The organism is Nocardia sp. NPDC049935 (genome assembly GCF_055586645.1).
On the sequence record NZ_JBVJHV010000001.1, the window covers coordinates 1416146 to 1646831 of the forward strand.

Consider the following 230686-nt stretch of genomic DNA (forward strand, 5'->3'; position numbering starts at 1 on the left):
AGGCCCCCCAGATCAGCGGTACCGAACCCGGACCGGCGACAATCGAGGACACCGCCCGCCGCTACCTCGACGAGATCCGCACGGTCCAGCCGCACGGCCCCTACCACCTGCTCGGCTGGTCGCTGGGCGGCCAGATCGCCTACGCGATGGCCGCCGAGATCCGCGCCGCCGGTGAGGAGGTCGCCCTGCTGGCCCTGCTCGATTCCGAGGCCGACGGCTTCGACCCCTCCGAAGTCCTCACCGTGACCGCCGGCGAACTGGTCAGCAATCTGGGCCCGGTCCTGGGCATCGACTTCGTGGACGAGAACGCCACCGCGCAGGAGGCCGCCGACCTCATCGAGCAACACCTCGGCGGGGCCCTCGGCGTGGACGCCGCGATGATCGAACGGATGACCGCCGCCTACAACCGGTCCATGCGCGCCGCCGCCGACTGGCGGCCACCGGTGGTGGACACCGACCTGCTCTACTTCACCGCGACCCGGGACCGGCGCGCCGATGCCAGGGGATACGAGGGATGGGAGCCGCTGGTACGGGGCGAACTCACCGACGTCGAGATCGACTCCACCCACCTCGCCATGACCGAACCCGCGGCGGTCGCCCGGATCGCCCGGGTTCTGAATACGCTGCTCGATTCCTGAACACCGGCGCGTCGTCGACGACGCGAGACATAGACCCGTCGATCACGACGGCGGCGTGCCCACTGTCCTGCCGACGGCGGATGGGCCACCGTCCAGGAGCTGCCGGCGTGCCTCACCGGGAGTGATGTCGAAATGGATCACGAATGCCTGATGAAAGGTCGCGAGGTGGTTGAACCCCGAGGCGGTGGCGACGTCGGCGATGGTGCGGAACCGGGGGTCACGCAGCCGGTCCCACGCCTTCTCCAGCCTCGTGGTGCGCAACAGCTCGGCGGGCCGCACTCCGTCGAGAGATTTGTAGAGTTGACTGACCGAGCAGTGGCACGCCGCGGCCAGCGATCGCACCGAGAAATCGGGGTCGTCGGAATTGGCCAGGACCTGTCGGCGGGCCGCCTCCCCGATGGAGCAGACCTTCCGCGGCGCAGGCGTCTCCTCGCCTTCGAGGGCGTACCGGAGAAGCTGGAACATCACCTCGGTACCCTGCATGAACTGCCGCGCCGTCATGGTGTCACGGAGGGCGTTCAACTGCGCCATATGCGAGGACAGCAGTGCCGCCATGGGACGCTGCCCGAGACCGGGCGGCATCCTGTCGGTGAGACGCCTCGGAATGATGCCGTCGGGTACGGTCGCGATGAGCCCGACCATGCCCGTCTCGTGCTCCAGGGCCATCGGATGGTCCATCCGGAACACCCCGACGCGGCCGGGCGCCAGATCCACTGTCTCCCGCCCAGCAGTCAGCCCGATCCGGCCCCCGACGGGCACCACCAGCCGTAGCCCGGCGTCTCCGTCGGAAGCCGCGTTGCGCGCGGTCCGGTTGTATCGCATTCCCGTGGAGGTGAACTGCGCCAGCACCCGGTGACCCTGGCGCTGCACAGAACTCGACCCCGTGAACACCTCGTCCCGGTAACCGGGGAAGTGGAAGTCGAATGCTCCCTGGAGTGGAGTGACGTGCTGTTTCCACGCCTCGGCGTGGTTCTCCCGGTCGCTGTTATCCGGTCTGAAGCCGGTGAGCTCGAAATCGCTGGCGTTCACGGGATCCTTCAACTCTGCAAATTTTCATAGTCGATCGTACAAATTTCCGGAGTCGGCGCGAGGCGGCTCCGCGTAGCGTCTGTGACGCCGGGCCGAGCCCGGCCGGCCGCTGCCTCGGCGTCGTAGTTACCCGGTGTCCATGACGATGGAGGGGGGTCATGGACACCGGGTAACTCGGTCTGCCGAGACGGGACCACCGTCTCGTGAGTTGCCCGGCCACGCCGTGGTGCGGCAGGCCGGCCACCGCAACAGCCTCGATCGCCCGGCTACCCGAGAGATCCGGCCCTGGGCATCGCAATGCCGACGCCGGATCTCTGCCGGTGCATCCCGCCGGATACATATTCCTCGTCATGGAAGCGGCTTCGTGGCGGCGCATCCGGCGTGCTGTCCAACGCTTCCGGCCGTGGGTGGTGATCCGGTTGCCCTCCGGCCGCGGACCGTTCGGTATCAGCGGCCGCTGCCGGGATCGGCTTGGAGACAATGGGTTCGCGCGGACTTCGGTGCCGCCACCGAACGGCTAGACTGCCGTCCCGGCGGCACCCGCCGAGTGCGAGACGCCGTCGGCGACCTGCTCGGCCGCTCCCATCGAACATGTAGTAAGTCAGACCCAAAGGAGATCTTCGGTGCATCCTCAACAGGCCCCGCCCGGTGCCGCGATCCATCCGGCCAGTACCACCGGCGGCCCCCGCGAACCACTCTGGACCGAGGAGTTCGCGGCGGATCCCCAAAGAGCGTACCTGCGTATGCGCCAGCGGTACGGCAACCTGGCGCCTGTCGAGATCGCACCGGGCATCCCCGCGACGCTGGTTCTCGGCTACCACACGGCGGTCAAAATCCTCAACGAGCCCGAGCGATTCCCCGCCGATCCCAGGGTATGGCAGGCCAACGCCCCCGCGGATTCGCCGATCATGCCCATGCTGGAATGGCGCCCGAACGCCGTACGTTCCAGCGGTCCGGCCCATGCCCGCTACCGCTCGGCGACCGTTTCGGCACTCGACGGGGTGGACCTGCACGCGCTGCGGGTGATCGTCGAGAATGCCGCGCGCCCGCTCATCAACTCGTTCTGCGGGAACGGAAGGGCCGACGTAATCGGTCAGTACGCACTGCCGTTGATGTTCGGCGCGCTCAACGGCATGTTGGGATGTTCCGACGAGATCGGCGCGCGAATGGTGCAGGCGATGGCCATGATCTTCGAATCGACGGATGCCGCCGCCGCCGAACGTGCCAACACGATGATCGTGGAGTCGATGCTCGAACTCATCGCGATGAAGCGCGCCGAACCAGGCGACGACGTCACCACCCGGTTGCTGCAGCACGAGACCGGTCTCAGCGACGAGGAACTGATTCATCAGCTGGTCACCCTGTACGGCGCCGGAATCGAGCCGCCGCACAACCTCATCTGCAACGCGCTGCTGCTGATGCTGACCGACTCCCGGTATGCCGTATCGGACACCGGCTTTCCGCCCTCCGCCCGGGCGGCCATCGACGAGATTCTGGTGAAGGACCCGCCGTTGGGGAACTACTGCATGACCTACCCTCGGCAGCCCGTGCTGATCGACGATGTCTGGTTGCCGCCGGATGAGCCGGTGCTCGTCAGCATCTCCGCCTGCAATAACGATCCGGCGGTGAACAATGGCGACTATCTCAACAATCGCTGGAATCTCGCGTGGGGTTCCGGCCCGCACTCCTGTCCCGCGCATGCGCGGTCGTCGGCGATGCTGATCGCGGAAGATGCGATCAACCATCTGCTGGACGCCCTTCCGGAACTCCAGCTCGCACTCCCGGCGGAGCGGCTCGTCTGGCGTCCGGGCCCGTTCCATCGTGCGCTGGAGTCGCTGCCGGTCGTCTTCCCGCCCGCTCCGAAGCTCTAGCTGCGGCGCACACGGCCACCTCGGGCCCCGAAACAGACTGTTTTCCAACGCTAATGAACCGGCGGTGATACCGTTGAGACATTGTGTCTAAAACCAGCCGCAACGACGGGGCTGGCTCGGCTCGCTCGAGGTGGTCGTTATGGGGCAGTTCAGCAGATTTTCAGCGAAGTGGCCGGACGGTGACCCGCCAGTGGCCGGAACCACAGTAGCGGTACAGGTGTGGTTGACATGACGTTACCATCGGTCTGGTCCAATTCCAACCTTGGTGGGGCACTCGACTTCCTCGCCGCGAACACCGCCCCGGAAGGACGATACGTCCGCTTTCCCGACCGGCCGGGCGATGACGACCGGATCAGCCTGACCGAGCTGTCGGACGCCTCGAAACGATTCGCGCACGGACTGCTGTCCGGCCCCGAACCCGGTGCCGTGGTGGGGATCATGCTCCCGCCGGGACCGGAGTTCCTCATCGCGTGGTTCGGCATCGTACGCGCCGGAAGAGCGGCGACCGTCCTTCCATTGGCCGCGGTCCACCCTGCGAAGCAGGCCGCACACCTCGCCCAGCTCGTCGATGTCGCCGGCCTGCAGACCGTGGTGACCGGACCGGAGCTCGACGCCGTGACGAGCGAGCTGCACAACACCTGTCCCGGACTGCGTTTCATCACCGTCGCGGAGAGCACGCCCGGCGCCGGAGCACTGCCGAGCGTGCAACCCGACACTGCCGCATTCGTGCAGTTCACATCGGGCAGCACGCGGGCCCCGCGCGGCGTACTGCTGACCCACGCGAACATATTGGCCGGCCTGCACGGGATCGTGCGCTCGGGGGAGATGACCCCCGAGGACGTCTGGGCGCTGTGGACTCCGCTCTACCACGATATGGGTCTCTTCGGCGTGCTGGCCGGGCTGTTCTCCGGGGGACAGGTCAATCTCGTCGCCCCGCAGACCTTCATCCGGCGGCCGGAGCGGTTCCTTCAGCTCGTCGCCGACACCGGCGCCACCATCACCACCGGCCCGAATTTCAGCTATGACCTGATCGCCCGCGTGGCCCTGGCCGCCCCCGACCTGGTGGCGGGACTCGATCTTTCCCGCTGGCGACTGGCCGTCAACGGCGGAGAGGTCCTCTCACCGCAGACCCTCCAGAACTTCGACACCGCACTCGCTCCAGCGGGTGTCCGGCCATCGGTGATGTTTCCCGCCTACGGAATGGCCGAGGCCACTCTGGCCATCACTTTCTCCCAGCCGGGCAACCCACCCGCCATCCTGTGGGCCGACCGCGATGCGCTGGCGGAAAGCGGCGTGGTGCGAACACTTGCCCCCGGAGATCCCGCGGCCACCGGCCTCGTCTCCGCCGGGCGTCCGGTCGCCGGTATGGAAGTGCGCATCATCGCCGGTGACGGCTCCGAATGCGCCGAGGATCGACTGGGTGAGATCCAGATCCGCGGCGCCTCGGTGACAACCGGCTATTACCGCGATCCGGAATCCACCAGCGAACTGTTCGACGGTGACTGGCTGCGCACCGGTGACCTCGGCTTCTGGCACGAGGGCCGGCTCTACGTCGGCGGCCGGCGTAAAGAGATGGTGATCGTGAACGGCCGGAATTACTTTCCGTCCGACGCCGAACACGTCGCTCGCACGGTGCCGGGTGTTCACCGGGGCCGCGCGATAGCCTTCGCCGACGCCGAACACTCCGCAGATGGCCGTATCGAGGAATATGTCGGTCTGATTGTCGAATCCGAAGCGCCGGAAGCCGATTACCCGGAGCTGATCGAAAGAGTTCGCAAACAGGTGACCGCGGATCTCGGTCTTTCCGCTGTTCGGGTGTATCCGGTTTCACCCGGCTTTCTCACCCGCTCCACCAGCGGGAAATGGCAACGCCTTGCGGCTGCGGCAAAACTTTCCGCCGCGGGTCGAACCTACTCACCAACAGGATAATTCGCGCATCGCGCGTATGAGACGCTCGACCGGGTTGTAGGAGAAGCCATAATGACAAGTACGACGGAAAAGCATGACCTCGGCGTAATGACCTATTTGGCGCCGGTAGTCGCGGATAATCTGGACCGGCATCTCAGTCTCACCAAGGAATGGTTCCCGCATCAATTCGTCCCGTGGAGTCAAGGCACCGACTTCGACGGACCACTCGGTGGCGACCCCTGGGAACCGGGTCAGAGCAGGCTGTCCGAACACGCACGAGCATCACTGATCGTGGGGCTGCTCGGAGAAGACAACCTGCCGAGCTACTTCTACACGATCCTGTCCTCTCACGGAAACAACGGCGCCTGGGCCGAATGGGTGCGTCAATGGTCCGCCGAAGAAGCCCGGCATTCCGTGGTACTGCGGGACTATCTGCACACCACCCGGGCGGTGGACCCTGTCGCGCTGGAGCGGGCACGGATGGCGCATATGGCGAACGGGTACGTCAGCGCGCACGAAGGCGATGGGGTGCTGCGCACCATCATGATGCTCAGCATGTCGGAACTACAGGCTCGTGTGGTTCACCGCAATACCGGAATGCTCAGCAACGACCCGATCTGTGACCGCATCATGGCCCGACTGGCAGCAGACGAGAATCTGCACATGATCTTCTACCGAAATCTGGTGGAAGCCGCGCTCGAAATCGACCCCGAGGAAGCGATGGTCGCGCTCTGCGACGTGATCACCGTCTTCGGCGGGCCGGCCCAGCAGATACCGGACTTCGCCGCGTTGTCGCGCCAATTCATCAAGGCCGGCGTCTACACCAGCCGCATGCATATCGACGCGGTGATCAACCCATACATCCGGCATCTGCGCCTGCTCGACCGGACAGACCTGGGCCCGGCCGGACGGCAAGCACAGGACCGAATCGGCCGCTACGTCAATCGTATCGAACTGGCCTGCCGCCGGTTCGAAACCATGCGCCAAGACCCACCGCTCCGAACGAACTGATCGAGGTAGCCGACAATGCCGTACTCCACCGAAACAGCAGGCGTCGCCGTGTGCGATCTGTTCGCCCAAGAACTGAAGACCACAGTTGCGCTCGATAATGTCATCGAGCAACTGCCCAATATCGAATCGGTGCGATTCATGCGCATCCTCACCCGTATCGAAGACCACTTCGACATCGTCCTGGACGACGAAGCGGTATTCGGAGCAGCGACCGTCGGCGAACTGGCACAGATCGTCGCGGAACATTCGTCGGATACGCCCATCTAATGGGAATACTCGCCGCGATAACCCGATCCACCCAGACCCAACCCGCCACGCAGACCACCGCGAGACCCGCGCTCGCGGTGGGGATCGCCGCCGCGACCACCTGCCTGCCGGACCGGCGCGAAACCGCACGGGGCGCCGGTATCCACGAGGACGACGCCGAAATATGTGACCTGGAAGGATACCGGCGGATACCCGTCTGCGACGGTGATCCCGTGACAGATCTCGCGGTACCCGCCGCGGTCGACGCCCTGCGGCGCAGTGGTCATCGACCATCCGAGATCGATCTCGTGATCTATGCGTGGCTCGACGACCAGGGTGACGCCATGCCCATCCCGCATACCCGGCTGGCACGACTGATCGGTTCCCACGAGGCGGTGACGATCGGTATCCAGCAGAAATCCGGTGGCGGCGCCATCGCGCTCGAACTGGCCGCCGAAATGCTGAACAGTGGCCGATACCGGACAGCGCTGATCGCGACCGGCGATATCTTCGACCACGACCCGCACACGAGATGGGTGCGCCACGGCAGCCAGGGGATCCTGCTCGGCGACGGCGCGACAGCCGCCGTCTTGGATCGGCGCCCGCGCCCGCTGGCGGTCCAGGCCATCGCCTCGGCGGGGCGTCCGGACACCGAACTGCAGTTTTCCCAGCCTTCGGCGACCTCCGGCTCGGAGCCCGTGGAAAAGGTCCTGAACCCCGACGCGATTCCCGCTATGCGAAAAGCGATTTCAACCGCTGTCGCAGACGCCCTGAGCGCCACCGGGCTCGAACCGGATGACCCCGCGATCCGCTTGGTCGCGTTCAGCAGACTGGGCCGTACCCTGCTACGCCGGGTCTACTATCCCGCGCTACCCAAAGGGCTGCCACGACCACTCGAATTGACCGGCGAAACCGGTCATCTCGGTGCCGGCGATCTGCTCGCCAACCTGGCGCACATCCAGGACAGTCGGCTGATGTCTCCGGGTGAGTACGGGTTGCTGGTCAATGTCGGTATGGGTTTCAACGTCACCGCCGTCGTCGTGCGGGCCGATGCCGAGGGGGAAAGGGTCCCGATCATCTGAAACGAGCGACCGCAGTTCCATACTCGGCGGCAAGCGCCGAGCGGCCCCGGGCCGCTCGGCGCTCACGATCGACGCCGGACGACGAGTCGGTGTCCGGGCCGATACCGCCGGTATCGCAGGAGCTATTCGATTGTGCGCAAAAGCGTTTCGGTCCTCACCTGGGAAGGCGCGATCCCGGAGAGTATGTGATGCTCGGATGGGCAGGGGAGGAGAAAGCGTTGCGCACTCCGCAGCCACCGCGCTCGCCGACCCGCCGACCTCCCGTCCATGTCAGCCCCGTGTGAAGGAAACCTATGACCGATCCCCAGACCGACACCGTCGCGCCCATAGTCCTCGACGTCACCGGCGCAGATATCGCGGGTGAAGCCGCACGCCTCAAGGAACACGGGCCGATCGTGCCCGTCGCGCTGCCCGGCGGAGTGCGAGCCTGGTCGATCACCGACTACACGATCCTGCGCGAACTACTCGCCAACCCGCTCATCTCGAAAGATCCCCACCAGCACTGGCCCGCGTTCATCAACGGCGAGATCCCGGCGGACTGGCCCCTGGCCCTCTGGGTGTCGGTACGCAACATGTTCACGGCATACGGGACAGAGCACCGCCGCCTACGCAAGCTGGTGGCCCCCGCGTTCACCAACCGGCGCACCCAGATCATGAAACCCCGGATCGAAGCCCTCGTCACCGAACTGCTCGACACACTCGCCGAGCAACCGGCCGACGCGGCAGTGGATATCCGGGCGGCGTACGCCGAACCTCTGCCGATCCGTGTGATCACCGAACTCATGGGCGTCCCGCACGACCTGCAGCCACCCCTGCGCGTCTGCGTCGACGAACTGTTCTCCGGCACCCCCACCCGCGACGCGGTCGAGAACTACATGGAATTCCAGCGCACCCTCGGCGAACTGATCGCACGCCGGCGGACGGAACCCGGCGACGACCTGACCAGCGCCCTCATCGCGGAACGAGACGACGAGGGCGACCGGCTGACCGAGCAGGAACTCGCCGACACACTACTGCTGATGATCAGCGCCGGCTTCGAAACAACCGTCAACCTGCTCGACCAGGCGATCTACATAATGCTCACCCGCCCCGAACAGCTGGCCGCTCTCCGCACGGGGGAGGTCACATGGTCGGATGTGATCGAGGAAACCCTGCGCTTCGCTCCACCGGTCGCCCACCTGCCCCTGCGCTACGCGGTCGCGGATATCGAAGGCACGCCCATCAAGCAGGGGGATGCGGTCCTGGCAAGCTTCGCGCCCGCCAACCGCGACCCCGAGATCCACTCCGGCCTCCCCGGCACCTTCGATCCGACACGGACCTCCAAGGACCACCTGTCGTTCGGTCACGGCGCACACCACTGCCTCGGCGCGCCCCTGGCCCGCCTCGAGGCCGAGATCGCACTCCCGGCTCTGTTCGCGCGCTTCCCGGATGTGGCGTTCGCGACGGACCCCGGCACGATCGCCACGAACGCCAGCTTCATCGCCAACGGGCACACCCATCTGCCGGTGTATCTCCGCGGCCGTTGACCTCCGTGTGTACCCGCCCCGGCGCTACGCCGGGGCGGGTACACACGGCCGGGCGCGCGACGCGGCGGAGGATGACGAGTAACTGTTCTCGACGGGGCCGGTTCGCAAATGCGCCAAAGCGCAACGCACTCAGTTCGTTACGGCGAACCCTCGGTTACAGTCATTGCGACCTGCGCCCTGGGATTCGCGCGCCGGCCCCGGCTTCATCTGTGCGCGCGGTCCCATCACCACGATCGAATCAGAGTAATCGACCCGGAAGTTCATGGAGCAACATCGTTGACCACTGACCAGAACCTCAGCGCCCGCCCTGTCGTACACGGATCGCCCTTGGGAAGCGCTGCCGGGTTCGCCCTGTACACCCCGGAATTCGCGGCAGACCCCCATCGCATCTATGCCCGGATGCGGCGGGTCCACCGGTCGCTCGTCCCGGTGGAGTTGGCCGAAGGTGTGCCCGCGACCCTGGTCATCGGACACGGTGCCGCGGTAAAGATCCTCAACGACCCCGACAGGTTTCCCGCGGACCCCCGCGCCTGGCAGAAGGATCTGCCGCCCGAGAGCCCCGTCAAGAGCATGATGGAATACCGGCTCAACGCCTTGCGGAATTCCGGCCCCACACATGCCCGGTACCGGCAGCCGACCGTGGCGGCCCTGGCCGGTGTGGATCCCTACGGCCTGCACAGAATGGTGGGCGAGCGGGCCCTGCCCCTGGTGAACGCCTTCTGCGGTGACGGGTCGGCCGAACTGCTGCAGCAGTACGCGTTCCCGCTGGTGTTCGATGTCCTCAACACCATGATGGGCTGCCCCGACGAGGCCGCCACCCAGCTCGTCGAAGCGTTCGCGGCCATGTTCGAGGGTGGTGACGCCGACACCATCAACGCGAAGATCTTCCACGCCTTCTCGGCAATGATCGCGGCCAAACGCGAAACCCCCGGGGACGACATCACCACACGGCTGCTGGCCCACGCCTCAGGATTCAGCGACGAAGAACTGATCGACCAGCTACTCACCATGTACGCGGCCGGAATCGAACCGGGTGTGAACCTGATCTGCAATGCTCTGCGGCTGATCCTCACCGACCAGCGCTTCGCCGGCGATGTGCTCGGCGGTAGCCGATCGGTCCGGGTCGCGCTCGACGACGTACTGTTCAATGACCCGCCGATGGCAAACTACTGCATCAGCTACCCACGGCAGCCCACCCTCGTCGACGGTGTCTGGCTACCCGCTCATCAGCCCGTCCTGATCAGTATGGCCGCATGCAATACCGACCCCGCGATCCGTGGTTCCGCCGAGGTCGACGCCAACCGCTCCCACCTCGCGTTCAGCGCCGGGCCCCACAGGTGCCCTGCGAAGGACCCCGCATGCATGATCGCCGAGGTCGCGGTAGAGCAACTTCTCGATGTCCTGCCCGAAATGGAGTTGGCGTGCGCCCCCGAGGAACTGCAATGGCGTGCGGGCCCGTTTCACCGGGCACTCGCATCACTGCCGGTGAACTTTCCGCCGTCGGTACCGCTACCTATCTGAGCCCGGGGCGGCGGATGTCCGGGCCTTGACCACCGAAGCCGGTGCGGGCACCCTCGATAGGTGGGCAAATCAGCGGATCAGCGGGTTTTGTCCGGCCGGGTCGCGGTGGTCGCGGGGGCGACCAGGGGCGCGGGACGGGGGATCGCCGCCGGGCTCGGCGAAGCCGGCGCGACGGTGATCTGCACCGGGCGGAGTAGCCGTCGGGGCGGAATGACGTCGGATTACGACCGCCCGGAGACGATCGAGGAGACCGCCGAACTGGTAACCGGGCTGGGAGGCAGGGGAGTGCCCATTCAGGTGGACCATCTGGATAGTGGACAGGTGGCGCGGCTGGCCGAGCGGCTACGCTCCGACTACGGGCATATCGATGTGCTGGTCAACGATATCTGGGGCGCGGAGAAGCTGAAGGGCGCACCGGCCGAATGGAACACCCCGATCTGGGAGCACGACCTGGATCGGGGACTGCGCATCCTGCGGCTGGGCGTCGAAACCCATCTGGTCACCGCACATCATCTGCTTCCGCTGCTCGTCGCGAAACCGGGCGGGTTGCTGGTCGAGGTGACCGACGGTACCGGGGACCACAATGCCTCGACCTATCGGATCTCGGCGTTTTACGACCTCGCGAAGGCCGCCGTGAACCGGCTCGGTTTCTCCCTGGGACACGAACTCGCCGAGCGTAGCGGCACAGCCGTCACCGTGACGCCCGGCTGGCTGCGATCGGAGATGATGCTGGACAACTACGGCATCACCGAGGAGAACTGGCGTGCCGCGCTGGACGAGCAGCGGCCCGGCGGTCTACCGACGGCGCCACCGGGCTTCGCATCGTCGGAATCGCCGCGTTTCATCGGTCGCGGCGTGGCCGCCGTGGCGGCCGATCCGCAGCGTGCGCGCTGGAATCAGCGATCCGTGACCTCGGCCGAATTGGCGAGGGAGTACGGATTCACCGATATCGACGGTCGCGTCCCCGACAGCTGGAACGCCTGAGGCGGCGCGGGGAGGACGTCCCGAACGCCTAGTTGACATAATGTAGATTATCGGCGTTCTTGGGCGGTGCGGTTTCCGAGGTGGCATATCGGCTGATCTCCGGGCGAACACACGTCTTGGCCCGCATGGTCGACGTAACGGGACACTGGCGGCCATCCATCCGTGAACCGGAACCCTGTCTGCGCCCGAACGAATTCGCGGTGCGTGATTATGTCAACTCATGGCGACCGCAGGCACCGACCCGACGTAACGTCGGTTGTCGACCCGTCAGGTGCCGCGGGCACTCGTGTGCGAACCTCGTGAGATCTCGGTACACGCTCCGGCGGGCCGAGGGTCGAGCCTCACGGCGGCGCTTCACACTCCGGAAGTTCTGGCCCACTCCCCTCGTAACCGGCTGGGACCACAAGCTTTATCGTCACTGTGACGTAACCTGAGCAGGGCGGGATCTCGGGGCATCGAAGGCGCACGCACTGCCCGACACGGCACCTCCGCGGTTCTCGGATGGGACCGAGCGCTGAGGCTAGGCTCGGATCGACTGGGCTCGTGTCAGCGACGACCTCCGGAGGCGAGCTATGCGCAGACATCCGCTGGTAGCGATGGGTATCGCGGTGGTGACGGCCGCGGGACTCGTCGTCGGATGTGGGAGTGACGAACCCGTACCGACCGCGCAGACCGCCGCACCGGACGACGACTCCGCCGGGCCCGCACAAGCGGCGGGCGTCGCCATACCGAACGGCCGGGTCGAGCATATTCTCGATCGTGTCGATCAGCGGGCGAACGAACTGATGCGGACCACGGGGATTCCGGGAATGGCGGTCGCGGTCGTCTACGACGGCAAGGTCGTGTATCAGAAGGGGTTCGGCGTCCGCGACGTGGTCAGCAGGCTCCCGGTGGATCCGGAAACGGTGTTCCAGCTGGCGTCGATGTCCAAACCGATCGGAGCGACCGTGGTGGCGCGGCAGGTGCAGGAGGGCGCGGTCCGCTGGGATACGCCGATCCGGGAGCCGGCACCGTGGTTCGCATTGAACGATCCCTATGTCAGCGACCATGTGACCATCGGCGATCTCTATGCGCATCGGTCCGGGTTGCCCGATCACGCCGGAGACGAACTGGAGGATCTCGGATTCGATCGCGCGAGCATCCTCGAACGGCTGCGGTTGCTACCGCTGGGACCGTTCCGGGACTCCTACGAGTACACCAACTTCGGGGTGACCGCGGCGGCCACGGCGGTGGCGGAGGCGTCGGATACGGAGTGGGCGGAACTGTCGGAGCGGTCGCTGTACCGGCCGCTGGGGATGGGGTCGACCAGCTCCCGGTACGACGATTTCCTGGCTACCCCGGACCGGGCGAACGGGCATGTCCTGGTGGACGGCACGTATCGCCGCAATGAGCAGGGCCGGCAACCGGATGCGCAGTCTCCCGCGGGTGGGGTGAATTCCTCGGTGCGCGATATCGCCCGGTGGATGACGATGGTCCTGGCGGACGGTTCGTTCGAGGGGAATCAGGTGGTCGCCCCGGAGGCCTTGCTCCCGGCGGTGTCTCCGCAGGCGGTATCGGTTCCGCCGGGGGCTCCGGCCGCGCGGGCCGGTTCCTACGGTTACGGCTTCAACGTCAACGATTCGGCCGCGGGCCGGGTGGTGCTGAGTCATTCGGGGGCGTTCAACGAAGGCGCGGCGACCGCGTTCACGGTGATCCCGTCGGCGGATGTGGGGATCGTGACGTTGACGAACGCCGCGCCGGTCGGGGTGCCCGAGACGTTGAACGCCGAATTCGCCGATCTCGTGCAGTTCGGAGAGGTACGCCAGGACTGGTGGGAGCTGTACCGGGATGCGTTCGAGCAGATCAACGCTCCTACCGGTGCGCTGGTGGGGGCGTCGCCGCCGCGCGACGCGGCGCCGGCGCAACCACTGGACACCTATACGGGGGTGTACGGGAACGACTACTACGGTCCGGCGACGGTGTCGGCCGATGACGAGGGCGCGCTGCTCCTGACGCTGGGGCCGGGACGGGTGACGGTTCCGCTCCGGCACTGGGAGGGTGACACGTTCGTCTTCGCGCCGGGTGGTGAGAGTGCGAATCCGGGCACGGTGTCGCAGGCGCGTTTCGACGGCGACCGTTTGTGGCTGGAGTTCTACGATACGGGCGGTCTCGGGACGTTCACGCGCTGACCGGCAACGAGCCGGGCGGACTCCGGAGGGTCCGCCCGGCTACTCCCCTGTCGTCCCTCTCATGCGCCGACGTATTCGGCCAGGTGCTTACCGGTGAGGGTGCTGCGGTCGGCTACCAGGTCGGCGGGGGTGCCCTCGAAGACGATGGTGCCGCCGTCGTGGCCGGCGCCGGGACCGAGGTCGATGATCCAGTCGGCGTGCGCCATCACCGCCTGGTGGTGTTCGATGACGATGACCGATTTGCCGGAGTCGACGAGGCGGTCCAGCAGGCCGAGCAGGTTTTCGACATCGGCGAGGTGCAGGCCGGTGGTCGGTTCGTCGAGAACGTAGATGCCGCCCTTGTCGGCCATCTGGGTCGCCAGTTTGAGCCGTTGCCGTTCGCCGCCGGAGAGGGTGGTGAGGGGCTGGCCGAGTTTGATGTAGCCGAGGCCGACATCGACGAGCCGGTCGAGGATTTTGTGCGCGGCGGGGATGCGGGCGTCTCCGGCGCCGAAGAACTCCTCGGCCTCGGAGACCGACATTTCGAACACTTCGGCGATATTGCGGCCGCCGAGGGTGTATTCGAGGACCTGGGCCTGGAAGCGCCGGCCTTCGCATTCCTCGCAGGGCGATTCGACGGTGGCCATGACGCCGAGATCGGTGTAGATGACGCCGGCGCCGTTGCAGGTGGGGCAGGCGCCTTCGGAGTTGGAGCTGAACAGGGCGGGTTTGACGCCGTTCTCCTTGGCGAAGGCTTTGCGAATGGGGTCCAGCAGGCCGGTGTAGGTGGCGGGGTTGCTGCGGCGGGAGCCCTTGATCGGGGTCTGGTCGACCGAGACCACGCCGTCGAGTCCGGTGACCGAACTGTCGATGAGGGAGCTCTTACCGGACCCGGCGACGCCGGTGAGGACGACGAGTACGCCGAGTGGGATATCGACGTCGACATCGCGCAGGTTGTGGGAGTCGGCGCCGCGGATTTCGAGTGCCTCGGTGGAGGGGCGGACCGCTGATTTCAGGGTGGCGCGGTCGTCGAGGTGGCGGCCGGTGATGGTGTCGCTGGCGCGTAGTCCGTCGATATCGCCTTCGAACATCACCTGGCCGCCCTCGGTGCCGGCGCGCGGGCCGAGGTCGATGATGTGGTCGGCGACCGCGATGACCTCGGGTTTGTGTTCGACGACGAGGACGGTGTTGCCTTTATCGCGCAGTTGCAGCAGCAGTTCGTTCATGCGCTGGATATCGTGCGGGTGCAGGCCGATGGTGGGTTCGTCGAAGACGTAGGTGACGTCGGTGAGCGAGGAGCCGAGGTGGCGGATCATCTTGGTGCGCTGTGCCTCGCCGCCGGAGAGGGTGCCGGCGGGGCGTTCCAGCGACAGGTAACCGAGCCCGATCTCGACGAAGGAGTCGAGGGTTTCGCCGAGCGCGGTGAGGAGCGGGGCGACCGAGGGTTCGTCGAGGTCACGGACCCAGTCGGCGAGGTCGCTGATCTGCATGGCGCAGACGTCGGCGATATTGATGCCCTTGATCTTGGAGGAGCGGGCTTCGGCGCTGAGGCGGGTGCCGCCGCATTCGGGGCAGAGGTCGAAGGTGATGGCGCGGTCCACGAACGCGCGGATATGCGGTTGCATGGCTTCGCGGTCCTTGGACAGGAACGATTTCTGGATTTTGGGGATGAGGCCTTCGTAGGTGACGTTGATGCCCTCGACCTTGATGCGGGTGGGTTCCTTGTAGAGGAGGTCGTTGAGCTGCTTCTTGGTGAATTTCTTGATGGGTTTATCGGGATCGAAGAAGCCGCAGCCGCGGAAGATGCGCCCGTACCAGCCGTCCATGCTGTATCCGGGGATGGTGAGCGCGCCCTCGTCGAGGGATTTGGTGTCGTCGTAGAGGGCGGTGAGGTCGAAATCGGAGACCGAGCCGCGGCCTTCGCAGCGGGGACACATACCGCCGGTGATGCTGAAGCTGCGTCGTTCGCGGATGGTCTGGCCGCCTTTTTCGACGGTGACGGCGCCGGCGCCGCTGAGGGAGGCGACGTTGAAGGAGAAGGCCTGCGGTGAGCCGATGTGGGGGGTGCCGAGCCGGCTGAACAGGATGCGCAGCATGGCGTTGGCGTCGGTGGCGGTGCCGACGGTGGAGCGCGGGTCGGAACCCATGCGTTCCTGGTCGACGATGATGGCGGTGGTGAGGCCGTCGAGGACGTCGACGTCGGGGCGGGCCTGGTTGGGCATGAAGCCCTGGATGAAGGCGCTGTAGGTTTCGTTGATGAGGCGCTGGGATTCGGCGGCGATGGTGCTGAAGACCAGGGAGCTCTTGCCCGATCCGGAGACGCCGGTGAAGACGGTGAGGCGGCGTTTCGGGATTTCGACGCTGACGTCTTTGAGGTTGTTCTCGCGGGCGCCGTAGACGCGGATCAGGTCGTGGCTGTCGGCGATATGCGGTTCGGGTTCCGACCGGTTCTGCGCTTCGGTGGCCGTGCTCATCATGTCTCCCTCGGTTACGCGGGCCGTGTGGTCACCGGCGTTTCGGTCGATCTAATCAGTTTCGTGCGACAGATTCCGCCGGCCCGCGGTGTCGCCGGTCGGGCGGGCCGGCGGCGGGGTCAGCGCAGTTGCTGGATCCGGATCATATTGCCCGCGGGGTCGCGGACCGCGAAGTCGCGGATGCCGTAGGGCTGTTCGGTGGGTTCCTGGACGATATCGGCGTCGCCGGTCTGGACGCGTTCGAAGGCGGCGTCGAGGTCCTTGGTGGCGAGATTGATACCGCCGTAGGTGCCTTTCGCCATCATTTCGGTGATGGTGCGGCGTTCGTCGTCGGTGATGCCGGGGTCTACGGCGGGTGGGTGCAGGACGATGGAAGTGCCGGGCTGTTCGGGCGGGCCGACGGTGATCCAGCGCAGGCCGTTGTAGCCGACGTCGTTGCGGACTTCGAAGCCGAGGGTGTCGCGGTAGAAGGCGAGGGCGGCGTCGGGGTCGTCCTGGGGCAGGTAGGCGGAGTGGATGATGATGTCCATGCAGCTCACGCTAGTTGCGTGGCGGTGGCCTGTGCTTCTCGATTCCTGATCGGTCTGGTTACCTGTTTCTCCACGCAGGAGGGGATGCCTGCGGCGGTGTCGGCCTCCCGGCGGTAGGCGCCGGGAGGGATGCCGACGAGTTCGGTGAAGCGGGTGGTGAAGGTGCCGAGCGAGGCGCAGCCGACGGTGAAGCACACATCGGTGACGCTGAGGTCTCCGCGGCGCAGCAGGGCCATGGCGCGTTCGATGCGCCGGGTCATCAGGTAGCTGTAGGGCGATTCACCGTAGGCGCTGCGGAATTGCCGGCTGAGGTGGCCGGCGGACATGTTGACGCCGCGCGCGAGCGTTTCGACATCGAGGGGTTGTGCGTAGTCGCGGTCGATGCGGTCGCGGACCCGGCGCAGCAGCGCGAGGTCGCGCAGATGCTGTGCTGTCGCGGGTTTGCCGGTCACGTGGGTGATCGTCCCATATCGCGGGCGCGCCTGCCCAGGGGCATCGAGGTCAGCGGGCGTGGGCCGCTCCCCCGCCGGCCGCCAGGCGCATGAGGTCGGTGTCGAGGTCGACGGTGGTTTCGGTACCACCGGCGCTGCCGAAGGAATGCTGGTAGCTGTTCCAGGATTCGTTCTTGACCTTGTGCGCGAATCCGCTTTCCATGAGCAGGACCAGTTCGAGGGCGGCGCGGTCGATCCGTTTGTCGAGGTCGGTGTCGTTCCAGTCCTCGGCGGCGGCGAACAGTGAGGTGGGCACGGTCATGGTGCGCAGGAACGCGAACAGCGAGCGCATCTGTTCGTCGACGACGAGGGCGTGGCGGGCGGTGCCCGCGGTGGCGGCGAGGATCACCGGTTTGGCGATGAGCAGGTCGTTGTCGAGGATGTGGAAGAAGGAGGTCAGCAGTCCGCTGGGTGCGGCCTTGTAGACGGGGGCGGCGACGACGATGCCGTCGGCGGCGGCGAGGGTGTCCACGGCGGCGGTGAGCCCGGTCCCTTTGAGCTGGGAGACGAGCGCGGCGCCGATTTCCGCGGCGAGTTCGCGCAGTTCGATGACGTCGACGGTGACGGTGGCGTCGCGCCGGTCGGCGAGGGCGCGGATGCGGGCGGAGACGCGGTCGGCCAGCATGCGGGTGGAGGAGGGGTTGCTGGTGCCGCCGCTGACGACGACCAGCCGGTAGGTGGTGTGTTCGCCGGTGTTCATGGTGACTCCTCGGTCGGGGGCTCGGCGGTGTTCGCGAGTTTGGCGCAGATCGTTTCGAGTGCGTGCAGGTCGGTGTCGTCGAGGACGGCGGTCAGGGCCCGGGCGACCCCGACCGCGTGCCGGCCGCCGATGCGGCGTTGCCGGGTGTGGCCCTCGGGGGTGAGGGACAGTCGCACGCCGCGTCCGTCGGCGGGATCGGGGGTGCGCCGGACCAGACCGCGGTCGATGAGCCGGTCGACCATCCGGGACAGGGCCGGTTGGGTGAGCAGGACGTACCGGTTGAGTTCGGCGGGCCGGATGGGGTCGGCGCATTTGGACAGGGTGTAGAGGACGTCGTATTCGCGCATGGTGAGCCCGTGCCACACGTCCTGGGCGGCGAACTGTTTCATGAGGACGGCGTGGGCGGTGAGCAGCTGTTCCCAGGCGTCGTTGGCGAGCCGGCCGCTGGTGCGGTGTCCAGGGTTGCGCTTCGTGGGCTCCTCGGGGCCCGGCCCGCTCATGCTGTGTCCATCGGGCATGAGCGGGGCCCCGGGTGGGTTCGGTCGGTTACCTCCTCCGGGCCTGATCCGCTCATACGGCGGCGTCCTGGTAGGGAGTGGCGCCGGCGAGGTTGTCGCCCTGGTTGGCGTGGGGCCGTGCCTGGCGGGGGGCGGCGTCGCCGTAGGCGGCGGCGACCCGGGCCCGGTGGGTGGGGGCGGGCGCGGATTCGGGGTCGCGGCGGGCGTCGAGTTCTTTGCGCAGGACCGGCACGACTTCCTCGCCGAGCAGGTCGAGCTGGTTCAGGACGGTTTTCAGTGGCAGGCCGGCGTGGTCCATCAGCCACAGTTGGCGCTGGTAGTCGCCGAAGGTGTCGTGGAAGGTGAGGGTTTTGTCGATGATCTCCTGCGGGCTGCCGACCGAGAGCGGTGTCATCTCGGCGAAGTCCTCCAGGGAGGGTCCGTGGCCGTAGACGGGGGCTTCGTTGAAGTAGGGCCGGAATTCGTTCCAGGCGTCCTGCGACTTCTTGGCGATGTAGGCCTGGCCGCCGAGCCCGACGATGGCCTGTTTCTTGGTGCCGTGGCCGTAGTGTTCGAAACGCTGCCGGTAGAACTCGATGAGCTGCAGCGAGTGGACGGTGGGCCAGAAGATGTGGTTGGCGAAGAATCCGTTGCCGTAGTAGGCGGCCTGTTCGGCGATTTCCGGGGTGCGGATAGAGCCGTGCCAGACGAAGGGCGGCACACCGTCGAGGGGGCGCGGGGTGGCGGTGAAGCCTTGGAGCGGGGTGCGGTACTCGCCTTCCCAGTCGACGACGTCTTCGCGCCACAGCCGGTGCAGCAGGTTGTAGTTCTCCAGGGCCAGCGGCAGCCCGGCGCGGATGTCCTTGCCGAACCAGGGGTAGACGGGTCCGGTGTTGCCGCGGCCGAGCATCAGGTCCATGCGGCCCTTGGCGAGGTGCTGCAGCATGGCGTAGTCCTCGGCGATCTTCACCGGGTCGTTGGTGGTGATGAGGGTGGTCGCGGTGGTGAGGAGGAGCCGTTCGGTGGTGGCGGCGATATGGGCGAGCAGGGTGGTCGGCGAGGAGGAGAAGAAGGGTGGGTTGTGGTGCTCGCCGATGGCGAACACGTCGAGTCCGACTTCTTCGGTTTTGCGGGCGATCTGCACGATCGCGTCGATGCGCTCGGCTTCGCTGGGGGTCACGCCGGTCACGGGGTCGCGGGTGATATCGCTGACCGAGAAGATTCCGAATTGCATCTGTTGTGTCTCCCGCCGTCGGTTTCTATGCGTTTGCATCTAGTTGAACCGAGGGGTCGGGCAGGTTATTCCGGGGGGTGTTCCGTACGGCCGAGCCCGGGTGGGCCGGGGCTCGGCCGTACCGGTCAGGCGGGTTGCTGCCGGAGGGAGTCGAGGTCGCGGATGGCGGCGCAGCTGCGGCGGGTCATGGCCGCGAACATGGCATCGCCGCGTTCACCGGGGGTGCCGTAGGCGGCGCCGAATATCGCGACGAGCGGGCCCTGCAGGGCGGCGAACCGGTAGTCCTGCCAGCAGTCGTCGAGGGTGTAGCCGGTGACCCCGGCGGTGACGAGATGTTCGTGGTAGGTGGTGACGAGGGCTTTTTCCGCGGCGCGGCGGTCGTCGGGGTCGAGGCCGGTGGTGATGAAGTAGGCGAGGTCACGGGCGGGCAGGCCGAGGTTGACCGTTTGCCAGTCGACAGCGGTGACCACCGGCGGGTCGCCCGCGCCGAACAGCAGGTTGTCGAGGCGGTAGTCGCCGTGGACCAGGCCGAAGCGTTCGGGCCGGGCCACCAGCCACTCCGCGATGACCGCTTCGCAGGCGCGCAGCGTTTCGTGGTCGGCCGGGAGTAGCCGGTGGCCGAGCCGGTCGAGGAAGATATCGGTCGTCGGCCCGAACAGGTCACGCAGCACGGCGGCCTCCTCGGCGCCGTTGCGGGTGAAACCCTCGATGGCGAGCAGGGCGGGGTCGCACCAGCGGGGTGCGTGCAGGCCGGCGAGGTTGGCGACGGCGGCGTGGGCGTGGGTCACCGGGCAGCCGGCGATCTGGTCACCCTGCCGGGCGGGGGCGAGGTCTTCCAGCAGGAGCAGGAATTCGGAGCCGTCGCCGTGGATCTCGGCGTGGTGACAGTGCGGGGTGCGCACGTCGACGGTGCCGGCGATCTCGGTGTAGAAGCGCACTTCCTGCCGGTAGGCCCCGGCGAGCATGGCGCGGGCGCCGGGGTCGGCGGCGGGGAGTTTGACCAGTAGCTGTGCCGGGACACCGTCGCCGGTGAGCCGGAGGCGGTGTACGGAGCCGATCTGACCGGTGCCGACGGGTTCGGCGGTGACGGTGTGGACGGTGCGGCCGAGCATCGCGGTGAGCCGCTCGGGGGTGAGCTCGTGGATATCGGCGAGGGTCATGCGGGGCTCCCGGCGGGATCGGCCGGCGGGCGGGGCACGCCGGTGTCGCGGTGGTCGCGCCAGGCGGCGACGAGCGGGGCGAGTTCGGCAGGGGTGTTGCCGTGCAGGATCACCCCGTCCACGCCGGCGGCGAACTGGTCGGCGATCCGGCCGGCGCAGTGGGCGGGGCTGCCGGTGGCGGAGGCGGCGAGCCATTCGGCGGGTAGCAGGTCTTCGACGGCGGCGAGGGTGTCGGGGTCGGCGACGGCGTCGAGCGCTCCCCCGGCGCCGGTGACCAGCGGGTGGGCGCGGAAGTCGTCGAGTACGCGCTGGTCCCAGCCGTTCACCCGGACCAGGATGTCGCCGTAGCCCTGCAGGTAGGTGCCGAGCCGGCCGACGAGTTTGCGCAGGCGGGCGGTTTCGCCCTGGGTGTCGTCGACGGTGACCAGCACCGACCAGACGCGGACGGCGCCGGGGTCGCGGCCGGCGGTTTCGGCGGCGGCGCGGATGGTGTCGACCGCGCGGGCGGTGGTGGTGTCGGTGAAGAAGGTGTGCAGGACGACCTGGTCGGCGATCTCCCCGGCCAGGCGCAGCGTGTTGGGGCCGATCGCGGTGAGGGTGACGGGGATGTCCTCGTCGTAGGTGGGGTCCAGGCGCAGCAGCGGGTATTTCCCGGCGGGGCCGTCGTGGCCGATAACGGTGTCGCCGTGCCAGAGCCGGCGGTAGAGGTCGACGGCGTCGCGGATCTGCGCGGAGGTGATGCGGGGTATGCCGAGAACATCGAAGAGGAGGTCGAAGCCGCGGCCGAGGCCGAGGCTGTAGCGGCCGCGGGTGAGGCGGTGCAGGGTGACCGCGGCGGCGGCGGTGACCACCGGGTGGCGGGTGTTGTGGTTGGTGGCGGCGGTGCAGAGGGCGAGGTTCTCGGTGACCGCGCCCGCGGCGGCGGCGAGGGTGAACGCTTCCTTGGTGTTGAAGCGTTCGGACAGGAACAGCGTGCCGAGGCCGAGGCGTTCGGCGTCGCGGGCTTCGCCGAGCAGGGCGTGCGGGTCGTCGGCGTGCCCGGCGAGGCCGTAGCAGCCGAGTTCGGGGAATTCGCTCATTTCTTACCGGCCCGGGCGGTGTCGCGGGCGATCATGGTGTGCAGTTCGTCCTGGGACCACGGCGGGCTGTCGTTGTGGTCGCGGAAGCCGAGGATGGCGGGGGTGGGGCGGTCGTAGCGGCCGACGAAGCCGCCGGCGGCGACGAATATCTGCCCGGTGACCTGCTCGGCCTCCCGGCTCGCGAGGTAGAGGTAGAGCTGGGCGACGTAGTCGGTGGGCGGGGCGTCGAGGGCGGCGTTCTTGCTGAGTTCGTCGAGCATGCCGCGGCGGTAGAGTTCCAGGATTTTGGCTTCGTAGGCGAATCCGCTGGAGAGCCGGGTTTTGGCGCCGGGGCAGACGACGTTGGCGCGGACGCCGTGTTCGGCCAGTTCGGCGGCGATGGCGAGGGTGAGGCTGTTGACGGCGCCCTTACCGGCGGCGTAGCCGGTGCCGCCGTAGTCGCCGAGGTAGGCGAAGGAGCTGGTGTTGACGATGCTGCCGCGACCCTGGGCGACCATGGCGGGGGCGGCGGCGCGGCAGGTGTTGAAGGTGGTGGTGAGGTGGGAGTCCAGGAGGTCGCGCCATTGGCGGGTGGTGACGTTGAGGATGGAGGATTCGGCGGGTTCGGCGATACCGGCGCAGTTGACGAGGATGTCGATGGCGCCGAAGGTGCGGACGCAGGTGGTGACGAGTTCGGTGGCGGTTCTCTCGTCGGCGGCGCTGCCGGGAACGCCGACGGCGCGGTGCCCGGCGAGGGTCACGGATTCGACGGTGCGTTCGACACCGGCCTCGTTGCGCCCGTTGACGACCACTCCGGCGCCGTGCCGGGCCAGGGTGTGGGCGACGGCGTGCCCGATTCCGCTGGTGGCGCCGACGACGACCGCGCCGCGACCCTGCAAGGTTTGCTGACCGCTCATGGACCTGCTCTCGTTCATTCCGGACCGGGGTCTCCGCGGCCGAACACTTTTCCGTACAGGTGTCCGGACAGTATGGCATCCTGACCTGGATGGAGGCGGCCGATCGGATGTGGTCCACACCCGCGCATCTTGCTTGGCCGCGACCGTCCGTAGTACTGTCCAGACAGGTGTCTACCATAGATCCTGGACAGTAATCTGGGGAAGGATTTCCACATGACTTCGGTGAAACCGCCGCGGGTGTCCGGAGGCGAACACGAGCACGGCCATCTCGAGGAGTTCCGGACCGATCCGATCGCGCTCATGCGCCGGGTGCGGGAGGAATGCGGTGACGTCGGCCAGTTCGAACTCGCCGGACGCCACGTCATCCTGCTCACCGGGGCCGAGGCGAACGAATTCTTCTTCCGGGCCGCCGACGAGGACCTCGACCAGGCCGCCGCCTATCCGTTCATGAAACCGATCTTCGGTGAGGGCGTGGTGTTCGACGCCAGCCCCGAACGCCGCAAGGAGATGCTGCACAATTCGGCGCTGCGCGGCGACCAGATGCGCGGGCACGCGGCCACCATCGAACGCGAAGTCGACCGCATGCTCGCGAACTGGGGTGACGAGGGCGAGATCGACCTGCTGGACTTCTTCGCCGAACTCACCATCTACACCTCCTCGGCCTGCCTGATCGGGACGAAATTCCGCGAAGAGCTCGACAGCCGGTTCGCGCACCTCTACCACAACCTCGAACGCGGTACCGACGCGCTGGCCTACGTCGACCCGTACATGCCGATCGAGAGTTTCCGTATCCGCGACGAGTCCCGCGCGCAGCTGGTGGAACTCGTGCAGGAGATCATGACCGCGCGGATCGCGAACCCGCCCGCGGACAAAGAGGACCGCGATCTGCTCGATGTTCTCGTCTCGGTGAAGAAAGAGGACGGCAGCCCGCATTTCAGCGCCAGCGAGGTCACCGGCATCTTCATCTCGATGATGTTCGCCGGCCATCACACCACCTCCGGTACCGCGGCCTGGTCGGTGATCGAGTTGCTGCGCCACCCGGAAGTGCTGTCCGGGGTGGTCAAGGAACTCGACGAGCTGTACGCCGACGGCCAGGAGGTGAGTTTCCACGCGCTGCGCCAGATCCCGCAGCTGGAAGCGGTGCTCAAGGAGACGCTGCGCCTGCATCCGCCGCTGATCATCCTCATGCGCGTGGCCCAGGGCGAATTCGAGGTGTGCGGGCACACCATCGCCCCCGGCGACCATGTCGCCGCGACCCCGGCGATCTCCAACCGGCTGGCGGAGGATTTCCCCAACCCGGACAGCTTCGATCCCGGCCGCTATATCGACCCGAACCAGGAAGACCTGATCAACCGGTGGACCTGGATCCCGTTCGGCGCCGGACGGCACCGCTGCGTGGGCGCCGCGTTCGCGCTGATGCAGTTGAAGGCCATCTTCTCGGTACTGCTGCGGGACTGGGAGTTCGAGATGCTGCAGCCCTCCGAGACCTACCGCAACGACCACTCCAAGATGGTCGTGCAGCTGCAGCAGCCGTGCCGCGTGAAATATCGCCGCAGGCAGCGGGAGAACTAGATGGCCTACGTCATCACGCAGCGCTGCTGCAATGACGCGAGCTGCGTGGCCGAATGCCCGGTGGACTGCATCCGGCCGCGTCCCGAGGACCCGCAGTTCGCGACGGCGGAGATGCTCTACATCGACCCGGACACCTGCATCGATTGCGGCGCCTGCTACGAGGCGTGCCCGGTGGACGCCATCTACGCCGAAGAGGATCTGCCTCCGCACCTCGACGGCTTCCGCGCGGTGAACGCGGGCTATTTCGAACGGCATCCACTGGAGGCCGATATGTCACCGCCGGCGCCCGTGCAGCGGCTCGCCAAGGATCTCGGGACACTGCGCGTGGCCATTGTCGGCACCGGCCCGGCCGCCTGCTACGCCGCCGAACAGCTGGTGGGTGTGGGCACGGTCGAGGTGGAGATGTTCGACCGGCTGCCCACCCCGTGGGGGCTGGCCCGGTACGGGGTGGCGCCGGACCACGCGCAGACCCGCGGGGTCACCGAGATGTTCGCGGCCGCGTTCAAACGCGACAGTCTCCAGATGTACCTGAACACCGAGATCGGCACCCATCTCACCCACCCCGAACTGCGCGAGAGCGCGCACGCGGTGATCTACGCGGTGGGCGCACCGGCGGACCGGCGCCTCGATATCCCCGGCGAAGACCTCCCGGGTAGTCATTCCGCGACCGAATTCGTGGCCTGGTACAACGGCAACCCCGACTACGCGGACCGGGAATTCGATCTCTCCGGGGAACGCGCGGTGATCGTCGGCAACGGGAACGTCGCCCTCGATATCGCGCGGGTGCTCACCATGAACCCCGACGAACTGGCGCGCACCGATATCGCCGATCACGCGCTGGCGGCACTGCGGCACAGCGCCATCCGCGAAGTCGTGATCCTCGGCCGACGTGGCCTGCTGCAGGCCGCCTACAGCGCCCCGGAGTTCCGGGCCCTCGGACGGCTGGAGGGCGTCGATATCGTCGTCGACCCGGCAGACGTCGTGCTGGACGACGCCGGACAGGCATTCCTGGACGGCCCCGATTCGGCCTACGAACTCGGGCTCAAGATCGCGGCGGCGGGTGAGTACGCCGCCCGCCCGGTACGCGACGGTCACAAGCGGATCCGGTTCCAGTACTGCGTATCCCCCACCGAGATCACCGGTGACGACAGAGTGCGGTCGGTACGGTATGTGCGCAACGAACTCACCGGTCCGGCCGGATCGCCCTCCGCGCGCCCCACGTCCGACACCGGGGAGATCGACGCGTCGCTGGTGCTGCGGGCGGTGGGCTATCGCGGACAGCCGATCCCCGGTCTGCCCTTCGACGACGGGCGCGGAGTGCTGCCCACCGCATCGGGCCGGGTCGTCGACGCCTCCGGCACACCGGTTCCCGGGGTGTACGCGGCCGGCTGGATCAAACGCGGACCACGCGGTGTGATCGGCTCCAACCGGGCCGACGCCGCCGAAACGGTGACCGCCATCCTCGAGGATTTCCGGTCCGGCGCGCTCACCGCCCCCGTCCGGGACCGCGCCGCGCTCGCCGAGCTGGTCCGGGAACGACAGCCGGATGTCGTGGACCGCGCCGCCTGGCAGACGGTGGACCGTGCCGAACGCGCGGCCGGAGCCGCGGTGGGGCGGCCCCGGGTGAAACTGGCGACCGTCGAGCAGCTGCTGGCCACCGCCCGCAAAGGGTGACAGCGGCCCCTCCTAGGCCAGTGCGCGGCGGGCGTAGGCGCGGACATCGGCATCGGAATCGGCTGTCGCCTCCTTCAGGGCGATCCGGGCCGCGTCGTGGCCGGACCACCGGGCCAGCGTCAGGACGGCCGCTTTGCGTACGTCCAGATGCCGGTCGCCGAGCGCTTCGGTGAGCGCGGGCACCACCCGATCGGGTTCCCCGGCGGCCAGGCCCCGGCTCGCTCCGACCCGCACCTGCCAGGCGGTGTCACCCAGCGCGGTGACGCAGGTGTCCAGATCGGCGGCGGTGGCGCCGGTATCGGCGAACGCGGCCAGGGCCGCGGCCCGGACCAGCGGGTCGCGGTCACCGGCCAGGATCCGGATGGTGTCGGCGCCGCCGTCGCCCACCGTGGCCAGGCCCTGGGCGGCCGCGATCCGCACCTCGCGGCTGGTATCCGCGGCGGCGGTGGCGATCGCGTCGCGTTCGTCGAGTGACACCAGTGCCCGGACACCTTCGATACGCACCCGGTGATCGGGATCGGCCAGGGCCGTGCGGTAGTCGGCGGCCGAACCCGCTCGGGTGGCGCGCAAAAGGTCCACCACCACCGCGCGGACCACGGGGTCGGGTGAGGCGAGCCGCGCGGTGAGCCCTTCGGCGGAGGGCAGCACCTCGACCAGTTCGCGGAGTGCGGCCGCGGCGGCGCCGCGTACGGCGGCCGCGGCGTCGTCGAGTGCGCGCACCAGCAACGGTGCGAAACCGTCGGGGGTGTTCTCGGTCAGCGCGGCGATCGCCGCGACCTGGACGCGTTCGTCGTCGTCGGCCAGATAATCCGACAACTGCCGTGCGGTGGGGGCGTCGAGGGCCAGCAGGGTCACCAGTCGTGGCGATCCGGCCGGAGCCGCGACCGGCACGGCGGGCCGGTCGGTGGCGGCCGGGGCGTTCGGGGCCTGCCGGTGCCCCACCAGCTCCGGCTGGGCGACGACAGTCGGTTCTCCGGCCGACGGCAGATCGTCGAGCCCCGGCACCGGTACCAGATACGGCGCGACGGGGCGTTTCAGGAATTCCATCCCACCGTCGGCGTTCTTGCGCAGGTTCAGGTGGTACCGCCACTGCTGGTCGTCACGTTCGGGCAGGTCGGCGCGTTCATGGTAGAGACCCCACCGGGATTCGGTGCGTGTCAGCGAACTACGGGCCGCCATTTCGGCGCAGTCCCGGATGAACGACACCTCCACCGCCCGCATGAGTTCGTGCGGGGTGCGGGCGCCCATTTCGGCGAGATCACCGCGCATCCGCTCGAAGGTCTCCACCGCCAGCGACAGTTTCGCGGCGGTTTTCGGCGGGGCGACGTAGTCGTTGACGAAGCGGCGCAGCTTGTATTCGACCTGCGGTTGCGGCGGGCCGTCGGGGTGGCGCAACGGCTGGTAGATCAGTTCGTGCGCCGCGCCGATCTGGTCGGCCGGAAGTGTCTGCGGGACGGCCACTTCGGCGAGGGTGCCGGCGGCGTGGGCACCGGCGAGTTCGCCGAACACGAAGGCGCCGATCATATAGTTGTGCGGGACGCAGGCCAGATCGCCGGCCGCGTACAGGCCCGGGACCGTGGTGCGGGCGTTCTCGTCCACCCACACACCGGACGCGGAATGGCCGCCGCACAAACCGATCTCGGAGATGTGCATCTCGATATCGTGGGTGCGGTAGTCGTGGCCGCGGTTGGCGTGGAAGGTGCCGCGGGTGGGGCGCTCGGTGGTGTGCAGGATCCCTTCGAGGGTGCTCAGGGTTTCGTCCGGCAGGTGGGAGACCTTCAGGTAGATCGGGCCGCGCGCGGAGTCGATCTCGCGTTTGACCTCCGAGATCATCTGTCCCGACCAGTAGTCGGAGTCCACGAACCGCTCCCCCTGCGCGTTCACCTGGTAACCGCCGAACGGGTTCGCGACATAGGCGCAGGCCGGGCCGTTGTAGTCCTTGATGAGCGGGTTGATCTGGAAGCATTCGATGCCGGAAAGTTCCGCGCCCGCGTGGTAGGCCATCGAATAGCCGTCACCGGCATTGGTGGGGTTCTCGTAGGTGCCGTACAGGTAGCCCGACGCCGGTAGTCCCAACCGGCCGCACGGGCCGGTCGCCAGGATCACGGCCTTCGCGCCGACGGTGACGAATTCGCCGGTGCGGGTGTTCAGCGCCGCGGCGCCGACGGCGCGCCCGCCGTCGGTGAGGACCCGGACCGGCATCAGCCGGTTCTCGATCCGGATGCGCTCGCGGTTCTTGCGCTGTCGCAGCACCCGGTACAGCGCCTTCTTCACATCCTTGCCCTCGGGCATCGGCAGGACGTAGGAGCCGGAGCGGTGCACTCGGCGTACCGCGTATTCGCCGTACTCGTCCTTCTCGAATTTGACGCCGTACCGTTCCAGCCGCTGCACCATCGCGAAACCGCGGGTCGCGGTCTGGTAGACGGTGCGCTGGTCGACGATCCCGTCGTTGGCGCGGGTGATCTCGGCGACGTAGTCCTCGGGTTCGGCCTTACCCGGGATCACGGCGTTGTTGACCCCGTCCATGCCCATGGCCAGTGCCCCGGAGTGCCGGACGTGCGCCTTCTCCAGCAGCAGGACGTTCGCGCCGTGCTCGGCGGCGGTGAGCGCGGCCATGGTCCCGGCCGTGCCGCCGCCGATGACCAGCACATCGCAGTCGAGGCGGACGGTGTCGGCGAGGTCGGGCGCGGCGAAGCGGGTGGGTGCGGTCATGTGAGGGCCTCCACGAGTCGGTCGCGCTCGGCCCGCCGGTCGGCGGCGGTGCGCGGGGCCGGGACGTCGACGAGGGCGCGCAGCGGCCGGCCGGCGCGGCCGAGTACCGCGACCCGGTCGCCCAGCAGCAGCGCCTCGTCCACATCGTGGGTGACGAACACGATGGTGGTGGGGTGCGTGCGCCAGGTCTCGATCAGTAGTCGCTGCATGGTCGCGCGGGTCTGGGTGTCCAATGCTCCGAACGGTTCATCCATCATCACCGCGCGGGGCGCGCCCGCCAGGCCGCGCGCCAGCTGGACCCGCTGGCGCATCCCGCCGGACAGACTCTTGGGCAGATAGTCGGCGAAACCAGTGAGCCCGACCTCCTCGATCCATCGGTCGGCGGCGGCGCGGCGGCCCGCTTTCGGCTCGCCGCGCAGTGTCAGGGCCAGTTCGATATTGGCGCGCACGCTGCGCCATGGCAGCAGTGCGTTGTCCTGGAACACCACCGCCCGGTCGCGGGAGGTGGTGGTCACCGGGTCGTCGTCGGCGAGGACCCGGCCGGCGTCGGGGGTCAGCAGCCCGGCCAGCGCCCGCAGGACGGTGGATTTACCGCAGCCCGACGGCCCGGTGAGCACCAGGATCTCGCCCGGCCGCACATCCAGGGACAGCTCGCTGATCACCGGTTCGCCGGTATAGGACAGCGATACTCCGTCCAGGCGCAGGCTCATCCCGTGTCCGGTGTCCGGGCGTGGTTCCCGCGTCGTGAGGGTGGTGGTCATCGGTTGTCGTCCTCTCCCCGGGGCAGCCAGCGGGTGACGCGGCGGCCGAGTAGTTCGATCGCGGCCGAGGTACCGAATCCGAGAACGCCGATGGTGATGATCCCGACGAAGACACCGGGATAGTCGACGATGGTGTAGGCCTGCCAGGTCCGGTAGCCCACGCCGAGGCGTCCGGAGATCATCTCCGCGGAGATCAGGCAGATCCACGCGACGCCGATCCCCACCGAGAGTCCGCCGAAGATCCCGGGCAGTGCGCCGGGGAACACCACCCGCACCAGCACATCCCAGCGGCTGCCGCCGAGTGTGCGCACGGAGTCCTCCCACAGGGTGGGCAGGGCGCGGACCGCGTGCCGGGTGCTGACCATGATCGGGAAATACGCGGCGAGGCCGGTGATGAACACGATCCCGGTCTCGTCGTCGGGGAACAGCAGGATCGCGATCGGCACCACCGCGATCGCCGGGATCGGGCGCGCCAGTTCGGTGAGCGGGCCGAGGATTCCGGCGAACAGGCGTGAGCGGCCCAGGGCGATACCGGTGGCGACACCGAGCACGGTGGCGATCCCGAACCCGGACAGGATCCGGATCAGCGATTGCGCGAGGTCCAGATAGTAGACGTCGGTACCCAGCTGACGGCCGAACGCGGAAACGACCTCGGTGACGGTGGGCAGGGTGTCGAACCGCAACCAGACGCGGATATCGGAGGCGGTCAGCAGCTGCCACAGCAGTACGGCGCCGGCCACCGAACCCAGGCGCAGCATCCGGCCCGGCCAGACGGAGGGGGCCTGCCGGGCCCGCGCCCGGTCGCTGTGCAGGGCGGTCCCGGCGTCGGCGGTGGCGGCCGCGGTCACGACCGGACCTCGGCGACGGCCTGGTCGTAACTCACCGGCCGGGCGGCGGGATGGGCCTGCCGGTGGCGTTGCGCGGCCGCCTGGGTGGTGAATGCCAGATAGGTGTCGCCGTCGCGCAACCAGATCGCCTTGTCGGCGAACCAGCGGGTGCCGAGTTCGGAATCGACGACGTAGGCGGCGCGGATCGCGGTACCTTCCGCGCGGGCAGCTTTCACCGTGCGCAGCAGTTCGGTGGGGTTGCCCGCGGGGCGGGTGGTGTCCTGGCCGTCGAGCCACAGTTCGGTACCGGAGCCGGCGGTGTGGTTGGTGGTATCGGCGAGTTCTCGGTCGTAGTCGAGACCGCGGGCGGCGTGGGCGGCGCGGATCAGCCGGTCGTCGGCGAAGGCGCCGGTGTCGAGATCGGCGAAATCTCCGATCGACTTCAGATACCGCACATCGTCTTTGAACGCCGACAGCAGACTCGGTTTGAGGGTGGTGTCGAACGACGTGCCGCCCGGACCGTTGTACAGGTACACCACCTCCTGCGGCAGATCCGACTCCTCGGCCACGATCCGCGACGCTTCCAGCGGTTGTTGCCACAGGAATTCGGTGGCGTCGAGCTGGGCTTGGAGGAACGCGTCCACCACTTCCGGGTGTTCGGCGGTGTAGCTTTCGCGGGCCACCACGCCGTGGAAGGTGGGAACGTTCAGTTCGGCGCCGTCGTAGAGCAGTTTCGCCTTGTCCTGGAACACCAGCAGTCCGGGCCAGGCCACGAACTGCGACAGCGCGCTCACCTGACCCGATTCCAGTGCCGAGGCGCCGACCTGCGGCTGCTGATTGAGGACCTCGACGCCGCTGACCGGGTCGATCCCCGCGCGGGTCAGCGCCTGCACCAGAGTTCCGTGCCCGGCCGATCCGACACTGGCCGATACCTTCTTCCCGGCCAGATCGGTGAGCCCGGCGGCCGGCGAATCCGGCGGGACGACCACCATGTTCAGCGCGCCCTTGGGGTTGTAGCCGGTAACGGAGAGGAACTCGGTGCGGGAGCGCTCGTTGGCCTGGGTGCGGGAGCCGTTGATCAGTAGCGGGTAGTCACCCATCGAGCCGATATCGATCTTCTCCGCCACCATCTGTGCGGTGATCGGGGCGCCGGTATCGTAGTCCTGCCATTCGACCTGGTAGGCGGGCCCGCCGTCGTCGGTGATCCGCCGCAGGCGCTGCTCCAGATAGCCCTGTGCGCGCAGCAGGGTGCCCGCGGTGACGGTGTTGATGGTCTTGGACTGGTAGCCGATGACGACCCGGACGGTATCGCCGGTGGCGGCGTCCTGCAGCGAGCATCCGGTGAGTACGAGGGCGGCCGCGGCGGCGATCGCGGCCAGGCGTTTCGATATGGACATTGTGATGGTCTCTACCTCAGGAGATACGGCATGTTGACGGTGACGGCGCCGGTCGGGCAGCGTGCGGCGCACGGGCCGCAGTACCAGCATTCGTCGACGTGCATGAAGGCCTTCCCGTTATCCGGGTTGATGGCCAGGGAGTCGAGCGGGCAGATCTCGACGCACAGGGTGCAGCCCTCGATACACAGTGATTCGTCGATGGTGACGGGGATATCGGTGCGCTGATCGGCCAGTGCCATCTACAGGACCTTCCATTCGGGGATACCGCGGGACAGGCTGCCGCGCAGCGTGATCCGGTCACCGCGCATCCGGATGTATTCGAGGTCGACGGGTGTACCGTCGTCGAGGCGGGTGAGCCGTTCCAGCATCAGCAGCGGCGCCCCGTCGGGGGTGTCGAGGGTGGCGGCGGTGTGCCGGTCGGCGGGGATCGCCTCCACGGTGAGATCCGCCGACCCGAGGGATTGCCCGCTGAGCTGTTCGAGCAGGACGAAGACGTCGGTGTGGGCCAGGTCGTGGTCCAGGACGCGCACGCCGATCCCGGGGGCGAGGTAGGTGAGATCCAGGCTCAGCGGCTGATCACCGAGGTACCGGAGGCGTTCGAGGTAGACGACCTGCTCACCCGGGGCGAGGTCGAGACGCCGGGCCACCGCGGACGGGGCGGAGATGAGCTGAGCGACCCGCACCTCGTTGCGCACGGTCCCCCGGCCCTCCAGTGTTTCCTGCAGGCCGAGCAGCGCGTCGAGGCCGTGGTCGTATTTGCGGGCCGCGACCTTGGTGCCCACCCGGGGCGCGCGGGCGATCAGGCCTTCGTCCCGCAGCAGTGCCAGCGCCTCGCGCACGGTGTTGCGGGAGGTCTCGTGTTCGGTGGCGAGCCGGTGTTCGCTGGGCAGCGTATCGCCGAACGCGCCGGCGAGTATCTGGTGGCGGAGAATATCCGCGACCTGCCGGGCCTGGTCGGCACGTAACCGCCGCACGGTCGCCGGACCGGCCGTCCGTTCGGTGTTCGGATCGCTGACCTGCATGAATGCTGACGATAGTGCCGCCGGCCGGCCGTCCGGACCGCCCGCGACGCCGCGGGTCCGGGCGTTCGGGCAATCCGCCGGGCGGTCGCGGGCCGCGACCAGCACCGATACCGTCCGGTACGGCTATTGCGCCACCCTGGGGCCGGCAGGCCGGGTTGGGATCACGCCGATTCGAATGATCGCGCGGGACGCGAACCGGTCACTGCGCGGCGTGGCCGGCCTGCTCCGCACGGCCGCCGGGCCGGCGCGATCCTTGCAAGGTCAGGGCGATGATCAGTCCGAAGGCGGCGGCCGCGGCGAGAGTGCGCAGCAGGTGGAATCGGTCCCAGCGGGCGAGTGCGGCGGGATCGGCGGATGCGCTGTCTCCGGCCCAGGCTTTGATCTGCTGGTTGATCGGCACATTGCCGAAACGGGTGATGAGGAATACACCGATCACCGCGGTCACGGCGGCGGCCGCGAGTACCCGGGCCCGCGGTGGGAGCAGGAAGATCAGCGCCACGCAACTCACCGCGGCGAGCGCCATGGCGGTTTGCATCGTCACGCCGTTGTTCCGCATCAGTTCGGCGTGGAATCCCAGTCGCGTCGGCAACGAGACACGATGGAACGCGGGGATCAGATTGAGCGCGGTGTAGCCGAAGGCACCGGCCAGGAATCCGGTCGAGAGCAGGGCGACGGCGTGGGCGAGTCTGTGGCGCACGGTTTCTCCGGGATCAGGATTCGGGTGTGAGGGTCCGGGTGATCTGTTCCGCTCTGCGCAGGCGGCCGTCGGCGGTGTACCGGCCGAATTGAAACACCTCGGTGGCCAGGACCGATCCGTTGCGCATGCGCGCGTGAATCGTCAGATGCGCGGCGATGCAGGCACCGTCGGCGACGGCCCGGTGCACCTCGAACCGGTACTCGCGCAAGTTCTTGCGCATCGGGCGTAGATGCGCGACGAGACGGTCGCGGTTCAGCCGGATTCCGTCACTGATCTGCTCGATATCGGGAGTGTGGAAGCGGTCGACCACCGCGGCGGGGTCGGCGTCGGTGAGAGCGGCCGCGGTGAACTCCGCGAAGAAATCGTGGACGAACTGCTCCGGTGTGCAGTGCGGTGGCAGCTTCATGGGTTCTCCGTACCGAGTAGAATTCTTACAGTCATGTCAACTTTATGGACCACTGAGAAATTTGACAAGGGTGTAAGAATTGACTGATTCCGCTCCCCCGCGCCGGCGGGCCGACGCCGAGCGCAGCCGCGGGGCCATCCTCGACGCCGCCACGCGGGTCCTGGCCCGCCGGCCCGAGGCGGGGCTCGCCACCATCGCCGCCGAAGCCGGCCTGACCAGGCAAACCGTTTACGCGCACTTCACCTCTCGCGACGAACTGGTCGACGCGGTCGCAGATCGGCTCACCGAGCGGACGCTGGCGGCGATCTCGAAGGCCGATCCGGAGAGCGGTTCGGCCACCCGGGCGCTGCTCGCGCTCCTCGACGAGAGCTGGCGGGCGTTCGAATCGCTACCGGCGCTCCGGCGGCAGACCGCCGGCCGGGAGACCGCCGATAGTGAACGGCACGCCCCGGTGCGGGATCACCTCGTCCGGCTGATCGGCAGAGGTCAGCGCACCGGCGAATTCGACGCCACCACCGATCCGGACTGGCTGGCGGCGGCCGTTATCGGCCTCGGTCACGCCGCGGGTGAGCAGGTCGAGTCGGGCCGGATGTCGCTGCGGGACGTCGACGGGGCCCTCCGTGACAGCACACTGCGGCTCCTGGGTGCGACCGGCGAACCGGGCGAGCCCGCCACCGCCGTGTCTTGACCTGGAGAGCACTCCAGGTCGTAGCGTGTGGTGGAACGGAGATCACCGACCACAGCAAGGGGACGACGGAATGGAACTCGGTTTCCACATACCGATCTTCGAACTCGACGGCGGTACCGCCGCCATCGCGGGTGAACTGGCCCGGGTGGGCGCGGCCGCGGAGAACGCCGGGGCGACCTGGCTGTCGTTCATGGACCATTTCTTCCAGATCGAGCCGACCGGGCTCCCGGCGGAAGCGAACATGCTGGAGGGCTACACCAGCCTGGGCTTCATGGCCGCCCACACCAGCGATATCGAACTGGGGCTGCTGGTCACCGGGGTGACCTACCGGCATCCGGGACTGCTCGCCAAAATCGTCGCGACCCTGGACGTGCTGTCCGGCGGCCGGGCCGCGCTGGGGATCGGCGCCGCCTGGTTCGAACGGGAGCATCACGGTCTGGGCGTGCCGTATCCGCCGGTCGCCGAACGGTTCGAGCGACTGGAGGAAACACTCCGGATCGCCGCGCAGATGTGGGATCCGGAGAACAACGGCCCCTTCGAGGGCACGCACTATCGGCTCGCGGAAACACTCTGCAACCCCCAGCCGCTGCACCGGCCGACGGTGCTGATCGGCGGCGGCGGCGAGAAGAAGACCCTGCGCCTGGTGGCCCGCTACGGCGACGCCTGCAACCTGTTCGCCTCCACACCGGAGGAGGTCCGGCACAAGCTCGATGTGCTGCGCGGGCACTGCGACGATCTGGGCACCGACTACGAGCGGATCCGCAAAACCGTGCTCGCCGGAAGCCCGGACCCGGGCGCCCATGACGATTTCGTCCGCGATATGGCCGCCTACGCCGCGATGGGCATCCATACCGCCATCGTGATGCCGCCGGGCGGAACACCCGCCGCGTGGATCGATTCGGTGGCCCCGGTCGTCCCGCGACTCGCCGAACTCTGAGAGCCCCGCCCCGGGTTATCCGGTGACCCGCGCCGGTACCGGACGGCCCGGGGCGGCGTCGGCGGCCAGATCGCGGAAGATGCCGTTGCCCGCACTGGTCCGCGACAGCGCGTCCGCCGCCAGGATCACGGCCGCGCCGGTCCAGGTGGTGCGTTCCACCGGCCAGCGTTTCCCGTCCGCGTACACCAGCCCGGTCCAGTAGGAGCCGTCGGTTTCGCGCAGATGCTGCATGCTGGCGAACAACTGCCGGGCGCGGTCGTGATCGCCGAGAGCCTCCAGTGCCAGTACCAGCTCACAGGTCTCGGCGCCGGTGACCCAGGGCCGGTCCGACACACAGCGGATACCGATATTGCCCACCACGAAGGTGTCCCAGCGCTGCGCGATCCGCGCGTGCCCGGCGCGGCCACGTAACGCGCCGCCGAGGACCGGGTAGTACCAGTCCATCGAATACCGGTCCTTCTCGGTGAACACCTCCGGGTGGTCACGCAGTGCTGTCCCGAGGCGGGTCCGCGCGCGTTCCCAGTCCGGGCGGGGATCACCGAACCGGCGCGCGAGTTCCAGTGCGGCGCCGAGGCTGTGGAACATACTGGCCGAACCGGTCACCAGGGCCTCGGGCAGGATCTTGTCCCCGTCGCGCAGCCAGTAGATCTGCCCCTGCTCGCCCTGGCCGGCCACGACCAGGTCGATCGCCGCGCACACCACCGGCCACATCTCGGCGGCGAACTCGGTGTCCCCGGTGACCGCCAGGTAGTGCCAGACCCCGGTGGCGATATAGGCGCAGAAGTTCACATCGGTGGCGGCGTTCTCGACCTCGCCGTCGCGGAACTGCATCGGCCACGACCCGTCGGCGCGCTGGGTGCGCGCCGACCAGGTGTAGGCGGCCACCGCCTCCTCGCGCAGACCGGCGACGGTCAGCGCCATGGCGGATTCGATATGGTCCCACGGGTCGGTATGACCGCCCGGGGACCAGGGAATCGAGCCGTCGGGCTGCTGGACCGCGGCGATCGATCGCGCGGTCTGCAGGCATTGGCGGCGGGTGAGAGCGGAAGGTACCGACGGTAGATCAACCGGCGGCACGGGTCACCGCCGGTTTGCTGAAGTACAGGGCGACGCTCTTACCGATCAGCGGGTCCAGCGCCTTCTCCGCGGTCCGGGTGAGCCGCGGCTGCTTCATCATGTCCCACACCAGCATCCGGTGGTAGGCCCGCACGAGCGGATGATCGGGTTTGTGTACGCCCACCGCGCATTTGATCCACCAGTACGGGGAATGCAGGGCGTGCACATGGGTGCGGTGGGTCTGCCGCAGGCCGCGGGCGGTGATCTTGTCCCGCAGTTCGTCGGCCTTGTAGATGCGGATATGGCCGCCCTCGTTGGCGTGGTATTCGTCCGACAGCGCCCAGCACACCCGTTCCGGCAGCCAGCGGGGCACGGTCACCACGAGCTGTCCGCCGGGGCGCAGGATCCGGACGAGTTCGGCGATGGCGGCATCGTCGGCGGGGACGTGCTCCAGGATCTCCGACGCGATGACCACATCGAATTCACCCGCACCATAGGGCAGATCGAGGGCGTCCCCGTGCACGGCCTCGGCCTTCGCGCCGGCGGGCGCCTCCCCGGCCTGGGCCATCGCCTCGAACATGGTCGCCACTCCGGCGAGTTCCGGGGCGTCCTGGTCGAAGGCGACCACATCGGCGCCGCGGCGGTAGGCCTCGAAGGAATGCCGGCCCGCGCCGCAGCCCACATCGATCACCCGGGTTCCCGGGCCGATTCCGGCGCGCTCGAAATCGACGGTCAGCACGGGGCGCCTCCTGTGGTGGTGAGTTCGGCCGGTTCGCCGCCGCGGCGGGCGATGGCACGCTGGTACACCTCGACGGTCTGCGCGGCCACCGATTCCCAGCTGAACACCGAGACCGCGCGATCGCGGCCGGCCAGCTGCATCCGCTGCCGTGTCTGCGGAGAGTCGAGCAGGCGGCCGATCACGCGGGTGAGTTCGGCGGAATCGCCGGGCCGGACCAGTTCGGCGCAGACGCCCGGTTCACCCACGACCTCCGGCAGCGCGCCGGTGCGGCTCACCACCAGCGGTGTCCCCGAGGCCATCGCCTCGACCGCGGGCAGCGAGAAACCCTCGTACAACGACGGGATACAGGCGATCTCCGCCGAGGCGAGCACTTCGGCCAGTTCGGTATCGGTCAGGCCCGATCGCACGGTGACGATATCGGACAGGCCCAGTTCGGCGATCTGCTTCTCGGTGGGCCCGTTGGGTTCCAGTTTCGCCACCAGCTGCAGTTCGACCCGGTGGGTGACCCGCAACCGGGTGAGGGCCCGCAGCAGGTGGGTGATGCCCTTGAGCGGTTTGTCGGCGCTGGCCACGGCGACGATCCGGCCGGGCACCCGCGGACCGCGCGGGGCGAACAGACCGGTGTCCACGCCGAGCGGTACCACGTTGATCCGGGCCGGGTCGACACCGAAATCGCCGGCGATATCGGCCGCCGACGACGAGGAGACGGTGAGCAGATCCGGGATCCGCCGGGCGATGCGCTGCTGCATGCCCAGGAACCCGTACCAGCGGCGGACCAGCGGTTTGCGCCGCCAGATCGCGGCCGCCAGATCGACCTCGCGATCCTTGGTGATGGGATGGTGCACGGTCGCCACCAGCGGCAGCCGCTGGGCGATATCGAGCAGCCCGCTGCCCAGGCACTGGTTGTCGTGCACCACGTCGAAATCGGCCACCCGGTCGCGCAGCAGTCGGGCGGCCCGCAGGCTGAAGGTGCGGGGTTCCGGGAAACCCGCGGTCCACATGGTGGCCAGTTCCAGCAGATCGATCCGGTCCCGGATCTCCCTGGGGTGGGGGGTCCGGAAGGGGTCGTCGTCCCGGTAGAGGTCGAGGCTGGGGACCTCGGTCAGGGTCACGCGCGGGTCGAGATCGGCCGGGTAGGGCTGGCCGGAGAACACCTCGACCTCGTGGCCGAGCTCGGCCAGTCCGGCGCTGAGCCGGCGCACGTAGACCCCCTGCCCACCGCAATGAGGCTTGCTGCGGTAGGACAACAAGGCAATGCGCACGGCTAGCTGTCCTCACCTGTCTCGGTGATCGAATTCATGCTCCGCAGTTTGCCAGCCAGCCGTTCGAGGTAGGCACGCACCTCCGGTTCCGGTTTGTCCGGAACCCCGTACAGCACATCGGTGACACCGTCGGCCGCCCAGGTGGCCAGGCGCTCGGCGTCGGGTTTGAAGTCCAGCGCCACCACCCGCGGCGCACCCTCACGCCCGGCGTCGGCCCAGGCCTTCTTCAGGGTGGCGAGACGGCCGGAGATATCGGATTCGCCCGGGGTGGTGATCCAGCCGTCGGCGTTCTTCGCGATCCAGGTGCAGGTCTTCTCGGTACCGGCGGCACCGATGAGCACCGGGATCGTGCGGTCGACCGGTTTGGGCCAGGCCCAGCTCGGGCCGAAGTTCACGAAGTCGCCGTCGTAGGAGGCCTCGTCCTCGCTCCACAGCGCCCGCATGGCCTCCAGGTATTCGCGCAGTACCGTCCGCCGCTTGTTACCGGGGACGCCGTGGTCGGCCAGCTCGTCGGTGTTCCAGCCGAAACCGGCGCCGAGGGTGACCCGGCCGCCGGAGAGGTGGTCGAGCGAGGCGATGGTCTTGGCCAGGGTGATCGGATCGTGCTCCACCGGCAGCGCGACCGCGGTGGACAGCTCGATACGTTCGGTGACCGCCGCCGCCATGGCCAGTGACACCCACGGGTCGAGGGTGCGCATATAGCGGTCGTCGGGCAGGGAGGCGTCGCCGGTCTGGGGGTGCGCGGCCTCGCGTTTCACCGGGATATGGGTGTGTTCGGGGACGTAGAAGGAGCTGAAGCCGTTGTCCTCGGCGGCCTTGGCCGCGGCGGCGGGGGCGATCCCGCGATCACTGGTGAAGAGAACGATGCCGAAACGCATACCTGTGTGCCTTGTCTGTGTGGGAGTCGTCGCACCGCGGGGGCGGGGCGGCACGACGGAGGGTGGGCGGGGTCGTCAGCGACCGTTCTGGGCGGCTTTGCGGGCCTTCTTGTTGCGCTGGTCGATCTGGGCGCCGATCACGTGGTCCAGGGAGGTACCGGCCGGCCAGCCCACGTAGTGGCACAGGAACAGCGAGATCTCGCGCAACTGGGTTTCGTCGAGTTCCTCGTTCTGCAGGGCGGCGCCGATCTGGATACCGGCGACATCGAACAGCCCCTGGGCGGTGAGCGCGCCGAGCAGCAGCAGCCGGCGGTCGCGCAGGCTCAGGCCGGGGCGGGACCAGATATCGGCGAACAGGTGGTCGGCGGTGACCGCGAAATGGTCGCCGGGGCCGTCCTGGAATTCCCATCCGTAGACCTCCGCCATCTTGGCCAGCCCGCGCTCGCGCACGGTCGGCTGCGGGGTGGGGTCGTCGCTCATATCGCTCCTTCTACGCCGGACCGGTCCGTACGTGAGTGTCTGGACAGGTGTACGGAATATAATTCGGACGATCTCCGCCACGCAAGAACATGTTCTCGTTTCGCCCTCCTGGGCGCGGGCCGCGAGGCGTCCGGCGGCGACATTCCCGAATCCACCCGGACACCGTATCCATTCTGGGAAAATTGCTGAATCGTTGTCGGACACACCTGTCGGTGGTAGCGTCCAGACACATGTCCAGCTATGTGTCTCTTCCGCCGGTTCGCAGCCCCCGGCATGGGAAGAACTCGTTCTCGGACCGGGTAGACCACACGGCCCGGCCCCGGCGCGGAGGCGATCCCGCCGAGGCCGTGGGCCGACCCCCGCGCAACCCGGCGCGCACCGCGCCGCGCGGCTCCGCTCATACGACGCCGAGGGAGTGCACATCATGAAAATCGAGGCAGATATGGACCTGTGCCAGGGCCATGCCGTCTGCGCCGGCGAAGCACCGGACATCTTCTCCGTACCCAAACGCGGGAAAGTCGAGATCCTCGACTCCGAACCGGGCCCGGAGCACAAGGCCGATGTCGACAACGCCATCCGCTACTGCCCCACCCAGGCCCTCATGCTCGTCGCCGGCAGCTCCGGCGACTGAATCAACCTTCGCAACAGGTTCTTCGAAAGGGACAACACCGATGACAGGTTTCGATCGCGCCGAACTCGACGAGATGGTGCGCCGCTGGGTGGCCGAGAACGAGCGCTGCGAGAAACTGGGCGACTGGAAACCGCTGGCCGAGATGTACACCGAGGACGCCACCTACGGCTGGAACTACGGCCCCAAGGACGAGTTCATGGCGGTGGGCCGCGCCGAGATCCGCGATCTGGCGCTCGGCCAGGAGATGGAGGGCCTGGAGGGCTGGGAATACCCGTACCAGCAGTTCGTGATCGACGAGCGCAGCGGCGACGTCATCGGCTTCTGGAAGCAGACCTACACCACCACCCCGCGGGAAGACGGCAGCCTCTACACCGTGGACGGTATCGGCGGCAGCTGGTTCCGCTACGGCGGGGACTACCAGTGGTCCTGGCAGCGTGACTTCTTCGATTTCGGCAACGTCTCCTCGCTGTTCCTGGAGATGATGACCAACAAGGCGATGTCGGACGGGATGAACCAGCGCATCGCGAAGTCCACGGCCGGGCGGCTGCCCGGCTGGTACCGGATCGGCACCGCGCCGGCCTCCCTGTGGTGAATCCGGTGACGCTGCCCACGAGCCGGTTCCACGCGCTGCGGCGCGCGGAACTGGCGGCGCTGGTCCCCGAACTGCTGCTGTGTGGTCAGTTGATCGATCGCTCGGGGATGGCGCACTGCATCTCCGCCTTCGGCCGGGAGGGGATGGCCGAAGTCGCCATCGAGGAATGGCAGCTGTCGAGCCCGATCTATACCCGGCGCATGCAGCGGGCCCTCGGCTACACCGGTGACGATATCGTCACCATCTTCAAGGGCCTGCAGCTCGATATCGGCGCGCCGCCGCAGTTCATGGACTTCCGGTTCCGGGTCGACGACGCCCACCACGGCGAGTTCTGGCTCGACCACTGCGGCGCCCTGGTCGATGTCGAACCCATGGGTCCCGATTATGTGAAGGCCATGTGCCACGACATCGAGGACCCCACCTTCGATGCCACCGCCCTGGCCACCAACAAATACGCCCAGGTGCGCCCGATCCACCGGCCGCCGCGCCAACCGGCCGACCGGCATCCGATGTGCGCGTGGACGGTGGTCATCGACGAATCGCATATCCCGCCGGAGGTGCCGCGCAACGCGCATCTGGTGGCCGAGTCGGTCGCCGCCGGATTGCCGCTGGCCGATATCGACCCCGCGGACGAGGGCGCCGCCGATTACAGCGGCCCGCTGCTCAGCGATCTGCGGTTCCCCGATTTCTCCCATTCCGCCCTGGTCCGGATCGCGGAGGAGGTGTGCCTGCAGCAGCATCTGCTGGTACTCGGGTTCATGGTCGCCGTGCACGAACGGACCGATGTGGATTCGGCACTCGAGATCGGGCGCAAACAGCTCACCGGGATCGCCGGAGTCACCTCCGAGCGGATCCGCGCCTGCCTCGGACTCGGCGACGATACCGAGGCCCTCGCCGCGGTGCTGCGCCTCCATCCCGCGCTCAATCCCCTGCACTACACCGATGTCGACGTCGAGCCCGGCATCGATGTGGTGCGGGTGCGATTCCCCGCCACCAGCGGGGCGCTCACCGACCGCGGCTGGCTCTCGTTGATCGGCCCCGATCGGCTCGGACCGCTGGATTCGCTGGTCCGGGGCGTGAATCCGCGGTTCGCGTGCCGGGTCGCCGAATCCGGGCCCGACGGGTGGACCGCCGAAATCACCCTCGCCGACACTGCATTCGACGAGGCCTCGGAGGTGGCGATCACCAGGTTCAGCACCGGCGTCGACTTCCGGTTCACCGATCGCGGGATACCGCTGCCCCTCACCGTTCTCTGATCCTCCCGGGACGGGAGGATCCGGCACCAGCGCAGGATTGATATGGCCAATAATTTCGCCGACCTGTTCGAACACTCCGTCGACGCCATGCCCGACCGGATCGCCCTGATCGAACAGGGCCGGCGCATCACCTACCGGGAACTCGACGAACGGTCCAACCGGCTCGCCCACCATCTGGCGTCGGTGGGAGTCGGGCACGGCACCCACGTCGGTTTCCAGATGCACAACAGCATCGACACGATGCAGACGCTCATCGCCTGCTTCAAGCTCGCGGCCGTGCCGATCAATATCAATTTCCGGTACGGGCCCGGGGAACTCGCCTACCTCTACGACAACGCCGACCTCGAATACCTCGTCTATCACGCCTGTTACGGGGACGCGGTCCGCGCCGCCGCGCAGCGTTCGCCGCGCCTGAAATACGTGCTGTGCGCGGCCGACGACCGGGTCGCCGCCGATTCCGGGGTGGATTGCCTGGCCGAGGTCACCGCCGCCGCGCCCGCGACCCGCCCCGAGATCACCCGCAGCGCCGACGATCTGTTCGTCATGTACACCGGCGGCACCACCGGGATGCCCAAGGGTGTGCTGTGGCGGCAGGAGGATATGTGGCGGGTACTCGGCGGCGGTATCGACTTCTACAGCAACGAACCCGTCACCGACGAATACCAGCAGTCCCGCACGGGCGCGGCCGGTGAACCCTCCACCTGGATGATCCTGCCGCCGCTCATGCATCTGGCCGCCATGATGCCCACGTTCATCGCGCTGTGGTCGGGCAACTGCGTGATCTTCGAACCGCATTTCGACGCCGCCACGGTATGGAAGACGGTGACGGCGGAACGCCCGGGCGTCATGGTCATCACCGGTGACGCCATGGCGCGGCCGCTGATCGACTCCTATCGCGCCGATCCGGTCGACGCCACCGGGCTGTTCATGGTCGCCTCGGGTGCCGCGCTGCTCACCCAGCCGACGAAGAACGCCCTGCTGGATCTGTTGCCGAACCTGTTCGTCTCCGATTCCATCGGCTCCTCCGAAACCGGTTTCGGCGGTATCGGGTTCGCGCAGAAGGACGACGATCCGGCCCGCAAACCGCGGGTGTCGATCGGGCGCGGCGCGGTGGTCGTCGACGATGCCGGTAGACCCGTCACCCCCGGCGAGGAGGGCTGGCTGGCCAAGACCGGGTCGGTTCCGCTCGGCTACTACAAGGACGAGGCCAAGACGGCGAAACTGTTCAAGGAGGTCGACGGCGCCCGGATCGTGGTCACCGACGACCGGGCCCGACTGGAGGACGACGGCACGATCAGCCTGATCGGGCGCGGCAATATGGTCATCAACACCGGTGGGGAGAAGGTGTTCGCCGAGGAGGTCGAGGGTGTGGTGAAATCCCATCCCGCGATCTACGACGCGACCGTGATCGGGGTGGACCACGATCGCTGGGGACAGCAGGTCGCCGCCGTGGTCAGCCTCACCACGGCGGCAGCCGGTGCGCTCGATATGGCCGATCTGCAGAAACATGTGCGCGGCCACCTCGCGGGATACAAGGTGCCGCGCGCTGTCTGGATCACCGAGACGATCACCCGCTCACCCAGCGGCAAACCCGATTACACCTGGGCCAGGCAGTACGCCGCGGACCGCGAGCCCGACCACCGGCCGGACTGACCGCGGCGGGCCCGGCGCGCGATCACGGTCCGCCGGTGCCGCGACCGGCGGCGCCCAGTGCGTCGAGTATGAGGTCGAGCAGCCGGCCGGACCGCTCGGGTGTCTTGTCGGTGGCCGTGGCCAGGGTGACACCCAGGAGCATGGTGGTGACATCGTCGGGGTCGATCTCGGCGCGCAGTGTGCCCGAGCGGGCTCCGGCGGCGAGCAGGGTCGCGATCGTGGCGGTGATGCGTTCCCGCGTGGACGAGGCCGCCGGACCGCCCGCGGCGCTCGCGGCCCGGAGGCTGCCGATCATGGCGCGTTTGGTCGCGACGAATTCGGTGTAGCGGTCCATCCAGGCGCGGAGCGCGCGCTCGGGCGGCAGTTCGGCGAGCAGGGTGGCGGCGCCGGCGGTGACATCGTCGAGTTCGGCGGCGTAGACGGCGTCGATCAGCGCCTCGCGGGTCGGGAAATGGCGGTAGAGCGTCCCGATACCGACACCGGCATCGCGGGCGATGGATTCCAGCGCGGCGGTATCGGAGGCGGTGAACGCGGCCCGAGCGGCGGTGAGCAGCCGGTCCCGGTTGCGGCGGGCGTCGGCGCGGGTGGGACGGCCCACGGCGGGAGCCTGCGTGGGTCCGGAGGGCGGCGGGTCGGGTGATATCAAAACGGAGGCACCTCCGGTAGTGCTACAGTCGACGTAACGGAGGCTCCTCCGTTTCACCCATCGTCTCATGGAAGCGGGATCTGTCATGACCGCATCTACCCCGCCCGCCGCCTCCGCCCGCCCTGGAGGGGCCGGCGTCCTGGCCGGCCGCGCCGTCTCCCGGGTCGGCTACGGGGCCATGCAACTCGAACGGCTACGGGGCAACCGCGACGGCGCCCTGGCCGTGCTGCGTCGCGCGATCGAACTCGGTGTCGACCACCTCGACACCGCCCACTTCTACGGCGACGGTTTCGTCAACGACGTGATCCGGGAGGCGCTCGGCGGGCGGGACGACATCCTCGTGGTCAGCAAGGTCGGCGCCACCCCGGATCCCGGTGGACCCTTTCCGATGCGCCTGGCGCAGCGGCCCGAGGAGTTGCGGGCCGGGGTGGAGGACAACCTCACCGGCCTCGGTATCGAGCGCATTCCCGTGGTGAATCTGCGGCGCGCCACCCACGGACCCGGCCTGCGCGCCGAAGGGAACCAGGTGGTCGATCTGGACGATCAGCTGGCGGAACTCGTCGCCCTGCGCGCCGAGGGCAAGATCGGTGCGATCGGGCTCAGCAATGTCGATATCGCGGAACTGCGGCGGGCGCTCACGGTGGAGCCGGTCTGCGTGCAGAACTCCTACAGTCTGGTCTCCCGCGACGACGAGGAGATGCTGCGGATCTGCCGCGCCGAGAACATCGCCTGGGTGCCGTATTTCCCTCTCGGCGGCTCCTTCCCGGGCCTGCCGAAGGTCACCGGCGAACCTGCCGTGACCGCCGCCGCACGGCAGCTGGGACGCACTCCGGCGCAGATCGGCCTGGCCTGGCTGCTCCACCACGCCCCGAACGTGCTGCTGATTCCCGGCACCGCCGATACGGGCCATCTGGAAGCGAATATCGCCGCGGGTGCGATCACCTTCGACGCCGAGACGCTGGCGGCACTGGACGCGATACCGAGCCGGTCCGGCGATATCGCGCTCGGGCAGCTCGCCCGGCCCGGATCCGCCTCCGCCGAAGGGTAGGGGCGGTCAGAGTCCGGGGCTCGGGGCGATCCGTTCGAGGATGCGCAGGGAGCTGGTGACCGAGACCTCGCGGAATTCCCCGCTGTCCAGAGCGCGGCGGTAGATCCCGTAGGGCGCCTGACCGCCGTCGGCGGGGTCGGGGAACACATCGTGGATGGCCAGGCCGCCGCCGGGAACCACCCATTTGACCCAGCCCCGGTAATCGCGGTCCGCGGCTTCCTCGGTGTGCCCGCCGTCGATGAACAGGAATTCGATCGGAGTCCGCCAGGCGCGGGACACCTGCGCCGAGGCGCCGACGACGGCGATCACGGTATCGCCGAGCCCGGCGGAATCGATGGTGTGCCGGAACCGGGGCAGGGTGTCGAACCGGCCGGTGACCGGGTCCACGAGGGTGGTGTCGTGGTATTCCCAGCCGGGCTGGTGCTCCTCGGAGCCGTGATGGTGGTCGACGGTGAACACGACCCCGCCCTGGGTGCGGGCGGCGGCGCCGAGCAGGATCGCCGATTTACCGCAGTAGGTGCCGATTTCGGTGACGACCCCGCCACGGCAGTACTTCACCGCGGCGGCGTGCAGTGCGCGACCCTCGTCCTCCGGCATGAATCCGGTGGCCCGGCGGGCGTGATCGAACAGTTGCTCGTCGGTCAGCGGGGTCGTGGGGGCTGGCGAGGTCATACGGGCTGTGGGCTCACTTCCGGGAAACGCGGCTGTCGGCGGTGACCGACATTACTCGACGGGCGCCGAACGGCGGCGATGTTGCCCGGGCCCTGGACCGACACTACTATCTAGACACATGTCCGAAGGCGATTCCAGAATTCTCGAGGCCACTCGACGCCGGCTGAGCGGAAAGCAGGCGGACACGGTGGACCGGCTCACCAAGGCCGCGATGGAGGTCTTGGCCCGCGAAGGGTTCGCCGGCCTCACCATCCGGATGGTCGCCGGCGCCGCCGGGGTGGGCACCGCCACCGCCTACACCTATTTCTCGTCGAAAGAGCATCTGGTCGCCGAGATCTTCTGGCGGCGGATCCGATCCTCGCGGACCCCGGTCAGCGAGGACGCCGACCCCACGGTGCGGGTGCTCGCCGAACTCCGTGGGATCGCCATGCTGGTGGCGGACGAGCAGGAACTCTCGGGCGCGGTCACCAGCGCCCTGCTCGGACGTGACCCCGATGTCGAACATCTCCGCACCAGGATCGGGATCGAGATCCGCGCGCGTATCACCCGGGCACTGGAACCCGGGGCCGATCCTGAAACCGTGGAATCGCTGGAACTGCTGTACGCGGGGGCGCTGGTGCGCGCCGGAATGGGCTACGAATCGTATGCCGATATCGCCGACCGGCTGGAACAAGCGGCGCTGCTCGTCCTGAAATAGCCCGGGGCCGTCAGCGGCCGGCGGTGGATTCCTGGCCGTTCGCCGCGGTGCGCCGGCTGTGCGAGAACACCAGCCGCGCGAATTCGCCGAGCAGTTCCTCCAGGCACACCTGCTGTCCGGCGGCCACCATCTGCTGGTAACCGATGAGCATGGCCATACCGAGTTCGGTGTCCACGGCGGCGATCCGCTCGTCGGCCACCAACCCCATGATCGTCTTGCGCACGGTACGGCGCCGCGATTCGTCGACCCGTTTGAGCGCCACCCCGACCGCCTCGTCGTTGGCGGCCCAGGCTCTGATCGCGGCCTCGGCCCGGTGATGCAGGCCCAGGGTGAGATCCGACAGGGCCCGGATCGCCCGATCGGGCGCGGAGGGATCGAAATTGAGGGTCCGCAGGATCAGCACCTGCCGGTTTTCCCAATGCTCCAGCAGCGCACCCACATACGACTGCCAGCTGCCGAAATGGTGGTAGAACGAACCGCTGGTCACCCCCAGACGGCGGCACAGCACACCGATGTTGAGGTTGCGGAACCCCAGCTCGGACAGGACCTCCAGGCCGGTGTCGAAGTAGTTGTCCTTACTGACGATACGAGACATACGGCGCCGATCTCTTCGCGGAACGGATGGGAGAATTCGAGCATCGAACAGTACCCCATCGGCGCCGCCGGATTCTCCGCAGTGGTGAGAGATCACTATCCGCGCCGGCGCGAACCCGGCCGGTGAAAGAACTTGCGCCCGAACCGAACGCGACCCACGGCACCGCCCGCGGTGCCGTCCACCGGATCGGTATCAGCGCAGCGGCACACCCAGCAGCGCGTCGGTCGCGGCGGCGATTCCGGCGCCCGCCTCCGAATCGGCGCCCCCGTAGTCCAGGGTGTCGCGCGCCCACGCGTCGACGGCGGCGAGCGCGCGAGGCGTGTCCAGATCGTCGGCCAGATGGGTACGCAGCCGCGCCACAGTATCGGTGGCGGCGGCCGCCGACGGCGCGGCCACGGCGCGGCGCCACAGATCCAGGCGGGCCTGCGCCTCGGTGAGCACGTCCTCGGTCCACGAGCGGTCGCTGCGATAGTGCCCGGCGAACAGCCCCAGCCGGATCGCCGCGGGATCCACGCCCGCGGCCCGCAGTTTCGACACCAGCACCAGGTTGCCCTTGGATTTCGACATCTTCTCGCCGTCCAGGCCGATCATGCCGGTATGCACGTAGTGGCGCGCGAACCGGCGCCCCGACGCCAGCGCTTCACCGTGCGCGGCCGAATACTCGTGATGCGGATAGATCAGATCGCTGCCGCCGCCCTGGATATCGAATTCACCGCCCAGCCGGTTCACCGCGATCGCGGCGCATTCGATATGCCAACCGGGCCGGCCCGGACCGAAAGGCGACGCCCACGCCGGTTCGCCGTCGCGCTCGGCGCGCCACAGCAGCGCGTCCAGCGGATCGCGTTTCCTGGGACGGTCCGGATCGCCGCCGCGTTCGGCGAACAGCCGCTCCATGGTGGCGCGGTCGTAGCCGGATTCGTAGCCGAACTGCTCGGTGGCGTCGGTGCGGAAGTAGATATCGGGATAGCGGGCGTCCTCGACGGTGTAGGCGGCGCCCGAGGCGAGCAGTTTGCCCACCAGTTCGACGACCTCGTCCACCGATTCGACCGCGCCCACGTAGTCGCGCGGGGGCAGCACCCGCAGGGCCGCCATATCCCCGCGGAACAGCTCGATCTCGCCGTTGCCCAGGTCACGCCAGTCCACGCCGTCGCGGGCGGCGCGTTCGAACAGGGGATCGTCGACATCGGTGACGTTCTGCACGTAGTGCACATCGTGCCCGGCGTCACGCAGCACCCGGTTCACCAGATCGAAGGTCAGGTAGGTGGCGGCGTGGCCGAGATGGGTCGCGTCGTACGGAGTGATCCCGCAGACGTACATGGTTGCCGTGGTACCCGGTGTGACCGGGCGAATACAGGAATCGGCGGTATCGTGCAAACGCAACGGAGGCCCTGCTCCGGGGACCGCGGGAATCGGGGTATCGGACCAGGACTGCATACCTTCGAGAGTAGAGGTCGGCGCGGTCCACTCACCGCCCGCCCCGCCCGCCGCCACCCCGCGGCGACCACGGATGAGGCCTGGACCTGCACAGATAAGGCGCCGCGGCGGAGGCAACCGTTCACCTCGAGCAGAACGAATGGTCGGATGAACCGATCCGGGCGAGAGTCAGAACGCCGGCCACGGAATCGGCCGCGGCGTCTCCGGGAACGGCATCACCGGATCGTCGAGCAACCGTTTGGCGCGCCGCAGCAGCGCGTCGATCTCGGCGTCGGTGAGATGCTCGGCCAGCCGATCGGCCGGCTCCCCCGGCAGGGTTTCGGCGAAGGCGGCGATATCGGCGAGCAGATCCCCCGATATCGGGTCACCGGCCCAGCCCCACAGCACCGTGCGCAGTTTGTTCTCCTGGTGCAGGCAGATCCCGTGATCGACGCCGTACACCCCGCCGTCGACCGCCTCCAGCGCATGCCCACCCTTACGGTCGGCGTTGTTCAGCAGCACATCGAGCACCGCCATCCGCCGCAACCGCGGATCGTCGGCGTGCACCAGCGCGACCTCGTCACCGGCGCCGTCGTAGGCGCGCAGGATCTCGCGGAACCCGTCGGGCACCAACTCCGGCGGGCACAGATCCACCAGGTCCAGCCGGGTATCGGCCGCCGCACGCGGCTCCCGGGTGGTGATCCAGCGCTGCACCATGCCCGGGCCGTAGGGACCGTCGCGCAGCACCGTCTCCGGGATCACCGTCCATCCGAGCATGCGGCAGATCAGATACGAGGCCACCTCCCGGCCCGCCAGCGTGCCGTCCGGGAAATCCCAGAGCGGCTGCTCGCCGCGCACCGGTTTGTACACCACCCGGAACGAGACCTCGGCGGCGGCCAGATCACAGACCAGAGTCACGTTGCTGGCGACTCCCACCCGGCCCAGCACCGTCAGTTCACCGGTGGACAGCGCGTCCCCGGTATCGGGCACGCTCATTCCTCCAGATCGTTCGCGCCGAACAGTTCGCCGCGTTTGTAACCGTTGGTCCGCACACACATATGGCCGCGCGCCGACAGCGGCTCCCCGCACAGCGGGCACGGCGGCCGCCCGGCCGCGATCACCCGGGTGGACCGCAACGCGAACTCGCGCGCCTGATCGGGGGTCAGGAACACCCGGACCGCGTCGGGGCCCTCCTCGGTGTCGTCGAGTACCACCGATTCGTCGACCTCGGTCTCGGTGATCGCCAGCAGCTCCACCACCACCGCGCCCGCGTCGGCGTCCCAGCCCAGGCCCATCGTGCCCACCCGGAACTCCGCGTCGATGGGGGTCACCAGCGGGGCGTTGTCGTTGACCGCCTCCGCCTGCGGCGGCACCTCGGCACCGAACCGGCGCTGCACTTCGTCCAGCAGCAGTCCCATCCGGTCGGCGAGAACCTTGACCTGCTGCTTCTCCAGCAGCACGCTCACCACCCGGGGCTCTTCCACCGCCTGCAGATAGAACGCGCGATCGCCCGGCTCACCGACGGTTCCGGCGACGAAACGTTCGGGGGTGCGGAAAACATGGATTGCGCGTGACACATGCACCTCCTGCTACGTGACCCTGTTCGGCTGCGGTGCTCCGCTGCGCCGTATCCCGGCGCGGACGCCGATTCGCCCGAAGCCGCCGAGAGGTGGCGCGTCCGCCGGTATCGGGCATACCCATTATCCGTCTTTCCTTCCCGCCCCGATCTCCCCACCGGGCACCGGGCCGGATGTGCCCGATTCGGCCGCCGGCGCCGGCGCCAGCCCGGACAGATCCGCGCCGGTATCGTTCATCCGCGCCACGAACGGCGCGGTGCGGGTGTAGCGGATCACGCTCAGCGAGGCCGGTTCGACCATGATCCGCTGGAAACCGTCCAGATGGATGCCCAGGGCGTCGGCCAGCACCGATTTGATGACGTCACCGTGCGTGCACGCCACCCACAGCCGGTCACCGTCGTGCAACTCCGCCAGCGCGCGATCGTGTTCCCGGATCGCCGACACCGCGCGCGCCTGCACCTGCGCCAGGCCCTCCCCGCCGGGAAACACCGCCGCCGACGCGTGGCGCTGCACCACCTGCCACAGCGGTTCGGCCAGCAGATCCTTGATCTTGCGGCCGGTCCACTCGCCGTAGTCGACCTCGGCGAGCCGGTCGTCGACCACCGGCTCCAGGCCGAGCCCGGCGGCCAGCGGCGACACCGTGCGCTGGCAGCGCAGCATCGGCGAGGTGACGATCCGGCTGATCGGCAACCCGGCCAGCCGTTCCGCGACGACCCGCGCCTGTTCACCACCGCGATCGGTGAGCTCCACCCCCGGGGAGCGGCCCGCAAGAGTGCCACCGGTATTGGACGTCGACACACCGTGCCGCAGCAGGATCACCGTCATACGGCCAGCCTAATGGGCGCGCCGACGCGCGGTCTCCCGGTGAACCCACGCCGGCCGCCGGTACCGGTCATGTCGCGGCCACGACCCCGCCCGCGAGCAGCCCGATGATCACGAATCCCAGCACGATCCGGTAGCCCACGAACCAGTAGAACGAATGCTTCGCCACGAACCGCAGCAGCCAGGCGACCGACGCGTAGCCGACGACGAACGAAATCAGCGTCGCCACCAGCAACTGCGGACCCGACGCGTTCAGGCCCTCACCGGCGGGTTCGAAAGCGTCCGGGAGACTGAACAGCCCGGACGCGGTGACCGCCGGAATCGCCAGCAGGAACGAGAACCGCACCGCCGCCTCACGTTCCAGCCCGAGGAACAAACCGGCGCTGGAGGTGGCGCCCGACCGGGAGACACCCGGGATCAGCGCCAGGCACTGCGCGAAACCCATCACCAGACCGTCGCGGGTGGTGAGCTTTTCCAGCGGCCGTTCCTTACGGCCGAAATGTTCGGCCGCCGCGATCACCAGCGCGAACACGATCAGCATGATCGCCACCAGCCACAGATTGCGGGCCCCGGTACGGATCTGGTCCTTGAACACGATGCCCAGCACCCCGATCGGGATGGTGGCGATGATCACATACCAGCCCATGCGGTAATCGAGTTCGCGCTGCGCGTCGGCATCCGGGTCGTATCCCACCGGACCCGCTCCGGTGACCACCGGAAGTTTCGTGGTGACCATTTCGCTGACCGGAACGGTCTCCCGGGACCGGGCGGTGAGCTTCTCGAATACGGTGGCACACCACACGCACACGATGCGCCAGATGTCCTTGGCGAAGAACAACAGCACCGCGGCCTCGGTTCCGAGCTGGGTGACAGCGGTGAACGACGCGCCCGCGTCGTCACCGAAGAACACCGAGGACACGATCCGCAGATGCCCCGACGACGAAACCGGCAGGAACTCCGTCAGACCCTGCACCAGCCCGAGCACCAACGCCTGCACCCAGGTCATCGACTCGCCAACCACACAACCTCCTGAACCACGCCGAAAACCCGCTCCGCCTTCGGTCTTACGGCATCCTGCCCGCGCACGGGCACGGCGATCGACCGCAGCGACCCTACAGTGCCCGCCGCCCGCCGCGCGCGGCGGACCGTCCTCCCTCGCGGACACGCCACACCGACGAGTTCGCCGCGAACGGTCACCGGGCGGTCACGCTCTAGGCTGGGCGCCGTGAGGAAACGTCCAACCGTGCCGGACACGGAGACTCGGTGATGGAACAGCGCACCATCGGCCGCAGCGGGCTGCGGGTGTCCCGGATCGGCCTGGCCACCCACACCTGGGGCGGCCACACCGACGCCGATACCGCCGCCGCGCAACTGATCGCGTTCGCCGAGGCCGGCGGCACCCTCGTCGACACCTCCCCGGCCTATACCGGCGGCGCCGCCCAGCGCATCCTCGCCGACCTGCTCGGCGATCTGGTGTCGCGCGACGAACTCGTCCTGTGCGCCGGAGCCGGGCTGGTACCGCACATACCCGCCGTACCCGCCGGCAGCGACCCACCGCCACCGGACCCCACCCGGGTCGGAATCGACTGCTCGCGCCGCACGCTGCTGCGCCAGCTCGACCGCACCCTGCTGGAACTGGGCACCGACCATCTGGACCTGTGGCAGGTCACCGCCTGGGACCCGGTCACCCCGCTCGACGAGGTCGCCGCCACCCTCGACCACGCCGTACGGTCCGGCCGCGTCCGCTACGCCGGGGTCCGCGGCCTCACCGCCTGGCAGCTGGCCAGCCTCGCCGCGATCACCCCGATCACCTCCGTGCAGACCCCGTACTCGCTGCTCACCCGCGGCGCCGAGGACGACACCGTACCGGCGGCCACCCACCACGGCGCCGGGATCGTCGCCACCGCACCGCTGGCGGCGGGCATCCTCACGGGCAAGTACCGCGACGGCGTACCCGCCGACTCCCGCGCCGCCGACGAGGCCACCGCCGCCGAGATCCGCGGCCGGCTCGACGACGACCGTGCCACCGCCGTCGTCGACGCGCTGGTCACCGCCGCCGACGGCCTGGCGACCTCACCGCTGGCGGTCGCGCTGGCCTGGGTCCGCGACCGGCCCGGTGTCGCCAGCATGTTCGTCGGCGCCCGCGATATGGGCCAGCTCACCGGGGTACTGGCCGCCGAAACCCTCGAACTGCCACGCGCGATCGCCGCCGCCCTCGACGATGTGAGCTCGACCGCCTAGCCGGGGGCGGGCGCGACACCCGGCCGGCGCCACGGATTAGCCTTGCCTGCATGAGCGAGACGGGCCCGCAGGCGGGAGCGCGACGTAACCACGGAAAGCCCCCGCTCGGACGCGGCCGGTATCCGCGGCCGGTGCGCGCGCTGCTGGCGGGCCTGGCCGCCGGCCTGCTCGTGGTCACCGCGGCCTGCGGCGGCTCCGAACCCGCCGGCGCCGCCGGGCAGCAGGGCCCGGCCACGGCCGTCCTGGACAACCTCGACCCGGTCGCGCTCACCCCGCCACCCAACCCGGCGCTGCCCGCGACCGTCCGCTCCTTCGACGGCGCCGAGGTCACCGTCAGCGACGCGAGCCGGATCGTCGCCGCCGACCGGTACGGCACACTCGCCCAGATCGTGTGGGGGCTCGGGCTCGGCGACAACCTGGTCGGGCGCAGTACCGCCGCCTCGTTCCCGGCCGTCGCGGATCTGCCGAATGTCACCGGCGGCAACGGGTCGCTGAACGTGGAATCGATTCTGGCGTTGCGGCCCAGCGTATTCCTCACCGATACCACCAGCGCCTCGCCCGCGGTCCGCGAACAACTGCGCGCCACCGGCATCACCGTCGTCTATTTCGATCCCGAACGCACCATGGAGGGTGTGGTCCCGCAGATCGAGGCGGTCGCCGCGGCGCTGGGCGTCCCGCAGCGCGGGAAGGAACTTGCCCGGCGCACGAGCGATGAGATCGCCGCGGCATCGGCCGCGGTCCCCGCCCAGGAACCGCCGCTGCGGATCGCGTTCCTGTACCTGCGGTCCAGCGCCATCACCATGCTCGCCGGCCCGGGCTCCGGCGCCGACGCGCTCATCGCCGCCCTCGGCGCCCACGACGCCGGGCAGGAGGCCGGGCTCACCGAACCGTTCACCGCCATCACCAGCGAGGCGATGATCGCCGCCGCCCCCGATGTACTGCTGGTGATGACCGACGGCATGAACTCCATCGGCGGTGTCGACGGCATCACCCGGATTCCCGGAATCGCCCAGACCCCCGCCGGCCGCAACAAACGCATCGTCGATATGTCCGACGCGGTGCTGCTGTCCTTCGGCCCCAACACCGGCCGCGTGATCACCGCACTGTCCGGCGCCGTCTACGGCCCGACCGGCGCATGAGCACGGATCTCGACCACCCGCCGGCGCCCCCGGTCACCACCGTCCGGCAACGCCGCTACCTCGCCACCCTCACCGTCGCCGTGCTCGCACTGGTCGCCCTGGCCCTCGCCTCGGCCGCGATCGGCCAGGTCCCCACGAGCCCGGCGGAGGTCGCGGGCAGTATCGCCCACCGCATCGGACTGGACTGGGGTCCGCTGCCCGCCCATCCCGCCGGCGAGGTCACCCTCTGGGAAGTGCGGTTCCCGCGGGTACTGCTCGCGATCCTGGTCGGCGCCGCCCTCGCCACCGCCGGCGCGCTGCTGCAGGGCGTCTTCGCCAATCCGCTCGCCGAACCCGGTGTCATCGGAGTGTCGGCCGGTGCCGCCGTGGGCGCCGGCGCGGTGATCGTCTTCGGCGGCGCGTTCGTCGCCGCCTGGTCGGTGGCGGCCGCGGCCTTCGCCGCCGGCCTGGTCACCACCGTTCTGGTGTATGTGCTGTCCCGTTCGGGCGGCCGCACCGAAGTGGTGACCCTCGTCCTCACCGGCGTCGCCATCAACGCCTTCGCCGGCGGCCTCATCGCGTTCCTGCTGTTCGTCGCCTCCCCCGCGGCCCGCGACCAGATCGTGTTCTGGCAGCTGGGCAGCCTCAACGGCGCCACCTGGGACGCCGTCACCGTGGTCGCGGTCCTCACCGTCGCCGGAATCGCGGCCGCCGTGATCGTGGCGCCCCGGCTGGACCTGCTCGCCCTCGGCGAATCCGCCGCCCGCCACCTCGGCGTCGACGTGGAACGGCTGCGCCGCGCCGTGATCGTCATCGTCGCGATCCTCACCACCGCCGGGGTCGCCTTCACCGGCATCATCCTTTTCGTCGGACTCGTCGTTCCGCACGTCGTCCGCATGATCGTCGGCCCGGGGCACCGCGCGCTCATCCCGGTCAGCGCCGTCACCGGCGCCGTCGTGCTACTCGCCGCCGACGTCGCGGCCCGCTCCCTGGTCGACAACGCCGACCTGCCCCTGGGGATGCTCACCTCACTGATCGGCGGACCGTTCTTCTTCTGGCTGCTGCGGCGCACCCGCGCCCGGGCGGGAGGCTGGGCATGACCGTACGCACCCCGGCCCCGCTGCGCCGAGGTCTGGGCGCCCTGCTGCACCGCTCCCACGACCTGCCCGCCGCCCACGACCCCGGCACCGTCACCCTGCGCGCCCACGGGGTGACCCTGGACCGGCACGGAGGCGGGCGCACCCGCCGGGTCCTCGACGGTATCGACTTCGAAGTCGCCGCCGGAGAGATCGTGGCCCTCGTCGGACCCAACGGCGCCGGTAAATCCACCCTCCTCGCGGTACTCGCCGGCGAACTCACCCCGGGACTCGGCACCGTCGAACTCGACGGCCGCCCGCTGACCGGCTGGACACCCACCGATATGGCCCGCCGCCGCGCCGTCCTGCCGCAGTCACACACCGTCGGTTTCCCCTTCACCGCCGCCGAGGTCGTCGCGATGGGGCGCGCACCCTGGCAGCGCACCGCCCGCGCCGACAGCGACGACGACGCGGTCGCGGCGGCCTTGGCCGCCACCGACAGCACCCATCTCGCCGGCCGGGCGTTCACCGGGCTGTCCGGTGGTGAACGGGCCCGCGTCGCCCTGGCCCGGGTCCTCGCCCAGGACACCGCGACCCTGCTGCTGGACGAACCGACCGCCGCCCTGGACCTCGGGCATCAGGAAGCGGTCCTCACCCTCGCGGCCGCCCGGGCCGCCGCCGGCGCCGCCGTGGTGGTGGTACTGCACGATCTGGCCTCGGCCGCCGCCTACGCCGACCGGGTGGTCGTCCTCGACGACGGCCGCCATGTCGCCGCCGGACCACCCCGCGAGGTACTCACCGGGGAACTGCTCAGCCGCGTCTACCGGTATCCGATCGAGGTACTCGATCATCCGGACACCGGTGCGCAACTGGTCCTCCCGGTCCGCGCGCCGGACCACGCGACCCCGGGATGACCTGGCGGGGGCTCAGTTCTTCGGCCGCCAGATCAGCTTCAGCACCGCCGGGGTCAGCAGCATCCGGATCACCGTCGCGTCCAGCACCAGCGCCGCGATCATCCCGTAGGCGATGTACTTCATCATCACCAGCTCCGAGAAACCGAACGCACCGGTCACCACGATCAGGATCGCCGCCGCCGAGGTGATCACCCCACCGGTATGGGCGATCCCGTACCGGATCGCCTCCGGCGGATCGGCACCCGCCTCCCGCGCCTCCACCACCCGCGACAACAGGAACACCTCGTAGTCGGTGGACAACCCGAACACCACGGTCACGATCAGCACCAGCACCGCGAACATCAGCGGCCCGGGGGTGAAATCGAACAGTTCGGCACCGTGACCCTCCACGAACAGCCACGTCAGGATGCCGAGGGTGGCGCCCAGCCCCAGCGCCGACATCGCCACCGCCTTCACCGCCAGGACCAGCGACCGGAACGCCGCGTACATCAACGCCAGCGCGGCCCCGATCAGCAGCAGCGCCAGCAGCGGCAGACCGTCGAGCAACCCGTTGATACTGTCGCGTTCCAGCGCCGGCACCCCCGCCACCATCACCTCGACACCCTCGGGTTCCTCGATCGACCGCAACACCGCGATCGCCGTATCGGCGTCGCGTTCGTCGACCAGACCGGCCTCCAGCACATTGATCCCGTTCCGCGTCGGCGACGCCGGTTCGAACGGACCGGTCAGCCCGGGGGTCACATTGGCCTGCACCCGGATATCGCTCAGCTGCGCCGCGTCCGCACCCGTCACCACCAGCCGCAGCGGCTCGGTCCGGAAACCGGGGAACAACGCGTCGAACTTCTCCTGCGCCACCCGCGCCGGATTGTCCTCGGCCAGATAGCGCTCGCTCAGCCCCCCGAATTCGATATGGCGGAACGGTGTCATCAGCAGCAGCAACCCCAGCAGCACCACCACGATCACCGCCCACGGCCGCGCCATCGCCCAGACCGCGAGCCGCGAGAAGATCCCGCGATCGATCTCGGCCTCGGTACTGGCCCGCGCGAAACGGCGCCACTGCCACAGATCGATCCGATGCCCCGCGATCCCCAGCATCGCCGGCAGCGCGGTCACCGACAGCAGCGCCGCGAGCAGCACCGAACTGATGCCCCCGTACGGCACCGACCGCAGCACCCCGTTCGGGTAGATGAACAGCGCGCCCAGGCTCACCGCGATGATCGCCGCCGAGAACAGCACCGTGCGCCCCGCGGTCGACACCGTCCGGGCGACCGCGTCCTCCACGCTCCGGCCCGCCGCCAGCTCCTCCCGGAATCTGGTCACCGTGAACAATCCGTAGTCGATCGCCAACCCGAGGCTCACCAGCGTCACCACCGCGCTGGCGAACACATTCACCTCGATATGGCCGGTGAGCAGCCGCATGATGCCCTGGGTGCCCAGAATGGTCATCCCGCCGACCAGCACCGGCAGCAACGCCGCCACCACCCCGCCGAAGACGAAATACAGCAGCAGCGCGACCAGCGGCAGCGCGATCATCTCCGCGCGCCGGATATCGTCCTGCATCCCGGTGTTGATCCCCTCCACCACCGGCTGCAGCCCCGCCAACTCCACCGTCGTCCCCGCCGGGCCCGCTCCGGGGCCGTCCGCCCGCAGATCCGGGGTGATCGCCGTGTAGTTGTCGACCGTCGCCGACCCCTCGCCCCGCAGCCCGATACTGGCGAAGGCGTGCGTGCGGGAATCGTCGGCGAACTGCCCGGACAGGGCGCTGTCCCAATAGCTGTCGATCCGCAGCACCTGGTCGGGATGGTCGCGCAACAGCCCGGCGAGTTGCGCCCGCACCTCGGCCCGCACCTGTGGATCGTCGACCGTTTTACCCGGTGGCGCGGTGTACAGGGCGATCACATCGCTGTCGGTGTCCCGGCCGAACGTGGCATCGGCCAGCTCCGACGCCGCCACCGACTCACTGGACTCGTCGAACCAACCCTCCTGGGTCAGCCGGTCGGCAAGATCCCGCCCGTAGAGCCCGGACAGCGCCACCACGAACAAGAACACCACGAGCACCGCGACCCGGTGCCGGTACACGAAACGACCCCACCGATGGGTCCCCGCCGTCACCATGGTTATCTATCCGGCCCGCCCGCTATCCGCAGGCCGCGGTGCGGTAATCGGCCGACCGCAGAATCCCGCACAGATCCGTGCGCGACAACTTCCAGGAACCGTCGAGATAGATGAAATGCACCACCGTCGTGCGGACCGCCGTGCCCGAACCGTCCTTGTCCAGGCGCAGGGTGGCCGTCACGGTGCCGTCGTGATTGTCGAATACCGGATCGGTCACCCCGTACACCGCGCGCGGATTGTCCTGCAGCGCCCGGTACATATCCGGAATGGCCTCGCGGAACGCCTCCCCGTCCTCGATGAGCGCCGTCCGCTCCTCGTCGGGCAGCGCCGGATCCAGGGCCCGCTTGATCTGGTCGTCGAGCTCCGCCGCCGTCGGCAGCGCCCGCGACGCCAGTTCCTGCGAGGTCGCCGCCGCGGACGCCGACAATGCCGCTTTGGCCGACGACCGGGCCGCCGCCACCGCGTCGGAATCGGCCCCGGAATCGCATCCGCTGGCCAGGGCCGCCGCGGCCAGCACCACGGCGACGAAGCCGGCGCGCCACGCGCGAGACGGCCGGAGAACAGGTGTGTACCGCATCACGTACTGCATACCACCATTCACTGCCTGCCCTCGATCACCGAACCCAGCCGCGCCAGCAACGCGCGGACGGTCGGAACATTACGGTCCCGTGGCGACGGCGTCGCGTCCGGCAGCAGATCCCGTACCAACGCCACCACACTGCGCGCATCGTCGAGATCGATATCGGTGACCCGGGTTTCCGCCACGGCCACCACATCCTCCGGGCCGGGCACCTCCGTATCCAGGTCGGCCCGGTAGACCTCCAGCTGCAATGTCGCCCGCACCGTCCGGAAAGCGTACGGGTGTCCGTCCCCCGTACGGCCGAACCCGTGCGCGAACGGCCCCGTGGTCACCTCATCCGCGGAAAATCCCGATCCGTCGTGCATCGTCGTCTCCTGACCTCCGCACCTTCCGATTCGTACCGTAGCCCGGCGCCCGGACCACCCGCCGTCGACACCCCCGTATACCCCGCTGCCACACCGTCCTACCCTGGCGTGGTCAGATAACCGAATGCAGCATCGGTCGTTCCCGGACCCCGCGCCACCAGTTCGGCGCCGACGACCACGTGCCCTGGTCGCGGCCCTGCTGACCGCACTCGTCCTGACCGGCTGCTCGGACGACCCCGAACCCGGCGCCGGCGACGCCCCGACCCGCGAACCGGCCGCCCCCGCCGTCTCCCCGGCCACCGCCACCGAACCCGCCGGGCAGGTCTACCCGGTGGCCGCGCCGATCACCGCCCTGGCCGCCGACCCGGGAAGCGGAAACCTGGCCGCGCTCGACCCGGCCGGAACCACCCTCACCCTGTTCACCACCGCGACGCAACCGCCCACCACCCACCGGGTCACGCTGCCCACGCCCGCCGTCGCGCTCTCCCCGGGCACGCCCGGTGAAATCCTGGGCGCCGCCGACGGCGTGATCCTGCGCATCGACCCCCGCACCCGGGCCGTCACCGAAATCCCCGCCGGCGCGAACCTGCGCTCGGTGCGGTCCCGGCCCGACGGCACCCTGATCGCCGGCACCGCGGACGGACGCGTCCTCGTCCTGGACCGCACCGGCCGGATCCAGCACACCGTGACCGGGCTCGCCTCCGCCGACGCACTCGCACTCACCGGGGACACCCTCGCCGTCCTGGACCGCCGCCAGACCCTGCTGACCGAGATCGAGCCCGGCTACGAACACCTCGGGCTCGCGCTGCGGGCCGGCGCGGGCGCCGCGAACCTCGCAGAGGCATCCTTCGACCGGGTCGTCGTCACCGACCCCGACAGCGGCCAGCTCCTGGTGTTCACCACCGATCCGCTCGTACTGCGTCAGCGTTACCCGGTAGGATCGTCGCCTTACGCACTCGCCTACGACCGGCGTTCTGACACCGTATGGGTGACGTGCACGCAGAGCAACGAGATCGTCGGCTACGACCTGTCGGCGGGATCACCACGCGAAGTCGGGCGCTACCCCACCGTCCGGCAACCGAACACGGTGACCGTCGACGAGTCCACCGGCGATCTCTACATCGGCTCGGCGACCGAACCAGGTCTGCAGCGGCTACCCGCGGACCAGCGCAAGAGAGGGCAGTGATGGCATCCACTCCACGTGCAGCGAACCCGCGCAACAAACTCCCCGCGACCTGGGAAACGAGTAGCGACGACTACGAATACGTACCGCTGCGGCTGCCCCCCGACGTCACCCGCGTGACCGCCTCGATGCGGCTGGCCATCCAGGCCGAATTCGGCGGCTGGGAACTGTCTCGCGTCCGCGCCTACACCGACGGCAGCCGCCGCGTCCTGCTGCGCCGCCGCAAAACCGCCCTCACCACCCCGGCGGGCAACGCCGCGGAGCTATGACCGTGCTGTACCGATTACTGCTGTCCCTCATGTTCCTGGTGCCGCCGGAGACCATCCACCGCATCGTCTTCGCCGTCATCCGCACCGCCACCGCCCTCGCGCCCGCCCGCGCCCTGCTGCGCCGCGTTCTCGCCGTCGACGACCCCATCCTGCGTTCCACCGCGTTCGGAGTCGATTTCCCCGCGCCACTCGGGCTGGCGGCCGGGTTCGACAAGGACGCCACCGGCGCCGGCGCCTGGGGCGCGCTCGGCTTCGGGTTCGCCGAGATCGGCACCGTCACCGCCTCGGCCCAGCCCGGTAACCCCGCCCCGCGGCTGTTCCGGCTGCCCGCCGACCGGGCCCTGATCAACCGGATGGGTTTCAACAACCACGGCGCCGCCGCGGCGGCCGCCCGCCTGCACGGCCGCGCCACCGCCGTCCCGATCGGCGCCAATATCGGGAAGACGAAGATCGTCGCCCCCGAGCACGCCGCCGAGGACTACGCCACCAGCGCGCGACTGCTCGGCCCGCTCGCCGACTTCGTGGTCGTCAACGTCAGCTCCCCCAACACCCCGGGCCTGCGCGATCTGCAGGCCGTGGAATCGCTGCGCCCGGTCCTGGCCGCCGTCCTCGACAGCGTCCGGGTACCGGTGCTGGTCAAGATCGCCCCCGATCTGTCCGACGAGGACATCGACGCCGTCGCCGATCTCGCCGTCGAACTGGGACTGGCCGGCATCGTCGCCACCAACACCACCATCGGCCGCACCGGCCTGCTCAGCGACCCCGACGAGGTCACCGCGCTCGGCGCCGGCGGACTGTCCGGCCCACCGGTCGCCGAACGCTCGCTCGATGTGCTGCGCCGGCTGTACGCCCGCGTCGGCGACCGGCTGGTGCTCATCTCCGTCGGGGGAATCGAGACCCCGGACCAGGCGTGGGAACGGATTCTCGCCGGCGCCTCCCTGCTGCAGGGCTATACCGGGTTCATCTACGGCGGGCCCGGATGGACCCGGCGAATCCACAAGGGGATCGCCGAACGCCTGCGCGCCGGGGGCTACCGCAGCCTGTCCGAGGCCGTGGGCGCCGGACACGCCGCGCACCGCTGATCCGGCACCGCCGGCGAGCGCCTAGGCCGCGGATCCGCTGCGGATCGCACCCGGGTCTTCCCGGTAGGGGATCCGGCCCGGGCCCCGCTCGTCCAGGAACCTGGCCTCCAACTGGCGACCCTCCACCCTCCTGACGAGCAGGTACACGACTTGCTCCCACAGCAGGCCGAGCAGATCCACCTGCCGGGCCGCATGGGCCATCGCGGCCGGGTCCTCCACCAATTCGGGGCTCGACAGGATCTCGTCGACCTCCATCCCGGCGTAGGCCTGCTCGTAGGACAGACTCCGGCCGGGCAACCAGCTCAACTGCCACGAGGACCCGTGCCGGGTGTGCACGCGTTCGGCGAATTCGGGGGAAATACCACTGGTCATCAGCCAGTAGGTGATGTGGATGGTCACAGCTGCCTCCTCAGGGGGCTCGGCACCGAGACCGGGCCGGCGTAGCTGCCGGCCGGCGCGGCATCGTTGCCGTCGGGAAAATGGCGTGGACGCGGGCGCTCAGAGCGCCGTTGCGGAGGACGCCTCCGGGTCCGTACCGGCGCAAACGACGGGTCGACGCGCGGGATATCGGTGTCCGCGGAACCGGGCTGTCGTCATCGGCATCACCAGGCCCTCCCGTTCCTCTGATCGAGGTAAAAATCTCTTCCAAGTGTGTCATTTGACAGTTCGGCGGGTCAATCCCATGTCAAAAGCCGTTTACACTATGGTTATTGCCATTGTTGTGTCGGCCGAAACCCCGAGGCGGAGGCACGGAAGCAGAAAGGTGCGCCGCATGGTCCCCCACGACGACACCGCCATCGTCGCCATCCGCAACATTCTCACGCGGCTGTGCAAACGCTCCGGCCTCAGCCCCGACCGGCTCAGCACCACCGAAATCGATATCACCCCGCTCCTGGACCTCCCGGTCATCCGGCGCCACGCCGACGCCCACGGCACCACCGCGCTCGCCGCCGTCCTGCCCGTCGTCCGCGAACACGCCCGCCGGCTGCCCGCCACCCACCGGGTGATCACCGACGCCGAACTCTCCCTCGGACTGCTCCGCGACTCCGAACCCGCCGGAATCGAACCCACCGGGCTCTACTCCCAGGACCTCGGCGCCCGCCGCGAATACCTCTCCGCCCACTGGCGCCGGCTCCACGAAATCGCCGAAGCCGACGCCATACCCCCCGCTCCCACCGTCCGCTCCCTCCGCGCCACCCCCGAACGCCGGGCCTTCACCGCCCTCGCCGCGCTCCTGGTCACCGGCACCGTCTACACCGACGACCACCCCGCCCGCAGAACCGCACGGCACGACACCGTCGGCACGCTCACCATCGTCGGCGACGCCGTCATCGATCACATCTATCAGGTCGACAGCATCCCCGACGCCCGCGGTTTCGCCCGCGGCCGCTTCAGCGACAACCCCGGCGGCAAAGCGCTCAACCGCGCCGTCGCCGCCGCCCGCCTCGGCATCGACGTCCGCCTCGTCACCACCGTCGGAGACGACGACGCCGGACACCGGATCCTGGAGTTCCTCCATTCGGAGAACGTCGACACCTCGCTGATCCGCGTCGTACCCCAGGCCCGCACCCCCATCACCGCGCTCATCGTGAGCCGCACCGGTATCACCGGCACCATCTTCTGCGACGACGACCGCATCCGGCTGGCCGCCACCGACCTGATCGGACCCGCGGTACGCGACGCACTGGCCGCCAGCGACGCGGTACTGGTGACCCTCGAACCACCCCTGCCCGTCATCGAACAGGTCCTCGCCGCCACCCACACCCTCCCGAACCGGCCGACCACACTCGTCGCCGCCGCGCAGACCGAGAACCCGCAATCCCTGTACCGCTACCTGTCGACCGTCGACTACGTCATCGGATCCACCAAAGAACTCGACAGCATGGTCCCCGAGATCCCCGCCCAATCCGCCTCCCATATCGCCGAACAGCTACAGATCCTCGGCGCCCGCGCGGTCTGTGTGGTCGAGGACTTCGGCTGCACGGTCCGCTCCGACCGGCTCGCCCTCGATATCCCCCGAGTCCAGGCGGCCGCGCTCACCGATGTCCCCGGCTCCCGCGGCGCCTTCTCCGCCGCCCTCGTCTACCGGCTGCTGTCCCGCGCCGCCAGTCCGGAAACCGGCCACCGCGTCGCCGACGAACAGGACTACGGCTGGGCCACCGCGGCCATGGTCGCCACCCAGTCCTTCGCCGGCGATGTACCCGGCGCCATGCCGACCACCGACGATGTGGACCGCATCATCCGGCTCACCGCCGAACGGCACTGACCGGTGCGTCCACCGGCAACACGCCGCCCCTCCGGCCGATCTCACCGACGCGCCGCGCACGGAGTGCGGAAGATACCCGCCGGGCGTAAAGTCGGCTACCGGCCCGCCGAGGCGCAGGACACCACCCCCTCGCTCGGCGGGCCGAGCGCTGCCCGCACCATCCACCCCCACCAAACCCACCACCCATCGAAGGAGTCCCGACCTTGACCGCAGCCGAGGGGGCCACCACGCCCGACACCGGGCACCGGTTCACCCGGAACGGGCAGGACACGCCGGTGCGCGTGCTCGCCGTCGACGGCGACCCCACCCTGGGGCACCTGCTGATCTTCGGCGATCCCGACGACAACTGCCTCGTTCGCATCCACTCCCGCTGCCTCTACGGCGAAGCGCTGGGCTCCCAGGACTGCGACTGCGGCCCGGAACTCCACAAATCACTCGACCTCATCCAGGCCGAAGGCTCCGGAATCCTCGTCTACCTCGAACAGGAAGGCCGCGGCGCCGGACTGATCGCCAAGGCCCTCGGCTATCAGGAAGCCGAACGCTCCGGCGCCGACACCTTCACCGCCTACACCACACTCGGTCTCCCCGCGGACGGGCGGGCCTACGACCACGCGGCCCGGAGCCTGGCCGCCCTCGGCCTCGGCAAGGTCCGGCTGCTCACCAACAACCCCGACAAGGTGCGGGCACTGCGCGAAGTCGATCTGGACGTGACCCCGGAGCCGCTGTACACCTCGCCCCTCAGCGCCCGTGCCGCCGCCTACCTCGACGCCAAACGCCGGCACCGTGGTCACTGGATCCCGGCGGCCGATCCCACCGCCGCCGCACCCCGCCGGCTGCCGCTGCCCGGGTGAGTCGACAGGGACTGCCCGCGGGGTGGTTCCGCTGGCCCAGACAGAACCCACACGCTTTGTCCGTTTCCCCGCTAGGATGAGTGATCCGCGTCACTCCGACTGACCGGTGTTCCGCATGCCGCGGAACACCCTCACCGGATACGAGTCCGCGGAACCCCAGCACCTCGGGAACGGACCATGACAACAGATATCGCCTACCCGCACCGCACCGGCACCACCGTCTACACAGTGCCCGCGGCCTTCCAGCAGACCCTCACCCTGCGGCCCGACGCCGTCGCCCTGCGCACGGTCGGCGGCACCCAGGAGATCACGTGGCGCGAGTACGGTGAACGAGTCCGCGTGCTCGCCGCCGGCCTGGGCGGCCTCGGCCTCCGCCGCGGCGACACCGTCGGCATCATGCTGACCAACCGGCCGGAGTTCAACCTCCTCGACACCGCCGCCCTGCACGTCGGCGCCACCCCGTTCTCCGTGTACAACACCTGTTCCGCCGAACAGATCGCACACGTGTTCACCAACGCCGGCAACACGATAGTCATCACCGAACAACAGTTCCTCGACACCATCCGCGCGGCCGGTGTACCCATCGAACACCTCATCGTGATCGACGGCGCGGCCGAAGGCGCGAAAACCCTCGCCGACCTGGAGAACAACCCCGACCCGGACTTCGATTTCGACACCGCCTGGCAGGCAGTCGAACCCGGCGACCTGGCCACCCTCATCTACACCTCCGGAACCACCGGGCCCTCCAAAGGCGTGGAACTCACCCACCGCAACGTCCTCGCCCAGGTGGTCGCCCTCAGCAGCGGCCCCCTCGACGTGGGCCTCGACGACCGAGCGCTGTCCTACCTGCCCGCCGCCCATGTCGCCGACCGCATCTCCGGCCACGCCATCAACCTCGTCACCGGCATCCAGATGACCACCGTTCCCGACCCCCGGGAAATCGCCGCCGCGCTCCCGGATGCCCGCCCCACCATCTTCTTCGGCGTCCCGCGCGTCTGGCAGAAGATCAAGGGCGGCGTCGAAGCAAAGCTGTCCGCCGAGACCGGCGCCAAGAAGGCCATCGCGAACTGGGCCATCGCCACCGGCATCGCCGCCGCCAAGGCCGACCTCGCCGGTACCGGCCGCGGCCCGCTGCTGTCCCTCCAGCACGGTATCGCCGAGAAACTCCTGCTCGCGAAACTGCGCGCCGCCCTCGGACTCGACGAACTGCGCGTCGCCTCCTCCGGCGCCGCGCCGATCCCGCCCGAGACCCTCGAATTCTTCCTCGGACTCGGCTTCTGCGTATCCGAAGTGTGGGGTATGTCGGAAACCACCGGTGTGGCCACCTACACCGAACTCGACAAACCCCGCCCCGGATCGGTCGGGCGACCCGTCGACGGACTCGAACTCCGTCTCGCCGACGACGGCGAAGTCCTCGTACGCGGCGAGATCATCACCCACGGATACCGCGGCATGCCGGATAAGACCGCCGAAGCCCTCGACGCCGACGGCTGGCTGCACACCGGGGACGTCGGTGCCCTCGATCCCGACGGATACCTGCGGATCATCGACCGCAAAAAGGAACTCATCATCAACGAGGGCGGGAAGAACATCGCCCCCAGCAATATCGAGAACGCGGTCAAGGCCGTCTCGTCGCTGGTCGGTCAGGTCGTCGCCCTCGGCGACGCGAAACCGTACATCACCGCGCTCATCATGCTGGACCCCGATATGGCCGCGATCCGCGCCAAGGAGATCGACGCCACCGACGCCGATATCGCCACCCTGGCCCGGCACCCCGGGATCGTGGACGATATCCGCGCGGCCGTCCAGGCCGGAAACGCCAAACTCTCCCGGGTCGAGCAGATCAAACGATTCACCATCGTCGAGACCGTCTGGGAGCCCGGTGGCGATGAGCTCACCCCGAAGATGTCGCTCAAACGCGTCCCCATCGCGGACAAGTACGCCGCTCAGATCACCGCGCTCTACGCCGACGAGGCCGTCGCCCCGGTGATCGACGTACGCGGCTGAGTCCCGGGCCGTACCGACAGTGTTGTGGCCCCGGAGCGTTGCTCCGGGGCCACAAGCATTCGAGTGTCACTTCTGTTCGTAGGTACCCACCAGCGTCGCCCGGGCCAGGGTATGGGAGAAGAGGTTGAACCCGAGGAACGCCGGCGTCGCCTCCGGCGGTACGCCCAGCGATTCCACATCCACCGCGTGCACCACGATGTAGTACCGATGCGGCCCGTGGCCGGCCGGCGGCGCCGCGCCGACGTAACCGGCGAAACCGCCGTCGTTGCGCAGCGCCACCGCACCCGCCGGCAGCGAACCACCCTCGCTGCCCGAACCCGATGCCAGTTCGGTGACCGAGACCGGGATATCGGCTACCGCCCAGTGCCAGAAGCCGGAAGCCGTCGGGGCGTCCGGATCGTAGACCGTCACCGCGAAACTCTTGGTGCCCGCCGGGAAGCCCGACCAGCTCAGCTGGGGCGACACATCCTTGCCGCCGGCCCCGAACACACCACTGACCTGGTCGTTACCCAGCGTCGCACCGTCGGTGACGTCCGCGGACGTCACGGTGAACGAAGGCACCGAAGGCAGGGCGTCATAGGGATTGTCGGCCATGTTCTCCTCTTTCGAATCGGATCAGCTGTGCAACAGGAAGTGTTCCATCACGGCGGTGCCGAATTCGAGCGCGTCGACCGGAACACGTTCGTCGACACCGTGGAACAGGGCCGCGAAGTCCAGCTCCGGCGGCAACCGCAGCGGCGCGAACCCGAAACACCGGATACCCAGATGCGCGAAGGCTTTCGCATCCGTCCCACCGGAGAGCATGTACGGCACCGTCCGGCCCTGCGGATCGTGGGCCAGAATGGCGTCGTTCATGGCGTCGACCAGATGCCCGTCGAACGTCGTCTCATAGGAGTCCAGCTTCGTCACCCACTCCCGCTCGACATCCGGTCCGATGAGTTCGTCGACCTCCCGCTCGAACTCGGCCAGCCGGCCGGGGACCACCCGGCAATCCACGACCGCCTCCGCGGTCTGGGGAATCACGTTCGCCTTGTAGCCGGCATCGAGCATCGTCGGATTGGCGGTATCGCGCAGTGTGGCACCGATGATTCGCGATATCGACCCCAGCTTGGCCAGCGTCCCCTCGATATCCGGACTGTCCGGGTCGAACACCAGCCCGGATTCCTCCGATACCGCCGCCAGGAACTCCGCCACCGAATCGGAGACGACCAGCGGGAACGTATGTGTGCCCAGCCGGGCCACCGCGGCGGCCAGGATCGTCACGGCGTTGTCCTCGTGCAGGAAGGAGCCGTGTCCCGCGCGGGCCTTCGCGCGCAGGCGCATCCAGCCCAGCCCCTTCTCGGCGGTCTCCACCAGATACAGCCGCCGCTCACCACCGTCCGGGCGGGGCACCGTCAGCGAGAAGCCACCGACCTCCCCTACTGCCTCGGTGACGCCCTCGAAAAGGTCGGGCCGGTTCTCCACCAGCCACTGTGAACCCCATTTACCGCCGTTCTCCTCATCGGCGAGGAAGGCGAACACGAGGTCTCGCGGCGGTACGGTGCCCTCGATCTTGAACTGGCGAGCGATCGCCAGCATCATCCCGACCATATCCTTCATATCGATGGCCCCGCGGCCCCAGACATAACCGTCCTGGACGGCGCCGGAGAACGGGTGCACGCTCCAATCGGCGGCCTCGGCCGGCACCACATCCAGATGCCCGTGGATCATCAGCGCACCCCGGCCGGAATCGGCCCCCGGGAGGCGCGCGAACACGTTTCCACGGCCGGGAGCGCCCGATTCCACATATTCGGTGGTGTATCCGGCGTCCTGCAACTGCCGGGCGACCCACTCCGCACACTCCCGTTCCCCCTTGGTGGTCGCGGGATCGCCGGTGTTGGAGGTGTCGAAGCGGATCAGCGTGCTGACCAGCTCCACCACCTCCGACACGGCATGGGAACGAGCGGAGCCAGAGTCATCACCAGTAGCGGCCACGCTCCTTTCCTACCATCCTTTGCCTCGTAGTTTCTTTTCGTGCCGTGTCGGCGGATACGAAGGGCGAGTCACACATGTTTAGATACGCATATCTACGTATCGCTCTATTTTGAATGGGAGAGAGCTATCGGTTCCGATCCCCGCGGGTCCGAGCCGCTCCCCTCGCACTCCGGACGGGTGTCGGCACGAGTGGCAGGGTACGACGCACTCACCGTCGGGGCGGCCTACTCCCCTGCCCGAATCCGGAGCCGACTCCCCCGCCGGACTATTCGGCGGGCAGCTCGCCGAGGACCTTCCGCAGAAAGTCACGGCTCTCGCCGGGCGTGGGGGCGATGACGCTGAGCTTGTTCATCACCGTCATGTACACCTCCACCTCGTGCTTCTTCTCGAGGTAGCCGGAGCTGGTGAGTTGCTCCATGTAGACCATGTCGGCCAGTTCGGGTTCCGGGAAGCGCAGGATGCTGAAGGAACCGCCGGCGGCGGGGTGTCCGCCCACGCTGTAGGGCAGCACCTGGATCTTCACATTCGGCCGCTCGGAGACGGCGATGAGATGCTCGATCTGACCACGCAGTACCGGATAACCACCGACCGGACGGCGCAGGGCGTTCTCGTCGACCACGGCCCAGACCGTCGGCGCCGACGCACGGCTCAGGATCTCCTGGCGGCGCATCCGCATCCCGACCCTGCGCTCGGTCTCGTCTTCGTTCGCGAGCCTGATCACCGCCCGCGCGTACGCTTCGGTCTGCAGCAGACCCGGGACGAACTGGGCCTCATAGGTGCGGATCGTGGTGGCCGCCTGCTCCAGGCCGATGTAGATCTCGAACCACTGCGGCACCACATCGTTGAACGGTTGCCACCAGCCCGGATCATTGGCCTTCCGCATGAGATCCAGGTAGATGTCGAGCTCGGCCTGGTCCTCCACGCCGTACAACTTCAGCAGGTCCAGCAGATCCCGCTCCCGGAACCGGGTACGGCCCAGCTCCAGCCGGCTGATCTTCGCATGCGATCCGCGGATATGGTCACCGGCGTCCTCACGCGAAATACCACACGCTTCCCGCAGCCGGCGCAGCCTGCTACCGAGCGAAATGCGGAGTACGGTCGGCCCCCGGTCGGCCTCGGCCTGATCCGGAATATCGGAATCGTCCTGCTCGTTTGTCATGGTCGCCTCTGGCCAGTTCGTGCTGTGCTGCATCGTACGGCGCCCGCCACCGACGAACCGCACCGGTCGGCAGGCAATCCTACTCTGTGGTAAGCGCGTATTTCTCCGTAACGCGCCGACACCCGATCGGGCCGGCACCCACGCGGCAACCCCTGCCGCCGGATCTCGGAGCGAATCCTACAGTGCCACTTGCACCTAGGTTCTTCCTGTTTGCACGCGGTATCAGATTTCCTTGCGTAAACTCCACCACGATACGACCGTTCGGCCTCACTACCACCAAGACCTGGGGAGACGACACCGATGTGGGCATCGGCAGCAGGAGCGAGTACCACTGGAGCGGTTTCCAGCATACCGCGCTGCCGTCCACCTGGCGACAACGGCGCCGATGCGCCACTCCCCCGTATCACGGCCTCCGGCGCAGCCGGGCGAACCACCGGCCCGGCATCGTTGCGATCGTGTAACACACTGGGGCCCAACGCTTTCGCCCGGTTACGGCACCGGGTGCCGCCCTGCCGAACGGTACCTCCGGCGGTTAGGCTGACCGGCAGTCGGCAGCAGCCGGAACGGCCGCCACCCGGGCACGCCGTGCCGCACCTGCACCGACGCCCCACAAGCGCCCGTGCACAAGCGGATTCATCACCGGCCCATCGTGCCGGCGCGCCGCCCGCGCGGGTCCGCTGCCCGCACACCGGGCACGACGAGTTACCGCACCACGAGAACAACGGGAGGACCACATGTCCGACGACGTCACCGATACCGAAATCCGCAAGAAACTCACCGAGGTGCTCGGACATTCCACCATCGACCTCGCGACGTCCAAGGACGGCGTGAACTGGGCGACGAGCGCGTTCTTCGCCAATCTCGACGACGACCTCTTCACGCTCACCCTGATCCTGGAGAACCGCGGCCGCACCCTCGACCAGCTCCGGGCCAATCCGAATATCGGCGTGAAGGTGGTGCCGGGCGGTATCGCGGACCCGTTCGCCCAGGGCCTCGGCAAGGTGACGCTGCGTGCGGACGACGACCGGGACGCGACCTTTCAGGCGCTGCTGCGCAAGGAACCCCAGGTCGAGCCGTTTCTCGCCACGCCGGTGACCGCGGTCGTCATCGATATCGACTGGTGGCGGGTCACCCATCTGGGCGGCGGATGGCTTCCGGGCAAAGTTCTCGAACGCGGCGCGGAAGCCTGAGCGAGCGCCGCGAAAGCGACGGCATACCATCGCCCTGTTCGATTGTGCAACGTAGAGAGAGGTATTCATGGCGGAGCCGGCTCCCCAGACAGGAGTTCGGGCACCGGTCGGCGTGGACACCACCCGGCCCAGTATCGCCCGCGTCTACGACTACAGCCTCGGCGGTAAGGACAACTACGAGGTCGACCGCGAGGCCTTCGAGCAGATACGGCAGATAGCGCCGCGGCAGGGCGATGTATCCCGGATGAACCGGCGCTGGCTGCATCGGGTGGTCCGATATCTGGCCGGGCCGGCCGGAATCGATCAATTCCTCGATATCGGCGCCGGGCTTCCGACGGTGGGCAATACCCACCAGATAGCCCAGCAGGAGAATCCCGAGGCGAAGGTCGTCTACGTCGACAACGATCCCGTCTGCAACGCACACGGGCGCGTGCTGCTCGAACAGAACGAGCACACGCACTTCGTCTCGGGTGACGTCCTCGAGGAGGGCACCCTGCTGGAAAACAAGAGAGTGTTGCAGTATCTCGATCTGGACCGGCCGATCGCGGTCATCCTGTGCGGACTGCTGCATCATCTCGACGACGAACTCGATCCGCCGGGAATCATGCGCGAGTACACCAAGCGGCTACCCGAGGGTTCCTATGTGGCGATCACCAATTTCTGGGATCCCGCGGACGAGAACCCGCAGCTGCACGAACTAGCGAAGAATCTCGAGCGCGCCTTCACCGAAATGGGTTTGGGCTCGGGCTGGTACCGAACGCGCGCGCAGCAGCTGGAATACTTCGACGGCCTGGAACTCATCCATCCCGGGTTCGGCGAACTCGAGGATTGGTGGCCCGCCGGGCCCTCGACCCGCGAGCGGCTTCCCGAGGAACAGGTCGTCATCGGCGGGGTGGGTTACAAACGACCCGGGCCGCATCGGCTGCGCAGTATTCACTCCGGAGATTAGGCCGGGCAGGGAGATGAATGCGGTCGGGTCACGGAACGGTTCGAATCGCTCCACCGATTCGAACCCCGTTGCCGCGCAATTATTTCGGTTCGACTGCCGGGTACCGGATGGCGTTCTAGGCTGATGTCCCGAATCACATTCATTTCACTTTGATTGCGCAGAGAGAGGTCGACATGGCCGAACCGGCCCACCGGACCGGCGTTCGCAAACCCGTGGGGGTGGATACCACCCGGGCGAGTATCGCTCGCGTCTACGACTACAGCCTCGGTGGTAAGGATAATTACGACGTCGACCGTGCCGCGTACGAGCAGATTCTCGAGGTGGCGCCCAAACAGGGCGACGTCTCGATCATGAACCGGCGCTGGCTGCATCGTGTCGTGCGCTATCTGGTCGGCACCGCGGGAATGGACCAACTCCTCGATATCGGCGCCGGGCTGCCCACCGTGGCCAATACCCACGAAGTCGCCCAGCAGCAGAATCCCGACGCCCGCGTCGTCTACGTCGACAACGATCCCGTCTGCAACGCACACGGGCGAGTACTGCTGGAACAGAACGACAACACCCATTTCGTCCCCGCCGACCTGCTCGAGCCGGACACGCTGCTGCGCAATACCGACGTCATGCGGTATCTGGACATGGACCGGCCGATCGGGCTGATCCTCTGCGGGCTGCTGCATCATGTGGACGATGAACTCGACCCTGTCGAGATGATGCGCAAGTACGTGGAACTGCTGCCCCCCGGGTCATATCTGGCGATCAGTCACTTCCACGATCCCGGTCCCGAGAATCCCGAACTGCATCTGCTGGCACGGGATCTCGAGCGCGCATTCACCGAAAAGGGCCTGGGGTCCGGCTGGTATCGCCGAACCGAGCAGATCCGCGAATACTTCGCCGGGCTCGAACTCATCGAACCCGGGCTGGTGGAACTCGATGACTGGTGGCCCGCCGGACCGCCACTGCGACCGCGATTCCCCGAAGAGCGGGTATTCGTGGGCGGAATCGCCTACAAACCGGCCTGACAGCGGCGGCATCCGGAACCAGGGACGCGCGACCGGGTCGCTATTCGGTCGCGCGCCGGAACGCGGCCACGATACCGGCCGGAATACGACCGCGCGCCGAAATCTCGTGCCCGTTGCGCACCGCCCATTCCCGCACGACCTTCGCGGACGCGGGCCGGCCGGTGCGTTCCCGTTTGGTACGCCCCGGCCGGCCGGCCTTGCGGGCGAACGGGGTCCATTTACCGAAGACTGCGCGCAATTCCCCCGCGTTGGCTTCGGTCAGGTCGATCTCGTACGTCACGCCCTCGAATGCGAACACCACAGATTCGGCCGCGGGTGATTCGCCGTCGAGGTCATCGATCAAACTGATGACGACCTTGCGCGCCATGGGCTTGCTCCTCCGATCCCCAATTACCTTGCCACATATGACATCAGCTACCCCTCGGCCGTGCGAAATCCGGGCCTGCCCGCAGCACCGGCACAGCTACCTCTTCCGGGGGATGTGAGCATACCGCTACCGGTGCGCACGGTGGCGGCGGGGCGGGATCGGGCCGCACTGGTTAGGTTGTCGGACAGGATCGGAGAGGAGCGACCGGATGGGCGCACAACAGCCGCAGGCACCCGAAACCGTCGAATTCGACCTCGGGCATCTGAGGACGACGGCGCTGGCATGGGGAGATCCGGGTGGGCGGCTCGCGCTGTGCCTGCACGGATTCCCCGACAGCGCGTGGACGTGGCGGCACCTCGGACCCACGCTCGCCGCCCACGGTTTCCGGGTGGTGGCCCCGTTCACCCGCGGGTACGCGCCGACCGAGGTTCCCACGGACGGCGTCTACGCTCTCGGAGCGCTCGCCTACGACGCGCTCGCGCTGCATCGTGCGCTGGGTGCGCCCGCCGACGCCGCGCTGATCGGCCACGACTGGGGCGCGCTGACCGCCAATACCGTCGCCGCGCAACCGGATTGCCCGTTTCCGCGGGTGGTGTCGCTGGCGGTGCCGCCGCTGTCGGCCATGCGTCCCGGGCCGGGAGCGGCGCTGCGGTCGGCCGGAGCGTATCTGCGCCAGCTGCGGTTCAGCTGGTACATCCTGTTCAACCAGCTTCCGAAACTCCCGGAGCGGTCCCTGCCCCGGCTGATTCCACGGTTGTGGCACGACTGGTCCCCCGGGTACGCCGCCGAGACGGATATCGAGCACGCGCTCGCGGCGCTGCCCGACGGGGCGCACCGGACCGCGGCCGTGTCCTACTACCGCGCGTTCGCCCGGATCGGCGGCACGCCGCCGCAGCCTTATGCCGCACCGCACCGATACCGGTTCGACGCACCGCGGGTGCCGATGCTGTACCTGCACGGTTCCGCGGACACCACGCTGCACCCCGCGTTCACCGGCGGGGTGGCCGCGGCGCTCGCTCCGGCCGGCGGACGCACGGCCACACTCCTCGGGGCGGGGCATTTCCTGCATCTGGAACAGCCGGCGCGGGTCGCGGAGCTGATCGGCGGATTCCTCGCCGGGGAACCCGCGGAAGGGCACTGACCACCGGAGTCCGGGCCCGGGGGCACGTGCGATAGACCGGGGCCCGCCCCTATGTTCTGCATCACAGGCGAGATATTCTCGCTTCCGCAATTATTACGGCGACCCATATGATCGCGCGGTGGCAAGTGAGTCGGAGACCAGCGCACTGATCGAGCAGTTCGTGCTCGCGGTCTGCGATCCGGGGCGGTGGCAGGGGGCCGACCGGCTCGCCGAACTGGATCTGACGCTCTCCCAGGCCCGGGTGCTGTTCACCGTCGTGCGGCACAGCGAACCGCAGCCGATCCACACCATCGCCGACGAGCTCGGCCTCTCCATGGCCGCGGCCGGACGCAATATCGACCGGCTCGTACGCCTGGAGCTGCTCACCCGCCAGGAAAGCCCCACCGACCGGCGGGTGAAACTCGTCGGTCCGACCGAACACGGGCACCGGCTGGCCTGGGATCAGATCGCGATACATCGCGCGACGATCGACAAGGTCGTCCACCGCCTGCCCGAGGCACTACGCGACGACCTCCGGAGCGTGCTCACCGCTGTGCTCGAATCCGGGGCCGTACACAACATCGTGGCTCTACCCTCCACACCGTCAGGAGACAATTCGTGACCGCAACCTCCACCCCCGCCCCCGGCGCGGGGGCACCGGAGAGAATCGATGCGTCGGTTCTGAAACTCGCCGGTGTCGTCGTACTCGGCTCCATCATGTCCATCCTGGACATCACGGTGGTCAACGTCGCGATGCCGACGTTCCAGTCCGAGTTCGATGTCGCCAACTACTCCACGGTGGCCTGGACCGTCACCGCCTACACTCTCGCGCTGGCCACCGTGATCCCGCTGACCGGCTGGGCCGCCGACCGGTTCGGCACCAAACGGTTGTATATGACCGCGTTGCTGCTGTTCACCCTCGGTTCGGTGCTGTGCGCGCTATCCTGGAACATCGGTGCGCTCATCGGGTTCCGGGTGATCCAGGGTCTCGGCGGCGGCATGCTCATGCCGCTCGGTATGACGATCATGACCAAGGCCGCCGGCCCGGAGCGGATGGGCCGGCTCATGGCCATCCTGGGTGTGCCGATGCTGCTGGGCCCGATTCTCGGCCCGATCCTGGGTGGCTGGCTGATCGAGGACGCCTCCTGGCACTGGATCTTCCTGATCAACCTGCCGCTGGGCGCGATCGCGATCGTGTACTCCTGGGTCGTGCTGCCCAAGGACCAGGCGCAGGAAAGCGAATCGTTCGATTTCGTGGGCATGCTGATGCTGTCACCGGGTCTGGCACTGTTCCTGTACGGCATCTCCTCGATCCCGGAGGAGGGCACCGTCAACACCCCGAAGGTATGGGCGACCATGCTGGTCGGCGGTGCGCTGGTGGTCGCGTTCGTCCTGTACTCGTTCAAACCCAAGAATCCGCTGCTCGATCTGCGGCTGTTCCGCAACCGCGATCTCACCGTCGCGACGCTGACCATGTTCTTGTTCTCGGCGTCCTTCTTCGGCGGACTGCTGCTGATCCCGACCTACTTCCAGCAGGTCCGGGGCGAAAGCGCGCTGATGGCGGGTCTGCTGGTGGCGCCGCAGGGTATCGGTTCGCTGCTGACGATGCCGATCGCCGGCATGCTCGTCGACAAGGTGCCGGTGGGGCGGGTCGTTCCGGCCGGTCTGGCGATTCTCGCCGCGACCATGTTCGGGCTGACCCAGATCGAGGCCGGCAGTTCCTATGTCTATGTGCTGGCCGTGCTGTTCGTGATGGGGCTCGGCATGGGTCTGACCATGATGCCGCTGATGACCGCGGCGCTGCGGACCCTGCGCGAAACCCAGGTGGCCCGCGGCTCCACCCTGCTGAACATCATTCAGCAGATCGCGAGTTCGGTGGGTGTCGCAGTGATCTCGGTGGTGCTGACCAACCGGATGCAGGATTCCGAAGCCGTATCGGCCGGACAGGCGCTGGCGGAGGCACAGCGGTCCGGGGAGCAGCCCGATCCCTCGGTGCTGCAGTACGTGGCGAGCCTGGGCGACAAGTTCGAGGCCGTGGTGCTCGGCGATATGTCGGACGCCTACGCGAGCAGCTTCTGGGTCGCGTTCGTGCTGTGCGTGGTCACACTGGCGTTCTCGCTGCTGCTGCCGCGCAAGGCGAGTGCGGTACCCGCCGCGGATGCCGATAAGCCGGCGCCGGTTCTCATGCACTGACCAGCGGCCGGGTGCACACCGCCCGCCGGAACCGGTCAGCCGGTTCCGGCGGGCGGTGTCGTCTTCCGGAACCAGTCCAGGATCTGCGGCAGCGCGGTGCGCACGGTGGCGTCGTGGTCGAGATCGCCCAGGTCGATCAGCTCGGCCCGGGTGCCGAGTTCCGCCTTCATACACTGCTGGGAGTTCTCGAACGGGACACTGCGATCGCCCGGTGCGGCGTAGAGCCGCACGGGGGTATTTGGGACCCAATCGCAAACGGTATCGCTGTCGTCCATGGCCCGCAGCGCCGGACCGGTGGGATTCTGTGCCAGTGCCAGGTATCGCGGTGTCAGCAACTCCTGCGGAGTGCGCGGCAGCCCCGCGCTCACCGACAGGAGGTCGTGGTAGCCGTCGAACAACTCCTCGACCCGTTGCGCGTACGGGGCGCGGAAGGCCTCGGCAGGGTCGGCGTACAGGTGGTAGATCCGGTTCATCGCGGTGATCCAGTACGCGAGGTACACGACCGCCGGCTTCGGGTCGACCCGGCCGTCCAGCGCGCCGGGCGCCTGCACTTCCCGGACGGCGTAGGCGCCACTCACCGTCGCCGACGCCGCCAGGCCGAAACCGGCCACGGCCCCGGAGTGCAATTGCCGCGCGAGTGCGAGACCCGCCTGCGCACCCTGGGAGAAACCCGTCACCAGCACGTCGGGATCGGTCTCGCGGCCCTGATCCGCCAGGACGGTCCGCGCGGCCGACAGCAGGTCCGCCGAGGCCGACGCCTCGCTCGGCGCGTGGGCGTAGGGATGCGGCCCGGGCCCCTCCCCCAGGCCCTGGTAGTCCGGCGCGACCGCGGCATAGCCCGCGGCGGCGAACATGATCGTGCGCGCGCGGTCGGCCTCCCCGTCGGCCGAGGGTGCTTCGTCCCGGCGCACGGTGGTCCCGTGCGCGTAGGACACCAGGCGCAGGGCCGGGCCGGCGGTCTCGGGGATCACGACGAGGCCGCTGGCGGTGGTCGGGCTCCCGTCCGGGGCGACGGTGCCGTAGACCACGCGATAGGCGGACACCCCGTTCGCGTCCGCGACCGGGTACCGCCATTCCTGGAGGTAGTCCGCGGTCTGCGGACCGGTCATCTCCCGCACCGGAGTGACGGTCACGACCGCGCCGCGTCCCGCGACCTCGGCCGGCCGCTGATCGTCCCCGGCGGTGCACGCGACGCCGGACAGCACCAGCAGGCTCGTCAGCATCGACAACAGCACCCGGCGCAGGTTCACCGAACTCCTCCTCCTCCTGACGGCCGGTAGAAACAACACGTCGCGCGGACGCGATGACACCTTCGTGAACACCGAAGTGATTCCGCCGGCCGAGCGGCGGGATATGGTGCGGCGACTGATCGCACTGTGCCATATCGCGAACGACCTCGTCGAACTCGCCGAACGTGACCCGGCCGCCGCGCAACCGGCGCCGGCGGCCCTGCTCGAATACGCCCGGCAGCTGCGGGGCGGACTGCGTGATTCGGTCGTGGATCTGGTGGCGGGCGGCCATGCCGAGCACGAGGGCCGGGGCACCGCCGCCTGACCGACCGCTGTGCGGCGCAACGAGTTCGCGCGCTATTCCCACCCGTGGGCGCAGATCTAAACTGAATTGATGGTCAAGCCGACCCCGTGGGGCGCGAGCGAAGGTGACGGCGCCGCACCATCCGGTGCGATCCGGACCGCAGAACCGGCGGCCGCCGGGCCCGATGCGGGCATACCGGCGGCCCGGTCCGCCGAGGCGGAGGAACGGGCGCGCCGCTGGAACAGACGCCGGGAACTCGCCGGCATCGCATTGCGCGGTACCCGCGAGCGTGCCGAGGATATCCGCAACGCACCCCGGATGCGCGGCAAGTGGGGTTATGTATTCACCGGGCTGGGCGGTGTCATCACGTTCATCCTGATGTTCCAGCACTGGATGGTCGCCCACGGACCCGACGGTATGGCCGGAGCCACCCCGTTCGGCCAGGTCGATTCCACCACGCGGTATCTGACGGTCTGGTCGTCGCAGGGCCCGCCGCCCGCCGCCGACCTCACCGGTTCGTGGGCGGTGACCGCCAGTAGCGTTATCGCCGTCACCCTCGCGGCCATCGCGATCCATATCGTCACCGATTCCCGGCGATTCGCGCGGATCGCCACCGGCGGCGCCGTGCTCACCGCGATCCTGGTGCTGGTCAATCTGCTGTATCTGACCTCACGGCAGAAATCCCTCAAGAATATGACGATCCGGCGCTGGGATCTCGGCGGCCAGATCGGTTCCTGGGTGAACTGGGCGTTCAACGACGGGACGAAACCGGTCGCGGGCCTCAACCAGGTCGACTACGTCGCCTCCGGCACCATCACCACCGCCGCCATCGCCGCGATACTCATCGCGGTGGGCGCCGCGGTGATCGCGGTGGCGTCGATGCCGCGCGACCGCGGCAAAGCGGTGCGGATGCCCTGGAAGATCAGCGTATCCCGGGAGACGGCCGCGAATTACCAGGCCTCCGCCGCCGATCGCGCGCCCGCCGAACCGGCCGAGGCCACCCCGCGACCGGCCGCCGCATCCGATGCGGAATCCACACCCGATCCCGTGGCCACCGAGCCGGATACGACGCCCGAAGGCCCGGCAAACGATGCGCCGGGCCCCTCGACCGGGACCTAGTCCTGCGCGATCCGCACCTCGACATCGATATTGCCGCGGGTGGCGTTGCTGTACGGGCAGACCTCGTGCGCCCGGTCCGCCAGTTTCCGAGCCTCCTCGAGCGCGACATTCGGGAGCGAGACCTCGAGCACCACGGTCAACCCGAAGGCTCCGTCGGCGTTAGCGCCGAGACCGACCTTGGCACCGACCGCGGAATCGTCGGTATTCGCCTTGGCTTCCGAACCCACCAGGCGCAGCGCGGAATGGAAACAGGCCGCGTAGCCGGCCGCGAACAATTGTTCGGGGTTGGCGCCCTCGCCGCTGCCGCCCATTTCCTTCGGCATCGCCAGGTCCAGATCGATTCTGCCGTCGGTGGTCCGGGTGTGGCCGTTGCGGCCGTCACCGGTGGACAACGCTTCGGCCGTATACAGAACACGCATGGCGTCTCCTCTGCTCGTACTCATCCGCGGTGGCCGACCACCGCGGCCCGCAACCGGTGCCGCGGGGCCGTCCGCAGTGTAGTGTCGCGCGCGATACCGGATCGGTTGCGGCACAGGCGCGGTTACCCAGGACCATCCGGCGGCTGTACAGGTTTCCAGCGATCGCGAGGCATATGTTCCCGAATCAGATTTCCACCGACTATCCGATGTCACCCATCCCGGAGGACGCCTACGGGCGCGGCGGCCCCGTCCCCGCCCCGCGGGAACGGGATCTGGTGATCACCGGCCTGCTGTGGTTCCTGCTGGCGACCCTGGCGATCGTCTCGGTCGTCCTCTCGCCGTGGTTCCTCCTGGCGATGGGAGTCTGTGAGGGCCGCGCCGGCTGCAGCACCGATCCCAGTGTCGGGAACTGGATCATCGTGCTGGGCGGCAGTCTCGGGTTCCTGCTCGGGGCCGGGGTTTCGGTCAACGCCGCGCGCAGCGGGCGGGCGCTGTACCCGGGCGCGCTGGTCGGTGTGGGGCTGGTGCTGGCCGCGTGGCTGGCCGGCTCGTTGATGATGGGCTGATTGCTGCCCGGTGCCGTGGGGCCGGGTGGTCCCACGGCACCGGGAGAACTACCGCTGTTCCGCGGTGGCGAAACGCTGATCGGTGTAGCGGCGCAGATTGGCGAGGAAGCGGCGGAACGCCATATTCATGAACGGTCCCGCGAGCCACGAGGTGTAGCGCGCCGGACCGGCCAGCCGCTGGGCCAGGGTCCAGGTCAGCCGGCATCCCTGCGCCGTGGGCACGATCCGGTAGTCCTCGGCGAACGCCGCCACCGCGCCGGTGGTGCAGCTGTTGAACCGGAACGCCATCCGGGTATACGGCTCCCAGGCCAGGAATTCCTCGTCACCGACCAGGCCGCCGCGCATATCGACCACCCGGGTGGTGCCGACGCCGCGCGGTTCCGGAGTGGTCCAGGTGACCTTGGTGATCACCGAAGCCCACTGCGGCCAGGATTGCGCGTCGGCCAGCACCTCGAACAGTTGCTCGGGGGTGATCGCCAGGTCCACACTGTTGCTGAATTTCAGCGGCGCGTTCTCGATGAATTCGAGACCCACTCGCTCGCACGGCCGCATCGCGCTCATCGCCGGCCACCACCGATCGCCATTGCCTCGTACCGGTGTGCGCGGACGTCCATGCGCTGGTTCCTCTCGTCGTCGCCGCAGCCGACCGCCGCGGCTGCCGTCCAACCGATGGTTACACCTGTCCAGTCATCTGTCCATAGACGCTCCCGGCGTTCTGGGAAGAACGTCGCCACCAGGGCACCTTGGGATCGAGAGCAGCCGGACGCCCCCGGCGCTGGCCCGCGTCACAGAAATCCCCGGAACCGCACCGAGTCCACCGGCGCCGGGAATAGCGTCCGGCGATGCCACGACCGCACCGCAGGCGCCGCGCCGCACGCGTTCTGCTCGTCTCGGCCACCGTCGCCACCCTCGTCCCAGCGACGGTCGCGCCCACCACCGCGAACCCCGCGCCCGCTCCACCGGCCGCCGGCGAATCCACGGCCGGGCCGGCCCGCGTCACCGGGACCCGGCCGCTCGCTGGACGCGCCGTCGAACTCACGGTGTTCTCGGCCGCCATGGGCCGGGTGATTCCCGTGCGGGTGCTACCCGCGGCCGATCCCGGGGCCGCGGCTCCGGTCCTCTATCTGCTCAACGGGATCACCGGCGGCGGCGACGGCGGAAACTGGTTCGAGCGCACCGATATCGGCGAGTTCTTCGCGGGCGAACAGGTCACGGTGGTCAACCCGATCGGCGGCGCGGGCAGCTATTTCACGGATTGGCGGTCCGACGACCCGGTACTGGGGCGGCAGCGGTGGACCACCTTCCTGACCGCGGAACTGCCACCGCTCGTCGACGCCGCGTTCCACGGGACCGGCGCGAACGCTCTCGCCGGGGTGTCGATGGCGGCGGCATCGGTGTTCCAGCTGGCGCTGGCGGCCCCGGGCCGCTATCGCGCGCTCGGCTCCTATAGCGGGTGTGTGCGGACCAGCGATCCGCAAGGGCGGGCGATCGTCGAGTTGGTCGTCCGCAGCAACGGCGGCGATCCGCGGAATATGTGGGGTCCGCCGCAGGATCCCGCCTGGGCCGGTAACGACCCCTTCCTGCGTGGGGCGGATCTGCGTGGGACGACCGTCTACCTCTCGGCCGGAACGGGTGCGCCGGGGGTATTGGACACCATGCACGGACCGGGTATCGGGCAGAATCCCGGGAAGCTCGCCGATCAGCTCCTGGTGGGCGGACTCCTGGAGACCGTCGCCGCCGGATGCGCGGTCCGGCTGCGGGACCGCCTGCGGGAACTCGGTGTCGCCGCCACGGTGGCGTTGCGCCCGGACGGCACCCACTCCTGGGGTTACTGGCAGCAGGATCTGCACGATTCGTGGCCGCTCTTCGCCGCGGCACTGGGCAGCTGACCGCCGGTGCCGCCGGTGCGGCAAACATACTGGGCTGGTTCACAATTGATCCGGGTGCGGCTTGTGCGGTGACGGAGTGTTGTCCGGATGGCATTCCAGTGCACCGGAACTGCTCGGTAGCATCGGCCCCGAAGTCGTAGCGACACCGGATATTTTGCGACCGCATGGCATTTCGGCCGGACTTTCTTCGCACCGATCTTCCGGCGGCGTTCGCGGCGACGCCCTGCTCCAGATATTTCCGGCGGGAAACCGCGGCTCACCCCGTATTCGGGAGGACATACAGATGTCGGACATTGCCATCGTCGGTATCGGCTGCCGTTTCGGCGGGGGGATAGATTCCCCGGAGTCCTTCTGGGACTTCGTGATCGACAAACGCGATGCCGTGGTCGAGATCCCGCCGGACCGCTGGGACTATCGCCGCTACTACGACCCCGAGAAGCGCACGCCCGGCCGCAGCTACACCCGGCACGGCGCATTCCTCACCAGTGACCCGTGGGAATTCGACCCCGATTTCTTCGGGATCTCGCCCCGGGAGGCCACCGGCCTCGATCCGCAGCAGCGACTGCTGCTCGAGGTGGCCTGGGAGGCGCTCGACGATGCCGGCGTCGCCGGACGCGCCGCCGGTGAATCGGTGGGTGTGTACATCGGTGGATTCGTGGTGGACCAGTCGGTGGTGGGGGTCGTCGGGCCGGCGCTGGCGCATGTGGATATGCACACCGCGGCCAGCGCCTCGTACACGATGCTGTCCAACCGGATCGCCTACGCGCTCGATCTCGTCGGGCCGGCGCTCACCGTGGATACCGCGTGCTCGTCATCGCTGGTCGCGTTCCATCTGGCCTGTCAGGCCATCGAGAACGGCGATGCCACGATGGCGCTGGCCGGTGGCGTGAACGTCATGCTGCAGCCGGAGACGTTCGTGATGATGTGCAAGGGCGGCTTCCTGGCCACCGACGGCCGCTGCAAATCCTTCGACGCCGCCGGTGACGGGTACGGGCGCGGCGAGGGTGGCGGAATCGTGGTGCTGAAGAAGCTCGACGACGCCCTGCGCGACGGCGACCGGGTGTATGCGGTGGTGAAGGCGACCGGGTCGAACCAGGACGGTCGCACCGCCGCCATCACCGTGCCGAACGCCGATTCACAGGAAGCACTCGCCCGCACCGTCTGTGAGCGGTCCGGGCTGGCACCCGAACAGATCACCTATGTCGAGGCACACGGCACCGGAACACCGGTCGGCGATCCGATCGAACTGCGCGCACTGGGTTCGGTGTACGGCGCGGCCGGGGTCCGGGAACACACTCTCGGTGTGGGGTCGCTGAAGGCGACCCTCGGCCATACCGAGGCGGCCTCCGGGATCGCGAGCGTCATCAAATCGGCGCTCGCACTGCGGCATCGCACGATTCCACCGCAGGGCTGGCTGAACGAGCCCAATCCGGACATCCCCTTCGCCGACCTGAATCTGCATATCCAGCTCGAGCCGCAGCCGCTGCCCGCCGGCGCGGAGCCGATGGCCGTCGCGGTCAACGGATTCGGATACGGCGGCACCAACGCCCATACGATTCTGCAGGAGTTCCGTCCGGCCGCCGGTCCCGCGCCCGCGGGTCCCCGGCAGCACCTCGGGGTGCTGCCGATCTCGGCCCGCAGTGCGCCGGCGGTGCGGGCCATGGCGGGCCGGTTCGCCGATCTGCTCGAAGCGGGCGCCGACCCCGACCACCTGGCGGAGGCGGCGTGGACCCGGCTCGCCCATCACGGCTTCCGTACCGGGGTGCCGGTACGCGAACGCGAGGCCCTGATCGAGGAACTGCGCGGCTACGCGGGCGGGGAGGGCCGCGACGCGGTCCGCACCGTATCCCGGCGCACCGACGAACCGGTGTTCGTGTTCTCCGGTATGGGACCGCAGTGGTGGGGTATGGCGCGGGATCTGCTCGGCGCCGAGGGGGCGTTCGCCGCCACGGCGCGTACCGTCGACGACGCGTTCCACGAGGTCGCCGGCTGGTCGATCATCGAGGAACTGCTCCGCCCGGAGGAGGAGTCCCGGGTGACCGCGACCGAGGTCGCGCAACCCGCCAATTTCCTGGTCCAGGTGGGACTCGTCGCCGAACTCGCCGAACAGGGCATCACACCGGCGCGAATCGTCGGCCACAGCGTCGGTGAGGTCTCCGCGGCCTATGTCAGCGGCATGCTGACCTTGGAGGAAGCGGTCACGGTGGCCTATCACCGGTCTCGGTTGCAGGCCACCACGGCGGGGACCGGCGGCATGCTCGCGGCCGGGACCGGTGTGGACAAGGTGCGGGAGTATTTCACCGACGAGGACGCGGTCGATATCGCCGCGATCAACAGTCCCGGATCCCTCACCCTGGCCGGTGACGTGGACCGCCTCGACGAGATCGCCGAGAAACTCACCGAGGAGGGAGCTTTCGCGCGGGCGCTGCGGGTCGAGGTGCCGTATCACAGCCGCTTCATGGATCCCGTGCTCGGCGAACTGCGGACCGTACTGGCCGGGCTCTCGCCCCGCGCGCCGCGGATCCCGCTGGTGTCGACGGTGACCGCGGAAGCGGTCGTGGCGGCCGAGGACGGCTGGGACGCCGAATACTGGTGCGCGAACGTCCGGCAGCCGGTGCGGTTCGCCGATGCGGTCGGGGGCCTGGTCGCGGCCGGGCACCGGGTCTTCGTGGAGATCGGGCCGCATCCGGTGCTGTCGGGCAATATCCGCGAGATCCTGCTCGCCGCCGGAGAGAACGGCGCCACCGTCGCCACCCTGAACCGCAAGGAACACGACGCCGACAGTCTCCGGCGCACGCTCGCCGGTGTGTACGCGGCCGGTGTCCTGGACACCGGGACTCTCTTCCCCGCCGGCCGCCCCGCCACCGCACACCTGCCGCTGCCGCGCTATCCGTGGCAGAACACCAGGCTGCACAATCCGCTGCCGCTGTTCGAGCAGCTGCGGCTGGGCAGCGCCGATACCTACACGATGCTCGGCGATCCCGATATGGAAGGCCGGCCGGGCTGGATGCTGCAGGTCGGCACCGAACTGCTGCCGTGGCTGCCGGATCATGTCGTCGGCGGGATGCGGATCATGCCCGGCGCGGCCTACCTCGACGCGGCGCTCAGCGCCGCCGCCACCCGCTCCGGCGATACCCGCGTGGCACTCGAGGATGTGCGATTCGTGGCGCCGCTGGTGATGGCGCAACCGGATGTGCCGTTCCTCGAACTCGGTATCGAGGAGGCCAGCGGGCGGTTCCTGATCCGGTCGCGCAGCGCCACCGGCACGGTGTGGACCGTGCATTCCACCGGGCGCGCCCTCACCGGCAGCTACGAGACCATCGTCGACCCGGTACCGGAGCCGGAGGCGGCGATCGAGGTCGATCCCGAGTTGTTCTATGCCGCACTCGCCGCACGCGGCCTGCAGTACGGACCCGCGTTCCGCCGGGTGACCGCGGTTCGCGCCGGCCGCGATGCGGTGGTGGCGAGCGTCGACGGCGGTATCGCCGCCGGATCCGGGCATCTCGCGCACCCGGCGGTGGTGGACGCGGCGATGCAGACGGTGGCGATGCTGTTCGCGCGGGACGGGCTCGGCGACGGCGCCATGGTGCCGGTCGGGGTATCGGCGGTGCGCCTGTACCGGGCACTGCCCGAAGAGGTGACCGTGGTGGCGCGCCGCACCGAGGGAGCGCTCGCCGATGTGCGGCTGCTCGATGCCGAGGGCACCCTGTGCCTGCACCTGATCGGGGTCCGGCTGGGCGCTCTCACCCCCGGCGGGAGCCCGCTGCAGCGGATGGCCGACTTCTACTACGCCGAGACGATCGAGCGAGCCGATCCCGTGGACCCGCAGGCCCTCGGCGAGACCGGGACCGCCACCACGATCGTGCTCGCCCTCGGCGAGAGTGCCCGCGCCCGCGCGCTCGCCGACGCCGTGCCCGGCGCGCAGTACCGCCTCACGACCGGTACGGATCCCCATCTCGAAGCCGATCTCACGGCCCTGCTGCAGGCCGGCGCCGACGATCCCGGCACCACCCGGACCCATATCGTGGTCGTCGCGGGCCGGATCGACGACGATCTGGCCGATCTGTGGACGCTGAAACGTATCGCGGTGGCCGCGCATCTATTCCTCGCACCCGATGCGGGCGAATCGCCGATGGCCGCGGCGGCCGGCGACTCGTGCCATCTCACCCTGGTCACCGAACGCGCCTTCGCGCTGCCCGACGGCACCGAGGCCCCCGACTCACGCCAGACCGCCCTGGCCGGTGCGCGGCGGGTGCTGCTCAACGAGCAGCCCGCCCTGCGCTGGCGGCTCATCGATACCGAACCCGAAACCGGCATCGGCGAACTGACCACCGAACTCCGCGTACCCGGCGCCTTCCGCTACGACAACTCCGACGAAGTCCTGCTGCGCGACGGCGCCCGCTGGCTGCCCCGGATCACCACCCCGCTGCAGGACCGGATCGACGTCCTCGACACCGCGGAACCGCTCACCGACCCGGAGGCCGATTTCGCGCTGGAGATCCCCCGATCCAAACTGCTGTCCGCCCTCTCGTGGCGGCGCACCCCGCGGCGCGTACCCGGACCGGGCGAGGTCGAGGTCGGTATGCAGATCATCGGCCTCAACTACAAGGATCCCCTGAAGGTGATGGGAATTCTCGGCGAACGCGAACTCGCCGACACCTTCTTCGGAACGAGCCCGGGTATGGAGGGGGTCGGCCGGGTCACCGCACTCGGCGCGGGCGTCACCGATCTCGCGGTGGGGGATCTGGTCGCCCTGGCAGCCAAGGGCATGATGCGGCGTTACCACGTGGTGGACCGCGGCGCGGTGATCCCGCTGCCCGGCGACACCGATCCCGCGGTCTGCACCAGCACCACCGCCTTCGGCACCGCCGAATACTCGCTGCGGGACCTGGCCCGGCTGGAACCGGGTGAGACGGTATTGATCCACGGCGCCGCCGGCGGGGTCGGGTCCGCGGCGATCCAGGTCGCCAAAGCATGCGGGGCCCGGATCATCGGCACCGCGAGCACCCCGGAACGCCGGGCGCATATCCTCGCACTCGGCGCCGATCACGCGCTCGCCTCGCGGTCCCTGAATTTCGCCGACGATGTACTCGGACTCACCGACGGTGCAGGCGTGGATGTGATCCTGAGCTCGGCACCCGGCGAGGCGCTGCGCCAGAACTTCAAGGCCATCCGTGAATTCGGGCGCATCGTCGAGGTGGGCAAGGCCGATATCTACACCGGCGGCCTGCTCGAACTCGCGAATTTCGACAAGAACCTGTCCTACTTCTCCATGGATCTCGACCGGATGTGCCGGTTCCGGCCGCTGCAGCTGGCCGATCTGCTGCGCCGGGTGGTGGAGAAGTTCCGCTCCGGCGAATACCGCCCGCTGCCCTACGAGCTGTACGGCACCCACGAGGTCACCCGGGCATTCGACGACACCATCCGCTCCACCAGGGTCGGCCGCATCGCGCTGTCGATGACCGACGAGGCGCCACCGGTGCGGCCGATGCTGCCCGAGCTCGAGATCGATCCGGACGGCACCTATCTGATCACCGGCGGCTTCGGCGGATTCGGGATGGCCACCGGCACCTGGCTGGTGTCGAAGGGGGCGCGGCGCCTGGTGCTGCTCGGCCGCAGCGGCGCCTCGACCCCCGCCGCCCGTCAGCAGCTGGCGGCGTGGCGGGCCGCCGAGGTCACCGTGCTCGAGGAACGCGCCGATATCGCCGACCCGGAAGCCGTCGCGGCGGTGGTCGCCCGGGCACACGATTCCCGGCATCCACTGCGGGGTGTGTTCCACGCGGCGGGCGCGGTCGCCGACAACCGGGTCGAGCATATGGACTTCGAGCAGCTCTCCCGCGTGTACCGGTCCAAGGTGCACGGGGCACGGGTCCTGCACGACGCGGTCTCCGAAGCCGGCGCCGAGCTCGATATGTTCGTGCTGTATTCCTCCGGCGGAGCGATGTTCGGGATCTTCGGCCAGTACAACTACACGGCCGCCAATCTGGCCGTGGAGGCGCTGGCCGAGCGGTGGTCGCGGGCCGGTGAGCGGGTGCTGTGCGTGGGCTGGGGCCATATGTCGGGTGCGGCCGGTGGGATGGCGGCCGACGACAAGGTCGCGAAGTACCTGGAACTGGCCGGGTTCGGGGCGATCGATATGGCCGACGGCACCGTCTACCTGGAACAGGCGCTGCGGCTGGGGGTCACGCGGGCGGCCGTGATCCCCACCGACTGGTCCAAACTCACCGCCGCGTTCCCGCAGATGGGCCGGACCGGCCGGCTCGCCGCACTGGTGGCGGCCTCGGTACAGGACAATTCGATGCTGGCCACGCTCAAAGCCGAACTCGCCGCGCTGGACGAGAACAAACGCGGGCAGGCGATGGCACATATGCTCGCCGAGCAACTGGCGGTGGTGATGGGGGTGCAACCCGACACCATCGACCTGACCGCGCCGGTGACCGAACTCGGCCTGGATTCGCTCATGGCGGTCGAATTCGGTTCCCGGGTCAGCAAACAGCTCGGTATCGAGCTCATGTCGTTGCAGATGGGCCGGGCGTTCAGCCTGGAACAGGCCGGTCCGAAGGTCGCCGAGCTGATCCTGGCCACCGATCCCGCGGGCGGGTTCGCCGCCGCGCTGCCCGGGGCCGCCCCGGGGAACGGGCAGGTGGTGTCCGGCGGCGAACCGGCGAACGGGAACGGCCACCCCGGAAACGGTGTCCCGGGCGACCCGGCCGCCGCGACCGGGAACGGTGCCGCCGGATCCGTGCCCACGCACGCCGGGGACCCCGCCCGCGTACCGGAAGAGGCGCATTCGTGACGGAGACCGCCACCGGCGCCCGGACTCTCGGCGGTCCGGGGGCCTGGCTCGCGTTCACCGGCTGTCTGCTGTCGGTGTTCATGCAGATGATCGACGTGACCATCGTGAACACCGCGCTACCGGCCATCACCGTCGACCTGCGGGCCACGTCGGCGCAGCAACTGCTGATCGTGTCGGGGTACTCGCTGGCGTTCGCCTGCACGCTGCTGCCCGCGGCCCGGCTGGGTGCGCGGACCGGGCGGCGCCGGATGTTCCTGTCGGCCGTGGTCGCGTTCACCGCGGCCTCGGTGTGGTGCGGAACCGCCGGCGGTGCGGGCGAACTCGTCGTCGCGCGGATCGCGCAGGGCGTAGCGGGTGCGGGTATGGCGGCGCAGACCATCGCGGTGCTCACCGCCCTGTTCCCCCGGGAACTGCACACGACGGTGTTCGCGCTGTACGGCGCCACCTCCGGTTTCGCGGGACTGCTCGGCCCGATCCTGGGCGGCGGGCTGGTCACCGCCGATATCGGTGGTCTCGGCTGGCACAGCGTCTTCCTGATGAATCTGCCGCTGGGAATCGTGGCCTTCGCGCTGGCGTGGCGCTATCTCCGGCTCGCCGCGCCGCCGCGGCGCGCGCCGATGGACCCGGCCGGTGTGGTGCTCTCGGCGGTCACTCTTTTCGGCCTGCTCTACGGGCTGTCGGAAATCCACCTCCACGGCTGGCGGACCCTGCCCTGCCTGATCGTCGCGGCATCCCTCGCGGCGGGTGCGCTCACTCTGTGGCACGAACGCCGCGCCGATCGGCGCGGGGCCGGGCCGCTGGTACGGCTGGATCTCTTCGCCGACCGCGGGTTCGCGGTCGGCGCGATCGTGGTGACCGGTTTCTTCGGGCTGTTCACCGCGTTCGTCTTCGCCATCTCCATCACCCTGCAGGATGTGCTGCAGTTCTCGCCGCTGCGCACCGGAATCGCGATGACGCCGTTCGCGCTCGGCGCCGGGGCGGGCGCGCTGCTCTCCCCTCTCCTGGTGAAGCGGTGGGGTGTGCGGGTGCTCGCGGGCGGGCTGGTGCTCTACGCGGTCTGCGTGGCGGCGGGTGTGGTGTATGTGAATCTCACCGACGGCCGGGTGAATATGCTGCTGTGCGCCGTACCGGTGCTGCTGTGCGGTGCCGGCGCGGGCGTTTTCGCGGTACCGCTGCAGCCGATCATGCTGGCCGGGCTCGACGACGAGCAGATGCCCGAGGCATCCGGATTACTGCCCACCATCGAGCAGATCGGCAACGGGGTCGGTCTCGCACTGTTGTCCGCCGTATTCTTCCGTGCCCACACCCTGGGCGGCAGCACCGTCATGCTGTCCGCGATCGCCGTGGTCGCGATCGTCCTGGCCGTGGTCACGCTGGCATTGCCCGACCCGGCCGGCGCGCCGGTCCGGCCCGTACCGGCCCCCGCGCCGGCGGTGAACTGAGGTACGAGAGATGGTCGATTTCGGACTCATCGACGAATGGAACCCTGCCCCCGGACGGGTGGTGAGCTGGACGGCGACAGCCCGGTCCCGGGAGTACGCGGCGGCCGCGCCGGTACACAGCGCGCCACCCTCCCATCAACAGGAGCACTACCTGCGCCAGGCATACCGCAATACCGATGCGGAGTTCCGGGTTTCCGGGCTGTGCCTGGCGACGGCGGAGGTACCCGCCGTCCTGGACCGCGACGCGATGACCCGTGCGGTCAACGAATTCCTGCTCCGCCACGACACCTTCCGCAGCCGGTTCTCCCCGGCACCCGACGGCACCATGCACCGGCATCTGCTCGACCCGGAGCGGATCGAGTTCGGACCGGTCGACCACGGCCCGATCGGCAGCGCCGCGCGGATCCGCGATCTCGTCCAGCGCGAGACACCGGCCCCGCCGCAGTGGGACTGTTTCACCTTCTGGGCGATCGAGCACGACGACTCCACCACCGTCTGCCTGGCCGTCGACCATCTGCACACCGACGGTGTGGGCCAGCACATCTCGTGCTTCGAACTGGCCTGCCTCTACGCCGAACACGCCTGGGATCAGGCGACCCCCGTTCCGGCGCCCGCCAGCTACACCGACTACTGCGCCCGCGAGCGCGCGGCCTCGGCGCAACTCACCCAGGCCTCCCCGACGGTCCAGACCTGGCTGCGGCTGCTCCGCGGCAACGACGGCGAACTCCCGTCGTTCCCGCTGGATCTGGGGATCGGCGACAGCGGCGCCCACCGCAGTGCCCACCGGACCGTCGCACTGTTCGGCGAGGACGAGGCGGCCCGGTTCGAGAAGCTCTGCCGCGACCACGGCGGCGAATTCGCCGGCGGGGTCTTCGCCGCGGCGGCCCTGGCCGAACGCGAACTCACCGACAGCGACTACTACTTCGGCATCACCCCACTCAACACGCGCTCCACTTTCGAAGAGATGGCCTCGATCGGCTGGTATGTGGCCCTGGTACCGGTGGCGTTCCCGATCGGGATGCGCGCGTCGTTCGAGCGGATGGTCGCCCGCGCCCAGCGCGCCTACGAGAACGGCATGCGGCTGAAATCCACCACCATTCATCGTGTGCTCGAGCTGGCGCCGGCGGGTAGCGGGATCGAGGTGGCGCCGGACTGGTCCAATCCGATGATCTCCTATGTCGACGCCCGCGATTTCGCGGGCAGCGAGTTCTTCGACTTCGCGCGCGGCGGCCTGTACGGAAACCGCGCCGCGAGCGAGGAGGCGCTGATCTGGATCAACCGGCTGCCCGCGGAGACCACGATCAGCGTTGTCTACCCGGACAACCCCGTTGCCCACGAATCGGTGGACCGCTATCTCACCGCGCTGGCCACGATCTTCCGGGAGGCCGCCCGGGAACGCCCGTGACCGCGCTCAATCGACCGCCAGGGCCTCCACGATCGGCATCCGGGCCGCCCGCACGGCCGGTGGCACCGACCCCAGCAGGGCCAGCGCCAGGGCCACGACGCCGTAGACGACGAGCAGCGGGCTCGCCTCGTAGACGACATCGATCGTGAGCGCGTGGCCGATGGCCACGGCCGACAGGTACTGCACCGCCGCGCCGACCAGCAGCCCCAGAAGCGCGCCCACCAGACCGATCCCGGCCGCTTCGGCCAGCACCGAGCGCAGCAGGAAACGACGATCGGTGCCCATGGCGCGCAGGACCCCGATCTCGCGGCGGCGGTCCAGCACCGACAGCATGAGGGTGTTCAGCAGGGCGATGGTGGCGACCAGCACCACGATCCAGAGAATGTTGGTGGCCAGCGCGGTCCCCTGCCGCAGGCTGCCCGCCGTCGCCTCGACGGCCTCGCGACCGGAGTCGATGTAGAGGTCCGGGGGTACCACCTGCCGCAGGGCCGCGCGCACAGTCTCCGGGTCGGCACCGGGAGCGAGATCCACGGCGAGGGTGGTCTCCCCCGGTCGCTGATACCAGCCGCGCATACGGTCGAGATCCATCATGATGACGCCCGCGATCGCGGAGAAGTACGGGATCACCTGCAGCACCCGCACCTCGTGCCGGCCGGTCGGGGTGGGCAGGGTGACCTGATCCCCCTCGGAGACCCCCAGCGATCGTGCGACGTCCCGGGAGACCACCACCCCCTGGCCGGTGACCAGCAGGCGCGCGACCTCTGGAGTGATCTCCGAGCTGAGACGGGTGTTGTCGGCGGAGGCGGGAAAACCTTGAAGCAGTACCCGCCCCGCCCCCACACTGGCGAAGGCCAGCTGCGCCGGATTCACCGACTCCACCCCCGGCACGGCTTCCAGCCGCTCCTCGAGGCCGTCGGGAAGCAGCGGCCCGGTGGGGAATTGCGCCATCGATCCCGGCGTCACCCAAAAATCCGTGGCGGCCAGATTCTCGAAACTCTGTCCCGCCGAATCGACGACGTTGCGGGTGGCGCTCCCGGTGGACACCACCGCCGCCACCCCGATCAGGACCGTCATCGCGGTCGCCCACACCCGGCGCGGCGCCCGCTCGAGTGTGGTCGCGCCCAGCGCGCCCGGACCACCGAACCAGCGCGCGATCGCACCCGCCGCCCGGACGATCGGGGTGGTCGCGGCGAAACAGAGCACGATGGCCGCGCCGAAGGACAGCGAGATCGAGGCGAGCGACCACATACCCAGATCCGTTTCGGCCACCTGGATCGAGGCCGCCACCATGACCAGGCCGAGCACCAGCGATGCCCGGCGCACCGCCGGGCGCGCGGTATCGGTGGCGGCGGCGCCGACCGGCACCAGCGCCTCGATCGGTTGCACCCGGTAGACCGCGCGGGCCGCGAAAGCCGACGCCAGCACACTGGCCAGCACACACAGTCCGATCGCGACCGGGATCGCGTACCCGGGGACCTGGTATTCGGTCCGCGCCTCCACCGACTGCACGATCGCGGCCGGGAGCCGGTCGATCGCGATCCGGCCCATGACGATGCCGATACCGGCGCCGATCAGTCCGCCCAGCGCCCCGACCAGCACCGCTTCTGCCAGGAGATCGCGGATCACCGGCAGGCGGCGGCCACCGATGGCCCGGAGCAGCGACAGGGTGGGGCGGCGCTGGGCGATCGCCATGGCCATGGCGTTGTAGATGAGGAACGCCGAGACGACGAGCGCCGCCGCGGCGGCCATCAGGGTCGAATACCGGATGATCATCACCGCGCCCCCGGCCTGCGCCGCCCGCAGGCCCGCGTCGGCGACCACCGCGCGACCGGCCACGGTATCGGTCAGCGCGGCCCGCAGCCGCCCGATATCGGCGCCGGGTTCGGCGATGATCTGGATGGAATCCAGCTGCCCGGGCCGGCCGGTGAGTTTCTGTGCGGTGACCAGGGTGGTGGCGATCAGATACCCGCCGTTGAGCTGCCCCGCGCCGTCGGCGTCGAGGATGCCGGCGACGGTCGCGGTACCCGAGCCGAGGGGGAACGTATCGCCCTCCCGGTAACCCATGGCCGCGCCGGTGAGCACCCCGTCGGGAACGGTCAGCAGTTTCGCCGCCCCGTCCCCGAGCGATCCGGTGAGCGAACTGCCCAGTTCGGCGATCCGGGCGTCCGCGCCCACCAGCAGCGCCCGGTTCTCGTCCGCCCCGGTCTGGGCGCGCAGCATGGGGACGGCCGTTTTCACCCCGGGCGTCGCCGCCACCGGTCCCAGCAGGTCCTGCCCGAATCCGGCATCGGTGATACCGCTGACCTCGAGCCGGGCCGTACCACCGAGACCGGCCACGAGTTTGTCGACCGAACCGGTCACCGAACCGGAGATACTGAACACCGCGACCAGCAGCGCCGCCGAGACCGCCATCACCGTCAGCGATATGAGGGTGCGGCCGCGATGCACCACGAGATCACCGATATTGAACAGCCGGAACCGATCCCAGCCCGCGGTCATCGGCATACTCCCCGGCGGCGGGCACTGCCCGATCCCTGCGCCACGGTGTCCATCGCGATCCCCGTCCCGGCCGCGCCCCGGCCTTCTCGATTCGGCCTTCATCCTCGTCCACACCGGGCGATCCCGCTATGCCCGGGGCGCGATCCTGTGATGCCTCCCCATCGACGACCACCCGGGTTTCCGCTACGGGGCGGACGGGCGCTCGACCCGGACGCACGGAACGCACGCCGGGCCGCCTCAGTACCCTGATTCTCGAATCGATCATCGTTCGAGGAGCATCGTGGCTGTCGAGAGAATGCTGCCCACCGCCGAGGCATACGAGCTGATCCAGCTGACCCGGGATATCGCGGACAAGGCCATGGCGCCGATCGTGGACGAGCACGAACGCCACGAGACCTATCCCGACGGATTGTTCGCCACCCTCGGCGACGCCGGCCTGCTGAGCCTGCCCTACCCCGAGGAATGGGGCGGCGGCGGCCAGCCGTACGAGGTGTACCTGCAGGTTCTGGAAGAACTGGGCAGCCGGTGGGCGGCGGTCGCGGTCGCGGTGAGCGTGCACAGTCTGGCCTGCCACCCGTTGCTGGCCTTCGGTACCGAGGAGCAGAAGCGGCGCTGGCTGCCCGAGATGCTGGGCGGGCACACCATCGGCGCCTACAGCCTCTCCGAACCCCAGGCGGGCTCCGATGCCGCGGCTCTGTCCTGTAAGGCCGCACCCGCCGACGGCGGCTACCGGATCAACGGCAGCAAGGCCTGGATCACCCACGGCGGGATCGCCGATTTCTACAACCTGTTCGCCCGCACCGGCGAGGGGTCACGCGGGATCAGCTGTTTCCTGGTGCCCAAGGGCACCGAGGGGCTGAGCTTCGGTAAACCCGAGGAGAAGATGGGCCTGCACGCGGTGCCGACCACCTCGGCGCATTACGACAACGCCTTCCTGCCCACCGAGCGGCGTCTCGGCGACGAGGGCCAGGGTCTGCAGATCGCGTTGAGCGCCCTGGACTCCGGCCGGCTGGGAATCGCCGCGGTGGCCGTCGGCCTGGCGCAGGCGGCCCTCGACGAGGCCGTCGCCTACGCCCGCGAACGCACGGCGTTCGGCAAGGCCATCATCGACCATCAGGGGCTCGGCTTCCTGCTCGCCGATATGGCCGCGGCCGTGGGCTCGGCCCGGGCGACCTATCTGGACGCCGCACGCCGGCGGGACGCGGGCCGGCCCTATTCCACCGAGGCCAGTATCGCCAAGCTGACCGCCACCGATGCCGCCATGAAGGTCACCACCGACGCGGTGCAGGTGCTCGGCGGTTACGGCTACACCCGGGATTTCCGGGTGGAACGGTTCATGCGCGAAGCCAAGATCACCCAGATCTTCGAGGGCACCAACCAGATCCAGCGGATGGTGATCGCCCGCGCGCTCGCCCGGTAGCCCGGCGCGCCCCGGTCATCAGGCGCCGATCGCGCGCGCGAGATGGGGCCAGGAATCGTGCAGGTCGTATTCGAACTGGCCCCAGGTATGCGCGCCCGCGGGCCGGTCGACGTGGACCGCGCCGATTCCCAACTGCCCGAGCCGGGCGGCGAACGCCGAGGTGCAGGCATCGGCGATGGCCTCCACCGGCGGGAACCCCCAGCCCCGGTCGATCGCGCCGGGGGTACCGGAGGCGGCGGAGAGGTAGACGGTTTTGCCCGCCAGCCGGGACGCGTGCGCGAACGCGTCGTGGGCCTGCCAGCCGGCCGCGCCCGGCGGGCCCCACATATTCGCGGGGTTCGCGCCGCCCCGCACCACCTGGGCGCTCACCATCGCGATCCCGGCCGGGTCCGCCGCCCACGGGCATCCGCTGTAGGAGGCGACGGCCTGATAGCGGCCGGGGTCCTGAATCGCGAGGTCCACCGCCGACCCCCCGCTCATCGACACCCCGGCCACCGCGTTGCGGCCGGTGGTCCCGAACCGCGCGTCCACCACCGCGGGCAGTTCCCGCGTGAGATAGGTCTGCCAGCGGGCCCGGCCGACGGCCGGATCGTCGGTATGCCAATCGGTGTACATGCTGTAGGCGCCGCCCACCGGCATCACCACGTTCACATTCTTGTCCGCGAAGAACTGCCGGACATCGGTGTTGTCCCACCAGGAGATACCGTCGGCGCCGCCGCCGATCCCGGTGAGCAGGTACACGGTGGGCGCCGGCCCCCCGCCCGCCGCCGGGATGACCCGGTTGGTGACCACCGTGTTCATCGCGGGAGAGAACACCTCCAGCTGGATCGCGCGACCGTCGAGCGGCCGCTCCGCGTGCACGCGCGGTCCGGGTTCGGCCGTGGCGTGAGGGGACGTGGACAGAAACATCGCGGCGACGATCGCCGCACTCGCCGACGCGAGCCAAGACTTGTACCGCACCTTGTCCGGGTACCCATTCGCGCGTCGTAATCCTCAGTGGCGGAGCAGGTTTCCACCGTGCGCGGCGCGAGAGGAGCGCCCCGCGTCCCCCGCGCGCGTACTCGGACCGGACCCGCGGCGGCGGCCGGTCGACGCCGCGGCCCCGAACCGGGCTCGACCAGGACCGCGAGGTCTTATCGGCGGGTCTGCGCGCAGGCGCGCGGAGCCACCCGGTAGAAAGAGCAGAGGCGGCCGGTGCGCTCGGCGGCGGTCCTCGCGGCCGCCGTGGCATCGGTGAGAACCGCCGTAACCGTTGGAACTGCCGAAGGAAAGAGCTGGTTCATGGCGTCCTCCACAGCGCGTGCACAGATCGGGGTCACCGGCCTGGCGGTGATGGGCAGCAATATCGCCCGCAACTTCGCCAAGCACGGCTACACGGTGGCCCTGCACAACCGCAGCGTCGCCAAGACCGATGCGCTGCTGGTCGCGCACGGCGACGACGGTGACTTCGTCCGTACCGAGACGATCGCGGAGTTCGTCGCCGCGCTGGAGAAGCCGCGGCGGGTCCTCATCATGGTCAAGGCCGGCGATGCCACCGATGCGGTGATCGAAGAACTCGCCGGGGCCATGGAGCCCGGCGATATCATCATCGACGGCGGTAACGCCCTCTACACCGACACCATCCGGCGCGAGGCGTCCCTGCGGGCCCGGGGCCTGAATTTCGTCGGCGCCGGAATCTCCGGTGGCGAGGAGGGCGCCCTCAACGGCCCCTCGATCATGCCCGGCGGTCCGGCCGAATCCTACGAATCGCTGGGTCCGCTGCTGGAATCGATCGCGGCGCAGGTCGACGGCACGCCGTGCTGCACCCATATCGGACCCGACGGGTCCGGTCATTTCGTGAAAATGGTGCACAACGGCATCGAGTACGCCGATATGCAGCTGATCGGCGAGGCGTACCACCTGTTCCGCGCCGCGCTGGACCTCGACCCCAAGCAGATCGCCGATATCTTCACCCAGTGGAACTCCGGGGAGCTGGAGAGCTATCTGGTGGAGATCACCGCCGAAGTACTGAACCAGGTGGACGCGAAAACCGGGAAACCGCTGGTCGATGTGATCGTGGACGCCGCCGAGCAGAAGGGCACCGGCCGCTGGACGGTCAAATCCGCCCTCGACCTCGGGGTGCCGGTCACCGGTATCGCCGAGGCGGTTTTCGCCCGGGCGCTGTCGGGATCGCGCGGGCAGCGCGCCGCGGCCGAGGGCCTGGCCGCCGGGACGCTCGCCACCAAACCCACCGATATCGCGCAGTTCACCGAGGATATCCGGCAGGCCCTCTACGCCTCCAAGGTCGTCGCGTACGCGCAGGGATTCGACCAGATCGCCGCGGGCAGTGCCGAATACGGCTGGAACCTCACCCCCGGTGATCTGGCGACCATCTGGCGCGGCGGCTGCATCATCCGCGCCCGTTTCCTCAACCGGATCAAAGAGGCCTACGAGGACGATCCGGCCCTGCCGAGCCTGATCCTCGCGCCGTACTTCCGGGACGCGATCGAAACCGCGATCGACAGCTGGCGCCGGGTGGTGGCCACCGCGACCCTGCTGGGCATCCCGGTTCCGGCCTTCGCGTCGTCGCTGTCGTACTACGACGCGCTGCGCGCAGACCGGCTGCCGGCCGCGCTCACCCAGGCGCAGCGCGACTTCTTCGGCGCGCACACCTACGAGCGGGTCGACGCGGAGGGCAAGTACCACACCCTGTGGAGCGAGGATCGCACCGAGGTCCGGACCGACTGAACCGGGCGCGCCGGGCGGGTCGCCGCCCGGCGTACTCCCCTTGACTCCGGTCATCCGACCAGTTGCAATGGGAGTGTGAGCTACGACACGATCATCAAGGGCGGACGCTGGTTCGACGGGACCGGCGCGCCCTCGGCGATCCGCCATCTCGGTATACGCGGCGACCGGGTCGTGGCGGTCTCCGAAACACCTCTCGACGAGACGAACTGCCCGGATATCGTCGACGCCCACGGCAAATGGGTACTGCCCGGGATGATCGATATCCACACGCACTACGACATCGAAGTGCTGAAAACGCCTTCGCTGTCGGAATCGGTGCGGCACGGGATCACCACGGTTCTGCTCGGATCGTGCTCGCTGTCCACCGTGCATATCGATCCCACCGGGGCCGGCGATATCTTCGGCCGCGTCGAGGCCATCCCCCGCGGCCACGTGATCGACACCCTGGACGACACCCGCACCTGGACCTCCGCCCGCGAATACGCCGCCGCGCTGGAGCGGCTGCCGCTGGGCCCGAATATCGCGGCCATGCTGGGACATTCCGATATCCGCACCGCCTTCCTCGGACTCGACCGGGCCACCCGCAAGGACATACGGCCCGATCGCGCCGAACTCGCCGCCATGGAGGCGGCGTTGCAGGAGGCGCTCGACGCGGGTTTCGTCGGGATGTCGGCGCAGCAGCTCCTGTTCGACAAGGTCGACGGCGAGGCCTGCCGTTCCCGTACCCTGCCGTCCACCTACGCCGGGGCCCGCGAGCGGCGGCGGCTCAACGCGATCCTGCGCCGCCGCGGCCGGATACTGCAGGGCGGCCCCGATATCACCTCACCGCGCAGCCTCGGCGCGATGATCTTCAGCAGCCTCGGAATCGGGCGGCGGCGGTTGAAGACCACCTTGCTGTCCGCGGCCGATATCAAGGCCAACCCGTTCGCGGTGTTCCTCATCGACTACCTGGCCCGGCTGGTGAACGCGCTCGGCGCGGATTTCCGGTGGCAGCATCTGCCGGTGCCGTTCGAGGTGTACGCCGACGGTATCGATCTGGTGATCTTCGAGGAGTTCGGGTCCGGCGCGGCCGCACTGCATCTGGCCGACCGGGTCGAACGCGACACCCTGCTCGCCGACGAGGACTACCGGCGGCGGTTCCGCAAGGATTACGACGCCAGGTTCGGGATGCGGGTCTGGCATCGCGATTTCTTCGACGCCGAGATCGTCGACTGCCCGGACCGGACCGTGATCGGCAAAACCTTCGGCGAGGTCGGGGTCGGGCGCGGCGGTGTGCATCCCGTGGACGCATTCCTCGACCTCGTACTCGAACACGGGACGAAACTGCGCTGGCGCACCACTATCTCCAATCACCGGCCGGAGGTGCTGGACCGGTTCGCCGCGCATCCGGGCATCCAGCTCGGCTTCTCCGACGCCGGCGCCCATCTGCGTAATATGGCCTTCTACAACTTCGGTCTCCGGTTCCTGCGGCGGATGTACCGGGCCGAACAGGCGGGCGCGCCGGTGATTCCGCTGGAGCGCGCGGTACACCGGCTCACCAGGGAGCTCGCCGACTGGTACGGCATCGACGCGGGCCGGCTGCGGGAAGGCGATCGCGCCGATGTGGTGATCGTCGACCCGGCCGGACTGGACGATTCGCTCGATGCCTACGCCGAGAGTCCGGTGGAGCAGTACGGCGGGCTGCCGCGCATGGTCAACCGCAACGACGCCGCGGTCGCCGCCGTCTATATCGGTGGCCGGTACGTGTTCGGCGGCGGCACCGCCGGCCCGGCGCTGGGCACCGAACGGACCGGGCGGTTCCTGCGAGCCCGATCCTGACCCGCCGCCGCTTCGGCCGCGGTGGGCCGCGACATCGGGTGCCGGGCGCGCTCCGGAAGCACGCGGTCGAGTAGGTTGCAGGCGATCACCACCCGGTCGAATCGCCGCGCCCGCTCGTGCGACCAGTCGATGCCCAGCCGCGGACGCAGTATCGGCGGCAGGTATCCGGCGGTGGTGAGCCGCAGCAGCGCCGCCAGCGGAACCGCCGGGATGTTCCACGCCCGGGCGGGCAGCCGGAAATCCGGATGCGGCGGCATCGGGTGGCGGTCCAGGTCGATCAGCAGGTCAGTGGTGCTGTTGCGTTCCAGCACCGCGGCGACGGTGTGGTCGAAGTAGGTGCCGAACGCGGCCCGGTCCGCCGGGATCACCCGATCCGGGATCCGCAGGACCCGTGCCTGATCGGTCCACTCGGCGTAGAGGGCGTCCTCGGTCGCGGCGTCGAACTCCTGCCCGCGCACCCGCCGCGTGACCGCGCTCGCCCAGTAACCGGTCGCGGCCACCCACAGGTAGGCGTCGGCGTTCAGCGCGTGGTAGCGGCGGCCGCGCGCGTCGACACCCTGGATATCGCGGTGCACCCGCCGCAGCCGCTCCCCTTCGTCGATCGCCGCGCGCGGGCCCTCGAGCCCGCTGAACCGGCGTGCCGAGGCCGCGGTCGAGCGGATCCGGGCCCAGCGGTCGGAGAGGAACTCCGAATGGTCGGCCACTCCCGCCCCGACCACCGGGTGGGCGACCTGCAGCAGCAGCACCGCCCGGCTCGTCAGGGCGGTTTTCCAGTCGATTCCCCGGCGCCGGCTCAGCGAATCCGGGCCCCAGGGCCGCAGCCCGTCCGCCGGCTGCTCCTCGCTCCGCGACACAGATCGGCCCTCCCGCTCAGGACCGGTCCGCGGGAACCGCGAAGGAATCCAGCCCGAAACCACGCAGCGTCCGGACCATCTTCTCGTACTGGAACCGGTTGTAGGCCAGGGGTTGCAGGAGCAGGCGATCGGGCAGATTCCGCCAGGCCCACTGCAGCAGCCGCACATAGACCGCGAACTCGAGGTCGTGGCGGGGCGCCAGTTCGAAACCGGTCAGCTCCTGGACCGCCGGATGCATCGCTTTGGACGAGCACACCTGGATCACATGCCCGACCGCCGGGCGCACCACCAGCCATACCGGGTTCAGCGCACGCCGCGCCACCGGCGGCAGGCCGAGGGTGGGCAGCGGTAACCGGGTCAGGCCCGCGAATTTCTCCACCAGGAACGGATTCGATGCCAGTTCCTCGGTGGCGACGGTGTCGTAGTACTCGCGCGCCTCGGCGAGATCGACGGGCAATTTGCCCGCGGCACTGGGCAATTCCAGATCCGCGAATGCCTCCCGCAGCATCAGGTACGCGGCCGCCTCCTCGTCCGGGCGCAACTCGGTACCGGTGCAGTAGGTGAACGTATCGAGGACCACGAAGATGCCGCTCACCGCGATCCATTTCCACAGGACCGGGTTCAGGGCGCTATATTTGACCTCGCCGAACTCCCCCGACCCGGTACCGCGCACGTCACGGTGACGCAGTTTCAGCCAGTCCGCCTCGGCACGGCGATCGTCGGAATCTCCCCACAGCGCGATCATCGCCGACGCCCCGCTACGCACCCCGCGATCGGCGAAATTGGCGGCGAACCGGCCGGTGCGGTCGACCGCGGCGGCCACCGGCACCAACGCGACCTGGTCGAAGGCCGCGCCGGCGAAAACACCCGCCAGGGCACTTCCGGAATGTTTGCGGAATTCTCGCAGGACCTCGGGCCGGATCCGGGGATCGGCGGACTGTTCGGCGGTGCGCACCGTTGCGTTGATCGCCATATCGTCACCTCGGAGAGTGAGAATGATAGTTTTAACCCCTTTAGTCTATCACCGGGGTGGCGGGGAGGACTACCGTCCGGCAGCCGGACGGGCGGCAGCGGCGGGGTTCGGGACCGGGTGAGCCGGTAGGCTCGGACGAATGGAAACAGCCGCTGCGCCGTGGGCCGAACTGCAGCAGTTGGACCCCAAATCGCGCGGTATCGTGGACGCGGCCCGGGAGTGTTTCGCCGACCACGGCTTCGAGGACACCACCATGGTGCGGATCGCCGAGGTCGCGGGGGTCGGCGTGGCCACGGTGTACCGGCGGTTCGGCACCAAATCGGCCATCGTGCGCTACGCGCTGATGGCCGAATCGCAGCGGGTCTCGACGATCGTCGCCGACGCCATGCACCGCTCGGCCGGTCCGGTGGGCGCGCTGGCGGATATGTTCGCCGCGTTCGTCGGCGAGGCCACCGCGCCCCGGCTGCTCACCCGCAGTCTGCGCGCCTCCGGCGGAGCGGGCCAGCTCACGGCGTTCCTCACCGGTGACGATGCCGTGGCGCAGGGCCGCGATCTGGTCGCCCGGTTCCTCTCCTACTGGCAGGACCGGGGCGAACTCGGCAGTTTCGATCCGGAGGTGGTGGCCGAACTGTTCGTCCGGCTCACCGTCTCGTTCATCGCCAATCCGCGCGGTGTGCTACCGCTCGGCGACGCCGACGCGGCACGCGAATTCGCCCGGCGCTACCTCGCGCCGCTGCTCTATCCGCATCCGGGCGGCGCCTGAGCCCGTCAGCCGGGGATGACGGTGATGGGATCGCGCGGGGTGTCCTGTCGCGGACGGACCGTATAGGCGGCGGATTTCAGTTCGCGCCGCTTCATCTTCCGAACCTGCTGATGATGTTTGCGCGCGTGATAGGCGATCGGGAAATAGGTGAGCCGGTCGGGCAGGATCCGGTAGGCGAAGCGGATCACCGCGTAGGCGCGCTCCAGGCTCCGCTGATCGGCCGCGGACCACTGCACGCCGATCAGATCGCGTAACCGCGGGTCCAGCAGTCCGACGATGGACAGATAGTTGAACCGCAGCATCGGTTTCGCGATCCGCCGCGCGATCGCTCCCGCCGGGGATCCCATGGCGCGGAACTGGTCCAGATCGCCGGTCCGCAGCTGACGGTACTGTTCGCGCACCTCGTCGTCGGCCGACAGCACCTCGGTGACCATATGCTCGTAGTACTCGTCGAATTCGGCACGGGTGCGGGGATATCCCTTCATCGGCACCTGCAGGATCCGGGCCAGGCGGATATTGTCGCGCAGCAGTTCCTCGAGCTCGTCGTCGCCGAATTCCCGGCCCATCAGCAGCGGCCCGGCCTTCGCGGTGGTGACATAGGCGGTCGCGATCACCCACTGGTAGGCGCCCGGATGGAGAGCGCCGATCTGCTTGCCCGCCGCGCTTTTCATGGTGAGCGGCGCATGCAGCGAACGCAGCCGGCGGCCGTCCTGGATCGCCTCGAGCCCGCCGTAGGTCCAGCGCAGCACCGAATCCACCGAACGGATCGCCCGGCCGCCCGGATCGGTCTTGGCCACGGAATAGCGGTCGGTGACCTCCCGGATCACCGGATGCAGGCCCTGCATCGCGAAGGCGGCGCCTTCCATCATGAGATAGGTCCAATGCCCGACCATTTCGGCGGTCAGCGAATCGAGCGGGACGAGTTCGAGCGGCTCGTCCTCGCGGGGGTGGGCGGCCGCGGCGGCACCGGCCGGGGTTTCGCGGGCAGTGGTCATCTGTTTCTCCTCGGGATTCTCCGGTTGTCAGCGGTAGGCGGTCTCGGCGAACCGCAGCGGACCGGCCGCCACGGGCGTCCCGGGCGGCCCGAACGTAGGAACGCGGACCTGGGCCATCACCACTCCTCGCGCTGCGCTCCGCTTCGCCGGGGAGCCACATCGGCGGCATCAGATCTCGCTGATAGTTGATCAGACCCCAGACTATCAATATCTGACTATCCCTCGCCAGGGTTGACCGGATACGATCGATATGGACGCCACCGGAACTCACTCGAGCCGCACTTACCGGACACCGGCGATCCGCTCACCCGGTCCGGTCCACACCGCCGGACGCGGCTCGCCGGGCCCCATCCCGGAGCTTCAGGCAGGTGTGAGCGTCACCGGAACACCGTTGAAGACCGCGTTCCCGGACGGCGCGTCCAGGACCGAATCATCGGTCAGCGCATTGGCATTCACCCCGGCATGTTCGGCCGCGACCCGCTGCGCGCTCCCGGCGTGACCCCAGCCGTGCGGCAGGCTCACCACCCCCGGCATGATCGTGTCGGTGGGCTCCAGCGCCACCGTGAGCGAGCCCGCCGCGGATTTCACGATCGCGTGATCGCGCAGGCCGAACCGGGCGATATCGTCCGGATGGATCTGCAGGGTGCACCGGTTCGTCCCGCTGACCAGCCGCGGCATATTGTGCATCCAGCTGTTGTTGGAGCGCAGATGGCGGCGTCCGATCAGCACCAGATCCGGTGCGGCGGAGTCCAGCCCGGCGCGCAACCGGCCGATATCGGCCAGCAGCAGGGCCGGAGCCAGTTCGACCTTCCCGGAGGCGGTACGCAGCACCTCGGGCAGCCGCGGCCGCAGCGGGCCCAGATCCATACCGTGCGGATTGTCCAGCAGGGTCCGCAGAGTGAGGTCGCCGCCGTTCCACTCCCCGTACGGGCCCAGCCGCAGCATGAGATCCAGCCGCTGCTCGGTGGTGGTGTGTCCGACGAGTTCATGGCGGCGCCCGGACAGACCGGCGCGGTCGAGGGTATCGCCCAGGACGAACTCGTCGAATGCGGCCAGCGGGTCGAAATCCGCGGTCGGATTGTGCGGCTGCCCGCTCACCGCCGCGCCCAGCCGGACATAGACCGCCGCCTCGGACGGCCGGTCGCCCAGCGCGACCAGCGGCGGGGAGTACCGCGCGTAGTTGCGGACGGCGAACTGCAGCAGGGCGAAATCGTAGTGCGGAGACTGCACCGGACGCGGCGGCGGAAGAATGACATCGGCGTGCCGGGTGGTCTCGTTGAGATAGCGGTCCACACTCACCATGAAGTCCAGCCCCGCGAACGCCTCGTCCAGCCGGGCACCGCTGGGCGCGGACAGAACCGGGTTCCCCGCGACCGTGATCAACGCCCGCACCTGCCCCGCGCCCGGTGTGGTGATCTCGTCGACCAGGGTGGCGACGGGCAGTTCACCCATGGCCTCCGGCAGTTCCCGTACCCGGCTGCGCCACCGGCCCGGCCGGAACGGTTTGGTGCGTACGATTCCCCGCGCGGCGGCGGTGGCGAACATGACTCCGCCGGCGCGGTCGAGATTCCCGGTGAGAATATTCAGCACGTCGACCAGCCACTGGGTCAGGGTGCCGAATTCGGCCGTACAGGTACCGATCCGGGCATACACGGCGGCCGTCGGCGCGGCGGCGAGTTCGCGCGCCAGCCGGCGGACCGTATCGGCGGGCACCCCGGTGCGACCGGCCACGATCTCCGGGGTGAACTCCCGGGCGGCGGCGCGCACCTCGTCCAGACCCGCCACCTCGATATCCACCGCGGTCAGATCTTCGTCGAACAGGGTGTGCACGATGCCGAACAGCAGATAGGCATCGGTGCCGGGGCGCACGAACAGGTGTTCGTCGGCGAGGGCCGCGGTCCGGGTGTGACGCGGATCCACCACGACCAGCCGTCCGCCGCGCGCCCGCAACGCCCGCAGCCGGCCCGGGAAATCCGGGGCGGTGCACACCGAACCGTTGGATTCCAGCGGATTGGCGCCCAGGATCAGCAGATAGCCGGTGCGGTCCAGATCGGGCACCGGCACCACCAGCGGGTCGCCGAACAGCAGACCGCAGGCCAGCTGTTTGGGCATCTGGTCGGCGGTACTGGCCGAGTACAGGTTCCTGGTCCCGAGTGCCCGGATCAACGCCGGTGAATAGAGGGTGCCGGCGACGGTATGCGCGTTCGGATTGCCCAGGTAGAGGGCGACCGACTGATTGCCGTACTCCGCTTTGATCGCCGGGATGCGCTCGGCGATCAGATCGAACGCCTCGTCCCAGCCGGCACTGCGCCAGGCGCCGGTGGCCCGGTCCCGGATCAGGGGTTCGGTGAGCCGGTCGGGATCGTCGTCGAGGCTGCCGAAACTCGCCCCTTTCGGGCAGAGGAATCCACCGCTGAACGGGTCCTGTTTATCCCCCCGCACCGCGGTCACCCGGTCCTGCGCGTCCAGCCTGAGCTCCAGGCCGCAGACCGCTTCGCACAGCGGGCAGGTACGCAGCAGATTCCGGGAGGTGACGGACCCGGAAGGGGACGTGGAGGTGGTCATGTCTCCATCATGGCCCGCCCCGGCGGCCCGCGCTCCCGGTTCGGCGGTTTCCGTGGCAGGAAACTGCGGCGACCCGCCCTCAGTCGTGCCGGAGGGCGACGGCCCGCGTGGCGACCCGCGAGAACCCCACGGTCGCGGCCTTCAGGGATGGACGACGGTGGCGGAAACGGCCGATTCCCTGGCGGCTTCCAGGATGCGCAGTCCGGCCAGCGCGTCGTACGGGTCGACCGGCACCGCCGCGCCGTCGAGGATCGCCTCGGCCAGGGCGGTGTAGAACGCGGGATAGTCACCGGGCAGCGTCGGGTGGGGCTCTCCGTCCGGATCCGCGCCCAGGATTCCGTAGGCGCCGGCTTCCACCGTGCCCCAGGGCTTCCCGTCCCCGGGGCGACGCCCGGCGCGCAGTTCCGCCTCCTGCGGATCCAGGCCGTACACCTCGTACCCCGCCTCGTCGCCCAGCACCCGGAAGCGCGGCCCCAGCCGCGGCGCGACAGCGCTGGCCCACAGGTGGGAACGGACGCCGCCGCCGTGGGTGAGGGCGAGGAACATATCGTCCTCGGTGCGCACCCCGGGGCGCCGGGTGTCCAGTTCGCAGTAGACCGCGGTGGGTGGGCCGAAGAGCCGCAACGCCTGATCCACCAGGTGGCTGCCCAGGTCGTAGAGGATGCCGGCGGCGTCGGCGGCCGTACCGGTTTCCCGCCAGCCGGATTTGGGCACCGGCCGCCAGCGTTCGAATCGCGATTCGAAACGCCGCACCAGGCCGAGCGCACCGCTGTCGACCAGTGTCCGCACCGTCCGGAAGTCACCGTCCCAGCGGCGATTGTGGAATACCGTCAGAACCCGCCCCGCGGTCTCCGCGCGCCGGATGAGATCTTCGGCCTCGACCGCGGTGACGGCGAACGGTTTGTCGACCACTACGGCCACCCCCGCCTCCAGCGCCCGCCGGGCCAGCTCGGCGTGGGTGCGATTCGGTGTCGCGACGACCACGACATCGATTCCCGACAGATCGGCGAAGAGGGCGTCGGCATCGGGGACGACGCGCACCCCGGAATACTCCCGGCGGGCCTGCTCGGCGCGCTCCGCCGACCCGGTGACGACCGCCGCGACCCGCATCCGGGGCTCGGCGGCCACCAGCGGTGCGTGGAAGACCGAGCCCGCGAGCCCGTATCCGATGATCGCGACTCCGAGGCTGCTCATGGCCGCGACGTTACCCGCGATCCCGGTGGCTCAGGCGGAGGTGAGAAACGACAGCCGCACCTGCCGGTCCGGGTTGTCGACATTCACATCCACCAGCGCGATGGACTGCCAGGTCCCCAGCGCGGGTTTGCCGCCGAGTACAGGAATGGTGGCATAGGGGGCGATGAGCGCGGGCATCACATGGGACCGGCCGTGACCGCGGGAGCCGTGCGCGTGCCGCCACCGGTCGTCGGCGGGCAGCAGGTCCCGCAGCGCCGCCAGCAGATCGTCGTCGCTGTAGGCGCCCAGCTCCAGGACCGCGACACCGGCCGTGGCGTGCGGGACGAAGATGTGCAGGAGTCCGTCGCCACCGGCGGCGGCCGTGAAATCCGCGCATTCGGGGGTGATGTCGCGGACCACTTCGGTCCGTCCGGTGTGCACCGCGAGAAGTGTGCTGCGCATGTACGGGAGCCTACGCGGGCCGGGCCCGGCGGCGCCGCGCCAGACCGGACAGCACCGCCGAACAACTCGCGTCCAGTTTGCGCGTGGCGAATTCGTCGCTGCGGGTCGGACCGCGGTTGACGATGACGACGGTACCGCCGGCACGGGCCACGCGGTGCACGAACCGGCGGCCCGAGAGAACGGCCAGACTCGATCCCGCCACCAGGATCACCTCGGACTCGTCCACCCACGCCGCCGCGGCCGCGACCCGGTCGGGTGGGACGCTCTCGCCGAAATAGACGATATCCGGCTTCCACATTCCGCCGCAGCGCAGGCAGTCGACCATCCGGAAGGCGGCGGTGTCCTCCACCACCGCGTCCGCGTCGGGCGCCACTTCGAGCCCGGTCACCGACGCGACGGCGAAACCCGGGTTGGCCCGGTCCAGCTGTTCGGCGAGTGCCATCCGGGATATCCGCGCACCACAGGACAGGCAGCGCACCTGGGCGTAGCTGCCGTGCAGGTCGATGACCCGGCGGCTTCCCGCCTTCGTATGCAGCAGATCGACGTTCTGGGTGATCACCCCGGTGACCACCCCGAGACGTTCCAGCTCGGCCAGCGCCCGATGCCCGGCGTTCGGCCGGGCCGCGTCCATATGGCGCCAGCCCACATGGTTGCGGGCCCAATACCGCTGCCGGAATACGGGATCGCCGACGAACTGCTGATAGGTCATCGGAGTGCGCGGGGGCGAATCCGGGCCGCGGTAGTCGGGGATACCGCTGTCGGTGCTGATACCCGCCCCGGTGAGTACGACCGTCCGCCGGTCACCGATCAGCTCGGCCAGCTCGTCGAGCCGGTCGTCGAGCGGAGAACGGGAGTCGGGCGGGAGGGCCGTAGCGGGCATATCCCGAGCGTACGTGGCGCCCGGGCGCGGGGATCAGGTCTGGACGCCGGCCAGCTTGCCCGCCTCGGCGTCCAGGCCGAGCATCGCCAGCAGGTGGCGGCAATCGGCGGCGTCGGTGGCGTGCCCGGCCACGATCCGCGCCGCGACGGCGCTGCGACGCGCGGCCTCGGCACGTTCCGCGCTGCGGATCTCGGCGAATTCGGCCAGGTCGGCCTCGGGTAGATCGTGTTCGACAGGGGTGCTGCGGCTGGATGTGCCAGGCATGGGTCTCCTTCGAGTTGCTCGAAGCCTACGCCGACGGCCGCCGCCGCACAGTGCGAACGGAAAGACCGCGGCGGGCAGGACGACACGACCGCCGCGCGCCGGGCGGAACCGGCGGCGGCGGGCACGGGAATGTCCTCTTCCGTCCGCTCTTCTCGCGCGGTACCGTGCGGCTGTTATCCGGCGGCGCGTTTCGTCCGCGCCGGGGCACGCCGGTGCCGATCGATAGCCGGATCCGTTCGTCGCGTTGCCCGGTGGAGCCGCTCCCCGCATCCGGCCCACTGTCGCTCGATGATCCGCGGGGTGAGTGTCACATCTGCGTCTATGTCAATATTGCGGCCCTTGTTTTTTACGACACATCTCCTCTAAATTCTCTTCCTGCAGGTTCGCCATTTCTGGAATGCCCGCGTTCCGCAACCGCGGCCCCCGGGCTTCCTCCAGCGAGGAGGTTCTCTGGTGGAGATAGACCACTTCAGCTACGGGTGGCTCACCCCGGCGGTGGCCTACGTGATGTCGTTCACCGGCTCGTTGCTGGGTCTACGGTGTATGAGCCGGGTGCGCAGCGGTTCCCCGTTCGACGGATGGCTCATCGCCGCCTCGGTCGCCATCGGCGGCACCGGTATCTGGGTCATGCATTTCATCGCGATGCTCGGCTTCCGGATCAACGGCGCGGCCATCCGCTACGACGTGCCGATCACCCTGGTCAGTGCTGTGATCGCCATGCTCGTCGTCTGGCTCGGCCTCTGCCTCGCCCAGCAACGGTCGCTCGGCAACCGCGGCCTGCTCATAGGCGGCGTCGTCACCGGACTGGGCGTCGGCGCCATGCACTACGCCGGAATGTACGCCATGAAAACCGATGTGGAGATCGGCTACGACTGGCCCACGGTGGCCCTGTCGATGGTGATCGCGGTACTCGCCGCGACCGCCGCGCTCTGGTTCACCCTTAATGTACGGAGCACGCTGTCCACCGTCGGCGCCGCACTGGTCATGGGTGTGGCCGTCGCCGGTATGCACTACACGGGTATGTACGCCATGCATATCGGCACCCATCACGCGACGCCGCCGACCGGTGCGGGAGCCGCCCAGCTGCTCACACCGCTGATCGTCAGCGTCAGCCTGGTGACCGTGGGGATGCTCTTCCACCTCGGGCTCACCGAGGTCAACGGCGGGGCGACGCCGCTGAACCGCCGGCCCGCCACCGATACCTACTGGCCGACCCGCGACTGACCCTCGACTCGGCCGACGCGTTTGCGTCACGTGACACGATCGCGCCGCCGCGGTGGAACGGACGCGGCGGTGCGGCGGATGCGCCCGCCGCCCACCCCGATAGGCTCTCCGGGTGCGGCAGCGGATCATCATGGACGTCGATACCGGGGTGGACGATTCTCTCGCCCTGCTGTATCTGCTGGCCAGCCCCGATGCGGAGATCGCCGGAATCGCGTCCACCGCCGGTAATGTCCCCGCCGCCCAGGTCGCGATCAACAATCTCGCCTGGCTCGAACTGGCCGGCGCCCCGGAGATCGAGGTCGCGCTGGGAGCCGCCGATCCACTCGAGATCCCGCTGCGCACCACCGAGGACACCCACGGCCCGCAGGGGGTGGGATACGCCGAACTCCCCGCCCCCTCGCGGCGCATCTCGTCGCGCCCGGCCGACCAACTGTGGGCCGATCTCGCCCGCCGGTATCCCGGCGAACTCATCGGCCTGTGCACCGGTCCGCTCACCAATCTCGCACTCGCCCTGCGCATCGAACCGGAGCTGCCACGGCTGCTGCGACGCCTCGTGATCATGGGTGGCGCGTTCAACCATCCCGGGAACACCACCCCGACCAACGAGTGGAATATCCACGTCGACCCGGAGGCCGCGAAAATCGTCTTCGACGCCTTCGCCGCGGCCCCACCGGACCGACGGCCGCTGATCTGCGCTCTCGATATCACCGAGACCATCGAGATGCGGCCGGTCCATCTGGCCCGGCTGGCCGAACGGGCCGCCAGCCTGCCCGTCGAGACGGTCTCCCCCAGCGACCCGCCCGGGGCGCGCTCGGTGACGAGCAATCCCGTCATCCGCCACCTCACCGACGCCGTACGCTTCTATTTCGATTTCCACCAGAGCTACGACCTGGGTTATCTGGCCCATATGCACGATCCGTTCGCCGCCGCCGTCGCGCTGGACCCCACGCTGGCGCGCACCCGACCGGCCACGGTCGACGTCGAACTCACCGGCACCCTCACCCGGGCCACCACGGTGGCCGACTGGGCGGGTATGTGGGGGCGGCCGCCGAACGCCGATATCGTCGTCGGTACCGATCCGGCGCGTTTCTTCGACCGCATGATCGGCCGGATCGGAGATTTCGCGCGGGAGCGCTTTCCGGCCGAAACCGGCACCGAGCAGCGGTGAACGCGGTGTCGCCCAGCCGTTCCGAGAGGAGTTCCACGTTGCCTACCGCCTCCGCGTTACCCGAGGTCGCCGCCGACGAGGCCTATCTGGCGGAGTTCAGGCAGCGCCTGGGCCTGCCCGGACTCATCGACGTCCACACCCATTTCATGCCGCATCAGGTGCTGCGCAAGGTGTGGGCCTACTTCGACGATGTCGGGCCGTTGACCGGCCGGCCCTGGCCGATCACCTACCGTGCCGAGGAATCGGTGCGCCTGGAAACGCTGCGGCGGTTCGGCGTGCGCGCGTTCACCGCCCTGGTCTACCCGCATCGGCCGGATATGGCGGCCTGGCTCAACGAGTGGACCGCGGAGTTCGCCGCAGAGGTGCCCGAATGCCTGCATACCGCGACCTTCTACCCCGAACCCGCCGCGGCCGGGTACGTCCGGACCGCCCTGGAGCGGGGCGCCCAGGTGTTCAAGGCGCATATCCAGGTCGGCGCCTACGATCCGCGCGACCCGCTGCTGGACCCGGTCTGGGGCATGCTGTCCGACGCCGGAGTGCCGACGGTGATCCACTGTGGTTCCGGTCCGGCACCGGGCGCCTTCACCGGACCCGGACCGGTGGCCGAGGTACTCGCCCGCCATCCCCGGTTACCCCTGATCGTGGCCCATATGGGGATGCCGGAATATACGGAGTTCCTCGATCTCGCCGACCGCTTCTCCGGGGTCGCCCTCGATACCACCATGGCGTTCACCGATTTCGCGGAGGCCGATATCCCCTTCCCGGTCGCCGATAGGCAACGCCTGGCCGACGTCGGCGACCGGATCATGTTCGGCAGCGATTTCCCGAACATCCCCTATCCGTACCGGCATGCCTTCCAGGCCCTGGAACGCCTCGAGCTCGGCGACGACTGGCTGCGCCGGGTCTGCTACCGCAATGCCGCCGAACGATTCGGGGCGGCCTGACTCACGGCCGGGACTCCGGTGCCGCCTCCTCGGGAACGGCGCGTTCCCGCGGCGATCCGACTCCCGCCCAGCGGGCGAGCGCCGCACGGCACGCGGCGATCTCGCCCGGGCCGGGGGCGTTCTCCGTGGCCCATACCACCCGGCCGTCCGGCCGCAGCAGGACAGCGGTGGCCGCGGTGTCCTCGGTGCGGGCGCGGATCACCGCGATCCGGTCCGGTAGCCCGGTGAGCGTTTCCGCCCAGGCCCCGGCGGCACCGAGGTCCAGCAGCAGCGGACGACCGTCCCGGATCAGTTCGGCCAGCCGCGCGGTGCCGTCCTCGGTGCGGAGTATCAGATCCGGGGCGGCGAACCCGACGAGCGGATGCGGATCGGCGACGCCCATGTCGTAGCGCACATCCGTCCCGGCGATCAACGCCGCGATCCGGGCGACCGCGAATTCGTCGGTGAGCAATTCACCGAATACCGCGCGCAGCGCGGTGATATCTTCTCCGGGCGCGAGCAGCGCCGTCTGGGCTCGCGCGGCCAGTTCCGTCCGCGTGGCCACCAGCCGGCGTTCCCGGTCGTAGCTGTCGAGCAGGTCCGGTGGCGCCCATCCGTGCAGTTGCGCGGCGAGCCGCCAGGCCAGCTCCACCGCGTCCGGTAGCCCCACGTTCAGTCCCGGCCCGCCACCGCCGGTGTACACATGCGCGGCATCGCCGGCCAGGAAGACCGGCCCGTCGCGGAATCGTTCGGCGACCCGGGTATGGCCGCCGCGCAGCCGTCGCAGCAGATGAGGACCGGGCCCCTCGGGCGGACCCAGGGCAATCTCGGTGCCGAGGACCCGCGCGATACTGGCCTCCATCTCGCCCAGCGTCATCGGATGATCGGCCGGCGGCTCATCCCATTCGACGGTGGCCAGCATCGGCGGCCGCCCGGGAAACGGAGCATAGGTGAAGCCGCCGCGTTCGGTGCGCAACGGCAGGAAGGGCAGGACCGGCTCGATACCGGGCACCCGCAACGCGCCGGAAACGGGGTCCACCCGGTCCGGGGGAATGGACGCGTGCACGGTCCGCGCGGTCGTCCGGTCGTAGCCGATACCCGGAAACCCGATACCGCGCTGCTTGCGGACAATACTGTGGGCGCCGTCGGCCCCGACCAGGTAGCGGGCGGGCAACCGGGCCGGACCGTCCGGGCCCGAGACCGCCACCTCCACCCCACCGCCCACGATGTCGACACCCACGACCGCACAGCCGCGCCGGATGTCGATCCCCAGCTCCGCGGCGAGCCCCGAGAGCGCGGCGACCATCTGCGGCTGCGGGATCGGGAGTGTGTACACCGGGCCGTCGTCGAGCAGGCTCAGGTCCAGGGCCAGACCACCGAACATGAAATAGCGGTCGTTGGGGCGGGGCGGGCCGGGAGTTCCGCTGAACAGCTCGTACAGACCGCGGCGGTCCATCAGCGGGACCACATGTCCCACCAGTCCGTTGGCCCGCGGCTCGGTATCCGGGCCGGGGTTGCGTTCGAGGACCAGCGGGCGGATTCCGGCCCGGCCGAGTTCGCAGGCCAGGAGCAGGCCCACCGGACCGGCTCCGGCGATGATCACGTCGTACGGCATCTCAGCTCCCGGCGGTCGGTTCGGGCAGCCCGGCGGCCACCTCGTTCAGGGCGGCGCGGAGCACGGACGCGATCGACTCCGGTGACCGGGTGCGCACCGAATGTTCGGTGGCCACAGCGCAGGCCGCACCGACCACCGCGGCCATCAGCTTCGGATACATATCCCGGTCCGGATCGGCGCCGATCCGGGCGGCGACGGCGGCGGCCAGGTCACGCTGCGCGAGCGCGTCGGCCTCCAGCACCGCACCGCGCACGGCGGGTTCGGCCAGGATCTCGCCGATCCGCTCGGCCCACCGGCTCCCCTCCGGCTCGCTCGTCTCCGGATCGCCGTGTCCGAGACCGAATCCGTCCAGCACGGCCGTGGTGATCGCGGTCCACAGCGGTTCGCCGGCGGGACGGGCGGCCAGCCGGCGGCCGATCTCGTGCATCCGGTCCAGATGCCGCGAGGCCACCGCCTCGGCCTTGCTGCCGAAATAGTTGCGGAAGGTGCGGTCGGAGACCCCGACCACGGCGGCGACGTCCTCGACGGTGACCGCGTCCCAGCCCTTGTCGACCGACAACCGGATGGTGGCCAGACTCAGCGCGAGGCGGGTCTCCCGTTTCTTGCGTTCCCGTAAACCGGGTTCGGCATCGTCCATACCGACCAGCGTACGCACTTCTTTCCGCTTTGGAAATATTTCCCCTGCGGAAAGTTTTTCAGCTGTCGAACGCCCTCAGCAGCTTCTCGGCCGCCAGCGCCGCGGTCAGGGTGCCGTGCCGGACCTCGCGTTCCACCGCACCGCGCAGGGCCTTCACGTCCGGGTTGTCCGCGAGCCGGCGCAGCAACTGGTCGTGCACCATGGTCCAGGTCCAATCGACCTGCTGGCGGCGGCGTTTCTCGGCGAACTCCCCCGCCTCGGTGAGTACCCGGCGGTGGTCCAGCACGGTCTGCCAGAACTGCTCCAGCCCGGTGCCCTCCAGACCACTCATGGTGAGCACCGGCGGCCGCCACAGGGCGTCGTGCGGATGGATCAACCGCAGGGCACCGGTGAGCTCCCGCGCCGCGCTCTTGGCCTCGATCTCGTGTTTACCGTCGGCCTTGTTCACCGCGACCAGATCGGCCAGTTCCAGGACACCCTTCTTGATGCCCTGCAACTGATCGCCGGTCCGGGCCAGGGTGAGGAAGCAGAACACGTCCACCATATTCGCCACCGTCACCTCGGACTGGCCGACGCCGACGGTCTCCACCAGGATCACGTCGTAGCCCGCCGCCTCGAGCAGCACGATGGTCTCGCGGGTCGCCTTGGCGACTCCGCCGAGAGTGCCGGCGGTCGGCGACGGCCGGATGAACGCGTCCTCCTGCACCGACAGCCGCGCCATCCGGGTCTTGTCGCCCAGGATCGACCCCCCGGTACGCGTCGAGGACGGATCGACCGCCAGTACCGCGATCCGGTGCCCCTCCCCGATCAGGTGCATTCCCAGGGCGTCGATGAAGGTCGATTTCCCGACTCCCGGCACACCGGTGATCCCGACCCGGTTCGACAGCGCCGCACCGGTTTCCGGAGTCAGCCGCAACAACAGCTGCTGAGCTTGTTCACGGTGGTCGGACCGGGTGGATTCGACCAGGGTGATCGCCCGTGCCAGGGCGGCCCGCTCACCGGAGCGGACCGCCTGCGCGAGCGCGTCGACATCGATCGTGCGCGCACTCATCCCTGGGCTTGCGCCTCCGATTCGCCGGCGCCGAGTTCGTGGCCCAGCGCGGCACCGAGCTTGCGCAGCAGGTCGATCGCGGCATCCGCGATCACGGTGCCGGGCGGGAAGATCGCCGCGGCGCCGGCCTCGTACAGCTCGTCGAAATCACCGGGCGGGATGACTCCGCCGACGATGACCATGATGTCGGGCCGGCCGACATCGGCCAGCGCCTGCCGCAGCGCGGGCACCAGCGTGAGATGGCCCGCGGCCAGCGAGGACACCCCGACGACGTGCACATCGTTGTCCGCCGCCTGCCGCGCCACCTCGTCGGGGGTCTGGAACAGCGGGCCCACGTCCACGTCGAATCCGAGATCGGCGAAGGCGGTGGCGATCACCTTCTGGCCGCGGTCGTGGCCGTCCTGGCCCATCTTCGCGACCAGGATGCGGGGACGCCGCCCCTCGGCCTCGGCGAACTCCTCCACCAGCTCCCCGGCGGTGGTGATGTTGGTGACCTTGCCGGCCTCGTCGCGATACACACCGGACAGGGTACGGATCTCGGCCTGATGGCGGCCGTAGACCTTCTCCAGGGCGTCGGAGATCTCCCCGACGGTGGCCTTCGCGCGCGCGGCGTCGATGGCCAGGGCGAGCAGGTTGTTCTCCATCCCGCCCTCGGACGAGGCCGCGGCCCGGCTCAATTCGGCCAGCGCGCGGTCCACCGCGTCCTGGTCGCGATCGGCCCGCAACTGCCGCAGCTTCTCGATCTGCTCGGCCCGCACCCGCGAGTTCTCGACCTTGAGGACCTCGACCTCGTGGTCCTCGACCGCCTGGTACTTGTTGACGCCGATCACCGGCTGCTGGCCGGTATCGATACGCGCCTGGGTACGGGCGGCGGCCTCCTCGATACGCAGCTTGGGAATACCCTCGCCGATGGCCTGCGCCATCCCGCCGTGCGCCTCGACCTCGGCGATATGGGCGCGGGCGCGGTCGGCCAGCTGATGGGTCAGCCATTCGACGTAATACGAACCGCCCCACGGGTCGACCGGCCGGGTGGTGTTGGACTCCTGCTGGATCAGCAGCTGGGTGTTACGCGCGATACGGGCCGAGAAATCGGTCGGCAGCGCGAGCGCCTCGTCCAGGGCGTTGGTATGCAGCGACTGGGTATGCCCCTGGGTCGCGGCCATCGCCTCGATACAGGTGCGGGCCACATTGTTGTAGGCGTCCTGCGCGGTCAGCGACCAGCCCGAGGTCTGCGAATGGGTCCGCAGCGACAGTGATTTCGGGTTCTTCGGATCGAATTTCGCGACCAGTTCGCTCCACAGCAGCCGGCCGGCCCGCAGTTTGGCGACCTCCATGAAGAAGTTCATGCCGATGGCCCAGAAGAACGAGAGCCGCGGTGCGAACTTGTCGATCTCCATACCGGCGTCGATACCGGCCCGCAGGTACTCCACGCCGTCGGCGAGGGTGTAGGCGAGTTCCAGATCGGCGGTCGCTCCCGCTTCCTGGATGTGATAGCCGGAGATGGAGATCGAGTTGAACTTCGGCATCTTCGCGCTGGTGTAGCCGAAGATATCGGAGATGATCCGCATCGAGGGCTTCGGCGGATAGATGTAGGTGTTGCGGACCATGAACTCTTTCAGAATATCGTTCTGAATCGTTCCGGCCAGCTGCTCGGGCGTCACACCCTGCTCTTCCGCCGCCACCACGTACAGCGCCAGGATCGGCAGCACCGCGCCGTTCATGGTCATCGAGACACTGACCTGATCCAGCGGGATCTGATCGAAGAGCTGGCGCATGTCCAGGATGGAATCGATGGCGACACCGGCCATGCCGACATCACCCTGTACACGCGGGTGATCGGAATCGTAGCCGCGGTGGGTGGCCAGGTCGAAGGCCACCGACAGACCCTTCTGACCGGACTGCAGGTTGCGCCGGTAGAAGGCATTGGAATCGGCCGCCGTGGAGAAGCCCGCGTACTGGCGGATGGTCCACGGCTGATTCACATACATCGTCGGGTACGGGCCGCGTACGAACGGCGCGACACCGGGCACGCTGTCGAGCGGGAATCCGGCCTCGGCGACCGCGTCACGATCGTTCTTGGTGAACACCGGTGGCACGTCGATGCCCTCGGGCGTCGACCACACCAGCTGCTCGGGGGTGTAGTTGTTGGCCGCCGCCGACGCCTGCACGAAGGCGTCGCGCGCGGAATCGCCGGCCGGTTCGGGGGTGAAACCCGGTTCGGTGAGCGGTATCTCGGCGAAACTGCCGATCACCTGCTCGATTCGCTGTGTCGTCATCAGGCTCCCACCTTCTCCAGCAGGGCGGTCAGGGCGGCGACCGCGTCGATGCGGGCCGCCAGGAACCCGTCGGGGCGCCGGGCCTCGTCGATACCGGCCAGCACCTTCTGCGGACCGGCCAGCAGGACGGTCTCCACGCCCGCGCCCCGCAGTTGCTCCACCGCCGCCGCGGCGTCGGTGCGGTACCGGGCGTCGGTACCGCACAGCACCGCGATGGTCGCGCCGGAATCCTCGGCCGCCGCGGCGATCTCGTCGCCGGCGAGAGGACCGGGGTTGACCGATTCGATACCGCCGGACGCGAGCAGGTTGGCGATGAAGGTGACGCGCACATTGTGCTCGGCGACGGTGCCCAGCGGCACCAGCAGCGCCCGCGGGCGCGCACCGTGGGCCGCCAGGTAGGCATCCGAACGGTCACGCAGACTGTCGAACGCCGCCCCGTAGCGCTGTCCGGGGCCGGCCGCGCGGGCCGCCTCCGACAGCGGCTTCTCCGCCAGGTTCGGGAATTCGTTCACCCCGGTCACCGCGGTGCGCCGATGCGCGATATCGGCTTCCCGGCGGGTGCGGGTCGCCCCGATCTCCGAGGCGAGCAGGCCGGAGTCCAGCGCGGCGCGGTAACCACCCGCGGCCTCGATCTCCTGCATGAACGTCCAGGCCGCGGTGGCGAGATCGTCGGTGAACCGTTCGACATACCAGGAGCCCGCGCCGGGATCCTGCACATGACCGAGATGGGATTCCTCGAGCAGCAGCAACTGGGTGTTGCGTGCCATCCGCTGCGCGAACGCCGCGGAGACGCCGAGCTCACCGGCCGGCAACGCCGAATCGAACGGGAGCACCGTGACGGTATCGGCGCCGCCCACCCCGGCGCCGAAGGCGGCCAGCGTGGTACGCAGCAGGTTCACCCACGGATCGCGGCGGCTCATCATGGCCGCGGAGGTCACCGCGTGCTGCGGCGCGGCACCGTCCGACGGGGCGCCGAGGGCGTGCGCCACCCGGGCCCACAGCCGGCGCGCGGCGCGAAACTTGGCCAGTGTCGCGAACTGGTCGTCGGTGGCGGCGAACCGGAATTCCAGCTGGCGCAGCGCTTCGGGCACCGGCAGCCGGGCGGACAGCAGCCGCAGGTACTCGAGACCGGCGGCGACCGCCGCGCCCACCTCCTGCGCGTCGGACGCGCCCGCGTCATGGAAGACGGTGCCGTCCACGGTGATCGCGCGCAGGGTCTCGGTACGTGACGCGAGCCGCGCGGCCAGGTCGACGGTGTCGTCGACATCGAGGTCCCCGGCTCCGGAGAACGCGGAGGTCAGCGGCGCGGCACCGAAGGCGACCCGGATCTCGCTCCGCTCGGGGACCCGGTACCCGTCGAGGACGGCGAGTACCGCATCCGCGGCCTCGGCGGTCGCCGCGCCGGCCCGCAGGCTCAGCGGCGCGAGTTCGAAGAGCAGACCGTTCAGCGCGGTCGCGAGACCCTCGACCGGCAACCCCTCGGCGCCCACTGTCAACTCCACGGCGCTCAGGCCGTTTTCCAGCCCGCTCAGGATCTCCCGATTCGCGGCGGCGGGCTCCCCGGCCCGGATCCGAGCGCTCACATACCACCCGCGATGGACGTCGCGGGTGCCGTCGCCGCCCCGGATGAACGGATAGGCGCCGGGCAGCGGCTGCTCGGGCAGTTCGTCACGGTGGGTGTAGAGCGGCGCGATATCCAGTCCGTCGTAGGTGGACTGATTCAGCAGCTTTTCGGGTTCGTCACCGAGTTCGGCCGCGTCGACCTTGCGGGCCTTGGCCAACACTCCCGCCACACCTTTGCGCCAGGCGGGATAATCGGGCACCGCGGACGAGGACGGATCGGCTCCGGCCGCGGGCTCTGCAGCAATCGGCATACCCTGTTCCCTCTAGTTCGTTCCAGTACAAGCGCACCACCTGCGTGCGCGGGTACCTTGGCATCCGCCCAGCTCAGCGAATACTTTGGTTAACGGGCATTCAGCCCGCTCCTCCGATGCTAGCGGGATGCCGCACCGCGACTCCGCGTGACCACCGTTACCAGCGAGTAACCTGGCCTACCGCGGACCCGGCCGGACCCGGGTGCAGACGGCATACTCCGTCCGCACCACCTCACCGGCATCGCACCGACCGCAGGCTCCGGGGCGGCGACCGATACCCTCTCCCGGTGTCTCGTATGCTCCGCGATCGGCGGCTGATCCTCGTACTGTGCTGCGTGGCCGTCGTCTGCGCGGCGGCATTGCTGACCCCGCTGCCCAGCCCACGCCTGATCCAGGAGTGGGCCGATGGAGCCGGGCCCTACTTCCCGGTGCTGTTCTTCCTGGCGCACACCCTGATCACCATCGCCCCCGTCCCCCGGACCGTGTTCACCGTCGCCTCGGGCCTGCTGTTCGGTCCCGTGGTGGGCCTGGCGGTCGCTGTCACCGCCTCGACACTCAGCGCGGCGGCGGCGTTTCTCCTGGTCCGCGCCGCGGGACAGGAAAGGATCGCGCCCTACCTGGCCCATCCGACCGTCCGGATCGTCGACGAACGGCTGCGCCGGCGCGGCTGGCTGGCGGTGGGGGCGCTGCGGCTGATCGCCTTCGCGCCGTTCTCGGTGGTGAACTATTCGTGCGCACTGTCCTCGATCCGGTTCTGGCCCTATCTCGGCGCCACCGTGGTCGGCATCCTGCCGGGCACGGCCGCGACCGTGGTCCTGGCCGACGCGCTGACCGGCGGCACCCACCCCGCCATGGTCGCGGTATCGATCGTCTGTATCGCCGGTGGAATGCTCGGCCTGCTGATCGACCAGCGCTGGAAGCCGGTCGAACCCGTTCCGGTGGTATCGGCGTCCCGCGACTGAACACCACCCTCCACACGCGACACCGCGACATCCCGTAGCTGACCGATAGCCGGAGTTGTTGCGGTTACCATTCGGATGAATCTGAATGCCGTGCGCACTGGCGTTATCGGGATCACCCGGCGACGCCGACCGATAACTGAGGGGTAGTCACCCATGCGGATCGCGGTACGGACCTTGTGCACCTGCTGGGCAGTCCTCGCCGTGATCGCGCTCACCGGCGGCACTGCCCCCGCACAACCGCCGGAGAACTCCGCCGTACCGGGCGGGACGACCGAATTCCGGGCCCGGGACCTCGGTCTGGGCGATCCGATCACCCTGCGCGGCGACGACGACCAGGTGGACCTCGCCATACCGGTTCCTCCAGGGATGACACCGGCCGACCTGACGATGACCGTGGACCTGCCCGCCGACCTGGAACGCGGGGCGGTCGATGTGGAATCCCGGGACCGCTTCATCGGGCACGCCGACCTGCCCGCCGGGCCCGCGACCCGGGTACCGGTCACCATTCCGCTCGACGAGGCCGCCGTCGACGAACAGGCCACGACGGTCACCCTGCATGTGAACCTGTTCCCGGCGCTGGGTCGCTGCCCCGACGACTGGTTCGATCACGGCGCCGTGCTCCGCGATATCCGGGTCTCCTACACCGGCGCGCCGCGGGCTCCGACGGTGATCGCGGATTTCCTGCCCCCGATCCTGCGGGAACTACGCGTCTACGTCCCGGAGACGCCGTCGGACCCGGAGTCCACGGCGGCGCTGTCGCTGTCCACCGCGATCGTCGCGTATTACGGCAGCCAACCGGTCCGGGTGAGCCTGCGCCGCCTCGCGCCCGACGGCGCCGTCACCGAACCGGACGACGATTTCACCCGGTCCATCGCCATCCGGGAAGGCGGGGACGCCGCCGCCACGCTGACCCCGGCCACCGGACCACCGGCCATGCTCGTCACCGGAAGCGGTGACGCCCTCATGAATCAGATCCGGCTGATCACCAGCGGGGTATCCGAATTCGCCGTGGCCGGCAGCGCGGTGGCGGGTTCCCTGGACCAACCGCCGATTCTGGCCCCCGACACGACCACACTCGGGCAGCTCGGGGTCGGCGAACTCCAGGCCAGTTCGCACGCCCAGGTCAGCGTCCGGTTCGGCATCGATCAGTCCCGGCTCGGCCGGCCCTCGGGCGATATCCGCGTCAAACTCCAGGGTCATTACACGCCGCTGCCGCCCAGCCAGGCCGGTCAGCTCGTGGTGACCGCCGGCGACCGGGAACTCACCAACTGGGCCGCCGAGCCGTCCGGGCAGATCGACCGCTGGATCGATATCCCCGACGAGGTCCTGCAACGCGACACCCCGGTGAAGGTCACCCTGCGCACCACCGGCGATACCGGCCGCTGCGGTACCGATCAGCCACTGACGCTGACGATCCTGCCCGGTAGCGAGGTCACCAGCGAACCCGCCCCGGGCGGGCCCCCCGACGGGTTCCAGGCGTTGCCCGCGGCGCTGCTGCCGGGCTTCGATATCGCGGCCACCACCGGCGATTTCGACGATCTGAGCCGAGCGGTCGAGATCACGAGCGGCCTGCAGTCACTCACCTCCGCCCGGCTCGACCCGCGATGGGTCGCGATGCCGGACGCCGTGGCGTCGAACCGGCCGGCCGTGCTCATCGCCGCCGACGGCCGGGCGGTGGACGGTATCGCACCGCCGCTGAGCAAAACCGACGATACGCGCCTGCAGGTCACCGACCGGGCCGGGACGACCACCGCGCTGCGACTCTCCCCCGACCTGCGTTTCGCGTCCCTGCAGAGTTACTACGACGGTGCGCGGCAACTCCTCGTCGCCACCAGCAATGCCGGTCCCAGCGAGCTCGGCCGCACCCTCGACTGGGTATCGGACCGGCCGGAAGGCTGGTATTCCCTGTCCGGCGACATCCTTTTCACGGCCGTGGACCGGGAGCCCGTCGACTATTCGCTCGCCGAGACCACGCCGGCGCCCTCCGACTCCGCGGCCTCGATCACGTCCACGATGCGCGTCCTGCTGATCGTGGCCGGGGTGCTCCTGGTCCTCGGCCTGATCGTGGTGCTGTGGTTCGCCGCGCGCGGCCTCGGCCGAGCGAACCGACGCTGACCGTGACGGGGCGCGCCACAACCGGCCGGGCCGGCGGCCTCGTGGTCCGCTGGACGATCCTGGCGGTGCTGACCGTCCTCGCGTTCCGGCGCACACTCGTCGATATCTGGGTCGGCGCGAGCCACGGCACCAGCATCGGCTATCTGCTGGTTCTCGCGATCTCGGCACTGGGCCTGGTGCTCGGCGTCCGGCGCCGCGGTCGGCCGGTACTACCCATCCACGATCGTGAAACCGATGTGATCGTCGGCGTCATCGGCCTGCTCATCGCGCTGGCCGTCCAGCGTCTGCTGCTTCCCCGCTACGCCCCGTTCTACGAACTGTTCCACTACGACGTTCTCGCCCTGGTCCTGTTCGTGCTCTCGGGCTCGGTCCTGCTGTTCGGCCTGCGCGCCACGACGCGCTACTGGGCGGTCTGGGTGCTGCTGCTGGTGGTGAACCCGGTCTTCTACCGGCTGGCCGCGATCGCGCTGGGCGGCGGCCGGTTCGCCTACACGTTCGTACTCATCGTGACCACGGCCTGTTGCCTGTCCTACGGCTTCCTGCGCGGCCGCGGCCGGGTTCTGGGGGTCGCCGCACTCGCGATCGCCGTCGACAGCGCCGTATTCGCGCTGGTGACGTTCTGGTTCTCCGATATCCGGATCTCCGTGGTGCTAGGCGGGGTCCTGCCGGTGACCGCCGTGGTGGTCGGCGCCTGCGCCCTGGTCCTGCGCGAACCCCTGATACCGCCGGCCGGGGGTCCGCGGGTCGATATCCCGACCGAGCGCCCGTGGTATTCGGTCGCGGCGCTGGCCGCGGTCGCGGTGGTGCTCACCCTGACCCCGCTACCGAAACCGGAAGGCGAGAACGTCGCGGCCGGACCGCCCTATCAGGGCGAGACCGGGCTGGTGGTGCCACCGGGCTGGCGGGAGACCGGCCTGCAGAAGATGGACTGGCCCGCGCACTACTTCAGCAGCGACTCCACGTTCCTGCGCCAGACCATCCGCACCCTGCGGCCGAATCCGGAATGGGACGCCATCGGCCGCAACCGCACCGCCCAGATCGATCTGCTGACCGTGCGCTACGGCGCCGCTCTCGATATCACCCCGACCCTGCTCAGCTACGATCTGCGCCACTCCCGGATCAGCAATCCGCCGCGATCTGTCCCGATCGGCCGCGGGATCACCGCGGCCATGTATTCCGTTGTCGACGAACAGATCCACCTGACCTGGAACTACCTCACGTTCGTCTGGCGCCGCGATTCCGCGCATGTCCAGCGCGTCACGGTGATGACCGTCGACAACCACGAACCCGACGCCTACTTCCTGCCGCCCCAGCCGACCCTCGCCGGTTTCACCTCGGGCACGATCGCGCTGCTCGCCCGCGGAGTCAGCGCTCTGACCGACGCCGATCCGGAGTTCAAGGACGCCGATCTGCTCACCACCCTGGCCCGCGATCTCGTGGAGGTGCAACCGTGGTGAACGACGATCCGGGCACACCGCGCGAGCGGGTCGACGCCGCCCTGCACGACGCCGTACACGGACTCCGCGAGCGGCACCCGGAAGCCTCGGCGGCGACGGTGGTGGTCGCCTGGCAACGCTGGACCCTCCTCGCGCTACTCGCTCTGTTCGTGGCAGGCGCCGTCTTCGCCCGCGTCGGCACCCTGATCACATTGACCGTGCTGTGCACCGCCGCCTACGTCTGGACACTCGTGGACCGGCTGATCCTGTTCTACCGGGGCCTGGACGGCCGCAGCATCGTCACCGTGACCGACGCGGACGCACTCGCCGCCGACGCGGCCGGCCTGCCGAGCTACACCATTCTGGTGCCCGCCTTCCACGAACCGGAGGTGATCGCCACTGTGATCGCGAATATGGCCGAATTCCGGTATCCGGCCGACAAATTGCAGGTGCTGCTCCTGCTCGAAGCCGACGACGACGCCACCATCGCCGCAGCCCGCGCGGTGGACTCGCCGGACTGGGTTCAGATCGTCGAGGTGCCGCCGGCCGAGCCCCGGACGAAACCGAAGGCCTGTAATTTCGGCCTGCATTTCGCCACCGGTGAGATCGTCACCATCTACGACGCCGAGGACCGTCCCGATCCGCTCCAGTTGCGCCGGGCGGCGGTCGCGTTCCGCCGGCTGCCTCCCGAAACCGCCTGTGTCCAGGCTCGGCTGGCCTTCCACAACGGCGGCCAGAATCTGCTCACCGCCTGGTTCACCGCCGACTACGCGCTCTGGTTCGGGTTCATCCTGCCGGGCCTGATGCGCGGCGACGCGCCTATTCCGCTGGGCGGTACCTCCAATCATCTGCGCCGGGCGGTGCTCGACCGGATCGGGGCCTGGGATCCGTTCAATGTCACCGAGGACGCCGACCTCGGCGTACGGATCGCCACCAACGGCTACCGCACCGCGGTTCTGGACTCGGTGACCTGGGAGGAGGCCAACAGCGATCCGATCAACTGGATCCGGCAGCGCTCCCGCTGGTACAAGGGCTACCTGCAGACCTGGCTGGTGCATATGCGGCGGCCCGTCCGGCTGTGGCGCGAACTCGGACCGCGCGGTTTCGCCCGGTTCACCACGCTGCTGGCCGGCACCCCGCTCATCGCCTGCCTCAATATGCTGTTCTGGCTGATCACCCTGGCCTGGCTGCTCGGGCAGCCCGACGCCATCCACGACCAGTTCCCGCCCTATGTCTACTTTCCGGCCCTGTTCTGCCTGGTCGTGGGCAATACCGCCGTGATGTACATGAACCTCGTCGCCTGCCGGGAGAGCAGGCTCACCACCCTGCTGCTGGCGGCCGTCACCTCCCCGCTGTACTGGATCCTGATGAGCATCGCGGCGATCAAGGGCACCTACCAGCTCATCGTCAAACCGTCCTACTGGGAGAAGACCTTCCACGGACTGCCCGGCACCGAATCACCCGAACCGGCGGGCGCCCGGCCATGAGGACCTCGCGGTGGTTGTTCGTCCTCGCCACGCTGGTGTATCTGGCCGCCGGCCTGTACCTGGCGATCGAACCGCACTACCTGTTCGGCGATTCGCTGAGCCGCGCCTCGGCCGCCCGCAGCGCGCTGTTCAGCCGGGATCCGCATCTGGCGGCGATCGGGTTCATCTTCACCCCGCTCACCACGCTCATCCAGTTACCGGTCATCGTGCTGAGCCACTGGTGGCCGCTGATCACCTCGTGGAACCTCACGGGGGTGCTCATGTCGGCGCCGTTCGCGGCGGGAGCGGTGGTGCAGATCCGGGGTATCTGCCTGGACCGCGGGGTCCCCACCTGGCTGGTGTGGCTTCTGACCGCCGTTTTCGCGCTCAACCCGATGGTGGTGTTCTACGCGGCGAACGGTATGAGCGAGGCGCCTTTCCTCTTCTTCCTCTGCTGGGCCACCCGCCGGCTGATCCGATGGCTGTACACCGACGACGTCCACGATCTGGCGATCGCCGGGATCGCCCTGGCACTGGCCTATCTCACCCGCTACGACGCACTACCCGTCGCCGCCGGGGTCGCGGTGTTCACCGCGGTGGTGACCTGGCGCCGCGCCCGCGGTCCGCGGCGGGACCGGATCACCGATACCGCCATGGACGCACTGCTGGTCGCGGCGCCCATCGGGGTGGCGTTCGTGGTGTGGACCGTGACCAGCTGGCTCATCACCGGCGAGCCCTTCCAGCAGTTCACCTCCGACTACGGCAATACCGCCATCGTCGCCCAGAGCAGTGCGGGCGGGACGGTGACCCCGCTGTTCGGGTTCCTGTACTCGGTCAGCGAGATCATGGTCCTGGGGCCGGTACTGCCCGTCCTCATCCCGGTCTGCCTGGCGCTGGCCTGGCGGCGCCGCGACGCCGAAGTACTGGTGGCCGGCCTCGTCTTCGGCGCGGTCCTGGCCTTCGCCACCCGTAACCAGATGACCGGCACCACCTTCCCGTTCCTGCGCTTCTATATGAGCGCGACCCCGCTCATGGTGGTGCTGGCCGCCCAACTGGTTCCGGCCCGGGGCGCCGTCCCCGCCCGGCGGCCCGGACGTCATCGGCGGCCGCGGGCGGCCGTGCCCGGACCGCGGCGGGCCCCGGCGGTTCTCGCGGCGGTGCTGGTGATCGCGACACCTGTCGTCACGGGCGCCTTCATGCTGTCGCCGACGCTGTCGGTCCAGCAATACGCGCTCCAGGAGATCCTGTTCCCCGACCCGGCCGACACCTCGGCCACCCGGTCGCAGCAACGGCGGATCATCGCGTCCTTCGATACCGAGCGCGAGATGGCGGGATATCTGGACGGTCTCGGCCTGCCGGAGTCCTCGGTGCTGATGGACACGGTGTACGGGTTCGCCGTCTTCACCGCCACCGACCGGCCCAAGACCTTCGTCATCCCCTCCGACCAGGATTTCATCACCGTGCTCAACGACCCCGCCGCACACGGTGTGCGTTATATCCTCGCGGTCCCCAACAGCGGCCGCGGCGCCTCCGATGCCGTGAACGTGCGCTACCCCACCCTCTACGAGAACGGCGCCGATATCGCGACCCTGGAGCTGGAGATCCCCAACGACGGCGACAACCAGCCCACCTGGCGCTTGTACCGGGTGCTGTCCTGATACCGGTTGCGGGTTACGCGGAATCCCGCTCCGCCGGATCACGGACCTCCAGCGGCCACCGCTCCATCGCGGGAGCCGCGGCATCGTGACGTACCGACGCCGCCTCGGCGCAGTAGTGCGCCGCGTACGCCGCACCGGAGTCACGGCGGACGGCCTCGGCCAGCCAGCTGTGCGCATAGTCGAAAACCTCCGTTTCGGCCGGCGTCTCCGCCCCGCCGAGCAGAAGATCCGCGTGCTCCGGCACCTTCAGCGCAGCGGCGCCGAGATGCTGCAGGGTACGGGCGATACCGGTGTCATCGGCCAGATCACGGTACGTCGTGAGGGCACGCTGCCAGCAGCGCAACGCCGCCCTCGGTTCGCCCCGGGTCCAGTGCACCGCCGCGCCGAGTTCGTCCACGCGCGCCCTCGCCTCGCTGTCCTCGTCCTCGCGGGCGCGCAGTGCCGCCAGCTCCAGGCGGTCCTGCGCCGCGTCCACTCGTCCCTGCCGCAGATGCGCGACCGCGAGATCGGTCAGCACCCGAACCTGATTCGCCGAATCCTCGCGCGGCAACCGCCACCACGCCGACCGCAGCCCCTCCACTGCCGCCGCCGTGTCGAGCGGGGTCACGGCGGTTCTCAACAGCTTCAGGGCCTCGGCGTGTGCGGCGCGGGCACTGACACCGGTCATACGCCGCCATGGCGGCATTCGGCGGGGTATGGAGCCGTCGAGTTCGCCCGCGCGTAGATCCATCGCTTTGTCATGGCCTCCGAGCACCGTGGAACCCAGCGCCCTCAGATCCACCGCCACCGATACGGTCTCCTGATCGCCTCCCGGGCAGTGCGCGTACCAGATATCGAGAGCGTCCCCGATCCGGACCAGCTGAGCGGCGGTGGCCGGTGGAACAACGGTTTTGTTATCCGGTCCTTTGTAATCCGGTCCACAGCACTCCGCGACGAGTTTGCGCAACCAATCCACCTCCACGGCGAACCAGTTCCTCGCGCCCAGGGCGTGGCGCGGTGTCCCCAACCCGGCGGCCCACCCCGTCGCCCGGTCCGCCGTATGGGACACCAGCGCGAACAGCGCCGCATGCCAGACAGCACTGCCGAGGACGCCGTCGCGGTCCCGCTCCCGAGGCGCGCGGGCGAGCCGGTAACGCAGCCGGCTGTCGCACACCAGTACCCCGTCGTTCGTCAATCGAGCCAGCAGGACCGTGGCCGCCGACGACTGCTCCGGCACGACGGACTCGTCGCCCGCCGACTGCGAAACGAGGGACTGTTCCATCCCGACCGCGGTCAAGATCGCGTGCACCGTGGCGGCGTCGTAATCGAACAGCGGTAGTTCTCGCAGCGCGGCCGCGACCTCGTCATCGTCCAGGTCTCCGTCATCACCGGGTGGGGAGACGATCGCTCGCGCCCGCACCGGCCCGGCGACCGGGGCGCCGTCCAGGCCGTCGAGCAGACTCCGGCGCCGGGCCAGGCGGAGATCCGACTGGCGAACCACAGCGAGCCGGTACACGGTGTACATACCGGCCAGACCGATCACCAGCACTGCCAGCCAGCGCAGCCCGGAAGCCAGCACCTGCACTTCCGCGCCTTCGCCGAACGAGTTCATCACCAGATTGCGGCCCAGTTCCAGCAGCAGCGCCGATGCCACCACCGACAATCCGCCGAGAACTCCCGGTACCCGGGGTAGCTCGCTCATCGCAGTACCCCGCCGGTCAGTCCGGGAACGATCCAGCGCCGCCAGGTCGCCAGCACCAGCGCGACCGGCAGCAACGCCGCGATGAGCGATCCGGCCGCCAATTGCGCGGCGTTCTCGCCGAACTGGCGGGCCTCGCCCCAGAGCAGCAGGGACCACGGTGACGCCCCGGCGCCACTGATCAGCAGCCCGACGATGAAATCGTTCCAGACCTGGATGAATTCGAGCACCGCCACGGCCACCACGGCGGGCGCGGCCGAGCCCAGCAGGCGGCGGCTGATCGTGCCCGGCGTCGCCAAGCCACGGAGCGTATCGGCGGCCGGGCTCTTCGGCGGCGCCACCACCGCGCCACGCAGGATCAGCACCGCGATGGGCAGTCCCGCGGCGGCATGGACCAGCACCAGCGGCACCCGGGTACCGGAGAGCCCGTGATCATCGATGAATATGTCCAACGGGCCCAGATAGGCCTGCACCGGCAGTACCGCGAGGACCACGAGCGCTATCACGGTGGCCTTCGCGGGCCACTTTCCGGGTGCCACGGCCAGCCGATAGGCCAGTGGCGCCGCGGCGGCCACCACGATGATCGTCGCCAGCAGCGCCACCCAGAAGCTCGCCTCGAGGGAGTGCCAGAGCCATCGGTTGCGCCAGACGTCGGTGAAGGCGGACACCGCCCAGCCGTCCGGGCCTCGCAGGGCCACCACCACGAGCACCACCAGCGGTATCACCGCCGCTACCGACAGCACACCGATGACCAGCGCCCGAGCCCGGCCGGCCATCCCTACGTCGGCCGTTCCGGGCCGGCCGTCACCGGGGTGCTCGCTGGCCGGGAACCCGGCACGGCGATCCCGGATATCGGTTTGCAGCGCCCAGGCGACCACGGCGACCAGCACAGCCAGCGGCAGGGCGTACACGGCGGCATCGCCGGCCGTCGCGGGATCGGTGGCCAGCCGCCACCAGGACACAGTGGCACTGTCCACCTGATACTGCACCGAGCCCGGGACTCCGATCAGCACCACATCGAACACCCGCGCCGCGGCGACTCCCACCACCAGCCCGGCCACCAGGACGATCGGCCGCTGCAACGTGAACAGCCGCCAGAACAGTACGGCGCCGGGTTTCTGCTGGAGCAGGGTCCAACGCACCGGATCACGTTCCAGGGACCGGATACCCGCCCGGAACACCCCGATCAGGAAGCCCAGCCAGGTCCAGAGGAAGGCCGACCCGAGCATCGCCACGAACCAGGCCCGGTACCCCGGGAAGGCGTCGAAACCCAAGCGGGCTCCGGAGAATTGGAAGATCAGCCGGAACGCCACCCCGGAGACCACCGCCGAGATACCGAACGGCACGATCAGCGGCAGCCACAGACCCCGGCTGCCCCGGCTCCACCAGGCCAGCAGCATCGCCGCGATCAACAGGGCCGCCGCGAACACCATCCATCCGAGGCTGCGCGCGTACGAGGCATCCGACCAGCAGAGCGCGCCCAGTGCGCTCACTCCGACCAGCGCGGGCAGGATCCACAGGCTCCCGGCCTTGTTCCGGCGGGCCACCTCCAGTGCGGCCACGAACGCCGCCCCCGCCACCAGACATCCCACCACCGGCCAGAGGCTGGTCCGCATCGCGAAAATCACCGTCGCCGCGGACGGAACCACCAGCAGGGCAAGCAGCAACAGCGCGGGCAGGCACGCGACCACCGTGATTCCGCGTGCCGGGGGCCGGCCGGGAACCAGAGGTCCCCGCATCCGGGCGAGGGGTAATTCGATCTTCAACCCATGCGCTTCGTATTCCGCCGGCGCCGTACTCATCTCCACCCCCGTTCGAACCGGCCCAGTGCCGCGACGGCCGTCGCGGTCGCGGCAGCGACATCGCCGCCCCGGTCTCCCACGGTGATCAGGAATTCGGTGAGCACCCGCCACAATCCGTCCCGGCCACCGACCGCGCCGATCCGGTCGGACAAATCGAAATCCGGTCGCCCGGACACTGTCGCGGCCGCCGTCGCCGACCACGGCGAATACTCGGCGCGGGTGTGCAGAGCGGGGCCGAGGAACCCGCCGGACCGCTCGATCCACGGCAGCGGCGCTCTGTCGGCGGCGAGCGCGGCGACCACCGCCTCGGCCCGCGGGCCCGCCGACCGGGTCAGCACCATCACATCGCCTCCGGCGATGCGCGGATGCTCCCCGCCGGGGGCCGCGACGGGAAAGGGAATCACGGCCACGCTTTCCGCACCGCGACCGCTCCGGCGCAAGGCGTCCCGGACCACCGGCTCGGCGAAGTCCGGGGCCGCCACCGCGAGCGCCCGCCGATGCTCGAACACATCCCGGACCGCGTCGGCGAACTGACGGGTCAGTGCCGTTCCCACGCCGCCCGGCAGCCCGGACCGGATCCCCCAGAGCCCGCCGAGCCGCGCGAAGGTCGCGTGGGCCGCGGGTACGTCCCAGTCCCGCGGTCCGTCGCCCAGTCCCCGGTACGCCGCCGGGGATTCGGCCAGCAGCAGGTTCTCGAAGAGGTCGGTGAGCACCCAGCCGTCGGCGGCGCCGAGGGCGAGCAGCCGGCGGGGCGCTCCCGCGAGTTCCCGGACACCGTCGAGCCAGTCGCGCACCGTCCAGGTGGCGGGATCGCCCAGCCCGGTCGCGCCGATCGCTTCCCGGTCGTACCAGACCAGGGATTTACCACTCGCCTTGAACGGCACGCCGTACGGCCGGTCACCGGCGAAGCACAGTTGCCGCCAGTATTCGGCGTAGCGCGGTCCACGCGGATCCGACCACAGCCGTCCGGGCACCTCCCGGAGCCGCCCCGCCGCCGCCGACTCCCGGACCTGCCCGGCCTGCGGCAGCATGACGATCTCCGGAGCCGAGCGGCCACGGGCCGTGAGAGCCGTACCGATCTCGTCGCCCAGCGGCACCACGTCGACAGGTTCCCCGACGGTACCGAGTACCGCCCGGAACGCCGACAGTTCGAGCCCGCTCCAGGAGACGGCGATCCGTACGGCGCCGCCGTCACCGAGCAGAACCCCCGGCGAGCAGGCGGCCAGCAGCGGCACGCCGGCCAGCGCCCCCAAAACCGTGCGACGTGTCGTCACCGTGCCCCGATACTCATGTCCAGCAGAGGGTTTCGATTATGTACCAGACGCGCCGGGGACGCGCGACGATCGGGAAAACCCGCTGCCGCGGGCCGCTCAGCCCTGCTGGTGCGGCGGCTGCTGGGGCCGGTCCGGAGCCGGATCGGGCTGCCGGGGCGCGGCCTCCGGTCCCGGGGCGGCCTGCCGCGGCGACAGCTCCGCCGGGCCGGAGGCCGGTTTCGCCGTGGTGACCGGCGCGGCGGTGTCCACCGGGGTGCGGGCCACCGATTCCGCCGCCCGTACAGCGCGTTCCACGGCGGGATCGGTACTGGTGTCGAACCAGTCGGCGACCTCGTCGGAATCGTCCTCGGGTTTGCCGGGGGTCTCGTCGTCGGCCGGCGGCTCGTACCGGAAGACACCGTCCTCGCCCCGGGTGGCGAAATTCTTCGCGAATCCCTCCAGCGCCTTGCCGAAATCGCTGGGCACCAGCCACACCTTGTTCGCGTCGCCGCGGGCCACCATCGGCAGCGTCTGCATGTACTGATAGGCCAGCAGTTCCGGGGTGGGCTTACCGGATTTGATGGCGGCGAAAACCTTCTCGATGGCCTTGGCCTGCCCCTGCGCCTGCAGATAGGAGGCGGCCCGCTCACCCTGGGCGCGCAGGATACGACTCTGGCGTTCGCCCTCGGCCGACAGGATCGCCGACTGTTTCGCGCCCTCGGCCGACAGGATCTGCGCCTGTTTGGCGCCCTCGGCGGTTTTGATCTGCGATTCGCGGGTGCCCTCGGCGGTGAGGATCATGGCGCGCTTCTCCCGGTCCGCCTTCATCTGCTTCTCCATCGACTCCTGGATCGACGGCGGCGGATCGATGGATTTCAGCTCCACCCGGGCCACCCGCAGACCCCAGCGTCCGGTCGCCTCGTCGAGCACCCCGCGCAGCTGGTTGTTGATCTGGTCGCGCGAGGTCAGCGTCTCCTCCAGCGTCATCCCGCCGACCACATTGCGCAGTGTGGTGACGGTGAGCTGTTCGACGGCCGCGATGTAGTTGGAGATCTCGTAGACCGCCGACTGCGGCTGCATCACCTGGAAGTACACCACCGAGTCGATCTGCAGTGTGAGGTTGTCCTGGGTGATCACCGGCTGCGGCGGGAAGGAGACCACGCGTTCACGCAGGTCCACCTTGGCGCGGATCCGGTCGACGAACGGCACCAGGAACGTCAGCTGTCCCGAGACTGTCCGGGAATAGCGTCCGAGTCGCTCGATCACCGCCGCCTCCGCTTGCGGGATCAGCGCGATCGACTTGAACACCACCACTGCCGCCAGCAGCACCAGTGCGATGACGACGATCAATGCAGCCATCACGGCCCTTTCCAGACGACAGCGGTCGCGCCGTCGATCTTCATCACGTACACGGTCGTACCCTCGGGGTATTGCTCGGCGGGGTCGAGCGCGCGGGCCGACCACACCTCCCCGCCCAATTTCACCCGGCCGTCGTGCTCACCCACCGGCTCGAGCACCACCGCGGTCTTACCGGTGAGCGCGTCCACATTGGTGAGAGTGGGCGGCGGAGTACCGAAGCGCCGCAACAGAACCGGCCGGACTCCCAGCATCAGCACCACGGCCGTCACGGCGAACACCACCGCGTCCACGACGACCGGGGTACCGGCCACGAAGCTCACCCCCGCGGTGAGCAACGCCGCCGAGCCCAGCATCAGCAGGGTCAGTTCACCGACGAACACCTCGGTCGCCGCCAGCGCTACACCGGCGACCAACCAGACAATTGCGGCCACGTAGCCCAGCCTAGTGCGCCGCCGGTGCGCGTGCGGGCCACTCCGGCGACACCCGGGCGCCGATACCGGCGCCGACCGGGGCGAGTGCGCTACGTTCGGCCCGGTGAGCGATCGATACGGCGATATCTTCTCCGGCCATCCGCGTACCGCCCGGCGCACCGTTCCCCGGGTCACCGCGGAGACCGATCTCGTGGTCGAGGACGCGGCCAGCGGTTTCTGCGGTGCGGTGGTCGGGTTCGACCGGACCTACGACGGTGATTTCGTGAAACTGGCCGACGCGCGCGGCACGGTGCGGCTGTTCGCGCTGCGCGAAGCGGCCTTCCTCATCGACGGCCGACCGGTGACCCTGGTGCGGCCGAAGGTGGCGCCGCCGAGCCGGCCCGCCCGCTCGGCGTCCGGATCCACCCGCGTCGAGGGCCTGCGCGCGAAAGTCGCCGCGCCCAGCCGGATCTGGGTCGAAGGCGTGCACGACGCCGCGCTGGTGGAACGTGTCTGGGGCCACGATCTGCGGGTCGAGGGGGTGGTGGTGGAACATCTGGAAGGTCTCGACAATCTCGCCGCCCGGCTCGCCGAGTTCGAGCCCGGCCCGGGGCGGCGGGTCGGCGTTCTGGTCGATCATCTGGTCGCGGGTTCCAAGGAGACACATCTCACCACCGGGCTCGGCGACCATGTGCTCGTCACCGGGCATCCCTATGTGGATGTGTGGCAGGCGGTGAAACCCGCCACGCTGGGAATCGCGCAGTGGCCGCGGGTGCCGCGCGGCGAGGACTGGAAAACCGGTGTCTGCCGGCAACTCGGCTGGGGCACACCGCAGGACGGCTGGCGCCGGGTGTACGGGGCGGTGGAATCGTTCCGGGATCTGGAGGCCCCGCTGCTGGGCGCGGTGGAGCGTTTGATCGATTTCGTGACCGAACCGGGCGAGCCATTCTAACCGGCGGAAACGACCTCCGCAGACGCTGCCCGCCGGTTGCCGACACCCTTTATGCTCGATGATTATGTGCTCTCCCAGTGCCACCCTCGCGCTGTGGGCCGGTTCGTGGCTCGCTGGTCGCAGCGCGCCCGATGACGTCCTCGAGGCGCTGCACGCGTGGGCACCCCGGCACACCCTCGCCGCCGGTGACCCGATCACCGGTGGACGTACCGATCTGCCCTGGTCCGCCCTCGGCGGCCCCCCGGGCACCGCGGTGATGCCGTTGCTCAAGATGATTCGCGAGGCGCTGGCGGTACCCGGTGCCGAACTGCGGCTGGTGCTTCCGGTACCCGGTGATGTGCGCGGGCTCCCGGTGGGTACCGCGTTCGCCACCGACGCCGTCGAGGCGGAAGAGGGAATTCTCATCGGGGTACCGGGCACGGACGGCACCGGCCTCATCCCCTACCGCACCGACGAGGACACCCTCCAGTGGACGGTCTACGGGGTGCCGATGCCCCGGGCCGCGGGGCCCGATATGTCTCTGGGCGAGGCCGAATACGCCATGCGCGAAGCCGTGCGTGATGCCGCCGACGCGCTCATGCGGCTGCACACCACCGGACTCGGCGCCGGTGACGCGGACCCCCGCGAACTCATCGAGGCCGAGCTGGCGGACTACTCCCGCCACACCTACCCCGAATGCGTGCCGTTGCGCGCCAAACGCATCCTCGATACCGCCGACCATGTCGCGGCGATCCTGACGGTGGCGCAGCGCGAGCCCGCCTCGGCGCCCACCTCGGCCTCCGCGGCCACCGCGCACGAATCGCTGCTACGACCGCTGTGGGACGCGATTCGCGCCGCCCGGCTCATCGCCGTGCAGACCGCGGCGCCCCGCGTGAGCTGATCTCCGGACCCGCCGGACCGGTACCGGCCGCGGTTACGCGGTGGCCGGCCGCCGCACCGGCGCACAGCAGTCGACCGCGCAGGGCGCGCCGTCGATCGTGCACCCGTATCCCGGGACCGCGCCGAGGCTGCGGGCCGGGACACCGCGCACCTGCTCTCCGATCAGCTCCACCACCATCTCGGCGAACCGCGGATCGGTCCCCGGTGTGGCCGCCCGGGCGAACGACATACCGAGTTCCGCGGCCTTGACCGCGGCCTCGTTGTCCAGATCCCAGATGACCTCGAGATGGTCGGAGACGAAACCCACTGGGCAGACGATCACGGCATCGAAACCCTTGTCCGGCAGGGTTTCCAGATGATCGACGATATCGGGTTCGAGCCACGGGATCCGGGGCGGCCCGGACCGCGACTGCCAGACCACGTCGTAATCGGTGAATCCGGCCGCGGCCGCGCACAACCGGGCCGATTCCGCGACCTGGCGGCTGTAGAGCCCGCCGCCGTCGGCCGGGGGCCCGGCCGCGGCATCCGCCGCCACCGGCACCGAATGCGCCGTGAACACCAGCCGGGTGCTGTCGCGACGCTCGGCCGGGACCGTCGCGGCCGCTGCCCGCACGGCATCGGCGAACGCCGCCACCAGGAGTGGATGATCGAAGTACTGCCGGATCTTCACCAGCTCCGGCGCATTCTCGCCCACGGCGGCACGCGCCCGGACGATATCCTCGTCGTACTGTCGGCAGCCGGAATACCCGCCCCAGGCCGAGGTCGGGAACACCAGCGCCGAACCGATGCCGTCGGCGGTCATCCGGGCCAGGGTGTCCTCGGCCAGCGGATGCCAGTTGCGGTTACCGAAGTAGACCGGAAGATCCAGTCCGGCCGCGGCCAGGCCCCGCTCCACCGCGGCGATGATGTCGCGGTTGAGCGCGTTGATCGGTGAGATACCGCCGAAGTGCAGATAGTGTTGCGCCACCTCGGCGAGCCGTTCCGGGGGCACACCGCGCCCGCGGGTCACGTTCTCCAGGAACGGCATCACATCGTCGGGACCCTCGGGCCCGCCGAAGGACAGCAGCAGCAGTGCGTCGGCCGCGCGGGCCACGGTGTTCTCCTCCCGGATCGGTCAGTTCGACGGCATGTTCTCGGGGAACCAGGTGTTGTGGCTGGCGCCGCCGTCGACGTAGACGATCGAACCGGTGGTGGCCGGCAGCCAGTCCGACAGCAGCGCGACGATCGACTTGCCGACCACCTCGGCCCCGCCGTCCCAGCCGATGGGCGAGGCGCCGTCCCAGTAGGTGTCCAGCTGCTTGAGCTGTTTGGCATCATCGGTGGCCGTACCCGCGATCGCCTTGGCGGCGAGGGTTTTGACGGGCCCGGCGGCGATCAGATTGGAGCGGATCTTCTTGGCGTAGCCGACTTCCCGCGCCACGTACCGGTTCACCGATTCCAGCGCGGCCTTGGCGACACCCATCCAGTTGTAGTACGGCATGGCGGTGCGGGGATCGAAATCCATCCCGACGATCGACCCGCGCTCGTTCATCACCGGCAGCACGGCCCGGGCCAGTGCGGCGTAACTCCAGGCGGAGATCTCGAACGATTTCGCGGCGTCGCCGGCGGGACCGTCGAGGAACGGCAGGGCGTCGGGGCCCATGAGGGTCTTCGGGGCGAAGGCGATCGAATGCAGGACGCCGTCGATACCCTCGGGTGCGACCTCACGCAGCGCGTCGGGCAGTTTCGCCAGATCCTCGGCGCTGGTGACGTCCAGGCCGATCGCCGGAGGCACTTCCTGCGGCAGCCGCTTGGCGATCCGGTCGATCAGGCGCAGGCGTTCGGTGAGGCCGGTGATGATCACCCGGGCCCCTTCCTTCTGCGCGATCGCCGCCGCGTGGAACGCGATGGAGGCATCGGTGATGATGCCGGTGACGAGGATCGTCTTGCCTTCGAGCAATCCGCCCATGAGTTCTCGGTTCTCCCTGGAGTCTGGTGTCGTGGTCCGCCGTACCGGCGGCGCGCCGGCCGTTCCCGGAACGGCCGGCGCTGTTTCGCGCTGTGCTCGGTTACCGGGGCCGGTCAGTGCCCCATGCCCATGCCGCCGTCGACGGGGATGACCGCGCCGGAGACATAGGCCGAATCCTCGGAGGCGAGGAAGCTGATCACGGCCGCGACGTCCTCGGGCTTACCGACTCGCTGCAGCGGGATGAACTTCTCCGCCATCTCCCGCATCTCCGCGGGCAGATCCTTGGTCATATCGGTTTCGATGAACCCGGGCGCGACGACATTGGCGGTGATCGACCGCGAGCCGAGCTCGCGGGTGATCGAGCGCGCCAGTCCGACCACACCCGCCTTGGAAGCGGCGTAGTTGATCTGCCCGGCCTGCCCGGCCAGGCCCACCACCGAACCGAGGAAGATCATCCGGCCCCACCGGGCCCGCAGCATGGCGCGGTTGGCGCGTTTGGCGCAGCGGAAGGCGCCGGCGAGGTTGGCGTCCACGACCTTGGTGAACTGGTCTTCGGTCATCCGCATGAGCAGGGTGTCGTCGGTGATACCGGCATTGGCGACCAGCACCTCCACCGGGCCCTGCGCGGCCTCGACCTCGGCGAAGGCCTGATCCACCGATTCGCTGTCGGTGACATCGCATTTCACCCCGAGCAGGCCCTCGGGGGCGCCCGAACCGCGATGGGTGACCGCCACCTTGTGGCCGTCGGCGTGCAGACGCTGGGCCACCGCGAGACCGATCCCCCGGTTACCGCCGGTCACCAGGACCGAACGTGGTGTGAAGTTCGACATGGGGACAACCTACCTGGCGTCACCCGGCCCGCTCTCATGGACGTCCACCGATAAATTCGCGGCTGTTTTGTGCATCCCGGACAAAGCGCGAGAAACGAATCCGGGCCGGGTTCGATCGAACCCGGCCCGGATCACCACGGACGTACGCGAGTCAGGGCAGCCGCTGCCGCATCGCCAGCGCGACCACCACTCCGGCCAGCGTGGCCAGCAGGCCCAGCAGCCACCACGGCCGGCTGGCATCGCCTCTGGTCACCTCGTAGCCGATCTGCTCCTCCAGGGTGTCGTACACGCTGGAGAGCTCCTGCAGGCTCGAGGCCGTATAGAACTCCCCGCCGGACAACTGCGCGATCTCCTGCATCGCCTCGTCGTCCACCGGTACGTCGACCTGATCGGTCCCGCCGTCCTCGCGCGGGATCTCCACCACACCCCATTTGGTGCCGAAGGAAATAGTCGAGACCGGGATCTTCTTGGTCTTCGCCAGCCGCGCGGCCACGAACTCGTGGCGCGGATTGTCGACATCCTCGAAGTCCGGGACGGTCTGCTTTCCGTCGGACATCAGCACGATCCGCGCCGGCGGCGGGGTCTCCGAGCCGCCGAGCACCGAGGCGAGGGTCTCGATGGACTGCAGCGCGGTGAAGATGCCCTCACCGGTCGCGGTACGTTCGGCGAGTTTGATGTTGTCGATCGCCGCCTTGACCGATCCCCGGTCGGTGGTCGGCGAGACCAGAACCGAGGCGGTACCGGCATAGGTGACCAGGCCCAGGTTGATCCCGGGGGTCAGCCCGTCGGCGAAGTTCTTGGCCGCCTCCTGGGCGACCTGCAGGCGGTTAGGCGAGACGTCGGTGGCCTCCATGGACAATGAGACGTCCATGACCAGCACCACCGTCGCCCGGTTACGTGGCACCTTCTGTTCGGCGGTCGGTCCGGCGGCCCCGATCGTGGAGAACACCATGCCGACGATCAGCAGCACGATCGGCACGTGCCGCCAGAAGGTCGGCCGGTTCGGAGCGACCTTCTCGAGCTGCTCCATATTGCTGAAACGCAGCATATGCCGCTGCCTACCGCGCTGCACGAGCAGATAGCCGAGCGCGAGCAGGAGGATGACAGCAAGGAATCCGAGCCAGATCGGTGCGGCGAAATTCGAAATACTCACTGGCGTGGCACCCGCGGGGTCGAGGCGCCGAGGCTGTGGCGCCGGGTGGAAACGAACCGGACCACATCGGCGATCCAGTCCCGGTCGGTCTGCAGGGTCAGCACCGGGGCGCCACAACTGCGCAGGGTCTGCTCGACCTCCTCCCGGTGCCGCTGCGCGGCCGCCGCGTAGTCGGCGCGCAGCTGGGGGGTGACGCTGAATTCGCGGGTCCGCCCGGTCTCCGGATCGTGCAGCACCACGTCACCGATATCGGGTAGTGCGATATCGCGCGGATCGAGGATCTCGACCGCCAGCAGATCGTGGCGCGCGGAGATCGCGCGCAGCGACCGCTGCCAGCTGATATCGCCGAGAAAATCGCTGATCACCACAGCCAGCCCGCGTTTACGCTGCGGCCGGCGCAGTGATTCGATCGCGCCGTGCAGGTCGCCGCGCACCCCGTCGCGGGGGTGCGGCGTGGTCGCGATACTGCGCAGCAGCGACTGGGCGTGCACCCGGCCGCTGCGCGCGGGGATCCGCTGCAACTGTTCACCGGTGGCGACCACTGCGCCGATCCGGTTGCCGCCGCCCATCGTCAGATGGGTGACCGCCGCCGCGGCGGCCACCGCCAGATCCCGCTTCTGGCACGCACCGGTACCGAAGTCGAGGCTGGCGGACAGGTCGACCACCATCCAGGTCTCCAGTTCCCGGTCCGCGATCATCTGCCGGACGTGCGGGTGCGTGGTGCGGGCGGTCACCGACCAGTCCATCTGCCGGACATCGTCGCCGGGCTGATAGGCGCGCGCCTCCCCCGGCTCCGACCCGGGACCGGGAATGAGACCCAGGTGGTCGCCGTGCAGCACGCCGTCCAGACGGCGGCGCACGGTGAGTTCGAGCGTCTTCAGGGCGGCGGTCAGATGCGGATCGGTCAGCTCACCCGAACGGAACGACGGTGGTGCGTGGCCGGGCACCCGGGCGTGGGAATCCGACGGCCGGGTCACTGGGTCTGGTTCGTGCCGGCGGTCTGCGGGACCTGAGGCGCGGGAGCCTGCTGGGGCGGGGCGGGCCTGCGATTACCGTTCTCCGCGGGGGCGGGCGCGCCGCCGGGCGCCACCGCCTGCGGCGCCACCTGGGGCAGACCGACGGTCTGCAGCACCCGCTGGATCACGTCCTCGGGGCTGACCTCGTCGGCGAGCGCGTCATAGGAGAGCACGAGACGGTGCCGGAGCACATCCGGGATCACCTCGAGCACGTCCTGCGGCACCACGTAGTCGCGGCCCCGGATCAGGGCGATGGCCCGGGCGGCGGCGATGATGCCGAGGCTGGCACGCGGCGAGGCGCCGTAGGACACCCAGTTCGCCACATCGTGCATACCGAACTCGGCCGGGGTGCGGGTGGCCGAGATCACCCGGACCACATAATCCACCAGGGCGTGGTGCACGAAGGTGTTCGCCGCGAGTTTCTGCAACCGCAGCAGTTCCGCCGGTTCCAGGATCTGCTCGGCCTCGGGCGGGGTGACACCCATCCGGTAGATGATCTCGCGTTCCTCTTCGACCGAGGGGTAGTCGACGACCACCTTGAACAGGAAGCGGTCGCGCTGCGCCTCGGGCAGCGGGTACACGCCCTCGCTCTCGATCGGGTTCTGGGTCGCCATGACCAGGAACGGATCGGGCATGGGATAGGTCTTGCCGCCGATCGACACATGCCGCTCGGCCATCACCTCGAGCAGCGCCGACTGCACCTTCGCCGGAGCGCGGTTGATCTCGTCGGCGAGGACGAAGTTCGCGACCACCGGGCCGAGTTCGGTATCGAACTCCTCGCGCCCCTGGCGGTAGATCCGGGTTCCCACGAGGTCGGTCGGGACCAGGTCGGGGGTGAACTGGACGCGGGAGAACGAGCCGCCCACGACCTTGGCGAACGTCTCGACCGCGAGAGTCTTGGCGATACCGGGGACGCCTTCCAGGAGCACATGCCCCTTGGCCAGAACGCCGACGAGCAGCCGCTCGACCAGGCGATCCTGTCCGACGATGACCCGCTTCACCTCGTAGATCGCTTTTTCCAGGGTCGCGACGTCACGCTCGAGGGCGTTCGAAGCGGGCGCCGGCGATTTCTTCGCCAGATCCGCCCCGCTGACACCGTCCGTCGAAGTCACCAACATCCCCGCTTTCGCCTCGGTCCTGTGCGTGCTGTCACAACTATTCCAGGTGATGGCCGTATTCGCCGCAACCGGCTCCACTATCGGGAAATTCGCCGCGTTCGCGGACCGTTCCCTACCCGGCGCCGGCCGCGGAGTCGCTGTCGCAGCCGTCACCGCCCGTTCCAGTCGACCATACGTACCGATACGGCATCATGCCCGCCGTGGCGCGCACCGAAACATCCCCGGTACCGGGGAGTCCGTGCGGGAAGACCGGCGACCGGGTGGCTAACGCGAGGCGGGCACGCGGGCGGATTCCGCCGCGCCGTCGCCGGTGCCCGCGGCGGGCGGCGCATCGGGACCCCGGCGGGATTTGATCCAGTAGAGACCGCCGACGACCACCACCAGCCCGGCCAGCAACGCGAGGGTTATCGCCGTCCAGCCCATGGTCGGCTCCTGCTCCAGCCGGTGCACCAGGATCTGCGCGGCCTCCTCGGTGTCGCCACCGGTGAACTTGGCCTTGTCCTCGGCCCATTCCAGGTGCACGCGGGTGATCGAATCGCTGGTGGTGCCGATCCAGTCGTCGCTGAACACCGCCACGGTGCCGTGCTGGAACCCGGCGACGTCGGTGGCGAGATCGCGCAGTTCGGAATCGTGGCCCGGATTGCCGCTCAGGACCACGATGCTCAGATCGATGCCCTGCTCCCGCGCGTCGGACACGATCGCTGCCAGTTCGCCCTGGTCGTCGCCCTCGGGCGCGGCCACCCCGTTGTCGGCGAGATCGTCGCGAACCTCCTGCATGGTGTCCGCGTCGAATCCGTCCGGCAGTTTGGTGGCCTTGAGGGAGAAGGCCGAAGTGTGGGTGACGGTCATCTTCCATCCGGTCTGGTCGAGCCGCATCGATAGGCGAGGCGACGGGGAATCCGATTCTGGGTGCGAGCCCGGGAGTACCCGTGGGGACCTCCCGGCAACCCGGACCAGCTCGAGAGCAGATTACGCGACGCGGGAACGGTTATCCCACACCTGCTACATCCGCGGGCCCGCGCGCCGCGCGGTGATCACCGTGCGCGGCCCCGAAATTTCACAGGACAAGCGTACTGTTAGGGTTGGGAATCGCGGGGAACCGGCGCCACAGCGGGCCGGACCTCAGGCCAGACAACAGACGTATCGCCGCCGGCACAGCCCCGCCGACGGCGTCCGCACACCCGACAAGTGGAGCTGACGTGACGAAAAGTATCGATACTTTCGGCGCCAAGGGCAACCTCGAGGTCGGAAGCAACTCCTATGAGATCTTCCGGCTCTCGGCCGTGCCCGGCACCGAGAAACTTCCGTACGCGCTGAAAGTCCTCGCCGAGAATCTGCTGCGCACCGAGGACGGCGCCAATATCACCGCCGACCACATCCGCGCCCTCGCGAACTGGGATCCGAGCGCCCAGCCCAGTATCGAGATCCAGTTCACCCCGGCCCGCGTGGTGATGCAGGACTTCACCGGCGTGCCCTGCATCGTCGACCTGGCCACCATGCGCGAGGCGGTCACCACCCTCGGCGGCGACCCGAACAAGGTCAACCCGCTCTCCCCCGCCGATATGGTCATCGACCATTCGGTCATTCTCGATGTCTTCGGCCGGGCCGACGCCCTCGAGCGCAACGTCGACCTCGAATACCAGCGCAACGGCGAGCGCTACCAGTTCCTGCGCTGGGGCCAGGGCGCCTTCGACGATTTCAAGGTCGTCCCGCCCGGCGTCGGCATCGTGCACCAGGTCAACATCGAGTACCTCGCCCCCACCGTCATGGTGCGCAACGGGCAGGCCTACCCCGACACCTGCGTGGGCACCGACTCCCACACCACCATGGTCAACGGCCTGGGCGTGCTGGGCTGGGGCGTCGGCGGCATCGAGGCCGAGGCGGCCATGCTCGGCCAGCCGGTCTCGATGCTGATCCCGCGTGTGGTCGGCTTCAAGCTGACCGGCGAGATCAACCCCGGCGTCACCGCCACCGACGTCGTCCTGACCGTCACCGATATGCTGCGCAAGCACGGCGTGGTCGGCAAGTTCGTCGAGTTCTACGGCAAGGGCGTGGCCGAGGTGCCGCTGGCCAACCGTGCCACCCTGGGCAATATGAGCCCCGAGTTCGGCTCGACCGCCGCGATCTTCCCGATCGACGGCGAGACGATCAACTACCTGCGCCTCACCGGCCGCACCGACGAGCAGCTCGCGCTCGTGGAGGCCTACGCCAAGGAGCAGGGCCTGTGGCACGACGCCGATAACGAGGCCGCCTACTCGGAGTACCTGGAACTCGACCTGAGCAGCGTGGTGCCCTCCATCGCGGGCCCCAAGCGCCCCCAGGACCGCATCCTGCTCGCGGACAGCAAGACCGCGTTCCGCAAGGACATCCACAACTACACCGACGACGCGGAGTCCGGCCCGGCCGCCGACACCCCGCACACCCACCTCGACGAGGCCATCGAGGAATCCTTCCCGGCCTCCGACCCCGCGGTGCTGTCCTTCGCCGACGACGACGCGGTGCTGCTCTCGGCCGCCGACGGCAGCGTCGGACGCCCGAGCAAGCCCGTCAAGGTCTCCGACCCCGAGCGCGGCGATTTCGTGCTCGACCACGGCGCGGTCGTGGTCGCGGGCATCACCTCCTGCACCAACACCTCCAACCCGTCGGTCATGCTCGGTGCGGCGCTGCTGGCCCGGAACGCGGTCGAGAAGGGCCTGTCCTCCAAGCCGTGGGTCAAGACCAATATGGCGCCGGGCTCGCAGGTCGTCTCCGACTACTACGAGAAGGCCGGCCTGTGGCCGTACCTGGAGAAGCTGGGCTTCTTCGTCGGCGGTTACGGCTGCACCACCTGCATCGGCAACACCGGTCCGCTGCCGGAAGAGATCTCCAAGGCGATCAACGACAACGACCTCTCGGTCACCGCGGTGCTCTCCGGCAACCGCAACTTCGAAGGCCGTATCTCCCCCGACGTCAAGATGAACTACCTGGCCTCCCCGCCGCTGGTCATCGCCTACGCGCTCGCGGGCACCATGGATTTCGACTTCGAGACCGACGCTCTCGGCAAGGACACCGACGGCAACGACGTCTTCCTGAAGGACATCTGGCCGTCCCCGCAGGAGATCGACGACACCATCAAGTCCGCGATCAGCCGGGACATGTTCACCAAGTCCTACGCCACCGTCTTCCAGGGCGACGAACGCTGGCAGGGCCTCGACACCCCCGAGGGCGACACCTTCGCGTGGGACGAGAATTCGACCTACGTGCGCAAGGCCCCGTACTTCGACGGCATGGAAATGGAGCCCGCCCCGGTCGCCGATATCACCGGCGCACGGGTGCTGGCGCTGCTGGGCGACTCGGTCACCACCGACCACATCAGCCCGGCCGGTCCGATCAAGCCCGGCACGCCCGCCGCGCAGTACCTGGACTCGCACGGCGTGGCCCGCAAGGACTACAACTCCCTGGGTTCCCGGCGCGGTAACCACGAGGTGATGATCCGCGGCACCTTCGCCAACATCCGGCTGCGCAACCAGCTCCTCGACGACGTCTCGGGCGGCTACACCCGCGACTTCACCCAGGACGGCGCTCCGCAGGCGTTCATCTACGACGCCTCGCAGAACTACCAGGAGGCCGGTATCCCGCTGGTCGTGCTGGGCGGCAAGGAATACGGGTCCGGCTCGTCGCGCGACTGGGCGGCCAAGGGCACCCGGCTGCTGGGCGTCAAGGCCGTGATCGTCGAATCGTTCGAGCGCATCCACCGCTCGAACCTGATCGGCATGGGCGTGATCCCGCTGCAGTTCCCCGAGGGCGAATCGGCCGGATCGCTGGGCCTGACCGGTACCGAGGTCTTCGATATCACGGGTATCGAGGAACTCAACTCCGGCAGCACGCCGTCCACGGTGCACGTCACCGCGACCAAGGACGACGGCTCGAAGATCGAGTTCGACGCGGTGGTCCGCATCGACACCCCCGGTGAGGCGGACTACTACCGCAACGGCGGCATCCTGCAGTTCGTCCTGCGCAACATGATTAGGGCCTGATGCTGTGTTGAATTGCTCCGCCTCCGGCGGCGCGGGTTCGCGCCCCTGAGGTCTCGTCGTTGCGCACCCGAGACTCGCGCCTGCGGCGCATCGCTTCGGGTACGCAACGACGAGACGGGCGCGAACGTCGCTCGTAAGACTCGCTCCCACGGGGTTGCGAGTGCTCGCTCCGTACGGAGTCGTCCTTTGCGGGCGTGGCACTCGCTCCCGGTGGGCTACGGGACTCGCTCTCCGGGGAACCACCCCATGTGAGGGTGCGGTGATTCGCTTCCGGTGGGGTTGCGGGAGTACGAATGGCACCACTTGTTCGCTCGCTCGAATCGTGACAACCCGCGCGGCCGGCTTACCGCGTGGGGTTCGCATATTCCGTTGAAGGAGTCCGATGCCCAAGGTCAGCGACGATCATCTGGCCGCCCGGCGTTCCCAGATCCTCGACGGCGCGCGCCGGTGTTTCGCCGAATTCGGCTACGACGGCGCCACCGTCCGCCGGCTCGAGGAGGCCATCGGGCTGTCGCGCGGGGCGATCTTCCACCATTTCCGGGACAAGGACGCGCTGTTCTTCGCGCTGGCCCAGGACGACGCCGAGCGGATGGCCGAGGTCGCGGCGAACCAGGGTCTGGTGCAGGTGATGCGGGATATGCTCGCCGACCCGCAGGAATACAACTGGCTGGGCACCCGGCTCGAAATCGCCCGGCGGCTGCGCACCGATCCCGAATTCCGGGCCGGCTGGACCCAGCGGTCGGCCGAACTCACCGCCGCGACGCTGGCCCGCCTGGAGCGCCGGAAGGCGGCCGGCGCGCTCCGCGACGATGTACCCACCGATGTGCTGCTGGGCTATCTCGATCTGGTGCTGGACGGCCTCATCGCCCGGATCGCCTCCGGCCACACCAACGAGAACCTCACCGCGGTACTGGATCTGGTGGAAGCCTCGGTCCGCCGCCGCAGCTGACGGCCCGGTCCGTGCCCGAGACGGCGGCCGGTCAGCGGAACACCCGGGAACAACCCGTCGGCCCGGCGAGTTCGACCGGGCATGACCTTCTCTGTGCCCGTCACCGTGCGCGGCTACGAACTCGACGCCCTGGGCCATGTGAATCAAGCGGTGTATATGCAATACGCCGAACACGGGCGCTGGGAATTCCTGCTGGCCGCGGGGCTGCAGCCGGATAAACTCCAGGCCGCCCGGGTGGGACCGGTGGTCCTGGAGACGACCATCAAATACCGGCGCGAGCTGCGCGGTGGAGACGCGTTCCGGGTTACCTGCGAATTCGTCTGGGGTAGCGGAAAAACCTATCGAATCCGGCAGGAGATGATCCGCCTGGACGGCACCCTCTCGGCCGAGGTCGAGGTGATCGGCGGACTACTCGATCTCGACGCCCGGCGCCTGCTGCCCGACCCCGCCGGCCGCTTGCGGGACCTGGCGACGCAGCCGGCCCTGCTGGGACTCTGATCTTCCGGTGCATGCGGCCGGCAAATATTTTCCTATCGGGAAAAGATCCCCGTCGGCCGGAAATTATCCGATATCCGTTCCAATAGTTGAACAAGATCAATGATTTCACCGGCCATAATTCGGCGATATCGGATGCCGCGCAATCCATACGGCGTTATGATCCGGACGCGATCGGGTCCCGGCACACTGTGAGCAAGATCGGAGAATCTCGATGACCGATGCGATCCACCTCCTCGGCGCACCGGAAGCCCTTGCGGTCACGACGGTCACCGGTTTTCTGGTCGGCGAATCCGACCACGATATCCGGGTACGCGTCGCCGACGGGACGTGGACCTTCGAGCGCCGGGATGTGGTCGCGATCCGCGATTGCGGCCGCCGTACGGAAGCACCGCCCGGCGCGGTACTGGTCGATATCCGGGCCGGTGCGACCGCCGATTTCACGCGCCGGTTGCGTATCGATATCGCCGAGCGGCCGATGACGCTGACACCCGCGCCGTCGCGGACGTTCGGCGACGCCCAGCTACACCGGCTGGCCCAGGCCTGGGTCACCGGGCTCGACGTGGACGCCGACCCCGCGCATCCCGCCGCCTTCACCCGTGCCCACACCAGGGCACGCCACGGCGGCCGGCACGATACCCACTACGACAGCCTCGACTGAGCGGGCACCCGGTGGGCGCCCGGTATCCGGGACGGGTTCTCATCGTCTCCGAGGCCGACGATCTCCACGCGGCCGCCATGGAGGCGACACTGCGCGAACACCACGCCGCCGCGCCGCTACGGCTGGATCTGCGCGACTTCCCCCGGGAATCGGGGACCGTCCGGATCGACCGGTCGGGCGCCACCAGGTCGCTGGCGGGTATCGCCGGGCTCGACGAGGTCACGGCCGTATGGTGGCGGCGCCCCCATCCCAGCGACGTCCCCGTGAGCGTACGAGCCGACGACGACGCGTATCGCCAGGCCGAATGCGACGGTTTCGTCCAGGGGCTGCTGTGGTCGCTCCCGGCCCGGTGGATCAACGAACCCGGTCACGACCGGATCGCCCACCGCAAGATCGTCCAGCTGGATACGGCCCTGCGGGCCGGTTGCGCGGTCCCGGATACGGTGATCACCAACGATCCCGGGGAGGCCCGCGCCTTCGCCGAATCCTGCGGGGCGCCTGTCGTTTTCAAACGGACGGGCACCTCACGCGCGGAATTCTCCGAGACCCGGCTGCTCGATTCCGCCGAATGGGACCGGCTCAGCGGGATCCGCTGGTCACCGACTATCTTCCAGCGCTTCATCGAACCGGAATGCGATCTGCGCGTGGTGTGGGTGGAAGGGCACGAGTGGGTGGTGCGCATCGACTCGCGCGCCGGTGCGGGCCGGGTGGATTCCCGGCTGGACACCTCGGTCGGCTTCGCGCCCGGCCGGCTGCCCGCCGCCGTCAGCAAATCACTGGCGACGCTCATGGGAGCGCTCGGGCTGAGCTTCGGCGTGGTGGATCTGCGGGTGGGGATCGACGGGGAACACTATTTCCTCGAGGTCAACCCGCAGGGTCAGTTCGCCTATCTGGAGATCAAGACCGGGCTGCCGATCTTCGCCAGCCTCGCCAATCTCCTGATCCACGGCGACGGCGCCGTTGCCGGATGGTGATCATGGCACCGGGACGCCCGGCGGTGGGTCCGCGGGCGCGCCGCCGATCACGCCGCCGGGTGCCGTTCCCGGCGGCGTGCCTGCGAATACGGTGCGGCTAGCGGGATTTACGGCGGTTCGCGCCACCACGGCTGCGGAGTTGCACATGCGACTCCGTCAGCACGTTGTGGATGAACCCGTAGGAACGCCCGGTCGCCCGTGCCAGCGACCTGATACTCGCCCCCGCTTCGTATTGCTTCTTCAACTGGGATTGCAGGCGGTCACGCGACTTACCCGTGACGCGCGTGCCCTTACCCAATGTGCTCTTGCTCTGTACCGGCCTGTCGCCCATGGCTTCCTCCGAGTCGCCGAGCAGCGTCACTCTCAGGCTAAGCATTCGGCGAGCATCCGGCAATGAGTTCGTGTGATGAAACTCACGCGAGCTGAATCAATTCCAGATACTCGGCCGACCAGTGGTCCTCGGTGCCGTCCGGAAGCAGGATCACCCGCTCCGGATTCAGGGCTTCGGCGGCCCCCGGATCGTGGGTCACCAGCACCACCGCGCCCGCATAGGTGCGCAGCGCGTCGAGGACCTGTTCGCGCGATATCGGGTCCAGGTTGTTGGTGGGTTCGTCCAGCAACAGGACGTTGGCGGCCGAGGACACCAGCCCGGCCAGCGCGAGCCGGGTCTTCTCACCGCCCGACAGCGTCCCGGCGGGCTGTTCGAGCTGCGGGCCGCTGAACATGAACGCGCCCAGCAGCCCGCGCAGCTCCTGTTCACCGGCATCCGGGGCGGCGTGCCGGATGTTCTCCCAGACCGAGGCCGAATCGTCGAGGGTGTCGTGCTCCTGGGCGAAATACCCGACCTTCAGCCCGTGACCGGGCACGAGCGACCCCGCCGTGGCTTCCTCGGCCCCGGCCAGCAACCGCAGCAGCGTGGTCTTACCGGCGCCGTTGAGGCCCAGGACGACCACCCGGCTGCCCCGGTCGATGGCCAGATCGACCCCGGTGAAGATCTCCAGCGATCCGTAGGCCTTGGTGAGGTTCTCCGCCATCAGCGGGGTTTTCCCGCAGGCGGCCGGTTCGGGGAATTTGATCCGCGCGACCTTGTCGGCCACCCGCACCTCGTCGAGCTCCGACATCAGCCGGTCGGCCCGTTTGGCCATATTCTGCGCGGCAACGGCTTTGGTGGCCTTGGCACCCAGTTTGGCGGCCTGGGCACGCAGGGCCGAGGCCTTCTTCTCCGCGTTCGCCCGTTCCCGGCGGCGCCGCTGCTCGTCGGTGGCGCGGGCATCGACGTATTTGGTCCATCCCATGTTGTAGACATCGGCCTCGCCGCGGACCGCGTCGAGGAACCACACCTTGTTGACCACATCGGCCAGCAGATCCACATCGTGGCTGATCACGATCAGGCCACCGTCGTGGTTCTGCAGGAAGCCGCGCAACCAGGTGATGGAATCGGCGTCCAGGTGGTTGGTGGGCTCGTCCAGCAGCAGGGTGGTGTCGGAGCGCCCGCCGCTGCCGTCGGAGGCGGCGAACAGGATGCGCGCCAGTTCGATTCGCCGGCGCTGACCGCCCGAGAGCGTGCGCAGCGACTGATCCAGGACGCGGTCCGGCAGGCCGAGGCTGTTGCAGATCCGGGCCGCCTCGCTCTCGGCGACGTACCCGCCCAGTGCCGAGAAACGATCCTCGAGCCGTCCGTACTTGCGGACCGCCCGCTCGCGTTCGGTCTCGTCGGCCAATTCGGCCATGAGCGCCTGCTGCTTCTCCATATCCCGGATCAGCGCGTCCAGGCCCCGGGCGGAGAGCACCCGGTCGCGGGCCAGCACATCGAGGTTGCCCTCACGCGGGTCCTGCGGGAGATAGCCGATATCGCTGGACCGTACGATCGTCCCGGCATACGGCTCACCCTCCCCGGCCAGGATGCGCAGCGTGGTGGTCTTCCCGGCGCCGTTACGCCCGACCAGGCCGATCCGGTCACCGCCCTGCACCCGCAGCGCCGGGCCCGGCGCGGACAGCAGGGTACGTACGCCGGCCCGGACCTCGAGGTCGGTCGCGGTGATCACAGATATCTCCTCGGAACTGGGTCGTGGACAGGGGTCCGGCTCCGCACCGGGCGGGTATATCCACCCATGATCGGCTGTGTCCGGACAACGAACCACCGATTTTACCCGGCGCCCGGCAGTGGCCGTTCCCGCCGGGGACATTGCGGTCCGCTGCCCGCAGTTGTCCTCGGCGGGCACGGTAACGTGCCCGGATATGAGCACCGATCTGTTGGGCAAGAGCGCGCTGGTCTCCGGGGCCAGCCGGGGTATCGGCCACGCGGTGGCCGCCGAGCTGCTGAGCCGGGGCGCGAACGTGGTGATCACGGCGCGTAAACCCGAACCGCTGGAGAAGGCGGCCGCCGAACTGCGCGGGCTGGGACATCAGGGCCAGGTCGTCGCGGTGGCCGGCAATTCCGGTGACGCCGAGGCCCGCACGGCCGCGGTCCAGCGGGCGGTGACCGAATTCGGATCGCTGGACATCCTGATCAACAACACCGGGATCAATCCGGTCTACGGCGCGCTGATGGAGGCCGATCTGGACGCGGTGCGCAAGATCTTCGACGTGAACGTCGTCGCCGCCCTCGGCTACGTCCAGGAGGCGTACAAGGCATGGATGGGCGAACACGGCGGCGCGGTGGTCAACGTGGCCAGTGTCGCCGGGATCCGGTCCACCGGTGTCATCGCCGCCTACGGCGCCTCCAAGGCGGCCCTGATCCGGCTCACCGATGAACTCGCCTGGCAGCTCGGGCCGAAGATCCGCGTCAACGCCGTCGCGCCCGGTGTGGTGAAGACCAGCTTCGCGGATGCGCTGTACTCCGCCGACGAGGAGGCCGCCGCGCAGGTCTATCCGATGAAGCGGCTGGGATCGCCGGAGGATATCGCCCGGCTCATCGCCTTCCTGGCCTCCGATCAGGCCGCCTGGATCACCGGCGAAACGGTGCGCGTCGACGGCGGCCTGCTGTCCACGGGCGGTATCTGACCGCGTATTCGACGACCGCGGGCCCGGGACGTGATCGTCCCGGGCCCGCGGCGTCTCCGATCCGCGCGACCGGTTCAGGAGCGGTGCGGCAGATTCTGCAACCGGACCTGGCCACGGGCGATCAGGCGCCCGTCGTCGTCGGTGACGACGACCAGCCACAACTGCTGCAATCCGCCGCGATGCAGCGGTGTCGCCTCGGCGGTCAGCTTCCCCTCGCGGACCGCACGCAGGAAATCGGTGGAGTTGTTGACACCCACCACCACGCCGCGGTCGCCGTACCAGGCGGCGCCGCCGGTGCTGGCCAGGGTTTCCACCACGGTGCACAGCACGCCGCCGTTCTGGATCCCGGCCGGCTGGTGGTGGCGGGGGGTAACGGTCCATTCGCCGCGCACCCGGTCCGGACCGAGTTCCGTCACCCGCAGGCCGATCAGATCGGCGAAGGTTCCCTTGCTGATCTCGTTCAGCTGTTCGGCGGTGAGATCGGCCATCGACTGCGGGGTGCGGGTTTGCTGTTCGGTCATGGCTCCACAATCGCACGACGAGACCCGGTACCGGCTCTGCGGTCCGGGAAATGAAGCGGCGGGCCCCACCCGGAGGTGGGACCCGCCGCGCGCATTGGATCGGGGGTCACCGCAGCCCTCGGGACTCTCGCGCGATCCGTACGCCGCTTCTGAGTATAGGGCAGGCTTACCTAACTAGGCAACAGCTCGGGCGCGCCGGAGTGCCAGACTCCGATCCTCCAGCGCCATCAGCAGGCCCTGCCCGCGCCGCGCGCCGGCCACCGGATCGGTGCGCGCGAGGTCGGGCACGTAGGTCGTGGCCCCGGAGACGGATTCGGCGACCAGCGCCCGGAACCGGCGCGGGCTCAGCCCGGCACTGCGGGCCAGCGCGCCCTGGACCAGCAGCAGCGAGGGCTCACAGCGATAGGCCAGCCACACCCACATGGCCCGTTCGCACGGCAGCGTCACCACGCCCGGTGAACCGGCCATCGGATCCCCGTCCACCACCCGGATCGTCGTATCGGCCAGGCCCGCCCAGTCGATTCCGCCGTCGTTGTCGGTGTGGATCCACACATTCTCCAGACCCGGATCCCAGGCCCGCCCGTCGGCGATCCACAGCGCGGCGACCCGGCCGACGACGGCATGGATGAGGGCGGTGGCGACCACTTCGCCGGCGGCGGTGGCACTGATCATCTCGGCGGCGTGGCGTCGGTACATCAGGTCGATCCGACCTTCACGCAGTCCGGTGGACAACGCCCACCAGCGCCGTTTGCCCTGATCGGCCATGGCCGCGGCGGCATAGACCCGCGGATGCTCGGGCTGCAGGGCCCGCAGACGGGTACAGGCCGACCCGAACGCCGCCTCATAGGGACGGTGGATACGCATAGTGGCCAGTTCGGACATTCGAACCTCCTCGAGATCGGCGTCGCGGCAACGACTTGATCGAAAGATAGGTTAGCCTTACCAGACCTAGCAAGTGTTTCGCGCGAACAGAGGAGTTACGGGCCTGTGACGAATCTCGGCCCTCCACGCCGCCGGCGGCTCCTCGGTCTCGGCCTGCTCGCCCTCGCCCTCGCGGTACTGCTGGTTCCGGGGATCGCGATCGGCAGCCGGAACATCCCGCCCGATACCGTCCAGAGCGCCGTCACGCACGCGCTGTCCTGCCCCGACGGCCCGTTCACCTGCCCCGCGCTGTCCACCGACGAGGAGATCGTCCGCGGACTCCGCCTCCCGCGCACCGCCCTCGCGCTGGTCACCGGTTTCGCGCTGGGACTGGCCGGGGCCCTCATCCAGGGCTATACGCGCAATCCACTCGCCGATGCCGGACTGCTCGGGCTCACCGCCGGCGCCGGATTCCTGACCGCCCTGAGCATCTACCTGTTCGCACTGAGCGCGCCGGAGCAGTACATCTGGTTCTCCTTCGCCGGAACCCTGCTCGCCGGCGTGGTGGTCTTCGCGGTCGCGCGCGCCGGCGGAACCGGATCCGGGCCACTGGGCCTGGTACTGGCCGGGGCCGCGATGACCGCCCTGCTGCAGGCGCTCACCAACGCCATCGTGACCCTCGACGGCTCCGCGCTCGACACCTACCGCTTCTGGGTGGTGGGAGAGATCGCCGGGCGCGACGCCTCGGTGTTCTGGCAGGTACTGCCGTTCTTGATCGCCGGAACCGTGGTGGCGCTGCTGGCCGCGCCGGGGTTGAACCTCCTCGGGCTCGGCGACGATATCGCCCGCGGGCTGGGTGTGCGGGTCGGGGCCAACCGCGCGCTCGGGCTGACCGCCGTGGTGCTCCTGTGCGGCGGCGCCACGGCGGCAGTGGGTCCCCTCGCGTTCGTGGGCCTGATGGTGCCCCATCTGGCCCGTATCTTCACCGGCCCCGACCAGCGCCGGTTGCTGCCGTTCTCGGCATTGCTGGGCGCGGTGGTGCTGCTGGCCGCCGATATCGCCGGACGGGTGGTGGCGCGCCCCGGAGAACTCCAGGCCGGGGTGATGCTGTCACTGCTGGGCGCGCCGGTGTTCGTCCTGCTGGTGCGCCGAAGGAAACCGCTGGCCGCATGACCGTTTCGAACCCCGCCCCCGCACCGACCGCGACGCTGCCGCGCGCCGTCCGGGTCGGGACGCTGTCCGTGATGCGCCGACCGTTCACGGCCGCGGTCGTCGCCGTCCTGCTGGTGCTGATGTTCGCGCTGTTCTGCCTCGATATCGCCACCGGCAGCACCACCCTTCCGCTCGGGCGGGTACTGGAGGTCCTGGCGGGCGGCGGCACCCGGTCCCAGCGGTTCATCGTGCTGGACTCCCGGCTGCCGCGCGCGCTGACCGGTGTCGTGGTGGGTATGGCGCTCGGCATCGCCGGTGCCCTCACCCAGTCCATCCTGCGCAATCCGCTCGCCGCGCCGGACGTGATCGGTATCACCAGCGGGGCCGGCCTGGGCGCGGTGACCGTGCTGACCGCGACCGGCGGCGCCACCACCGGCATCGCGGCCACCGTGGGGGTGCCCGCCGCCGCGGCCCTCGGCGGTCTGGGCACCGCCGCATTCATCGCCGCGCTCGCCTGGCGGCGCGCTCTGACCGGCGGGCCCGATACCACCGGAATACGGTTGGTACTCATCGGCATCGGCGTGAACGCGGCACTGCTGGCCGGGATCAACTGGCTGCTCACCCGCGCCGACCTCGCCGACGCCGCCCGCGCCCAGCGCTGGCTGACGGGCTCGCTGAACGACGCCACCACCGCGACCCTGATCCCGGCCACCGTGGCATTGGCTTCGGTCGCCGCCGTCTCGCTGGTCTCGGCACACGATCTGGCGGCGCTGCGCCTGGACCCGGACACCACCCGGGTGCTGGGCGTGCGATTGCGCTCCCGGCAGATATTGCTCATCGGCGCCGCCGTGGTCGCCGCGTCGGCCGCCACCGCGGCCGCCGGGCCCATCGCCTTCGTGGGACTGATCGCCCCGCAGCTCGCCCGGCGGCTACTGCGCGCCCCGGGTGAACCGCTCATCGGGTCCGCCCTCACCGGCGGTGCGCTGGTTCTGGCCGCCGATATCCTCGCCCGGGTCCTGCTTCCGGTCGACCTGCCCGCCGGAATCGTCACCGCGGCCCTCGGCGGGCCGTTCCTCTTGCTGATGCTCGTACTGGTCAACCGGAAGGCGACCCTGTGACCGGACATCCCGCGGACCCGGCCGGGCACCGGCTCGCCGCCCACGGACTCACCCTCGGGTACGGCGACCGTCTCGTCGTGGACGGACTGGACCTGGAGATCGAACCCGGCGTGGTCACCACGGTGATCGGTCCCAACGGCTGCGGGAAGTCGACGGTGCTCCGGGCCCTGGCCCGCCTGCTGCGGCCGCACACCGGTCAGGTGCTGCTGGACGGGAAGGCGATCGCCACCATGAAGACCAAGGAGGTCGCGCGCATGCTCGGCATGCTTCCGCAGACCCCGGTCGCGCCGGAGGGCCTGACGGTCGGCGATCTGGTGGCCCGCGGGCGGCACCCGCACCAGTCGTGGATCCGGCAGTGGGCGGCGGCGGACGAGGACGAGGTGCGCGCCGCGCTGGCGCGCACGGGTATCGCCGACCTCGCCGATCGCCGGCTCGACGAACTGTCCGGCGGCCAGCGGCAGCGGGCCTGGATCTCGATGGCGCTCGCGCAGGGCACCGATATCCTGCTGCTCGACGAACCGACCACCTATCTCGACCTGGCCCACGCACTCGACGTCCTGGACCTGGTCGACCGGCTGCACACCGATCTCGGCCGCACCGTGGTGATGGTGCTGCACGACCTCAACCTGGCGATCCGCTACAGCGACCGGCTGGTGGTGATGCACGACGGCCGGATCGTGGCCCAGGGCGAGCCCACGGCCGTGGTCACCGCCGAACTCCTGGCCCGGGTGTTCGGGCTCGAAGCGCAGGTGCTCACCGACCCGGTCTCCGAGCGGCCCATGATCGTGCCCATCGGCGCCCGCCACGTCCGCGGCACCGTGGGCGGGCCGGGATCGGCCGCGCCCGCGCACTGAGCCCGGAACGGCCCCGGGGTATCGCCGGCCCACCCGACGAGCACCTATGACCAATCCCACGGAGTTACGACACCCTGTAGTACGCCACAGCGTCGTTGAGGTCGTAAAATCGAGAGATGGCTGGACTTGGTGAACTCGAGAAAGCGGTTATGGACCAGTTGTGGTCCGCCGATGAACCACAAACCGTCCGGCAGGTCCACGAGGCCCTGTCGGCACACCGCGAACTCGCGTACACCACGGTGATGACGGTGCTGCAGCGACTGGCGAAGAAAAACCTCGTGGTGCAGCGTCGCGACGATCGCGCGCACCGGTACGCTCCGGTACACACCCGCGACGAGCTGGTCGCCGGACTCATGATGGACGCTCTGCAACAGGCGGACGAGGCCGGCAGCCGGGCCGCGGCCCTGGTGCATTTCGTGGAGCAGGTCGGCAAGGACGAGGCCGCGGCCCTGCGGGACGCGCTCGCTAAGCTCGAAGCAACCGAGGACACCACACCACCCCAGTGATCTCGGACCCTGGCCCCACAACGCAGTGAGCAGAGTCGATGGACGCAGCAGCACCGGCATTCGCCGTACTCGCCTTGCTTCTCGCCGGTCCCGTTCCGGAGGCACTCAGCCGGGCGACCTGGACTTATCGCGTACCCCGAGCCGCCCTGGTGCTCTGGCAGGCGATCGCCCTGGCCGCAGTGCTCAGCGCCTTCAGTTCCGGCCTCGCCATCGCCGCCGAACTGCTGGTTCCGGGCCCGGACGGCCGTCCCACCACCAAGCCCACCGATGAGATCGACGCGCTGGGCCTGCCCCTGTGGCTGGCCTACGTCTCGGTTTTCATGCTCACCCTGCTGATCGGCGCGCGACTGGTCTATGCCTCCGTCCGGGTCGGGGTGCACACCCGGCGCCGACGCGCCCGCCACCGCATGCTGGTGGACCTGCTCGACCAGGGCGGCCCGATCCGCCGGGCCGCCGATATCCGGGTGCTCTCGGCCACCGAACCCATCGCCTACTGCCTGCCCGGCCTGCGGCGGCGCGTCGTGGTCAGCGCGGGCACCCTCGACAACCTCGACGAGCAGGAACTCACCGCCATTCTCAGCCATGAACGGTCGCATCTGCGGGCCCGCCACGATCTGGTCCTGGAGGCGTTCACCGCCGCCCACGAGGCCTTCCCCCGATTCGTGCGCAGCAAATCCGCGCTGGACTCGGTGAAACTCCTCATCGAGCTGCTGGCCGACGATTCGGCGGTCAAGGTGACCGGCCCGAAACCACTGGCCCGGGCGCTCGTCGCCTGCTCGAAGTCGACGGCACCGCAGGGCGCGCTGGCCGTGGGCGGGCCCAGCACCCTGATCCGCATCCAGCGACTGGCCGGACCGCTCGGCGATCTGCGCATCGCCGGCGCGGCCTATCTCGCCTCGATGGCCATTCTCGTGGTGCCGACCCTGGCGGTCGCCATCCCGTGGCTGGTCGAGCTGAGCCGGTTGTTCCGTGCCTGACCGCCCGGACCGCGATACCGCCGTCTCCCGGCCCCGGCCACCCTTCGCCCGCCTGGGCCTGCCGGTACTCACCGTCCAGGCACTGCACCGCGAAGGCCTCACCGAACCGCTACCGGTGCAGACGGCCGCCATTCCCGACGCGCTCGCCGGGCGGGATGTGCTCGGCCGCGCACCCACCGGATCGGGTAAGACCCTCGCCTTCGGCCTGCCGATCCTCGCCCGGCTGGCCGGGGCGCCCGCCATCGCGCGCGCCCCGCGCGGCCTGATCCTGGCTCCCACCCGGGAGCTGGCCCTGCAGATCGAACAGGCGCTGGCCCCGTTCGCCCTCGGGCTCCGGCTGGGCACCGCGGTCGGCGGTATACCCGTGACCAAGCAGGCCGACCGGCTCCAGCGCGGCGTGGACCTGCTGATCGCCACCCCGGGGCGGCTCGCCGATCTGGTCGGCCAGCGGGCCGCCGTCCTCGACGCCGTGCGGGTGGTGGCCATCGACGAAGCCGACCATATGGCCGATTTCGGCTTCCTGCCCCAGGTCCGGGATCTGCTGGACCGTATCCCGGGTGACGGCCAGCGATTGCTTTTCTCGGCCACTCTCGACGACGAATCCGTCCGGGAGCTGGTGCGCGACTACCTCCGCGACCCCGTCACCCACAGTGTGGGCCCGGAACCGAGCGCCGCGGTCGCAACCCATCACCTGCTCTGTGTCGAACCGGGCGACAAGCCCGCGGTCTTGGCGCAGATCGCCGCCCGCGAAGGCCGCACCCTGCTGTTCGTGCGGACCCAGTTCGGCGCCGAGAAACTCACCCGCCGGCTGCGTGACCAGGGCATCGCGACCGCGGCACTGCACGGCGGGCGGGCCCAGGCCCGCCGTATCCGGACCCTGGCCGCCTTCGCCGACGGCGCCGTTTCCGCCCTGGTGGCCACCGATATCGCCGCGCGCGGTATCCATGTCGACGCGGTCTCGCTGGTGGTGCACGCCGACCCACCGGCCGACCCGAAGGACTATCTGCACCGGGCCGGCCGCACGGCCCGGGCGGGCGCGACGGGCACCGTGGTCACCGTGGTCACCCCTGCCGAACGTGCCGAGGTGAGCGCGCTCGCGCGCACCGCCGGGGTGCCGGTGGTGGAGCACGAGGTACGCCCCGGGGACCCCGAGCTGCGGCGCCTGACCGGGGCCCGCACCCCGCCCGGACCGGACCGCCCGGAACCCGCACCCACCGCCCGGCCCCGGCGTCCCGATCCGCGCGCCCGGTCCCGCCGCGGCGCGAAACCGGCCCCCGCCCGCGGGCACCGGCGCCGCCGCGCCGAGTGAATTCCGCGGCCGGGCGCGGCCGGTGGGGATCACGATTACCATGGGCGCAGTGCAGTTTCTTCCCGGACAGATCCCGCCGTACGACCTGACCTACAACGATGTCTTCCTGGTGCCCAACCGCACCGATATCGCGTCCAGGTTCGATGTCGACCTCACCACGTCCGACGGTTCCGGCACCACGATCCCCCTGGTCGTCGCCAATATGACCGCGGTGGCCGGTAAGCGGATGGCCGAAACGGTCGCCCGCCGCGGCGGGCTCGTGGTGCTACCGCAGGATCTGCCCGACAACGCCGCCGCCGAGACCATCGCGTTCGTCAAGAGCCGCTCGCTGGTCGCCGATACCCCGGTCACGCTCACGATGGAGCATTCGGTCTCCGAGGCCCTGGCGCTCATCCACAAACGCGCGCACGGCGCGGTCGTGGTGGTGGACGACGGCCGCCCGATCGCGGTGGTGACCGAGCACGCCTGCGCCGATGTGGACCGTTTCGCCCGCCTGCACGAGGTCGCCGATACCGATTTCGTCACCGCCCCGGCGACCGCGGCGCCCTCCGAGATCTTCGACCGGCTCGAAGCCGCCCATTCCGGGCTCGCCGTACTGCTGAATCCCGACGGCTCGCTCGCCGGGGTCCTGACCCGCACCGGCGCCGTCCGCCACGGTATCTACACCCCGGCCGTCGACGCGGACGGGCAGTTGCGGATCGCGGCCGCCGTCGGGATCAACGGTGACGTCCCGGCCAAGGCCAAGGCCCTCGTGGACGCCGGGGCCGATGTGCTGGTCGTGGACACCGCGCACGGGCACCAGGTGAAGATGCTGGACACGCTGCGCGCGATCCGCGATCTGGGTCTGGGCGTCCCCCTGGTGGCCGGGAACACCGTCTCCGCCGAGGGCACCCGCGATCTGATCGCCGCCGGCGCCGATATCGTCAAGGTCGGGGTGGGACCGGGCGCGATGTGCACCACCCGGATGATGACCGGCGTCGGCCGCCCCCAGTTCTCCGCGGTGGCCGAATGCGCGGCCGCGGCCGCCGAACTGGGCGCCCACGTCTGGGCCGACGGCGGTGTCCGGCATCCACGCGATGTCGCGCTGGCCCTCGCCGCGGGCGCCGCCAACGTGATGATCGGATCCTGGTTCGCCGGCACCTACGAATCGCCGGGCGATCTGCGGGTGGACCGCGACGGCAACGCCTACAAGGAGAGTTTCGGGATGGCCTCCAAGCGCGCGGTCGCCGCGCGCACGGCCGCCGACCGCGGCTACGACCGGGCCCGCAAGGCGCTGTTCGAAGAGGGCATCTCCAGCTCCCGGATGCTGCTGGATCCGGAACGGCCCGGTGTCGAGGATCTGATCGACCACATCTGTTCCGGCGTCCGCAGTGCCTGCACCTACGCGGGTGCGCGCACACTCGCGGATTTCCGCGAACGCGCCGTGCTGGGTGTCCAATCGGCGGCCGGTTTCGCCGAGGGCCGCCCGCTGCCCGGCGGCTGGTGAACGCGGCCGGCCCGGCGCGGCGCCCGTAGTTTCCACCCGCCACCGGCCACCGGCCCATGCACCCGGGTGCATGGGCCGGTACCATGAGGGTCGTCGACCCCGTCGACTGTCGAATCGATCAGGACGAAAGGAACCAGTTGTCACCCGCGTCCGAGGGCGCCACTCAGGAGGGCTCATCTATCGAGCCGGGTGACAGACCCGGCGTCCCTCCTTCCGCGGCCCTGCCCGCACCTCCGGCCGTTCGAGCACGTCCCGCCGTGATCACCGCCGGGTGGTGGTGAAATGGCCGTCCTGCTCACCGTCCTCAGTCTCGTCGGTTTCGTGGCGCTCACCGCCGGCACCGCCCTCTTCGTGGCCGCCGAGTTCTCCCTGACCGCGCTGGAGCGCAGCACCGTCGAAGCCCAGGCCCGCGACGGCGACGTCAGGGCGCGCGCGGTCCGCCAAGCCCATCGCACACTGTCGTTCCAGCTCTCCGGCGCGCAGCTCGGTATCACCATCACCACCCTGATCACCGGCTATATCGCCGAACCGGTGCTGGCCCGGCTGCTGAACCCGCTGTTCACGCTGGTCGGGATCCCGGAATCGGCGGCCATCGGTATCGCCCTGGTCCTGGCACTGATCCTGGCGACCTCACTGTCGATGATCTACGGCGAACTGGTCCCCAAGAACATCGCCATCGCGGCACCGATGGCCACCGCCCGCGCGACCGCGGGACCGATGGTGGCGTTCTCGACGGTGTTCAAACCGATGATCCAATTCCTCAACGGCTCGGCCAACTGGGCGGTACGCCGGTTCGGTGTGGAGCCGGCCGAGGAACTGCGCTCCGCGCGTTCGCCGCAGGAGCTGGGTTCACTGGTCCGCACCTCGGCCCGGCACGGCGCGCTCGACCAGCGCACCGCCCAGATCCTGGACCGCTCACTGCAGTTCGGCGCGCGCAGCGCCGAGGAACTCATGACACCGCGGGTCAAGATCGAATCACTGGACCGGACCGCCACCATCGCCGATCTGCTCGCGGCCGCCGCCCGCACCGGGTTCTCCCGGTTCCCGGTGATCGACGGCGACCTCGACAACACCCTCGGGGTGGTGCACGTCAAACAGGCCTTCACCCATCCCGCCCCGACCCGCGGCGGGGTCGTGCTCGACCGCATCGCGCAACCGGTCCCGGTGGTTCCGGCCAGCCTCGACGGCGACGAAGTGCTCGAACGGGTCCGCGCCGACGGGATGCAGGTCGCCCTGGTCGTCGACGAGTACGGCGGCACCGCCGGGCTCGTCACGATGGAGGACATCATCGAGGAGATCCTCGGCGATGTCCGCGACGAACACGACGAGGAGGAACGTGACGTCCGCCGGGTATCCGACGGCTGGGACTGCTCCGGCCTGCTGCGAATCGACGAGATCTACCGCGCCACCGGTTATCTCGCGCCGGAGGGCGAATACGAGACGCTCGGCGGCCTGGTTCTCGCCCGGCTCGGCCGAATCCCGGTGACCGGCGATATCGTGGTGCTGCCCCAGCGCCGCGGCCACGACCGCAACCGGCTCGACGGCCCGGGCGGCTGGCTGGCCCGCGTCGAACGGATGGACGGGCGCCGGGTGGACCGGGTCCGCCTGGTACCGGTCGAATCCGAGACCGTGGGCCGGCGCGAACACCAGCCCGCCGGACGGGAGTCCCACCATGGGTGATCTGCTCGCCGTCGCGTTCACCGTGCTGCTGCTGGCCGGTAACGCCTTCTTCGTCGCCGCGGAGTTCGCGCTCATCTCGGCGCGCCGCGACCGGCTCGAAGCGCTGGCCGCCCAGGGCAAACGCAATGCCGACACCGTGATCCGGGCCGGTCAGAACCTGTCGATGATGCTGGCCGCCGCCCAGCTGGGTATCACCATCTGCTCGATCCTGCTGGGCCGGGTCGGCGAACCGGCGGTCGCCCATCTGCTGGAGCGCCCGTTCGAGCTGGCCGGACTGCCCGAGGCGCTGCTGCATCCGGTGTCGTTCGTACTGGCCCTGACGATCGTGGTGATCCTGCACATCCTGCTGGGTGAGATGATCCCGAAGAACATCGCGCTGGCCGGACCGGAACGCAGCGCACTGCTGCTGGTACCGCTGCACCTGATGTGGCTGCGGATCGCCCGGCCGCTGATCGCGATCTACAACTTCGCCGCCAACCTCACCCTGCGCATGCTGCGTATCGAACCAAAGGACGAACTCGAGGCCACCGTCTCCAGCGACGAACTCGCCGAGATGATCGGCGAATCGCGCTCGGAGGGACTGCTGGACGCGGAGGAGCATCGCCGGCTCACCCAGGCCCTGGGCACCGGGGAACGGTTCGTCGCCGAGGTCATGGTGCCGTTGAGCCGTGCCCGCACGGTGCCCCTGCGGGCCGGCGGCACCACTCTCGGCGATATGGAGACCGCGGTCGCCGAAACCGGCTTCTCCCGGTATCCGGTCCGCGCCGAGGACGGGTCGCTGGTGGGGTACCTGCACGTCAAGGATGTGCTGGACAAGGTCTCCGATGAGACCGCCGGACCGAACACCGAGATCCCGCGCAGCGATATCCGGCCGCTGCCCACCGTGCTGCTCGGCACCACCCTCTACGAGGCCCTGGCCCGGCTCCGCCGCACCAGCAGCCATCTGGGCCGGGTCGTGGACGCCCGCGGTAACACCGCCGGGATCGTCGCGCTCGAGGATCTGGTCGAGGAGTTCGTGGGCACCGTCCGCGATACCACCCACCGGGTGGCCGAATGACGGCCACGGTCGCGGGCACGGTACTCACCGAAGCGGACTGGCGGAGCCGGGCCGCCGCCCATCGCGCCCGGGTCGACGCTCTGGCCGGTGACCATCTGCGGCGGCGGGCCGCCGGCACCAAACATCCCGTACTGGACTTCCTGTTCACCTACTACGGCCACAAACCCGCACAGCTGCGCCGCTGGCATCCCGGCTACGGGGTGGTCCTGCCCGGCGCGTCCGACTATCTGGGACTGCGCGGTTACCGCCGGGCCGAGACCGGCGGCGGTGACCGGGATATCGCGGTCACCGCCGACCCCGGGTTCCTGCGTGCCCGCGCGGACACCGTCGCCTATATCGCCGGACTGCTGCGCGCGACCGCGAGCCGCCCGGCCTCGCTCTCGTGTTTCGGATTGCACGAATGGGCGATGGTGTACCGCGCCCGGGAGATCCGCCACGACGCGGTGCCGCTGCGCCTCGGCGCCGACGGCACCGACGCCGTCGTCGAATCCATGCCGGTGCGCTGCACCCATTTCGACGCCTTCCGCTTCTTCACCGAACCGGCCGTACCGCGCAACCACCGGCCGCTCACCCGCGACGGGCAGCGCGACACCGAACAACCGGGCTGCCTGCACGCGAATATGGACCTGTACAAGTGGAGTTTCAAACTGACCCCGCTGGTGTGCTCGGATCTGGTGCTGGACTGTTTCGGTCTGGCCCACGCCGCCCGTGAACTCGATATGCGGGCCAGCCCGTACGATCTGCGGGATTACGGCTACGAGCCGGTACGGATCGAGACCCCGGCCGGCCGGGCCGAATACGTGCGCGCCCAGGCCGATATCGCCGAGCGGGCCGCGGTCCTGCGACAGCGGCTGCTCCGAGCCTGTGAGGAACTCTCGGCGGCCCACGACTGACCTCGCGCCTTCGGCGAAAACCCGGACCGGACGGTGCCCGGATCGCTACCATCACTGGACAATTCCGGGACCGTGTACCGTATTCGTCCCGGCCGGGTCGGGCGAGGTAGCCCGGGAAGCGTGAGGATGCAATGGGGCGTCCCTTCGGAACACTGCGCCGGACCAGGGCATCGGTTCTCGGCGCGGTGATCGCGGTTGTCGCCGTCCTGCTGCCGGGCAGCGCCAAGGCGGATCTGCAATCCGATATCCACGATCAGGTCCGGGAATTCCTCGACGTCGGGCGAACCTCGGTCCCCCGCGCCGAATGTGGTCCCGGTTCACTTCCGGAAACCGGGTTGCAGGGCGACGTTCCGGCGGCCGATCGCGACAGCGGGCGCAGTACCCAGGGCTACCGCTGCAATATGTCGATGGTCGGGCAGTTCCCGGGACGCGGGGCGGGGATCACGTCGACCAGCTTCGACCACTGCGCCTATATGGGGACGTTCTTTCCCGGGAATCTCCTGCACCAGAACGGGGGCGTCCAGGTCCTCGACGTCTCCGATCCGGCGCATCCCCGCCCGACGGCGACCCTCAACGAACCCGCGATGGTCGCGGGTACCTGGGAGAGCCTGAAGGTCAACACGCGGCGCAAACTACTGGTGGGCACCGGCGTTCCGCTGCTCGTCGGCGCGGGATATCTCTCGGTCTACGATGTCTCCGATTGCGCCCATCCCCGCCTGCTCAATCCCGGCCCCGGCACGAATCTCGGGATGCCGCTACCGATCACCACCCACGAGGGCGGCTTCTCCCCCGACGGCAACACCTACTGGGCCTCCGGGATCACACCCGGATTCCTCAGCGCCGTCGATCTCACCGATCCCGCGAATCCGCGGGTGATCTGGCAGGGTCTCACCGGGCTCACCGCGCACGGGTTCGGCGTGAGCCCGGACGGGACGCGCCTGTACCTGTCGGCGCTCAGCGGGGTCACCGTTCTCGATATCGGCGCGGTGCAGCGGCGTGAACCCAACCCGCAGGTCCATCATCTCGGGCGGATGTTCTGGTCCGACGGCTGGGCCACCCAGCACAGCATCCCGGTCACCTACAACGGCAGGCCCCATATCTACACCGTCGACGAGGGCGGATCCGGCGGTGTGAAACTCATCGACGTCTCCGACGACGCCGATCCCCGGGTGGTGTCGAAGATCAAGCTCGAGATCAATGTGCCCCAGAATCTGGACAGCAATATCGGCTCGTCCATGGGTGGATCGATCTTCGCCTACGAATCCCACTACTGCACCGCGGACCGGCCCGCGAACCCCACCGCGCTGGCCTGTGGCTGGGTGTCCTCGGGGATCCGGGTGTTCGATATCCGGGATCCGGGGGCCATCCGGGAGATCGCGTACTTCAACCCACCCGCCCGGACCGGCCGCAACCTGGAGTTGGTGAATTCACCGCACGCGCTGGCCTCCCTGCTCGGGATACCGGCCATGACGGCGCCCAGCGCGGCCCGCGCGGTGCTGGAGGGACAGTTCGACCCATCCCAGGCGCTCACCTCGCGCACCGGGAAACTCGCCTTCGGCGATGTGTCCACCGACTGGTGTATGTCGCCGCCGGAGTGGCGCGGTAACGACCTCTACGTCACCTGTTCGGACAACGGGTTCATGGTCCTGCGTGTCGACGAGTCCGCCTATACGCCGCCGGCGGACCAGCAGTCGGTGGTGGGCTCCTGAGGCGTCCTGTCGCGGACAGGACGGAGCCCGGGCGCCCACGGGGCGCCCGGGCTCCGGACAGCTGTCGCTCAGCGGCTCACAGCGGCGGGAATCCCGCCGACCCGGTGGCCACCCAATTCCAGAATTCCCCGGCTCGCTGCACGATCAGCGCGGCGATATCGAGCGCGGTACTACCCATTCGAGCTAGTCCTTCACTTCGGCTTGCAGATACGGCCGCCCAGACTAGGACGTCGTCCCCGGATCCGACAACCGGGGCCGGGGGTCGCTGTCACGACTGCGACAACCGGCCCGCGCTTAGTCCAGCGGCTGGCGGGGCCACTGGCGCCCGCTCAGTGCCAGCGTCGCCGGATCGGTGGTCAGGGTGCCGACGTCCTCGGCATCGGGAGCGGGCCCGGCGACGGCGATACTGCGAACCTCGAGCTCGGCGACGCCGACCAGGACCACCAGCCCGACCACGACCAGCGCGACCGTGGTGAGCAGCGGCGTGAGCAGCTCGACGGGGGCGGCACCCTCCGGAGTTCCGAGGTGGTCACCGTGATGCGCGCTCATGGCCGCTATACCGGTGTAGTGCATCCCGCAGACCGCGACGGCCATGATCAGGCCCGCGCCGATGGTGTTACCCCAGCCCTGGACGTGCAGCATGAACCACAGCGCGGCCGTCGCGGCCACCACCGCGATCACCAGCGACAGCAGGACCAGGCCGACGCCGTAGTGCATCGAGGCCCCGCTGTTCATCGCGGCCATGCCCAGATAATGCATGGCCGCGACGCCGAGACCGGTGACCGCGCCGCCCAGCGGCAGGGCGATCGTCTCCCGGTGCCCGCGTACGACGATGGCCAGTCCGGCCAGCACCACCACGATCGCGATGGCCGCGCTCAGCAGCGTCATGGGCATGTCGTAGCGGATGCTCGTCCCGTCGATCGTGAAACCGAGCATCGCGGTGAAATGCATGACCCAGATACCGGCGCCGCCCAGCGCGACGGCCGCCGCGACGAGCCAGCCGATGGCGGGCTGGGCGGTCCGGGCGCGCACGGCACACCGCAGGCCCAGCACCGATCCGATGAACGAGATGCAAAACGCAAGGACAGGAGTCACCCAGCCGTTGCTGAAGTGCTCGAGGTGTAGCACGTCTCTACTCCGCTGTAATCGTCGATTTCCGAACTACGGCCTCGTGGACAGTAGTTCGACGCGCCCACACCGGGCTGCAGAGTAAAAATTTCACCCCACGGGGCCCCGCGGTCGCCACTTGATGTCACAACTGGGCTACTGGCCGGAATGTCCGGGTCACCCGAGCAGGTAGGCCGGAGTGGCCGGTGGTGCCACGTTGTAGACGAAGTTCCGCCGCAGCCCGTGGTACGCCTCGCCCTCGTCGAAGAAATTCCGTCGCATCTGCGCCAGCTCCTCGGCCCGGTACCGCGCCAGCGGTTTGACCGATTCGTCCGCCTCGCGCCGCTGTTTCTTGGCGGTCAGCCGTTCGGCCAGCTCGGGCGAATCGGCCAGTGCGGCCGCCTCCCGCCGGACCCAGTCTCGGAATCGCTGGGTCGCGCCCGGCACGACCCGGTCCACGAGACCCATCGCACCGGCGTCGGCCGCCCCGACCGGCAGCGGCTCCCGGGTGAGCCGGGCGGCTTCGGCCGTGCCCACCCGGCGCGGCAGCGAGTAGGTCCAGTACTCCGAGCCGTACAGACCCATCAGCCGGTAGTGCGGGTTGAGCACCACCGATTCCCGGCACCACACCTCGTCGGCGGCCAGGGCCAGCATCACACCCCCGGCGGCGGCGTTACCCGCGAGCGCCGAGATCACCAGGATGTCGGTCGTGGTCAGGATCGCTTCGACCAGATCGTTCATGGCGTTGATGTTCTGCCAGGACTCTTCGGCGGGATCCTCGGCCGCCTCGATGACGTTCAGATGGATCCCGTTGGAGAAGAAATCCCGATCCGGGCCCAGCACCAGCGCCCGGATCGGGCGAGCGCAGGCCTGCCGGTACGCCGCGAGCAGGCGCCGGCACTGGGCGGTGCTCATCGCGCCACCGGCGAAAGCGAATTCGAGGTATCCCACCGAACCCTGTTCGTGGTAGCGCAGTTCCGACCAGGTGTCGCGCACCGCCGCCTCGGCCGGTGTCACCGGCGCCTCGGGGACCTCGGGTGGCAGATCGGCGCCCAGTGCGTCCACGGCGGGGCGTTTGAAGGTTTTCGGGCCGCCGGGCGTGCGACGGGCACGCAGCTGCGGCAACCAGACCGCCCCGTCCACCGTCGCCCGGCAGATGGCGCCGTCGCGGGTCGCGATCACCGCGCCCGGAGTGCCGCGCAGCCGGTCTTCCCGGTGCCCGCCGTGCACGAAGTACTCCCGGCCGAACAACTGGTCGAGCACGCCCGGCTGGGAATCGGCCGCGCGGAGTTTCCGGAGCACGTCCTCGGTGTTCTCGGAGGCCCAGTCGATCCGCCGGTTCTCCTGGGAGTGGTAGGGCCGCAACCGGCCCCGCACGTCCGGGCGTTCGTAGTCCAGCGGTTCGGGTTCGAATGTGCCGTCGGCGAATCGCTGGACCGCCAGCAGTACGGCCGCGACCGCGGCATCGGAGACCTCGTTGCGGTAGAGCTCGCTCTTCCCGCACGCCGCGACGGGGAAGGGCACCGAGGCCCAGATCGGCCCGGCGTCCATCTCCTCGACAGCCTGCAGGACGGTGACGCCCCATTCCCGCGCACCGGTGGCGATCGCCCAGTCGAGCGAGGACGGCCCCCGGTCGCCCATCGGTCCGGGATGCACGATCAGCACCGGGTATTCGGTCCAGATGTCTTCCGGAATCGCGCTGGTGAGCATCGGCGCCAGGATCAGCTCCGGCCGGAACCGGGCCACCCGGGCCCGCAGCAGATCGTCGCCGAGCGCCAACTCCACCCCGACCGTATGTCCGCGGCGGCGCAGTTCGGTGTGGACGCGCTGGGTGAGGCTGTTGAAAGCACTGGCGACCAGCAGGACGCGCAAGATTTCCTCCATCGGGCGGGGCCGAATGTCTCGAACCCCAAGTACGGGTGTCGCTTCCCGACCAAGCTAGCCCCACGCTGTATCGCACGCAGCCCGAGGACCCGTTCCGGCCGCCGCGAGTGACGGCACCGACAGCGCGGTGCCACGACCTATCACCACCCGGGGTCGCAACACTCCGGCAACCCGCGGAGACCACCCGCCGGTGGCGAAGTGGCACAACACATCAGCGTATGCGGGCGCGCGGGCGGTTCAGGACGCGATATGCAATCCGAAACCGGTCGATCCGGCGCTTTCGCGCCCGGGTTCGAGCCGCAGCCGGCGATCGTAGTCGCCGCCGGCCTGCCGCCGGTAGGCGATTGGCGCGAGCTGCTCCAATGCCCCGATCCGCTTCCGGAAATCGGTGCTGATCTCCGCGAATCGTTCGTCGTCCACGCCGATCGCACCGTGCACCACGAAGGGTTCGAGGACATCCATTCCCGGGTAGTAGAGGATCCCGTGGTGGATGGGGAACAGCAGATCGTCGAGGGGCCCGTTGATTCCGCGCTCGGAGTAGGCCGGCTCCCGTCCGCCGATCGCCACCACGAGCATCGCCCGCCGGCCCGCCAGGATGCCGTCACCGTAGCGCGGAATCGCGATTCCGCCCGCGCCGTAGGCGAATCCGCAGGTGAACACCCGATCCACCCAGCCCTTCAGGATGGCGGGCATGGAGAACCACCACAGCGGGAAGTGCAGCAGCACGGTATCCGCCCACAGCAGTTTCTCCTGTTCGGCCCGGATATCGGCGCCCAGGGTCCCGCTGTCGTAGGCCTCGCCGGAGGCGAGCATGAAGTTCGTTTCCGCCACGTCACCGAAATCCGCCGCGTCGGCCTGCGCTTTCCAGCCCATGGCGTAGAGGTCGCTGACCCGGACCTGGTGACCGTCGGCCCGCAACTGCTCGACGGCCACGTCTTTCAGTGCCCCGGTGAGCGAATCGGGTTCCGGGTGCGCGTACACGATCAAAACCTTCATACTCCGGGCAACCACACCGGGGGTCCCGGGCATTCCACGGTGGACCCCCGCGCCCCGGAAACGGCGCTGCCCCCGGCTCGCGGGAGCCGGGGGCAGCATCGGGTATCGGCGGGTCAGGAACCGTTCTTGGCCGCCAGGGCCTTGGCCTCCCGGCGACGGCGGTGCAGGATCGGCTCGGTGTAGCCGTTCGGCTGCGCGGTGCCCTCCAGGATCAGCTCCTTGGCCGCCTGGAAGGCCACGCTCCCGGCGAAATCGGGCGCCATCGGGCGGTAGGCGGCGTCCCCGGCGTTCTGCCGGTCCACCACCGGAGCCATCCGCTCCAGGCTGGCCACCACCTCATCGGCCGTGACCACACCGTGGCGCAGCCAGTTGGCCATGAGCTGGCTGGAGATCCGCAGGGTGGCGCGATCCTCCATCAGCGCGATATCGGAGATATCGGGAACCTTGGAGCATCCGACGCCCTGGTCGATCCAGCGCACCACATAGCCGAGGATGGACTGCGAATTGTTGTCCAGCTCCTGCTGTTTGTCCGCGTCGCTCCAGTCCGGGTCGGCGGCCAGCGGGATCTGCAGGATATCGTCGACACTCGCGCGGGCGCCGCCCTTGGCGATCTCGGCCTGCCGCTTGAACACATCCACCAGGTGGTAGTGGGTGGCGTGCAGCGTGGCGGCGGTCGGCGAGGGAACCCACGCGGTGGTGGCGCCGGCCTTCGGATGGCCGATCTTCTGCTCGAGCATCCCGGCCATCAGATCGGGCATGGCCCACATACCCTTGCCGATCTGGGCCTTGTGCGGCAGTCCGGCCGCGATACCGGTATCGACGTTCCAGTCCTCGTAGGCGAGGATCCAGCGCTGGGTCTTCATCTCCGCCTTGCGGATCATCGGACCCGCTTCCATCGACGTGTGGATCTCGTCGCCGGTGCGGTCCAGGAACCCGGTGTTGATGAACACCACGCGGTCGGCGGCGGCGTTGATGCACGCCTTCAGGTTGACGGTGGTGCGGCGCTCCTCGTCCATGATGCCGACCTTGAGGGTGTTGCGCGGCAGGTCGAGAACATCCTCCACCGCCGCGAACAGATCGTTGGCGAACGCGACCTCGTCGGGACCGTGCATCTTGGGCTTAACGATGTAGACCGAGCCGGTGCGGCTGTTGGTCAGCGCCACATCCGGGCGCAGCGAATGCTTGGCGATCAGCGAGGTGAGGATGCCGTCCAGGATGCCCTCGGGCACCTCGTTGCCCTCGGCGTCGAGGATCGCGTCGCTGGTCATCAGATGACCGACATTGCGCACGAACAGCAGGGACCGGCCGTGGACCGCCAGCTCCGACCCGTCCAGCGCGGTGTACACGCGGTCCGGGTTCATGGTGCGGGTGAACGATTTGCCGTTCTTGGTGACCTCTTCGGCGAGGTCACCCTTCATCAGGCCCAGCCAGTTGCGGTAGCACAGCGTCTTGTCCTCGGCGTCGACCGCGGCCACCGAGTCCTCGAAGTCCATGATGGTGGTGACGGCGGATTCGAGCACCACATCCTTGATTCCGGCGGAGTCGGTGCTGCCGATCGGCGATTCCGGGTCGATCTGGATCTCGATATGCAGCCCGTTGTTCTTCAGCAGGATCGCGCTGGGCGAGGCGGGGTCGCCGATATAGCCGATCAGCTGCCCGGCGTCGGCCAGTCCGATGGCGGTGCCGTCCTCGAGGCCGACCTCGAGTTCACCGTCGACGATCGCGTACGACGTCGAACCGATATGCGAGCCCGTGATCAGGGTGACCGAATCGTCGAGGAAGTTGCGGGCCCATTCGATGACCTTGTCACCGCGGACCTTGTTGTATCCGGTCCCCTTCTCGGCACCGCCGGTCTCCGGAACGGCGTCCGTGCCGTAGAGCGCGTCGTAGAGCGAACCCCAGCGCGCGTTCGCGGCGTTGATGGCGAAACGGGCATTGCTCACCGGCACCACGAGCTGCGGTCCGGCGGTGCTGCTGATCTCCGCGTCGACGCCGGTGGTGCCGATGGAGAAATCGGCCGGTTCGGGCCGCAGATAGCCGATATCGACGAGTAGCTGCTTGTACGCCGCCTTGTCGTAGCCCGCGCCCGCGTGTTCGCCGTGCCAGGCGTCGAGCTTGCCCTGGATTTCGTCGCGTTCGGCCAGCAGGGCCCGGTTGCGCGGGGCGAACTCGGTGATGATCCGCTCGGCGCCGGCCCAGAACGCGGCGGAATCGACGCCGGTACCGGGCAAAGCCTCGTTCTCTACGAAGTCGTGGAGAACGGTGGCAACCTGGAGCCCGCCGACCTGTTTCCGCTCTGTCATCTACTTGCCTCACTTCCGCGAATGCCTGGTGGAAAGTCGATGTTTATGTTACCGACCGGTAGCGGTACGCCGGTCGCCGGGTGAGCGCGCCGGTGGGGTGCCGGTGCCGGCACCGGACTCTACGCCGATTCCGCGCCCACCGGTCCGCACGTCCGGACCGTCGCCGCGGGCCACCCGGCGGCGGGCTACGCGCCCGGCGGCGACCCCACCCGCCGCCGGGCGCGGAAAAATGGGCCGACAAGCGCTACCCGGCTGTGCCACCATGGATTCCAGCCGGCCGGCCGTCAGGGCGGGCCGCCGATATCCAGAAGGGAGGAGTGGTCTTGTATCCAGTCGCACCGGCCGATGCCGTCGAGCCCGGCACCATATCGCGACAGTGCCTACGCACGAACCGGTCGATGAACACCGGTACCGAATCGGCGCGGCAGCCGAAAAGCGGCAGCGATCCCGTGATCGACCTGCTCCTCCCGCGGCGCCGCTGACCGTTCGCCTCCCTCTTCCTTCCCGGAGTTCCGGGCTGTCCCCGGCCGTCGAAACCTGGTGATACCCATGTCGATATCCGCTGTCGCCGAACCGGCGACTCTCACTCCCGACAATTGGATACGCAGCCGCGTCCTGGTGCTCAACGCCGCCTACGAGGCGCTGGACCGGGTCGCCGCCGACCGGGCGGTCGTGCTGGTGACGAGCGGTGCCGCCGAATCGGTGGTGATCCGCCGGCCGTATTTCCCGATCCGCTCGCAGCATGCCGAGATCATGCTGCCGGAGACGATCCGGCTGGTCCGCTACCGGTACCTGGCCCATATCACCGTCCGCGCCCCGGGCGGCCGGGCCACCCACGCCGCGATCCTGCGACGGGACGGCAACCGGTGCGGCTACTGCGGCGAATGGGCCCCGACGGTGGACCATATCCGCCCGCGCAGCCGCGGCGGACCCAACACCTGGGACAACCTCGTCGCGTGCTGTGCGCCCTGTAATACCGCCAAGGCCGACCGCACCCCCGAGGAGGCGGGGATGCGACTGCTCTGGGAGCCGCGTGCGCCCGAACCCCTGGTACGTGAACAGCGGCGGGTGTGGAAGCACCTGGCCGCGACCACCAAGGCGATCCGCGAGAGGAGGGATCGAGATGACCGTCGAAATTCTGGCAGATCTGCTGCCGATGTCCGACAGCCGTGGCTGGCATCGCGCCGCCTGCCGCGGTGACCCGAACCACGAGGCGTGGTTTCCCTACCCGTCGCAGGACTTCGAGTACGCGCGTCAGGTGTGCGGCCGGTGCCCGATCCGGCCGGATTGCCGTGGGTTCGCCGAACGGACCGGTCAGTCCGGTGTGTGGGGCGGGCACGAATTCGACCGGGGAAAGATGATCCGGGAATAACGGGCGGGAGACCCGCCGCGATGCCGTGGGGCCGTGTGGATACGCACGGCCCCACAGTCGTGACCGTGAGGCGGCGCGACCGGGTACCGCTCCCTAGACTGACTGCTCGTGGGTACCCATCGCAGCACCGGCTCCTCCCGGGAAATCAGCAAGGGACCGGTGATCGCCGCGGTGGTGGTTGTGGTCCTGATCGTCCTCGTCGTCGGCTGGACGCAATTGCGCCCGCAATCGGCCGGTTCGTCCGGCGCCGCGGCCTCGGGTGCCTGCGTCGAAGGCGAGGCCGTCCTGGATGTCACGGTCGATCCGGAGATCGCCGATCCGGTGCGCACCATCGCCGCCCGGTACAACGAGACCCGGCCGGTGGTGCGCGATCACTGCGCGAAGGTCGTCATCACCGAACGCCCGGCCACCGATATGGTGGCCGCCTTCCGGTCCACCGCCACCTGGGATCCGGCTCTCGGACCGCGCCCGGCCCTGTGGATTCCGGAGTCCGGCCGCCAGGTCGAGTCCATGCGGGTGCCGGGCCTCATCGAGGGCGCTCCACGATCGATCGCCTCCAGCCCGATCGTGCTGGCCGTTCCCGAGGTGCTGCGGCACGCGCTCGCCGCGACCCAGACCTCCTGGGTGGACCTCCCCCGGCTGCAACAGGGTTCACTCGAACAGATCGGCCTGCCCGGCTGGGACGGCCTGAAACTCGCGATGCCGCCCGGCGATACGACCCTCGCGGTCGCCGCCGCGGTCGCGGGCGCCGTCTCGGGAACCGAACCGCTGACCGAGGAGGCCACCGCGGCCGGCCAGACCCTGTCGGCGGTTTCCGGCCTGGCCTCCGCCGCACCGGAGGCCGTGGACGCCTCGGCCGCCCTGACCTCCCTGACCGGCGCCGCGCCGGCCGAGGCCGCGGTACACGCCGTACCGGTGACCCAGCGCCGGCTCGCCGCCAACGGCAGCACCACCTTCTACGTTCCCGCCGGCGCGGCACCGGTCGCGGATTATCCGGCGGCACTCATGTCCGGTCCGTGGGTCGACAAGACCCAGAACCTGATGGCCGGACTGTTCGCCGACTATCTGCGTAAACCGGAACAGCAGCGCGACCTGGTCGCGGCGGGCTTCGCCGCGCCACCGGCCGATCCCGCCCCGGTACCTCCCCGCGCCGCACTGGACCGGCTCCGGCAGGTGCTGCACTCGCCGGTCCTGGGCGTGCACGCGACGGCCCTGCTCGATGTCTCCGCCTCGATGAACACCACAGAAGGGGATCTGACCCGGCTGAACAACACCGTCGGCGCGCTGGCCTCCACGCTCAACGTCATGCCGCCCGAATTCGGTCTGGGTATCTGGACTTTCGGCAAAGATGTCGACGGCTCGAATCCGTACGAGGTGATCGCCGATACCGCCGAGCTCGGCGACGCCCAGCGCAGCACACTCATGGGATCGCTGGGTTCGATCGAGACCACGGCGGCCGAGACCGACGAATGCTATCCGGCACTGCTGGCGGCCTATCGGAGCGCCGTCGAGGGGTACGCGGCCGACCGCACCAATTCGATCCTGCTGGTCACCGACGGGCCCGAGGACGATTCGGGGACCGGTGACGCCGATCTGCTGGCCGGTATCGAGAACGCGGGCGATCCCGCGAAACCGATCCGGGTCGACGTCATCGTCGTCGGCGGATCCGGGACCGAGGGCCTGCGCACCCTCACCGAGCGGACCGGCGGCAGTTACACGGTGCTGCCGAGTAGTAACGATCTCGCCTTCGGTACCGCGATGGTGGGAGCGCTCACCACACCCTGACGCGGTCGCCCGGCCCGCGGGCCGGGCGTTTCCCGCGCAGTGGCCCTAGTCGGCGAAGGCCTCCGGCGGCGGGCAGGTGCACACCAGATTGCGGTCACCGAACGCACCGTCGATCCGCCGCACCGCCGGCCACACCTTCGGGCGCGGATGGGCCGACCCGCGCGGATACACCGCCACCTCACGGCTGTACGGATGATTCCAGTCGGCGACCAGGCTCGCGGCGGTATGCGGGGCGTTGCGCAGCGGGCTGTCCGCCACCGGCCACTCCCCCGACCCCACCCGGTCGATCTCGCGGCGGATGGCGATCATGGCCTCCACGAAATCGTCCAGTTCGGCGAGATTCTCGCTTTCGGTCGGCTCCACCATCAGGGTGCCCGCCACCGGGAAACTCATCGTGGGCGCGTGGAACCCGTAATCGGCGAGGCGCTTGGCCACATCGTCGACGGTCACACCGGTATCCCTGGTGATCCCGCGCAGGTCGAGGATGCATTCGTGGGCGACCATCTCGTTCTCGCCGGTGTACAGCACCGGATAGTGCTCGCCGAGGCGGCGGGCCAGGTAGTTCGCCGAGGCGATCGCGGTGAGCGTCGCGCGGCGCAGCCCCCCGGCTCCCATCATCCGGATATAGGCCCAGGTGATCGGCAGGATCGAGGCCGATCCGTAGTTCGCCGCGGAAACCGCGTGCGATCCGCGCTGGAGCGGATCGCCGGGAAGATACGGCGTCAGGTGCGCGCGCACCGCCACCGGACCCACCCCCGGACCACCGCCGCCGTGCGGGATGCAGAAGGTCTTGTGCAGGTTCAGGTGGCTGACGTCGCCGCCGAACCGGCCCGGCCGGGCCAGCCCGACCAGTGCGTTGAGGTTCGCGCCGTCGACGTAGACCTGACCGCCCGCATCGTGCACCAGGGCGCACAGTTCGGCGACCTCGTGCTCGTACACGCCGTGCGTGGACGGATAGGTGATCATGATGCACGCCAGCCGTTCGGCGTGATCGGCGATCTTGGCGCGCAGATCGTCGAGATCGACATCACCGTTGGCGCGGCATTTCACCACTTCCACGCGCAGACCGGCCATCGCGGCCGAGGCGGCGTTGGTGCCGTGCGCGCTGGACGGGATCAGGCAGGTGTCACGGTTCGTATCACCGCGATCCAGATGGTAGCGCCGGATGGCCAGCAGGCCCGCGTACTCGCCCTGGCTGCCGGCGTTCGGCTGCAGGCTCACCGAGTCGTAGCCGGTGATCTCGGCGAGCCAGCGCTCGAGGTCGGCGACGATCTGCCGCAGGCCTGGTGTATCGGCCGCCGGCGCATACGGGTGCAACCGGGCGAAACCGGGCCAGGTGATGGGTTCCATCTCGGCGGTGGCATTGAGTTTCATGGTGCAGGAGCCGAGCGGTATCATACTGCGGTCCAGGGCGATGTCCTTGTCCGACAGCGCCCGCAGGTAACGCAGCATCGCGGTTTCGGTCCGGTAGCGGGTGAACGCCGGATGGGTCAGGAACTCCGAGGTCCGGTTCACGATTCCCGCGCACACCGGCTCGGCCGGGGCGACGCCGAACGCGTCCAGTACCGCCGCCACATGCTCGTCGGTGGTGGCCTCGTCACAGGCCACGGCCACCTGATCCGCGTCCACCAGCCGCAGGTTGACGCCGCGGGCCGCGGCTTTCGCGACGACGTTCTCCGCCTGGCCCGGGACCCGGGCCAGCACGGTATCGAAATAGGTGTCGTGTACCAGCGCCTCACCGAGGGCGGCGGCCACCTGTTCGGCATGACCGTGGACCCGGCGCGCGATCGCCCGCAGCCCGTCCGCGCCGTGGTAGCAGGCGTACATCCCGGCGACGATCGCCAGCAGCACCTGCGCGGTGCAGATATTGGAGGTCGCCTTCTCCCGGCGGATGTGCTGCTCCCGGGTCTGCAGCGCCAGCCGGTAGGCCGGGGCCCCGTCGGCGTCCTTGGAGACGCCCACCAGGCGGCCCGGCAGCTGACGGGCGTACGCGGTGCGGACCGCGAGGTAGCCGGCGTGCGGTCCGCCGAAGCCCATCGGCACCCCGAAGCGCTGGGTGGTGCCGAAGCACACGTCGGCGCCCTGCTCACCGGGCGGGGTGACGAGCGTGAGTGCGAGCAGATCGGCGCCGGCCGCGACCAGCGCACCCCGATCGTGGGCCCGCGAGATGATCCCGGACCAGTCCACGACGCGCCCCGACGCGCCGGGCACCTGGAGCAGGACGCCGAAGAAATCGCCGTCGGGCAGGCCCGCACCCGCCAGATCCGCCTCCACGATCTCGATACCGAGCGGTTCCGCACGGGTTTCCAGGACGGTTCGCGTCTGCGGGAACAGATCGGTGTCGACCACCAGCCGCGGACTGCCGCCGCGGTCGACGCGGCGCATCAGGGTCATCGCTTCCGCGGCCGCGGTGGCCTCGTCCAGCATCGAGGCGTTGGCGACATCCATCGCGGTCAGATCGGTGACCATGGTCTGGAAGTTCAGCAGCGCTTCGAGCCGGCCCTGGCTGATCTCCGGCTGGTACGGCGTGTAGGCGGTGTACCAGGCCGGATTCTCCAGCAGATTGCGGACCAGCACGGGCGGAGTGAGGGTGTCGTAGTAGCCGAGCCCGATCATGGAGGTCGCGACCGTATCGGAGGCGGCGAGCGCGGCCAGTTCGGCCAGCACCTCGTGTTCGCTGCCCGGGGCGGGCAGTCCTGCCGGCGGATCCTCGTCGCGGATTCCGGCGGGCAGTGCGGCGGCCGCCAATTCCTCGGCCGAGCCGATACCGATCGCGGCGAGTATGCGCGCGAACTCGTCGCCGTCGGGTCCTACGTGCCGGTCTGCGAAGCTCTGGGTCACCACGGCTCCCTGGTTACGGATGGCCGGCCGTACGGCCGACGCAGGGCCCTCCCCCTCTGTCGCGGCGCCTGAGAGCTTCGGCGGCCCGGCCGCCTTTCACCTTGGGCGGGTGGCCCGCAGCCACCACTTTCCAGAGGCGCCGGTTCCCGCACGGTCCTGGTGCCTGAGAGATTGACGGGGAGGTGCTGCTCCTTCGGCGCCCGGAATCCGCTCGGATCCGGGACTCTCCCGCACGGCTACGACGCCCGGCTATTTTAGCCCGCTGGCCTGGACCAACGCGCACTCCCCCGGGTGTGTCCTCGGCCTCATCGCACCGGGGCGGGTATCGAACGTCGGGCTACCCGGTCTTACGGGTCAGCCGGGCCTTGCGCCGGTAGGAGAGTTCGTCCTCGGGTCGCTCGCTGGTCTCCGAAGCCCGCTCGGCGGGAAACGCGGCGATATCCCCGGTGAGTTCGCGCATGGCACTGTTCACGGCTATTCCGAAAACGCCCTGCCCGCCCTGCAGTAAATCGACGACTTCTTCCGGGGAGGTGCATTCGTATACCGAGGTGCCGTCGGAGAACAGCGTGATATTCGCCAGATCCTCCACACCGCGACTACGCAGATGATCGACCGCGATGCGGATGTTCTGCAACGAAATACCCGCGTCGAGCAGACGTTTGACGATTTTCAGGACCAGGATGTCCTTGAAGGAATACAGCCGCTGGCTTCCGGAACCGGCCGCGCTACGAATGGACGGCACGACCAGCCCGGTGCGCGCCCAGTAGTCCAGTTGCCGATAAGTGATCCCCGCCACCTGACATGCCGTGGGCACCCGGTATCCGACCAGATCGTCGGGAACCGAATCGTCGGGGAACAATCCGGGTTGTATTTCGTAGCGCCGAGGCGGGCCCACTTCCGATTGCATATCCCGCATATGCTCTGCCACTGAACTACTCCCTTGCTCCGCCGATCTGTGCCTCGTAGCCGACGGCCCGGCGTCGACTATGAGGCTACTCTTCCCATTCTCTCGGCCGCAGCAGTGCCGTCCAAACGCGACGCGCGGTAATAGTCTCGACCTGTAGTTGAGGTCTAGAAAAAAGTCGGGTTGCTCAACTATCGGTCGCTTTGAAATCGTCGGGAGATACCGACTCGAGGAACTCCTTGAACTTTTCGACCTCGTCCTCGCGTTCGTCCGGCATCACCAGGCCGGCCTCCTCGAGAACCGATTCCGCGGCGTAGATGGGGCAGCCGACACGCAGCGCGATGGCCACCGAATCCGACGGCCGGGCCGATACCCGGACCTCGTTCTCGAAGACCAGGTCGGCGTAGAACGTGCCCTCTTTCAGGTCCACGATATGGACCTCCTCGAGGGTATGACCCAGATCTGTGATCAAGATCTTTATCAGGTCGTGGGTGAGGGGCCGGATCGGTGTGACGCCCTCCTGTTCGAGCACGATCGCCGTGGCCTCGGCCTGCCCGATCCAGATGGGCAGATAACGCTCCCCTTCCGCCTCCCGCAGCAGCAGGACGGGCTGGTTCTGTGGCTGCTCGACCCGGATGCCGATCACGCGCATTTCGCTCATCGCACTGCCTCCCATACTCCCCGGCCGTCCGCCCTCGCCGATACTGGACCCGCCGTACTACGAGTCTAGGCGAACTTCCGGCGCCGCCGCGATCGCTGCGGAACACCGGAATCGGTGTGTTGCCACGGACGTAGCATGCGATGCCTCCACCCCAGGTCAGCGCCGATCCGGCGCGATCACCGACGGGGCGGCGGCCCGCCGGTCAGCCGCCGAGGGAATTGCGCACCGAGGCCTTCACCAGGCTCGCGTGCAGGGTGAGCGACAGCGCAGCGAGTTCACGCACCGTCTCCTCCGCCCGCGCCCGGGCCCCGGCATCGCGGCTCTTGGCTATCGGTGCGGCGATCTGGGCCACCAGCGCCGCCTCCCGGTCGGCGGCGAGTTTGAAGGCTCGCAGATGCCGGGCCTCCAAACCGAATTCGGCCATCGCCTTCGCCGTGGTCGCCAAGGTGACGGCGTCGGCGTCGAAGAATCCCGCGGGCCCGGGTGTGATCAGATTCGCACGGATCAGATCGGTGAGGAACTTCTCGTCGATCCCGGCCCGGTCGAGCAGATCCGCACGCGTCACCCGGATCTCGTGATCGAATTCGAACTCGTCCGCGGAGACACGGCCCGGCGGCACCCCGAGCCGGCGCGGCGGGCGCGGCCCGGTATCCGCACCGCCCCCGGCGGGCTCCGGTTCCGGCGGTACCGCCCGGGCCCGGGCGCGGGCTTCGCGCACCCCGAGCGTGGCCGCTCCGCTGTCGATCGCCTCGAGTTGCTCCTTGATCACCTTCAGCGGCAGGTACTGGTCGCGCTGGGCGGTGAGGACGAACCGCAGACGTTCACAGTCGGCGACCGAGAACCGGCGATAACCGGAAGGAGTGCGTTCGGGCCGGATCAGGCCCTCCGCTTCGAGGAAACGGATCTTGGAAATGGTGATATCAGGAAAATCCGGTCGCAGCAGATCGAGCACGGAGCCGATCGACATACCTCCGTGCGCCCACTGCTGCGCCGCGCCTGTCATGACCTCGAGTCTTTCACGCCGAAGCGCCGATCACCCGGACCGGCGCACCGATCATCACCTGTTCACAGACTGCCCGCACCGGCCGCGGAACCGGCCTCCTGGGTGCGCGGGCCGGTGAGGAAGACCAGCCGGAACTTGCCGATCTGGACCTCGTCGCCGTTCTGCAGTTCCGAGGAGTCCACCGGCTCCCGGTTGACGTAGGTGCCGTTGAGGCTGCCCACATCGACGACCTGGAACGAATCCTCGTCCTGCCGGAATTCGGCATGGCGGCGGCTGACGGTGACATCGTCGAGAAAGATATCGCTGTCGGGATGGCGGCCCGCCGACGTGGTGGGCTGATCCAGCAGGAACCGCGAACCCGCGTTCGGACCGCGCTTGACGACCAGCAGCGCCGCGCCGACCGGAAGACCCTCAACACCCTGCACCGGCTGTTCGCCGGTCGGCTCGCCGGAGCGCGATGCGTCGACCTCGTTCAGGAAATCCGCGCGGAAGACCGACGTCGTCTCGGCCGCGGTCTCCCCGTAACCCGGGTCTTTGTTCTCGCTCACCGTTTCTCTCCTCCTCGAACCTCATAAACCATGCAGGCAGGTGCCGCGTGCGACGTGGCTCGGTGGCCCCGACTCCGGGCGGCACATCCGTTGGCATTGACCGTACCCTGCCGGGCCTCGCCCGTGCAGGTAGAACCGGGAAGGCTGGATCAGCCCCCGATAACTCCTTGATAACCTGCGGCGTCGAGTAGTTCACCCAGACTCGATTCCAGTGCGGACGCGTCGTCCACCTCGAGTTCGAACAACCACCCGTCACCGTAGGGATCGGTATTCAGCGTTTCCGGCGTCGCCTCCAATTCCTGATTCACCGCAACGATTTTCGCGCGCAGTGGAGCGTAGATATCGGAAACGCTCTTGGTCGATTCGACCTCTGCGATGCTGTCCCCGGCGGCGACATCGGCGCCGGTTTCGGGCAGCTGCACGAACACGACGTCACCGAGTTGCGACTGGGCGTAATCGGTGATCCCGACCCGGACCCGGGTGGGCTCGATACGACGCACCCATTCGTGTTCCGCGGTGTAACGCAGATCCTCCGGAGCCCGGTTCACGTGGTGTCCTTTCCTCGTGTCGTCGTGCACGATGCCCGCAACTCTATGCGAGCCCGTCGTGATCCGCCGCGCCGGTCTCCCGGCCCGGGGAACCGTGCGAATCTCCCCCGGTAGGGGGTATCGCCCGCGCGACCGCGACGGCCCGGCCGAGATACAGCAGCCCGGTCCAGATGTAGACCGCCGTGCCCCAGATCAGCAGTGCCCCACCGAAGGCCCGGCCGAAACCGTCTCCCACCCAGTCCATCTCTCCGGCCAGCAGCCACGGCAGCGCCGACATCAGGGCGAAGGTGGCGGCCTTTCCGAGGTAGATGACCTCGGGGGGGTCGAGATCGCGGCGGCGGTAGACCCGCAGCGTGAGACTCAGCACCAGATCGCGGCCGATCAGCAGCGCCGCCACCCACCAGGGGATCAGACCCCGGACCACGAAGGCGGCCAGCGTGGTCACGAGGTAGAGCCGGTCGACGAGCGGGTCCAGGAGCGCGCCGAGCCGCGAGGATTGGTCCAGCAGCCGCGCGAGTTTGCCGTCCAGGAAGTCGGTGACCCCGCTGAGGATCAGCAGGGTGAAGGCCCAGCCGTCGGCGTGCTCGACGAGCAGTAGCCACAGGAAGACGGGAATACCGGCCAGCCGCAGCACGCTCAGGACGTTGGGCACGGTGAGCAGGCGGTCCGACAGCACCGGCCCGGCCGCGCCCGCGCGATCCGGTTCCGATGCCGCGGTATCGGAACCGCCGGTTCCCGAATCGCTCATCACAGAGCAAGTGCTTACCGTATGGCGGCCCGCCCGCGCCAGCGCACCCCGCGTGTCATTCGATGAATGAATGAGTGTGAAAGTATCTCATCGTTGGTTCGGGTGAGAGGAACAGCATGCCGGAGTTCGACTACGACGTCGTGGTCATCGGTTCGGGATTCGGCGGCAGTGTGAGCGCGCTGCGGCTGACCGAGAAGGGATACCGGGTCGGAGTGCTGGAAGCGGGCAGGCGCTGGGATCCCGAATCGCTGCCCCGGACCAACTGGAACCTCCGGCGTTCCATCTGGGCTCCGAAACTCGGCTGCACCGGACCGCAGCAGATCAGCCTGCTCGGCACCTGCGCGGTGTTCTCCGGCGCCGGTGTCGGCGGCGGGTCCCTGATCTACGGCAACACCCTCTACGAACCCCTCGCCGACTTCTACACCGACCGCCAGTGGGCCCATATCACCGACTGGCGGGCCGAACTGGCTCCCTACTACGACCAGGCCCGGCGGATGCTCGGGGTGGCGGCCAATCCCCGGATCACCCCGGCCGACGAGGTGATCCGGGAGGTGGCCGCCGATATGGACGTGGCCGCGACCTTCCACCCGACCGAGGTCGGGGTGTTCTTCAACGAGGACGATCCCGGCGCGGAGGTCCCGGATCCGTACTTCGGCGGCGCCGGGCCCCGCCGCCGCGGCTGCGTGCACTGCGCCCGCTGCCTCACCGGATGCCCGCACAACGCCAAGAACACGACCACCACCAACTACCTCCATCTCGCCGAACAGGCCGGCGCAGCCGTACACCCGCTCACCGCCGCCACCGCGGTCCGGCCACTCCCCGGCGGGGGCTACGCCGTGGACACCGAGCGTCCCGATCGCCTGCTGCGCCGGAACCGGCGCACTTTCACCGCCGAACAGGTGGTGTTCGCCGGTGCGGCCCTGGGCACCCAGAAGCTGCTGCACCGGATGCGCGACCGGGGCGTGCTGCCCGCCCTGTCGCCGCGCCTGGGCGAGCTGACCCGCAGTAATTCCGAGGCCATCCTCGCGGTGGTGAGCCGCGCCCGGCGCGATCTCGCCGAGGGCATCGCCATCACCTCCTCGATCCATCCGGAACCGAACACCCATATAGAGGTGTGTCACTACGGGAAGGGACAGAACGCCCTGTTCCCGCTGTCGGCGCCGGTGGTCGACGGTGGGGCGTTCCGGTTCCTGCGCTTCCTGCTGGCCGCGCTCACGCACCCCGTGGTCTTCCTGCGCAGTTTCGATGCCCGCCGGGCCTCCGAACGCTCGGTGATCCTGCTGGTGATGCAATCGCTGGACAATTCCCTCACCTCGTTCCTGCGACGGGGCGGCCTGCGGACCCGGCAGGGTACGGGCGAACCCAACCCGGCCTGGATACCGCTGGCGCACGAGGTGGGCCGCCGGTTCGCGGACAAGATCGACGGCGACACCCACGGGCTCTACACCGACGTCTTCGATATCCCGGCCACCGCGCACTACATCGGCGGTTGTGTGATCGGCGAGTCCGCCGATACCGGCGTCGTGGACCCCTACCAGCGCGTCTTCGGCCATCCGGGCCTGCATATCGCCGACGGCTCGGCGGTGACCGCGAATCTGGGCGTCAATCCCTCGCTGACGATCACCGCCCAGGCCGAGCGCGCGATGGCCTTCTGGCCGAACCGGAATCAGCGGGATCCGCGACCCCCGCTCGGTACGTCCTATCGCCGCATCGCACCGGTCGCGCCCGCTCATCCGGCGGTACCGGGCACGGCCCCCGGGGCGCTGCGCCTGCCCATCGAACCGGCGCCGACGCGCTGACGCCTACGGCCGCCGGTGGTCCACGGGTACACGGAAGCGCGCCGTTACCTGGGAACCTCGGTACCGTTATCAGGTGCCGAACAGTCGTATCACCCTGCGCTCGTACACTCCTGCCGAGGAGATCCTCGCCCGGGGCGAGTCGGTCCGCGCGCGTATTCCGCATTCGGCCCGCGACCGGCCGGTGCGGACCGAGGGCCGGCCGTCGGTGCTCGAGTTCATCGAGTCCTCCGGCCGCGGCCGGCTCGAGCACCTGATACCCCTGCGCATCGCCCGGATGGCCGCCTCACCGTTCGCGTTCTACCGGGGCGCCGCCGGATTGATGGCACACGATCTGGCGGGTAGCCCGGATACCGGTTTCCTCGCTCAGCTCTGCGGTGACGCCCACGCCGCCAATTTCGGCCTGTACGGCACCTCGCGCGGCGAGATCGTGATGGATATCAACGATTTCGACGAGACCGTGGCCGGGCCCTGGGAATGGGATCTGGAACGGCTCGCGGCCAGCCTGGTGCTGGCGGGCCGCGTGGGCGGCGCGGACGAGGAGGAATGCCGGACCGCCGCGGCCGACGCCGTCCGCACCTATCGCCGCGCCGTCGGGGTACTCGCCGAACGGCCGTTCCTGAAATCCTGGTCGGCGCTGGCCGACGAATCCATCCTCGACCGCGTCGAGGCCGATGATCTGCTGGACAACTTCAAGAAGGCCGCCAAGAAGGCCCGCAAGAATGACAGCGAGAAGGTCGTCAAGAAGTGGACCCATCTCGACGACCACGAAACCGGTATCGAGAGTCATCATTTCGTGAGTGATCCGCCGATCCTCACCACGGTGACCCCTGAGGTCGAGGACGCCGCGATCGACGCCCTGGAACGCTACGGCGAAACCCTGCGCGAATCCCGGCAGGGTTTGCTGGCACGGTTCGCCGTGGGCGATATCGCCTTCCGGGTCGTGGGAACCGGAAGTGTCGGATTCCACAGCTATGTCGCACTGCTCCACGGCAATTCGGGTGAGGTCCTGGTTCTGCAACTCAAACAGGCGGCGCCCTCGGCGCTGGCGCCCGTCCTCGGGATCGCACCGGCCGAGCACGAGGGCCGGCGAATCGTGCAGGGCGCCAGGCTGGTCCAGACCGAGACCGATATCCTGCTCGGCTGGACGACGATGGCCGTGCCGCAACCCGGCGGCGGCAGCCGGGAACTGCCGTTCATCGTGCGCCAGTTCCGCAATCTCAAAGGCGGGATCGCGCCCGAGGAGCTGGATCCCCACGACCTCGACGACTACGGCCGCCTCGCCGGCGCGCTGCTCGCCCGCGCCCACGCCCGGTCCCTGGACCCGCGGCTGATCAGCGGATATCTCGGTGACAACGAGGATTTCGACGAGGCGGTCACCGAATTCGCCGTACGCTACGCCGACCGCACCGAGGCCGATCACGACGAACTCGTCGCGGCGGTTCGTGCCGGGAAACTTCCGAGCGAGGACCCGGACCGGTAGTTTCGACAGGGTGCGCCGCGCGACCGGCGCCGCCATCACCTCGGGTCGGACGCGGCCTCGGATCGGATGCGAAGGGCGGTCACCATGCTCGTGCAGATTCAGAACAGCACCGACAGCGTTGCCGAACGGGCCCTGGTCGATTGGCTCACCGGCTGGGACAGCGAGTCCAGCCCGCACGGGGTGGCGACGGTCAACTGCGCCCTGGTCCATCACGACGGGACGTATCGGTTCGACGCGGTGGTCTGGACGCCCACCAGCTGCGTGGTCATCGATGTCGCCGGGCTGCGTTCCGAACGCGGCGGCACCCTGCAGGTGCCGCTCACCGGGGAGTGGACGCTGAACGGGGTCCGGGCCGAACTGGTGGCCGAGGACGACCGGTCCCTGCTCGAACGGTCCCGTGAACACACCTTCGCCCTGCAGAGCTGGCTGGCCGCACGCGGACTCGGCCAGCGCGCCGTGCACGGTGTCGCGCTGATCGTGCCGCTGCAGCGCGCGCCGATCCACATCGATCAGAAGGTGCACGATCCGAGCTTCGATGTGATCCTCGGCGACGACGGCGATCGCCTGCGCCACTACTTCGGGGTGCTCGCCGAACGTGAATCACACCGGTGGACCGCCAACGATGTGGCGGTGGCGTTCCGCGGCATGGGAATGCTGCCGTATCTACCCGCACCGCAGCGGCTGCTCGAGGAAGGGTTCCTGGGACCCATCGATGTGACCCTGTGGCACGGTGGCCCCGCCCAGGCCGAGGCCGAGCAGTACGCCGAGGACCTGGCCCTCGCCGAACGCGATCTGGCGGGGCGGCGCTTCCGCGCACCGTGGTACAGCCCGTGGCGGCTCTACCCCCGGGAAGTCGGCGATATCGATTTCGGCCGGGCGGTCATGCGGGCGGCCTTCGCGCTCGGCATGTTCGTCGCGGTGGCCTGGATGATCTGGTTCGTACTCGCCGCCTTCCTCTCCTATGGTCCCGGCTGAGCCCGGTCGCGCCGGATCGGTCACACGACCTGTCCACCGCGCGTGGGCGATGGTTGGGGTCGGCCGGTGAGCATCGCACCCGGTACGCCGGATCCGCTGCCCGCGGACCGGTCCACCGGACCTTCCCGCTGCCCGGGCGGCGGCCGCCCGGATCCGCGGCACCGCTCCCGTGCGCAGCACTCCGGATCGGCCGGACGCCCGGCCGATCCACCGCGAGCTCATCCGCGCGGCCACACGGGCGGGTCACCGGGCACCCCGGCAACCGTCGCGGTGACGGCGGCCGGCGCTGCCGCGACGGCGGCGATTCCGCTGACCTTCCCGCCCGGTGGCGGCCCGACCACGTTCGACCTGGCGGTCAGCGGGCGCATCCACCCCCGCCTGGACTCCCGGCCCTGGCTGGCCGAGGTCCTGGCGCTGGCGAGCAGTACCGGGGTGGTGCTCGCGCTGCTGTGCGCGGCGGTCGCCCTGTTCGCCTGGCAGCGCAAGTGGTGGGAGGCGGCGACCGTGGTGCTGGTGCCCGAGATCGCGGTGGCGATCAACACCTGGGCCCTGAAACCCGGGTGGAGCCGGCCACTGCACGACTATCTGGCCTATCCCAGCGGCCATACCGTGCATCTGGTGTCGCTGGTGACGACCGTGGTGCTGCTGTTGCGTTCGGTCCGGGCGCGCCTGGTGACCGTGGCGCTCGCCAGCCTCGCCCTGGGAGTGGGCGCGGTGGGCATGATCGCCCTCGACTACCACGAGGCCACCGATATCGCCGGCGGCGCGGCGGCGGGCGTCGCACTCGCCGCCGCGCTGTTCTGGGCCACGGTCCGCGCCCGCCGGGCCATCGGAGACCGCCCCCGCTGACCGGCGCCGGCCCCGGCCCCGGCCCGCCGGGATGCCCCTACTGCCGCTCGTACACGCTGGCGTCGTCGAGCATCGCCGCGTTCAGCAACGATTCGGGCACCCCCAGCGCCTCGATCAGGGTGGGCGCCTCCGGGCGGAGCCGGTCGACCAGCTCGTTCACTCCGCGGCGCACCGCCTTGGCGCGCTCCACCGAGATGAACCGGTGCATGATGTACCAGGCGGAATTCTCCTCCAGCAGCGAGTACACGAACAGATCGCAGACCGTTTCCGCGAGCGTGCGCGCCTGCTCGTCCTCGATATCGGCGATCCCCTCGATGAACGCCTCCAGCACCAGCCGGTCGATATGGGCCGCACCGGCGGCCAGGATATGGTCCTGCGCGTTGTTGAACGCCTCGAACGGGCCGGTCTCCTCGGCCCGCGCCCGCAACCGGTGCGCGGCGGTACGGGTCAGGTAGTCCTCGCGGTCGGCGAACAACTGCAGCTGGGTGGCCCGTTTGCCGAGATCGCCCTCGTCGACCGTTTCCCCGCTGCGATCACGCAGGGTCTGGATCAGCTGGCGCACACCCGAACGTTTGCGCACCACGTCCCCGGCCATGGTGGCCGCGAAACGCACCCAGCCCAGCGCGTCGAGATCGCGCACCTCGTCGGCGTAGGCGGTGAGGATCTCCTTCGCCACCAGCTGGGTGAGCACGACGTTGTCGCCCTCGAAGGTGGTGAACACATCGGTATCGGCCTTCAACGTGACCAGCCGGTTCTCCGTCAGATACCCGGCGCCGCCGCAGGCCTCGCGGCATTCCTGGATGGCACGGGTGGCGTGCCGGGTCTGAGCCACCTTCAGGCCCGCGGCGCGTTTCTCCAGCGCGCGCTGGGCGTTCGGGTCGAGGTCCTGACCGGTCTGCACCAGGTGCATCCGGCGGACCAGGTCGTTCTGCGCGAAGGCCAGCGCGTAGGAGCGGGCCAGCAGGGGCAGCAGCCGCCGCTGGTGCATCCGGTAGTCGAGCAGCAGGGTTTCGCCGCCGTCGTCCGGATTACCGAACTGGCGGCGTTTCAGCGAGTACCGCAGTGCGATGGCGAGCGCGACGCGGGCCCCGGCGGCCGCCGCGCCGCCCACGCTGACGCGGCCGCGGACCAGGGTCCCGAGAGTGGTGAAGAACCGCCGGCTCGGATTGTCGATCTCGGAGTGGTAGGTGCCGTCCGGGTCTACATCGGCGTAGCGGTTGAGCAGGTTCTCTCGCGGTATCCGGACGTGGTCGAACACGATCCGGCCGTTGTCCACGCCCGGGAGTCCGCCCTTACGACCGCAGTCGGAGGTGGTGACGCCGGGCAGATCGTTACCGGCGTCGTCGCGGATCGGCACCAGCAGGCAGTGCACGCCGTGTTCGCCCGCGGGGGTGTGCAGCTGCGCGAACACCGCCGCCATCCGGGCGTGTTCGGCCGCGCCGCCGATGTAGTCCTTGCGCGCCGACGGCGTGGGCGTGTGGACGACGAACTCCTCGGTCGCCGGATCGTAGGTGGCAGTGGTCTCCAGATTGGCGACATCGCTGCCGTGCCCGGATTCGGTCATGGCGAAACAGCCGAGCAGATCCAGCCCGATGAGGCGACGGATGTAGTCGGCATGGCGCTCGGTGCCGAGGTTCTCCACGGCGCCGCCGAACAGGCCCCACTGCACGCCCGCCTTCACCCACAGCGACAGATCCGCGTAGGCCAGCATCTCCAGGCCCACCACGGCCGCGCCCGGCTCCCCCGTGCCACCGTGCTCGCGGCGGAACCCGGTTTCGGCCAGCCCGAGGTCGGCGATGGCCTGCATCTGGTCCAGCACCCGGGCGCGGGCGGCGGGGAGGTCCAGGTCGGGATCGCCCAGGAACCGGTCGTCGGCCAGATCGTTGCGGGCCTTCTCCCGGACATCGCCCCACGGCCCGTCGAGTGCCTGCCGTAACTGTTGCGCTGTCGCAGTGCTACCGGTGCTCATACCTCCGACCCTAACCGCGGGTTCCGGCCTCGGGGGTCCATGAACACGCGAGGTGTAACACACACCGCGGCGGATCCGACGCCTCCGATGACGGCCCAGGTCAGCACACCGATCGGGCCGCTTTCTCCATTCGAAATGTCAAATAAACACGTACGTAACAAACATCACAATTCCAACACCCGGTTTCCGGTGGGCAAGAGGGCCTCACGGCCACTACCTTCGCGGCTATGGCTGCGCAAGGAACCTTGGAAGGAGTGACCTCCACACCCCCGATCTCCGCGGACTCGTCGAGTTACGCCGAACGCCGGCGTACCCCGCTCCGCCTCCCCGTCATCACCGGCGCCATCAGCAAACTGGTGGCCGACCGCCCCGCTACCGCCGACACGATCGTCTCCGCACCGACGCCGCTGCAGCCCATCGATCTGTCCGACGACGCCGCGGTGGCCGAGGTGCTCGACCTGGCGGTGCGCATGGGCGAAGTGGTCCTGGCATCGGGCTCGGCCGTCACCGACACCCAGACGACGGTGCGGTTCATCGCCGCCACCTACGGGTTGTCCGCGTGCGATGTCGAGGTCACCTACAACTCGATTCGTATCTACGTGCATCGCGGTCCGCGGCTGCCACCGGCGAGTTCGATGCGAGTGGTCCAGTACCGCTCGCTGGACTTCACGCGGCTGGCGGCGGTGGACCGGCTCACCCGCCGGATCCGGCTCGAGGTGGTGCCGCCACAGGAGGCGCGGACCGCGCTGGACGCGATCACCACCGCTCCGCACCCCTACAACCGCTGGACCGCCACCTTCGCCTGGTCGCTGATGGCCGCGGCCATCGCCCTGCTGCTCGGTGGCGGAATCCTCGTGACGGCACTCAGTTTCATCACCACGGCGGTGATCGACCGGACCAACCGCGCCCTCAACCGCCACGGTCTGCCGTTCTTCTTCCAGCATCTGGTGGGTGGCGCGATCGCGGCGATACCGGCGGTCGTCCTGGCGGTGGTCTCCGAACCGCTGGGTATCTCGGTCAGTCCGACGCTGATCATCGCGGCGGGTATCACGGTGCTGCTCAGCGGGCTGAGCCTGGTGGGTTCGGTACAGGACGCCATCACCGGCGCGCCGATCACCGCGGCCGCCCGCATGCTCGAACTGCTCATGATGACCGGCGGGATCATCGCCGGTATCGCCCTGACCCTGCGGGTGGGCGAGATGTTCGACGCGACCGTCCCGCTGGATCTCGGTCCCGGGCACGCGCTGTCCAACCTGCCGGTGCAGGTGCTGGCCGGCGCGGTGGCGGCCATGGCCTTCTGCCTGGCCTGCTACGCGGAGAAGCGCGCGCTGGCCGCCGCCGCCGCGAGCGGCGCGATGGGCGCCATCTGCTATCTGATGGTCATGCAGGCCGGTTTCGGCCCGGTGATCGCCGCCGGCGCGGCCGCTGTGGTGATCGGTTCGGTCGGCGGTTTGTTCGCCCGGCGCACGATGACCCCGCCGCTGGTCGTGGCGCTGGCCGGTATCACCCCGCTGCTCCCCGGCCTCAGCGTCTACCGCGGTCTCTACGGCATGCTCAACGACGATCTGACCCGCGGCGCGGATCAGCTGCTGGCGGCCTTCGGTATCGGCTGCGCGCTGGCCGGAGGTGTCACCCTCGGTGAATGGTTCGACCGGACGGTGCGCCGCCCCCCGATCCTGCGCAAGTTCGGCGCGCTGCGCCGTCCGGTGGTCCAGCGCAAACGCCTGCCCACGGTGAACCTGGGCAAACGAGTGAATCTGGGCAAGCGCCGCCCGATCGCGCTGCCGCGCCACGCCCCGGTGCCCGCGCTCACCCGGGTGGCGGCGAGCGAGGCCCCGCTGGATCTGCCGGTAGGTTTCCCGGCCGCCGGGCAGCTGCCACAGGTGTCCCGTCCGGTGGCGCGGGGTACCGCGCCGGTGCCCGCGTTCGATCGCGGTGTCTGGACCCGCGAGCTGGACCCGGCACCGCTCAGCGCGGTGGTGTCGGCGGAACCGCCGGCGCAGCTCGACGCGGCACCGGTGGCGACGCCCACGGAGATACCGGTGATCCCGGTGCTGCCACCGCATCCGGTGGAGCCGATCGGGATCGGCGAGGACATCGCGCCCACCCAGGCGATGCCGCTCGCGCTCACCCCCGAGCCGGTGGGGGTGGGCGCCGTCGAGTCGCGCCTGGCCCCCACCGAGCCGCTGCCCGCGGCACCGCGTCCCGACGCACAGTGACACCGCGTCCCGACGCACAGTGACACCGCGTCCCGACGCAGAGTGACACCGCGGCAGGGACCCCATCGACGGGGTCCCTGCCGGTATGGTCGGATTGGCGACCGCCGGTGTCGTGCGACCACCGGGTCCCGAATGCGGTCACGGGCGTGACCCGCACCGTTCGTAGGAAGGTTCGTTCGATGCCGGATACCACAGAGACCCTCGATCCGGCCGCGGCCCCGTTCTCCACCCGGATGCGGGAGGCCACCGCCCGCGAACACGAAGAGGCCGAGAACTCGACGTTCATCGGCGAAATGCTCGACGGTTCGCTCGGGATCGAATCCTTCCGGTGCTACACCGGACAGCTCTGGTTCATCTACCGGGCCCTCGAGGCCCATAGCGAGGCCCTCGCCGCCGATCCGGTGGCGGGGCCGTTCATCAAACCGGAATTGGCCCGCACCGCCGAATTGGAACGCGATCTGACCGCTCTCGCCGGCCCGGGCTGGCGCGACGATCTGACTCCGCTGCCCGCGACCGCCGCCTACGCGGCCCGCATCGACGAATGCGCCCGGGAGTGGCCCGGCGGCTTCGTCGCCCACCACTACACCCGCTATCTCGGTGACCTCTCCGGCGGGCAGGTCATTCGCGGTAGTGCCGAGAAACTCTGGGATCTGCCGCACCGCGGTGACGGCGTCCGGTTCTATGTTTTCGAGCGGATCGGCAATCCCGCGGCGTTCAAACGGGAGTATCGCGCCCTGCTCGATCGGATCGACGTCGACGAACTCGAGCAGCGCCGCATCCTGGACGAGGGAAAGCGCGCCTTCGTCCTCAACCGCGCGCTGTTCACCGAGCTGGGTGCCGAATTCCCGACCCGTCGCCATAGCTGAATCCGTATTGGGCGTTCGTCCAGTCTGATACATTCCCGCCGGTAGCCACCGCGAAACGAAGGGTGAACCGTGTCCGAAACCTCTCCTGCCGGGCAGGAATCCGCCGGGGACTTCCCGGTGATCGTCGTCGGCGCCGGTCTGGCGGGCCTCGTCGCCACCTACGAGCTGACCAGGGCCGGACACCGGGTACTCGTCCTCGACCAGGAGAACCGCAACAACCTCGGCGGGCAGGCGTTCTGGTCGCTGGGCGGCCTGTTCTTCGTGAACAGTCCGGAACAGCGGCGCCTGGGCATCCACGATTCCTACGAACTGGCACTGCAGGACTGGCTGGGCTCGGCCGGGTTCGACCGTGACGACGAGGACCACTGGGCCCGGCAGTGGGCCGAGGCGTACGTCCGGTTCGCGGCCACGGAGAAACGGGACTACCTCTACGACCTCGGTCTGCGGGTGACCCCGCTGGTCGGCTGGGCCGAACGCGGCGGCGGACTCGCCGACGGGCACGGTAATTCGGTACCGCGCTTCCATATCTCCTGGGGAACCGGCCCGGGAGTGCTCGAGGCCTTCCTGAACCCGGTGCTGGAGGCCGAGCGCGACGGCCTGGTGCGATTCGCGTTCCGGCACCGCGTGGACGAACTGGTACTCGACGACGGCACCGTCACCGGGGTGCGCGGCAGCATCCTGGAACCGACCGAACTGGCCCGTGGCGTCGCGTCCTCGCGCACCGTGACCGGCGAGTTCGACCTCCGCGCGGAGGCGGTGGTGGTGACCTCCGGGGGGATCGGCCACAACCACGAGATGATCCGCCGGAACTGGCCGGTCGACCGGCTCGGGCCGGCGCCCCGCACCATGATCTCGGGCGTCCCCGCGCATGTGGACGGCCGGATGCTCGGTATCTCCGAAGAGGCCGGTGCGGCGCTGGTGAACCGGGATCGGATGTGGCACTACACCGAGGGCATCAACAACTGGGACCCGATCTGGCCCGATCACGCGATCCGGATCATCCCCGGACCGTCGTCGCTGTGGTTCGACGCGAACGGCACCCGGCTGCCGGCGCCGTGCTTCCCCGGATTCGACACCAATTCCACGATGAAGGCCATTCTGGCGACCGGGCACGACTACTCGTGGTTCGTGCTGACCCAGTCGATCATCGAAAAGGAGTTCGCGCTGTCGGGGTCCGAGCAGAACCCCGACATCACCAGCAAGGACAAGCTCGCCACGGTCCGCAGCCGCTTCACCAAGGGCGCGCCCGCGCCGGTGGAGGCCTTCAAGGAGCACGGCGTCGATTTCGTGGTCGCCGACACCCTGCGTGAACTCGTCGACGGGATGAACGAACTGAGTCGCGGCCCGATGCTGGACCACGCCGATATGGAACGGCAGATCGTGGCCCGCGACCGCGAGATCACCAACAAGTTCAGCAAGGACGCGCAGGTCACCGCGATCCACAACGCCCGCACCTTCTTCGGCGACAAAACCGCCCGGGTGGCGAAACCGCACCGCATCCTGGATCCCGCCGCCGGGCCTCTCATCGCGGTGCGGCTGAACGTGCTGACCCGCAAGACCCTGGGCGGATTGCAGACCAACCTGGATTCGCAGGTGATGCGGGCGGACGGAACCGCGCTGCCGGGGCTGTACGCCGCCGGTGAGGTCGCCGGATTCGGGGGCGGCGGGGTACACGGCTACAACGCGCTGGAGGGGACCTTCCTGGGCGGCTGTATCTTCTCGGGCCGGGCCGCGGGACGCGCGCTCGCGGCCGCGCTCGGCAAGGCCTGACCCGCGGCGGTCCCACCGGGACCGCCGCGGGTCAGTCCCGCGAGAGCAGCCGCCCGGCCTCGGCGGCCAGCGCGGCGAGCTGCCGCGCTTGGCGCGCGGTATCGATTCCGGGGCGTCCGGCGCCGATCCGCGTGGACAGCGAGAGCGCCGCGACCGCGATACCGCGCCGCCGGACCGCCACCGCGACACAACCGATCCCGGTGACCGCTTCCTCGTTGTCCACCGCGACGCCCTGGCGGCTGCGGATCCGCGCCAGTTCGCGGTGCAGTTCCAGGCGGTCGCCGATGGTGCGCGGGGTGAGCCGCGGAAGTTGTTCGCGCAGCGAGGTTTCCACGACCCCCGGATCGAGACCGGCCAGCAGTGCCTTACCGAGGGCGGTGCTGTGCGCCGGTAACCGGCCGCCGATGCGCGTCGGTACCGTCGCGCTCTGCCGGCCGCCGGTTTTGTCGAGGTAGACGATATCGCGGCCGTCGAGCACGCCCAGATGTCCGACCGACCCGATGCGCTGGCACAGCTCGTGCAGCAGCGGGCCGATCACGGTGCGCAGTTCGTTGTGCCCGGCGGCGAGCCCGCCGAGTTCCAGCGTGCGCAGGCCCAGCCGGTACCCACCCGGTGAATGCGCGAGCCAGCGCAATCGGATCATCTGGTCCAGGATCCGGTGCACCGTCGATCGCGGGAGCCCGGTGCGCTCCACCAGATCGTGCAGCGTGAGTACGGGTGTCGCGGGCGCGAACGCGTCCAGGATCAGCGTCATCCGCTCGATCATCGCCACCGGCGGCGCCGGACGGGCCTGCTGCCCCGCGCCCTGCCACGACCCGCCCGGATCCGGGTCGGCCAGCACCTCGACCGTCAAGACTTACCTCCATCGTGCAGCCCGGCCAGCATATGCGCAGCGAACCGGACCTCTACCACGGTGCCCCGTTCCGGCCTTGCGCAAACCCTCACCGGCATATTCAGCCCGGCAGGAACGGGGCGTTGAAGACACTGCACAGCCAGCGGCCGTCCACCAGTTCCATCACGGTGGACACCGAGAGCTCGCGCGGCGTCTCCTCCGCACCGGGTTCGGCGTTGAGGGTGGTGATCTGCACCTGGACGTCGGCCCGGGTGTCGTTGTCACCCATCGTGGCCACGCAGGTGGCGTCACCGGCCCGGGAGCGTTCCGGATCCGAGGAGATCAGCATCCGGGCCATCGGCAGCACCGTATCCGCCTGGGTCTTCCACTGCCCCGTCGCGCCCGCCTGCACCTGCTGTTCCCAGCCCGCCGGATCGTCGTAGTCGTAGGTGGCGACCAGTGCGGTGTATTCGCAGGCGGCCTGTTCGGCCGCGGTCTTCGCGTCGGCCGGCGGGCCGGGGGTGTCACCGGCGTCGGCTCCACCGAATCGGAAGACCCCGGTGAGCCATACGGTGACTCCGAAGACGACGAGCGCCAGCGCCCCGGCCACCCCGGCCGGCCACCACCGGCGGGTACGCCGCGGGCCGGGTTCCGGGCGCGGCACCGGCGCCGCCGGAATCGCCGGCACGGTCACGGCGGGTTCGGTCAGGGCGCGCCGCGCCGCCCGGGCGAGTTCGCCGCACTCGGCGAACCGATCGTCGCGGTTCTTGGCCATGGCGCGGGCGATCACCGCGTCGAAGCCGGACGGGACACCGGGATCGATATCGGAGGGGCGCGGCACCGGCGCGTTGAGATGGGCGTTGATCAGGGCGCCCGTCGTCGCGGCCGGATACGGCAGCCGGCCGGTCAGCATGTAGTAGAGGGTGCAGCCCAGCGAGTACACATCGGCGCGACGATCGATATCGGCGCGCATTTCGAACTGTTCCGGCGCCGCGTAGTGGAAGCTCGCGTACAGCTCACCGGTGCGGGTGAGTCCGTCGTTGCGGTCGAGGGCCTTCGCGATCCCGAAATCGGAGAGGAACACCTGCTGCTGGCTGCCCCAGGCCAGCAGGATGTTCGCGGGTTTGACGTCGCGGTGCAGCACCCCGGCCGCGTGGGCGTGGTCGAGGGCCCGGGCCGTCTCCTCGAGGATCCGCACCGCGTGGTCGGGGCGTACCGGACCGTGCCGCAGCACGGCCGCGACATCGGTGCCCTCGATGTACTGGATGGCCATCCAGAGCCGGCCCCGCTCCTCGCCCCGGGCGTAGACGGCGACGATATTCGGATGCGACAGGCGGGCGGCGGTATCGGCCTCGTGCAGGAAGCGGGCCCGGGTATCGCGATCGTCCCCGCCGACCGGGGTCAGCAGTTTGAGTGCCACCGGTCGTGGGAGATCCCGGTCGCGGGCGAGGTACACCTCCCCCATGCCCCCGGCCCCCAGCAACCGTTCGATGCGATATCCGGCGAAGACCCCGCCCGGTTCGAGTACGCCCTTCACGCCGCGGGCAGTCCGGGCCAGCCGTAGGGCTGGGGTCCGGGTGCGATGCCGGCCCGCCCGATCTCCGGGACCTCCGGCCCCCGCACCGCCTGCTGGGGCTGTGGCTGCCCGTGTTCGCGGCGGAAGGCCTCCATATCCATCCACCGCACCTGCTGCACCAGTTCCTCGAGTTGCTCGGCGGGCAGGAAACCGGCCTGCGAGTAGACCATCGTGCCCTCGCGGAAGGCCATCACCCAGGGGTAGCGGTCGACCTGACCGGCCGCGGCGAGGGCCGGTTCGGCCTCGGCCTCCACGGTGGCGTGCACGATATCGCGGTGGGTCTCCGACGAGGCCTCGTAGACGGGGGCGAACCGGGTGCACCACCCGCACCAGGTCGCCCAGAAATCCACCAGCACGATGTGATTGGTGGCCACGACCGTCTGGAAATTCTGCTGGGTCAGTGGCGTCGTCGACATTCCCGTCCTCCCGGCGGCCCGAGCCGACCGCCCCACGTCCATACACCCCGTCCGGAGAATCGTCGCACGAACGGGTACCGGCCGCCGGTCGAAAACGATACTCCCGGACCACCGATAACCGGGCAGCCTACGCGGCCGGATACGGCGCGCTCCCGGCCGGTCGGCGGGTGGATACCGCGCCCCGGCGGGCAACGGCGCGCACCACGACCTATAACGTGTTCTCATGAGCGAAAACGAGGCCGGGAACGCACTCCCCAGTGCCGAGCACCACGAGGGCGGATTCCGGCCGATGTCGGAGCTGATGGACGCGGTGCGCTCGGTCGACACCAGCCGGGGCGGCCCGCACTACGGTGAGTTCGTCGAACAGGTCCGCACGCTCATGGACCGGGCCCGGCTGGCCACTCCCCCGGACGAGTTCGTCCTCGAGGCCACCGGCATTCTCGAGAAGCTCAACGACCGGCTCACCGCCTATGTCGGCGACGAATGGGACGCGCCGGGCTGGACCCGGTTCGATCTGCCCTCGCGGGGCAATGTGACGCTGCCGCCGTACTGGGTCGACAAGGTCGGCCGCGACGGCGTGGAGGCCCGGATCACCTACCGGACCTTCCACCTCGGCGGCAACGCGGCCGCGCACGGCGGCTATATCTCGCTGGGATTCGACGATCTGATGGGCCTGGCCGGGTCGGCGCATTCCGGGTCGGTCACCCGGACCGCGTCGCTGACCGTCGACTACCGCTCGATCACCCCGCTGAACCGGGAACTGACCCTGCGCGCCTGGGCCGAACGCCAGGAGGGCCGCAAGGTGTGGATCGAGGCCACGCTGCACGACGGGGAGCGGCTCTGCGCCGAGGCCCACGGGCTGTTCATCGTCTTGAAGCCCGGCCAGCCCTGAGCCCCGGCTCCGGGCCGCGGTCAGCTCTCTGCGCGGCCCGGATAGTGCGCGTCGAGGTAGGGCGCGAACGCGGTATCCACCTCGCCGGGGTCCAGCCCGAAATCGGCCAGTGAGTACTTGTGCGCGGGCCGCGCGGCGCCCGATGTCGATTCACCGTGCAGCGAGCTCATCCGGGTCCGGGCCGCCTCGGTGAATTCGATCCCGAACTGCGTGTAGATCTTGTCCACGGTGCCGATCGGGTCGGTGACGAAATCCTCGTAGTAGACATCGCAGAACTGCGCCGCCGGATGCTTCTTCCGGTCCTGCAGAAAAGTGTTCGCTCCGCGCGACCACAGTTCGAGCTGCGCCGACCCGACCACCGGGCCGCGGAACTTCTCCGACCAACCCGCGGTGGCCTGTTCGTTGAGACTGCAGACCGAGGCGACGATGGTGCGGGGCAGGCGGTGCATCTGGATCACCAGGGCGTCCGGGTACACCTCCAGCAGCGCGTCGAGCGCGAACAGGTGGCTCGGATTCTTGAGCACCCACCGCCGGTCCGGATCGTTGAGCCCGATCAGCTGCAGGTTCTTGCGGTGGCGGGTGTAGGCCGGGGTCCAGTCCTGGTCCCGCAGCCATTCCGAGTACCGCGGCAGATAGCCCAGGCATTCGTAGGAGATCGACATGGCCGACTGCCGCAGCAGCTGCCAGCACTCCTCCACCTGATCGGCCGAGATGTGGTGCACACCCATGAATTCCGGGTGGTCGACGTGATGCTGTTCGTAGCCGGCCTGCAGACGCTGGAAGACCGGGTCCTGTTCCCAGGTCTCCCGGGGCGGGCGGGGCTGCGGCATCTCGGTCAGCCACATCTCCAGGCCCTGATGCCCGGGGTCGGCGGTGAGCAGGCGGTGCACGGCCGTGGTGCCCGACCGGGGCAGTCCGGTGACGAAGATCGGACGTTCGATCGGTACCTCGGCATGCTGCGGATACTGCTTCCAACCGGCTTCGCTCAACGCGCGCGCGATGAGGGCACCGCGCAGGAACGCGCGGTTGACCTTGTTACCGAACGGGGTGAGTTCGGCATCGTGTTCGTAGGATTCCAGCAGTACCGACAGTCCGGCGCGATACTCGTCGTCGCCGAAATCGTCGAGGCCGACCACCTTGGTGGCGGAGGCGTGCAGATCGTCGATCGTGCCGACGTCTTCCCTGCCGATCATTTCTCGTTACTCCTCAGTGGTGGAATTCGCCGCAGTTCACGTCGAGACAGGTTCCGGTGATCGCTCGGGACATCTCAGAGGCGAAGAAGACGACGGCATCGGCGATCTCGTCGGGTTCGGGCAGCCGGCGCAGATCGATATCGGCGGCGGTCTCGGTATAGACGTCGGCGGCGGTGACACCGCGCTCGTTGGCCAGATAGTCGAAATACCATTTCAGGGTGTCGGCCCAGATCCAGCCCGGGGCCACCGAATTCACCCGGATACCGCGCGGACCCAGTTCGGTCGCCAGGCTCTGCGCCAGTGCCAGCAGCGTGGTCTTGGTCATCTTGTACGGGCCGTAGGGCTGCCGCGAATGCCGCAGCACCGCGGAATTGATCATCACCACCGACCCCGTGTTCTCGGCGAGCGCGGGGGCGAACAGGCGGGTCAGCCGCAGTGCGGCGAAAACGTTGGTTTCCAGGCTGATGCGCAGATCATCGAAGGCGACCTCGGCGAGGTCGACCATCGGCGGCATGGCGAAGGCGTTGTTCACCAGCGCGTCGACCCGTCCGAACTCCTCCTGGGTGGCGGTCACCAGATTCGCGGCGGCCGCGTCGTCGGTGATATCGGTGGGTACCACCAGGGCGCGCCGGCCCAGTTCCTCGATCTCGGCGGCCACCTTGCGCAGCCGCTTCTCGGTCCGCGACGCCAGCACCACATCGGCCCCCGCCTTCGCGCTCTGCACCGCGATGGCCTGACCGAGCCCGGGCCCGATACCCGAGACGACGACGACCTTGCCCTCCAGCACCTGCGCCATCAGCCCAGCATCCTTTCCGCCACCGCGGCCTGGCGGCCGGCGATCCGGGCCTGCCAGTCCTCGGGGGTGATCCGCGATTCCTTGTAGTAGGGCAGCCGGTCGGGCAGTTCGTCGAAGGACACCAGTTCCACCACCGGGCCGTCCTCGGGTGTCATCTCCCGGGACAGCCGCTGCCAGCGGAACTGCAGGTAGGCGCGATCGTGGCCGGTGCGCTCGATCCAGTTGACCAGGCCGGGGTCGCGTTCGCTGATCACCAGGCGGATCATGCCGTCGGGATCGACGTTCGCCTGGTCGGCGTTGAGGCTGGTCTGGTGGTTGATGTAGTCCAGCGACAGGTACCACATGCTGCCGAGCTGGAAGCCCTGGTAGGGGGCGTCGGATTTCGGCACGGTCAGGATCATCACCTGGTCGTCGGTGAGCTCGTAGTGGCCGACCGAGGAGAACTGGGTGGACAGCCCGCCGGGGGTGCGCCGCGGTTCGGTCATGGTGTTGACCGGGAGGTTCAGGTAGAACCACTCCGGGAAGGCCAGGAAGGTCTTCAACCGCGAGACCAGCATCTTGCCGGCGATCTCGAACCGCTTGGCCATCAGATCGTTCGTGATCGCGGGCGGGGCGGTACCGGCGGTGTCGACCTTGCGGATCCGGACGGTGCCCGCCTTCTCGTTCGCCCAGTCGCCGAACACCTCGCGGACGGCCAGCATCGTGGAATCGGCCGCCAACCGGATGTGGTTGCGCCCGCCCGCGCCGGGGCCGAGGGTGAGCTCGTAACTGCCGTCGGCGGCGATATCGATGGAGCGATCGTCGAAGGCCGTCTCGCCGCCCGGTACCTCGGTGGGCGAATAGTTGCCGTTGAGCACCTGGAAGCTCAGGTCCCGGGTGGTGCCCCGGGTGCCGGTGACGACGTAGTCGGCGTCGGGGCGCAGGTTGGCGTGCCAGTAGAGGGTGTCCGGGTTGTCCAGGCCCATCTTCGTGTACGGCCCGGTGGAGGTGACGAAGAACGGGAAATCCTTCTCGAAGGCCCACGACATCTGGACGGCGGCGCGGATACTGCCCGCCAGATAGTCGTAGCCCTCGGCGAGATCCTGCTCGGTGCGGATATGGGGGGCACCCTTGATGATTTCCTCGGCGGCGGCTATCGCGTCCGCGAACGGCTGGGTCAGCACGACACTCCCGGTGTTCCATATATGTACCGCTCTGGTACATTTCGATACCGAGAAGATTAGAACTTGTTCTAGGAGTGGTCAATGACGCCAGGGATTTCGGGCGCCTCGGAGGTGGGCCGGCGTTCGGCGCCCACCCAGCGGGTGGTTCAGGTGATCGACTACGTCACCGCCCGTCGCGGCCGGCGCGCGGGACTCTCCGAAATGGCCCGCGACCTGGGTATCGCCAAACCCACCTGCCTGGGGATCGTCACCGAACTGACCGCCGCGGGCTACCTCACCCGTGACCCCCGCACCCGCGACTACGGCCCCGGCCCGGCGCTGATCGCGGCCGGACGGGTCGCCCAGGACAGTTTCGCGATCGCGACGCTCGCCCACCCCGAACTGGAGCGCCTGAGCACCCGGTACGCCACCACCTGCACGGCATCGGCCGTGGTGGGCGAGCGGATCAGCGTCCTGGACAGCGTGGGCCCGGGAATGGCGCGGGTCGGGGCGACCTACCGCTTCGCGCCGCCGGTGGGGCTGATGTACGTGCTGTGGGATACCGAGGCGGCCTTCGACGCCTGGCTGGGTACCACGCCCACGGTCCCGCTGCGCCAGGACGAGGCCCGGCTGCGGCGCCTGGTCGCCGAATGCCGCGAACACGGCTACCTGGTGGAGAGCATGACCGGCGCGGGCCGGCGGCTCTACTCGATGCTGGCCGGGGTCGGCGGGCACGAACTGCCCGAACACTTGCGTACGGCGGTGGCCGAACTGGTCACCACCCTCGGCGAACGGGTCTATCTCGGCGCGGACCTGCGACCCCGCAAGGAGCATCCGGTCAGCCTGCTCGCCGCCCCGACCTACGACTCCGACGGCCGCCAGCAGCTCGTGCTCACCATGTACGTGGGCGCCTCGATCACCGGCGCCGAGATCGCCCGCCGCGGCGCGGCCCTGGTCGCCGCGGCGGATTCGGTCACCGCGGCCGCCGGCGGCCGGAAGCCGGAACGACACCGACCGACCGTTGACCGTTGACCGGAACGTGTTCTAGTTTTTAAGCGTGAGCCAGCACACGAAGTCGGCGGCGAGCACCTACGAGCTCTCGCATCAGGCCGCACTCGAGGCCGAATCGGTCCATATCCTGCGGGAGGTGGCCGCCACATTCGAACGCCCCGTCCTGCTGTTCTCCGGCGGCAAGGATTCGGTGGTGATGTTGCATCTGGCCACCAAGGCCTTCTGGCCGGCGCCGGTGCCGTTCCCGATCCTGCACATCGATACGGGGCACAATTTCGACGAGGTGATCGAGTACCGCGACGCGGCGGTCACGAAATACGGATTACGCCTGCTGGTCGGCCGGGTCCAGGACGATATCGACGCCGGACGGGTCACCGAGGACACCGGCCCCCGCGCCAGCCGCAACCGGTTGCAGACCGCCACCCTGTTGCGGGCCCTGCGCGAAGGCCGCTTCGACGCGGTGTTCGGCGGCGCGCGGCGCGACGAGGAGAAGGCACGCGCCAAGGAACGCGTCTTCAGCTTCCGCGACGAGTACGGCCAGTGGGATCCGCGGCGCCAGCGCCCGGAACTGTGGAACCTGTACAACGGCAAACACCGTCCGGGCGAACATATCCGGGTCTTCCCGCTGTCCAACTGGACCGAGCTCGATATCTGGACCTATATCGCCGCCGAAGGTATCGAACTGCCCGCGCTGTACTACGCCCACCGCCGCCCCGTGGTCCAGCGCGACGGCATGCTGCTGGCACATACCCGGTTCCTCACCCTGCTCGACGGCGAGGAACCCCGCGAGGCCCTGGTGCGGTTCCGCACCGTGGGCGATGCCACCTGCACCGGCTGCGTGGAATCCACCGCCGCCACCCCCGCCGATGTCGTGACCGAGGTCGCGACCGCGCGGGTCACCGAACGAGGCGCGACCCGCGCCGACGACCGGATCTCCGAGGCCGGGATGGAAGACCGCAAACGAGAGGGTTACTTCTGATGGGCACCCTGCTGCGCCTGGCCACCGCGGGCAGCGTCGACGACGGGAAATCCACCCTCATCGGCCGGTTGCTGTTCGATTCCAAAACCCTGTTCACCGATCAGCTCGACGCCGTGGAGCGCACCAGCCGCGACCGCGGCGAGGACTATCCGAATCTGGCGTTGCTCACCGACGGATTACGCGCCGAACGGGAACAGGGCATCACCATCGATGTCGCGCACCGGTATTTCGCCACCCCGCGCCGCAAATTCATCATCGCCGACACCCCGGGCCATGTGCAGTACACCCGCAATATGGTCACCGGGGCCTCCACCGCCGACCTGGCGCTCATCCTGGTGGATGCCCGGCACGGTGTGGTGGAACAGACCCGCCGCCACGCCTTCCTGGCCTCGCTGCTCGGCGTGCCACATCTCGTGCTGTGCGTGAACAAGATGGACCTGGTCGGCTGGTCGGCCGACCGGTTCGCCGAGATCCGGGAGGAATTCGCGGGTTTCGCGTCGCGGCTGAACATCGCGGACCTCACCTTCATCCCGATGTCCGCGCTCAACGGCGACAATATCGTGCATCGCAGCGCCACCATGGACTGGTACGAGGGCACCCCGCTGCTGCACCATCTCGAAGAGGTGCATATCGCCTCCGACCGCAATCTCATCGATGCCCGGCTGCCGGTGCAGTACGTGATCCGCAGCCACACACCGGATTTCCGCGGTTACGCCGGTACCGTCGCCAGCGGTGTGTGGTCGCCCGGGGACGAGATCACCGTGCTGCCCTCGGGGCTCACCTCCACCGTCACCGGTATCTGGGGCCCGGGCGGGGTTCCGCTCACCGAAGCGTTCCCCCCGCAGGCGGTGACCGTCACGCTGGCCGATCAGCTCGATATCGGCCGCGGCGATATGCTCTGCCGCCCGGCCAACCGCCCGCATACCGGACGCGACCTGGACGCGATGGTGTGCTGGTTCAGCGACGAGGCCGAGATGCGGCCCGGGGCGTCCTACACCGTCCGGCACACCACCCGCAGCGTCGCGGCGCAGATCCGGTCCCTGGACTACCGCCTCGATGTGAACACCCTGCACCGCGACGACAAGGCGACCGCACTCGCGCTGAACGAGATCGGCCGGGTGCAACTGCGCACCCGGCAGGCCCTGCAGTTCGACTCCTACCGCCGCAATCGCGCCACCGGCAGCTTCCTGCTGGTCGACGATACGACCGGCGATACCGTCGGCGCCGGAATGATCACCGGTCCCAGCCTGCCGTCCTCACGGGTGGTCTGGCATTCCAGCGCGGTGGAGCGGGCCGAGCGCGCCACGCGTGGGCTCACCGTCTGGCTGACCGGACTCTCCGGTTCCGGAAAATCATCGGTGGCCGTGGAACTCGAACGCCGGCTGGTGGCGGCCGGGCGGCCCGCCTTCCTGCTCGACGGCGACAATCTGCGGCACGGCCTCAACGCCGATCTCGGCTTCTCCGCGGCCGACCGCACCGAGAACATCCGCCGGGTGGGCGAGGTGGCCCGGCTGTTCGCCGAATCCGGGACCGTCGCCATCGTCTCGCTGATCAGCCCCTATCGCGCGGATCGCGAACGCGCGCGCGCCGCGCACGAGGCCGCCGGGATCACCTTCCTGGAGATCTTCGTGGACACCCCGCTCGAGGTCTGTGAGGCCCGCGATCCCAAGGGTCTGTACGCCAAGGCCCGGGCGGGTGAGGTCCGTGGTTTCACCGGTATCGACGACCCCTACGAGGCGCCGCGGACGCCTACGCTGGTGTTGCGCCCGGAGGACGGCGATCCGGCCGCGATGGCGGCCGCGATCCTGGGCCGGCTGGCAGCCGAGGAATAGTTCCGCCACCGCGCCTCGCGGACGTTTCGGTATTTGATACGGTTTCGACTCCATGTACCGAAAGGGTGGTTATGCGGTCTACACTGCTGTCCCGGCGTGACCTCGAGTTCCTGCTCTACGACTGGCTGGACGCCGAGGCGCTGACCCGGCGTCCGCGCTACGGCGAGCATTCGCGGGAGACCTTCGACGCCGTCCTCGACCTCAGCGAGCAGCTGGCCACCCGGTACTTCGCCACCCACAACAAACTCAACGACGCCCACGAGCCGTCCTTCGACGGCTCGGTGGTCACCCTCATCCCCGAGGTCGGCGAGGCGCTCGCCGCCTTCGCCGACGCCGGGATGATCGGGGCGAGTATGGACGCCGAACTCGGCGGCTCCCAGCTGCCGGCCACTGTGGCCCAGGCCGGATTCGCCTGGTTCCATGCCGCCAACCCCGGCACCAGCGCCTATCCGCTGCTCACCATCGGCAATGCCAATCTGCTGGTCGCGCATGCCGGCGAGGAGCTGGTGCGGCGGTTCGTCCCGCCCATGCTGGAGGGCCGCTACTTCGGGACGATGTGCCTGTCCGAACCCCAGGCCGGATCGTCGCTGGCCGATATCGTGACCCGCGCCGAACCCCGCGAGGACGGCGCCTACCGCCTCTTCGGCACCAAGATGTGGATCTCCGGCGGCGATCACGAACTGGGCGAGAACATCGTGCACCTGGTGCTGGCCAAGATCCCCGGCGGCCCGGCGGGCACCAAGGGGATCTCACTGTTCGTGGTGCCGCGCTACCTGGTGAACGCCGACGGCACGCTCGGTGAGCGCAACGATGTCGCACTGGCCGGGCTCAACCACAAGATGGGTTTCCGCGGCACCGTCAACACCGTGCTCAACTTCGGCGAAGGCCGGTGGACCCCCGAGGGATCGGCCGGCGCGATCGGCTATCTCGTGGGCGAACCGCACCAGGGCCTCAAATACATGTTCCATATGATGAACGAGGCCCGCGCCGGTGTCGGGCTCGTCGCCGCGGCACTGGGCTACACCGGCTATCTGGAATCACTGGACTACGCCCGCGCCCGGCCCCAGGGCCGCACCAAGGGCGCCGCCGATCCCGCCGCGCCGCAGCGCCCCATCATCGAACACGCCGATGTCAAGCGGATGTTGCTGGCGCAGAAGAGCTATGCGGAGGGCGGTCTGGCTCTCGTGCTCTACTGCGCGCGGCTCATCGACGAACAGCGAACCGCCGAATCCGACGAGCAGCGCCGCGCCCTGACCCTGCTGCTGGACATCCTCACCCCGATCGCCAAGAGCTGGCCCTCGCAGTGGTGCCTGGCCGCCAACGACCTCGCCATCCAGGTACTGGGCGGTTACGGCTACACCCGCGAGTACAACGTCGAACAGCACTACCGCGACAACCGCCTCAACCCGATCCACGAGGGCACCCACGGTATCCAGGGCCTGGATTTGCTCGGCCGCAAGGTGACCCAGCAGTCGGGTGCGAGCCTGCGCGAACTCGACAGCCGGATCCGCGCCACCCTCGCCGCCGCCGAGGGCCTCGGCGACGACACCGCCGACCTCGCGTATCGGCTGGAGAAGTCCTGGACCCGCCTGGTCGCCGTCACCGGAAGTCTGTTCGCGGCCGGTGATATCGAGGTCGCGCTGGCCAACAGTTCGGTGTACCTGGAAGCGTTCGGGCACCATGTGGTGGCGTGGATCTGGCTGGAGCAGGTGGTGGCCGCCCACGGCCGCACCGGCGATTTCTACGACGGGAAGCGCCACGCCGCGCGCTATTTCTTCCGCCACGAACTGCCCCGCACCGGCCCCCAGCTGGATCTGCTGGCCGAACTCGACACCACCACCCTCGATATGCACGACGCCTGGTTCTGAGCGCATCCGTTCTCCACCGGCCGAACGACGCTACATTCGGGGAATGAGCTGGATCGCACCGGATGTCGAACGCATCGAGACCGTACCCACGGGCCCGGAACGACCGATACTGCAGTCCTGGCTGGACCATCACCGGCGGACTCTGCTCGACCGCTGTTCCGGCCTCGGCCCCGAACAACTCGCGCGGCGCAGCGCCCCGCCGTCGCCGATATCGCTGCACGGTCTGGTCCGGCATCTGGCCGAGGTGGAACGCGGGTGGTTGCGGATGGCGGCCGCCGGTGAGCGGCTCGGATATCTCTTCTGTTCCCTCGACAATCCCGACGGCGATTTCGACGACGCCGGATCCGCCGATCCCGCCGCTGATTTCGCGACCTATGAGCGCGAGATCCGGCAGGCCGACGCCGCGGTGGCCGAATTGCCGCTCGACCACCGCTGCCGCCACCCCAACGGCACCGAATACAGCCTCCGCTGGGTCTACCTGCACCTCATCGAGGAGTACGCCCGGCACAACGGCCACGCCGACCTGCTGCGCGAGCGGATCGACGGCCGGACCGGACGCTGAGCAACCGGCCGGTCAGCGTACCGGTATCCCGGCCGCCCGGACGGCCGCGCGCACCGCGGCCTCGGGGACCGAATCCGCACGGGCGCACGACCATCCGGTCCGCCCGTCGCGCCGGTACTCCAGGTAGGCGATCGTATGGCCGCCGACGGTGTGACCGCTGGTCCCCAGTACCTCGATCGGCCGGCCGGCCCGCGTGAGCGCCGCGACGACGGCGGCGAGCGGGTCCCGGTCCCGATGGGTGCTGTGGTGGGCACGGCCCCCGACCGTGAGACCGACCTCGATCACCGGGGCCGATTCGGAGCCGGTGGTCCGCAGATCCTTCAATCCGATCTCCGGCGGCGCCACCGAATCCACGTAGAGCGCGTCGAACAGGGCCCGCAGTTCGTCGGCGCTCACCTCGCCCCCGCTGCCGTCGGTGTGCTCCTGCACCCGGCGGGCGAAATCGATCTGCAGGCGCCGCGGCAGATCCAGTCCGTGCCCGGTGGCCAGCAGGTAGGCGATCCCGCCTTTACCGGATTGGGAATTCACCCGGATGACGGCGTCGTAGGTGCGGCCGATATCGGCCGGGTCGATGGGCAGGTAGGGCACTCGCCAGTCGATATCCCGCTCGTCGCGCCCGGCGGCGGCGGCCCGGGCCCGGTGCTCGGCGAAGCCCTTCTTGATCGCGTCCTGATGGGTTCCGGAGAAGGCGGTGTGCACGAGGTCTCCCACATAGGGATGGCGTTCGTGCACCGGCAGCCGGGTGCAGTATTCGACCGTGCGCCGGACCTCGTCGATATCGGAGAAATCGATCATCGGATCCACGCCCTGCGCGTGCAGATTGAGTGCGAGGGTGGCGATATCCACATTGCCGGTGCGCTCGCCGTTGCCGAAGACGCAGCCCTCCACGCGCTGCGCACCGGCCAGTAGCGCCAGTTCGGCACATGCCACGCCGGTGCCGCGGTCGTTGTGCGGATGTACCGACAGGATGACGCTGTCGCGCCGGGCCAGCGTGCGGTGCATGTATTCGATCTGGTCGGCGTAGACGTTCGGGGTGGCGATCTCCACCGTGGCCGGCAGATTGAGCGTCACCGGCCGCTCCGGCGTGGCCTGCCACAGGTCGGTGACGCTGTCGCAGATATCGAGGACGTAGCCGGGTTCGGTCTGGTTGAACACCTCCGGGGAGAACTGGAATCGCACCCGGGGCAGGTCACCGGCGGCGTCGAGGACATCGCGCGCACCGGCGAGGATCAGCTCCTTCACCGCGCCGGCGTCCTTGCCCAGCACCGTATCCCGCCATACGGGCGCGGTCGCGGTGTAGAGGTGGATCACCACCTCGTTGTGCAGGCCGCGCACCGATTCGACCGTCCGGGCGATGAGATCACGCCGGGCCGGGGTGAACACGACCACCGTCACATCGGGTGGCGCCATCCCGGTATCGGCCAGGAGCCGGACGAAATCGAAATCGGTCCGCGAGGCGGAGGGGTAGCCCACCTCGATCTCCTTGTACCCCATCGCGACGAGCAGGGTGAAGAAGCGGCGCTTGCGCTCGGGATCCATCGGCTCGGCCAAGGCCTGGTTGCCGTCGCGCAGGTCCACCGGCACCCACAGCGGCGCCTGCCGGATCCGGGCGCCCGGCCACCGGCGCTCGGTGACGGGAACGTCGACGCGATCGAAGATATCGCGGTAGCGGTGCGAGGGCAGCGGGGACGGGCGCTGCCGGTACCACGGCGGGGGGTCGGTGGTGAGTGTGGCGGAGTTCTGTTCGGTCATGGGGTTTTCCGGACCTTTCCGGATCGTGCGGCCGTCTCGTGACGGTGACCGGCCGACGACAACCCCACGGCGGGGTGGCCGATCGTTCAGGCCCCGCCGTGGCGGTCGAGGAGAAGCTCCGGATGCGACATATGGCAGACTGTACACACTCCTCAGACAAGTAGCGAGGTTCACCATGGTTTCCCAGGTACGGAGGCATCCGCTCGCCGAGCAGGCGGCCGAACTGCTGCTGGATCGGATCCGCGCCGGCGAATGGCCGCTCGGGCACCGGCTTCCCGGCGAGACGACGCTGGCCGTGCAATTGGGTGTGGGTCGCTCCACCCTGCGCGAGGCCGTGCGCATCCTCGCGGGAAAAGGCGTGCTCGCCAGCCGTCAGGGCGCCGGGGTCTTCGTCACCGCGTGTGATGTCCCCGAGGAGTGGGATATCGTGCTGCGCCGCGCCACCATCGCCTCGGTGCTCGAGGCGCGTATCGCCATCGAGGCCGAGGCGGCGGCCCTGGCGGCGCACCGGCGCACCCCTGCCGATCTGCGTTCCATCCGCCGCGCGCTGACCGCCCGGGCGGGCGCGGGCGATTCGGTCGCCGATCTCGTGGACACCGATACCGAGTTCCACCGCACGGTGATCGTGGCGGCGCACAACGACGTCCTCACGCAGCTGTTCGATACTTTCCTGCCGCGGCTGCGGATCGCGATGATCGATATGCTCGAGCTCCGCCCCCTGCCCTCCTCCACCGAGGACCACGCCGCGCACGAGCGGCTGGCCGAGGCGATCGCCGCCCGCGACTCCGGCGCCGCGGCCCGGCACAGCCGCACCCATCTGCTCGCCATCAAGGAGGCCTTCACGTGAGCACACCGGTCCTGGAGCTGACGGATGTCACCTTCCGGCGCGACGGCAACCGGATCATCGACGGTATCTCGCTGACCGTACGGGCCGGCGAGCACTGGGCGCTGCTCGGGCCCAACGGCGCGGGGAAGAGCACCCTGCTCGGTTTCTGCGGCGCCCGCACCCATCCCACCACCGGCACGGTCCGGGTTCTCGGCGAACAGCTGGGCCGGGTGGAACTGCAGGCGCTGCGGCGCTCGATCGGGCACGTCGATCCGCGCCACCCGCTGCGCTCCCCGCTCACGGTGCACGAGGTGGCCCTCACCGGCCTCACCGCGACGGTGGATACGCCCCTGCGATGGACGCCGTCGGCCGACCAGAACGCGGCCGCGACGGCCGCCCTGGACGCGGTCGGGATGGCGACCAAGGCCACCCGCGTGTGGCCGACCCTTTCCCAAGGTGAGCGCGGCCGGGTGCTCATCGCCCGGGCCTTGATCACCGCGCCGCGACTGCTGCTGCTGGACGAACCGACCACCGGCCTGGATGTGGCGGCACGGGAACAGCTGCTGGCCACCGTGGACGCCCTGGACCACACCCATCCCGGCCTCGCCTCGGTCCTGGTGACCCATCACCTCGAGGAACTGCCGACCTCCACCACCCACGCGCTGCTCATCGCCGGCGGCCGGACGGTGGTCGCCGGGCCCGCGGCCGAAACCATCACCACGGCAGCCATTTCCGCGGCATTCGATCATCCGGTAGAGGTCGGCCGCGTCGGCGGCCGCTGGTCGGCGCGGTCGCCACTGACCCCGCCGCCGGCCGCTGTCCTGCACTCGGTACGCTGAACGGCAGGTCGGCGGTTTTAGATACACTTGTATCTGCGTGTATCATAACGGGCGTGACCACCGCCAGCCGCACCTCCAGACCGCCGGGACGTCCCGCCTCGGCCACCCGCGAAGAAGTCGTCGCCCTTGCGCGGCAGGCGTTCCTGGCGGGCGAGCGGGTCGACGTCCAGGCCATCGCCGCGCAACTCAAACTCAGCCGCGCCTCCATCTACCGCTGGTTCGGATCCCGCGACGGCGTCCTGGGCGCCGTACTGGCCGGGGAGTTCGAATCACTGATCGAACGCGCGGACGCCCGGCGGCGCGCGACCGGCGCCCGGCGCATCCTCAGCGTCCTCGACCGGGTGAACCGCTGGATGGCCGGAAACGAACCGTTCCGGCAGTACTTCGAGAACGAGCCGCTCGCGGGTCTGCGGATCCTCACCTCCAGCGACGGCCCGGTCCAGCCGCGCATCCTGGTGGCCGTGGAACGTCTCATCACCCGCGCCGAGGAACAGGACGGCTACGTCCCGCACCTGGAACGGTCACTGCTGGCGTATTCGCTGGTCCGGCTGGGCGAGGCGTTCCTGTACCACGACAACGTCACCGGGCTGCGCGGCGACGTCGACCGCCTGTACCAGGTACAGGCGGCGCTCCTGGGCCTCGACCTCCCCGCCGGATGATCCCGGCCGTCCGCCGAGACCGACCCATGGATTCGGGAGCAGCGCGGATACCCGCCGCGGGAGTGGTCCTGGCCGCCGGCGCGGGACGCCGGTTCGGCCGGCCCAAGGCGGATGTGCGGTTCGAGGGCGAGCGCCTGGTCGACCGGGCGGTACGGCTGCTGCGCGACGGCGGATGCGAGCGGGTGGTCGTGGTATCGGGCGCGGTCGCCCTCGAGGTGGACGGCGCCGAGGTGGTGCACAATCCCGCGTGGGCGACGGGGATGGGTTCGTCGCTGACGACCGGGCTGGCCGCGGTACACGAACAGGCGGCGGTGGTGGTGCCGGTGGATATGCCCTGGCTCGGCGCCGGCGCGGTCCGGCGGCTGCTGACCAGCGGCGCGGACCTCGCGGTGGCCACCTACGACGGACAACCGGGCCATCCGGTGCTGCTGGGGTCACGCTATTTCGCGGCCGTCGCCGCCGAGGCGGTCGGCGATATCGGCGCGCGGCGCTTCCTGGCCGCCCATCCGGATCTGGTTCAGCGGATCCCGTGCGACGGGACCGGGTCGCCGGCCGATATCGATACGCCCCAGGATCTTCCGGGCTGACCGCCCGCGAGATCCGGACCGGCGGGCCGCGGCGGGACCGGCGCGTGGATCGGACGCCGGGTGGCCGACAGCGAACGCGCCGAGCCGCCGTTGCGCGCCGCCACGATCTCGGCCCCGATGGCGATCGCCGTCTCCTCCGGTGTGCGGCCGCCCAGTTCGAGGCCGATCGGGGAACGCAGCGCGGCGAGTTCGGTCTCGGTGACGCCCGCCTCGCGTAACCGGGCCCGGCGCTCGGCATCGGCCCGGCGCGATCCCATCGCACCGATATAGCCGGCCGGTGAGCGCAACGCCTCGATCAGCACCGGGATATCGAACTTCGGGTCGTGGGTGAGTACGCACAACACGGTCCGGGAGTCCACCGCGGTGGCGCGCAGATAGCGATGCGGCCAGTCGGCCACCACCTCGTCGGCATCGGGCAGCCGGGTGCTGTCGGCGAACGCGGGCCGGGCCTCGCAGACGGTGACGTGATACCCCAGCATCCGCCCGACCCGGCACAGCGCCGCCGCGAAGACATTCGCACCGAACACGATCATGCGGGGCGGAGCGGCGAAGGCGGCCACGAAGATCTCCCGCACCTCGTCCTCGCAGCCGATCACGCACAGCGCATCGGCCCCCGCCGCCAGCTGCGACCGGGCCCGGCCGATCACGGCATCCGGCCACGCTCCGCCGGAGGCGGTGAGGGTTCCGGCGGTGAGCGCCAGCATCTCCCCGGTCCGCAGATCCCGCACCAGCGCGGCGGGTTCGGAGGCATCGAGGGCCGCCGCGAGCACCCGGTACCGGGCGTCGTCGATCCGCTCGACGAACACATCCAGTTCGCCACCGCAGGTGAGGCCCACCGCGAAGGCATCGGATTCGCTGTAGCCGAAGGTCTGGCGCACCGGTTCGCCGGAGTCCAGCACCGCCGTACACAGGTCGTATACCGCACCTTCCACGCAGCCGCCGGAGAGGCTGCCGCGGACCGTCCCGGAGGCGTCCACGGCCATACTCGCGCCGAGGGCCAGCGGCGCGCTTCCCCGGATACCCACCACGGTCGCGACCGCGCAGCCGATCCCCTCGGCGTGCCATCGGGCCAGGTGCGGGGCCAGGTCGCGCATCCTCCACCTCCTCGCTGCGGCGATCGCCGAAAACCCGGTACAACATGCGAGAATATCACTTCCGCAAATCGACATTCTAATTCTTGAAGTCGACATATCCTGTATTGACACCGCGCTGATGCCGATGCTAAACAAGTGCTCAGCATCGGTGGGCAGACCAGGGTGCGCCGCCCGGCGCCCGCGATACCCCGCGAACGGAGGAACGGCCGGATGGGTCGAATCAGGCTGTCTCGCAGCGCCACACATCACGTCCCGACGCGACGGAGCCGACCATGAGCACCACCGAGAAGACCACCGCCGTCGGCGCGCGGGTACCGCGCGTCGAGGATCTGCGCCTGGTGACCGGCGCCGGCACCTTCGTGGACGACATCACGCGGCCCGGAATGGTGCACGCCTGCTTCGTCCGCAGCCCCCTGGCGCGGGCCCGGATCACCGGTATCGACTACACCGAGGCCGTGGCCCTCGACGGGGTCGTCGCCGTGTACACCGCCGCCGAACTCAACCCGCTGGTCACCGAGATCTCCTACGCTCTCGACACTCCCGGATTCCCGGAGGTGCCGCGGCCGCCGCTCGCCGAGGGCGAGGTGCGCTTCGTCGGCGACCCGGTGGCCCTGGTGGTGGCGACGAACCGCTATATCGCCGAGGACGCCGCCGAACTCGTGCTGGTCGACTACGACCCGCTCGACCCGGTCGTCGACTACGAGACCGCGGGGACCGCCACCGAACTCGTCCACGCCGAGCACCCCGGCAATTCCGCCGGCGGCCTGGCCGGGCGGGCACCCGCCGATCTCGCGCCGGTCCTCGAGGCCGCACCGCATGTGGTGCGCCAGACCATCCACCAGCAGGCCTACGCGCCGGTGCCGCTGGAGACCCGCGGAATCGTGGCGGAATGGACCGCCCCCACCGGGGAGATGACCATCTGGACCTCCACCCAGTCGCCACACGAGGTACGCGGATTCTGCTCCCGGCTGCTCGGTGTCGACGAACACCGCGTCCGGGTGATCGTTCGTGATACCGGCGGCGGTTTCGGGCAGAAGGTGGCCCCGCAGCGCGAAGATACCTGCGTGATGCTGGCCGCGCGCACACTGCGGCATGCCGTGAAATGGATCGAGGACCGGCAGGAGAGCCTGATGTCGGCCGGTATGGCCCGGCACGAGCACGGTGAGGTCGCCATGGCCTTCGACGACGACGGGCATATCCTCGCGGCCACCATCGAACACGTCCAGAATGTCGGCGCCTATCCGATCCCGTCGCCGCTGACCTCCTCGATCGCGGTCGGGATGCTGTTCCCCGGCCCCTACCGGATTCCCGAGGCCGGATTCAGCACCGCCTCCTTCTACTCGAACACCGTGGGCCGGGTGGCCTATCGCGGACCCTGGCAGTTCGAATCGGTCTCGCGGGAACTGCTTCTCGATACCGCGGCCCGGGAACTGGGCCTGGACCCGGTCGAGTTGCGGCGCCGCAATATGCTCGGCCACGGCGATATGCCCGTCGCGAACCCGAACGGAATGCCGTACTCGGACTGCTCGCCGCGCGAGACCTTCGAACAGGCACTGCAAATCCTCGACTACGACGCCTTCCGCGCCGAACAGCAGCGGGCCCGCGCCGAGGGACGCTATCTGGGCGTCGGCACCTGCACCTATGTGGAACCGACCACGGGCAGCACCCCGTTCCTCAGCACCGAGGGCGCGACCATCCGGATCGCGGCGACCGGCAAGGTGAGCGTGTATCTGTCCGGTGGATCGGCGGGTAACAGCCTGGAGACCACCGCGATCCAGCTCACCGCCGACGCGCTCGGTGTCGAGATCGAGGATGTGCAGACGATCCAGGGTGATACCGCGGTCGCGCCGCAGGGCGGCGGAACCAACGGCAGCCGGTCGGGTTCGATGGCCGCCGGCGCCATCCGGCAGACCGCGGCGATCCTGCGCGAGCGGATCGTGGCGATCGCGGCCAAGCAACTCGGCGCCACCGTCGAGGACGTCGATTTCGCGCACGGGCGGGCCCGGGTCACCGGTACCGACGCCTCGCTGTCGCTGGCCGAGATCGCGCAGATCGCCTACTACCAGACCGAATTGCTGCCGCCCGGGGTGCCGCCGGGGCTGGAGGCGTCCGGCCGCCACCGCGCCGACCAGATGATGATCTGGGCCAACGCCACCCATGTGTGCACCTGCGAGGTGGATATCGACACCGGCCACGTGACACTGCTCCGGTTCGTCGTCAGCGAGGACGTCGGGCCGATGATCAACCCGAATGTGGTGGAGGGCCAGATCTACGGCGGCACCGTCCAGGGCATCGGCGGCGCGCTCTACGAGCACCTCGCCTACGACGAGGACGGCAACCCGGTGACCACCACCTTCCTGGATTATCTGATGCCGACCGCGACCGAGGTCCCGGAGATCGAGCTCGGCCATATCGAGACGCCGAGCACCGGTCCGGGCGGTTTCAAGGGTGTCGGCGAGGGCGGCGCGATCGGCGCGACTCCCGCGGTCCTGAACGCGGTCGCCGATGCGCTGGCGCCGTTCGGCGTCCGGATCGACCGGCTCCCCCTGTCCCCCGCCCGCATCGTCGACATGATCGAGGCGGCCCGTGCGAGCGGCAACCCGGAGGTGACCGCATGAAACCCGCCGCGTTCGACTATCACGCCCCCGGCACCGCGGACGAGGCCGTGGCGCTGCTCGCCGATCTGGGCGAGGAGGCCAAGATCCTGGCCGGCGGTCAGAGCCTGGTCCCCATACTGGCCCTGCGGCTCGCGGTCTTCGACCATCTGATCGATCTGCGCCGGCTCGACGATCTGCGCGGGATCGAAAGCCGCGGCGATTCGGTATGGGTCGGCGCGGGCACGACGCACGCCACGGTCGGCCGCTCCCCCGAGATCCGCCGCGACGTACCGCTGCTGCACCGCGCCACCCCGCTGATCGGTCACTTCCAGATCCGCAACCGGGGCACCCTCGGTGGCGCGATCGCGCACGCCGACGCGGCCGGTGAATACCCGGTCGTGGCCTTGACGCTCGACGCGCAGATGCACACCCTGTCGCCGCGCGGACAGCGGACCATCGCGGCGGCGGAATATTTCACCGGGATGTGGACCACCGCGATGGAACCCGACGAACTGCTCACCGGGGTCACCTTCCCGGTGTGGCCCGGACGCAGCGGTTTCGCCGTCGAGGAATTCGCCCGCCGGGCCGGGGATTTCGCGATGGCCGGAACGTCGATCGCGGTGCGGCTGGACGCCGACTCGCGGATCGAGAAGGTCGCGGTGGGCCTGTTCGGCCTGGCCCCCACCCCGCTGCGGGCCACGAGCACCGAATCGGAACTGATCGGCCGCCCGGCGGCCGAACTCGACGCGGCCGAGATCGGCCGATCCGCGACCGCGGCGCTCGACTCGATTCCCGCGGATATCCACGGCTCCGCCGAGTACCGGCGCCGGGTCGGAGCGGTCATGGTGGCGCGGGCCTGGACGCGGGCGGTAGAGGAGGCGAGCAATGACTGACGTCGAGATCTCGGTGGTCGTGAACGGGGTGAAGCGGCGCGACCGCGTACCCCCGCGGCTGACCCTGGCGGACTACCTCCGGGAGACCTGCGGTCTCACCGGCACCCACCTGGGCTGCGAACACGGTGTCTGCGGCGCCTGCTCGGTCCTGCTGGACGGGGCCGCCGTACGCGCCTGCCTGATCTTCGCCGTGCAATCCGACGGCGCCGAGGTCGACACCGTCGAGGGCCTGGCCGACGCCGACGGCACCCTCTCCCCCGTCCAGCAGGCGTTCCGCGACCACCACGGTCTGCAATGCGGTTTCTGCACCCCGGGATTCGTGGTGTCGGCGACCGCGCTGCTCGCCGACAACCCCGACCCCAGCGACGACGAGATCCGGGAAGGGCTGTCCGGCAACATCTGCCGCTGCACCGGATACCAGGGGATCATCCGCGCTGTGCGCGACGCCGCCACCACCATCGGCGCCGAGACCTCCGCGACCCCGCAGACCTGACCGGCACCGAAGCCTAGGACCGCGAATGAAACTAGAGAACACCTTCCAGATACCCGTTCCCGCCAAAGAGGCGTGGCCCGTCCTGCTGGACCTGGAGCGTATCGCGCCGTGTGTGCCCGGCGCCGTGCTCACCTCCCGCGACGGCGACGATTTCCACGGCAAGATCAAGGTCAAACTGGGCCCGGTGGGGCTGACCTACAACGGCATCATCAAAGTCCTCTCGCAGGACGAGGAGGCCGGAGTGGCCGTGCTGGAGGGCGGCGGCCGGGAGACCCGTGGCAACGGCACCGCCAAGGCCGTGATCACCTGCCGGCTCGTCGAATCCGGCGGTATCACCGATGTCTTCGTCGATACCGACCTGGCCATCACCGGTAAACCGGCCCAGTTCGGCCGCGGTGCGCTCGCCGATGTGGCGGGCAGCCTGATCGGTACCTTCGCCGACAATCTGGCCGCCGAGATCACCTCGTCGGCCGCCGCGACACCGGCGGAGTCCACCGAATCCGAGACGCCCGAACCGGCCGCCTCGACCGTGACCCCCCTCACACCGCGCAAAGCCGCCGAACCCATCGATCTGATGGCCGCGGCGGGTCTGTCGGCCAATCGGCAACTGGTACTCGCGCTCGGCGCGGCGGTACTGGTGATCCTGGTACTGCTCGGCCGCCGGCGCGGCACCGAGGGATAGCTCCGCGACCCGGCGGGATCACGAAGGCTACCCGCCGGGGAGCGGTCCCGGCCCGGGCGCTACGCGCCCTCGCGGCGGCGCACCATCTCGGTGATCCAGATCGGCGCGTACGGGGATGTACAGCCCTTGGCGGTCGGATAGTCCTCGAGTACCCCGAGGCGCTCGCCGATCGCGATGGCGCGGTCGCGGTGGGAGGCGTGCTCGATGCCGATCTGGGCCAGGGTGTGGTTCATCGCCCATTGCAACCGGTCCGGGGCGCGGGCCATCTCCCCTTCGATCGTGTCCAGCAGGCCTGTGAGGTCGAGACCGCCGGGGTTCCCGGCCACCCGCTCGGTGGTGAGCGCCCAGCCCGCGCTCGCCACCACCGGATCCGGATCGGCGAACCAGGCCGCGCGCAGTTCCTCGGCATGCGGATTCTTCTTCACCACGTAGTTCACCAGCCAGTCGTGCACCTTGGGGGTGCGGGCGGCGCGCAGCATGGCGTCGAGCTCGTCGCGATCGAACGCCTTGGGCCGGCAGATCAGCAGCGCCAGCAGTCTGGCCGCGGTGTCCTCGGTGTCCCAGAGCCCGTGTGCCAGGTCCTGCTGGGTTCTCAGGCGTTTGGCGAGGGCACGCAGGGCGCCGAGATTCACACCGTGATCGTCACCGTGTTTCTCGTTCACCGCGCGGATCTTCGGGTCCTCGAGCGCGGCCAGTTCGGCCATCACCTCGGCCACGTCGGTTCCGGCCACTCCGGCCTCCTGCCCTGGGATGTGGCCCCACCCTACGACGCCCGCGCGGCGATCGCCGCTCCGGCTCGCTCACCGCACCCCCGGCTGTGTACTTTTGTCCATGTACAAACGTACACACTCGGAGGAACCGCATGTCACTGGTACTACTCGGCGTGGCGATCGTCGCCGAGATCATCGGCACGAGCCTGCTCAAGTCCACGGAGGGCTTCACCCGGCTCTGGCCCACGGTGGCCTCGCTGTCGGCCTACGCGGTGGCGTTCGTCGCCCTGGCCCAGGCGATCTCACGCGGTATGAACGTCGGCTTCGCGTACGCGTTGTGGTCCGGTCTGGGCACTACGCTGATCGTGCTCATCGGCGCGCTGTTCCTCGGCGAGTCGCTCGGGCCCGTCAAGATCCTGGGTGTGGTACTGGTGGTGGCCGGAGTGGTCACCCTCAATCTGGCGGGCGCGCATTGACGCCCCGGGACCCGCATCGCCGCCAGCGCATCCTCGACGCCGCCCGCGAGCTCATACCCCGGCACGGTCTGGCCGGGCTGACCCACCGCGCGGTCGCGGCCGCCGCCGGTGTGCCGGTCGGATCCACGACCTACTACTTCGCCGACCTCACCGAACTCGTCGAGGCGGCCCTGGCCGACAGCGCGGCGGCCACCCGCGCCGCCCTCGCCGACTGGGCAGCGGCACTGGCGCACACCGACGATCTGCCCGCCACCCTGGCCGCGCTCACCGCCGGGTGTTACGCCGAACCGGAGCAGACCCTCACCGTCAACGAGCTCTACCTCGCCGCCACCCGCCACCCCGAACTCCGGCCGCTGGCACGGGTCTGGTTCGACGGGCTGGTGGATATCCTCACCCCGCATATCGGACCCGACGCGGCCCGCGCGGTCGCGATATTCCTCGACGGGACCCTGCTGCACGCCCTGTCGGGCGATTCCGCTCTCGACGCCGGGGAACTCACCGCTCCCCTCACCGCCCTGGCCCGGCTGTGACCGCGCGGCCCCTCACCGGGCGGTCGCGGGGGCGGGCGCGCCCCGCCGCCCGAGGACCGCGCCGGGACGAAGATCGAGTCCGCGCAGCAATTGGGCATTGAGCGCCACCACCACGGTCGATGCCGACATCAACAGCGCGCCGACCTCCATCGGCAGCGTGATGTGCCACGGCGCGAGCACCCCCGCGGCCAAGGGCACCGCGATGATGTTGTAGCCCGCCGCCCAGACCAGATTCTGGATCATCTTGCGGTACGTGGCCCGCGACAGCGCCATGACCGACAGCACCGACCGCGGATCGTCACCGGCCAGCACCACCCCCGCCGACGCGATCGCGACATCGGTACCGGCGCCGATGGCGATGCCCACATCGGCGCGGGCCAGCGCGGGTGCGTCGTTCACGCCGTCTCCGACCATCGCCACGGTGCGGCCGGCCGACTGCAACTCCGCCACCTTCGCGCCCTTGTCCCCCGGGAGGACCCCGGCGAACACCTCGTCGATCCCCAGCCGGGCGGCGACCGCGCGCGCCACGGGCTCGGCGTCGCCGGTGATCATCGCGACGTGCACACCGCGCGCGTGCAGGGCCGCGACCGCCTCGGCCGATTCCGGCCTGATCTCGTCGGCCGCGGCCAGCGCACCCACGACGGCGCCGTCGCGGACGATATGCAGCACGGTCGACCCCTCCGCCGCCCACTGTTCGCTCTCGGGTAGCGGGGCCGGCCCGTATTCCGCGAGCATTCCGGGCCCGCCCACCCCGACCGTCGCCGAATCCACGACCGCGGTCACACCGATTCCGTTGCGGGCGGCGAAATCGACGGCGGCGGGAACCTCGAGCCCGCGCCGGGCCGCCGCCTCGACGACGGCCCGGCCCAGCGGATGCTCGCTGTCACCTTCGACCGCGGCGGCCAGGGCCACCACCTCGTCCGCGCCCAACGCCCCGGTAGCCGCCACCGCGACCACGGCCGGTTCGCCCTTGGTGAGGGTGCCGGTCTTGTCGAACAGGACCGCGTCGACCGTGCGCATCGCCTCCAGCGCCCGGCGGTCGGTGATCAGCACCCCGGCCCGCGCCGCCCGTTCGGTCGCCAGCGCCACGACGAGCGGGATCGCCAGGCCGAGAGCATGGGGGCAGGCGATCACGAGCACCGTGATGGTACGGGTGACCGCCGATTCCGGCTGCCCCAGCAGCAGCCACGCGACGGCGGTCAGCACGGCCGCGCCGGAGGCGAACCAGAACAGCAGTCCCGCCGCGCGGTCGGCGAGCACCTGGGCCCGGGAGGAGGAATTCTGCGCCTCCCGCACCAGCCGCTGGATACCGGCCAGCGCGGTATCGGCGCCGACCGCCGTGATCCGCACTCGGAGCGCCGAATCGGTACTCACGGTTCCCGCGACCACCCGGTCGCCCGGCGACCGGCGAACCGCCCGCGATTCCCCGGTGATCATCGATTCGTCCACATCCGCGGTTCCGGACTCCACCGTCCCGTCCGCGGGGACCCGGCCGCCGGGGCGCACGATCACCAGATCACCGGCGGCCAGATCACCCGCGGCGACGGTCTCCGGCTGCCCGCCGGTTATCCGTTCTGCCTCGTCCGGCAGCAGCGCCGCCAGCGATTCCAGCGCGTTCGAGGCCTGTCCGAGCGAACGCATCTCGAGCCAGTGCCCGAGCAGCATGATCACGATGAGCAGCGCCAGTTCCCACCAGAAATCGAGATCGTGGGCCAGGATTCCGAGCGCGGCACCCCAGGAGGACAGGAATGCCACCGTGATCGCCAGGGCGATGAGCAACATCATGCCGGGGCGGCGGTCACGGATCTCGGCGACCGCCCCGGTGAGGAACGGGCGCCCGCCCCAGCCGTACATCACGGTCCCGAGCACGGGCGAGACCCAGGCCAGCGCATCCGGCACCGTATAGCCGACCAGGTCGGCGAACATCATATCGGCCGCCACCACCGGGACCGCGAGGATCAGCATCACCCAGAACAGCCGGCGGAAAACCGCCGCATGGTCGCCGTGGCCGGAATGCCCGGCGTGCGCCTCGGAGCGACCGGCAGGTCCCGGCATCGCGGGGTGTTGCGCGTGCCCGGGAGCCGCACCGTGCCCGGCTCCGTGTGCGTGATCGGTGGACATACCCGGATTATATACCCCTCAGGGGTATCAATCGGGAACAGGGCCCGGGCCGCGCGACGACGCGACCCGGGCTCCCCGGGAATCAGCCCTGCAGCATCCCCTGCATCTGCTGGATCTCGGCCTGCTGGGTATCGATGATCTCCTGCGCCATCGCCCGGGCCTCACCGAATTCACCCTCGGCCAGTTCGGTCCGCGCCATCTGCACCGCACCCTCGTGGTGCGCGATCATCATCTCGAGCCACATCCGGTCGAATTCGGCGCCGGTGGCGGATTCGAGCTGCGCCATCTGATCCCCGGTCATCATTCCGGGCATCTCGCCGTGGTCCATACCCGCGTGCCCGCCCGAATCGGGCACCGCGGCGCCCCAGGCCTGCAACCACCCGGTCATCGCGGTGATCTCCGGATCCTGCGCCTGCTGCACCCGCGCCGCCAGATCGATCACGGCAGGGTCGGTGGAGCGGCCGGGCACCAGCGCCGCCATCTCCACGGCCTGCCGATGATGCGGAATCATCTCCTGCGCGAAACGGATATCGGCCTGATTGTGCTCGCCGGTGGCATCCGCCGTCGCGGACCCCGGCGCCGCCGGGGCGCTCACGGCCGGAGACGACGCGTGGTCACCGTGGTCGGCGTCGTCACCACAACCGGCCAGTACGGCGGCCGAGGCGAAAAGGGCGAGGACAGCGGCGGTCGGCTTCTTCTTCATCATGTGTGTACTCCTGGGAGTGGGATTATCCGCGAATGTCGAGGCAGCACCGCGACCCGGAAAACCGGGCCCGGCGGCCGTCGATCACAACCGCAGGACACCCAGAGCGGCCAGGCGTACAGACGTGGCGGGCGGCGGCGGTCGCGCGAAGGTCGCGGGGTGACGAGCGCCCGGGCGCATCCCGGCGGTTCCGTCGGGCCACCACCGGGCAACCTGGTACAGCGCCAAGGCCAGTGCGGCCAGCGCGGTGAGAATCGCCAGGCACAGATGCAGGAGATCGTGTCCGGCACCGTGATCGGCCGGGGCGGTGTCGCGGGGTGGCTGCGCCGGCACCGCGGGCACGGCCTCGGCCGGCGACAGGAGCGACGATCCGGAACAGCACGGCTCATCGGCTCCGGATCGCATCGGGTCCGCCGCCTGGATCGCCGCGACGTCGAGCGCGCCGTGGTGGCCGGACGCCGCGGCGGACTCGGCGTGATCGGGCCCACCGGCCAGATGGTGCATGCCCAGGACGGCCATCACCAGGATGGCCGGTAGCAGCGAGCGCAACCACGCTCCCGAGGAAACGGACCGCACGCCGCCGAATCTAGCATCACCCCCGGCAACCCCCGGCCGGGCGGCCCGGACGGTGTCGTACGCGCCACACGCGACCATCACCGCCGCCGGCCACCCGACCGGCGTCCGTCACCCACCCATGATGGCGTTCATGATCGTGCCCGCACTGGTCGCCACCGCCCCGCCGAGCATCGCGCCGGCGATCTGCTTCGGGGCGGTCAGCGTCCCGCCGTTCCACTTCTCCCAGGCGAACTTACCGCCGCCGAACACGATCGAGGTGACGCCGGACAACAGGACGAACCAGGTGAGATAGCTGGTCATCTGAGTGATCTTGTCCGACAACGGCGGTGCTTCCGGGCTGGGATTACCGACCTGGGCGAGCACCCGGTACTCGTGCAGCGCCGGAAGGCCGTCGTGCAGTGCGGTGAGGATCATGCTCATTGTGGTCGTGCCCCTCTCGGATGCCGGTATACGCGGTGGCGGCGGATGCCATTTCCGTAAAGCCGAACCCGACCGGTTATTGAAGCGCAAACGCGGGCGCAATGGTGCGCGACTCACCGAAAAGTTCTGTTCGCGGCCGAAAATGGCGGCGTGTCGCGAACGCGACACGCGCCGGTCCGGAATTTCCGGCATCCGTCCGGCATCCCGATAATCGGTCCGGACCGTACGCGCCGGGGCGGATGAGCGGATCACCTCTCCGTCACAACACACCGACGGCTCCGTCACGCCGGGCACGTCCCGCCGGCGCCGCACCCGTGCCGCGCTAGCGTCGTGGTGCCCGACTGTTTCTGCACCGGCGAAAACCGATCACTCATCTGGGAGGTTTTGCGTGGGATCACGAACAGCACGACGCATCTCGGTCGCGACCGCCGCTCTGGCCGGTCTCGCGACGCCGGCCATTCTGCTGGCCCCGGCGACGGCGATCGCCCAGCCGCAATTGCCGATGCCCTGGCTCGTCCTGCATTTCGGGCCGAGCCCCGACAACCCGGAATCCGACGCACCGTCCGGCACCGTCCCCGAGGGGTCGGCATCCGAGGGCTCCGGCACGGACAGCCCCGGCCGGCAGGACGCCGGCGACAGCGACCCGGCCCCGGGCACCACCGGCGACAGCGATCAGGATCCGGGTGTACCGGGCACCGGCGAATCCGACGGGACACCGGGCGCCACCGGTGACAGCAGCCAGCCCCCCGGCGGCACCCCCGCCGAACCCGGCGAGGACGGAACCGGAACCCCGGGCGCGGGCGACTCCTCCGGCGGACAGCACACCGGGGTGGACGTCTTCTGACCCACTAACCGCTGTTCCCGGCCACCGGCGGAATCCTCACCGCGGGGCCGGGAGCAGCGACCACCGGCCGGGTGCCGTGACGGCAGTCCGCCCGCGCCGCCTCACCGCGCGGGCCCGGTCGGCGCCACGGGCACGCCCAGTACATTCATCAACTCGCCGAACGTCCGGGCGGCGGCCGCCTCCCGTTCCGGCACGTCGACGCCGTACTTCTTCTCCGCCAGCACGATGAGCGACAACACCGTCAGGGAATCCACCTCGAGATCGCCGAGGGTGGCCTCGGCCGGGATCTCGTCCAGCTCCAGCCCGCTGTGGGTGCGCAGGAACTCCGCGATGTACTCGCGAATCGGGATATCGGACATGGCAATCGGCCTCTCTCCGGCATTCCGGAGCCGCACGCGGCCCCGGACCACGGTAGCGGTGCCGAGTACCGTACTCCGGCGCGGTTGCACCGGGATGATCTCCACGTGAACGGCTTTCCGCCCGCGGCGGCGACGCGGCCGGGGTTCCGCCACCGGAAACCGGTAGCGCGCCGGCTACCAGGTCAGCACCGGCTTGATCACCGTACCCGCCCGCTGGGCCGCCAGGGCGGCAGCGATATCGGTATGGGGGAAACGCGCCACCAGCCGATCCACCGGGAGCAGGCCCCGGCCGTGCAGATCCAGCAGCCGCGGGATGAAGGTCTTCGGCTCCGCATCGCCCTCCAGGCAGCCGCGAATCGTTTTGCCCTGCAACACCATATCCCGCACATCGATGGGCGGGACTCCGGCGCCCAGGCCCACCGCGACCACCGTCGCACCGATATCCAGCGCGGCGAACGCCGCACCCAGCACCGCCGGCACACCGGTCGTGTCCACGGCGTGGGCGGCGCCGCCGCCCGTGATATCGCGGATCGCGGTCACGGTGTCGCCGTCGTCCGGATCCACCACCGCGTCGGCCCCCAGTTCCCGGGCGAGATCGCGGCGCGCCCCCGCGGTTTCCACGACCACCGTGCGCACGCCCGGAATCGTCCGGGCGGCCAGCAGCGCCGCCGACCCCACCGCACCGGCCCCGTAGATCGCCAGCCAGGAACCGGCGGCCGGGCGCAACGCGTTCAGCACGGCCCCCGCACCGGTCTGGAAGCCGCAGCCGAAGGCGGCCGCGACGGCCGGGTCCACGGCCGGATCGATCACCACCGTGTTGTCTTCGGTCGCCAGCGCGTAGCCCGCGAAACTGGACTGTCCGAAGAACCCGTCCCGCACCGGGGCGCCGCCGGCCGTGATCCGCACGGATTTGTCGGCCCGCCGGCCGAAATGGTTGAGCGCCGTGGAGTTCCGGCAGTACGCCGGGCGCCCGGCCGCGCAGTTGGGGCAGGCACCGCAGCGCCGGAAGGTCAGGACCACATGATCCCCGGGCCCGACCGAGGTGACCGCGGACCCGACGGCCGTCACGACCCCCGCGCCTTCGTGCCCGAGCAGGATCGGGCGGTCCGCCTTGCCCAGCACCCGGTTGACCAGGTCGGTGTGGCAGATACCGGCGGCGAGGATCCGCACCAGGATCTCGTCGTCGCGTGGCGCGTCCAGTTCGATCGGTTCGACCGAGAACGGCGCGGCCGGATCGCGGGAAAGTACCGCGGTGGTCCGCATCGTCAGACCCGTTCCAGCAGGAAGTAGAAATACTGCCCGTCGGCCAGAACGAGTTCCGGCCGCCCGTTCATGATGCCCATGAGCGTGGTGTCGCCCAGCCATTTGAAATGGTCGAATACGGCGCGGCCGTCGTAGACCATCGTGGCGGTCACCTCGCCGCGGAACTCGATATTCCACAGCGTGGCCTCGCCCTGCCCGAGTTCGACGTTGGAGAACAGCGTGCCGTCCTCGGCCCGGCAGATCAGCGGTTTGGCGTCGTTCAGCGCGTGGAAGGTCTTGCCGTACCAGCGACTCCTGGGCAGGGCCCGGCACAGCGGATGGCCGGTCTGGAAGGCATCGCCGCGCCATTCGCCGAGGATCTCCTCGGCGCGGGCCGGTCGCAGCCGGGCCCAGAGATCGTCCAGTTCGTCGACCGAGACGCCCTCGGTCTGCTCCCGCAGCTGCTGCCACCGTGGTGTGTCCGCGCTCATGTTCATCCCCTCGACGAATTCGGCGAACCATCTGGTTCGGCAACGACCATAGTTCCGAACCAGATGGTTCGGCAAGATAGGATCGCGGCATGCGTGCGGCAGGCCAGGCGACCCGGGAGCGAATTCTCGCGGCGGCCAAGGCGGAATTCGCCGAGTACGGCACAGCGGGCGCCCGGATCAACCGCATCGCCGCGGCCGCGCACGCCAGCAAAGACCGGCTCTACGCCTACTTCCCGGGAAAATCCGAACTGTACGCCGCGGTCACCGAACAGTGGACCGCCCAGACGACCGCGGAGACAGCACTGCGAGCCGACGATCTGCCGGGCTACGTCGGGCGGCTCTTCGACCATTTCCTCGAACACCCGGAGAACGCCCGGCTGCAGGCGTGGGCCGATCTGGAACCGGCCGACGAACATATCGAGCAGGTGCTGCGCCGCACCATCGACCCGAAACTCGCCGAGATCCGCCGGGGCCAGCGCGACGGGATCGTGACCGCCGATATCGCGGCGCCGACACTGCTGCGCATGCTCACCGAACTGGCCCGGACCACCGCCGTACACGCCGCGCAGGGGCCGGACCGGCGGATCCCCGGTCAACGCGCCGCGGTGGTGCTCGCCGCGCGCCGGCTGGCGGAACGCGCCGAGGCCGACGCACCGGTCACGCCGGCGCCGAACCGATGATCCGCGCCGGTCAGGCCGCCGGAGCGGGCCCCGCGCCGGTGGGCGCGTCGCCGTAGACGATCAGCCAGATCGACCGGCCCAGCGCGACCGCCAGTTCGTCGTCACCGATTCCCGTGGGTACCGCGAACGCCGTGGTGATGGACCGCTCGACCATCGCCGCGAGGACCAGCGCGGTGGCCGCCGGATCCAGGTCCGCGGCGATCCGGCCCGCCGCGCGGTCGGCCTCGAGCCGGATACGCACCAGATCCACGAATGTGGCCACGCGGCCCCGCCAGTAGGCGCCGACATCCCGGTCGTAGGCGGCGACCTCACTCAGGGCCAGCAGTAGGTAGCGATGCCGGCGAAAGCCCTCGATCATCGCACTCATCGCCCGGCGTACCCCGGCCTCGCGATCGGTGTGCTCGGCGCCCCACCAGCGTTCCGCGGCGGCGAAGAGGTCCGCGGTGGCGAGTTCGGCCATCCGGATCAGCAGCCGGCTCTTATCGGGGAAATACCGATAGAAGGTCGAGCGGGCCACCTGGGCGGCGGAAGCGATCTTCTGTACCGCGATCTCGGTGAAGGGAGTGCCGTCGGCCAGGAGGTCCTCCACCGCGCGCAGCACCCGGCGCTCGAATTCGGCCCGCCGGTCGTCGTCCGGTTTCCGGGCCGGTTTCGGGGCCCGCGTCAGCGAGGGCATCGGGCACTCACCGGATCGCCGGGCCGCGGTGGCAGGTATCGGCTCACTAGGTCCATGCCGCCATTGTGCCCGCCGGACCGTCGGGGTCGCCTGCCACGGGCGCCGTCCGGGCCCCGGCCGCGGGCACACCCACCGCAACCGTCGCCGGTAACGGCCCGATCGGAAAACTGTGCGGGACAGTGCGGCTCGGATGGTTGACAATCCGCCCTCCGCGCCGCACCATCGATCGGACACAGTGTCCGAGACTCGATGACCGAGGCGGTTCGCATGACTGACTCCCCCCGCACGGTCGAGCAGGCGGACGCCGTCGTGGTCGGCGCCCGCTGCGCCGGATCGGCCGCGGCCACGACGCTCGCCCGCGCGGGGCACCGGGTCGTCGCACTGGACTCCGCCCGGTTCCCCTCCGACACGCTGTCCACTCATCTGCTCTGGCCCGCCGGGGTCGCCGAACTGTCCCGGCTGGGTGCACTCGACGCCGTGACGGAATTGGGCGCGCCCGCCCTCACCCACGCGTTGGCCTCCGGGGCCGGGCATACGATCGCCACCGCGTTTCCCGAGGTGGACGGTATCGACTACACACTCTGTGTCCGCCGGACCGGGCTCGACCACGCCCTGGTCCGCACCGCCCGGGCGGCCGGTGCCGAGGTGCGCGAGCAGAGCCGGGTGACCGAACTCGTCTGGGACGGTGACCGCTGCGCCGGGGTCCGCTACCGCGACACCGACGGCGAGACCGCCGAGATCCGGGCCGCACTGGTGATCGGGGCGGACGGCCGCCGCAGCACCGTGGCGAAACTGGTGGGCGCGGAAACCCCCTACGAATCCGAGCCCAGCGGTCGCGACTGCTACTTCGCGTACTGGCGGGACGCCCACCCGGACTGGCGCGCGACCGCCGCCCAGTGGCGGGAGGGACCGGATCTCGGTACCGCGTTCCCGTGCGACGACGGCCTGCTGCTGTGTCTGGTCCAGCCGCCGGCCGAAGCCGGCGCACTACGTCCCGGGGAGGCCGAGCGCCGGTACACCGCGGCCATCGACCGCATACCGGCCTTGCGCGCGCGGCTGCGCGGCTGCGAACAGGCCACTCGGGTCCGGTCGGCCACCGGCATCGTCTCCTATTTCCGCCGTGCCTGCGGGCCCGGCTGGGCGCTGCCCGGCGATGCCGGTCATTTCAAGGATCCGGTGACCGCCCAGGGCATCCGCGACGCCCTGCGCTACGGCCGCCACCTCGCCGAATCCGTCTCCCCCGTGCTGCACGACCCCGATGCGCTGGACAACGCCCTCACGGCCTGGGATACCCGGCGCGTCCTGGAATGCCGCGAGATCTACCACTGGACCAACCGGCTCGCCCGGGGTAC

Annotated in this window: 204 protein-coding genes, 1 pseudogene and 2 riboswitches (2 of these 207 cut by a window edge); of the genes and pseudogenes, 103 read left to right on the forward strand and 102 right to left on the reverse strand. The window is 69.3% G+C overall.

The genetic code is table 11. From position 1 onward, the window contains the following. Positions 1 to 638: the 3' end of an amino acid adenylation domain-containing protein gene (locus tag ACZ6SF_RS06520; RefSeq protein ID WP_466060947.1), read on the forward strand. The gene continues 17383 nt to the left of window position 1, outside the view; only the last 638 of its 18021 coding nucleotides appear in the window; its start codon lies off the left edge, out of view; its stop codon occupies positions 636 to 638. A 42-nt stretch (positions 639 to 680) separates the two neighbouring features. Here ACZ6SF_RS06520 and ACZ6SF_RS06525 read toward each other — a convergent pair whose 3' ends face one another. Beyond that, entirely contained in the window at positions 681 to 1667 is a 987-nt protein-coding gene (locus tag ACZ6SF_RS06525) for a helix-turn-helix domain-containing protein (RefSeq protein WP_466060948.1), read from the reverse strand. A gap of 623 nt (positions 1668 to 2290) precedes the next feature. On the opposite strand from ACZ6SF_RS06525, the gene ACZ6SF_RS06530 reads away from it, so the two are divergent. The 9 genes from ACZ6SF_RS06530 (at position 2291) to ACZ6SF_RS06570 (ending at position 13984) form a co-directional block, all read left to right on the forward strand. Beyond that, positions 2291 to 3538 carry a cytochrome P450 family protein gene (locus ACZ6SF_RS06530; protein WP_466060949.1) on the forward strand — a complete coding sequence of 416 codons (1248 nt, stop codon included), beginning with the start codon at positions 2291 to 2293 and terminating at the stop codon, positions 3536 to 3538. A 228-nt stretch (positions 3539 to 3766) separates the two neighbouring features. Then, positions 3767 to 5467 (forward strand): AMP-binding protein, encoded by a 1701-nt coding sequence (locus ACZ6SF_RS06535; RefSeq protein WP_466060950.1) that lies wholly within the window; start codon positions 3767 to 3769, stop codon positions 5465 to 5467. An 87-nt stretch (positions 5468 to 5554) separates the two neighbouring features. Continuing rightward, entirely contained in the window at positions 5555 to 6457 is a 903-nt protein-coding gene (locus ACZ6SF_RS06540) for an acyl-ACP desaturase (protein WP_466060951.1), read from the forward strand. Between the two features lie 15 nt (positions 6458 to 6472). Then, the gene (locus ACZ6SF_RS06545; protein ID WP_466060952.1) at positions 6473 to 6724 is read left to right on the forward strand and encodes an acyl carrier protein; all 252 of its coding nucleotides are present in this window, start codon (positions 6473 to 6475) and stop codon (positions 6722 to 6724) included. Next, positions 6724 to 7785 (forward strand): ketoacyl-ACP synthase III family protein, encoded by a 1062-nt coding sequence (locus ACZ6SF_RS06550; RefSeq protein ID WP_466060953.1) that lies wholly within the window; start codon positions 6724 to 6726, stop codon positions 7783 to 7785. Before ACZ6SF_RS06545 ends, ACZ6SF_RS06550 begins: the two co-directional genes overlap by 1 nt. Before the next feature lie 293 nt (positions 7786 to 8078). Then, entirely contained in the window at positions 8079 to 9311 is a 1233-nt protein-coding gene (locus ACZ6SF_RS06555) for a cytochrome P450 family protein (RefSeq protein WP_466060954.1), read from the forward strand. A gap of 327 nt (positions 9312 to 9638) precedes the next feature. After that, positions 9639 to 10832, forward strand: coding sequence for a cytochrome P450 family protein (locus ACZ6SF_RS06560; protein ID WP_466060955.1), 1194 nt, complete (start codon positions 9639 to 9641; stop codon positions 10830 to 10832). Between the two features lie 60 nt (positions 10833 to 10892). Then, the gene (locus ACZ6SF_RS06565) at positions 10893 to 11816 is read left to right on the forward strand and encodes an SDR family oxidoreductase (RefSeq protein ID WP_466060956.1); all 924 of its coding nucleotides are present in this window, start codon (positions 10893 to 10895) and stop codon (positions 11814 to 11816) included. 572 nt (positions 11817 to 12388) lie between these two features. Then, positions 12389 to 13984 carry a serine hydrolase gene (locus ACZ6SF_RS06570; protein ID WP_466060957.1) on the forward strand — a complete coding sequence of 532 codons (1596 nt, stop codon included), beginning with the start codon at positions 12389 to 12391 and terminating at the stop codon, positions 13982 to 13984. A 59-nt stretch (positions 13985 to 14043) separates the two neighbouring features. On the opposite strand, the gene ACZ6SF_RS06575 is transcribed toward ACZ6SF_RS06570, so the two are convergent. The 9 genes from ACZ6SF_RS06575 to ACZ6SF_RS06615 all read right to left on the reverse strand — a co-directional run bounded on the left by ACZ6SF_RS06575 (position 14044) and on the right by ACZ6SF_RS06615 (position 23024). Further along, a complete protein-coding gene (locus ACZ6SF_RS06575) occupies positions 14044 to 16437 on the reverse strand; it encodes an ATP-binding cassette domain-containing protein (RefSeq protein ID WP_466060958.1) in 2394 nt (797 codons plus the stop codon). Between the two features lie 119 nt (positions 16438 to 16556). After that, positions 16557 to 16967, reverse strand: a complete 411-nt coding sequence (locus tag ACZ6SF_RS06580; RefSeq protein ID WP_466060959.1) for a VOC family protein — start codon at positions 16965 to 16967, stop codon at positions 16557 to 16559. Between the two features lie 5 nt (positions 16968 to 16972). Beyond that, positions 16973 to 17419 (reverse strand): helix-turn-helix transcriptional regulator, encoded by a 447-nt coding sequence (locus tag ACZ6SF_RS06585; RefSeq protein WP_466060960.1) that lies wholly within the window; start codon positions 17417 to 17419, stop codon positions 16973 to 16975. A 49-nt stretch (positions 17420 to 17468) separates the two neighbouring features. Then, positions 17469 to 18158, reverse strand: coding sequence for a CE1759 family FMN reductase (locus ACZ6SF_RS06590; RefSeq protein WP_466060961.1), 690 nt, complete (start codon positions 18156 to 18158; stop codon positions 17469 to 17471). Further along, a complete protein-coding gene (locus ACZ6SF_RS06595; protein ID WP_466060962.1) occupies positions 18155 to 18658 on the reverse strand; it encodes a MarR family winged helix-turn-helix transcriptional regulator in 504 nt (167 codons plus the stop codon). The genes ACZ6SF_RS06590 and ACZ6SF_RS06595 overlap by 4 nt, the downstream gene beginning before the upstream one ends. Positions 18659 to 18728: 70 nt before the next feature. Further along, positions 18729 to 19889 carry an LLM class flavin-dependent oxidoreductase gene (locus tag ACZ6SF_RS06600; protein WP_466060963.1) on the reverse strand — a complete coding sequence of 387 codons (1161 nt, stop codon included), beginning with the start codon at positions 19887 to 19889 and terminating at the stop codon, positions 18729 to 18731. A 125-nt stretch (positions 19890 to 20014) separates the two neighbouring features. Continuing rightward, positions 20015 to 21049, reverse strand: coding sequence for a phosphotransferase (locus ACZ6SF_RS06605; protein ID WP_466060964.1), 1035 nt, complete (start codon positions 21047 to 21049; stop codon positions 20015 to 20017). Next, a complete protein-coding gene (locus ACZ6SF_RS06610; protein WP_466060965.1) occupies positions 21046 to 22128 on the reverse strand; it encodes a TIGR03857 family LLM class F420-dependent oxidoreductase in 1083 nt (360 codons plus the stop codon). The genes ACZ6SF_RS06605 and ACZ6SF_RS06610 overlap by 4 nt, the downstream gene beginning before the upstream one ends. After that, positions 22125 to 23024 carry an SDR family NAD(P)-dependent oxidoreductase gene (locus ACZ6SF_RS06615; RefSeq protein WP_466060966.1) on the reverse strand — a complete coding sequence of 300 codons (900 nt, stop codon included), beginning with the start codon at positions 23022 to 23024 and terminating at the stop codon, positions 22125 to 22127. The genes ACZ6SF_RS06610 and ACZ6SF_RS06615 overlap by 4 nt, the downstream gene beginning before the upstream one ends. 213 nt (positions 23025 to 23237) lie before the next feature. Between ACZ6SF_RS06615 and ACZ6SF_RS06620 the strand changes: the two genes are divergently transcribed. Next, entirely contained in the window at positions 23238 to 24596 is a 1359-nt protein-coding gene (locus tag ACZ6SF_RS06620; protein WP_466060967.1) for a cytochrome P450, read from the forward strand. Next, positions 24597 to 26270: an FAD-dependent oxidoreductase gene (locus ACZ6SF_RS06625; protein ID WP_466060968.1), complete on the forward strand. Its 1674-nt coding sequence runs from the start codon at positions 24597 to 24599 to the stop codon at positions 26268 to 26270. 12 nt (positions 26271 to 26282) lie between these two features. On the opposite strand, the gene ACZ6SF_RS06630 is transcribed toward ACZ6SF_RS06625, so the two are convergent. From ACZ6SF_RS06630 to ACZ6SF_RS06665, 8 genes are all read right to left on the reverse strand, one after another. Continuing rightward, the gene (locus tag ACZ6SF_RS06630) at positions 26283 to 28982 is read right to left on the reverse strand and encodes a fumarate reductase/succinate dehydrogenase flavoprotein subunit (RefSeq protein WP_466060969.1); all 2700 of its coding nucleotides are present in this window, start codon (positions 28980 to 28982) and stop codon (positions 26283 to 26285) included. After that, positions 28979 to 29743: an ABC transporter ATP-binding protein gene (locus tag ACZ6SF_RS06635; RefSeq protein ID WP_466060970.1), complete on the reverse strand. Its 765-nt coding sequence runs from the start codon at positions 29741 to 29743 to the stop codon at positions 28979 to 28981. The genes ACZ6SF_RS06630 and ACZ6SF_RS06635 overlap by 4 nt, the downstream gene beginning before the upstream one ends. After that, positions 29740 to 30591 (reverse strand): ABC transporter permease, encoded by an 852-nt coding sequence (locus tag ACZ6SF_RS06640; protein ID WP_466060971.1) that lies wholly within the window; start codon positions 30589 to 30591, stop codon positions 29740 to 29742. The genes ACZ6SF_RS06635 and ACZ6SF_RS06640 overlap by 4 nt, the downstream gene beginning before the upstream one ends. Then, entirely contained in the window at positions 30588 to 31961 is a 1374-nt protein-coding gene (locus tag ACZ6SF_RS06645; protein ID WP_466061363.1) for an ABC transporter substrate-binding protein, read from the reverse strand. The genes ACZ6SF_RS06640 and ACZ6SF_RS06645 overlap by 4 nt, the downstream gene beginning before the upstream one ends. 17 nt (positions 31962 to 31978) lie before the next feature. Next, the gene (locus ACZ6SF_RS06650; RefSeq protein WP_068035570.1) at positions 31979 to 32206 is read right to left on the reverse strand and encodes a 4Fe-4S dicluster domain-containing protein; all 228 of its coding nucleotides are present in this window, start codon (positions 32204 to 32206) and stop codon (positions 31979 to 31981) included. After that, positions 32207 to 32989: a GntR family transcriptional regulator gene (locus tag ACZ6SF_RS06655; protein WP_466060972.1), complete on the reverse strand. Its 783-nt coding sequence runs from the start codon at positions 32987 to 32989 to the stop codon at positions 32207 to 32209. Positions 32990 to 33188: 199 nt separating this feature from the next. After that, positions 33189 to 33686 carry an anthrone oxygenase family protein gene (locus ACZ6SF_RS06660; RefSeq protein WP_466060973.1) on the reverse strand — a complete coding sequence of 166 codons (498 nt, stop codon included), beginning with the start codon at positions 33684 to 33686 and terminating at the stop codon, positions 33189 to 33191. Between the two features lie 13 nt (positions 33687 to 33699). After that, positions 33700 to 34092, reverse strand: a complete 393-nt coding sequence (locus tag ACZ6SF_RS06665; protein ID WP_450002875.1) for a nuclear transport factor 2 family protein — start codon at positions 34090 to 34092, stop codon at positions 33700 to 33702. A gap of 79 nt (positions 34093 to 34171) precedes the next feature. Here ACZ6SF_RS06665 and ACZ6SF_RS06670 point away from each other — a divergent pair, with 79 nt between their 5' ends. Both ACZ6SF_RS06670 and ACZ6SF_RS06675 read left to right on the forward strand, forming a co-directional pair. After that, complete coding sequence (locus tag ACZ6SF_RS06670) at positions 34172 to 34780, forward strand: TetR/AcrR family transcriptional regulator (RefSeq protein ID WP_466060974.1); 609 nt, start codon at positions 34172 to 34174, stop codon at positions 34778 to 34780. Positions 34781 to 34850: 70 nt separating this feature from the next. Then, on the forward strand, positions 34851 to 35717 hold the full coding sequence (locus tag ACZ6SF_RS06675; RefSeq protein ID WP_466060975.1) for an LLM class F420-dependent oxidoreductase: 867 nt from the start codon (positions 34851 to 34853) through the stop codon (positions 35715 to 35717). Positions 35718 to 35732: 15 nt separating this feature from the next. On the opposite strand, the gene ACZ6SF_RS06680 is transcribed toward ACZ6SF_RS06675, so the two are convergent. The 5 genes from ACZ6SF_RS06680 to ACZ6SF_RS06700 all read right to left on the reverse strand — a co-directional run bounded on the left by ACZ6SF_RS06680 (position 35733) and on the right by ACZ6SF_RS06700 (position 40132). Beyond that, a complete protein-coding gene (locus tag ACZ6SF_RS06680; protein ID WP_466060976.1) occupies positions 35733 to 36794 on the reverse strand; it encodes a glucosidase family protein in 1062 nt (353 codons plus the stop codon). After that, positions 36781 to 37512, reverse strand: a complete 732-nt coding sequence (locus ACZ6SF_RS06685; protein ID WP_466060977.1) for a class I SAM-dependent methyltransferase — start codon at positions 37510 to 37512, stop codon at positions 36781 to 36783. The genes ACZ6SF_RS06680 and ACZ6SF_RS06685 overlap by 14 nt, the downstream gene beginning before the upstream one ends. After that, positions 37506 to 38774, reverse strand: a complete 1269-nt coding sequence (locus tag ACZ6SF_RS06690) for a glycosyltransferase family 4 protein (RefSeq protein ID WP_466060978.1) — start codon at positions 38772 to 38774, stop codon at positions 37506 to 37508. Before ACZ6SF_RS06690 ends, ACZ6SF_RS06685 begins: the two co-directional genes overlap by 7 nt. A gap of 2 nt (positions 38775 to 38776) precedes the next feature. Next, positions 38777 to 39652 carry an LLM class F420-dependent oxidoreductase gene (locus ACZ6SF_RS06695; RefSeq protein ID WP_466060979.1) on the reverse strand — a complete coding sequence of 292 codons (876 nt, stop codon included), beginning with the start codon at positions 39650 to 39652 and terminating at the stop codon, positions 38777 to 38779. Positions 39653 to 39727: 75 nt separating this feature from the next. After that, the gene (locus ACZ6SF_RS06700; protein WP_466060980.1) at positions 39728 to 40132 is read right to left on the reverse strand and encodes a carboxymuconolactone decarboxylase family protein; all 405 of its coding nucleotides are present in this window, start codon (positions 40130 to 40132) and stop codon (positions 39728 to 39730) included. Between the two features lie 424 nt (positions 40133 to 40556). On the opposite strand from ACZ6SF_RS06700, the gene ACZ6SF_RS06705 reads away from it, so the two are divergent. The 4 genes from ACZ6SF_RS06705 to ACZ6SF_RS06720 are packed head-to-tail and all read left to right on the forward strand — an operon-like array spanning position 40557 to position 44264. Next, positions 40557 to 40763 (forward strand): ferredoxin, encoded by a 207-nt coding sequence (locus tag ACZ6SF_RS06705; protein ID WP_466060981.1) that lies wholly within the window; start codon positions 40557 to 40559, stop codon positions 40761 to 40763. A gap of 40 nt (positions 40764 to 40803) precedes the next feature. Further along, positions 40804 to 41355 carry a nuclear transport factor 2-like protein gene (locus ACZ6SF_RS06710; protein WP_466060982.1) on the forward strand — a complete coding sequence of 184 codons (552 nt, stop codon included), beginning with the start codon at positions 40804 to 40806 and terminating at the stop codon, positions 41353 to 41355. Beyond that, positions 41349 to 42611: a hypothetical protein gene (locus tag ACZ6SF_RS06715; RefSeq protein WP_466060983.1), complete on the forward strand. Its 1263-nt coding sequence runs from the start codon at positions 41349 to 41351 to the stop codon at positions 42609 to 42611. The genes ACZ6SF_RS06710 and ACZ6SF_RS06715 overlap by 7 nt, the downstream gene beginning before the upstream one ends. A 42-nt stretch (positions 42612 to 42653) precedes the next feature. Next, the gene (locus ACZ6SF_RS06720) at positions 42654 to 44264 is read left to right on the forward strand and encodes an acyl-CoA synthetase (protein ID WP_466060984.1); all 1611 of its coding nucleotides are present in this window, start codon (positions 42654 to 42656) and stop codon (positions 44262 to 44264) included. Positions 44265 to 44286: 22 nt separating this feature from the next. Here ACZ6SF_RS06720 and ACZ6SF_RS06725 read toward each other — a convergent pair whose 3' ends face one another. Continuing rightward, positions 44287 to 44862, reverse strand: coding sequence for a TetR/AcrR family transcriptional regulator (locus tag ACZ6SF_RS06725; protein WP_466060985.1), 576 nt, complete (start codon positions 44860 to 44862; stop codon positions 44287 to 44289). 133 nt (positions 44863 to 44995) lie between these two features. On the opposite strand from ACZ6SF_RS06725, the gene ACZ6SF_RS06730 reads away from it, so the two are divergent. Then, a complete protein-coding gene (locus tag ACZ6SF_RS06730; RefSeq protein ID WP_466060986.1) occupies positions 44996 to 45958 on the forward strand; it encodes an aldo/keto reductase in 963 nt (320 codons plus the stop codon). 6 nt (positions 45959 to 45964) lie between these two features. Here the strand turns inward: ACZ6SF_RS06730 and ACZ6SF_RS06735 are convergent, their stop codons facing one another. Beyond that, the gene (locus ACZ6SF_RS06735) at positions 45965 to 46630 is read right to left on the reverse strand and encodes a class I SAM-dependent methyltransferase (RefSeq protein ID WP_466060987.1); all 666 of its coding nucleotides are present in this window, start codon (positions 46628 to 46630) and stop codon (positions 45965 to 45967) included. A gap of 118 nt (positions 46631 to 46748) precedes the next feature. Between ACZ6SF_RS06735 and ACZ6SF_RS06740 the strand changes: the two genes are divergently transcribed. After that, complete coding sequence (locus ACZ6SF_RS06740; RefSeq protein ID WP_466060988.1) at positions 46749 to 47327, forward strand: TetR/AcrR family transcriptional regulator; 579 nt, start codon at positions 46749 to 46751, stop codon at positions 47325 to 47327. 10 nt (positions 47328 to 47337) lie between these two features. On the opposite strand, the gene ACZ6SF_RS06745 is transcribed toward ACZ6SF_RS06740, so the two are convergent. The 6 genes from ACZ6SF_RS06745 to ACZ6SF_RS06770 form a co-directional block, all read right to left on the reverse strand. After that, positions 47338 to 47922 carry a TetR/AcrR family transcriptional regulator gene (locus ACZ6SF_RS06745; protein ID WP_466060989.1) on the reverse strand — a complete coding sequence of 195 codons (585 nt, stop codon included), beginning with the start codon at positions 47920 to 47922 and terminating at the stop codon, positions 47338 to 47340. Positions 47923 to 48114: 192 nt separating this feature from the next. After that, on the reverse strand, positions 48115 to 49356 hold the full coding sequence (gene mshC, locus ACZ6SF_RS06750) for a cysteine--1-D-myo-inosityl 2-amino-2-deoxy-alpha-D-glucopyranoside ligase (RefSeq protein ID WP_466060990.1): 1242 nt from the start codon (positions 49354 to 49356) through the stop codon (positions 48115 to 48117). A gap of 168 nt (positions 49357 to 49524) precedes the next feature. Next, the gene (locus tag ACZ6SF_RS06755) at positions 49525 to 50331 is read right to left on the reverse strand and encodes an SCO1664 family protein (protein ID WP_466060991.1); all 807 of its coding nucleotides are present in this window, start codon (positions 50329 to 50331) and stop codon (positions 49525 to 49527) included. Next, positions 50328 to 50912, reverse strand: coding sequence for a DUF3090 domain-containing protein (locus ACZ6SF_RS06760; protein WP_466060992.1), 585 nt, complete (start codon positions 50910 to 50912; stop codon positions 50328 to 50330). The genes ACZ6SF_RS06755 and ACZ6SF_RS06760 overlap by 4 nt, the downstream gene beginning before the upstream one ends. A 123-nt stretch (positions 50913 to 51035) precedes the next feature. Continuing rightward, a complete protein-coding gene (locus ACZ6SF_RS06765; RefSeq protein ID WP_466060993.1) occupies positions 51036 to 51737 on the reverse strand; it encodes a histidine phosphatase family protein in 702 nt (233 codons plus the stop codon). A gap of 67 nt (positions 51738 to 51804) precedes the next feature. Next, entirely contained in the window at positions 51805 to 52740 is a 936-nt protein-coding gene (locus ACZ6SF_RS06770; protein ID WP_466061364.1) for an undecaprenyl-diphosphate phosphatase, read from the reverse strand. Between the two features lie 260 nt (positions 52741 to 53000). On the opposite strand from ACZ6SF_RS06770, the gene ACZ6SF_RS06775 reads away from it, so the two are divergent. From ACZ6SF_RS06775 to ACZ6SF_RS06790, 4 genes are read left to right on the forward strand one after another with little or no spacing between them, the layout of a single operon-like run. Then, the gene (locus ACZ6SF_RS06775) at positions 53001 to 53975 is read left to right on the forward strand and encodes an aldo/keto reductase (protein WP_466060994.1); all 975 of its coding nucleotides are present in this window, start codon (positions 53001 to 53003) and stop codon (positions 53973 to 53975) included. 50 nt (positions 53976 to 54025) lie between these two features. Further along, positions 54026 to 55114 carry a heme/hemin ABC transporter substrate-binding protein gene (locus ACZ6SF_RS06780; RefSeq protein WP_466060995.1) on the forward strand — a complete coding sequence of 363 codons (1089 nt, stop codon included), beginning with the start codon at positions 54026 to 54028 and terminating at the stop codon, positions 55112 to 55114. Beyond that, positions 55111 to 56193: a FecCD family ABC transporter permease gene (locus ACZ6SF_RS06785; RefSeq protein ID WP_466060996.1), complete on the forward strand. Its 1083-nt coding sequence runs from the start codon at positions 55111 to 55113 to the stop codon at positions 56191 to 56193. Before ACZ6SF_RS06780 ends, ACZ6SF_RS06785 begins: the two co-directional genes overlap by 4 nt. Next, positions 56190 to 57083 carry a heme ABC transporter ATP-binding protein gene (locus ACZ6SF_RS06790; protein ID WP_466060997.1) on the forward strand — a complete coding sequence of 298 codons (894 nt, stop codon included), beginning with the start codon at positions 56190 to 56192 and terminating at the stop codon, positions 57081 to 57083. Before ACZ6SF_RS06785 ends, ACZ6SF_RS06790 begins: the two co-directional genes overlap by 4 nt. 12 nt (positions 57084 to 57095) lie before the next feature. Here ACZ6SF_RS06790 and ACZ6SF_RS06795 read toward each other — a convergent pair whose 3' ends face one another. Genes ACZ6SF_RS06795 through ACZ6SF_RS06805 form a run of 3 tightly spaced genes read right to left on the reverse strand, consistent with a single transcriptional unit; the run spans position 57096 to position 60143 of the window. Then, positions 57096 to 59198, reverse strand: a complete 2103-nt coding sequence (locus ACZ6SF_RS06795; protein ID WP_466060998.1) for an MMPL family transporter — start codon at positions 59196 to 59198, stop codon at positions 57096 to 57098. Positions 59199 to 59220: 22 nt separating this feature from the next. Further along, positions 59221 to 59775 carry a WKL family lipoprotein gene (locus tag ACZ6SF_RS06800; RefSeq protein ID WP_466060999.1) on the reverse strand — a complete coding sequence of 185 codons (555 nt, stop codon included), beginning with the start codon at positions 59773 to 59775 and terminating at the stop codon, positions 59221 to 59223. A gap of 20 nt (positions 59776 to 59795) precedes the next feature. After that, the gene (locus tag ACZ6SF_RS06805; RefSeq protein ID WP_466061000.1) at positions 59796 to 60143 is read right to left on the reverse strand and encodes a hypothetical protein; all 348 of its coding nucleotides are present in this window, start codon (positions 60141 to 60143) and stop codon (positions 59796 to 59798) included. Positions 60144 to 60267: 124 nt separating this feature from the next. On the opposite strand from ACZ6SF_RS06805, the gene ACZ6SF_RS06810 reads away from it, so the two are divergent. Genes ACZ6SF_RS06810 through ACZ6SF_RS06820 form a run of 3 tightly spaced genes read left to right on the forward strand, consistent with a single transcriptional unit; the run spans position 60268 to position 62677 of the window. Continuing rightward, a complete protein-coding gene (locus tag ACZ6SF_RS06810; protein WP_466061001.1) occupies positions 60268 to 61329 on the forward strand; it encodes a hypothetical protein in 1062 nt (353 codons plus the stop codon). Beyond that, a complete protein-coding gene (locus ACZ6SF_RS06815) occupies positions 61329 to 61595 on the forward strand; it encodes a DUF5703 family protein (RefSeq protein WP_466061002.1) in 267 nt (88 codons plus the stop codon). Before ACZ6SF_RS06810 ends, ACZ6SF_RS06815 begins: the two co-directional genes overlap by 1 nt. Before the next feature lie 5 nt (positions 61596 to 61600). Beyond that, the gene (locus ACZ6SF_RS06820) at positions 61601 to 62677 is read left to right on the forward strand and encodes a quinone-dependent dihydroorotate dehydrogenase (protein ID WP_466061365.1); all 1077 of its coding nucleotides are present in this window, start codon (positions 61601 to 61603) and stop codon (positions 62675 to 62677) included. A 21-nt stretch (positions 62678 to 62698) separates the two neighbouring features. On the opposite strand, the gene ACZ6SF_RS06825 is transcribed toward ACZ6SF_RS06820, so the two are convergent. Next, positions 62699 to 63076, reverse strand: a complete 378-nt coding sequence (locus ACZ6SF_RS06825) for a hypothetical protein (protein WP_466061003.1) — start codon at positions 63074 to 63076, stop codon at positions 62699 to 62701. 373 nt (positions 63077 to 63449) lie between these two features. Between ACZ6SF_RS06825 and ACZ6SF_RS06830 the strand changes: the two genes are divergently transcribed. The 3 genes from ACZ6SF_RS06830 to ACZ6SF_RS06840 all read left to right on the forward strand — a co-directional run bounded on the left by ACZ6SF_RS06830 (position 63450) and on the right by ACZ6SF_RS06840 (position 67801). Then, positions 63450 to 64943, forward strand: coding sequence for a carbohydrate kinase family protein (locus ACZ6SF_RS06830; RefSeq protein ID WP_466061004.1), 1494 nt, complete (start codon positions 63450 to 63452; stop codon positions 64941 to 64943). Positions 64944 to 65146: 203 nt separating this feature from the next. Beyond that, positions 65147 to 65794, forward strand: coding sequence for a GTP cyclohydrolase II (locus ACZ6SF_RS06835; RefSeq protein ID WP_466061005.1), 648 nt, complete (start codon positions 65147 to 65149; stop codon positions 65792 to 65794). A 177-nt stretch (positions 65795 to 65971) separates the two neighbouring features. Then, positions 65972 to 67801 (forward strand): AMP-dependent synthetase/ligase, encoded by a 1830-nt coding sequence (locus tag ACZ6SF_RS06840; RefSeq protein ID WP_466061006.1) that lies wholly within the window; start codon positions 65972 to 65974, stop codon positions 67799 to 67801. Between the two features lie 66 nt (positions 67802 to 67867). On the opposite strand, the gene ACZ6SF_RS06845 is transcribed toward ACZ6SF_RS06840, so the two are convergent. The 3 genes from ACZ6SF_RS06845 to ACZ6SF_RS06855 form a co-directional block, all read right to left on the reverse strand. Beyond that, on the reverse strand, positions 67868 to 68395 hold the full coding sequence (locus tag ACZ6SF_RS06845) for a YbhB/YbcL family Raf kinase inhibitor-like protein (protein WP_466061007.1): 528 nt from the start codon (positions 68393 to 68395) through the stop codon (positions 67868 to 67870). Positions 68396 to 68416: 21 nt separating this feature from the next. Next, positions 68417 to 69775 (reverse strand): M20/M25/M40 family metallo-hydrolase, encoded by a 1359-nt coding sequence (locus tag ACZ6SF_RS06850; protein WP_466061008.1) that lies wholly within the window; start codon positions 69773 to 69775, stop codon positions 68417 to 68419. 265 nt (positions 69776 to 70040) lie between these two features. Then, positions 70041 to 70934, reverse strand: coding sequence for a helix-turn-helix domain-containing protein (locus tag ACZ6SF_RS06855; protein WP_466061009.1), 894 nt, complete (start codon positions 70932 to 70934; stop codon positions 70041 to 70043). A gap of 734 nt (positions 70935 to 71668) precedes the next feature. On the opposite strand from ACZ6SF_RS06855, the gene ACZ6SF_RS06860 reads away from it, so the two are divergent. The 3 genes from ACZ6SF_RS06860 to ACZ6SF_RS06870 all read left to right on the forward strand — a co-directional run bounded on the left by ACZ6SF_RS06860 (position 71669) and on the right by ACZ6SF_RS06870 (position 74092). Further along, complete coding sequence (locus ACZ6SF_RS06860) at positions 71669 to 72124, forward strand: hypothetical protein (RefSeq protein WP_466061010.1); 456 nt, start codon at positions 71669 to 71671, stop codon at positions 72122 to 72124. Between the two features lie 67 nt (positions 72125 to 72191). Continuing rightward, positions 72192 to 73073 carry an SAM-dependent methyltransferase gene (locus ACZ6SF_RS06865; RefSeq protein WP_466061011.1) on the forward strand — a complete coding sequence of 294 codons (882 nt, stop codon included), beginning with the start codon at positions 72192 to 72194 and terminating at the stop codon, positions 73071 to 73073. A 173-nt stretch (positions 73074 to 73246) separates the two neighbouring features. Continuing rightward, the gene (locus ACZ6SF_RS06870; protein WP_466061012.1) at positions 73247 to 74092 is read left to right on the forward strand and encodes an SAM-dependent methyltransferase; all 846 of its coding nucleotides are present in this window, start codon (positions 73247 to 73249) and stop codon (positions 74090 to 74092) included. Between the two features lie 40 nt (positions 74093 to 74132). Here ACZ6SF_RS06870 and ACZ6SF_RS06875 read toward each other — a convergent pair whose 3' ends face one another. Next, positions 74133 to 74459: a histone-like nucleoid-structuring protein Lsr2 gene (locus tag ACZ6SF_RS06875; protein WP_466061013.1), complete on the reverse strand. Its 327-nt coding sequence runs from the start codon at positions 74457 to 74459 to the stop codon at positions 74133 to 74135. A 208-nt stretch (positions 74460 to 74667) separates the two neighbouring features. Here ACZ6SF_RS06875 and ACZ6SF_RS06880 point away from each other — a divergent pair, with 208 nt between their 5' ends. The 3 genes from ACZ6SF_RS06880 (at position 74668) to ACZ6SF_RS06890 (ending at position 77772) form a co-directional block, all read left to right on the forward strand. Next, entirely contained in the window at positions 74668 to 75600 is a 933-nt protein-coding gene (locus ACZ6SF_RS06880) for an alpha/beta fold hydrolase (RefSeq protein WP_466061014.1), read from the forward strand. A gap of 118 nt (positions 75601 to 75718) precedes the next feature. Next, positions 75719 to 76201, forward strand: coding sequence for a MarR family winged helix-turn-helix transcriptional regulator (locus ACZ6SF_RS06885; protein WP_466061015.1), 483 nt, complete (start codon positions 75719 to 75721; stop codon positions 76199 to 76201). Next, positions 76198 to 77772, forward strand: coding sequence for a DHA2 family efflux MFS transporter permease subunit (locus ACZ6SF_RS06890; RefSeq protein WP_466061016.1), 1575 nt, complete (start codon positions 76198 to 76200; stop codon positions 77770 to 77772). The genes ACZ6SF_RS06885 and ACZ6SF_RS06890 overlap by 4 nt, the downstream gene beginning before the upstream one ends. Positions 77773 to 77807: 35 nt before the next feature. Here ACZ6SF_RS06890 and ACZ6SF_RS06895 read toward each other — a convergent pair whose 3' ends face one another. Next, complete coding sequence (locus ACZ6SF_RS06895) at positions 77808 to 79022, reverse strand: hypothetical protein (RefSeq protein ID WP_466061017.1); 1215 nt, start codon at positions 79020 to 79022, stop codon at positions 77808 to 77810. 64 nt (positions 79023 to 79086) lie between these two features. Between ACZ6SF_RS06895 and ACZ6SF_RS06900 the strand changes: the two genes are divergently transcribed. After that, positions 79087 to 79326: a hypothetical protein gene (locus tag ACZ6SF_RS06900; protein WP_466061018.1), complete on the forward strand. Its 240-nt coding sequence runs from the start codon at positions 79087 to 79089 to the stop codon at positions 79324 to 79326. A 69-nt stretch (positions 79327 to 79395) separates the two neighbouring features. Continuing rightward, complete coding sequence (locus ACZ6SF_RS06905) at positions 79396 to 80424, forward strand: hypothetical protein (protein ID WP_466061019.1); 1029 nt, start codon at positions 79396 to 79398, stop codon at positions 80422 to 80424. Here ACZ6SF_RS06905 and ACZ6SF_RS06910 read toward each other — a convergent pair. Next, entirely contained in the window at positions 80421 to 80843 is a 423-nt protein-coding gene (locus tag ACZ6SF_RS06910) for an organic hydroperoxide resistance protein (RefSeq protein WP_466061020.1), read from the reverse strand. The two genes, ACZ6SF_RS06905 and ACZ6SF_RS06910, sit on opposite strands and share 4 nt — an antisense overlap. A 206-nt stretch (positions 80844 to 81049) precedes the next feature. On the opposite strand from ACZ6SF_RS06910, the gene ACZ6SF_RS06915 reads away from it, so the two are divergent. After that, positions 81050 to 81409 (forward strand): hypothetical protein, encoded by a 360-nt coding sequence (locus ACZ6SF_RS06915; RefSeq protein ID WP_466061021.1) that lies wholly within the window; start codon positions 81050 to 81052, stop codon positions 81407 to 81409. Positions 81410 to 81457: 48 nt separating this feature from the next. On the opposite strand, the gene ACZ6SF_RS06920 is transcribed toward ACZ6SF_RS06915, so the two are convergent. Continuing rightward, entirely contained in the window at positions 81458 to 81961 is a 504-nt protein-coding gene (locus ACZ6SF_RS06920; protein ID WP_466061366.1) for an SRPBCC family protein, read from the reverse strand. Between the two features lie 290 nt (positions 81962 to 82251). Between ACZ6SF_RS06920 and ACZ6SF_RS06925 the strand changes: the two genes are divergently transcribed. The 4 genes from ACZ6SF_RS06925 (at position 82252) to ACZ6SF_RS06940 (ending at position 92941) form a co-directional block, all read left to right on the forward strand. After that, the gene (locus ACZ6SF_RS06925; protein WP_466061022.1) at positions 82252 to 83298 is read left to right on the forward strand and encodes an alpha/beta hydrolase; all 1047 of its coding nucleotides are present in this window, start codon (positions 82252 to 82254) and stop codon (positions 83296 to 83298) included. Positions 83299 to 83581: 283 nt separating this feature from the next. Further along, positions 83582 to 90094: a type I polyketide synthase gene (locus ACZ6SF_RS06930; protein ID WP_466061023.1), complete on the forward strand. Its 6513-nt coding sequence runs from the start codon at positions 83582 to 83584 to the stop codon at positions 90092 to 90094. Continuing rightward, entirely contained in the window at positions 90091 to 91536 is a 1446-nt protein-coding gene (locus tag ACZ6SF_RS06935; protein WP_466061024.1) for an MFS transporter, read from the forward strand. Before ACZ6SF_RS06930 ends, ACZ6SF_RS06935 begins: the two co-directional genes overlap by 4 nt. A gap of 10 nt (positions 91537 to 91546) precedes the next feature. Continuing rightward, on the forward strand, positions 91547 to 92941 hold the full coding sequence (locus tag ACZ6SF_RS06940) for a condensation domain-containing protein (protein ID WP_466061025.1): 1395 nt from the start codon (positions 91547 to 91549) through the stop codon (positions 92939 to 92941). Positions 92942 to 92947: 6 nt separating this feature from the next. Here the strand turns inward: ACZ6SF_RS06940 and ACZ6SF_RS06945 are convergent, their stop codons facing one another. Next, positions 92948 to 95440, reverse strand: a complete 2493-nt coding sequence (locus ACZ6SF_RS06945) for an ABC transporter permease (RefSeq protein WP_466061026.1) — start codon at positions 95438 to 95440, stop codon at positions 92948 to 92950. A 280-nt stretch (positions 95441 to 95720) separates the two neighbouring features. Between ACZ6SF_RS06945 and ACZ6SF_RS06950 the strand changes: the two genes are divergently transcribed. Next, positions 95721 to 96860: an acyl-CoA dehydrogenase family protein gene (locus ACZ6SF_RS06950; RefSeq protein WP_466061027.1), complete on the forward strand. Its 1140-nt coding sequence runs from the start codon at positions 95721 to 95723 to the stop codon at positions 96858 to 96860. Between the two features lie 18 nt (positions 96861 to 96878). On the opposite strand, the gene ACZ6SF_RS06955 is transcribed toward ACZ6SF_RS06950, so the two are convergent. Then, entirely contained in the window at positions 96879 to 97769 is an 891-nt protein-coding gene (locus ACZ6SF_RS06955; protein ID WP_466061367.1) for an alpha/beta hydrolase, read from the reverse strand. 372 nt (positions 97770 to 98141) lie between these two features. On the opposite strand from ACZ6SF_RS06955, the gene gndA reads away from it, so the two are divergent. Together gndA and ACZ6SF_RS06965 are read left to right on the forward strand one after the other, a co-directional pair. Continuing rightward, on the forward strand, positions 98142 to 99587 hold the full coding sequence (gndA, locus tag ACZ6SF_RS06960) for an NADP-dependent phosphogluconate dehydrogenase (RefSeq protein ID WP_466061028.1): 1446 nt from the start codon (positions 98142 to 98144) through the stop codon (positions 99585 to 99587). A gap of 75 nt (positions 99588 to 99662) precedes the next feature. Next, positions 99663 to 101405, forward strand: coding sequence for an N-acyl-D-amino-acid deacylase family protein (locus ACZ6SF_RS06965; RefSeq protein ID WP_466061029.1), 1743 nt, complete (start codon positions 99663 to 99665; stop codon positions 101403 to 101405). Here ACZ6SF_RS06965 and ACZ6SF_RS06970 read toward each other — a convergent pair. Beyond that, on the reverse strand, positions 101312 to 102259 hold the full coding sequence (locus ACZ6SF_RS06970) for an oxygenase MpaB family protein (protein ID WP_466061030.1): 948 nt from the start codon (positions 102257 to 102259) through the stop codon (positions 101312 to 101314). The genes ACZ6SF_RS06965 and ACZ6SF_RS06970 overlap by 94 nt on opposite strands. Positions 102260 to 102275: 16 nt before the next feature. Next, on the reverse strand, positions 102276 to 103232 hold the full coding sequence (locus ACZ6SF_RS06975) for an oxygenase MpaB family protein (RefSeq protein ID WP_466061031.1): 957 nt from the start codon (positions 103230 to 103232) through the stop codon (positions 102276 to 102278). Between the two features lie 139 nt (positions 103233 to 103371). Here ACZ6SF_RS06975 and ACZ6SF_RS06980 point away from each other — a divergent pair, with 139 nt between their 5' ends. Continuing rightward, entirely contained in the window at positions 103372 to 103995 is a 624-nt protein-coding gene (locus ACZ6SF_RS06980) for a TetR/AcrR family transcriptional regulator (protein ID WP_466061032.1), read from the forward strand. Between the two features lie 5 nt (positions 103996 to 104000). On the opposite strand, the gene ACZ6SF_RS06985 is transcribed toward ACZ6SF_RS06980, so the two are convergent. From ACZ6SF_RS06985 to ACZ6SF_RS07010, 6 genes are all read right to left on the reverse strand, one after another. After that, on the reverse strand, positions 104001 to 104990 hold the full coding sequence (locus tag ACZ6SF_RS06985; RefSeq protein WP_466061033.1) for an oxygenase MpaB family protein: 990 nt from the start codon (positions 104988 to 104990) through the stop codon (positions 104001 to 104003). Between the two features lie 360 nt (positions 104991 to 105350). Next, a complete protein-coding gene (locus tag ACZ6SF_RS06990; RefSeq protein ID WP_466061034.1) occupies positions 105351 to 107555 on the reverse strand; it encodes a molybdopterin-dependent oxidoreductase in 2205 nt (734 codons plus the stop codon). A 141-nt stretch (positions 107556 to 107696) separates the two neighbouring features. After that, entirely contained in the window at positions 107697 to 108749 is a 1053-nt protein-coding gene (locus tag ACZ6SF_RS06995; RefSeq protein WP_466061035.1) for a Gfo/Idh/MocA family protein, read from the reverse strand. Positions 108750 to 108779: 30 nt separating this feature from the next. Then, positions 108780 to 109190, reverse strand: coding sequence for a YjbQ family protein (locus ACZ6SF_RS07000; protein ID WP_466061036.1), 411 nt, complete (start codon positions 109188 to 109190; stop codon positions 108780 to 108782). A 10-nt stretch (positions 109191 to 109200) separates the two neighbouring features. Next, positions 109201 to 110070 carry a Sir2 family NAD-dependent protein deacetylase gene (locus ACZ6SF_RS07005; protein ID WP_466061037.1) on the reverse strand — a complete coding sequence of 290 codons (870 nt, stop codon included), beginning with the start codon at positions 110068 to 110070 and terminating at the stop codon, positions 109201 to 109203. Between the two features lie 33 nt (positions 110071 to 110103). Further along, positions 110104 to 110334: a hypothetical protein gene (locus ACZ6SF_RS07010; protein ID WP_466061038.1), complete on the reverse strand. Its 231-nt coding sequence runs from the start codon at positions 110332 to 110334 to the stop codon at positions 110104 to 110106. A 453-nt stretch (positions 110335 to 110787) separates the two neighbouring features. On the opposite strand from ACZ6SF_RS07010, the gene ACZ6SF_RS07015 reads away from it, so the two are divergent. The 3 genes from ACZ6SF_RS07015 to ACZ6SF_RS07025 all read left to right on the forward strand — a co-directional run bounded on the left by ACZ6SF_RS07015 (position 110788) and on the right by ACZ6SF_RS07025 (position 113670). Then, positions 110788 to 111558 carry an MHYT domain-containing protein gene (locus ACZ6SF_RS07015; protein ID WP_466061039.1) on the forward strand — a complete coding sequence of 257 codons (771 nt, stop codon included), beginning with the start codon at positions 110788 to 110790 and terminating at the stop codon, positions 111556 to 111558. A gap of 130 nt (positions 111559 to 111688) precedes the next feature. Next, positions 111689 to 112726 (forward strand): nucleoside hydrolase, encoded by a 1038-nt coding sequence (locus ACZ6SF_RS07020; RefSeq protein WP_466061368.1) that lies wholly within the window; start codon positions 111689 to 111691, stop codon positions 112724 to 112726. A 38-nt stretch (positions 112727 to 112764) separates the two neighbouring features. After that, complete coding sequence (locus ACZ6SF_RS07025; protein WP_466061040.1) at positions 112765 to 113670, forward strand: amidohydrolase family protein; 906 nt, start codon at positions 112765 to 112767, stop codon at positions 113668 to 113670. A gap of 1 nt (position 113671) precedes the next feature. On the opposite strand, the gene ACZ6SF_RS07030 is transcribed toward ACZ6SF_RS07025, so the two are convergent. The 5 genes from ACZ6SF_RS07030 to ACZ6SF_RS07050 are packed head-to-tail and all read right to left on the reverse strand — an operon-like array spanning position 113672 to position 121102. Beyond that, positions 113672 to 115264: an FAD-dependent monooxygenase gene (locus ACZ6SF_RS07030; protein WP_466061041.1), complete on the reverse strand. Its 1593-nt coding sequence runs from the start codon at positions 115262 to 115264 to the stop codon at positions 113672 to 113674. A gap of 1 nt (position 115265) precedes the next feature. Next, positions 115266 to 115901, reverse strand: a complete 636-nt coding sequence (locus ACZ6SF_RS07035; protein ID WP_466061042.1) for a TetR/AcrR family transcriptional regulator — start codon at positions 115899 to 115901, stop codon at positions 115266 to 115268. 58 nt (positions 115902 to 115959) lie between these two features. After that, positions 115960 to 116952, reverse strand: coding sequence for a methylmalonyl Co-A mutase-associated GTPase MeaB (gene meaB / locus ACZ6SF_RS07040; protein WP_466061043.1), 993 nt, complete (start codon positions 116950 to 116952; stop codon positions 115960 to 115962). Then, the gene (gene scpA / locus ACZ6SF_RS07045) at positions 116949 to 119228 is read right to left on the reverse strand and encodes a methylmalonyl-CoA mutase (RefSeq protein WP_466061044.1); all 2280 of its coding nucleotides are present in this window, start codon (positions 119226 to 119228) and stop codon (positions 116949 to 116951) included. The genes meaB and scpA overlap by 4 nt, the downstream gene beginning before the upstream one ends. Next, positions 119228 to 121102: a methylmalonyl-CoA mutase family protein gene (locus tag ACZ6SF_RS07050; RefSeq protein WP_466061045.1), complete on the reverse strand. Its 1875-nt coding sequence runs from the start codon at positions 121100 to 121102 to the stop codon at positions 119228 to 119230. Before ACZ6SF_RS07050 ends, scpA begins: the two co-directional genes overlap by 1 nt. 296 nt (positions 121103 to 121398) lie before the next feature. Here ACZ6SF_RS07050 and ACZ6SF_RS07055 point away from each other — a divergent pair, with 296 nt between their 5' ends. The 5 genes from ACZ6SF_RS07055 to ACZ6SF_RS07075 all read left to right on the forward strand — a co-directional run bounded on the left by ACZ6SF_RS07055 (position 121399) and on the right by ACZ6SF_RS07075 (position 128739). After that, complete coding sequence (locus ACZ6SF_RS07055) at positions 121399 to 122064, forward strand: TVP38/TMEM64 family protein (RefSeq protein WP_466061369.1); 666 nt, start codon at positions 121399 to 121401, stop codon at positions 122062 to 122064. A 153-nt stretch (positions 122065 to 122217) separates the two neighbouring features. Continuing rightward, positions 122218 to 124179: a hypothetical protein gene (locus tag ACZ6SF_RS07060; protein ID WP_466061046.1), complete on the forward strand. Its 1962-nt coding sequence runs from the start codon at positions 122218 to 122220 to the stop codon at positions 124177 to 124179. 2 nt (positions 124180 to 124181) lie between these two features. After that, positions 124182 to 125636, forward strand: a complete 1455-nt coding sequence (locus ACZ6SF_RS07065) for a hypothetical protein (protein ID WP_466061047.1) — start codon at positions 124182 to 124184, stop codon at positions 125634 to 125636. Beyond that, positions 125630 to 127102, forward strand: a complete 1473-nt coding sequence (locus tag ACZ6SF_RS07070) for a glycosyltransferase (protein ID WP_466061048.1) — start codon at positions 125630 to 125632, stop codon at positions 127100 to 127102. The genes ACZ6SF_RS07065 and ACZ6SF_RS07070 overlap by 7 nt, the downstream gene beginning before the upstream one ends. Continuing rightward, entirely contained in the window at positions 127099 to 128739 is a 1641-nt protein-coding gene (locus tag ACZ6SF_RS07075; protein WP_466061049.1) for an ABC transporter, read from the forward strand. Before ACZ6SF_RS07070 ends, ACZ6SF_RS07075 begins: the two co-directional genes overlap by 4 nt. 13 nt (positions 128740 to 128752) lie before the next feature. On the opposite strand, the gene ACZ6SF_RS07080 is transcribed toward ACZ6SF_RS07075, so the two are convergent. From ACZ6SF_RS07080 to ACZ6SF_RS07100, 5 genes are all read right to left on the reverse strand, one after another. Continuing rightward, entirely contained in the window at positions 128753 to 130420 is a 1668-nt protein-coding gene (locus tag ACZ6SF_RS07080; protein WP_466061050.1) for a tetratricopeptide repeat protein, read from the reverse strand. Beyond that, positions 130417 to 132219, reverse strand: a complete 1803-nt coding sequence (locus ACZ6SF_RS07085; RefSeq protein ID WP_466061051.1) for an ABC transporter permease family protein — start codon at positions 132217 to 132219, stop codon at positions 130417 to 130419. The genes ACZ6SF_RS07080 and ACZ6SF_RS07085 overlap by 4 nt, the downstream gene beginning before the upstream one ends. Then, positions 132216 to 133493, reverse strand: a complete 1278-nt coding sequence (locus tag ACZ6SF_RS07090) for an ABC transporter substrate-binding protein (RefSeq protein WP_466061052.1) — start codon at positions 133491 to 133493, stop codon at positions 132216 to 132218. Before ACZ6SF_RS07090 ends, ACZ6SF_RS07085 begins: the two co-directional genes overlap by 4 nt. Before the next feature lie 96 nt (positions 133494 to 133589). Beyond that, positions 133590 to 134831 carry an SPFH domain-containing protein gene (locus tag ACZ6SF_RS07095; RefSeq protein WP_466061053.1) on the reverse strand — a complete coding sequence of 414 codons (1242 nt, stop codon included), beginning with the start codon at positions 134829 to 134831 and terminating at the stop codon, positions 133590 to 133592. Continuing rightward, positions 134831 to 135262, reverse strand: coding sequence for an NfeD family protein (locus ACZ6SF_RS07100; protein WP_466061054.1), 432 nt, complete (start codon positions 135260 to 135262; stop codon positions 134831 to 134833). The genes ACZ6SF_RS07095 and ACZ6SF_RS07100 overlap by 1 nt, the downstream gene beginning before the upstream one ends. Positions 135263 to 135365: 103 nt before the next feature. On the opposite strand from ACZ6SF_RS07100, the gene ACZ6SF_RS07105 reads away from it, so the two are divergent. Both ACZ6SF_RS07105 and ACZ6SF_RS07110 read left to right on the forward strand, forming a co-directional pair. Then, on the forward strand, positions 135366 to 136193 hold the full coding sequence (locus tag ACZ6SF_RS07105; protein WP_466061055.1) for a DUF3097 domain-containing protein: 828 nt from the start codon (positions 135366 to 135368) through the stop codon (positions 136191 to 136193). A 64-nt stretch (positions 136194 to 136257) separates the two neighbouring features. Next, positions 136258 to 137073: a hypothetical protein gene (locus ACZ6SF_RS07110; RefSeq protein ID WP_466061056.1), complete on the forward strand. Its 816-nt coding sequence runs from the start codon at positions 136258 to 136260 to the stop codon at positions 137071 to 137073. Positions 137074 to 137106: 33 nt separating this feature from the next. On the opposite strand, the gene ACZ6SF_RS07115 is transcribed toward ACZ6SF_RS07110, so the two are convergent. From ACZ6SF_RS07115 to ACZ6SF_RS07145, 7 genes are all read right to left on the reverse strand, one after another. Beyond that, the gene (locus ACZ6SF_RS07115) at positions 137107 to 138165 is read right to left on the reverse strand and encodes a ferrochelatase (protein ID WP_466061057.1); all 1059 of its coding nucleotides are present in this window, start codon (positions 138163 to 138165) and stop codon (positions 137107 to 137109) included. Positions 138166 to 138186: 21 nt separating this feature from the next. Continuing rightward, positions 138187 to 139020, reverse strand: a complete 834-nt coding sequence (inhA, locus tag ACZ6SF_RS07120) for an NADH-dependent enoyl-ACP reductase InhA (protein WP_466061058.1) — start codon at positions 139018 to 139020, stop codon at positions 138187 to 138189. Between the two features lie 113 nt (positions 139021 to 139133). Next, entirely contained in the window at positions 139134 to 139850 is a 717-nt protein-coding gene (fabG1, locus tag ACZ6SF_RS07125; RefSeq protein WP_466061059.1) for a 3-oxoacyl-ACP reductase FabG1, read from the reverse strand. A gap of 151 nt (positions 139851 to 140001) precedes the next feature. After that, positions 140002 to 141003 (reverse strand): VWA domain-containing protein, encoded by a 1002-nt coding sequence (locus ACZ6SF_RS07130; protein WP_466061060.1) that lies wholly within the window; start codon positions 141001 to 141003, stop codon positions 140002 to 140004. Further along, positions 141000 to 141980 carry a DUF58 domain-containing protein gene (locus ACZ6SF_RS07135; protein WP_466061061.1) on the reverse strand — a complete coding sequence of 327 codons (981 nt, stop codon included), beginning with the start codon at positions 141978 to 141980 and terminating at the stop codon, positions 141000 to 141002. The genes ACZ6SF_RS07130 and ACZ6SF_RS07135 overlap by 4 nt, the downstream gene beginning before the upstream one ends. Further along, complete coding sequence (moxR1, locus tag ACZ6SF_RS07140) at positions 141977 to 143137, reverse strand: chaperone MoxR1 (RefSeq protein WP_466061062.1); 1161 nt, start codon at positions 143135 to 143137, stop codon at positions 141977 to 141979. The genes ACZ6SF_RS07135 and moxR1 overlap by 4 nt, the downstream gene beginning before the upstream one ends. A gap of 264 nt (positions 143138 to 143401) precedes the next feature. Beyond that, on the reverse strand, positions 143402 to 143986 hold the full coding sequence (locus ACZ6SF_RS07145; RefSeq protein WP_466061063.1) for an Rv1476 family membrane protein: 585 nt from the start codon (positions 143984 to 143986) through the stop codon (positions 143402 to 143404). 350 nt (positions 143987 to 144336) lie between these two features. Between ACZ6SF_RS07145 and ACZ6SF_RS07150 the strand changes: the two genes are divergently transcribed. From ACZ6SF_RS07150 to ACZ6SF_RS07170, 5 genes are all read left to right on the forward strand, one after another. Then, complete coding sequence (locus ACZ6SF_RS07150; RefSeq protein WP_466061064.1) at positions 144337 to 147153, forward strand: aconitate hydratase; 2817 nt, start codon at positions 144337 to 144339, stop codon at positions 147151 to 147153. Positions 147154 to 147535: 382 nt separating this feature from the next. Then, positions 147536 to 148102, forward strand: a complete 567-nt coding sequence (locus ACZ6SF_RS07155) for a TetR/AcrR family transcriptional regulator (protein WP_449999827.1) — start codon at positions 147536 to 147538, stop codon at positions 148100 to 148102. A gap of 81 nt (positions 148103 to 148183) precedes the next feature. Next, positions 148184 to 148600, forward strand: a complete 417-nt coding sequence (locus tag ACZ6SF_RS07160; protein ID WP_466061065.1) for an acyl-CoA thioesterase — start codon at positions 148184 to 148186, stop codon at positions 148598 to 148600. 211 nt (positions 148601 to 148811) lie between these two features. Continuing rightward, complete coding sequence (locus ACZ6SF_RS07165; RefSeq protein ID WP_466061066.1) at positions 148812 to 149258, forward strand: hypothetical protein; 447 nt, start codon at positions 148812 to 148814, stop codon at positions 149256 to 149258. A gap of 11 nt (positions 149259 to 149269) precedes the next feature. Next, the gene (locus ACZ6SF_RS07170) at positions 149270 to 150232 is read left to right on the forward strand and encodes an MvdC/MvdD family ATP grasp protein (protein WP_466061067.1); all 963 of its coding nucleotides are present in this window, start codon (positions 149270 to 149272) and stop codon (positions 150230 to 150232) included. Positions 150233 to 150329: 97 nt separating this feature from the next. Here the strand turns inward: ACZ6SF_RS07170 and ACZ6SF_RS07175 are convergent, their stop codons facing one another. Continuing rightward, the gene (locus tag ACZ6SF_RS07175) at positions 150330 to 150563 is read right to left on the reverse strand and encodes a helix-turn-helix domain-containing protein (RefSeq protein WP_280402216.1); all 234 of its coding nucleotides are present in this window, start codon (positions 150561 to 150563) and stop codon (positions 150330 to 150332) included. Between the two features lie 82 nt (positions 150564 to 150645). Then, positions 150646 to 152277, reverse strand: a complete 1632-nt coding sequence (locus ACZ6SF_RS07180; protein ID WP_466061068.1) for an ABC-F family ATP-binding cassette domain-containing protein — start codon at positions 152275 to 152277, stop codon at positions 150646 to 150648. A 193-nt stretch (positions 152278 to 152470) separates the two neighbouring features. Here ACZ6SF_RS07180 and ACZ6SF_RS07185 point away from each other — a divergent pair, with 193 nt between their 5' ends. Continuing rightward, entirely contained in the window at positions 152471 to 153235 is a 765-nt protein-coding gene (locus ACZ6SF_RS07185; RefSeq protein WP_466061069.1) for an SDR family oxidoreductase, read from the forward strand. 74 nt (positions 153236 to 153309) lie between these two features. Here the strand turns inward: ACZ6SF_RS07185 and ACZ6SF_RS07190 are convergent, their stop codons facing one another. After that, positions 153310 to 153756, reverse strand: coding sequence for a PaaI family thioesterase (locus tag ACZ6SF_RS07190; protein WP_466061070.1), 447 nt, complete (start codon positions 153754 to 153756; stop codon positions 153310 to 153312). Between the two features lie 174 nt (positions 153757 to 153930). Then, positions 153931 to 154638 (reverse strand): hypothetical protein, encoded by a 708-nt coding sequence (locus ACZ6SF_RS07195; RefSeq protein ID WP_466061071.1) that lies wholly within the window; start codon positions 154636 to 154638, stop codon positions 153931 to 153933. A 105-nt stretch (positions 154639 to 154743) separates the two neighbouring features. On the opposite strand from ACZ6SF_RS07195, the gene ACZ6SF_RS07200 reads away from it, so the two are divergent. From ACZ6SF_RS07200 to ACZ6SF_RS07250, 11 genes are all read left to right on the forward strand, one after another. Beyond that, entirely contained in the window at positions 154744 to 155790 is a 1047-nt protein-coding gene (locus ACZ6SF_RS07200) for a FecCD family ABC transporter permease (protein WP_466061072.1), read from the forward strand. Continuing rightward, on the forward strand, positions 155787 to 156887 hold the full coding sequence (locus ACZ6SF_RS07205; protein ID WP_466061073.1) for a FecCD family ABC transporter permease: 1101 nt from the start codon (positions 155787 to 155789) through the stop codon (positions 156885 to 156887). Before ACZ6SF_RS07200 ends, ACZ6SF_RS07205 begins: the two co-directional genes overlap by 4 nt. Continuing rightward, the gene (locus ACZ6SF_RS07210) at positions 156884 to 157741 is read left to right on the forward strand and encodes an ABC transporter ATP-binding protein (RefSeq protein ID WP_466061074.1); all 858 of its coding nucleotides are present in this window, start codon (positions 156884 to 156886) and stop codon (positions 157739 to 157741) included. The genes ACZ6SF_RS07205 and ACZ6SF_RS07210 overlap by 4 nt, the downstream gene beginning before the upstream one ends. 116 nt (positions 157742 to 157857) lie before the next feature. Further along, positions 157858 to 158247, forward strand: coding sequence for a BlaI/MecI/CopY family transcriptional regulator (locus tag ACZ6SF_RS07215; protein WP_466061075.1), 390 nt, complete (start codon positions 157858 to 157860; stop codon positions 158245 to 158247). Positions 158248 to 158285: 38 nt separating this feature from the next. Next, positions 158286 to 159224 carry a M56 family metallopeptidase gene (locus tag ACZ6SF_RS07220; protein WP_466061076.1) on the forward strand — a complete coding sequence of 313 codons (939 nt, stop codon included), beginning with the start codon at positions 158286 to 158288 and terminating at the stop codon, positions 159222 to 159224. Then, positions 159217 to 160533, forward strand: coding sequence for a DEAD/DEAH box helicase (locus ACZ6SF_RS07225; RefSeq protein WP_466061077.1), 1317 nt, complete (start codon positions 159217 to 159219; stop codon positions 160531 to 160533). The genes ACZ6SF_RS07220 and ACZ6SF_RS07225 overlap by 8 nt, the downstream gene beginning before the upstream one ends. Positions 160534 to 160582: 49 nt before the next feature. Further along, the gene (locus tag ACZ6SF_RS07230; protein WP_466061078.1) at positions 160583 to 162019 is read left to right on the forward strand and encodes a GuaB1 family IMP dehydrogenase-related protein; all 1437 of its coding nucleotides are present in this window, start codon (positions 160583 to 160585) and stop codon (positions 162017 to 162019) included. Between the two features lie 282 nt (positions 162020 to 162301). Beyond that, positions 162302 to 163699 (forward strand): hemolysin family protein, encoded by a 1398-nt coding sequence (locus ACZ6SF_RS07235; protein WP_466061079.1) that lies wholly within the window; start codon positions 162302 to 162304, stop codon positions 163697 to 163699. Then, a complete protein-coding gene (locus tag ACZ6SF_RS07240; RefSeq protein ID WP_466061080.1) occupies positions 163692 to 164756 on the forward strand; it encodes a hemolysin family protein in 1065 nt (354 codons plus the stop codon). Before ACZ6SF_RS07235 ends, ACZ6SF_RS07240 begins: the two co-directional genes overlap by 8 nt. Next, positions 164753 to 165649, forward strand: coding sequence for a 3-methyladenine DNA glycosylase (locus ACZ6SF_RS07245; RefSeq protein ID WP_466061081.1), 897 nt, complete (start codon positions 164753 to 164755; stop codon positions 165647 to 165649). Before ACZ6SF_RS07240 ends, ACZ6SF_RS07245 begins: the two co-directional genes overlap by 4 nt. A 131-nt stretch (positions 165650 to 165780) precedes the next feature. After that, positions 165781 to 167358 (forward strand): LVIVD repeat-containing protein, encoded by a 1578-nt coding sequence (locus ACZ6SF_RS07250; RefSeq protein ID WP_466061082.1) that lies wholly within the window; start codon positions 165781 to 165783, stop codon positions 167356 to 167358. Between the two features lie 294 nt (positions 167359 to 167652). Here the strand turns inward: ACZ6SF_RS07250 and ACZ6SF_RS07255 are convergent, their stop codons facing one another. The 4 genes from ACZ6SF_RS07255 to ACZ6SF_RS07270 all read right to left on the reverse strand — a co-directional run bounded on the left by ACZ6SF_RS07255 (position 167653) and on the right by ACZ6SF_RS07270 (position 173648). Next, positions 167653 to 168453, reverse strand: a complete 801-nt coding sequence (locus tag ACZ6SF_RS07255; RefSeq protein WP_466061083.1) for an MHYT domain-containing protein — start codon at positions 168451 to 168453, stop codon at positions 167653 to 167655. Positions 168454 to 168642: 189 nt separating this feature from the next. Continuing rightward, the gene (locus ACZ6SF_RS07260) at positions 168643 to 170349 is read right to left on the reverse strand and encodes a hydrogenase maturation protein (RefSeq protein WP_466061084.1); all 1707 of its coding nucleotides are present in this window, start codon (positions 170347 to 170349) and stop codon (positions 168643 to 168645) included. 237 nt (positions 170350 to 170586) lie between these two features. Beyond that, positions 170587 to 171345 (reverse strand): NAD(P)H-dependent oxidoreductase, encoded by a 759-nt coding sequence (locus tag ACZ6SF_RS07265; protein ID WP_466061085.1) that lies wholly within the window; start codon positions 171343 to 171345, stop codon positions 170587 to 170589. A gap of 113 nt (positions 171346 to 171458) precedes the next feature. Next, positions 171459 to 173648, reverse strand: coding sequence for a malate synthase G (locus ACZ6SF_RS07270; RefSeq protein ID WP_466061086.1), 2190 nt, complete (start codon positions 173646 to 173648; stop codon positions 171459 to 171461). A gap of 549 nt (positions 173649 to 174197) precedes the next feature. Here ACZ6SF_RS07270 and ACZ6SF_RS07275 point away from each other — a divergent pair. The 3 genes and pseudogenes from ACZ6SF_RS07275 to ACZ6SF_RS07285 all read left to right on the forward strand — a co-directional run. Beyond that, positions 174198 to 174737: pseudogene (locus ACZ6SF_RS07275) on the forward strand (HNH endonuclease); the annotation flags it as partial. A 34-nt stretch (positions 174738 to 174771) separates the two neighbouring features. Then, positions 174772 to 175020: a WhiB family transcriptional regulator gene (locus ACZ6SF_RS07280; protein WP_466061087.1), complete on the forward strand. Its 249-nt coding sequence runs from the start codon at positions 174772 to 174774 to the stop codon at positions 175018 to 175020. A 108-nt stretch (positions 175021 to 175128) separates the two neighbouring features. Continuing rightward, complete coding sequence (locus tag ACZ6SF_RS07285; RefSeq protein WP_466061088.1) at positions 175129 to 176805, forward strand: VWA domain-containing protein; 1677 nt, start codon at positions 175129 to 175131, stop codon at positions 176803 to 176805. Between the two features lie 45 nt (positions 176806 to 176850). Here ACZ6SF_RS07285 and gcvP read toward each other — a convergent pair whose 3' ends face one another. The 7 genes from gcvP to ACZ6SF_RS07320 form a co-directional block, all read right to left on the reverse strand. Then, positions 176851 to 179646 (reverse strand): aminomethyl-transferring glycine dehydrogenase, encoded by a 2796-nt coding sequence (gene gcvP / locus ACZ6SF_RS07290; protein WP_466061089.1) that lies wholly within the window; start codon positions 179644 to 179646, stop codon positions 176851 to 176853. Between the two features lie 53 nt (positions 179647 to 179699). After that, positions 179700 to 179783, reverse strand: a riboswitch (glycine riboswitch). A 4-nt stretch (positions 179784 to 179787) separates the two neighbouring features. Beyond that, a riboswitch (glycine riboswitch) is annotated at positions 179788 to 179887 on the reverse strand. Between the two features lie 96 nt (positions 179888 to 179983). Then, positions 179984 to 180562 carry a MerR family transcriptional regulator gene (locus ACZ6SF_RS07295; RefSeq protein WP_466061370.1) on the reverse strand — a complete coding sequence of 193 codons (579 nt, stop codon included), beginning with the start codon at positions 180560 to 180562 and terminating at the stop codon, positions 179984 to 179986. A gap of 175 nt (positions 180563 to 180737) precedes the next feature. Next, on the reverse strand, positions 180738 to 181211 hold the full coding sequence (locus tag ACZ6SF_RS07300) for a bifunctional nuclease family protein (protein WP_449999496.1): 474 nt from the start codon (positions 181209 to 181211) through the stop codon (positions 180738 to 180740). A 202-nt stretch (positions 181212 to 181413) separates the two neighbouring features. Next, positions 181414 to 182214 (reverse strand): transcriptional regulator FtsR, encoded by an 801-nt coding sequence (gene ftsR, locus ACZ6SF_RS07305; RefSeq protein ID WP_466061090.1) that lies wholly within the window; start codon positions 182212 to 182214, stop codon positions 181414 to 181416. A 62-nt stretch (positions 182215 to 182276) separates the two neighbouring features. After that, positions 182277 to 182762 (reverse strand): oxoglutarate dehydrogenase inhibitor Odhl, encoded by a 486-nt coding sequence (gene odhI / locus ACZ6SF_RS07310; protein ID WP_030520553.1) that lies wholly within the window; start codon positions 182760 to 182762, stop codon positions 182277 to 182279. Positions 182763 to 182911: 149 nt separating this feature from the next. Further along, positions 182912 to 183310 carry a glycine cleavage system protein GcvH gene (gene gcvH / locus ACZ6SF_RS07315; RefSeq protein ID WP_466061091.1) on the reverse strand — a complete coding sequence of 133 codons (399 nt, stop codon included), beginning with the start codon at positions 183308 to 183310 and terminating at the stop codon, positions 182912 to 182914. 43 nt (positions 183311 to 183353) lie between these two features. Beyond that, positions 183354 to 184058: a CDP-alcohol phosphatidyltransferase family protein gene (locus ACZ6SF_RS07320; RefSeq protein WP_466061092.1), complete on the reverse strand. Its 705-nt coding sequence runs from the start codon at positions 184056 to 184058 to the stop codon at positions 183354 to 183356. A 116-nt stretch (positions 184059 to 184174) separates the two neighbouring features. Here ACZ6SF_RS07320 and ACZ6SF_RS07325 point away from each other — a divergent pair, with 116 nt between their 5' ends. From ACZ6SF_RS07325 to ACZ6SF_RS07340, 4 genes are all read left to right on the forward strand, one after another. After that, positions 184175 to 185857: a GMC oxidoreductase gene (locus tag ACZ6SF_RS07325; RefSeq protein ID WP_466061093.1), complete on the forward strand. Its 1683-nt coding sequence runs from the start codon at positions 184175 to 184177 to the stop codon at positions 185855 to 185857. Between the two features lie 73 nt (positions 185858 to 185930). Then, complete coding sequence (locus ACZ6SF_RS07330) at positions 185931 to 187337, forward strand: DUF2252 domain-containing protein (protein WP_466061094.1); 1407 nt, start codon at positions 185931 to 185933, stop codon at positions 187335 to 187337. Between the two features lie 84 nt (positions 187338 to 187421). Beyond that, entirely contained in the window at positions 187422 to 188312 is an 891-nt protein-coding gene (locus ACZ6SF_RS07335) for an NERD domain-containing protein (protein ID WP_466061095.1), read from the forward strand. Positions 188313 to 188378: 66 nt separating this feature from the next. Further along, a complete protein-coding gene (locus ACZ6SF_RS07340) occupies positions 188379 to 189161 on the forward strand; it encodes a phosphatase PAP2 family protein (RefSeq protein WP_466061096.1) in 783 nt (260 codons plus the stop codon). 37 nt (positions 189162 to 189198) lie between these two features. On the opposite strand, the gene ACZ6SF_RS07345 is transcribed toward ACZ6SF_RS07340, so the two are convergent. Next, complete coding sequence (locus ACZ6SF_RS07345; RefSeq protein ID WP_466061097.1) at positions 189199 to 191130, reverse strand: acyl-CoA dehydrogenase family protein; 1932 nt, start codon at positions 191128 to 191130, stop codon at positions 189199 to 189201. A 227-nt stretch (positions 191131 to 191357) separates the two neighbouring features. Between ACZ6SF_RS07345 and ACZ6SF_RS07350 the strand changes: the two genes are divergently transcribed. The 3 genes from ACZ6SF_RS07350 (at position 191358) to ACZ6SF_RS07360 (ending at position 195985) form a co-directional block, all read left to right on the forward strand. Next, positions 191358 to 193349, forward strand: a complete 1992-nt coding sequence (locus ACZ6SF_RS07350; protein ID WP_466061098.1) for a threonine/serine exporter family protein — start codon at positions 191358 to 191360, stop codon at positions 193347 to 193349. Positions 193350 to 193528: 179 nt separating this feature from the next. Then, complete coding sequence (locus tag ACZ6SF_RS07355) at positions 193529 to 194215, forward strand: biliverdin-producing heme oxygenase (protein WP_466061099.1); 687 nt, start codon at positions 193529 to 193531, stop codon at positions 194213 to 194215. Between the two features lie 69 nt (positions 194216 to 194284). Further along, positions 194285 to 195985: an FAD-binding dehydrogenase gene (locus ACZ6SF_RS07360; RefSeq protein ID WP_466061100.1), complete on the forward strand. Its 1701-nt coding sequence runs from the start codon at positions 194285 to 194287 to the stop codon at positions 195983 to 195985. A gap of 31 nt (positions 195986 to 196016) precedes the next feature. On the opposite strand, the gene ACZ6SF_RS07365 is transcribed toward ACZ6SF_RS07360, so the two are convergent. The 3 genes from ACZ6SF_RS07365 to ACZ6SF_RS07375 form a co-directional block, all read right to left on the reverse strand. Next, positions 196017 to 196838, reverse strand: a complete 822-nt coding sequence (locus ACZ6SF_RS07365) for an IclR family transcriptional regulator (protein ID WP_466061101.1) — start codon at positions 196836 to 196838, stop codon at positions 196017 to 196019. Positions 196839 to 196938: 100 nt separating this feature from the next. Then, positions 196939 to 198354, reverse strand: a complete 1416-nt coding sequence (locus ACZ6SF_RS07370) for a serine/threonine-protein kinase (RefSeq protein WP_466061102.1) — start codon at positions 198352 to 198354, stop codon at positions 196939 to 196941. Further along, the gene (locus ACZ6SF_RS07375; protein WP_466061103.1) at positions 198351 to 198809 is read right to left on the reverse strand and encodes a thioredoxin family protein; all 459 of its coding nucleotides are present in this window, start codon (positions 198807 to 198809) and stop codon (positions 198351 to 198353) included. The genes ACZ6SF_RS07370 and ACZ6SF_RS07375 overlap by 4 nt, the downstream gene beginning before the upstream one ends. 223 nt (positions 198810 to 199032) lie before the next feature. Here ACZ6SF_RS07375 and ACZ6SF_RS07380 point away from each other — a divergent pair, with 223 nt between their 5' ends. Then, entirely contained in the window at positions 199033 to 199701 is a 669-nt protein-coding gene (locus ACZ6SF_RS07380) for a PaaI family thioesterase (protein WP_466061104.1), read from the forward strand. Between the two features lie 20 nt (positions 199702 to 199721). On the opposite strand, the gene ACZ6SF_RS07385 is transcribed toward ACZ6SF_RS07380, so the two are convergent. From ACZ6SF_RS07385 to ACZ6SF_RS07395, 3 genes are read right to left on the reverse strand one after another with little or no spacing between them, the layout of a single operon-like run. Continuing rightward, a complete protein-coding gene (locus ACZ6SF_RS07385; protein ID WP_466061105.1) occupies positions 199722 to 200894 on the reverse strand; it encodes a sulfotransferase family protein in 1173 nt (390 codons plus the stop codon). A gap of 13 nt (positions 200895 to 200907) precedes the next feature. Then, the gene (locus tag ACZ6SF_RS07390) at positions 200908 to 201690 is read right to left on the reverse strand and encodes an SDR family oxidoreductase (protein ID WP_466061106.1); all 783 of its coding nucleotides are present in this window, start codon (positions 201688 to 201690) and stop codon (positions 200908 to 200910) included. After that, the gene (locus ACZ6SF_RS07395) at positions 201690 to 202853 is read right to left on the reverse strand and encodes a hypothetical protein (protein WP_466061107.1); all 1164 of its coding nucleotides are present in this window, start codon (positions 202851 to 202853) and stop codon (positions 201690 to 201692) included. Before ACZ6SF_RS07395 ends, ACZ6SF_RS07390 begins: the two co-directional genes overlap by 1 nt. A gap of 81 nt (positions 202854 to 202934) precedes the next feature. On the opposite strand from ACZ6SF_RS07395, the gene ACZ6SF_RS07400 reads away from it, so the two are divergent. From ACZ6SF_RS07400 to ACZ6SF_RS07420, 5 genes are all read left to right on the forward strand, one after another. Continuing rightward, the gene (locus ACZ6SF_RS07400; RefSeq protein ID WP_466061108.1) at positions 202935 to 203864 is read left to right on the forward strand and encodes a helix-turn-helix domain-containing protein; all 930 of its coding nucleotides are present in this window, start codon (positions 202935 to 202937) and stop codon (positions 203862 to 203864) included. Between the two features lie 25 nt (positions 203865 to 203889). Continuing rightward, positions 203890 to 204822 carry a sulfate adenylyltransferase subunit CysD gene (gene cysD, locus ACZ6SF_RS07405; protein ID WP_466061109.1) on the forward strand — a complete coding sequence of 311 codons (933 nt, stop codon included), beginning with the start codon at positions 203890 to 203892 and terminating at the stop codon, positions 204820 to 204822. Further along, complete coding sequence (gene cysC, locus ACZ6SF_RS07410) at positions 204822 to 206654, forward strand: adenylyl-sulfate kinase (RefSeq protein WP_466061110.1); 1833 nt, start codon at positions 204822 to 204824, stop codon at positions 206652 to 206654. The genes cysD and cysC overlap by 1 nt, the downstream gene beginning before the upstream one ends. Positions 206655 to 206725: 71 nt before the next feature. Beyond that, positions 206726 to 208522 carry an acyl-CoA dehydrogenase gene (locus ACZ6SF_RS07415; RefSeq protein ID WP_466061111.1) on the forward strand — a complete coding sequence of 599 codons (1797 nt, stop codon included), beginning with the start codon at positions 206726 to 206728 and terminating at the stop codon, positions 208520 to 208522. Positions 208523 to 208565: 43 nt separating this feature from the next. Further along, positions 208566 to 209084 carry a DinB family protein gene (locus tag ACZ6SF_RS07420; RefSeq protein ID WP_466061112.1) on the forward strand — a complete coding sequence of 173 codons (519 nt, stop codon included), beginning with the start codon at positions 208566 to 208568 and terminating at the stop codon, positions 209082 to 209084. Positions 209085 to 209096: 12 nt separating this feature from the next. Here the strand turns inward: ACZ6SF_RS07420 and ACZ6SF_RS07425 are convergent, their stop codons facing one another. Next, the gene (locus tag ACZ6SF_RS07425; protein WP_466061113.1) at positions 209097 to 210836 is read right to left on the reverse strand and encodes a 2-isopropylmalate synthase; all 1740 of its coding nucleotides are present in this window, start codon (positions 210834 to 210836) and stop codon (positions 209097 to 209099) included. Positions 210837 to 211011: 175 nt separating this feature from the next. Here ACZ6SF_RS07425 and ACZ6SF_RS07430 point away from each other — a divergent pair, with 175 nt between their 5' ends. From ACZ6SF_RS07430 to ACZ6SF_RS07445, 4 genes are read left to right on the forward strand one after another with little or no spacing between them, the layout of a single operon-like run. Continuing rightward, positions 211012 to 211683, forward strand: a complete 672-nt coding sequence (locus ACZ6SF_RS07430; protein ID WP_466061114.1) for a FadR/GntR family transcriptional regulator — start codon at positions 211012 to 211014, stop codon at positions 211681 to 211683. Next, the gene (locus ACZ6SF_RS07435) at positions 211680 to 212501 is read left to right on the forward strand and encodes an ABC transporter ATP-binding protein (RefSeq protein ID WP_466061115.1); all 822 of its coding nucleotides are present in this window, start codon (positions 211680 to 211682) and stop codon (positions 212499 to 212501) included. Before ACZ6SF_RS07430 ends, ACZ6SF_RS07435 begins: the two co-directional genes overlap by 4 nt. A 53-nt stretch (positions 212502 to 212554) precedes the next feature. Then, positions 212555 to 213160: a TetR/AcrR family transcriptional regulator gene (locus ACZ6SF_RS07440; RefSeq protein ID WP_466061116.1), complete on the forward strand. Its 606-nt coding sequence runs from the start codon at positions 212555 to 212557 to the stop codon at positions 213158 to 213160. 26 nt (positions 213161 to 213186) lie between these two features. Continuing rightward, positions 213187 to 213747, forward strand: coding sequence for a nucleotidyltransferase family protein (locus ACZ6SF_RS07445; protein ID WP_466061117.1), 561 nt, complete (start codon positions 213187 to 213189; stop codon positions 213745 to 213747). Here the strand turns inward: ACZ6SF_RS07445 and ACZ6SF_RS07450 are convergent. Next, positions 213678 to 214841 carry an XdhC family protein gene (locus ACZ6SF_RS07450; RefSeq protein ID WP_466061118.1) on the reverse strand — a complete coding sequence of 388 codons (1164 nt, stop codon included), beginning with the start codon at positions 214839 to 214841 and terminating at the stop codon, positions 213678 to 213680. The genes ACZ6SF_RS07445 and ACZ6SF_RS07450 overlap by 70 nt on opposite strands. A 272-nt stretch (positions 214842 to 215113) precedes the next feature. Here ACZ6SF_RS07450 and ACZ6SF_RS07455 point away from each other — a divergent pair, with 272 nt between their 5' ends. From ACZ6SF_RS07455 to ACZ6SF_RS07470, 4 genes are read left to right on the forward strand one after another with little or no spacing between them, the layout of a single operon-like run. Further along, positions 215114 to 217459, forward strand: coding sequence for a xanthine dehydrogenase family protein molybdopterin-binding subunit (locus ACZ6SF_RS07455; protein ID WP_466061119.1), 2346 nt, complete (start codon positions 215114 to 215116; stop codon positions 217457 to 217459). Continuing rightward, positions 217456 to 218331, forward strand: coding sequence for an FAD binding domain-containing protein (locus tag ACZ6SF_RS07460; RefSeq protein ID WP_466061120.1), 876 nt, complete (start codon positions 217456 to 217458; stop codon positions 218329 to 218331). Before ACZ6SF_RS07455 ends, ACZ6SF_RS07460 begins: the two co-directional genes overlap by 4 nt. Continuing rightward, the gene (locus tag ACZ6SF_RS07465; RefSeq protein ID WP_466061121.1) at positions 218324 to 218824 is read left to right on the forward strand and encodes a (2Fe-2S)-binding protein; all 501 of its coding nucleotides are present in this window, start codon (positions 218324 to 218326) and stop codon (positions 218822 to 218824) included. Before ACZ6SF_RS07460 ends, ACZ6SF_RS07465 begins: the two co-directional genes overlap by 8 nt. Positions 218825 to 218849: 25 nt before the next feature. Then, positions 218850 to 219506 carry an SRPBCC family protein gene (locus ACZ6SF_RS07470; RefSeq protein WP_466061122.1) on the forward strand — a complete coding sequence of 219 codons (657 nt, stop codon included), beginning with the start codon at positions 218850 to 218852 and terminating at the stop codon, positions 219504 to 219506. A gap of 59 nt (positions 219507 to 219565) precedes the next feature. Here ACZ6SF_RS07470 and ACZ6SF_RS07475 read toward each other — a convergent pair whose 3' ends face one another. Continuing rightward, complete coding sequence (locus ACZ6SF_RS07475) at positions 219566 to 220237, reverse strand: DNA alkylation repair protein (protein ID WP_466061123.1); 672 nt, start codon at positions 220235 to 220237, stop codon at positions 219566 to 219568. Positions 220238 to 220368: 131 nt separating this feature from the next. Between ACZ6SF_RS07475 and ACZ6SF_RS07480 the strand changes: the two genes are divergently transcribed. Continuing rightward, positions 220369 to 220692 carry a DMT family transporter gene (locus ACZ6SF_RS07480; RefSeq protein ID WP_466061124.1) on the forward strand — a complete coding sequence of 108 codons (324 nt, stop codon included), beginning with the start codon at positions 220369 to 220371 and terminating at the stop codon, positions 220690 to 220692. Next, the gene (locus ACZ6SF_RS07485) at positions 220689 to 221222 is read left to right on the forward strand and encodes a TetR/AcrR family transcriptional regulator (protein WP_466061125.1); all 534 of its coding nucleotides are present in this window, start codon (positions 220689 to 220691) and stop codon (positions 221220 to 221222) included. The genes ACZ6SF_RS07480 and ACZ6SF_RS07485 overlap by 4 nt, the downstream gene beginning before the upstream one ends. A 12-nt stretch (positions 221223 to 221234) precedes the next feature. Here the strand turns inward: ACZ6SF_RS07485 and ACZ6SF_RS07490 are convergent, their stop codons facing one another. The 4 genes from ACZ6SF_RS07490 to ACZ6SF_RS07505 all read right to left on the reverse strand — a co-directional run bounded on the left by ACZ6SF_RS07490 (position 221235) and on the right by ACZ6SF_RS07505 (position 225042). Beyond that, positions 221235 to 223343: a heavy metal translocating P-type ATPase gene (locus ACZ6SF_RS07490; protein WP_466061126.1), complete on the reverse strand. Its 2109-nt coding sequence runs from the start codon at positions 223341 to 223343 to the stop codon at positions 221235 to 221237. An 82-nt stretch (positions 223344 to 223425) separates the two neighbouring features. Further along, positions 223426 to 224049, reverse strand: coding sequence for a DUF305 domain-containing protein (locus ACZ6SF_RS07495; protein WP_466061127.1), 624 nt, complete (start codon positions 224047 to 224049; stop codon positions 223426 to 223428). 81 nt (positions 224050 to 224130) lie between these two features. Next, a complete protein-coding gene (locus ACZ6SF_RS07500) occupies positions 224131 to 224622 on the reverse strand; it encodes a hypothetical protein (protein ID WP_466061128.1) in 492 nt (163 codons plus the stop codon). A 108-nt stretch (positions 224623 to 224730) separates the two neighbouring features. Continuing rightward, positions 224731 to 225042 (reverse strand): hypothetical protein, encoded by a 312-nt coding sequence (locus tag ACZ6SF_RS07505; RefSeq protein ID WP_466061129.1) that lies wholly within the window; start codon positions 225040 to 225042, stop codon positions 224731 to 224733. 388 nt (positions 225043 to 225430) lie between these two features. Between ACZ6SF_RS07505 and ACZ6SF_RS07510 the strand changes: the two genes are divergently transcribed. Further along, positions 225431 to 225886, forward strand: a complete 456-nt coding sequence (locus ACZ6SF_RS07510) for a hypothetical protein (protein ID WP_466061130.1) — start codon at positions 225431 to 225433, stop codon at positions 225884 to 225886. A 101-nt stretch (positions 225887 to 225987) separates the two neighbouring features. Here ACZ6SF_RS07510 and ACZ6SF_RS07515 read toward each other — a convergent pair whose 3' ends face one another. From ACZ6SF_RS07515 to ACZ6SF_RS07525, 3 genes are all read right to left on the reverse strand, one after another. Next, entirely contained in the window at positions 225988 to 226245 is a 258-nt protein-coding gene (locus tag ACZ6SF_RS07515) for an acyl carrier protein (protein ID WP_466061131.1), read from the reverse strand. A 174-nt stretch (positions 226246 to 226419) separates the two neighbouring features. After that, positions 226420 to 227508 carry an NAD(P)-dependent alcohol dehydrogenase gene (locus tag ACZ6SF_RS07520; protein ID WP_466061132.1) on the reverse strand — a complete coding sequence of 363 codons (1089 nt, stop codon included), beginning with the start codon at positions 227506 to 227508 and terminating at the stop codon, positions 226420 to 226422. Positions 227509 to 227510: 2 nt separating this feature from the next. After that, the gene (locus ACZ6SF_RS07525) at positions 227511 to 227984 is read right to left on the reverse strand and encodes a DUF4334 domain-containing protein (RefSeq protein WP_466061133.1); all 474 of its coding nucleotides are present in this window, start codon (positions 227982 to 227984) and stop codon (positions 227511 to 227513) included. An 83-nt stretch (positions 227985 to 228067) separates the two neighbouring features. Between ACZ6SF_RS07525 and ACZ6SF_RS07530 the strand changes: the two genes are divergently transcribed. Continuing rightward, positions 228068 to 228658, forward strand: coding sequence for a TetR/AcrR family transcriptional regulator (locus tag ACZ6SF_RS07530; RefSeq protein ID WP_466061134.1), 591 nt, complete (start codon positions 228068 to 228070; stop codon positions 228656 to 228658). Positions 228659 to 228668: 10 nt separating this feature from the next. On the opposite strand, the gene ACZ6SF_RS07535 is transcribed toward ACZ6SF_RS07530, so the two are convergent. Further along, positions 228669 to 229334: a TetR/AcrR family transcriptional regulator gene (locus ACZ6SF_RS07535; RefSeq protein WP_466061135.1), complete on the reverse strand. Its 666-nt coding sequence runs from the start codon at positions 229332 to 229334 to the stop codon at positions 228669 to 228671. A gap of 267 nt (positions 229335 to 229601) precedes the next feature. On the opposite strand from ACZ6SF_RS07535, the gene ACZ6SF_RS07540 reads away from it, so the two are divergent. Further along, positions 229602 to 230686, forward strand: partial view of an NAD(P)/FAD-dependent oxidoreductase gene (locus tag ACZ6SF_RS07540; RefSeq protein WP_466061136.1) — the 5' portion only. Its footprint extends 289 nt past the window's final position; only the first 1085 of its 1374 coding nucleotides appear in the window; its start codon is at positions 229602 to 229604; its stop codon lies beyond the right edge, outside the window.

Bases quoted from the DNA above. Each gene is read 5' to 3' on its own strand.
- ACZ6SF_RS06580 (WP_466060959.1), bottom strand. From the start codon at position 16,967: ATGGACATCATCATCCACTCCGCCTACCTGCCCCAGGACGACCCCGAC.
- ACZ6SF_RS06710 (WP_466060982.1), top strand. From the start codon at position 40,804: ATGACAGGTTTCGATCGCGCCGAACTCGACGAGATGGTGCGCCGCTGG.
- ACZ6SF_RS07260 (WP_466061084.1), bottom strand. From the start codon at position 170,349: ATGGAGGAAATCTTGCGCGTCCTGCTGGTCGCCAGTGCTTTCAACAGC.
- ACZ6SF_RS07525 (WP_466061133.1), bottom strand. From the start codon at position 227,984: ATGAACATGAGCGCGGACACACCACGGTGGCAGCAGCTGCGGGAGCAG.
- ftsR (WP_466061090.1), bottom strand. From the start codon at position 182,214: ATGACAGGCGCGGCGCAGCAGTGGGCGCACGGAGGTATGTCGATCGGC.
- ACZ6SF_RS06790 (WP_466060997.1), top strand. From the start codon at position 56,190: ATGACCGTACGCACCCCGGCCCCGCTGCGCCGAGGTCTGGGCGCCCTG.
- ACZ6SF_RS06875 (WP_466061013.1), bottom strand. From the start codon at position 74,459: ATGGCGCGCAAGGTCGTCATCAGTTTGATCGATGACCTCGACGGCGAA.
- ACZ6SF_RS06700 (WP_466060980.1), bottom strand. From the start codon at position 40,132: ATGAGCGACGACCCCACCCCGCAGCCGACCGTGCGCGAGCGCGGGCTG.
- ACZ6SF_RS07050 (WP_466061045.1), bottom strand. From the start codon at position 121,102: ATGCCGATTGCTGCAGAGCCCGCGGCCGGAGCCGATCCGTCCTCGTCC.
- ACZ6SF_RS07490 (WP_466061126.1), bottom strand. From the start codon at position 223,343: ATGTCCACCGATCACGCACACGGAGCCGGGCACGGTGCGGCTCCCGGG.
- ACZ6SF_RS06755 (WP_466060991.1), bottom strand. From the start codon at position 50,331: ATGAGCGTGCCCGATACCGGGGACGCGCTGTCCACCGGTGAACTGACG.
- ACZ6SF_RS06990 (WP_466061034.1), bottom strand. From the start codon at position 107,555: ATGACCACCTCCACGTCCCCTTCCGGGTCCGTCACCTCCCGGAATCTG.
- ACZ6SF_RS06730 (WP_466060986.1), top strand. From the start codon at position 44,996: ATGACCGCATCTACCCCGCCCGCCGCCTCCGCCCGCCCTGGAGGGGCC.
- ACZ6SF_RS06855 (WP_466061009.1), bottom strand. From the start codon at position 70,934: ATGACAAACGAGCAGGACGATTCCGATATTCCGGATCAGGCCGAGGCC.
- ACZ6SF_RS06635 (WP_466060970.1), bottom strand. From the start codon at position 29,743: ATGACCACCACCCTCACGACGCGGGAACCACGCCCGGACACCGGACAC.
- ACZ6SF_RS07390 (WP_466061106.1), bottom strand. From the start codon at position 201,690: ATGGCGCAGGTGCTGGAGGGCAAGGTCGTCGTCGTCTCGGGTATCGGG.
- ACZ6SF_RS07220 (WP_466061076.1), top strand. From the start codon at position 158,286: ATGGACGCAGCAGCACCGGCATTCGCCGTACTCGCCTTGCTTCTCGCC.
- fabG1 (WP_466061059.1), bottom strand. From the start codon at position 139,850: ATGTCGAACTTCACACCACGTTCGGTCCTGGTGACCGGCGGTAACCGG.
- ACZ6SF_RS07110 (WP_466061056.1), top strand. From the start codon at position 136,258: ATGTGCTCTCCCAGTGCCACCCTCGCGCTGTGGGCCGGTTCGTGGCTC.
- ACZ6SF_RS07380 (WP_466061104.1), top strand. From the start codon at position 199,033: ATGAGCGAAAACGAGGCCGGGAACGCACTCCCCAGTGCCGAGCACCAC.
- ACZ6SF_RS06615 (WP_466060966.1), bottom strand. From the start codon at position 23,024: ATGAGCGGTCAGCAAACCTTGCAGGGTCGCGGCGCGGTCGTCGTCGGC.
- ACZ6SF_RS07055 (WP_466061369.1), top strand. From the start codon at position 121,399: ATGCTCCGCGATCGGCGGCTGATCCTCGTACTGTGCTGCGTGGCCGTC.
- ACZ6SF_RS07175 (WP_280402216.1), bottom strand. From the start codon at position 150,563: ATGGGCGACAGGCCGGTACAGAGCAAGAGCACATTGGGTAAGGGCACG.
- meaB (WP_466061043.1), bottom strand. From the start codon at position 116,952: ATGAGTGCGCGCACGATCGATGTCGACGCGCTCGCGCAGGCGGTCCGC.
- ACZ6SF_RS07300 (WP_449999496.1), bottom strand. From the start codon at position 181,211: ATGAGCGAAATGCGCGTGATCGGCATCCGGGTCGAGCAGCCACAGAAC.
- ACZ6SF_RS07195 (WP_466061071.1), bottom strand. From the start codon at position 154,638: ATGTCCGAACTGGCCACTATGCGTATCCACCGTCCCTATGAGGCGGCG.
- ACZ6SF_RS07425 (WP_466061113.1), bottom strand. From the start codon at position 210,836: ATGACCGAACAGAACTCCGCCACACTCACCACCGACCCCCCGCCGTGG.
- ACZ6SF_RS06735 (WP_466060987.1), bottom strand. From the start codon at position 46,630: ATGACCTCGCCAGCCCCCACGACCCCGCTGACCGACGAGCAACTGTTC.
- ACZ6SF_RS07470 (WP_466061122.1), top strand. From the start codon at position 218,850: ATGAAACTAGAGAACACCTTCCAGATACCCGTTCCCGCCAAAGAGGCG.
- ACZ6SF_RS07080 (WP_466061050.1), bottom strand. From the start codon at position 130,420: ATGAGCGAGCTACCCCGGGTACCGGGAGTTCTCGGCGGATTGTCGGTG.
- ACZ6SF_RS07530 (WP_466061134.1), top strand. From the start codon at position 228,068: ATGCGTGCGGCAGGCCAGGCGACCCGGGAGCGAATTCTCGCGGCGGCC.
- ACZ6SF_RS06765 (WP_466060993.1), bottom strand. From the start codon at position 51,737: ATGACGGTGATCCTGCTGCGGCACGGTGTGTCGACGTCCAATACCGGT.
- ACZ6SF_RS06540 (WP_466060951.1), top strand. From the start codon at position 5,555: ATGACCTATTTGGCGCCGGTAGTCGCGGATAATCTGGACCGGCATCTC.
- ACZ6SF_RS07455 (WP_466061119.1), top strand. From the start codon at position 215,114: ATGAGCACCACCGAGAAGACCACCGCCGTCGGCGCGCGGGTACCGCGC.
- ACZ6SF_RS06865 (WP_466061011.1), top strand. From the start codon at position 72,192: ATGGCGGAGCCGGCTCCCCAGACAGGAGTTCGGGCACCGGTCGGCGTG.
- ACZ6SF_RS06745 (WP_466060989.1), bottom strand. From the start codon at position 47,922: ATGTCTCGTATCGTCAGTAAGGACAACTACTTCGACACCGGCCTGGAG.
- ACZ6SF_RS07505 (WP_466061129.1), bottom strand. From the start codon at position 225,042: ATGAGCATGATCCTCACCGCACTGCACGACGGCCTTCCGGCGCTGCAC.
- ACZ6SF_RS06805 (WP_466061000.1), bottom strand. From the start codon at position 60,143: ATGCACGACGGATCGGGATTTTCCGCGGATGAGGTGACCACGGGGCCG.
- ACZ6SF_RS06810 (WP_466061001.1), top strand. From the start codon at position 60,268: ATGCAGCATCGGTCGTTCCCGGACCCCGCGCCACCAGTTCGGCGCCGA.
- ACZ6SF_RS07235 (WP_466061079.1), top strand. From the start codon at position 162,302: ATGGCCGTCCTGCTCACCGTCCTCAGTCTCGTCGGTTTCGTGGCGCTC.
- ACZ6SF_RS06550 (WP_466060953.1), top strand. From the start codon at position 6,724: ATGGGAATACTCGCCGCGATAACCCGATCCACCCAGACCCAACCCGCC.
- ACZ6SF_RS07010 (WP_466061038.1), bottom strand. From the start codon at position 110,334: ATGCCTGGCACATCCAGCCGCAGCACCCCTGTCGAACACGATCTACCC.
- ACZ6SF_RS06590 (WP_466060961.1), bottom strand. From the start codon at position 18,158: ATGAACACCGGCGAACACACCACCTACCGGCTGGTCGTCGTCAGCGGC.
- ACZ6SF_RS06815 (WP_466061002.1), top strand. From the start codon at position 61,329: ATGGCATCCACTCCACGTGCAGCGAACCCGCGCAACAAACTCCCCGCG.
- ACZ6SF_RS07445 (WP_466061117.1), top strand. From the start codon at position 213,187: ATGGATTCGGGAGCAGCGCGGATACCCGCCGCGGGAGTGGTCCTGGCC.
- ACZ6SF_RS07345 (WP_466061097.1), bottom strand. From the start codon at position 191,130: ATGAGCACCGGTAGCACTGCGACAGCGCAACAGTTACGGCAGGCACTC.
- ACZ6SF_RS07250 (WP_466061082.1), top strand. From the start codon at position 165,781: ATGGGGCGTCCCTTCGGAACACTGCGCCGGACCAGGGCATCGGTTCTC.
- ACZ6SF_RS06770 (WP_466061364.1), bottom strand. From the start codon at position 52,740: ATGACCTGGGTGCAGGCGTTGGTGCTCGGGCTGGTGCAGGGTCTGACG.
- ACZ6SF_RS06630 (WP_466060969.1), bottom strand. From the start codon at position 28,982: ATGACCGCACCCACCCGCTTCGCCGCGCCCGACCTCGCCGACACCGTC.
- ACZ6SF_RS07190 (WP_466061070.1), bottom strand. From the start codon at position 153,756: ATGACCGAACAGCAAACCCGCACCCCGCAGTCGATGGCCGATCTCACC.
- ACZ6SF_RS06940 (WP_466061025.1), top strand. From the start codon at position 91,547: ATGGTCGATTTCGGACTCATCGACGAATGGAACCCTGCCCCCGGACGG.
- ACZ6SF_RS07000 (WP_466061036.1), bottom strand. From the start codon at position 109,190: ATGCGCAGCACACTTCTCGCGGTGCACACCGGACGGACCGAAGTGGTC.
- ACZ6SF_RS06740 (WP_466060988.1), top strand. From the start codon at position 46,749: ATGTCCGAAGGCGATTCCAGAATTCTCGAGGCCACTCGACGCCGGCTG.
- ACZ6SF_RS07460 (WP_466061120.1), top strand. From the start codon at position 217,456: ATGAAACCCGCCGCGTTCGACTATCACGCCCCCGGCACCGCGGACGAG.
- ACZ6SF_RS07185 (WP_466061069.1), top strand. From the start codon at position 152,471: ATGAGCACCGATCTGTTGGGCAAGAGCGCGCTGGTCTCCGGGGCCAGC.
- ACZ6SF_RS06775 (WP_466060994.1), top strand. From the start codon at position 53,001: ATGGAACAGCGCACCATCGGCCGCAGCGGGCTGCGGGTGTCCCGGATC.
- ACZ6SF_RS07480 (WP_466061124.1), top strand. From the start codon at position 220,369: ATGTCACTGGTACTACTCGGCGTGGCGATCGTCGCCGAGATCATCGGC.
- ACZ6SF_RS07265 (WP_466061085.1), bottom strand. From the start codon at position 171,345: ATGAAGGTTTTGATCGTGTACGCGCACCCGGAACCCGATTCGCTCACC.
- gndA (WP_466061028.1), top strand. From the start codon at position 98,142: ATGGCGTCCTCCACAGCGCGTGCACAGATCGGGGTCACCGGCCTGGCG.
- ACZ6SF_RS06695 (WP_466060979.1), bottom strand. From the start codon at position 39,652: ATGCGTTTCGGCATCGTTCTCTTCACCAGTGATCGCGGGATCGCCCCC.
- ACZ6SF_RS07270 (WP_466061086.1), bottom strand. From the start codon at position 173,648: ATGACAGAGCGGAAACAGGTCGGCGGGCTCCAGGTTGCCACCGTTCTC.
- ACZ6SF_RS06925 (WP_466061022.1), top strand. From the start codon at position 82,252: ATGCCACGACCGCACCGCAGGCGCCGCGCCGCACGCGTTCTGCTCGTC.
- ACZ6SF_RS07280 (WP_466061087.1), top strand. From the start codon at position 174,772: ATGACCGTCGAAATTCTGGCAGATCTGCTGCCGATGTCCGACAGCCGT.
- ACZ6SF_RS07515 (WP_466061131.1), bottom strand. From the start codon at position 226,245: ATGTCCGATATCCCGATTCGCGAGTACATCGCGGAGTTCCTGCGCACC.
- ACZ6SF_RS07145 (WP_466061063.1), bottom strand. From the start codon at position 143,986: ATGACCGTCACCCACACTTCGGCCTTCTCCCTCAAGGCCACCAAACTG.
- ACZ6SF_RS07060 (WP_466061046.1), top strand. From the start codon at position 122,218: ATGCGGATCGCGGTACGGACCTTGTGCACCTGCTGGGCAGTCCTCGCC.
- ACZ6SF_RS07030 (WP_466061041.1), bottom strand. From the start codon at position 115,264: ATGCCGTACGACGTGATCATCGCCGGAGCCGGTCCGGTGGGCCTGCTC.
- ACZ6SF_RS06840 (WP_466061006.1), top strand. From the start codon at position 65,972: ATGACAACAGATATCGCCTACCCGCACCGCACCGGCACCACCGTCTAC.
- ACZ6SF_RS07035 (WP_466061042.1), bottom strand. From the start codon at position 115,901: ATGGACGATGCCGAACCCGGTTTACGGGAACGCAAGAAACGGGAGACC.
- cysC (WP_466061110.1), top strand. From the start codon at position 204,822: ATGGGCACCCTGCTGCGCCTGGCCACCGCGGGCAGCGTCGACGACGGG.
- ACZ6SF_RS07450 (WP_466061118.1), bottom strand. From the start codon at position 214,841: ATGCGCGACCTGGCCCCGCACCTGGCCCGATGGCACGCCGAGGGGATC.
- ACZ6SF_RS07375 (WP_466061103.1), bottom strand. From the start codon at position 198,809: ATGTCGACGACGCCACTGACCCAGCAGAATTTCCAGACGGTCGTGGCC.
- ACZ6SF_RS06665 (WP_450002875.1), bottom strand. From the start codon at position 34,092: ATGAAGCTGCCACCGCACTGCACACCGGAGCAGTTCGTCCACGATTTC.
- ACZ6SF_RS06975 (WP_466061031.1), bottom strand. From the start codon at position 103,232: ATGGCGATCAACGCAACGGTGCGCACCGCCGAACAGTCCGCCGATCCC.
- ACZ6SF_RS07400 (WP_466061108.1), top strand. From the start codon at position 202,935: ATGACGCCAGGGATTTCGGGCGCCTCGGAGGTGGGCCGGCGTTCGGCG.
- ACZ6SF_RS06860 (WP_466061010.1), top strand. From the start codon at position 71,669: ATGTCCGACGACGTCACCGATACCGAAATCCGCAAGAAACTCACCGAG.
- ACZ6SF_RS07005 (WP_466061037.1), bottom strand. From the start codon at position 110,070: ATGCCCGCTACGGCCCTCCCGCCCGACTCCCGTTCTCCGCTCGACGAC.
- ACZ6SF_RS06610 (WP_466060965.1), bottom strand. From the start codon at position 22,128: ATGAGCGAATTCCCCGAACTCGGCTGCTACGGCCTCGCCGGGCACGCC.
- ACZ6SF_RS07350 (WP_466061098.1), top strand. From the start codon at position 191,358: ATGGCTGCGCAAGGAACCTTGGAAGGAGTGACCTCCACACCCCCGATC.
- ACZ6SF_RS07430 (WP_466061114.1), top strand. From the start codon at position 211,012: ATGGTTTCCCAGGTACGGAGGCATCCGCTCGCCGAGCAGGCGGCCGAA.
- ACZ6SF_RS07020 (WP_466061368.1), top strand. From the start codon at position 111,689: ATGGACGTCGATACCGGGGTGGACGATTCTCTCGCCCTGCTGTATCTG.
- ACZ6SF_RS07495 (WP_466061127.1), bottom strand. From the start codon at position 224,049: ATGATGAAGAAGAAGCCGACCGCCGCTGTCCTCGCCCTTTTCGCCTCG.
- ACZ6SF_RS06650 (WP_068035570.1), bottom strand. From the start codon at position 32,206: ATGGCACTGGCCGATCAGCGCACCGATATCCCCGTCACCATCGACGAA.
- ACZ6SF_RS07240 (WP_466061080.1), top strand. From the start codon at position 163,692: ATGGGTGATCTGCTCGCCGTCGCGTTCACCGTGCTGCTGCTGGCCGGT.
- ACZ6SF_RS07085 (WP_466061051.1), bottom strand. From the start codon at position 132,219: ATGAGTACGGCGCCGGCGGAATACGAAGCGCATGGGTTGAAGATCGAA.
- ACZ6SF_RS06570 (WP_466060957.1), top strand. From the start codon at position 12,389: ATGCGCAGACATCCGCTGGTAGCGATGGGTATCGCGGTGGTGACGGCC.
- ACZ6SF_RS07205 (WP_466061073.1), top strand. From the start codon at position 155,787: ATGACCGTTTCGAACCCCGCCCCCGCACCGACCGCGACGCTGCCGCGC.
- ACZ6SF_RS07095 (WP_466061053.1), bottom strand. From the start codon at position 134,831: ATGGCTGCATTGATCGTCGTCATCGCACTGGTGCTGCTGGCGGCAGTG.
- ACZ6SF_RS07415 (WP_466061111.1), top strand. From the start codon at position 206,726: ATGCGGTCTACACTGCTGTCCCGGCGTGACCTCGAGTTCCTGCTCTAC.
- mshC (WP_466060990.1), bottom strand. From the start codon at position 49,356: ATGCAGTCCTGGTCCGATACCCCGATTCCCGCGGTCCCCGGAGCAGGG.
- ACZ6SF_RS07385 (WP_466061105.1), bottom strand. From the start codon at position 200,894: ATGATCGGCAGGGAAGACGTCGGCACGATCGACGATCTGCACGCCTCC.
- ACZ6SF_RS07160 (WP_466061065.1), top strand. From the start codon at position 148,184: ATGACCTTCTCTGTGCCCGTCACCGTGCGCGGCTACGAACTCGACGCC.
- ACZ6SF_RS06620 (WP_466060967.1), top strand. From the start codon at position 23,238: ATGACTTCGGTGAAACCGCCGCGGGTGTCCGGAGGCGAACACGAGCAC.
- ACZ6SF_RS07320 (WP_466061092.1), bottom strand. From the start codon at position 184,058: ATGAGCGATTCGGGAACCGGCGGTTCCGATACCGCGGCATCGGAACCG.
- ACZ6SF_RS06675 (WP_466060975.1), top strand. From the start codon at position 34,851: ATGGAACTCGGTTTCCACATACCGATCTTCGAACTCGACGGCGGTACC.
- ACZ6SF_RS06705 (WP_466060981.1), top strand. From the start codon at position 40,557: ATGAAAATCGAGGCAGATATGGACCTGTGCCAGGGCCATGCCGTCTGC.
- ACZ6SF_RS06780 (WP_466060995.1), top strand. From the start codon at position 54,026: ATGAGCGAGACGGGCCCGCAGGCGGGAGCGCGACGTAACCACGGAAAG.
- ACZ6SF_RS06995 (WP_466061035.1), bottom strand. From the start codon at position 108,749: ATGAGCAGCCTCGGAGTCGCGATCATCGGATACGGGCTCGCGGGCTCG.
- ACZ6SF_RS07075 (WP_466061049.1), top strand. From the start codon at position 127,099: ATGAGGACCTCGCGGTGGTTGTTCGTCCTCGCCACGCTGGTGTATCTG.
- ACZ6SF_RS06545 (WP_466060952.1), top strand. From the start codon at position 6,473: ATGCCGTACTCCACCGAAACAGCAGGCGTCGCCGTGTGCGATCTGTTC.
- ACZ6SF_RS06625 (WP_466060968.1), top strand. From the start codon at position 24,597: ATGGCCTACGTCATCACGCAGCGCTGCTGCAATGACGCGAGCTGCGTG.
- ACZ6SF_RS06955 (WP_466061367.1), bottom strand. From the start codon at position 97,769: ATGTTTCTGTCCACGTCCCCTCACGCCACGGCCGAACCCGGACCGCGC.
- ACZ6SF_RS06920 (WP_466061366.1), bottom strand. From the start codon at position 81,961: ATGCGGCCGTGCGAGCGAGTGGGTCTCGAATTCATCGAGAACGCGCCG.
- ACZ6SF_RS06720 (WP_466060984.1), top strand. From the start codon at position 42,654: ATGGCCAATAATTTCGCCGACCTGTTCGAACACTCCGTCGACGCCATG.
- ACZ6SF_RS06870 (WP_466061012.1), top strand. From the start codon at position 73,247: ATGGCCGAACCGGCCCACCGGACCGGCGTTCGCAAACCCGTGGGGGTG.
- ACZ6SF_RS06945 (WP_466061026.1), bottom strand. From the start codon at position 95,440: ATGACCGCGGGCTGGGATCGGTTCCGGCTGTTCAATATCGGTGATCTC.
- ACZ6SF_RS06605 (WP_466060964.1), bottom strand. From the start codon at position 21,049: ATGACCCTCGCCGATATCCACGAGCTCACCCCCGAGCGGCTCACCGCG.
- ACZ6SF_RS07335 (WP_466061095.1), top strand. From the start codon at position 187,422: ATGCTCGTGCAGATTCAGAACAGCACCGACAGCGTTGCCGAACGGGCC.
- ACZ6SF_RS06575 (WP_466060958.1), bottom strand. From the start codon at position 16,437: ATGAGCACGGCCACCGAAGCGCAGAACCGGTCGGAACCCGAACCGCAT.
- ACZ6SF_RS06600 (WP_466060963.1), bottom strand. From the start codon at position 19,889: ATGCAATTCGGAATCTTCTCGGTCAGCGATATCACCCGCGACCCCGTG.
- ACZ6SF_RS07215 (WP_466061075.1), top strand. From the start codon at position 157,858: ATGGCTGGACTTGGTGAACTCGAGAAAGCGGTTATGGACCAGTTGTGG.
- ACZ6SF_RS07245 (WP_466061081.1), top strand. From the start codon at position 164,753: ATGACGGCCACGGTCGCGGGCACGGTACTCACCGAAGCGGACTGGCGG.
- ACZ6SF_RS07520 (WP_466061132.1), bottom strand. From the start codon at position 227,508: ATGCGGACCACCGCGGTACTTTCCCGCGATCCGGCCGCGCCGTTCTCG.
- ACZ6SF_RS06910 (WP_466061020.1), bottom strand. From the start codon at position 80,843: ATGCGTGTTCTGTATACGGCCGAAGCGTTGTCCACCGGTGACGGCCGC.
- moxR1 (WP_466061062.1), bottom strand. From the start codon at position 143,137: ATGTTGGTGACTTCGACGGACGGTGTCAGCGGGGCGGATCTGGCGAAG.
- ACZ6SF_RS06595 (WP_466060962.1), bottom strand. From the start codon at position 18,658: ATGAGCGGGCCGGGCCCCGAGGAGCCCACGAAGCGCAACCCTGGACAC.
- ACZ6SF_RS06845 (WP_466061007.1), bottom strand. From the start codon at position 68,395: ATGGCCGACAATCCCTATGACGCCCTGCCTTCGGTGCCTTCGTTCACC.
- ACZ6SF_RS06795 (WP_466060998.1), bottom strand. From the start codon at position 59,198: ATGGTGACGGCGGGGACCCATCGGTGGGGTCGTTTCGTGTACCGGCAC.
- ACZ6SF_RS06655 (WP_466060972.1), bottom strand. From the start codon at position 32,989: ATGCAGGTCAGCGATCCGAACACCGAACGGACGGCCGGTCCGGCGACC.
- ACZ6SF_RS06980 (WP_466061032.1), top strand. From the start codon at position 103,372: ATGGAAACAGCCGCTGCGCCGTGGGCCGAACTGCAGCAGTTGGACCCC.
- ACZ6SF_RS07420 (WP_466061112.1), top strand. From the start codon at position 208,566: ATGAGCTGGATCGCACCGGATGTCGAACGCATCGAGACCGTACCCACG.
- ACZ6SF_RS06830 (WP_466061004.1), top strand. From the start codon at position 63,450: ATGGTCCCCCACGACGACACCGCCATCGTCGCCATCCGCAACATTCTC.
- ACZ6SF_RS06915 (WP_466061021.1), top strand. From the start codon at position 81,050: ATGTCACCCATCCCGGAGGACGCCTACGGGCGCGGCGGCCCCGTCCCC.
- ACZ6SF_RS07165 (WP_466061066.1), top strand. From the start codon at position 148,812: ATGACCGATGCGATCCACCTCCTCGGCGCACCGGAAGCCCTTGCGGTC.
- ACZ6SF_RS06905 (WP_466061019.1), top strand. From the start codon at position 79,396: ATGGTCAAGCCGACCCCGTGGGGCGCGAGCGAAGGTGACGGCGCCGCA.
- ACZ6SF_RS06800 (WP_466060999.1), bottom strand. From the start codon at position 59,775: ATGCGGTACACACCTGTTCTCCGGCCGTCTCGCGCGTGGCGCGCCGGC.
- ACZ6SF_RS07465 (WP_466061121.1), top strand. From the start codon at position 218,324: ATGACTGACGTCGAGATCTCGGTGGTCGTGAACGGGGTGAAGCGGCGC.
- ACZ6SF_RS06785 (WP_466060996.1), top strand. From the start codon at position 55,111: ATGAGCACGGATCTCGACCACCCGCCGGCGCCCCCGGTCACCACCGTC.
- ACZ6SF_RS07535 (WP_466061135.1), bottom strand. From the start codon at position 229,334: ATGCCCTCGCTGACGCGGGCCCCGAAACCGGCCCGGAAACCGGACGAC.
- ACZ6SF_RS06930 (WP_466061023.1), top strand. From the start codon at position 83,582: ATGTCGGACATTGCCATCGTCGGTATCGGCTGCCGTTTCGGCGGGGGG.
- ACZ6SF_RS07355 (WP_466061099.1), top strand. From the start codon at position 193,529: ATGCCGGATACCACAGAGACCCTCGATCCGGCCGCGGCCCCGTTCTCC.
- ACZ6SF_RS06535 (WP_466060950.1), top strand. From the start codon at position 3,767: ATGACGTTACCATCGGTCTGGTCCAATTCCAACCTTGGTGGGGCACTC.
- ACZ6SF_RS06555 (WP_466060954.1), top strand. From the start codon at position 8,079: ATGACCGATCCCCAGACCGACACCGTCGCGCCCATAGTCCTCGACGTC.
- ACZ6SF_RS07325 (WP_466061093.1), top strand. From the start codon at position 184,175: ATGCCGGAGTTCGACTACGACGTCGTGGTCATCGGTTCGGGATTCGGC.
- ACZ6SF_RS06985 (WP_466061033.1), bottom strand. From the start codon at position 104,990: ATGACCACTGCCCGCGAAACCCCGGCCGGTGCCGCCGCGGCCGCCCAC.
- ACZ6SF_RS07155 (WP_449999827.1), top strand. From the start codon at position 147,536: ATGCCCAAGGTCAGCGACGATCATCTGGCCGCCCGGCGTTCCCAGATC.
- inhA (WP_466061058.1), bottom strand. From the start codon at position 139,020: ATGGGCGGATTGCTCGAAGGCAAGACGATCCTCGTCACCGGCATCATC.
- ACZ6SF_RS06880 (WP_466061014.1), top strand. From the start codon at position 74,668: ATGGGCGCACAACAGCCGCAGGCACCCGAAACCGTCGAATTCGACCTC.
- scpA (WP_466061044.1), bottom strand. From the start codon at position 119,228: ATGACGACACAGCGAATCGAGCAGGTGATCGGCAGTTTCGCCGAGATA.
- ACZ6SF_RS07295 (WP_466061370.1), bottom strand. From the start codon at position 180,562: ATGCGGGATATGCAATCGGAAGTGGGCCCGCCTCGGCGCTACGAAATA.